The sequence below is a fragment of the Nonomuraea sp. NPDC048901 genome (assembly GCF_040649695.1).
Lineage (GTDB): Bacteria > Actinomycetota > Actinomycetes > Streptosporangiales > Streptosporangiaceae > Nonomuraea.
In genome coordinates, this window is the sequence record NZ_JBEZFW010000014.1 from 115343 (window position 1) to 334273 (window position 218931).

180 protein-coding genes and 1 pseudogene (1 of these 181 running past the window's edge) are annotated in these 218931 nt (G+C 69.6%); 91 read left to right on the top strand and 90 right to left on the bottom strand.

What is annotated here, in order from left to right:
* The 6 genes from cobA to AB0C30_RS39335 form a co-directional block, all read right to left on the bottom strand.
* Positions 1-712, bottom strand: partial view of a uroporphyrinogen-III C-methyltransferase gene (gene cobA / locus AB0C30_RS39310; protein WP_357953596.1) — the 5' portion only. The gene continues 521 nt to the left of window position 1, outside the view; 712 of the gene's 1233 nt are visible here — the first part of the coding sequence; the start codon lies at positions 710-712; its stop codon lies beyond the left edge, outside the window.
* Between the two features lie 69 nt (positions 713-781).
* Complete coding sequence (speB, locus tag AB0C30_RS39315; RefSeq protein WP_357953598.1) at positions 782-1795, bottom strand: agmatinase; 1014 nt, start codon at positions 1793-1795, stop codon at positions 782-784.
* Between the two features lie 10 nt (positions 1796-1805).
* Positions 1806-2876, bottom strand: a complete 1071-nt coding sequence (gene cobT / locus AB0C30_RS39320) for a nicotinate-nucleotide--dimethylbenzimidazole phosphoribosyltransferase (RefSeq protein WP_357953600.1) — start codon at positions 2874-2876, stop codon at positions 1806-1808.
* 20 nt (positions 2877-2896) lie between these two features.
* Complete coding sequence (locus AB0C30_RS39325) at positions 2897-3739, bottom strand: sirohydrochlorin chelatase (protein WP_357953601.1); 843 nt, start codon at positions 3737-3739, stop codon at positions 2897-2899.
* A 65-nt stretch (positions 3740-3804) separates the two neighbouring features.
* A complete protein-coding gene (locus tag AB0C30_RS39330; protein ID WP_357953603.1) occupies positions 3805-4980 on the bottom strand; it encodes an SAM-dependent methyltransferase in 1176 nt (391 codons plus the stop codon).
* A 126-nt stretch (positions 4981-5106) separates the two neighbouring features.
* A complete protein-coding gene (locus tag AB0C30_RS39335; RefSeq protein ID WP_357953605.1) occupies positions 5107-6171 on the bottom strand; it encodes a GNAT family N-acetyltransferase in 1065 nt (354 codons plus the stop codon).
* A gap of 91 nt (positions 6172-6262) precedes the next feature.
* Between AB0C30_RS39335 and AB0C30_RS39340 the strand changes: the two genes are divergently transcribed.
* Both AB0C30_RS39340 and AB0C30_RS39345 read left to right on the top strand, forming a co-directional pair.
* Positions 6263-6532, top strand: a complete 270-nt coding sequence (locus AB0C30_RS39340) for a DUF2795 domain-containing protein (RefSeq protein WP_357953607.1) — start codon at positions 6263-6265, stop codon at positions 6530-6532.
* A 3-nt stretch (positions 6533-6535) separates the two neighbouring features.
* Positions 6536-7549: a Vms1/Ankzf1 family peptidyl-tRNA hydrolase gene (locus AB0C30_RS39345; RefSeq protein WP_357953609.1), complete on the top strand. Its 1014-nt coding sequence runs from the start codon at positions 6536-6538 to the stop codon at positions 7547-7549.
* On the opposite strand, the gene AB0C30_RS39350 is transcribed toward AB0C30_RS39345, so the two are convergent.
* From AB0C30_RS39350 to AB0C30_RS39360, 3 genes are read right to left on the bottom strand one after another with little or no spacing between them, the layout of a single operon-like run.
* A complete protein-coding gene (locus tag AB0C30_RS39350; RefSeq protein WP_357953610.1) occupies positions 7539-8123 on the bottom strand; it encodes a lactate utilization protein C in 585 nt (194 codons plus the stop codon). The two genes, AB0C30_RS39345 and AB0C30_RS39350, sit on opposite strands and share 11 nt — an antisense overlap.
* Positions 8110-9501, bottom strand: coding sequence for a lactate utilization protein B (locus tag AB0C30_RS39355; protein WP_357953611.1), 1392 nt, complete (start codon positions 9499-9501; stop codon positions 8110-8112). Before AB0C30_RS39355 ends, AB0C30_RS39350 begins: the two co-directional genes overlap by 14 nt.
* Complete coding sequence (locus AB0C30_RS39360) at positions 9498-10235, bottom strand: (Fe-S)-binding protein (protein ID WP_357953613.1); 738 nt, start codon at positions 10233-10235, stop codon at positions 9498-9500. The genes AB0C30_RS39355 and AB0C30_RS39360 overlap by 4 nt, the downstream gene beginning before the upstream one ends.
* Before the next feature lie 69 nt (positions 10236-10304).
* Here AB0C30_RS39360 and AB0C30_RS39365 point away from each other — a divergent pair, with 69 nt between their 5' ends.
* A complete protein-coding gene (locus AB0C30_RS39365; RefSeq protein ID WP_357644562.1) occupies positions 10305-10997 on the top strand; it encodes a FadR/GntR family transcriptional regulator in 693 nt (230 codons plus the stop codon).
* Here the strand turns inward: AB0C30_RS39365 and AB0C30_RS39370 are convergent.
* Positions 10990-11832 carry an NAD(P)H-binding protein gene (locus AB0C30_RS39370; protein ID WP_357953616.1) on the bottom strand — a complete coding sequence of 281 codons (843 nt, stop codon included), beginning with the start codon at positions 11830-11832 and terminating at the stop codon, positions 10990-10992. The genes AB0C30_RS39365 and AB0C30_RS39370 overlap by 8 nt on opposite strands.
* A gap of 52 nt (positions 11833-11884) precedes the next feature.
* Between AB0C30_RS39370 and AB0C30_RS39375 the strand changes: the two genes are divergently transcribed.
* Positions 11885-12646, top strand: a complete 762-nt coding sequence (locus tag AB0C30_RS39375) for a helix-turn-helix domain-containing protein (RefSeq protein ID WP_357953618.1) — start codon at positions 11885-11887, stop codon at positions 12644-12646.
* On the opposite strand, the gene AB0C30_RS39380 is transcribed toward AB0C30_RS39375, so the two are convergent.
* On the bottom strand, positions 12635-13960 hold the full coding sequence (locus tag AB0C30_RS39380) for a sulfatase (protein WP_357953621.1): 1326 nt from the start codon (positions 13958-13960) through the stop codon (positions 12635-12637). The two genes, AB0C30_RS39375 and AB0C30_RS39380, sit on opposite strands and share 12 nt — an antisense overlap.
* Before the next feature lie 198 nt (positions 13961-14158).
* Here AB0C30_RS39380 and AB0C30_RS39385 point away from each other — a divergent pair, with 198 nt between their 5' ends.
* The gene (locus AB0C30_RS39385; protein ID WP_357644555.1) at positions 14159-15160 is read left to right on the top strand and encodes an LLM class F420-dependent oxidoreductase; all 1002 of its coding nucleotides are present in this window, start codon (positions 14159-14161) and stop codon (positions 15158-15160) included.
* A 148-nt stretch (positions 15161-15308) separates the two neighbouring features.
* On the opposite strand, the gene AB0C30_RS39390 is transcribed toward AB0C30_RS39385, so the two are convergent.
* On the bottom strand, positions 15309-17261 hold the full coding sequence (locus AB0C30_RS39390; protein WP_357953623.1) for an ABC transporter permease: 1953 nt from the start codon (positions 17259-17261) through the stop codon (positions 15309-15311).
* Positions 17258-17935, bottom strand: coding sequence for an ABC transporter ATP-binding protein (locus AB0C30_RS39395; RefSeq protein WP_357953625.1), 678 nt, complete (start codon positions 17933-17935; stop codon positions 17258-17260). The genes AB0C30_RS39390 and AB0C30_RS39395 overlap by 4 nt, the downstream gene beginning before the upstream one ends.
* Positions 17936-18126: 191 nt before the next feature.
* On the opposite strand from AB0C30_RS39395, the gene AB0C30_RS39400 reads away from it, so the two are divergent.
* Positions 18127-18777, top strand: a complete 651-nt coding sequence (locus tag AB0C30_RS39400) for a response regulator transcription factor (protein ID WP_357953627.1) — start codon at positions 18127-18129, stop codon at positions 18775-18777.
* 63 nt (positions 18778-18840) lie between these two features.
* Positions 18841-19572, top strand: a complete 732-nt coding sequence (locus AB0C30_RS39405; RefSeq protein WP_357953629.1) for a DUF4328 domain-containing protein — start codon at positions 18841-18843, stop codon at positions 19570-19572.
* A 251-nt stretch (positions 19573-19823) separates the two neighbouring features.
* On the opposite strand, the gene dnaE is transcribed toward AB0C30_RS39405, so the two are convergent.
* The 3 genes from dnaE to AB0C30_RS39420 all read right to left on the bottom strand — a co-directional run bounded on the left by dnaE (position 19824) and on the right by AB0C30_RS39420 (position 24506).
* Positions 19824-23414, bottom strand: a complete 3591-nt coding sequence (gene dnaE, locus AB0C30_RS39410; RefSeq protein ID WP_357953942.1) for a DNA polymerase III subunit alpha — start codon at positions 23412-23414, stop codon at positions 19824-19826.
* Positions 23414-23680 (bottom strand): DUF6504 family protein, encoded by a 267-nt coding sequence (locus AB0C30_RS39415; RefSeq protein WP_357953631.1) that lies wholly within the window; start codon positions 23678-23680, stop codon positions 23414-23416. Before AB0C30_RS39415 ends, dnaE begins: the two co-directional genes overlap by 1 nt.
* Positions 23681-23759: 79 nt before the next feature.
* The gene (locus tag AB0C30_RS39420) at positions 23760-24506 is read right to left on the bottom strand and encodes a GntR family transcriptional regulator (protein ID WP_357953633.1); all 747 of its coding nucleotides are present in this window, start codon (positions 24504-24506) and stop codon (positions 23760-23762) included.
* Between the two features lie 112 nt (positions 24507-24618).
* Between AB0C30_RS39420 and AB0C30_RS39425 the strand changes: the two genes are divergently transcribed.
* Genes AB0C30_RS39425 through AB0C30_RS39445 form a run of 5 tightly spaced genes read left to right on the top strand, consistent with a single transcriptional unit; the run spans position 24619 to position 29176 of the window.
* A complete protein-coding gene (locus AB0C30_RS39425) occupies positions 24619-25770 on the top strand; it encodes an ABC transporter substrate-binding protein (RefSeq protein WP_357953635.1) in 1152 nt (383 codons plus the stop codon).
* On the top strand, positions 25767-26585 hold the full coding sequence (locus tag AB0C30_RS39430; protein ID WP_357953638.1) for an ABC transporter permease: 819 nt from the start codon (positions 25767-25769) through the stop codon (positions 26583-26585). Before AB0C30_RS39425 ends, AB0C30_RS39430 begins: the two co-directional genes overlap by 4 nt.
* The gene (locus AB0C30_RS39435; protein WP_357953641.1) at positions 26573-27424 is read left to right on the top strand and encodes an ABC transporter permease subunit; all 852 of its coding nucleotides are present in this window, start codon (positions 26573-26575) and stop codon (positions 27422-27424) included. The genes AB0C30_RS39430 and AB0C30_RS39435 overlap by 13 nt, the downstream gene beginning before the upstream one ends.
* Entirely contained in the window at positions 27421-28497 is a 1077-nt protein-coding gene (locus AB0C30_RS39440) for an ABC transporter ATP-binding protein (RefSeq protein ID WP_357953643.1), read from the top strand. The genes AB0C30_RS39435 and AB0C30_RS39440 overlap by 4 nt, the downstream gene beginning before the upstream one ends.
* Entirely contained in the window at positions 28487-29176 is a 690-nt protein-coding gene (locus AB0C30_RS39445) for an HAD family phosphatase (protein ID WP_357953645.1), read from the top strand. The genes AB0C30_RS39440 and AB0C30_RS39445 overlap by 11 nt, the downstream gene beginning before the upstream one ends.
* A gap of 125 nt (positions 29177-29301) precedes the next feature.
* On the opposite strand, the gene AB0C30_RS39450 is transcribed toward AB0C30_RS39445, so the two are convergent.
* Together AB0C30_RS39450 and AB0C30_RS39455 are read right to left on the bottom strand one after the other, a co-directional pair.
* A complete protein-coding gene (locus tag AB0C30_RS39450; protein ID WP_357953647.1) occupies positions 29302-29637 on the bottom strand; it encodes a helix-turn-helix transcriptional regulator in 336 nt (111 codons plus the stop codon).
* Positions 29634-29885, bottom strand: coding sequence for a type II toxin-antitoxin system RelE/ParE family toxin (locus AB0C30_RS39455; protein WP_357953649.1), 252 nt, complete (start codon positions 29883-29885; stop codon positions 29634-29636). Before AB0C30_RS39455 ends, AB0C30_RS39450 begins: the two co-directional genes overlap by 4 nt.
* A 291-nt stretch (positions 29886-30176) precedes the next feature.
* Between AB0C30_RS39455 and AB0C30_RS39460 the strand changes: the two genes are divergently transcribed.
* From AB0C30_RS39460 to AB0C30_RS39475, 4 genes are all read left to right on the top strand, one after another.
* On the top strand, positions 30177-31847 hold the full coding sequence (locus AB0C30_RS39460; RefSeq protein ID WP_357953651.1) for a serine/threonine-protein kinase: 1671 nt from the start codon (positions 30177-30179) through the stop codon (positions 31845-31847).
* A 6-nt stretch (positions 31848-31853) separates the two neighbouring features.
* Positions 31854-32708, top strand: coding sequence for a virginiamycin B lyase (locus AB0C30_RS39465; protein ID WP_357953653.1), 855 nt, complete (start codon positions 31854-31856; stop codon positions 32706-32708).
* A gap of 61 nt (positions 32709-32769) precedes the next feature.
* On the top strand, positions 32770-33717 hold the full coding sequence (locus AB0C30_RS39470) for a quinone oxidoreductase (protein WP_357953656.1): 948 nt from the start codon (positions 32770-32772) through the stop codon (positions 33715-33717).
* Between the two features lie 18 nt (positions 33718-33735).
* A complete protein-coding gene (locus AB0C30_RS39475) occupies positions 33736-34032 on the top strand; it encodes a LysE family transporter (protein ID WP_357953658.1) in 297 nt (98 codons plus the stop codon).
* 264 nt (positions 34033-34296) lie between these two features.
* On the opposite strand, the gene AB0C30_RS39480 is transcribed toward AB0C30_RS39475, so the two are convergent.
* The 6 genes from AB0C30_RS39480 to stsA form a co-directional block, all read right to left on the bottom strand.
* The gene (locus tag AB0C30_RS39480; RefSeq protein WP_357953661.1) at positions 34297-35124 is read right to left on the bottom strand and encodes an ABC transporter permease; all 828 of its coding nucleotides are present in this window, start codon (positions 35122-35124) and stop codon (positions 34297-34299) included.
* The gene (locus AB0C30_RS39485; RefSeq protein WP_357953663.1) at positions 35121-36074 is read right to left on the bottom strand and encodes an ABC transporter ATP-binding protein; all 954 of its coding nucleotides are present in this window, start codon (positions 36072-36074) and stop codon (positions 35121-35123) included. Before AB0C30_RS39485 ends, AB0C30_RS39480 begins: the two co-directional genes overlap by 4 nt.
* Positions 36071-36808 (bottom strand): S24/S26 family peptidase, encoded by a 738-nt coding sequence (locus AB0C30_RS39490; protein WP_357953665.1) that lies wholly within the window; start codon positions 36806-36808, stop codon positions 36071-36073. Before AB0C30_RS39490 ends, AB0C30_RS39485 begins: the two co-directional genes overlap by 4 nt.
* A gap of 31 nt (positions 36809-36839) precedes the next feature.
* Positions 36840-37154 (bottom strand): PqqD family protein, encoded by a 315-nt coding sequence (locus AB0C30_RS39495; protein ID WP_357953667.1) that lies wholly within the window; start codon positions 37152-37154, stop codon positions 36840-36842.
* Positions 37151-38596: a StsB family radical SAM/SPASM domain sactipeptide maturase gene (stsB, locus tag AB0C30_RS39500; protein ID WP_357953669.1), complete on the bottom strand. Its 1446-nt coding sequence runs from the start codon at positions 38594-38596 to the stop codon at positions 37151-37153. Before stsB ends, AB0C30_RS39495 begins: the two co-directional genes overlap by 4 nt.
* 180 nt (positions 38597-38776) lie before the next feature.
* A complete protein-coding gene (gene stsA / locus AB0C30_RS39505; RefSeq protein ID WP_357953671.1) occupies positions 38777-38896 on the bottom strand; it encodes a StsA family sactipeptide RiPP in 120 nt (39 codons plus the stop codon).
* Between the two features lie 359 nt (positions 38897-39255).
* Between stsA and AB0C30_RS39510 the strand changes: the two genes are divergently transcribed.
* Positions 39256-40068 carry a patatin-like phospholipase family protein gene (locus AB0C30_RS39510; RefSeq protein ID WP_357953673.1) on the top strand — a complete coding sequence of 271 codons (813 nt, stop codon included), beginning with the start codon at positions 39256-39258 and terminating at the stop codon, positions 40066-40068.
* 29 nt (positions 40069-40097) lie between these two features.
* Positions 40098-41108 (top strand): 1-acyl-sn-glycerol-3-phosphate acyltransferase, encoded by a 1011-nt coding sequence (locus AB0C30_RS39515; protein WP_357953675.1) that lies wholly within the window; start codon positions 40098-40100, stop codon positions 41106-41108.
* Here AB0C30_RS39515 and AB0C30_RS39520 read toward each other — a convergent pair.
* Complete coding sequence (locus AB0C30_RS39520; protein ID WP_357953677.1) at positions 41095-42582, bottom strand: cobyric acid synthase; 1488 nt, start codon at positions 42580-42582, stop codon at positions 41095-41097. The genes AB0C30_RS39515 and AB0C30_RS39520 overlap by 14 nt on opposite strands.
* A 53-nt stretch (positions 42583-42635) precedes the next feature.
* Positions 42636-43871 carry a PP2C family protein-serine/threonine phosphatase gene (locus AB0C30_RS39525; RefSeq protein WP_357953679.1) on the bottom strand — a complete coding sequence of 412 codons (1236 nt, stop codon included), beginning with the start codon at positions 43869-43871 and terminating at the stop codon, positions 42636-42638.
* 113 nt (positions 43872-43984) lie between these two features.
* Here AB0C30_RS39525 and AB0C30_RS39530 point away from each other — a divergent pair, with 113 nt between their 5' ends.
* Entirely contained in the window at positions 43985-46153 is a 2169-nt protein-coding gene (locus tag AB0C30_RS39530) for a helicase-associated domain-containing protein (protein WP_357953681.1), read from the top strand.
* A gap of 75 nt (positions 46154-46228) precedes the next feature.
* Here the strand turns inward: AB0C30_RS39530 and AB0C30_RS39535 are convergent, their stop codons facing one another.
* A complete protein-coding gene (locus AB0C30_RS39535; RefSeq protein ID WP_357953683.1) occupies positions 46229-46465 on the bottom strand; it encodes an antitoxin in 237 nt (78 codons plus the stop codon).
* Between the two features lie 174 nt (positions 46466-46639).
* Between AB0C30_RS39535 and AB0C30_RS39540 the strand changes: the two genes are divergently transcribed.
* From AB0C30_RS39540 to AB0C30_RS39550, 3 genes are all read left to right on the top strand, one after another.
* On the top strand, positions 46640-47527 hold the full coding sequence (locus tag AB0C30_RS39540) for a hypothetical protein (RefSeq protein ID WP_357953684.1): 888 nt from the start codon (positions 46640-46642) through the stop codon (positions 47525-47527).
* Positions 47528-47613: 86 nt separating this feature from the next.
* Positions 47614-48405: a DUF1206 domain-containing protein gene (locus tag AB0C30_RS39545; protein WP_357953686.1), complete on the top strand. Its 792-nt coding sequence runs from the start codon at positions 47614-47616 to the stop codon at positions 48403-48405.
* Positions 48406-48516: 111 nt separating this feature from the next.
* The gene (locus AB0C30_RS39550) at positions 48517-49728 is read left to right on the top strand and encodes a dipeptidase (RefSeq protein ID WP_357953688.1); all 1212 of its coding nucleotides are present in this window, start codon (positions 48517-48519) and stop codon (positions 49726-49728) included.
* Positions 49729-49731: 3 nt separating this feature from the next.
* Here the strand turns inward: AB0C30_RS39550 and AB0C30_RS39555 are convergent, their stop codons facing one another.
* Entirely contained in the window at positions 49732-50640 is a 909-nt protein-coding gene (locus tag AB0C30_RS39555; protein WP_357953945.1) for a diacylglycerol kinase family protein, read from the bottom strand.
* A 98-nt stretch (positions 50641-50738) separates the two neighbouring features.
* Between AB0C30_RS39555 and AB0C30_RS39560 the strand changes: the two genes are divergently transcribed.
* Both AB0C30_RS39560 and AB0C30_RS39565 read left to right on the top strand, forming a co-directional pair.
* Positions 50739-51485 carry a phosphatase PAP2 family protein gene (locus AB0C30_RS39560; RefSeq protein WP_357953690.1) on the top strand — a complete coding sequence of 249 codons (747 nt, stop codon included), beginning with the start codon at positions 50739-50741 and terminating at the stop codon, positions 51483-51485.
* A complete protein-coding gene (locus AB0C30_RS39565; protein WP_357953692.1) occupies positions 51472-52152 on the top strand; it encodes a phosphatase PAP2 family protein in 681 nt (226 codons plus the stop codon). Before AB0C30_RS39560 ends, AB0C30_RS39565 begins: the two co-directional genes overlap by 14 nt.
* A 7-nt stretch (positions 52153-52159) precedes the next feature.
* Here AB0C30_RS39565 and AB0C30_RS39570 read toward each other — a convergent pair whose 3' ends face one another.
* A complete protein-coding gene (locus AB0C30_RS39570) occupies positions 52160-52648 on the bottom strand; it encodes a hypothetical protein (protein ID WP_357953694.1) in 489 nt (162 codons plus the stop codon).
* 83 nt (positions 52649-52731) lie between these two features.
* Here AB0C30_RS39570 and AB0C30_RS39575 point away from each other — a divergent pair, with 83 nt between their 5' ends.
* A complete protein-coding gene (locus AB0C30_RS39575) occupies positions 52732-54171 on the top strand; it encodes an MFS transporter (RefSeq protein WP_357953696.1) in 1440 nt (479 codons plus the stop codon).
* A 25-nt stretch (positions 54172-54196) separates the two neighbouring features.
* Here the strand turns inward: AB0C30_RS39575 and AB0C30_RS39580 are convergent, their stop codons facing one another.
* On the bottom strand, positions 54197-55129 hold the full coding sequence (locus tag AB0C30_RS39580; RefSeq protein WP_357953698.1) for a GNAT family N-acetyltransferase: 933 nt from the start codon (positions 55127-55129) through the stop codon (positions 54197-54199).
* 106 nt (positions 55130-55235) lie between these two features.
* Positions 55236-56114, bottom strand: coding sequence for an alpha/beta fold hydrolase (locus AB0C30_RS39585; RefSeq protein ID WP_357953700.1), 879 nt, complete (start codon positions 56112-56114; stop codon positions 55236-55238).
* Positions 56115-56276: 162 nt separating this feature from the next.
* Between AB0C30_RS39585 and AB0C30_RS39590 the strand changes: the two genes are divergently transcribed.
* From AB0C30_RS39590 to AB0C30_RS39615, 6 genes are all read left to right on the top strand, one after another.
* Positions 56277-57443 carry an acyl-CoA dehydrogenase family protein gene (locus tag AB0C30_RS39590; protein ID WP_357953701.1) on the top strand — a complete coding sequence of 389 codons (1167 nt, stop codon included), beginning with the start codon at positions 56277-56279 and terminating at the stop codon, positions 57441-57443.
* A 555-nt stretch (positions 57444-57998) separates the two neighbouring features.
* Positions 57999-59189: an ROK family protein gene (locus AB0C30_RS39595; protein WP_357953703.1), complete on the top strand. Its 1191-nt coding sequence runs from the start codon at positions 57999-58001 to the stop codon at positions 59187-59189.
* 127 nt (positions 59190-59316) lie between these two features.
* Positions 59317-59451, top strand: coding sequence for a lasso RiPP family leader peptide-containing protein (locus tag AB0C30_RS39600; protein WP_357953947.1), 135 nt, complete (start codon positions 59317-59319; stop codon positions 59449-59451).
* Between the two features lie 88 nt (positions 59452-59539).
* Complete coding sequence (locus AB0C30_RS39605; protein WP_357953704.1) at positions 59540-61183, top strand: asparagine synthase-related protein; 1644 nt, start codon at positions 59540-59542, stop codon at positions 61181-61183.
* The gene (locus AB0C30_RS39610; RefSeq protein ID WP_357953705.1) at positions 61177-61893 is read left to right on the top strand and encodes a lasso peptide biosynthesis B2 protein; all 717 of its coding nucleotides are present in this window, start codon (positions 61177-61179) and stop codon (positions 61891-61893) included. The genes AB0C30_RS39605 and AB0C30_RS39610 overlap by 7 nt, the downstream gene beginning before the upstream one ends.
* A gap of 180 nt (positions 61894-62073) precedes the next feature.
* A complete protein-coding gene (locus AB0C30_RS39615) occupies positions 62074-62223 on the top strand; it encodes a hypothetical protein (protein WP_357953707.1) in 150 nt (49 codons plus the stop codon).
* Positions 62224-62630: 407 nt separating this feature from the next.
* Here the strand turns inward: AB0C30_RS39615 and AB0C30_RS39620 are convergent, their stop codons facing one another.
* The 3 genes from AB0C30_RS39620 to AB0C30_RS39630 all read right to left on the bottom strand — a co-directional run bounded on the left by AB0C30_RS39620 (position 62631) and on the right by AB0C30_RS39630 (position 78470).
* The gene (locus AB0C30_RS39620; RefSeq protein ID WP_357953709.1) at positions 62631-63962 is read right to left on the bottom strand and encodes a M1 family metallopeptidase; all 1332 of its coding nucleotides are present in this window, start codon (positions 63960-63962) and stop codon (positions 62631-62633) included.
* A 130-nt stretch (positions 63963-64092) separates the two neighbouring features.
* Positions 64093-73770 (bottom strand): amino acid adenylation domain-containing protein, encoded by a 9678-nt coding sequence (locus AB0C30_RS39625; protein ID WP_357953711.1) that lies wholly within the window; start codon positions 73768-73770, stop codon positions 64093-64095.
* On the bottom strand, positions 73767-78470 hold the full coding sequence (locus AB0C30_RS39630; protein WP_357953713.1) for an amino acid adenylation domain-containing protein: 4704 nt from the start codon (positions 78468-78470) through the stop codon (positions 73767-73769). Before AB0C30_RS39630 ends, AB0C30_RS39625 begins: the two co-directional genes overlap by 4 nt.
* 263 nt (positions 78471-78733) lie before the next feature.
* Here AB0C30_RS39630 and AB0C30_RS39635 point away from each other — a divergent pair, with 263 nt between their 5' ends.
* On the top strand, positions 78734-79573 hold the full coding sequence (locus tag AB0C30_RS39635; protein ID WP_357953715.1) for a calcium-binding protein: 840 nt from the start codon (positions 78734-78736) through the stop codon (positions 79571-79573).
* 48 nt (positions 79574-79621) lie between these two features.
* Here the strand turns inward: AB0C30_RS39635 and AB0C30_RS39640 are convergent, their stop codons facing one another.
* The 3 genes from AB0C30_RS39640 to AB0C30_RS39650 all read right to left on the bottom strand — a co-directional run bounded on the left by AB0C30_RS39640 (position 79622) and on the right by AB0C30_RS39650 (position 81702).
* A complete protein-coding gene (locus AB0C30_RS39640) occupies positions 79622-80008 on the bottom strand; it encodes a hypothetical protein (RefSeq protein ID WP_357953717.1) in 387 nt (128 codons plus the stop codon).
* 173 nt (positions 80009-80181) lie between these two features.
* Positions 80182-80415 (bottom strand): hypothetical protein, encoded by a 234-nt coding sequence (locus AB0C30_RS39645; protein WP_357953719.1) that lies wholly within the window; start codon positions 80413-80415, stop codon positions 80182-80184.
* A 621-nt stretch (positions 80416-81036) separates the two neighbouring features.
* Entirely contained in the window at positions 81037-81702 is a 666-nt protein-coding gene (locus AB0C30_RS39650; protein WP_357953720.1) for a TetR family transcriptional regulator, read from the bottom strand.
* Between the two features lie 127 nt (positions 81703-81829).
* Here AB0C30_RS39650 and AB0C30_RS39655 point away from each other — a divergent pair, with 127 nt between their 5' ends.
* Positions 81830-82981: an NAD(P)/FAD-dependent oxidoreductase gene (locus tag AB0C30_RS39655; RefSeq protein ID WP_357953722.1), complete on the top strand. Its 1152-nt coding sequence runs from the start codon at positions 81830-81832 to the stop codon at positions 82979-82981.
* Between the two features lie 78 nt (positions 82982-83059).
* Positions 83060-84022 (top strand): DUF6461 domain-containing protein, encoded by a 963-nt coding sequence (locus AB0C30_RS39660; protein ID WP_357953723.1) that lies wholly within the window; start codon positions 83060-83062, stop codon positions 84020-84022.
* 9 nt (positions 84023-84031) lie between these two features.
* Here the strand turns inward: AB0C30_RS39660 and AB0C30_RS39665 are convergent, their stop codons facing one another.
* Complete coding sequence (locus AB0C30_RS39665; protein ID WP_357953725.1) at positions 84032-84877, bottom strand: SDR family oxidoreductase; 846 nt, start codon at positions 84875-84877, stop codon at positions 84032-84034.
* Positions 84878-84996: 119 nt separating this feature from the next.
* The gene (locus AB0C30_RS39670; RefSeq protein WP_357953727.1) at positions 84997-85623 is read right to left on the bottom strand and encodes a TetR/AcrR family transcriptional regulator; all 627 of its coding nucleotides are present in this window, start codon (positions 85621-85623) and stop codon (positions 84997-84999) included.
* Between the two features lie 124 nt (positions 85624-85747).
* On the opposite strand from AB0C30_RS39670, the gene AB0C30_RS39675 reads away from it, so the two are divergent.
* From AB0C30_RS39675 to AB0C30_RS39690, 4 genes are all read left to right on the top strand, one after another.
* Entirely contained in the window at positions 85748-86983 is a 1236-nt protein-coding gene (locus AB0C30_RS39675) for an FAD-dependent oxidoreductase (protein WP_357953729.1), read from the top strand.
* A gap of 51 nt (positions 86984-87034) precedes the next feature.
* Positions 87035-88249: a cytochrome P450 gene (locus AB0C30_RS39680; RefSeq protein ID WP_357953731.1), complete on the top strand. Its 1215-nt coding sequence runs from the start codon at positions 87035-87037 to the stop codon at positions 88247-88249.
* A gap of 28 nt (positions 88250-88277) precedes the next feature.
* Positions 88278-88478 carry a ferredoxin gene (locus tag AB0C30_RS39685; RefSeq protein WP_357953733.1) on the top strand — a complete coding sequence of 67 codons (201 nt, stop codon included), beginning with the start codon at positions 88278-88280 and terminating at the stop codon, positions 88476-88478.
* Positions 88479-88829: 351 nt separating this feature from the next.
* Positions 88830-89720 (top strand): DUF4352 domain-containing protein, encoded by an 891-nt coding sequence (locus tag AB0C30_RS39690; RefSeq protein ID WP_357953735.1) that lies wholly within the window; start codon positions 88830-88832, stop codon positions 89718-89720.
* 204 nt (positions 89721-89924) lie between these two features.
* Here AB0C30_RS39690 and AB0C30_RS39695 read toward each other — a convergent pair whose 3' ends face one another.
* A complete protein-coding gene (locus AB0C30_RS39695; protein WP_357953737.1) occupies positions 89925-90356 on the bottom strand; it encodes a calmodulin-binding protein in 432 nt (143 codons plus the stop codon).
* A gap of 428 nt (positions 90357-90784) precedes the next feature.
* Here AB0C30_RS39695 and AB0C30_RS39700 point away from each other — a divergent pair, with 428 nt between their 5' ends.
* Positions 90785-91672, top strand: a complete 888-nt coding sequence (locus AB0C30_RS39700; protein ID WP_357953739.1) for an ADP-ribosylglycohydrolase family protein — start codon at positions 90785-90787, stop codon at positions 91670-91672.
* Positions 91673-91711: 39 nt separating this feature from the next.
* Positions 91712-92047 (top strand): hypothetical protein, encoded by a 336-nt coding sequence (locus AB0C30_RS39705; protein WP_357953741.1) that lies wholly within the window; start codon positions 91712-91714, stop codon positions 92045-92047.
* Positions 92048-92104: 57 nt separating this feature from the next.
* On the opposite strand, the gene AB0C30_RS39710 is transcribed toward AB0C30_RS39705, so the two are convergent.
* Complete coding sequence (locus AB0C30_RS39710; RefSeq protein ID WP_357953743.1) at positions 92105-93031, bottom strand: LysR family transcriptional regulator; 927 nt, start codon at positions 93029-93031, stop codon at positions 92105-92107.
* Positions 93032-93262: 231 nt separating this feature from the next.
* On the opposite strand from AB0C30_RS39710, the gene AB0C30_RS39715 reads away from it, so the two are divergent.
* The 5 genes from AB0C30_RS39715 (at position 93263) to AB0C30_RS39735 (ending at position 98717) form a co-directional block, all read left to right on the top strand.
* Positions 93263-94150: an ABC transporter substrate-binding protein gene (locus AB0C30_RS39715; RefSeq protein WP_357953745.1), complete on the top strand. Its 888-nt coding sequence runs from the start codon at positions 93263-93265 to the stop codon at positions 94148-94150.
* Positions 94147-94998 (top strand): amino acid ABC transporter permease, encoded by an 852-nt coding sequence (locus tag AB0C30_RS39720; RefSeq protein ID WP_357953747.1) that lies wholly within the window; start codon positions 94147-94149, stop codon positions 94996-94998. The genes AB0C30_RS39715 and AB0C30_RS39720 overlap by 4 nt, the downstream gene beginning before the upstream one ends.
* Complete coding sequence (locus tag AB0C30_RS39725) at positions 94995-95759, top strand: amino acid ABC transporter ATP-binding protein (RefSeq protein WP_357953749.1); 765 nt, start codon at positions 94995-94997, stop codon at positions 95757-95759. Before AB0C30_RS39720 ends, AB0C30_RS39725 begins: the two co-directional genes overlap by 4 nt.
* A 77-nt stretch (positions 95760-95836) precedes the next feature.
* Entirely contained in the window at positions 95837-96970 is a 1134-nt protein-coding gene (locus AB0C30_RS39730) for an FAD-binding oxidoreductase (RefSeq protein WP_357953751.1), read from the top strand.
* A 79-nt stretch (positions 96971-97049) separates the two neighbouring features.
* Entirely contained in the window at positions 97050-98717 is a 1668-nt protein-coding gene (locus AB0C30_RS39735) for a glycosyl hydrolase family 28-related protein (protein WP_357953753.1), read from the top strand.
* Between the two features lie 28 nt (positions 98718-98745).
* Here the strand turns inward: AB0C30_RS39735 and AB0C30_RS39740 are convergent, their stop codons facing one another.
* Positions 98746-98976, bottom strand: a complete 231-nt coding sequence (locus AB0C30_RS39740; RefSeq protein WP_225292445.1) for a DUF6289 family protein — start codon at positions 98974-98976, stop codon at positions 98746-98748.
* 248 nt (positions 98977-99224) lie between these two features.
* On the opposite strand from AB0C30_RS39740, the gene AB0C30_RS39745 reads away from it, so the two are divergent.
* On the top strand, positions 99225-102062 hold the full coding sequence (locus tag AB0C30_RS39745; protein ID WP_357953755.1) for a beta-L-arabinofuranosidase domain-containing protein: 2838 nt from the start codon (positions 99225-99227) through the stop codon (positions 102060-102062).
* A 9-nt stretch (positions 102063-102071) separates the two neighbouring features.
* Here the strand turns inward: AB0C30_RS39745 and AB0C30_RS39750 are convergent, their stop codons facing one another.
* On the bottom strand, positions 102072-102938 hold the full coding sequence (locus AB0C30_RS39750) for a cellulose binding domain-containing protein (protein ID WP_357953757.1): 867 nt from the start codon (positions 102936-102938) through the stop codon (positions 102072-102074).
* 18 nt (positions 102939-102956) lie between these two features.
* On the bottom strand, positions 102957-103379 hold the full coding sequence (locus AB0C30_RS39755; protein ID WP_357953759.1) for a hypothetical protein: 423 nt from the start codon (positions 103377-103379) through the stop codon (positions 102957-102959).
* A gap of 244 nt (positions 103380-103623) precedes the next feature.
* Between AB0C30_RS39755 and AB0C30_RS39760 the strand changes: the two genes are divergently transcribed.
* Complete coding sequence (locus AB0C30_RS39760) at positions 103624-103857, top strand: hypothetical protein (RefSeq protein ID WP_357953761.1); 234 nt, start codon at positions 103624-103626, stop codon at positions 103855-103857.
* Here AB0C30_RS39760 and AB0C30_RS39765 read toward each other — a convergent pair.
* The gene (locus AB0C30_RS39765) at positions 103844-105073 is read right to left on the bottom strand and encodes an ROK family protein (protein ID WP_357953763.1); all 1230 of its coding nucleotides are present in this window, start codon (positions 105071-105073) and stop codon (positions 103844-103846) included. The two genes, AB0C30_RS39760 and AB0C30_RS39765, sit on opposite strands and share 14 nt — an antisense overlap.
* Positions 105070-107238 carry an alpha-galactosidase gene (locus AB0C30_RS39770; protein ID WP_357953764.1) on the bottom strand — a complete coding sequence of 723 codons (2169 nt, stop codon included), beginning with the start codon at positions 107236-107238 and terminating at the stop codon, positions 105070-105072. The genes AB0C30_RS39765 and AB0C30_RS39770 overlap by 4 nt, the downstream gene beginning before the upstream one ends.
* Before the next feature lie 186 nt (positions 107239-107424).
* On the opposite strand from AB0C30_RS39770, the gene AB0C30_RS39775 reads away from it, so the two are divergent.
* From AB0C30_RS39775 to AB0C30_RS39800, 6 genes are all read left to right on the top strand, one after another.
* Entirely contained in the window at positions 107425-108171 is a 747-nt protein-coding gene (locus AB0C30_RS39775; protein WP_357953766.1) for a ThuA domain-containing protein, read from the top strand.
* The gene (locus AB0C30_RS39780) at positions 108141-109154 is read left to right on the top strand and encodes a Gfo/Idh/MocA family oxidoreductase (protein WP_357953768.1); all 1014 of its coding nucleotides are present in this window, start codon (positions 108141-108143) and stop codon (positions 109152-109154) included. Before AB0C30_RS39775 ends, AB0C30_RS39780 begins: the two co-directional genes overlap by 31 nt.
* Before the next feature lie 85 nt (positions 109155-109239).
* On the top strand, positions 109240-110169 hold the full coding sequence (locus tag AB0C30_RS39785) for a sugar ABC transporter permease (RefSeq protein WP_357953770.1): 930 nt from the start codon (positions 109240-109242) through the stop codon (positions 110167-110169).
* A complete protein-coding gene (locus AB0C30_RS39790) occupies positions 110166-110987 on the top strand; it encodes a carbohydrate ABC transporter permease (protein ID WP_357953773.1) in 822 nt (273 codons plus the stop codon). Before AB0C30_RS39785 ends, AB0C30_RS39790 begins: the two co-directional genes overlap by 4 nt.
* The gene (locus tag AB0C30_RS39795; protein WP_357953775.1) at positions 110984-112207 is read left to right on the top strand and encodes an extracellular solute-binding protein; all 1224 of its coding nucleotides are present in this window, start codon (positions 110984-110986) and stop codon (positions 112205-112207) included. Before AB0C30_RS39790 ends, AB0C30_RS39795 begins: the two co-directional genes overlap by 4 nt.
* Before the next feature lie 12 nt (positions 112208-112219).
* On the top strand, positions 112220-115093 hold the full coding sequence (locus tag AB0C30_RS39800; protein WP_357953777.1) for a CBM35 domain-containing protein: 2874 nt from the start codon (positions 112220-112222) through the stop codon (positions 115091-115093).
* A 101-nt stretch (positions 115094-115194) separates the two neighbouring features.
* Here the strand turns inward: AB0C30_RS39800 and AB0C30_RS39805 are convergent, their stop codons facing one another.
* The gene (locus AB0C30_RS39805; RefSeq protein WP_357953779.1) at positions 115195-116571 is read right to left on the bottom strand and encodes a three-helix bundle dimerization domain-containing protein; all 1377 of its coding nucleotides are present in this window, start codon (positions 116569-116571) and stop codon (positions 115195-115197) included.
* 228 nt (positions 116572-116799) lie between these two features.
* Entirely contained in the window at positions 116800-117405 is a 606-nt protein-coding gene (locus AB0C30_RS39810) for a TetR/AcrR family transcriptional regulator (RefSeq protein WP_357953781.1), read from the bottom strand.
* Positions 117406-117565: 160 nt separating this feature from the next.
* Between AB0C30_RS39810 and AB0C30_RS39815 the strand changes: the two genes are divergently transcribed.
* Positions 117566-118273, top strand: coding sequence for an SDR family oxidoreductase (locus AB0C30_RS39815; RefSeq protein ID WP_357953783.1), 708 nt, complete (start codon positions 117566-117568; stop codon positions 118271-118273).
* A 43-nt stretch (positions 118274-118316) separates the two neighbouring features.
* Here the strand turns inward: AB0C30_RS39815 and AB0C30_RS39820 are convergent, their stop codons facing one another.
* From AB0C30_RS39820 to AB0C30_RS39830, 3 genes are read right to left on the bottom strand one after another with little or no spacing between them, the layout of a single operon-like run.
* Positions 118317-118979, bottom strand: coding sequence for a response regulator transcription factor (locus AB0C30_RS39820; RefSeq protein WP_357953785.1), 663 nt, complete (start codon positions 118977-118979; stop codon positions 118317-118319).
* On the bottom strand, positions 118976-120130 hold the full coding sequence (locus AB0C30_RS39825; RefSeq protein WP_357953787.1) for a histidine kinase: 1155 nt from the start codon (positions 120128-120130) through the stop codon (positions 118976-118978). The genes AB0C30_RS39820 and AB0C30_RS39825 overlap by 4 nt, the downstream gene beginning before the upstream one ends.
* A complete protein-coding gene (locus tag AB0C30_RS39830) occupies positions 120127-120960 on the bottom strand; it encodes a type II CAAX endopeptidase family protein (RefSeq protein WP_357953789.1) in 834 nt (277 codons plus the stop codon). The genes AB0C30_RS39825 and AB0C30_RS39830 overlap by 4 nt, the downstream gene beginning before the upstream one ends.
* A 240-nt stretch (positions 120961-121200) precedes the next feature.
* Here AB0C30_RS39830 and AB0C30_RS39835 point away from each other — a divergent pair, with 240 nt between their 5' ends.
* From AB0C30_RS39835 to AB0C30_RS39845, 3 genes are all read left to right on the top strand, one after another.
* Entirely contained in the window at positions 121201-121401 is a 201-nt protein-coding gene (locus AB0C30_RS39835; RefSeq protein ID WP_357953790.1) for a hypothetical protein, read from the top strand.
* A gap of 102 nt (positions 121402-121503) precedes the next feature.
* The gene (gene rraA / locus AB0C30_RS39840) at positions 121504-121983 is read left to right on the top strand and encodes a ribonuclease E activity regulator RraA (RefSeq protein WP_357953792.1); all 480 of its coding nucleotides are present in this window, start codon (positions 121504-121506) and stop codon (positions 121981-121983) included.
* 93 nt (positions 121984-122076) lie between these two features.
* Complete coding sequence (locus AB0C30_RS39845; RefSeq protein WP_357953794.1) at positions 122077-123027, top strand: alpha/beta hydrolase; 951 nt, start codon at positions 122077-122079, stop codon at positions 123025-123027.
* Between the two features lie 50 nt (positions 123028-123077).
* Here the strand turns inward: AB0C30_RS39845 and AB0C30_RS39850 are convergent, their stop codons facing one another.
* A complete protein-coding gene (locus tag AB0C30_RS39850) occupies positions 123078-123254 on the bottom strand; it encodes an FAD-dependent monooxygenase (RefSeq protein ID WP_357953796.1) in 177 nt (58 codons plus the stop codon).
* 65 nt (positions 123255-123319) lie between these two features.
* The gene (locus AB0C30_RS39855; RefSeq protein ID WP_357953798.1) at positions 123320-123967 is read right to left on the bottom strand and encodes a TetR/AcrR family transcriptional regulator; all 648 of its coding nucleotides are present in this window, start codon (positions 123965-123967) and stop codon (positions 123320-123322) included.
* An 84-nt stretch (positions 123968-124051) separates the two neighbouring features.
* Here AB0C30_RS39855 and AB0C30_RS39860 point away from each other — a divergent pair, with 84 nt between their 5' ends.
* The 4 genes and pseudogenes from AB0C30_RS39860 (at position 124052) to AB0C30_RS39875 (ending at position 129184) form a co-directional block, all read left to right on the top strand.
* Positions 124052-124936, top strand: coding sequence for an intradiol ring-cleavage dioxygenase (locus tag AB0C30_RS39860; RefSeq protein WP_357953800.1), 885 nt, complete (start codon positions 124052-124054; stop codon positions 124934-124936).
* A 119-nt stretch (positions 124937-125055) separates the two neighbouring features.
* A pseudogene (locus AB0C30_RS39865) lies at positions 125056-125497 on the top strand (iron-containing alcohol dehydrogenase); the annotation flags it as partial.
* Positions 125498-125527: 30 nt separating this feature from the next.
* The gene (locus tag AB0C30_RS39870; RefSeq protein ID WP_357953949.1) at positions 125528-125860 is read left to right on the top strand and encodes an iron-containing alcohol dehydrogenase; all 333 of its coding nucleotides are present in this window, start codon (positions 125528-125530) and stop codon (positions 125858-125860) included.
* A 159-nt stretch (positions 125861-126019) separates the two neighbouring features.
* A complete protein-coding gene (locus tag AB0C30_RS39875) occupies positions 126020-129184 on the top strand; it encodes an amidohydrolase family protein (RefSeq protein WP_357953802.1) in 3165 nt (1054 codons plus the stop codon).
* Positions 129185-129233: 49 nt separating this feature from the next.
* On the opposite strand, the gene AB0C30_RS39880 is transcribed toward AB0C30_RS39875, so the two are convergent.
* Together AB0C30_RS39880 and AB0C30_RS39885 are read right to left on the bottom strand one after the other, a co-directional pair.
* A complete protein-coding gene (locus AB0C30_RS39880; RefSeq protein WP_357953804.1) occupies positions 129234-129863 on the bottom strand; it encodes a Rid family hydrolase in 630 nt (209 codons plus the stop codon).
* Between the two features lie 14 nt (positions 129864-129877).
* Positions 129878-131467, bottom strand: coding sequence for a flavin monoamine oxidase family protein (locus tag AB0C30_RS39885; protein ID WP_357953806.1), 1590 nt, complete (start codon positions 131465-131467; stop codon positions 129878-129880).
* A 191-nt stretch (positions 131468-131658) separates the two neighbouring features.
* On the opposite strand from AB0C30_RS39885, the gene AB0C30_RS39890 reads away from it, so the two are divergent.
* From AB0C30_RS39890 to AB0C30_RS39900, 3 genes are read left to right on the top strand one after another with little or no spacing between them, the layout of a single operon-like run.
* Entirely contained in the window at positions 131659-132987 is a 1329-nt protein-coding gene (locus AB0C30_RS39890) for an SWIM zinc finger family protein (protein ID WP_357953807.1), read from the top strand.
* Positions 132984-136136 carry a DUF6493 family protein gene (locus AB0C30_RS39895; RefSeq protein ID WP_357953809.1) on the top strand — a complete coding sequence of 1051 codons (3153 nt, stop codon included), beginning with the start codon at positions 132984-132986 and terminating at the stop codon, positions 136134-136136. Before AB0C30_RS39890 ends, AB0C30_RS39895 begins: the two co-directional genes overlap by 4 nt.
* Positions 136133-138919 carry a hypothetical protein gene (locus tag AB0C30_RS39900; RefSeq protein ID WP_357953811.1) on the top strand — a complete coding sequence of 929 codons (2787 nt, stop codon included), beginning with the start codon at positions 136133-136135 and terminating at the stop codon, positions 138917-138919. The genes AB0C30_RS39895 and AB0C30_RS39900 overlap by 4 nt, the downstream gene beginning before the upstream one ends.
* Positions 138920-138953: 34 nt before the next feature.
* Here the strand turns inward: AB0C30_RS39900 and AB0C30_RS39905 are convergent, their stop codons facing one another.
* The 7 genes from AB0C30_RS39905 to AB0C30_RS39935 form a co-directional block, all read right to left on the bottom strand.
* Positions 138954-140669, bottom strand: a complete 1716-nt coding sequence (locus AB0C30_RS39905; RefSeq protein ID WP_357953813.1) for a right-handed parallel beta-helix repeat-containing protein — start codon at positions 140667-140669, stop codon at positions 138954-138956.
* A gap of 78 nt (positions 140670-140747) precedes the next feature.
* Complete coding sequence (locus AB0C30_RS39910) at positions 140748-142526, bottom strand: alpha-galactosidase (RefSeq protein WP_357953815.1); 1779 nt, start codon at positions 142524-142526, stop codon at positions 140748-140750.
* Complete coding sequence (locus AB0C30_RS39915) at positions 142523-143263, bottom strand: carbohydrate ABC transporter permease (RefSeq protein WP_357953817.1); 741 nt, start codon at positions 143261-143263, stop codon at positions 142523-142525. The genes AB0C30_RS39910 and AB0C30_RS39915 overlap by 4 nt, the downstream gene beginning before the upstream one ends.
* A gap of 97 nt (positions 143264-143360) precedes the next feature.
* On the bottom strand, positions 143361-144422 hold the full coding sequence (locus AB0C30_RS39920; protein WP_357953819.1) for a sugar ABC transporter permease: 1062 nt from the start codon (positions 144420-144422) through the stop codon (positions 143361-143363).
* A gap of 37 nt (positions 144423-144459) precedes the next feature.
* Positions 144460-145710 carry an extracellular solute-binding protein gene (locus tag AB0C30_RS39925; RefSeq protein WP_357953822.1) on the bottom strand — a complete coding sequence of 417 codons (1251 nt, stop codon included), beginning with the start codon at positions 145708-145710 and terminating at the stop codon, positions 144460-144462.
* Positions 145711-145733: 23 nt separating this feature from the next.
* Positions 145734-146900, bottom strand: a complete 1167-nt coding sequence (locus AB0C30_RS39930; protein ID WP_357953824.1) for a hypothetical protein — start codon at positions 146898-146900, stop codon at positions 145734-145736.
* A gap of 521 nt (positions 146901-147421) precedes the next feature.
* The gene (locus tag AB0C30_RS39935) at positions 147422-148417 is read right to left on the bottom strand and encodes a LacI family DNA-binding transcriptional regulator (RefSeq protein WP_357953826.1); all 996 of its coding nucleotides are present in this window, start codon (positions 148415-148417) and stop codon (positions 147422-147424) included.
* 326 nt (positions 148418-148743) lie between these two features.
* Between AB0C30_RS39935 and AB0C30_RS39940 the strand changes: the two genes are divergently transcribed.
* Positions 148744-148992, top strand: a complete 249-nt coding sequence (locus tag AB0C30_RS39940; protein WP_357953828.1) for a hypothetical protein — start codon at positions 148744-148746, stop codon at positions 148990-148992.
* Here AB0C30_RS39940 and AB0C30_RS39945 read toward each other — a convergent pair.
* The 3 genes from AB0C30_RS39945 to AB0C30_RS39955 all read right to left on the bottom strand — a co-directional run bounded on the left by AB0C30_RS39945 (position 148989) and on the right by AB0C30_RS39955 (position 152088).
* Complete coding sequence (locus AB0C30_RS39945; protein ID WP_357953830.1) at positions 148989-149498, bottom strand: DUF4188 domain-containing protein; 510 nt, start codon at positions 149496-149498, stop codon at positions 148989-148991. The genes AB0C30_RS39940 and AB0C30_RS39945 overlap by 4 nt on opposite strands.
* A 77-nt stretch (positions 149499-149575) precedes the next feature.
* The gene (locus tag AB0C30_RS39950) at positions 149576-151198 is read right to left on the bottom strand and encodes an FAD-dependent oxidoreductase (protein WP_357953832.1); all 1623 of its coding nucleotides are present in this window, start codon (positions 151196-151198) and stop codon (positions 149576-149578) included.
* Positions 151199-151290: 92 nt separating this feature from the next.
* Positions 151291-152088 carry an alpha/beta hydrolase gene (locus AB0C30_RS39955; protein WP_357953834.1) on the bottom strand — a complete coding sequence of 266 codons (798 nt, stop codon included), beginning with the start codon at positions 152086-152088 and terminating at the stop codon, positions 151291-151293.
* 147 nt (positions 152089-152235) lie between these two features.
* Between AB0C30_RS39955 and AB0C30_RS39960 the strand changes: the two genes are divergently transcribed.
* A complete protein-coding gene (locus tag AB0C30_RS39960; RefSeq protein WP_357953836.1) occupies positions 152236-152478 on the top strand; it encodes a 2TM domain-containing protein in 243 nt (80 codons plus the stop codon).
* Here the strand turns inward: AB0C30_RS39960 and AB0C30_RS39965 are convergent.
* Positions 152418-155642, bottom strand: a complete 3225-nt coding sequence (locus tag AB0C30_RS39965) for an AAA family ATPase (RefSeq protein ID WP_357953838.1) — start codon at positions 155640-155642, stop codon at positions 152418-152420. The genes AB0C30_RS39960 and AB0C30_RS39965 overlap by 61 nt on opposite strands.
* A 68-nt stretch (positions 155643-155710) precedes the next feature.
* Positions 155711-156616, bottom strand: a complete 906-nt coding sequence (locus tag AB0C30_RS39970; protein ID WP_357953951.1) for a bile acid:sodium symporter family protein — start codon at positions 156614-156616, stop codon at positions 155711-155713.
* Between the two features lie 192 nt (positions 156617-156808).
* On the opposite strand from AB0C30_RS39970, the gene AB0C30_RS39975 reads away from it, so the two are divergent.
* From AB0C30_RS39975 to AB0C30_RS39985, 3 genes are all read left to right on the top strand, one after another.
* Complete coding sequence (locus tag AB0C30_RS39975) at positions 156809-157933, top strand: hypothetical protein (RefSeq protein WP_357953840.1); 1125 nt, start codon at positions 156809-156811, stop codon at positions 157931-157933.
* Positions 157934-158481: 548 nt separating this feature from the next.
* Positions 158482-163116, top strand: a complete 4635-nt coding sequence (locus tag AB0C30_RS39980) for a hypothetical protein (RefSeq protein ID WP_357953842.1) — start codon at positions 158482-158484, stop codon at positions 163114-163116.
* Positions 163117-164499: 1383 nt separating this feature from the next.
* Positions 164500-164637 (top strand): hypothetical protein, encoded by a 138-nt coding sequence (locus tag AB0C30_RS39985; protein ID WP_357953844.1) that lies wholly within the window; start codon positions 164500-164502, stop codon positions 164635-164637.
* 411 nt (positions 164638-165048) lie between these two features.
* Here AB0C30_RS39985 and AB0C30_RS39990 read toward each other — a convergent pair whose 3' ends face one another.
* Both AB0C30_RS39990 and AB0C30_RS39995 read right to left on the bottom strand, forming a co-directional pair.
* Positions 165049-167445, bottom strand: a complete 2397-nt coding sequence (locus tag AB0C30_RS39990) for a DUF4132 domain-containing protein (protein ID WP_357953846.1) — start codon at positions 167443-167445, stop codon at positions 165049-165051.
* Positions 167446-167866: 421 nt separating this feature from the next.
* The gene (locus AB0C30_RS39995) at positions 167867-168244 is read right to left on the bottom strand and encodes a hypothetical protein (protein WP_357953848.1); all 378 of its coding nucleotides are present in this window, start codon (positions 168242-168244) and stop codon (positions 167867-167869) included.
* Here AB0C30_RS39995 and AB0C30_RS40000 point away from each other — a divergent pair.
* On the top strand, positions 168234-168455 hold the full coding sequence (locus tag AB0C30_RS40000; RefSeq protein WP_357953850.1) for a hypothetical protein: 222 nt from the start codon (positions 168234-168236) through the stop codon (positions 168453-168455). The two genes, AB0C30_RS39995 and AB0C30_RS40000, sit on opposite strands and share 11 nt — an antisense overlap.
* A gap of 228 nt (positions 168456-168683) precedes the next feature.
* Here the strand turns inward: AB0C30_RS40000 and AB0C30_RS40005 are convergent, their stop codons facing one another.
* A complete protein-coding gene (locus tag AB0C30_RS40005; protein ID WP_357953852.1) occupies positions 168684-168947 on the bottom strand; it encodes a hypothetical protein in 264 nt (87 codons plus the stop codon).
* A 90-nt stretch (positions 168948-169037) separates the two neighbouring features.
* Positions 169038-169328 (bottom strand): hypothetical protein, encoded by a 291-nt coding sequence (locus AB0C30_RS40010; protein ID WP_357953854.1) that lies wholly within the window; start codon positions 169326-169328, stop codon positions 169038-169040.
* Between the two features lie 110 nt (positions 169329-169438).
* On the opposite strand from AB0C30_RS40010, the gene AB0C30_RS40015 reads away from it, so the two are divergent.
* From AB0C30_RS40015 to AB0C30_RS40065, 11 genes are all read left to right on the top strand, one after another.
* A complete protein-coding gene (locus AB0C30_RS40015) occupies positions 169439-169684 on the top strand; it encodes a hypothetical protein (protein WP_357953856.1) in 246 nt (81 codons plus the stop codon).
* A gap of 103 nt (positions 169685-169787) precedes the next feature.
* On the top strand, positions 169788-170444 hold the full coding sequence (locus tag AB0C30_RS40020; RefSeq protein WP_357953858.1) for a histidine kinase: 657 nt from the start codon (positions 169788-169790) through the stop codon (positions 170442-170444).
* Between the two features lie 5 nt (positions 170445-170449).
* A complete protein-coding gene (locus AB0C30_RS40025) occupies positions 170450-170821 on the top strand; it encodes a hypothetical protein (RefSeq protein ID WP_357953860.1) in 372 nt (123 codons plus the stop codon).
* The gene (locus AB0C30_RS40030; protein ID WP_357953862.1) at positions 170818-171435 is read left to right on the top strand and encodes a response regulator transcription factor; all 618 of its coding nucleotides are present in this window, start codon (positions 170818-170820) and stop codon (positions 171433-171435) included. Before AB0C30_RS40025 ends, AB0C30_RS40030 begins: the two co-directional genes overlap by 4 nt.
* 220 nt (positions 171436-171655) lie before the next feature.
* Positions 171656-171787 (top strand): hypothetical protein, encoded by a 132-nt coding sequence (locus AB0C30_RS40035; protein ID WP_357953864.1) that lies wholly within the window; start codon positions 171656-171658, stop codon positions 171785-171787.
* A gap of 197 nt (positions 171788-171984) precedes the next feature.
* Complete coding sequence (locus AB0C30_RS40040; RefSeq protein WP_357953866.1) at positions 171985-172371, top strand: hypothetical protein; 387 nt, start codon at positions 171985-171987, stop codon at positions 172369-172371.
* A gap of 8 nt (positions 172372-172379) precedes the next feature.
* Complete coding sequence (locus tag AB0C30_RS40045) at positions 172380-172628, top strand: hypothetical protein (protein ID WP_357953868.1); 249 nt, start codon at positions 172380-172382, stop codon at positions 172626-172628.
* 335 nt (positions 172629-172963) lie between these two features.
* Positions 172964-174046 carry a hypothetical protein gene (locus tag AB0C30_RS40050; protein ID WP_357953870.1) on the top strand — a complete coding sequence of 361 codons (1083 nt, stop codon included), beginning with the start codon at positions 172964-172966 and terminating at the stop codon, positions 174044-174046.
* Between the two features lie 16 nt (positions 174047-174062).
* Positions 174063-176996 carry an ATP-binding protein gene (locus AB0C30_RS40055; RefSeq protein WP_357953872.1) on the top strand — a complete coding sequence of 978 codons (2934 nt, stop codon included), beginning with the start codon at positions 174063-174065 and terminating at the stop codon, positions 176994-176996.
* A complete protein-coding gene (locus AB0C30_RS40060) occupies positions 176993-178174 on the top strand; it encodes a hypothetical protein (protein ID WP_357953875.1) in 1182 nt (393 codons plus the stop codon). The genes AB0C30_RS40055 and AB0C30_RS40060 overlap by 4 nt, the downstream gene beginning before the upstream one ends.
* Positions 178175-178215: 41 nt before the next feature.
* A complete protein-coding gene (locus tag AB0C30_RS40065) occupies positions 178216-178656 on the top strand; it encodes a hypothetical protein (protein ID WP_357953877.1) in 441 nt (146 codons plus the stop codon).
* A gap of 180 nt (positions 178657-178836) precedes the next feature.
* Here AB0C30_RS40065 and AB0C30_RS40070 read toward each other — a convergent pair whose 3' ends face one another.
* On the bottom strand, positions 178837-180153 hold the full coding sequence (locus AB0C30_RS40070) for a protein kinase (protein WP_357953879.1): 1317 nt from the start codon (positions 180151-180153) through the stop codon (positions 178837-178839).
* A gap of 180 nt (positions 180154-180333) precedes the next feature.
* Here AB0C30_RS40070 and AB0C30_RS40075 point away from each other — a divergent pair, with 180 nt between their 5' ends.
* From AB0C30_RS40075 to AB0C30_RS40090, 4 genes are read left to right on the top strand one after another with little or no spacing between them, the layout of a single operon-like run.
* Complete coding sequence (locus AB0C30_RS40075; RefSeq protein ID WP_357953881.1) at positions 180334-181035, top strand: VWA domain-containing protein; 702 nt, start codon at positions 180334-180336, stop codon at positions 181033-181035.
* On the top strand, positions 181025-181981 hold the full coding sequence (locus AB0C30_RS40080) for a PP2C family serine/threonine-protein phosphatase (protein WP_357953882.1): 957 nt from the start codon (positions 181025-181027) through the stop codon (positions 181979-181981). The genes AB0C30_RS40075 and AB0C30_RS40080 overlap by 11 nt, the downstream gene beginning before the upstream one ends.
* On the top strand, positions 181978-182340 hold the full coding sequence (locus AB0C30_RS40085; RefSeq protein WP_357953883.1) for a hypothetical protein: 363 nt from the start codon (positions 181978-181980) through the stop codon (positions 182338-182340). The genes AB0C30_RS40080 and AB0C30_RS40085 overlap by 4 nt, the downstream gene beginning before the upstream one ends.
* A 19-nt stretch (positions 182341-182359) precedes the next feature.
* Entirely contained in the window at positions 182360-182911 is a 552-nt protein-coding gene (locus tag AB0C30_RS40090; RefSeq protein ID WP_357953885.1) for a hypothetical protein, read from the top strand.
* Here the strand turns inward: AB0C30_RS40090 and AB0C30_RS40095 are convergent.
* From AB0C30_RS40095 to AB0C30_RS40110, 4 genes are all read right to left on the bottom strand, one after another.
* Entirely contained in the window at positions 182886-184043 is a 1158-nt protein-coding gene (locus AB0C30_RS40095) for a hypothetical protein (protein WP_357953887.1), read from the bottom strand. The genes AB0C30_RS40090 and AB0C30_RS40095 overlap by 26 nt on opposite strands.
* Positions 184043-184966: a protein phosphatase 2C domain-containing protein gene (locus AB0C30_RS40100; protein ID WP_357953889.1), complete on the bottom strand. Its 924-nt coding sequence runs from the start codon at positions 184964-184966 to the stop codon at positions 184043-184045. The genes AB0C30_RS40095 and AB0C30_RS40100 overlap by 1 nt, the downstream gene beginning before the upstream one ends.
* Before the next feature lie 202 nt (positions 184967-185168).
* A complete protein-coding gene (locus AB0C30_RS40105; protein ID WP_357953891.1) occupies positions 185169-185891 on the bottom strand; it encodes a vWA domain-containing protein in 723 nt (240 codons plus the stop codon).
* A 15-nt stretch (positions 185892-185906) separates the two neighbouring features.
* The gene (locus tag AB0C30_RS40110) at positions 185907-186266 is read right to left on the bottom strand and encodes a hypothetical protein (protein ID WP_357953893.1); all 360 of its coding nucleotides are present in this window, start codon (positions 186264-186266) and stop codon (positions 185907-185909) included.
* 822 nt (positions 186267-187088) lie between these two features.
* On the opposite strand from AB0C30_RS40110, the gene AB0C30_RS40115 reads away from it, so the two are divergent.
* The 3 genes from AB0C30_RS40115 to AB0C30_RS40125 all read left to right on the top strand — a co-directional run bounded on the left by AB0C30_RS40115 (position 187089) and on the right by AB0C30_RS40125 (position 188922).
* A complete protein-coding gene (locus tag AB0C30_RS40115; RefSeq protein WP_357953895.1) occupies positions 187089-187235 on the top strand; it encodes a hypothetical protein in 147 nt (48 codons plus the stop codon).
* 344 nt (positions 187236-187579) lie between these two features.
* Positions 187580-188227: a hypothetical protein gene (locus tag AB0C30_RS40120; protein ID WP_357953897.1), complete on the top strand. Its 648-nt coding sequence runs from the start codon at positions 187580-187582 to the stop codon at positions 188225-188227.
* A gap of 2 nt (positions 188228-188229) precedes the next feature.
* Complete coding sequence (locus AB0C30_RS40125) at positions 188230-188922, top strand: RES family NAD+ phosphorylase (RefSeq protein WP_357953899.1); 693 nt, start codon at positions 188230-188232, stop codon at positions 188920-188922.
* Here the strand turns inward: AB0C30_RS40125 and AB0C30_RS40130 are convergent.
* The 13 genes from AB0C30_RS40130 to AB0C30_RS40190 form a co-directional block, all read right to left on the bottom strand.
* On the bottom strand, positions 188910-192749 hold the full coding sequence (locus tag AB0C30_RS40130; RefSeq protein WP_357953901.1) for a CHAT domain-containing protein: 3840 nt from the start codon (positions 192747-192749) through the stop codon (positions 188910-188912). The two genes, AB0C30_RS40125 and AB0C30_RS40130, sit on opposite strands and share 13 nt — an antisense overlap.
* A gap of 53 nt (positions 192750-192802) precedes the next feature.
* A complete protein-coding gene (locus AB0C30_RS40135) occupies positions 192803-196594 on the bottom strand; it encodes a CHAT domain-containing protein (protein WP_357953903.1) in 3792 nt (1263 codons plus the stop codon).
* 23 nt (positions 196595-196617) lie between these two features.
* Positions 196618-197514, bottom strand: a complete 897-nt coding sequence (locus tag AB0C30_RS40140; protein ID WP_357953905.1) for a hypothetical protein — start codon at positions 197512-197514, stop codon at positions 196618-196620.
* Entirely contained in the window at positions 197511-198614 is a 1104-nt protein-coding gene (locus AB0C30_RS40145) for a hypothetical protein (RefSeq protein WP_357953907.1), read from the bottom strand. Before AB0C30_RS40145 ends, AB0C30_RS40140 begins: the two co-directional genes overlap by 4 nt.
* On the bottom strand, positions 198602-201097 hold the full coding sequence (locus tag AB0C30_RS40150) for a hypothetical protein (protein WP_357953909.1): 2496 nt from the start codon (positions 201095-201097) through the stop codon (positions 198602-198604). The genes AB0C30_RS40145 and AB0C30_RS40150 overlap by 13 nt, the downstream gene beginning before the upstream one ends.
* 1 nt (position 201098) lies before the next feature.
* The gene (locus AB0C30_RS40155; RefSeq protein WP_357953911.1) at positions 201099-202142 is read right to left on the bottom strand and encodes a hypothetical protein; all 1044 of its coding nucleotides are present in this window, start codon (positions 202140-202142) and stop codon (positions 201099-201101) included.
* Between the two features lie 2 nt (positions 202143-202144).
* Positions 202145-203884: a hypothetical protein gene (locus tag AB0C30_RS40160; protein WP_357953913.1), complete on the bottom strand. Its 1740-nt coding sequence runs from the start codon at positions 203882-203884 to the stop codon at positions 202145-202147.
* A complete protein-coding gene (locus AB0C30_RS40165) occupies positions 203871-206348 on the bottom strand; it encodes an AAA family ATPase (RefSeq protein ID WP_357953915.1) in 2478 nt (825 codons plus the stop codon). The genes AB0C30_RS40160 and AB0C30_RS40165 overlap by 14 nt, the downstream gene beginning before the upstream one ends.
* A gap of 1 nt (position 206349) precedes the next feature.
* Positions 206350-207651: a hypothetical protein gene (locus AB0C30_RS40170; protein ID WP_357953917.1), complete on the bottom strand. Its 1302-nt coding sequence runs from the start codon at positions 207649-207651 to the stop codon at positions 206350-206352.
* Positions 207648-208235, bottom strand: a complete 588-nt coding sequence (locus tag AB0C30_RS40175) for a 4Fe-4S single cluster domain-containing protein (protein ID WP_357953919.1) — start codon at positions 208233-208235, stop codon at positions 207648-207650. Before AB0C30_RS40175 ends, AB0C30_RS40170 begins: the two co-directional genes overlap by 4 nt.
* 4 nt (positions 208236-208239) lie before the next feature.
* Complete coding sequence (locus AB0C30_RS40180) at positions 208240-209766, bottom strand: DUF4407 domain-containing protein (RefSeq protein WP_357953921.1); 1527 nt, start codon at positions 209764-209766, stop codon at positions 208240-208242.
* Positions 209767-210683: 917 nt separating this feature from the next.
* Positions 210684-211787: a hypothetical protein gene (locus tag AB0C30_RS40185; protein ID WP_357953923.1), complete on the bottom strand. Its 1104-nt coding sequence runs from the start codon at positions 211785-211787 to the stop codon at positions 210684-210686.
* Complete coding sequence (locus AB0C30_RS40190) at positions 211784-212497, bottom strand: TauD/TfdA family dioxygenase (RefSeq protein ID WP_357953925.1); 714 nt, start codon at positions 212495-212497, stop codon at positions 211784-211786. The genes AB0C30_RS40185 and AB0C30_RS40190 overlap by 4 nt, the downstream gene beginning before the upstream one ends.
* 169 nt (positions 212498-212666) lie before the next feature.
* Between AB0C30_RS40190 and AB0C30_RS40195 the strand changes: the two genes are divergently transcribed.
* From AB0C30_RS40195 to AB0C30_RS40205, 3 genes are all read left to right on the top strand, one after another.
* On the top strand, positions 212667-214808 hold the full coding sequence (locus tag AB0C30_RS40195) for a hypothetical protein (RefSeq protein ID WP_357953927.1): 2142 nt from the start codon (positions 212667-212669) through the stop codon (positions 214806-214808).
* 86 nt (positions 214809-214894) lie between these two features.
* Positions 214895-215974 carry a hypothetical protein gene (locus AB0C30_RS40200; RefSeq protein WP_357953929.1) on the top strand — a complete coding sequence of 360 codons (1080 nt, stop codon included), beginning with the start codon at positions 214895-214897 and terminating at the stop codon, positions 215972-215974.
* Positions 215975-216872: 898 nt separating this feature from the next.
* Positions 216873-217445 carry an integrase core domain-containing protein gene (locus AB0C30_RS40205; RefSeq protein WP_357953931.1) on the top strand — a complete coding sequence of 191 codons (573 nt, stop codon included), beginning with the start codon at positions 216873-216875 and terminating at the stop codon, positions 217443-217445.
* A gap of 960 nt (positions 217446-218405) precedes the next feature.
* Here the strand turns inward: AB0C30_RS40205 and AB0C30_RS40210 are convergent.
* Complete coding sequence (locus AB0C30_RS40210; RefSeq protein ID WP_357953933.1) at positions 218406-218774, bottom strand: hypothetical protein; 369 nt, start codon at positions 218772-218774, stop codon at positions 218406-218408.
* Positions 218775-218931 lie beyond the last annotated feature (157 nt).

The window sequence follows — 218931 nt, forward strand, 5'->3', positions numbered from 1 at the left end:
CCTGCCTGGCCCGGTCGACGAGCAACTCGTTGATGGTCTCCTGCGACAGGGACCTGCCGTAGGGGACCTTGGCGGCGTCGATGAGCTCGACGTCGGGCGCCAGCTCGTCGAGCAGGGCGCGGGGCGCGAGCCGGTCGGCGACCACGACGTCGGCCTGCGCGAGGAGCTGCCGGCCGCGCACGGTGATCAGCCCGGGATCGCCGGGGCCGCCGCCGACCAGGGCGACGCCGACGGGCTTGGTGCGGCTGCGGCGGGCGTCGACCGTGCCGTCGCGCAGCGCGCCCACGACCGCGTCCCTGATGCCGGCCGCCCTGCGCGGGTCGCCGCCGGCGGTCACGGCCACGGTGATCTCGTCCACCCGCCCGGAGGCGGGCGTCCAGGCGGCGGAGGCGTCCTTGTCGTCGGCGCGCACGCACCAGATCCGCTTGGCCTCGGCCTCGGCCGCGACGGCGGTGTTGACGGACTTGTCGTCGGTGCACGCCTGGACGAGCCAGGCTCCGTCGCAGTCGCCGACCTCGTAGGGGCGGGCGTGCCAGGTGACCCGGCCGGTGGCGATCAGGTCGTCGAGAGCGGGGGTGACGCTCGTGGACACCACGGTGACCTCGGCGCCTGCCTCCAGCAGCGCGGGCACCCTGCGCTGCGCGACGCGCCCGCCGCCCACGACGAGGACCCTGCGCCCGGAAAGCCGCAGGCCGAGGAGGTAGGGGCCCATGCTGGGGAATCTCCCGTTCGCGAAGCTTGGTGTGTTAAGAGGTAAACCTACCGGGTCTTACCGAGAGATTTATCGGCCGTCAAGAAGCGGCTGGTGAGGATCCCAGCGGGGCCCGCCATTATCGTCCTTCCGGCGTCTGGCCATCGCTGACAGCGCCTCAAGGATAACCCGGTTCCCGAGGAACGCGGTGATGTCCGCGTGATCGTACGGCGGAGCCACCTCGACCACCTCCATACCGGCCACCGGCAGTTCGTAGCAGATCCGCCGGACCGAGTCGAGGAGCTGCCTGGCCGACAGCCCGCCCGGCTCGGGGGTGCCGGTGCCGGGGGCGTGACCGGGGTCGCAGACGTCGATGTCGACGGACAGGAAGATCTGGTCGCACTCGTCGAGCGCGATGCCGAACGCCTCCGTCAGGCACTCTTCGAGCCCTCGGGTGACGATCTCGGTCATCTCGTACGAGCGCATGTTCTGCTCGGCCATCCAGCCGAGCGTCTCGGGACCCGGCCAGTAGCCGCGCAGCCCGATCTGCAGGAACCGGTCGCCGCGGATGGCGCCGGACTCGATGAGGCGGCGCATGGGCTGGCCGTGGCCGTACAGGTGGCCGAAGGCGATGTTGCCCGTGTCGGCGTGCGCGTCGAAGTGGATCATCGACGTCCGGCCCGGCTCGTACGCCCTGGAGGTGCCCCTGGCGTCGGGCAGCGCGACCGTGTGGTCGCCGCCCAGGACGAGCGGCACGGCCCCGGAGGCGGCGACGCGGTGGACCGCGTCCTCGATGGCGGCCAGTGAGGACTCGACGTCGCCGGAGTAGCACTCGACGTCGCCCGCGTCGAGCACGCGCAGGTCCCGCAGCGCGTCGACGCGCAGGGCCAGACTGGGCCTGGAGCCGTCGTGCGGCAGGTAGCAGGCCTGGCGCAGGGCCATCGGGCCGAACCTGGCCCCGGGACGGTTGGAGGTGCCACCGTCGAACGGAGCCCCGATGATCACGACGTCGGCACCCGCGTACGTCGCGGGGTCGCCGACATCGCACCGCTCGACGCCGAGGAAGGTGATATCGGGGCCGTACATGGGGCCGTATCTCGACATGGCCCCATCATCACACGTGTTTTTCGGTCACTCCCGCAGAGTCGAAGGTGGCGACCTCGTGCATGACGCGTACGGCGGCGCAGACGAGCGGGTAGGCGAGCAGCCCGCCGGTGCCCTCCCCCAGCCGCAGCTCCAGGTCCACCATGGGGCGCAGGCCGAGGTGTCCGAGGGCGGCGGTGTGGCCCACCTCGGCCGAGCGGTGCCCGGCGACGCAGTGGTCCAGCGCGGCGGGGTCGAGCGCCGCGGCCACGAGGGCGGCCGCCCCGGCGATGACTCCGTCGAGGATCAGCGGCACGCGGGCCGCGGCGCCGCCGAGGATGAAGCCCACCAGCGCCGCGTGCTCGAACCCGCCCACGGCGGCCAGGGCCCGCAGGGCGTCGTTGGGCAGGGACATGACGGAGTTGACGCCGTTCACCCGGAGCGCCTCACGGATCACGCTCACCTTGCGGGCGTGCGTCTCGTCGTCGATCCCGGTCCCCCTGCCCGTCACGTCGGCCGGGTCCCGGCCGGTGAAGGCGGAGATCAGCGCGGCGGAGGCGGTGGTGTTGGCGATGCCCATGTCGCCGGTGATCAGGCAGCGGGCGCCGCCCGCCACCAGCTCGCGGGCCACCGAGATGCCGGCTTCCAGAGCTTGTACGGCCTGATCCACCGTCATGGCCGGCCCCGCCGCCAGGTCGGCCGTACCGTAGCCGATCTTCCGCTTCACCAGGCCCGGCGCGTCGGGCAGGTCCGCCGCGACGCCCACGTCGACCACGGTCACCGTCGCGCCGACCTGCTTGGCGAAGGCGTTGGCCACCGCGCCGCCCGACAGGAAATTGGCCACCATCTGGATCGTGACCTCCTGCGGCCACGGGGTGACGTTCCGGGCGTGGACGCCGTGGTCGGCCGCGAAGATGGCCAGGGCCGCCGGGGTCGGCATGGGCGGCGGGGTGGTGCCCGCGGCGCCCGCCAGACGTACCGCGACCTCTTCCAGCGCGCCGAGCGAGCCGCGCGGCTTGGTGAGACGGTCCTGGTAGGCCCGAGCGTCGGCGATGGCGCGCGGGTCGGCGGGGTGAATCGCGGCGAGCGTCTCAGCGAGCACGGCTTACCTCCGAGTAGGGGTCAGGGGACCAGTTGGAGCGCTTCCTCGTAACGGTCGATGACGACATCGGCCAGGGTCTCGCAGTCGCCGATCACCTCGGCGCAACGGATGTCGAGATCGGGGTGGCCGGCGCCGTAGGCCAGCGCCTGCGCCCACACGCGCTCCAGCATCCCGCCCGCGAACAGCAGGTACGGGACGACGATCACCCGCTTGGCGCCCAGCCGGCGGCAGCGCTCGAGCCCGCCGGGCACCCCGGGCGGTGTGACCGAGACGAAGGCGGTCTCGACCGTCATGAAGTCGTAGGCGTGCGTCTCCCAGAACAGCCGCGAGACGCGGTGGATCTCGGCGTTGGCCGCCGGGTCGGTGGAGCCCTCGCCGACCAGGACGACCGCGGTCTCTCCCGGCTCGACGTGGAGGGGCAGCTCGATGGCCGCCGAGTCGACGGCGCGCAGCCGCGGCCGGCCGCCGACCAGCTCCAGCGGGCGCAGCTTGGGCATCTCGGTGGCGGCGTCGTTGAGGCGCTCGGCCAGCAGCGCGAGCACGCGGGGGTCGGGCCCCAGCGGGCGGCCGTAGTCGCACATGAGGGTCGGGTGGCGTTCCTGCACCCTGGCCATGGCGGCGGGGAACTCCGCGCCCACCCGGCTGAGGCTCAGCGGCAGCGCCACCAGCCGGTGGTGTCCGCGAGCGACCAGGGAGGCGACGGACTCGCTGACCCGTGGCGTGGCGCGCTCCAGATAGCCTCCGGAGACGTCGGCGGCCCGCTGGTCCAGGCGGCAACGGAGCCTGTGGACGAACCTGCCGAACTCGGCGGAGTCGGCGTCATCGTTCGAGCCCTGCCCGATGAGCAGGAGCGGGGGCTTCATTGAGGGAATCTCCGGTGCGTAGGCAAGACACGCGAGGATAACCGATGCGTGCCGGTTGAAACAGGTCACGCCACACGCGAGGGGGTCGCGTGTACGACGAAGACAGGGTCGGCCGCGGCCAGGCTATGCGATCCGTCCGGCTGAATGGTGAGCTTTGAGGCGATTATCTGCGTGCCCTCGGCACGATAGCCGTGCTCGCGGAGCCGGTCGAGCACCGCGGAGACCCGTTCGACCGTCTTCAGCGCGCAGACCAGCGTGCGCGGCCGGCGGGCGGCGCAGGCCACGATGACGTCGGCCCCGCCCCCGCCGACGAAGACGGCGTCGGGGTCGGGCAGCGGTTCGAGCGCGGGTGGCGCCTGTCCCCTGGCCAGGGCCACTTTGACGCCGTGTTCGAGCACGGTGGCGCGCAGCCGGGCGCAGGCCGCCTCGTCCCGCTCGACGGCCACGACGGCGGCGCCGAGCCGGGCGCACTCGACGGCGATCTCGCCGGAGCCGGCGCCCACGTCCCAGACCAGGTCGCCGAGCCGGGGGCCGAGCTTGGCCAGGATGTACGCCCTGACCTCGGCCGGTATCGAGCTCTCGAACGGCAGCGCCCATTCGGCCGGCCCCGGCTGCGCGCCCGCCACCCAGCCGGGCTCCCTGGCCTGGTGGAGGGGGTCGATGACGAGCACCACGTCGGGGTCCTTCCACGGCCGGGTGGTGGCCTCGCCCATGCGGCTGTGGGTGACCCGCTCGTCGGGTCCGCCGATGTCCTCGCAGACGATCAGCTCGCGCGGGGTCGTCGGAGCCAGCTCGCGGGCGATGTCGCCGGGCCCGACGCCGGGCGCGACCAGCAGGGCCACCTTGGGGTGCGCCCTGCAGGCGTTGACGACCCGGTTGAGCTGGTGCGGGCCGGCCGGGGCGACGACGAGCGCGTCCTCCCAGTTGAGCCCGGCGCAGGCGAAGGCGCGGGTGACGAGCGAGGTGGCGGGGAGTACGTCGGGCTTGAGCCCGTGGGCGCGCAGCCTGCGTACCACGCCGAAGAAGCCGGGATCACCCTCGGCGACGACCACGGCGGCGCCCTGGCCCTGTTCGAAGTGGCTGTCGAGGGTCTGGAGGAGCGACCCGTCGGCCACGACCGAAGCGGTCAGCCTGAGCTGCCCGATGATGGCGTCCGGCCCCACCACGAGCGTCGCCCCGCGCAGCCGCTCGACCGCCCTGGCCGACAGCTCCGATCCGTCCCACCCGACCACTGTGATCATGCGCACCACCGCCTCACCACTAAGGGTGACGGGTGCCGCGGTGTTTCACAAAGGGTACGAACGCCTGTCCGGTGTGCCTGTCCGCACGAACCACCCCGTCCTGTCCGGCCGGACCGGTGAGATCCGTCACGCCAGATCGGCCGGTGTGAGGCTGTAGACGACCAGGTCACGCCCCTGGAGCGCGTTGCGTGCCACGCCCTCGCGGACGAAGCCCGCTTTCTCCGCCACCCGCTGCGAGGCCACGTTGGTGACCGCCGCCCGCAGTTGCAGCCGTCCGAAGCCCTGCGTGACGAACAGCCAGCGGGCGATCGCCAGCACGGCCTCCCCCGCGTACCCCTGGCCGCGGGCCCAGGGCGCGGTCATGTAGCCGACCTCCGCCGATCTGTTGACCCAGTCGGCGTCCCTGAGGTCCACGTTCGCCACGAAACGGCCGCCGGCCAGCTCCTCCACGGCGTAGGCGATCCCCTGTCCCCTGATCCGGATCCGCTCGGCGGCGCCGATGAACGCGCGGGCGTCCGCCACCGTGTAGCCGCGCGGCAGCCCGGTCTCGGCCTGGGTGAGCGGGTCGGCGCCCGTGGCCGCCAGGTCCGCCACGTCGGCCTCGGCCGGCTGTCTGAGCAGCAGCCGCCGGGTACGCAGCTCGGTGCGGGGCAGCGTGTCGCACGGGACGCGGCTGTCGCCGCGCAGCAGGCCGAACATCACCAGATCGTGCGGCCCGTCGTCCTCCATCGCGGCGTCCCGGAGCACGCCTTCCCAGGTGAAGCCCGCTTTCTGTGCGACGCGCAGCGAGGCCAGGTTGTCGAGGTTGGCCGTCAGGTCGATCCTGCGCAGCTCCGTGGTGGCGAACACCCACTCGACCAGCCCGCGTACGGCTTCGGGCGCGAACCCGCGGCCCCGGTAGAGGGGGTGCACGCCGTACCCGACCTCGGTCGTTCCCGCGCCCCACGCGGTCTTGAACAGGCTGATGGCGCCCACGACGCGGTCGTCGGCGTCGGCCATCGCCAGGTGCACGCCCTGCCCGGAGCGGCGCAGCTCGTGCACGCCGGTCTTGAGCCACTGCGCGATGCCCGACACCTTGGCGGGGGTGCCGGGCGGCAGGAACTGGGCACCGGACTGCACGATCGAGCGGATCCGGTCGGCGTCCGAGACGCCGAAAGGCCGGAGCACGAGCCGCGCGGTGGTGATTCTCACACCGGGATCGAACACCCTCGGCAGGGTACACAGCCGCGATGTTTGCCCATGAAAGCGGGGGTAGGTCGCCCTAGAGAGGAGTGAGACCACCATGGAATGTGGCAGCGCCGAACACCTTGACGAGAAGCGCGAGCGCGAGAGGGGCGGCGGCCCCACGCACGCCGAGGGCGCCGAGCTCTTCGAATGGGTCAATGACACCTCTTTCCCCTCATCCAGGGAGGACCTGCTGCGGCACGCCGAGCACCGGCACGCGCCCGACGAGGTGCTGGAGCTGCTGCACTCGCTCCCGGAGCGGCAGTACCACACCATTGGGCAGGCCACGGAGGCGCTTGGGCTCAGCATGGAGAAGCGGAGGTGGTGAGTGGTGCGGCTCGACTTCATCCGGCCGCTCTATGAACGCCGCGGGCCGTACGCCTCGGTCTATCTGAGCACCCTCGCCGGGCGCGACCGCGAGAAGCACTGGCACGACCTGCGCGCCCAGCTCCGCGGCGAGGTGGACCCGGACACGCTCGACGCTCTGGAAGCGGAGGCGGCGGGCTCGGTGGCCGCGCGGGTGATGTTCGCCACCCATGGCGACGTGGTGCTGGCTGAGACGCTCGCCGAGGCGCCGGAGCTGGCCGCGTACAGTCCGCTGCCCCTGGTCACGCCCATGCTGATGCTGCGCGGGGAGAACCTGCCGCACCTGCGGGCCATCGTGGACCATTCGGGCACCGAGCTGACCGTCTTCGGCAGCGGCTCCCCCCGGCGGGCCACCGTGGCACCCACCCCGTGGCCGCTGCACAGGACCAGCTGGGGTGGCTGGTCGCGGAAACGGTTCGAGCGCGACATGGAGGAGACGTGGGAGGAGAGCGCGAAGGCCGTCGCGCACGAGATCGACGAGCAGGTCCGGCGGCTCGGCCTCGAACTCGTCGTGGTGGCCGGCGATCCGAAGTCGCGTTCGCTGGTCTGCGATCATCTCGGTACGAAGTCCGTGGACCGCGTGATGATGGTCGAACACGGCAGCCGCGCCGACCACGAGCAGTTCGCACGAGACGTCGAGACCGCGCTCGACTCCTACCTCGACCGCCGGCGGGCGGAGCTGCTCGACCGCTACCGGGAGACCGGCGGGCCCACCGGGCTGGCCGAGGTCGCGCACGCCCTGCGGGAGGGCAGGGTGCACGCGGTGCTGATGCCGGGCAAGGTGACCAAGCCCATGTGGATCGGCGGCGGAGGCGGCACGCAGCTGGCCACCGCCCCCGAAGAGCTACGCGGCTGGGGGGTGGAGGATCCGGTGCCGGAGCGCGCGGACTCCGCGCTGACCAGAGCCGCGACCATGACGGACGCCGAGCTGTGGTTCAGCCCGGAGATCTCGGACGCGGCGGCGGTCATCAGGTACTGATGATCACTTCCAGCGTCCGCGGCCCGTGTACGCCCTCGACCCGGTTGAGCTCGATGTCGCTGGTGGCCGACGGGCCGCTGATCCAGGTCAGCGGGCGGACCGGGTCGAGCCGGGCGACCGCCTCGGGGACGCCGGCCACGATCTGGTCCGCGCGGACCACGCACAGGTGGTAGTCGGGCACCAGCGTCTGCGCCCGGCGGCCCTGGCCGGGGCCGGAGTCGAGGACGATCGTGCCGGTCTCGGCGACGGCCACCGCGCAGCCGGTGATCACCCCGTCGGCGGCGTCCAGCTCGGCCACGGAGCCGCCCGCGACGGCGCCGGGCACCTGCCACTCCGGCGGCAGCCCGTCGGGCACGACCATCCGGCGGCCGGCCACCAGCTCGGCCACCTTGCCGGGCACCTCGGCCGCGGGCAGCACGTGCACGACGGCGCGGTAGTCGTCCACCCGCTCGGCGAACAGCCCCACGAGGTCTTCTACCTGCGTGGCCGTACGGTAGCCGCGCGGGATCGTCACCTCGGGGGCGCCTGCCACGGCTCGGCGGACCCTGGCCAGGATCTCGTCACGCGCGCTCATTCCGCTCCCACCAGTCTCTGAATGATTCTTCCGGGATCTCCGGCAGGTCCCGGGTGTCGGTCCAGGCCGACAGGGGGCCCGGCAGGCGTTTCGGCACCACCTTGCGGAAGCGGGTGGCCAGGCGTTGCGCCTTCGCCAGCCGTACCTCGTCGTTGAGTATCCAGCCCGCGACGCGCATGCCCGCCCGCTCGGCCGGCGCGTGGTGGACCTTGGCGCGCAGGTCCACGAGCACCTCGGGGATGTCGATCGCGACCGGGCACACCTCGTAGCAGGCGCCGCAGAGGCTGGAGGCGTACGGCAGCGAGGCGTCCAGCTCCGACGACATGCCCCTGAGCTGCGGGGTGAGGATCGCGCCGATCGGGCCCGGGTAGACCGAGCCGTAGGCGTGGCCGCCCGCGCGCTCGTAGACCGGGCAGACGTTCAGGCAGGCCGAGCAGCGGATGCAGCGCAGCGCCTGGCGGCCCACCTCGTCGGCGAGCACGTTCGTGCGGCCGTTGTCGAGGAGCACCAGATGGAAGTCCTGGCCCTCGGCCGAGCCGGTCCACATGCTGGTGTAGGGGTTCATGCGCTCGCCGGTGGAGCTGCGCGGCAGCAGCTGCAGGAAGACCTCGAGGTCGCGCCAGGAGGGCAGCAGCTTCTCGATGCCGACCACGCTGATCAGGGTCTCCGGCAGCGTAAGGCACATCCGGCCGTTGCCCTCGGACTCCAGCACCACCAGCGTGCCGGTCTCGGCGATCATGAAGTTGGCGCCCGAGACGGCGACCTTGCTCTTGAGGAAGCGTTCGCGCAGGTGCAGCCGGGCGGCCTCGGCCAGCGCGCGCGGCTCGTCGGTGAGGTCCGCCGGGACCGGGCGCATCTTGTCGAGGAAGATCTCGCGGATCTCGGCCCGGTTGCGGTGGATCGCGGGCACCAGGATGTGGCTCGGGAAGTCGTCGCCGAGCTGCACGATCAGCTCGGCCAGGTCGGTCTCGTAGGCGGTGATGCCCTGGGCGGCCAGCGCGTCGTTGAGCCCGATCTCCTGGGTGGCCATCGACTTGACCTTGACCACCTCGCTCTCGCCCGTGGCCTGGATCAGCCGGGTGACGATGCGGTTGGCCTCGTCGGCGTCGCGGGCCCAGTGGACGTGGCCGCCCGCCCTGGTCACGGCCTCCTCCAGCTGGAGGAGGTAGCGGTCGAGGTGGCGTAGGGTGTCGTCCTTGATCGCCTTGCCGGCCGCGCGGAGCTCCTGCCAGTCGGGGAGCTCGCCGACGACGTTCGCGCGCTTGCCGCGGATGGTGTGCGTGGCCTTGCGGAGGTTGTAGCGGAGCTGAGAGTTCTGTACGGCCTCCGCCGCATTTTTCGGGAAATTTCCTGGCATGCCGAGGAATGTCGCGCTCATTGGGCACCGCCCTCTTCCGTGGAGGCGAGGATCTCGGCGAGATGCATGACCCGGACACCGGTCCGCTGACGGCCGAGCGTGCCGCCGATGTGCATCAGGCACGAGTTGTCGGCCGCGCACAGCACCTCCGCGCCCGTGTCGAGCACGCTGCGCGCCTTGTCGGCGCCCATGGCGGCGGAGACGGCCGGGTTCTTGACCGAGAAGGTGCCGCCGAAGCCGCAGCACTCCTCGGCCGCCGGGAGCGGGACCAGCTCCAGACCCCGGACGTTCTGGAGGAGCCTGGTCGGACGGTCGCCGAGGTGGAGCCCGCGCAGCGAGTGACACGTCGGGTGATATGTCACTCGATGTGGGAAATATGCGCCTACGTCGTCGACTTTGAGGACGTCGAGCAGGAACTCGGACAGCTCGTAGACCTTGGGCGCGACCTCGGCGATCGCCGCCGCTCCCCTGCTCCCCTGCCGGACCAGCTTGGGATACTGCTCGCGCACCATGGCGGCGCACGATCCGGACGGCGCGACGACCGCGTCGTACCCGGCGAACACCTCGGTGAAGCGGCGCGCCAGCCGTACTCCCTCGTCGCGGTAGCCCGTGTTGACGTGCATCTGGCCGCAGCACGTCTGGGCGGTGGGAAAGTCCACCTCGCAGCCGAGCCTGCGCAGGAGCGACACGACGGCCTTGCCGGTGCCGGGGAAGAGCGTGTCGTTCACGCACGTGATGAACAGGGCGACTCGCACGGCTCTCCTTCCGATGTATGGTCTGACCACAGTATGGTCTGACCATATCGAAGCCGCACGAGGGGGACAATGGTGGCCGACTGGCAGCCCGTCCGGCGGACCCGTACGTTCGAGGACGTCATCGCACAGATCGAACGGCGCATCGCCGAGGACGGTCTCAAGGCGGGCGACCGGCTGCCCGCCGAGCGCAGCCTCGCCGAGCAGCTGGGGGTCAGCCGCTCGTCGGTACGGGAGGCCATGCGCGTGCTGGAGACGCTCGGCGTGGTGTCATCGCAGGTGGGGCGGGGTCCGGATGCCGGGGCGGTGCTGACCTCCCGCCCCGACACGGCGCTCACCGATCTGCTCCGGCTGCATCTGGGACTGGCCAGCCTGGAGCTGCGCGAGGTGATCGACACCCGGCTGATGATCGAACGCTGGGCGGCGGCCCGCGCCGCCTCGGCCGGATCCGACACCTCCGGCCTCGCCACGGCCCTGGCGGGCATGGACGCGGCGACGTCGGCCGAGGAGTTCGTCGAGCACGACACCGCCTTCCACTGCGCGCTGGCCGACGCGTCGGGGAACCGGCTGATCGCGGCCATCATGCGGTCGCTGCGCGACTCGATGAGACGCTACGCGGTGGAGGCGGTGACGCGGCTCGGCGACACGTCCGTGCTGCGCGCCGACCACGAACGCATCCTCGCGGCCGTACGGGCGGGCGATCCCGACGAGGCCGCGAACGCGGTCGCCGAGCACCTCGCCCACGCCTACCCCTCCCTTAGCTGAAAGCGGCCCGGTGGTCCTGGACCCAGGACTCGTAGGAGGTGGCCGGGCGGCCCAGCACCGACTGGACGTCGTCCGAGAGATGCGGCCAGCCCACCTCCTTGAGCATGGTCCAGCCCGTCGCCGCGACCGCGACCAGGCTCGGATCGGCGCCCGAGGCGAGCATCTGCTCCTTGGCCGCCTCGATGGGGATCTCGGCGGTCTCCAGGGGGCGGCCGAGCACCTTGGCCAGGATCGCCACCTGGTCGGGGACGCTGAGCAGTTCCGGGCCCGTGAGGTCGTAGGTGCGCGAGTCGTGCGCGCTCGTCGTGAGAGCGGCCACCGCCACGGCCGCGACGTCGCGCGGGTCGATGATGGGCTGCGTGCCGTCGCCGGTGAAGTTGGGGATCGGGCCGCCCGACCTGACGGCTTCCGCCCAGCCCAGCGAGTTGGAGGCGAAGCCGGCCGGGCGCAGCATGGTCCACGACATGCCGCTCGCCTTGATGGCCTCCTCGCCCGGCACGTGCCACGACCTGACATCGCCGGGATCGTCGGAGTCGCCCGTGCCGATGGCCGAGAGCTTCACCACCTTCTTGACGCCCGCCGCCACGGCCGCCTCGATCATGGCCTGGTCGTGCTCCTTCAGCCGCCCGCCGAATCCGGTCAGCAGGAGGGCGGCCGACACGCCCTCGAACGCCCGCCGCAGCGATCGCGGGTCTTCGAAGTCGGCCTGGACGGCTTCGCCGCCGGGCGCGCGGGACAGGTCCCGGGTCATCGACCGTACGGCCTCGCCGCGCTCGATGAGCAGGCGGGCGGTCTGACTGCCTATGGTGCCCGTGGCACCGGTGATCAGAATCATGTCAGCCAGGCTGACAGCGCACCTGGCGCCGCTTATAGGAAGAATCGGCACTATGGATGGAGCACTCCTGGGAACCCGGCGGATTCACGTACGGGAGCCCGACACCACGCCGACGGTGGCCTTCCGCACGGTGGACGGGGCTGGGCGGCTGTATGTTCTGGGGCCGCGTACGCGGGCGTCGTACCTGGTCCCCAAGGACGTGCCGCACTGCGTCACGGTGCGGCTGCGCCCGGGGACCGCCCGGCCGCTGCTCGGGGTGCCGCTGAGCGAGCTCGTGGACCAGGTCGTCCCGCTCCGGGACCTTTGGGGGGTACGGGCGGACCGGCTGGCCGAAGAGCTGACGGGCATGGTGACGGAAAGTGACTGGGCGGAGCGGGTGATGGCGCGCCTGGAGGCGGCCTTCCTTGACCGGCTGGCCGCGCAGTCGCCCGCCGACCTGGACCGCGCCGGCCTGGTGGGCGCGGCGGCGGCGCTGCTCTCGGCCGGGGCGGCGCTCGACCGTGGCGACCTGGTGGGTGTCGCGGCGGCGCCTCCGGTGGTCGCGGTGGCCAGGGAGTTGGGGGTGAGTGAGCGGCACCTGCGCAACCTGTTCACGGGCGGCGTCGGTGTCCCGCCCAAGCGGTTCGCCCGGATCAGCCGGGTCCGTGGTGTGCTGGCCAGGGTGTGTCGCGAAGAGGGCGCTTCGCTGGCCGCCGAGGCGGGCTACTACGACCAGTCGCACATGACGGCGGAGTTCCGTGCGGTGATGGGCGTGCCCCCGAGCGCCTACCGGGCGGGCCGCCTGCCGGTCCCCGCCGCCTGCTCAGCCGGCTGAGTCGGCTTCCAGGCATTCGGCGCCCGAGCAGGAGTGCATCCTCGACAGCCGTTCCTGGAGCTGCAGCACCAGTCCCGGGTCCGCGAACCGGGCAAGGTTGTGCAGCTCGTAGGGATCTCGGGTGAGGTCGTACAGCTGTATCTCGCCGGTGACGTATCTCACATAGGTATGCGTCTCCGTACGCAATGCCTCATAGGCCGGCACCGGCGTCTGCGCGGCCGACGACCGGTTGGCCGGTCGGCTGAACTCGACCAGGACGTTCCGCCGCCACGGCGACGGGTGCTTCCCCTCCAACAGTGGCACCAGCGACCGTCCCTCGGCGAACGGCGGCACCGCCGCCCCGCCGAGCGCGGCGAACGTGGGCGCCAGATCCACCGTCGCCGTCATCTCGTTGATCTTCGAGCCCGGCTCGATGCCCGGCCCGCGCACCACCAGCGGGACATGGATGGCCTCCTCGAACGGGGTGGTCTTGCCCTGTGGGAGGCGATGCGTCCCCAGGTGGAAGCCGTTGTCGGAGGTGAAGAAGATGTAGGTGTTGTCGAGCTTGCCGGAGTCGCGGAGGGTGGTGATCACCGAGTTGACGAGGTCGTCGACACCGAGCATGGCCCGCAGCCTCCTGCGGTAGCGCTCGTCGACCTCGTCGATGCCCTCCGGCGAGATCAGCGGCCTCGATCGCAGCCACTCCGGCTCCTCCGACACGTCCGCCTGGTTGAACGACGGCGTGCGCGGCGCCTGCGACCAGGGGAACGCGTCCATGTTGCGGACGGCGGGATTGGCCGGGTTGTGCGGCGCGATGGGGGCGAGATAGAGGAAGAACGGCTCCGAGCCGGCGGTGATGAAGTCTCTGGCCTTGGCCGCCAGCACGTCGGACAGGTAGTCCTGCTCGCCCCAGCCGTAGTCGACCAGGTTGCCGTTCTCGTTGAGGCGGTAGCCGTACTCCTGATAGAGGTTGCGCACGGGCACGTCCCACTCGTGCCAGCCGGGCGGCACGTACGTCTGCGTGGCGGTGCCGCCCGGATAGTGGTTGAGGAACTTGCCCATCAGCGCCGTGCGGTAGCCGACCTGCTGCATCCAGGTGCCGATCGTGGACTGTTCCAGACCCAGGGTGTGGAAGCGGTCGAAGCCGCCTTCCGGCGCGGTGTTGGTCAGCACGCCGTGACTGTGGACGTACTGGGAGCGCAGGATCGTCGTGCGCGACGGGCAGCACCATGAGTTGGACACGAAGAACCGCTCGAACGAGGCGCCTTGCTGCACCAGCTGCTGGTCTATCGCGGGAAAGTAGGAGAGCGGCCCGTTCTCCAGATCGTCCGCCATCACCATGACGATGTTCGGCCGGCTCGCCCCGGAGGCCACCGCCGGACGAATCACCGGCAGTGCGCCTGCCGAAAGAATCAGCACTGCGCAAGCGAGTCGACACAGAACGTTAACCACGAGGAGGATTTCCCCGGAAGATCATGCATTGACACCCGGCTCTGCCGCGGCCGTAATAGAACTAAATTCCGGAGGTGTCACATGAAGCTCGGCTTGCAGCTTGGCTACTGGCAGCGAAACGCGGACGACGCGACCGAAACCGTCCTGACGGCCGAGCGGCTCGGCTATGACTCGATATGGACCGCCGAGGCGTACGGCAGCGACGTCTTCACCCCGCTGGCCTGGTACGGCGCGCGGACCTCGCGCATCAAGCTCGGCACGTCGATCGCCCAGATGTCGGCCAGACCGCCCGTCACCACGGCGATGACCGCGATGACGCTCGACCATCTCACGGGCGGGCGGTTACTGCTCGGCATCGGCGCCTCGGGCCCCCAGGTGGTCGAGGGCTGGTACGGCCAGCCGTTCGCCAAGCCGCTGACCAGGACCCGCGAGTACGTGGACATCATGCGCCAGGTCTGGCGCCGCGAAGAGCCGGTGACCAGCGACGGACCGCACTACCCGCTCCCCCTGGCGGACGGGCTGGGCAAACCGCTCAAGCTCATCACCCACCCGCTGCGGCCCGACATCCCCCTCTATCTCGGGGCGGAAGGACCCAAGAACGTGGCCCTGGCCGCCGAGCTCGGCCAGGGCTGGCTCCCGCTGTTCGCCTTCCCGTCCAAGATCGAGGAGATGTACGGCGAGGCGCTGTCGGGCGCCGCGCCGGGCTTCGACGTCGCGGCCATGGTCATGGTGGTGATCTCCGACGACGTACGGGCCGCGCTGGACGGCGTGAAGATGATGCTCACGCTGTACATCGGCGGCATGGGCGCCAAGCACCGCAACTTCCACGCCGACATCATCGGCCGGATGGGGTTCGCCGAGGCCGCCGAGCGCATCCAGGCGCTGTACCTGGCCGGGAAGAAGGATGAGGCGTTCCAGGCGATCCCGGACGAGCTGGCCGACGGCATCTCGCTTGTCGGGCCGCCTGGGCGGATCAAGGAACGCCTCGAACTCTGGCGCCAGAGCCCGGTCACCAGCCTGCTGGTGATGGGGCCGAGGGACGAGCGGTCACTGACGATCATCCGCGACCTCGTTCTGAACTGACGGCTGGCGACCATCGACCGCCTGGAGTCCTGTGACGGTCCGTGGTGGCTGGGGCCCTTTGGAGGGATACCCCCTCCGGGGAGTGGGAGAAGACGGTCCGTCGTGGCTGGAAGCCCCCTCCGGGGAGCGAAGGACGGCGAATGTCGCGCTAGTCGGGGCGGGGAGCTGGGTCGGTGGTGACCGAGTTGAGCAGGGGTCTGCTCAGGGCCCCTGCTCCGATCACGCCGGCGAAGCCGAGTCCGACGCAGATCAGCAGTGTGATCACCCCGGTCGAGTTCACCGCGCCGATCATGAAGGGTGTCGCGCAGAACGCCCCGACCAGGATCGCGCCGCCGCCCATCACCGTGAGCGGGATGAGCGTCTCGGCCCTGCGTGCCTTGTCGAGCACCTCCAGCGGCGTGCCCGCCAGGCGCAGCAGCCCGTACGTCTGGCGGCGGTCCAGGATCGACGACGCGGCCGTGATCCCGGCGCTGGCGATGGCGACCAGGAACGACACCGACAGGACGACCACCGTGCCCGCGCGGATGTCGGCCAGGATCTGGACGCCGAAGTGCCCGTCGTCGGCGTCCGTGGTGGGCGTGTGCCCGGGAACCAGCCCGGCCAGCGCCGTACGGGCCCGGTCGATGGTCGCGGCATCGGCCGAGGTGCCGAGAGCGACGGCGACGACCTTCTTCACCGGCTTCACCGTGGCCGTGATCCCCGCCTCCTTCAGCCGGGTACGCGCCTGCTCGGCCACGGCGGCCGCCTGATCCGCCGGGACGGCTACCTGGAGCTGCCCCGTAACGCCGGTGCTGTTGAAGGCGCCCGGACTGAGCAGGCAGAGGAACCCGGCGACGAAGCCGGTCATGGCCACCCCGCTCACCGTGCGCCACGCGGAGCGCGGATCGTCCACCAGCCGCCGGCCCGCCAGCAGCCGGGCGGACCGGTTCGCCCGCCTGGCCGTGACGCGTCCGATGATCCCGACCACCCACGGGCCGACCAGGTTGACACAGAGGAAGGCCAGGCCGATCACCACCGCGATGGGACCCACGGCGTTGCCCCGGCTCAGCAGCGGAACGGCGGCGAGCACCGCGAGCAGGGCGACGACCCTGACGAAGCGCATGGCGGGAGGCGTCTCCCGCTTGGCCACCCCGAGCGGGCTGACCACGACCCGCCGCAGCCCCACCACGGCCGAGAGCCCCACCAGCAGCGGGACCGCGATCAGCAGCCCGCCCAGGACCAGCGGGCTCGGCCACAGGTCGGAGACGAACCACGGCCCGCCACCGATCTGGATCCCGGCCAGCAGCGGCGCCGCCAGGGCGTAGGCGAGCGTGCCCGTGACCGCCCCCGCGAAGGCCACGATCATCGCCTCGGCCACGGTCATCCCGACCACCTGGCCGGGCGTGGCGCCGACCAGCCTGAGCGTGGCCAGGCGCTGGTCCCTCCTGGCCACGGTGAGCCGGGCCGCCGCGCCCCCGAACACCAGCAGCGGCACGACCATGAGCACCCCGGCGATCAGCGCCAGCACCTGGTAGGCCTCGGCGTCCTCCGTCGGCTCCCCCACCAGGCTCGCCACCTTCACCGGGGGTTTGGCGATGATCCAGTCGTCGCTCCGCTGCGCGGTCAGCTCGGGCGCGTCCGGCTTGTGGCCGACGACCGCGACCAGCTCGCCCGGATAGAGCAGCGCCTCCTCACCGAGTACGCCCTTGGTGCCCGGGAAGCGGGCGGCGAGCTGGTCGGCGGGCAACTGCTCGGCCAGCTCTTTCAGCGCCGGGGAGAGCCAGACCTCGCCGGGCGCGGGGAAGCGGGCCAGGCCGGGCGGCGGCGCGGGCGCCTCCGCGCCGAGCGCCGCCAGGTCGACGACGGTGATGTCCTTGTCGCGGACGAAGTCATGACGGGACGCCTCGATCGCCACGGCCCTGCCTTTGTCCTTAACGCCCGTAGTCTGGACGGGGTTGCGCCAGGCGCTCCGGTCGGCCCTGGCCTCGAAGGCGTAGTTGGCGGCCACCGCGAACAGCAGCAGCGCCATGGAGACGGCCACGGCCCCCAGGGTCAGCCAGGTGCCCAGCAGGCCCTTGCGCCCACCGCCCTTGAGCAGCCGCCAGGTCAGGTCCAGGTTCACGCGCGTACCCCGCCCGCGAGGAGGTGGCCGTCGCGGACCTCGACCGTGCGGTCGCACCAGCCGGCCACGTTGGGGTCGTGGGTCACCACGATCAGGCAGGCGCCGTTGTGCTTGGTCGCCTCGACCAGCAGCCGCATCGTCTCCTGGCCGGTCGTCTGGTCGAGCGCGCCGGTCGGCTCGTCGGCGAAGACCACCGCGGGCTTGGTGACCAGCGCCCTGGCGATGGCGACGCGCTGCGCCTGACCGCCCGACAGCTCGCCGGGCCGCCGGGTCTCCATGCCGTGCAGGCCGAGGGGCCCGAACCAGTCGCGGGCCTGCCGTACGGCCTGCGCCCTCGGTACGTCGCCGAGCATCAGCGGCAGGGCCACGTTCTCCTCGGCGGGCAGCTCGGGCAGCAGCTGGCCGAACTGGAAGACGAAGCCGAAGCGGGTACGGCGCAGCGCGCTGCGGCCGCGCTCACGCATGTTGTCGATGCGCTGGCCGAGCAGGTGCACCTCGCCGGAGTCGGGCTTCATGATGCCGGCCAGGCAGTGCAGCAGGGTTGATTTGCCGGAGCCGCTCGGGCCCATGATCGCCACGGCCTCCCCGGCGCGGACCGCGAGGTCCACTCCGCCCAGGGCTACCGTCTGCCCGAACCGCTTGGCCAGGGCTCGTCCAACAAGCACGTCGTTCATGGTGTCGAGCCTCCCGCCGGGGAGGGGCCCGGCGGATCAGCCGGACGTCCGGTTCCCCATCGGCCGAACGGCTGATCCTGGAGTTGCCGACGCGGGCCGGCCCCAGGGTTGGCAGCGCGAGCTGATCCCAGAGTTGCGAGCGCGGGCTGATCCCAGATTCGGCGGCGCCGGCTGATCCTAGAGTTGTGGGCGTGACTATTCGCGTGCTCATCGCCGACGATCAACAGCTTGTACGTACCGGATTTCAGATGATTTTGGATGCGCAACCGGACATGGAGGTCGTGGCGGCGGTCGCCGACGGCGCGGAGGCGGTGTCCGAGGCCCGGCGGCTCAGGCCGGACGTCTGCCTGCTCGACATCCGGATGCCCAAGCTGGACGGCATCGAGGTGACCCGCGCCCTGGCCGGTCCCGGCGTCGAGAACCCCATGCGGGTCGTCATCGTCACCACCTTCGACCTGGACGAGTACGTCTACGGCGCGCTGCGGGCGGGAGCCCTCGGGTTCCTGCTCAAGGACAGCGGGCCCACCCTGCTGATCGAGGCGGTCAAAGCGGCGGCGAGCGGTGATTCGCTAGTGTCGCCCTCGGTGACGGTACGGCTGCTGCAGCACCTGGCCCAGCCCAAGGTCCGCGTCCCCGTCCCGCTGACCGACCCGCTGACTGACCGCGAGCTGGACGTCGTACGGCTGGTGGCGCGGGGCCGGACGAACCAGGAAGTGGCCGGCGAGCTATTTGTCTCACTTTCGACGGTTAAGACCCATCTTGGGAGTATTCAACGGAAGCTCCGTGTCCGTAATCGGGTGGGAATCGCAGCTTGGGCGTGGGAATCCGGTGTCGTCGGATGATAAATGGCGTCAGCTGATTAACAAGGAGCTTGGCGGGATAGAAGTGAAGCAGAACCTCAGCGCATGGCCCGGGGGGAGAACAACGTGCGCTACGCCCAGGCACCGCCCACTAGGGCCGCTTCTGTCGTCTATGTGACCCTTGCCGCACAGGTCCTCTCCCTGGGCGCTCTCGTGATCTTCGAACAGGCCCGCGGGCGTCGCCTCGCCACCCAGCTCGCGGCGTTCGGCGGCCGCCCGCACGGCGCCGACGCCCAGGCGGTGGTCGGGGCCGTGACGGTGTTCGCGGTGCTGATGATGCTGGTCGCGGGCACGGCGATCGCCGCCGCCGCGGCCTACGTCACCTGGCTCGTCCGGGCCCGACAGGCCAATGACCGCTCGGCCCCCACGGGTCCGGTGGCCACCGCCTGGCTGATCCCCGGCGTCAACCTGATCGCGCCGCCGCTCCTGCTGGACCAGGTGTGGCGCGGCGCCCGCCCGCCCAACGACCGGCGGCCCCGCTGGCTCGCCCTGCTGGCCGCCTGGTGGCTGACCTGGCTCGCCATGCTCGCCCTGGTGACCGTCCGCCTCCCGCTCGGCTCCTCATCGGGTGACCTGACGGGCATCGGCCTCCCGGAGCTGGCCTGCGCGACGGTGTCCGCCCTGCTGTGCGCGGCCACGGTCCGCGACATCACCCGCATCCAGTGCTCCCATTCCCGCGCCCACAGCCGGGGCCGGGCCCGCCTCCGCACCGCGGGCACGGTAACCCAACTCCCCACACCACCCACGGAGCCCACCCCGCTCGAACAGACAGGTTGAGAGCCGGAGCCTCATGCCAAGCCATGGCCCCGGAGACGGCTGAGAAGACGCCGTAACGGCGGCCGGCCACGTGCCGGTCAGCGGGCGTCTTCCTGGAGGCCCCTGGCCACGGTCGGCGGGTGGCGGTGGGGGCGGCTGTGCCGTAAAGAAAAAAGTGGTGGAAGGATCACGCCGCGCCAGGACCCGAGCTCCCCTGACCAGGCCGGAATCACGCCGCGTCAAGACCCGAACTTCCCTGGCTGAGGCCGGAATCACGCCGCACTAGGCCCTGAACTCCCCTGGCTGGCGTGCCAGAGGCGGCGGGTGGGCGGCGCGACCACCGGCCCCAGGTCCGCGTACGGGGACAGGCGGAAGCCGTTGGCGTACTCGATGCGGCGCCCGCCCACCCCGCCCGCGTCCTCGGGCGCCTGGTCGAGCAGCGCCCTGACCGCCTCGATCCCGCTCGATCGCCACAAGGCGTCGAGGTCGACCAGGTTCCAGCAGTCCACCGCGCGCATCGAGATCGCCCGCGTCCCCGTACGCCGGACCACGCCCCGCGCCACCATCAGCCACGACCCGAACACCGTCGCCGCGCACCGCCCCTGCACCGACTCGAAGAACGTCAGGTCGATCGGCCCCGTCGAGTCGTCCAGCGTGGTGAAGATGACGCGCTGCCCCGAGCGTACGGCGGGCGTCTGGGTGGCCACCTTGACCCCGGCGACCAGCACCTCGGCCCCGTTGCGCAGGGTCAGCAGGTCCTTGGAGCGCACCACCCCGATCGCGTCGAGCAGTTCGTCGTGGAAGCTGATGACGTGGCGGCTGATGTCGATGCCCAGGATCTCCAGCTCGGCCTCCACCATCTCGCTCTCGGTCATCTCGGGCAGTTCGCCGGGTGCGATGTGCTCGGCGAAGCCCAGCGGGAGCTGCACCGCCGCTTCCTCGTGCCTGGGAACAAGACGAGCGGCGGGCGGGGTGTAGCGCTTGGACTTCGCGGCGGACGGCTTGACGCCCGATGTGGAGGCCCGTTCGAGGACGCCGACCTGGGCGATCAGGTCGCGGCGGGTCAGCCGCCCCGGCCGCCAGCGCGCTCCGCCCGGATGCAGGTCGTGCAGGTCGTCGAGACCGCCCACCTGGACGATCCGCTCGATGACCGGCCGCGACGGGCGGGCGCGGTCCCAGAAGTCGGCGATCGAGGTGTACGGCTGGCCGGCCACCATGCGCCCCACCTCCGCCTCGCTCACCCCCTTGATCGCGGAGAACGGCACGCGCAGCGCGTAGCCCTTCCCGATCTCCCCGATCCGGAAGTCGCCCGGCTCGATCCTGAGCCGCACCCGTGGGCCGAGGCGCTCCACCCGCCAGTCCTTGCCGGACCTGTTCACATCGAGCGGCAGGATCTCCACCCCGCACTGCCGCGCCTCGTCGATGATCACGCGTTGCGGGTACATGCCGGGCTCATGCGTGAGCACCCCGGCGAAGAACGCGGCCGCGTGGTGCCGCTTGAGCCAGGCCGACTGGTAGGTGGGCAGCGCGAACGCCGCCGCGTGCGCCTTGCAGAACCCGAATGCCCCGAACGCGTCGAGCACCTTCCACGCCTTGTCCACGGCCGCGTCGCCGAACCCGTTGGACCTGGCCAGCGGCACGAAGTGCTTGCGCACCCGCTCGCGCCCCTCCGGCGAGGCCAGCGTGCGCCGCAGCGACTCGGCGAAGGACAGGTCGCGGCCCGTCATCACCTCGATGATCTTGAGTACCTGCTCGTGGAAGACCACGACGCCGTGCGTCTCCTTCAGCGCGCCGCGCAGCCGCTCGTGCGGATAGTGCGGCTTGCGCCACCCATGTCTGGCCTCCAGGTAGGGGGTGACCATGTCGGAGTTCACCGGTCCCGGCCGGAACAGCGAGATGTCCACGATCAGGTCGTGCATCTTGCGCGGCTCCAGCTTGGCGACCAGCTCGCGCTGGCCGGGCGACTCGATCTGGAAGCAGCCGAGCGTACGGCTGGCGCAGATCATGTCGTAGGTGGCCTGGTCGTCGTGGGGCACGTACTCGACGCCGGGCTCCGAGCCGTGCTGGGTGTCGAGCTCGACCACGACGTCGTCCACCCGCTGGATCTCGCTCAGCGTGTAGGCCATCGCCGACTGCATCCGTACGCCCAGCACGTCGAGCTTGAGCAGCCCGGCCTCCTCCACGTCGTCCTTGTCGAACTGCGACATCGGGAACTCCAGCAGGCTCCGCTCCACCGGCGTCCTGTCCCGCAGCTCCGCGTTGCCGATGAGCACCCCGCACGGGTGCAGCGCGATGTGCCTGGGCAGCCCGTCGAGCCGCTCCGCCAGCCGGAACACCCGCTCCAGCCCGGCCTCGCCGAGCCGGCTGTCGCGCAGCTCGGGCAGGTCGTTCAGCGACGCGGTGATCTGCTTGGCCCTGATGTGCGGGAACGCCTTGGCGATCGCGTCGATCTCGTACGGCGGCAGCCCCATGGCCCCCGCCACGTCCCGGATCGCGCTGCGCGCCCGATAGGTCTCCATCATCGAGACGCAGGCCACCCGCGACTCGCCGTACCTGTCGAAGATGGCCTTGTAGCAGTCGAGCCGGCGCGCGGACTCCACGTCCACGTCGATGTCGGGCAGCCCGATGCGGCCGTCGGACAGGAAGCGCTCCATGAGCAGGCCGTGTTCGAGCGGGTTCACCTCGCCGATGCCGATGAGGTAGTTGACCAGGCTGCCCGCTCCCGAGCCGCGGATCGCGCAGCGGATGCCCATGCCGCGGATCATGTCGGTGATGCCAGCCACGGCTATGAAATATCCGGACAGACGTTTGCGCTCGATGACGTCCATCTCGGCCCGCAGGCGGTCCCTGGCGTCGGCGGAGCGATCCAGCCCGCGCGAGATCAGCCCGTCCTCGACGCGGTGGCGCAGCAGCGGCACCGGGTCGCGGCCGACCTCGGGCAGGTGCAGGTTCGGCGGGTCGTGCTTCAGCGCGAGCAGGTCCACCGGGTTGATCGCGCACGCCTCGGCCAGCGTGCGGGTGGCGTGCAGGAGACGGCCGATCCGGTCGGGGTCGGCCCCGCAGATCTTGGCCGCCACCTGCCACATCTCCTTGGTGCCCTTGAGGTAGGCGTGCGAGGTGGTGCGCTCCAGGTGGCGCGGGTGCAGCGGTACGAGCTGCCGCGCCGCGTCGAGCACGTCGCCCACCTGGTGGTCGGCGGGGTCCAGGTATCTGACGGCATTGGTGAGCACGGCCGGCACGCCCCGGGACTCGGCCAGGGCGAGCATCCGGACGGCGGTGGTGGCGTCGCGGAAGCCGTACTGGTCGACCAGCTCGATCGCCACGCCCGGCACGGTGGCCAGCCACAGGTCGAGCAGCGCCCTGGCGTGCTCGTCACGCCGCTCGGCCACGGCGCGGCCCACGTCGGAACGCGGCCCGAGCAGCACCGTCAGCCCGCCCCCGGCCACGGAGGCGATCAGGTCGCGCGTCGCCTCGGGCGCGCCGCGCTCGCCCGCGTAGTGGGCGGCCGTGACCAGGCGCACCAACGAGGACCAGCCGCCCGCCCTGGCCAGCACCGTGACCCGGTCCTGAGCCCCCGGCCCGGTCCTGGTCCGCCCCCGGCCGCCCGGCCCGGCGCCGCCGTGCACGCCTGGGCGCGCTACGGAACCCGCCAGCGCGAAGTTGACCCCGAACACCGAGGCGATCCGGGCCTCCGCGCACGCCTGGGCGTGCTTGATCGCGCCATAGAGACCGTCGCGGTCGGTCAGCGCAAGGATGTCCATCCCGTCCTCGGCCGCCCGGCGTACCAGCGCCTGCGGAAAGGCGGTGCCGTAGCGCATCGAGTAGGCGGAGCTCACGTTCAGGTGAGGGAACGGCGGCGCCATCAGTCCCACGCCCGCAGGAGCAGCCACCCGCCACTGGCGGTGTCGAACCGCAACTCGTAGGACCCGAGCTCGCGTCCCGGGCTGGCCTCCACCCGCCAGAACTGCCGCTCACCGGGATCGTTCTCGTCGATCTTCCACCACTCGCGGGCCACCACCCACTGGTCGAGGACCCGGCGGACGAGATAGAGGCGGTCGCGCCAGACGAACTGGGTCGGCTGCCCGTCCCGGGTCCACACCTCAATCGGATCGCCATAGAGTCTGCTCAAGATGCTTCTCCCCGCGGCTCTGGTGCCTATGCTGAGCCACCCGGGGGAAGGCGGGCGCTTATGTCTCGAACATATGTTCTTACGCCCCGAAACGCAAGTCGCCTGCCTGCCGCACCAGAGGGTTGGCGTCGATCGAGTTGCGGATGCTGAAGACCACGCTGCCCGCCCGGTAGCGGTCGTCCGACCACTCCACCGGCCTGCCCTCGTGCGTGGTGGTGATGCGGCGCTGGCGAAGCAGCGGGCTGCCGCGCCGTACGCCGAGCAGACCGGCGTCCTGGACGCCCGCGGAGACGGCGTCGATGAGGTGCTCGCCGTAGGCGAAGACCAGCCCGATCGAGTCGTACAGCGCCTCGGTGACCGACTCGCAGCCGGGCGCGAGCCCTTCGACGGCGGCGGCCACCCATCCCGCGTACACCGTCCGCTCGACCAGGACGGGCTCGCCCTCCAGTGTGCGCAGCCGGAGCACGTCGAGCACCTCCTCGGTGCCGAGCCTGGCGGCCTCGGCGGGGCCGGCCGCCCGGCGCTTCTGGGCGATCACCTGGCCGCCGTAGCGGTAGCCGTTGGCGCGCGCCCACTGCGCGAAGCTGTGCAGCTCGGCGAAGCTCTGGCTGCGTACCTTGCCCAGCACGATGCGCCTGGCCCCCTGCCGGGAGCCGACGATCCCCTCGGCGACCAGCACCGCGACCGCCTGGCGTACGGTGCCGCGGGCGGCGCGGTAGCGCGCGGCCAGCTCCGCCTCCGTGGGCAACTGCGAGCCGATCGGATGTACGCCGGTGAGTATGTCGTCCCGCAGCTCATCGGCGATCCGTTCATAACGCGCAACCATCCGCGACCTTCCGCATTCATGAAAGAGCAATCTTCATGGGACTTACTTGTGCTGGCTTGTTTGTACAAGTTCCCTTAAATTCTTTCCACACCCCCCGGAGAGTGGAGCCGACGTGTTCACACCTCACATCCGTGCGGCAGGCGTCATCGCAGCCCTTGCCGTAGCCACGGCGGCGTGTGGCGCCGCCCCTGGCACACAGGAGACCAAGGCGTCAGAGGGCGGGGTGAACGCGAAGACCGCCACCTCCGCCGCAGATTTCGGTGGCCTGGACAAACTCGTCGAGGCGGCGAAGAAGGAGGGCAACCTCCACGTCATCGCGCTGCCGCCCGACTGGGCCAACTACGGCGAGATCATCAAGGGATTCACCGCCAAGTACGGGATCAAGATCGAGAGCGAGGACCCCGACGCGGCCAGCGCCGACGAGATCACCGCGGTGAAGACCCGCAAGGGCCAGGACCGCGCGCCCGACGTGCTCGACCTCGGCCAGTCGTTCGCGATCAGCGGCGCCAAGGAGGGCCTGTTCGCGCCCTACAAGGTGCAGGCGTTCGACAAGATCCCCGAAGGGCAGAAGGAGCCGACCGGGCTCTGGACCAACGACTACGGCGGCTACGTGTCGATCGGCTGCGACGCCAAGAAGATCAGCGCCTGCCCGACGAGCTTCGCCGACCTGCTCAAGCCCGAGTACAAGGGCAAGGTCGCGATGAACGGCAACCCGACCAAGTCCGGCTCGGCCTTCGCCGGCGTCTACGCCGCGTCGATCGCCAACGGCGGCTCGTTCGACGACATCCAGCCGGGCCTGGAGTTCTTCAAGAAGCTGAAGGCGGCCGGCAACTACAACCCGGTCGAGACCACCCCGGCGACGATCGAGAAGGGCGAGACCCAGATCAGCATCGACTGGGACTACAACAACGCCGCCTACGCGCCCGAGATGTCCGCCAAGGGCCTCGACTGGAAGGTGAACGTCCCCTCGGACGGCAAGTACTTCCAGATGTACGCCCAGGCCGTCAACAAGGACGCGCCCCACCCGGCCGCCGCCCGCCTCTGGCAGGAATATCTCTACAGCGCCGAGGGCCAGAACCTCTACCTCAAGGGCTTCGCCAGGCCGGTGCTCCTGCCGTCCATGACCACCGACGGCTCGGTCGACAAGGCCGCCGCCGACGCGCTGCCCAAGGTCGAGGGCACGCCCACGTTCCCCACCCCCGAGCAGGTGGACGCGGCCAAGGCCAAGCTGGCCAGCGGCTGGGACGCCGCTGTCTCGGGATGACCCGTGCCAAGGGGTGGCTCGGCGCGCTGCCCCTGCTGGTCTTCTTCGCGCTGGTCTTCGGCATCCCCGCCATCGCGCTGGTGGCGGGGGCGTTCACCGCGAACGGCCGGCCGAGCCTGGCCAACCTCGGCCAGAGCCTCCAGGGCGGCTACCTCACCGCGATGGCCGGCAGTGTCCAGCTCTCGGCCGTGGTGGCGCTGGCCGGGGCCGTGCTCGGCACGTTCCTCGCCCAGGCCGTGGTGACCTCCCGGTTCGCCCTGCTGCGCGAGGCGGTGCTGACGGCCTCCGGCGTACTGGCCAACTTCGGCGGCGTGCCGCTGGCCTTCTTCTGGATCGCCACGCTCGGCAACTCCGGCGTGATCAGCGGGCTGCTCGGGCTGCCGTCCGGCGCGCTGTACACCTTCTGGGGACTGGTGATCGTCTACCTGTACTTCGCGATCCCGCTGATGGTGCTGGTCATGGCGCCCGCGCTGGACGGGCTGCGGCCGCAGTGGCGGGAGGCGGCGGCCAACAACGGCGCGACGGCCTGGCAGTTCTGGCGCTTCGTCGGGCTGCCGGTGCTCACGCCGGCCATGCTCGGCGGGGTGGTGCTGCTGTTCGGCAGCGCGTTCGCGGCCTTCGCGACGGCCAACGCCATGGTCGGGACCGTGGTGCCGCTGGTGACCCTGAAGATCGCCAGCGCGCTCACGGGTGACGTGCTGATCGGCTACGAGAACATCGCGCTCGCGCTCAGCCTCGACATGATCGTGGTGGCCGGGCTGGTCATGGCGATCTACCTGCCGCTGCAGAAGAGGAGCACCCGATGGCTGCGCTGACCGGGCTGGAGCCGGTGACCGCTCCGCCGCGCGCGCCCTCCCGGCCCAGGTTGTGGCGCGGGGCGGTGTTCCTGCTGGCCGCCGCTTACTTCCTGATTCCGCTCGGGGCCTCGCTCTGGTACACGATCTACACGCCCACGACCGGGGTGTCGTTCGCGGCCTACGGGGAGCTGCTGACGGCCGAGGGCTTCGGGTCGTCGCTGCTGCTGTCCATGTCGCTGGCCGTCGCGACGATCGTGCTGGCCCTGCTGCTCACGCTGCCGGCGATGCTGGCCGTACGGCTCAGCGCGCCGCGGCTGCGTCCGGTGATGGAGGTGCTCTGCACGCTGCCGCTGGTGGTGCCGCCGATCACGTTCGTGGCGGGGCTCACCACGTCGCTGCGCACCGGCACGGACGTGCTCGCCCCGACGCCGTTCTGGGCCACGCTGATCGCGGTGCAGAACCCGGCGTTCCCCGTCGTGCTCGTGCTCGCGTACGTGGTGCTCGTGCTGCCCTTCGTCTACCGCTCACTCGACGCCGGGCTGCGCACCATGGACGTGCGCACGCTCGTCGAGGCGGCCCGCAACCTGGGCGCGTCGTGGCCGCATGTGCTGTTCCGGGTGATCATCCCGAACCTGCGCTCGGCCCTGGCCAGCGCGTCGTTCCTGACGCTCGCCCTGGTGCTGGGCGAGTTCACCGTGGCCAGGCTGCTGGGCTACCAGCCGTTCGCGGTGTGGATCGTGACGATCTCCGGGTCCAAGGGCCAGGTGTCGGTCGCGGTGTCCATCCTCAGCCTGCTGCTCATCTGGCTGCTGCTGCTCGCGGTGTCCACCGCGTTCTCGGGAAAGGAGCGGAAATGACGGCTCAGGTGGAGTTCCGGGGGCTGCGGCGGGTGTTCGGCAAGACGGTGGCGCTGGACGGCTTCGACCTGACGATCGCGCCGGGCGAGTTCGTCGCGCTGCTGGGGCCCTCCGGCTGCGGCAAGACGACGGCGCTGCGGTGCGTGGCCGGGTTCGAACGGCCCGACTCCGGCGCCGTGCTCATCGACGGCTCGGACATCACCGACGTGCCCGCCAACAAGCGCGACGCGGGCATGGTCTTCCAGTCCTACTCGCTCTTCCCCAACCTCAACGCCCGCGACAACGTCGCCTTCGGCCTGCGCGTACGCAAGGTGCCCGTGGCCACCAGGCGCGCCAAGGCGGACGAACTCCTCGAACTTGTCGGCCTCCCCGCCCACGCCGACCGCTTCCCGCACCAACTCTCCGGCGGCCAGCAGCAGCGCGTCGCCCTGGCCCGCGCGCTGGCGCTGGAGCCGCGGGTGCTGCTGCTCGACGAGCCGCTGTCGGCACTCGACGCCAAGGTACGGGTCTCGCTGCGCGAGGAGATCCGCCGCCTCCAGCTCGACCTCGGCATCACCACCATCTTCGTCACCCACGACCAGGAGGAGGCGCTGTCGATCGCCGACCGGGTCGCGGTCCTGCGCAACGGCCGCCTGGAACAGTGCGGGCCGCCCGCCGAGGTCTACGACCGCCCGGCCACCCCGTTCGTGGCCGAGTTCGTCGGCACCATGAACCACCTGGCCGGGCACATCTCGGGCGACCAGGTGACGGTGCTGGGCCAGCTGCTGCCGGTGGACGGCGAACCCCCCGGCACCCTGGAGGTGGACGTACTGATCCGTCCCGAGGCCGTACGGGTGACCCCCGCTCCGGAGGGCACGGCGGAGGTGCTCGCCGCCTCCTTCCGCGGCGCCTCGGTCCGGCTCCGGGTGGCGCTGTCGGGGGGTGAGGTGCTGGCCGACGTACCGGGCCACGAGGCGCTGAGCCTGGCACCCGGCACCCGGGTGACGGTCCGCCTGGTGGAGCGCCCCGTACTGGTGGCCGAGAGAACGGTCACGGTCCCCTCCCCCGCCTCGGAACCGGCCGATGCCATCTGAGCCGCCGTCACCGGAGGCGCCGACTTCAGGGGCACCGCCATCGAGAGAGGCGCTGCAGGCCGTCCTGTTCGACATGGACGGCACGCTGGTGGACACCGAAGGGCTGTGGTGGCAGGCCACGGCCGCGGTGGCCCGGACCCTGGGCGTCGAACTGGGCCCCACCGACACCCCGGACATCCTCGGCCGCGCGGCCGAGGACGTGGCGGCCCACCTGCTGGCCACCGCCGAGCCCCACCCCAGCCTTCCCAGCGGGGCCCGCCACCTCCCCGACATTGCCCGGCAGCTCATCGATGCCTTCGCCGCGCGCATCGCCAGGCAGCCCGGAGGCGTGCCGCTGATCCCCGGCGCCCTTGACCTCCTCGGCGAACTCCACACCGAAGGCATCCCGACCGCCCTGGTCAGCGCCTCACCGCGAAGCATCGTCCACCTGGTGCTGCCCCTCCTGGACCACGACTTCGACCTGATCGTGACGGCCGAGGACACCGCCCGCGGCAAGCCGCACCCGGATCCGTACCTGATGGCCGCGAACCGGCTCGGCGTGGACCCTCGTCGCTGCGTCGCGATCGAAGACAGCCCCACCGGAATCGCCGCCGCCACGGCCGCCGGCTGCCGCGTCATGATGATCGACGCCGGACGGGGCCTGCCTAGCCTCCAGTCACTGCGCGCTTTCAAGTCTTGATACAGGGAGATTTCGACAGCGTCCACGAGATCTTCATGAGGGGCCACGACGAAACTCATGAGTCCAAGGCGCAGCCCTCGCGCCTTGGCCGTCCCGTTGGCGGCGATCAGGGTAAGGGCAAAGAGTTACGCGGCGTGAGTGTCGGTGCCGCGCAGGATGTACAGGTCATCGCCGAACACCGCTGAGACCTGGATCTGCCCGCCGAGCGCTTGGACGTAGCGGGCAATGGTCTCGATGGTAGACACCTCGCCCCGCTCGATCTGGGAGACGCGGCTCTTGGTCACGCCCATGCGTTCGGCCACGTCGGACTGGGTCAGGCCCTCTGCCTTGCGGCGCTCGGCCAACCGGTAGCCGTCGATGTATGCCTGATTGTGGCGTCGTGCTTCAGTCACGGCTTCCTCGCCGCCGGAGTTGGCGACGATGTCGGCGCGGATGTCGTTCCACTTGGGAAAATTCGTCATCGGTCCTTCTCCTCCGACTCGCGTTCTGCCAGGTACTCCGCATACAGCACTTCCGCGCGGGGGATGGCTCGGTGGTACCAGCCCGACCAGTCACCGGACTTGTCGCCACCGATCAGCAGAATGGCCGAGCGCCACGGATCGAACGCGAACAAGATCCGGATCTCGGAACGCCCCGCCGAGCCGGGACGGAGCTCCTTCAGGTTGTGGATCCGCGAGCCTTCGAGCTTGTCGACCAGCGGGCGGCCCAATCCGGGACCGGCCTCGGCCAGCCGGTCGATGGGTCGACCACCTGGAGCCGGGAGCGTTTGTCCAGGGCATAGATCCAGTCGCGGATCTCATGGGTGACGCGGATCTCCCATTCCTCCACACACAGAAGTGTAGCAAATCCTTCACTCGGGGATGGGGTTCGATCACGGCCGCAAAGCGGTCAATCGGGCTCTGGTGGCGATGCTCAGCCGAGGGCTGCGGGTCCGCGGCTGATCGGGTACAAGCGCCGAGGTCATCCGCCAATCAGGTAGAAGTCGGTAAGCTTGCCCGCCGTGAGCGGTGAATCCCCCCAGATCGGGCGCTACAGGTTGCTGAGCGTGCTGGGCCGAGGCGGGATGGGTACTGTCCACCTTGCCGAGGATCCCGCTGGGCAGCGGGTCGCCATCAAGGTGATCAACCCGGAGCTCAGCCAGCACGAGCAGTTCCGGATGCGGTTCCGGCGGGAGGCCGATGCCGCGCAGCGGGTGCGCAGGTTCTGTACGGCCGCGGTGCTCGAGGCGGCGCTCGACGGTGATCAGCTCTACGTCGTCACCGAGTACGTGCCGGGGCCCAATCTGGAGGAGGCCGTCCGGCAGTCGGGGCCGCTCAAGGGGTCCAGTCTCGACGCGCTGGCGGTCAGCGTGGCCACCGCGCTCACCGCGATCCATGGGGCGGGGGTCGTGCACCGCGATCTCAAGCCGTCGAACGTGCTGCTGTCCCCGGTCGGGCCGCGGGTGATCGACTTCGGCATCGCGCGGGCGCTCGACACGCTGGGCGGGGTCACCGGGACCGGCGAGCTCATCGGCACGCCCCGGTACATGGCGCCCGAGGTGCTGCGTGGTGAGCCGGTCTCGCCCGCGTGCGACGTGTTCTCGTGGGGCTCGCTGATCGTGTACGCGGCGAGCGGGAAGGCGGCGTTCGGCGGCGACACGCTGCCCGCGACCGTCTACCAGGTGCTCAACACCGAGCCGGTGCTCGACGCGGTCGAGCCGGGGTTGCGGGAGCTGGTCAGGGCGGCGCTGCGCAAGGATCCGGCCGCGCGGCCGACCGCGCAGCAGTTGCTCGACCATCTCGTGGGGCGTTCGGTCGCCCCGGAGCAGACCGTCCAGGCCGTCCAGGGAGTACGGCCTGAGCAGGCCGCCCAGACCGCTCAGGTGGCCTGGCAGCACGGGACCGCGGCGTTCACCGCGGAGCAGGAGCGGCCGGTCGGAAAGCGCCGGAGCAGCCGGGTCGTGGTCGGGGGGATCGCCGCGGCCGTGGCGGTGCTGGTCGCCGGGGGTGTCACCGCCTGGGCGACGCTCCGGGACAGTGGGCCGCCGCAGCTCTCCGTCCTCTACCGGGAGGACTTCACGCAGACCGGTGGCGGCTGGGACGGCACCTACGATCCGACCGACGAGTACAGCTACGGCTACCGCACCGACGGCATGTACGGGCTGGACGTGGCCGACGACGACGAAGAGCACCTGGTGAAGGCCCCGGCGCCCTTCCTGATCGCCACGCCCACCCCGGCGCCCAGCCCGTCGGCCACGCCCACGCCGATGCTGCCCCACACGGTGGTGGTCGGCGTGACGGCCCAGGTGAAGCGGTCCGTGGGCACCGGCGAGTACGGCGTCTTCTGCCACAACAGCGCCGACGGCACGTACTACGAGTTCGCCCTGAACACCTCCGGCATGGCCCGCATCCGGCGCATCTCCGACGGCTCGGGCGGCACGCTGGCCCAGCCGGTCCAGGTGGACGGGCTGCAGAAGGACAGGAAGGCCAGGATCGAGGCCTCCTGCGAGCAGGACGGCGGCGCCGTGCGGTTGACCATGTGGGTGAACGGCGAGAAAGTCCACCAGGTCGACGACCCCAACGGCATCGGCAACGGCTATGTGGGCCTGTTCGCGCGCACGTCCAAGGACGCGACGTCGGTGCTCAAGACCACCTTCGACGACTTCGAGCTACGTGGGAGAAAGGAACCCTGACCACACATGCTGATCGAGATCTCTGACGGCGCTCCGTACGGCATCGCCACCGGCCCTGACGGCGCGCTCTGGTTCACGCTCGTGCACCAGGGCCGGGTCGGCAGGCTGGTGCCGGGTGCGGAACCCGTGATCCACCAGCTCGACCCGGCGGACGGCGGGCCGACGGTCATCGTGCCGGGAGCCGACGGGGCGATGTGGTTCACCGAGTTCCAGGGCGGCCGGGTGGGGCGGATCACCGGGTCGGGTGAGGTGACGTCGTTCGAGGCGGAGGGCGCCTACGGGATCGCCGCCGGACCGGACGGGGCCATGTGGTTCACGCGGATGCAGGCCGACAAGATCGGGCGGATCGCGGCGGACGGGGCGCGGACCGAGTTCGAGATCCCGGTGATGGGCGGCATGCCCGCGGCCATCACCGCGGGGCCGGACGACGCCCTCTGGTTCGCCCTCAATCAGGGCAACGCCATCGGCCGCATCGCGCTGTCGGGCGCGGTGACGATCCACGAGCTGCCGACGGAGGGGGCCGCGCCGGTGGGCATCACCGCGGGTCCCGATGGGGCGCTGTGGTTCGTGGAGATCGGCGCGGGCCAGATCGGCCGCGTGGACCTTTCCGGAAAAATTACTGAATATCCGTTGCCGGATCGGGCCTGCCGGCCGCACGCCATCATCGCCGGGGCGGACGGCGCCCTCTGGTTCACCGAGTGGGCCGCCGACCGCGTGGGCCGCATCACGACCGAGGGCGACCTCAAGGAGTACGAGCTGCCCTCGCGCGGCGTCCAGGCCGAGCCGCACGGGCTCACGGTGGGCCCCGACGGCGCGATCTGGGTCGCGCTGGAGGCGGGCGCACTGGCCAAGATCGAGTGAAACACCCAAGGTTCTGTCGGAAGGTGGAATCGAGGGTGCGGACAAGAGGTTGACTAGGGGCATGCGTGCCATAGTCATCACCGCCCAGGGCGGCCCAGAGGTCCTCGAGTACGTAGAGCGTCCCGACCCGGAGCCAGGTGACGGGGAGATCGTGGTCGACGTCGCGGCCAGCGGCGTCAACTTCATCGACATCTACCACCGCTCCGGGGCGTACCCGCTCAATCTGCCCAGCTCGATCGGGTCGGAGGGGGCGGGTGTCGTCTCCGCCGTAGGCCCCGATGTGTCGGACGTGTCCGTCGGCGACACCGTGGCCTGGGCCAGCGTGCTCGGCAGTTACGCCGAGAAGGCCGTGGTCCCGGCCGACCGGGTGGTGCCCGTGCCCGCCGGCGTGCCGGCCGAGGTGGCCGCCGCGGCGATGCTGCAGGGCATGACGGCCCACTACCTCACGCACTCCACGTACGAGGTGAAGCCGGGCGACAGCGTCCTCGTACACGCGGGCGCCGGCGGCATGGGCCAGCTGCTCATCCAGCTCGCCAAGCTCAGGGGCGCGACCGTGCACACCACCGTCTCCAGCGAGGAGAAGGAGAAGGTGGCCCGCGCGGCCGGGGCCGACGAGGTGCTGCGCTACGACGACTTCGTCGACGTGCTGCGCAATCAGGTGGACGTGGTCTACGACGGCGTCGGGGCGGCCACGTTCGACGGCGGGCTGGCGGCGCTGCGTCCGCGCGGGCTCATGGCGCTGTACGGGGCGGCCAGCGGGCCCGTGCCGCCGGTCGATCCGCAGCGGCTCAACAAGGAGGGCTCGCTCTTCCTGACCAGGCCGACGCTGGTCAACTACATCGCCGAGCGGGAGGAGCTGCTGTGGCGCGCCTCCGACCTGTTCGGGTGGATCGCCGCCGGGGAGCTGAAGATCAACATCTCGCACCGGTATCCGATGGCCGAGGCGGGCCGTGCGCACGAGGACCTCGCCGCCCGCCGTACGACGGGCAAGCTGCTTCTGATCCCCTGAGCCCTGAGGCGTCGGGAGGTGTTCGGCACCGGCTTCCGGCGCGGCCTGCTCACGAACCTGCTGAACCCCAAGGTGGGTGCCTTCTACGTGGCGATGCTGCCGCAGTTCATCCCGGCGGACGCTCCGCACGCGGCCATGGGGCTGCTGCTGGCCGGGGTGCACGTGGGCGAGGGGCTTCTGTGGAGCACCGTGCTGGTCGGCTTCGCCGCCCTCATGAGCGGCGCCCTGCGCACCCCGGTCGTCAAACGCCTGCTGGATCGCGTGACGGGGATCGTGATCGTCGCCTTCGGCATCCGCCTGGCTATGGACAGCTGAGGTCGTGACCCGGGTGTGAGAGGGGGATCCCCCTCACACCCGGGACCGGCCGGTCATCTTCTATAGGGCGGCGATCACGGGAATCCCGCTCCGCCCCCGGATACGCGCTCGCACCGGCTCAGCCGGAGCCCGCGCCGGCACCGGTGTTGGCGTCGCACATGCACGTGCAGTGGATCACCGCCATCTCGACCGCCTGCAAGTCCAGTGCCTGGATCTGCGGGGTTTGCCACATGGTTGTTCACCTCCTCCCACCGCTTCGTCGGGTCAGAGCCGGCGGATGCGGCGGTTCATCACCGCGGCGATCACCGCGATGAGACCGGCCGCCACGGCCAGGAGGCCGAGCGCCGTCGGCCAGATCGAGCGCAGCCCGAAAAGGGCTCCGTCCCGGATGCATCCGATCCCGTACGTGACGGGATTGAGGACGGACAGGACGCGCAACGTCGCGGGCATCTGCTCGACCGGGTAGAAGGACGGGCTGGAGAACAGCAGCAACGGCCCGAGCACATTGATCATCACCATGAACCGCTGGAAGTCATGCACGAATGTGGCCACCATGAGGAAGAACGCGTTGAACACCAGGGACGCGGCGACCGTTCCCACCGCCAGCGCCAGCCAGTGATCCACGGGCCAGTCCACGTGGAAGATCAGGACCCCGAGCAGCAGGGCCGCGGTGCTCTGGACGAGTACCAGCCCGGTGGTCGCGATGATCTTCCCGGCGATGTAGGCCGTCCGGCTCAGCGGATAGGACCAGAGCTCCACCGCCATGCCCCCGACCTCTTCCTGGAACAGGGACGTGCCCGTCGTCGACGACGCGGCCAGCATCGACGACAGCATGATCGCCGGGATGGTGAACTCGGGGTAGCTCACCAGGACCCCGTGATACCGGATGCTTCCCACCAGCCCGGTCAGAGAGGTGGAGAACACCAGAAGATAGATCGCCGTCGGAAGCACCGCCAGGAGGAGGTTCGTCCGATTCCTGGTCAGGAGCAGGAACTCCCGGTAGATGACCGCGCGCATCCCCGAGTCACGCAGGATCTGGAGACCGGGTGGCCTTCGCGTACCGGCGATGTCCTGGGCCGGGATGCTCGTCATCCGTTCTCCCCCCGTCGGCGATCCACCAGCGCGACATAGGCGTCCTCCAGCGACGGGACGCGGAATTCCACCGTCGCCCCGCGCTCGGCGGCGTCGCGTACCAGCCCGATCACGGCGCTCAGGTCCCCGTCGGCGAGCGAACCGCCGATCTCGATCTCATCGTGCGCGCAGGCGATGACGCAGTCGGCCGGGATGAGCGCGGACAGGCGATCACGATCCGCCGTCTCCGGCAGACGCAGCCTGATCGAGCGTTCGCCGAACTCGTTCACCAGCACGGACGGTGACTCGTCACGGATCAGCGCCCCACCGTCCATGATGAGGACGCGCGTGCAGTTTCGTTCGATCTCCTCGATGTAATGGCTGGTCCAGATGACCGTCGTCTCGTGCTCGCTGTTCAGCTTCCCGATCATCTCCCACATCTGCCGCCGGCCCTGGACGTCCAGACCGGTGGAGGGCTCGTCGAGGATCAGCAGCCGGGGAACCACGAGCAGGGCACGGACGAGCTGCAACCGCCGCCGCTGGCCGCCGGACAACGTGAACGCCAGCTGGTCCATGGCGCCTTCCAGACCGAATTGCGCGATCAGTTCGTCCACCCGGGAGCGCACCGTCCGCCACCGCAGGCCGCGGAACGACGCCGCGATCCGGAGGTTGTCCCTGGCCGACAGCATGTTGTCGACCGGCATCGACTGATGCATCACCGCCACCCGCTGCTTGACCGTCGCCGCCTCGGCGAACGGGTCGCCGCCGAGGACCTGGACGCGTCCCGCGGTGGGCGTCGTCACGCCACAGAGCAGCTTGACGAGGGTGGTCTTGCCCGCGCCGTTGGGGCCCAGGAGGCCGACGACCGAGCCCTCCTCAAGGGTGAACGTGACAGCGTCTACGGCAGGACGAACCTTCGGCTTGTACAGCTTGGTCAGCGACCGGGTCGCGACAGCCGGGACCGGGGTCATGAATCGTCCCCCGTCACTCGGGGTGAGGGCGCCACCAGGGCGGACAGCCTGCGCAACGTCTCGGCGGCGTCGAGTGGCTCCTCGGGCTCACCCAGCCGTACGAAGACGTCGGCGGCCTCGCCGGGGATCAGGTGACCCGGCATCGGCTCGTGCAGCCGGCCGAAGGAGCAGCCCACCAGCACCTGCGCCCCCGGCGGCAGACCGCCGGGGCCCAGCACGTCGTACGCCGAGTGCACGGCGTGCTCGGTGACGCCGACGCACGGCCGGTCCCGGACCGCGGTCATGATCTCCTTCAGCACCGCGGCCGAGGCGCAGACCCCCTCACGGGGCCGCCGGTGCAGGGTCCACCAGGGAGGGACGAGGTCCTCCTCGCGGCCGGTCGTGGGCTCGACCAGCCAGACGTCGACGGGAGCCGGGCCCCGCAGAAGCGGCCACCGGGAGGGCTCCGGCCGCGGCGGGATCCCCTCGGCCAGCGCCACCACGTCCGGCCACGGCACGGGCGGGTCGAAGAGCAGGTGATGATCCCCGGCGGTGATGAGCCGGTCCCGCCCGAGCGCGTGGACGCGATGGAGCACGAGCCGGCCGTCGGCACGGAACGCGATCACGTCGCCCGCCGTGATCGCGTCCGGGTCCACGGCACTCAGCGTCACCCGATCGCCGTGCCTCAGCGTCGGCAGCATGCTGGCGCCGGTGACCGGAACGGCCACGGTCCCATGCGTCGCCAGCGCGCTCACGACGAGGTCCATCAGCTGCGCGGAGAGGGGATCAGTCGCCGTCGCGCCGCTGGGCGGGGACGCTTTCCGCCACGGGCTGCTCGACCAGGAGTCCGGCTTCGGCGAGAGTGCGGATGAAGCGGTCCGCGTCACCGGCGATGAGGTCCCGCTGTTTGTCATCCTGTGCTCCGAACTCCTCCGTGAGGGCCGCCACGATCGCGACTTGGTCGCCCTTGTCCACCAGGTGCCGCCAGATCGCGGCCGCGGTCGGGTTGAGGGTCTGGAACTCACCCGCCACTGTGTCGTACAACCGGATCTCGGTGCCCGCGTCGGACCACACCACGTTCGGGCTGACGATCCACTTCATTTCCCGCTCCCCACGACGTGGAGCGGAAGGCTGCGCCCAGGTGCGGCCGCTCCGACCGGCTGGAAGCCCTTCCAGTCGTCGTAGACCGGGTGTTCCTCCCCGGTCGCCACGAGCATCGGGCGGAACGCCTCTTCCTCGTTGTCGATGATGACCTCCCGGCCGGCTCCCGCGCCCACCCACATCGACGTGATCATCTGATGCCGCAGGATGCGGCACAGTGCCCGCGAGTTCCGCTTCAGGCTGCCCGACTCGGCCATGTGGTAGGCGCGGCAGCCACCGGCGCAGGCGCCCCGGATGTAGCAGCGGCGGCAGTCGGTCAGGTTGTCACCGGCGAAGACCGCGTTACTCCGCAGATCGGCCAGGACCGGCGAGGCGAACAGCTCCCGGAGCGAGCTCCTGCGGACGTTGCCCGCCAGGTGCTCGGTGCCGGTGACCAGCTTGCACGGGTACACGTTTCCGAGCGAGTTGACGTAGATCTCCGTACCGCCGAGCCCGCAGTTGATCCGGGTCTGGCAGGACTGCTGGCCCAGCGGCCCGTCCGGCAGGAGGTTCCTGGCCCGCGGATCGGTCCAGGAGAACTTGTGCAAGCGCTTGTATTCGGCCCAGCCGAACGAGTCGCCGTCCTGGGCGCCCCGGCCGAGATCGCTGTGGTGCATGGAGCGTACGAGGGCGACGTCGATGTCGGACAGCAGTTCCGCCAGCTCGGAGATGTGGTCGACGTTCTCCTGGGTGACCACGTGGTTGATGATGGGGCGAACGCCCTCCGCGTTGAGCATCCGCAGCGCCGCGACCGTCTTGGCGAAGGTGCCCTTTCCACGGGTCCGTTCATGGATCTCGGCGGTCCCGCCGTCCATGCTCACGGTGACGGTCGAGAACGTCTCGGCGACCCGGCGCGCGGTCTCCTGCTTACGGATGATCGTGCCGTTCGTGATGATGTTGGCACGCATCCCGAGCTCCTTCACCCGGCCGGCGACGTCGAACAGGTCCTTGCGCAGCATGGGCTCCCCGCCGGTGAAGATCACCACCTCGGCGCCGAGTTCGGCGGCCTGGGTGACCAGGTCCAGGGACTCCGCCGTGTTCAGCTCCCCGGGCAGGGGTTTCTCGGAGGAGGCGTAACAGTAGGGGCAACGGAGATTACAACCGTCGGTGATCGCGTAGTAGACCATCTTCAGCGGCGCGTCGACCTGGCGCAGGGCGGGCTGCTTTCCCGGCAGGTAGATCAGCCAGCCCAGGACAAGCCGGGCGAGTGCCCGCTCGGCCTGCGGCCGCACCGCGTCCGCGAACGGCTCGTCGTTCGCCAGCGCGCGAAGCAGGTCGAGCTCGGAGTCGTCGAGCACCGCCCAGGCGCCGAGCTCCGGGTTGACGACGAGGTTTCGTGCACGGTCCTTGAAATAGACCAGGTCCTTGGGAACTGACGCGGATGTCAGAAGTTCGGCAAGCAAGGGATTCCCCCTTCAACGAGGGCAGATTGGAGAAAGGTGGAGCGAGCCGGCCGGGACGTGTGACCACTGACCGTCCACGCCTCGGTCAGCCGGAAAGTCGGGAAACGCGCCCGTACCAGGGAGGCCGACCCGCCGTCGTGCGAACAGAACTCCGCCCCCGGACCGCGGATCAGATCACTTTCAGGAAGTCCCGGAGCCCGCTCCGGCGCCACCGTGGCATTCGCAGTGGCAGTTCGGCTCCACCATCTGCGCGGAGAACTCCGCGAACCTGATCTCCGGTGTGACCCATGCACTCGTCATCGTCTTTCACCTCCCTCAGCCCGTCAGAAAGCGTGCTCGGACCTTGAAACGCTCGTCAGGTGCCGGACCCGGACCCGCTGTTCGAGCCGCACAGGCAAAGACAGTTGATAACCGCCAGGCTCAGCGAGAAGTCGTCGTGCCTGATCTCGGGCGTGGACCACGTGGTCATTGCTTCCACCTCCCTCGCGTACCGGTCGTGTGCCGGAGGGATCGCCGATCCCGACCGGCTGGATACTCCTCTTAGTACGGCGTTCCATCGGCGTTCCACCGGCTGTTCCATGTGCCGGGAGCGATCCGGGCGCCGTCGGGTCCGGCGCCCCTCCGGTCGGCTCCCTTCCGGATCCCGGTAACGTGCTGCTGTGCAGACGGCGTTCGTGCTCGGTGGCGGCGGTGTGCTCGGCGCGCACGAGGTGGGCATGCTTCAGGCGCTCGACGAGGAGGGCATCGTGCCCGACCTCGTGGTCGGCACGTCCGTCGGTGCCCTGAACGGCGTGCTGCTGGCCGCCGATCCCGGCCGCGCGGTGCAGCGGTTGTCGTCGCTGTGGCGGTCCGATGTGGTCCGTACGGCGTTCGCCGGTTCGTGGGTGACCCGGCTGTCCACCTTGGCGAAGACCGGTACCCATCTGCACCCGATCGGGCCGCTTCGAGCGTTGTTGAGCGAGATGCTGCCGGTTTCAGAGATCGAGGACCTGGTGGTGCCGTTCCAGTGCGTGGCGGCCTCGGTGGAGCGGGCCACCGCCCACTGGTTCGACCAGGGGCCGCTGGTCGACGCCGTCCTGGCCTCGTGCGCGGTGCCCGGGCTGCTGCCGCCCGTGTCCATCGGCGGCGAGCACTTCTTCGACGGCGGCCTGGTGCACAGCATCCCCGTCGGCCGGGCCGTGCACCTGGGGGCCAAGCGCGTCTACGTCCTGCACGTCGGGCGGATCGAGCGGCCGCTCAGCGTGCCGCGGCGGCCCTGGGAGGTGGGCATGGTGGCCTTCGAGATCGCGCGCCGGCACCGGTTCGCCGAGGAGATGGCCACGCTGCCGCCCGACGTCGAGGTGCACGTGCTGCCCGCCGGAGTGACGCGGCCGCTGTCGAACCTGCGCTACCGCGACCTGTCCCAGATCTCTCACTACATCGAACGCGCCCATCACGCATCTTCCCGATACCTGCGGACAGGAGGACGATGAAGACCTGAACATCCTGGAGGCCGACGTTGTTGCCCCCACGCATCCTGCGACGGCTCATCCTCGCCCCCCTGGTCATCGTGGTGACCGTGGTCGTGCTCATCACGTTGCCGGTGTGGGTCGGGGTGACGTTCGCCGCCTCACTGCGGCTGCCGCCGCCGCAGCGCCGTGGGCTGCGCTTCGTCTGGTTCGGGGTGGCCTGGCTGACGCTGGAGTCGGCGGTGCTCATCGCCTGCCTCGGGCTCTGGGTGGCGGGGGCGTTCGGCCGCGATCGGGATCAGGAGCGGCACTACGCGCTGATCAGGTGGTTCCTGACCAAGGTGTACGGCGCCGCCGTACGGATCTTCCGGCTCACCGTCGACATCCACGAACCGCCGCTCACCGAAGAGGAGCGGGCCGCCCGTCTGACCCGCCCGGTGATCGTCCTGGCCCGGCACGCGGGTCCCGGCGACTCCTTCCTGCTGATCTACCATCTCCTCTCCCTGTACGGCCGGCGGCCCCGGATCGTGATGAAGGCGGCGCTGCAGATCGACCCGTCGCTGGACGTGGTGATCAACCGGCTGCCGAACGCCTTCGTGCCCCGCCGTACCGCCGAGAGCGGCATCATCGATGAGATCAGGCGACTGTCGGCGCCCATGGACGAGGACGACGCGTTGGTGATCTTCCCTGAGGGCGGCAACTTCACCCCGCGCCGCCGCCGGCTGGCGATCCGGCGACTGGAGGAGAAAGGGCTGAAAGAGGAGGCGTCGCGGGCCCGCGGCATGGACCACCTGCTGCCGCCCCGCCCCGGCGGCGCCATCGCTGCCATCGAGTCCTGCCCGGCGGCCGACGTCATCTTCGTCGCGCACACCGGCCTGGACGACCTCATCACGATCGGCGACGTGTGGCACAAGCTGCCGGTCAGCGCGCACATCACCGCCAAATGGTGGCGGGTGCCCGCCTCGCGGATCCCCGTGGCGCGCGAGGCACGGATCCGCTGGCTGTACGACCAGTGGGAACTCATCGACGACTGGATCAGCGCCCAGCGGCTCACCCTGCACTAGCCCCCGGCGGCAGCGGCGGGACGGCGGGCGGGCCGTTCTCGATGAGGTCGAGCAGGGCGTCCGTGTCGAGATGCTGCTCGACCAGGTCCCCGAGCGCGTCCAGGCGGCTCTCCCGCAGCAGGGCGAAGTCGGTGTCCGGCGCCGGGACGAAGGCGCGCCCGGCCCGCTCGGCCACCTCGGTGAGGAAGGCGCGGCGGAAGCCGTCGTTCTCCAGCGCGCCGTGCCAGGTGGTGCCCCACACGTCGCCCACGCGGCAGCCGTCGAGGAACGGCTCGCCGCCTTCGACGGTCGCGACGCCGTGGTGGATCTCGTACGCGCTCACCGGATGCCCGTACGCGTGACCGGCCGGGCGGCCGAGCGTCTTGCCCGCGGCGAACCGCACCCGGACCGGAAGCAGGCCCAGGCCGTCGACCCGGCCGGCGCCCGACTCGACGTCATCGTGGATCTCGCGGGCGAGCATCTGGTAGCCGCCGCAGATGCCGAGAACGGGCCCGGTACGCCGCTGGACGGCGGCGGCCAGTCCCGTGTCGCGGAGCCAGGCCAGATCGTCGACCGTCGCGCGCGAGCCGGGCAGGACCACCAGGTCGGCGTCGTCGAGCTCCGCCGGGTCGGTCACGAAGTGGACGAGCACCCCGGGCTCGGCGGCCAGGGCGTCGAGGTCGGTGAAGTTGGAGATCCGCGGCAGCTTGACCACCGCCACGCGGAGCGTCTGGTCGCCGTGGGGCCGCTGCGGGGCGATCGAGCGGCTGCTGAGGGCCAGGGAGTCCTCGACGTCCATCCAGAGCCCGTCCAGCCAGGGCAGCACACCGTAGACGCGGCGGCCGGTGAGGTCTCTGAGCTGGTCCAGGCCGGGTTCGAGCAGCTCGACAGCGCCTCGGAACTTGTTCACGACAAATCCGGAAATGAGGGCTTGGTCGGCGGCGTCCAGCAGGCCGACCGTGCCGTAGAAGGCGGCGAAGACGCCGCCGCGGTCGATGTCACCCACCACGATCACGGGCAGGTTCGCCGCCCTGGCCAGGCCCATGTTGGCGATGTCGCCCCGGCGCAGGTTGATCTCCGCGGGGCTGCCGGCGCCCTCGCAGATGACCACGTCGTACGAGCTTCGCAGCCGGTCGAGCGAGGCCAGCGCGCTCTCGCGGAGCAGGTCCTTGAGCCGGCCGTACTCCATCGCGTCGACGTCGGCCACCGGCTGCCCCATGAGGACCACCTGGCTGCGGCGGTCGCTGCCCGGCTTGAGCAGGATCGGGTTCATGTCGGCGACGGGTTCGAGGCCCGCGGCCCGCGCCTGCGCGGCCTGGGCCCGGCCGATCTCGGCGCCGTCGGCGGTGACGTACGAGTTCAGTGACATGTTCTGGGCCTTGAACGGCGCCACGCGGACACCCTTACGGGCCAGCCAGCGGCAGATCCCGGCGGTGACGACGCTCTTGCCCGCGTCCGACGTGGTGCCCGCGACCAACAGCGCTCCGCTCTTCATGGCTCACATCGTAGGGCGGTACTGCTTTTGCTCACATCGCGCGTCAAAGCCGCTCACATCGTGAGCCGGTGCTCCTTCTCGCCGCGCCACTCCACGCTCAGCACCGTGGCGTCGTCCTGGAGCCGGCCGTGCTGGTGCGCGAGGATCGACTGGATCAGCCGGCGCAGCGTCTCCGGCGCCGAGACCCCGTCGGCTTCGCGGCGCACGACGAAGTCGGTGAACCGCTCAAGCCCGAACATCTCCCCCTCCGGGCTCTGCGCCTCGACGATGCCGTCGGTGTAGAAGAGCAGGCGGTCGCCGGGTTCGAGCTGGTAGTGCTCCAGACCGGCGGACAGGCCCAGCCGGAAGCCCATCGGCGGCGACGGCACCGTCTCCAGGATGGCGACCCGGCGGCCCCGCCGGATCACCAGCGGCGGATAGTGCCCGCGGTTGACCCAGGTCAGCTCGCCGGTCTTGAGGTTCAGGTCGGCGAGGATGCCCGTGGCGAAGCGGGTCATGTCGAACTGGTCGGCTATCGCCTCGTCGATGGCCTCGCTCGCCGCCAGCAGGCCGGTCCCCCGTCGCCGGTTGTTGCGGCAGGCGCCGACGGCGATCGTCGCGGTCAGCCCCGCGGAGATGTCGTGCCCCATGGCGTCGAAGATCGACAGATGCAGCGTGTCTCCGGCGATGGCGAAGTCGAACGCGTCGCCGCCCACGTCGTAGGCGGGCTCCAGGGCGGCGCTGACCACCACCTTGTCGTTGGCGAAGCTGCTGTTGGGCATCAGGTTCCACAGCACCTCGGCCGACAGGGTCATCGACTCCGCGCGCACCAGCGAGGCGTAGGTGTCGCTGATGGAGCGCTTGCTGATCACCATCAGGGAGACCAGGCCCGCCAGCTGCTTCACCAGCAGGTCGGCGGCCTCATCGTGGGCGGAGACGGTCACCGCCAGCATGCCGATCCGTTCGGTGCCGTCGAGCAGCGGCACCCACAGCCGCCGCCGGTCCTCGTCGGGCGGCGGCTCCGGCTCTCCTTCGACGGCGTGCTTGGCCTGAACGATCTCCACATTGCGATAGGCCCGCCCGGCGAGGGTGGAGTCGATGCGGATCGCCTGCAGCGACTCCCCCGCCGCGTCGCGCTGGCCGGGCAGCGGGACGAGATACTGCTGCTGCAGGTCGACCACGTAGATCGTGGCGTGGGAGAACCCGGCCGGCTCGGCGTGCAGAGCGAGCAGGGCCGGCAGGTCCTCGATCGTGGCCAGGTGACTCGCGTCCAGCAGGGCGCCCAGCATGGCCTCTCCCTCACCTCGCATGGGCGCGCCTCCTACGTCTCCCTGAGGCTTCATACCCCGATGAGAGCCCCTAGACCTGCTGGTTCTCCGCGAGGAGGAAGAGTTGGCGGCCGCCGCGTACTACGCTGCCAGGCATGCCCCGCGACGCCCTCATGGACTGGCTCTCCACGCGCGCTCCCGAGCAGTTGGCGCTCGTGGCCGATCGCGGCGCGCTACGCGTTCGCGGTCGCGAGCCGTCGCTGGAGGACTACGCCCATCTGCTCAACCAGGATCTTGTGGTCTCCCGGCTGGTGGGCTTCTGCACGCTCCCGGAGCTTCAGGTCCTGCGCGCGATCGCCTGGCTGGCCGCCCAGCGCTACGGCCCCTTCCCCGACGACTACTGGCGCACCCCCGACCCACGCCCGGTTCCCCGGGCCGAGCTGCTGACCCTCCTGGCGGGACAGGACCAGGACCTGCGGGCGGAGGCGGACGCCGCCCTGGCACGGCTGGCCGACCAGGCCCTGCTCCAGCCGCCCCATGGCGAGCAGTGCTCGGTGGCGCCCTACGTCCACCGGAACCTGGCGGACGGCATGGGGCTGGGCCGCTCCGTCGCCTACCTCGTCGCCCGCTATTTCAACGCGCCCGAGGTTCATCGCCTGGCCACCGTGCTGGGGCTGGACAAGGCGCCGAGCCGGGAAGCCGCCGAACGCGACGTCGTGGCGTACCTGACGGATCCGGTACGCCTGCGTGCCCTGCTGGACAAGGCGCCCGCCTCAGCGACGGAGCTGCTGGAGCGGCTCACGTACGAGGGGCCCATGGTCGAGGCCCACTGTTTCCACCAGGCAGGGTCGTACGGCAGCAACAAGTACGTCTTCGCCGGCGGTTCGGGACACGCCGGCGCGGACTGGCTGGCGGCGCGCGGGCTGCTGCTCCCAGCGGGCGTGCCCCACATAGCCGAACTGCCGGCCGAGGTCGCTATCGCGGTCCGGGGCGAGCTGCGGGCGACGTTCACCCCCTACCCTCCCGAGCCGCACGACCTGGAACGGGCCGAGGGCATCGAGCCAGCGGCCGCGGCGGCGTTGGCCACGCTCACCTGGCAACTCGAACGGTTGCTCGCCGGCTGCGCCGAACAGCCGCTCACCCTCCGCAAATCCGGCGGTGTCGCGGTGCGCGACACCAAACGCCTGGCCAAGGACATCGCCGACCCGGAGACCGCCCGCTTCCTGCTGGAGCTCTGCTTCCGCGCCGGCCTGCTGGGCCTCCTGGCCGAGCCCACCGAGCCGCCCGCGAACCGCCGCGCCAAGGTGCCGCCGCCCACCCAGGTCGTCCTGCCCACCACGGCCTATGACCGCTGGCTGTCGCGCACTCCCGCCCAGCGGCTGGTGCCGATCATCGCCGCCTGGACCGTGTGCCGCGACATCCCGCTCTGGTGGCCCGACCCCGACCAGACGCCCGTCGCCCTGGCCGGCCTGGACGACCCGGACGCCGTCAGCCTGCGTTACGCGCTGCTGGAGGCCCTGGGTGCCGCCCCTTCGCTGCGCGCGGCCGACGCGCTGCCGTACCTGGTGCCCGCGGCGACCTGGCACCGCCCCGCACGGATACCGCAGGGGGCGGCCGGTGCCCAGCGCATCGAGTCCACGCTCCGCGAGGCCGCGCTCCTCGGCGTCATCGGCCAGGGCGCCTTGACCCGGCTCGGCCACACCGTCCTCGACCTGCTCCGTACCGGCGAGGCATGGAAGAGCGCGGACGCCGCGCTCGCCCCGGTCCTGACCGACATGCTGCCCGCGCCCCGGACCACGGCCCGCTTCCAGACCGACCTGACCGCCGTGGTGAGCGGCGCCCCTGAGGCGAAACTGGCCGCCCTGCTCAACGCGGTCGGCGTGCGCGAGTCGGAAGGCCACGCGGTGGTGTGGCGCATCAGCCACGCCTCGGTACGCCACGCCCTCGACTCCGGCCACCAGCCGGACGCACTGCTCGACCAGCTCCGGGCCGTGGCGGAGGGCGAGCTGCCGCAGCCGCTGGAATATCTGATCAAGGACGTGGGACGGACGCATGGGCGGATGCGGGTGGTGCGATCCGGCTGCTGCATCCGCTCCGACGACGAGGCGCTGCTGGCCGAGCTCGTCCATGCCAAGCCGCTGCGCGCGCTCGGCCTGCGGTTGATCGCCCCGACCGTTTTGATCAGCGCCAGCCCGGAGCGGGAGACGGTGACCGCCCTGCGAGCGGCGGGCTACGCCCCGGCAGTGGAGGCCGAGACGGGCGCCACGCTGGTGGAACAGCCCGCCACGCGGCGCGCCCCCGACCCGCGTAGGCGTCGCCGTTAGGGCCCGCTAGCCGCGGCCACCATTCAGCGGACGCCGCGCCGACCGCTCGCGCTTTGGCAAGTCGTCAGTCCGGGGCTACTCCGGTGGCTGCTGCGGCTGACCGGGCTGTGTCGGCGGCTGACCGGGCTGCGATTCGCCTCCTCCGTAACGGCGCCGGACCGTGTCCGCGCCCTTTTCGACCTGGTCGTCGTACTTGTGGCCGGTCCGCTCCTTGGCGAACCGCTCGGCGCGATCCAGCACCTGGTCAGCCTGCTTGGAGTGCCCTCTGGCCAGGTCCTCGGCCTTCTTCAGCCATTCTCCGATGCGGCTCATAAGTGTTCCCCTCCTCGTGCCTTACAGTCGGCCCCTACCCAGAGGCGGCGCGAGGTCACACCGATGTCCGCGATATGAGACCTCTCAGGACATAGGGCATGATGCCGGCGAGCACGATGGCCGGGACCGACGTTGAGTCCCGGCCGGCCCGCTCGGGCTCCTACGATACGGCGCATGACCACGCACGGATTCACGCTCACCGCCGAGGGCCCGTTCGACTTCGGTGCCTCGCTGCGCTTCGTCGAGGACTGGCCGGCCACCAGCGCGCTGCCCTCCGACGGGCGGGCGCTGCGCTTCGCCTACTGCGCGGAGTCCGACTGGCTGCCCATCGGCGTGACCGTGACGGGCGCGCCGGGCGGGGTCGCCGTCGCCACGACGCGGCCCGCGGGGCCGGGCATCCGTGGCGAGGTGGCACGGATCCTGTCCCTCGACGTGGACGGCGCCGGTTTCGCCCGGCTCGGGGAGGCCGACCCGGTGCTCGGCGACCTGCAGCGGGCCCGGCCCGGCCTGCGGCCGGTGTGCTTCTGGAGCCCGTGGGAGGCGGCGTGCTGGGCGGTGATCGTACAGCGCTCGTCGATGCTCATCGCCGCCCGCCTCAAGCAGCGCATCGCGGAGCGGTACGGCGCGAAGGTCACCCTGGACGGACAGGTGTACCCGGCATTTCCCCCGCCCGTGACGCTGCTGGAGGCCGGCGGCCTGGGCCTGCCCGCGCAGAAGGAGGAGTGGGTGCGCGGGCTGGCCCGCGCGGCGCTCGACGGCCTGCTCACCACCGAGCACCTGCGCTCGCTCGCCCCGGAGGAGGCGCTGTCCGAGCTGCGGGCCCTGCCCGGCGTGGGGCCGTTCTCCGCCGGTCTCATCCTCATTCGCGGCGCGGGCGCGCCGGACGCGTTCCCGGGCGACGAGCCGCGCCTGTTCGCGATCCTGCGTGAGGCGTACGGCCTGCCGGAGGACGCGCCGCCGGCCGCGTACCGGAAACTGGCCGAGGCGTGGCGGCCCTACCGCTCCTGGGCCTCCTTCCTGTTCCGGGCCTCCACCTACGGCGTCATGGACGATCGGGATTGAGCACCGTCCCTGGTCTGCTCGGGTGCAGGTCTAGAGCGCGGAATCCGGGGCAGTCCGAGGGTCTTTGACGACTCTCGGGAGAATCCATGAGCGAAGCTGAGGCGATGGCACGCCGGGCGGCAGACAGCCCGGCTATGGACAAACTCGCGCGGGTTGGGCTGGTTTGTCGTGGCGTGCTTTATGGGCTGATCGGGGTGCTGGCGATCCAGATCGCGTTCGGCGGCGGCGGGAAGCAGGCCGACAAGAACGGGGCGATCAGTACGGTGGCCGCGCTGCCGTTCGGGGCCGTGCTCTTATGGATCATGGTCGTCGGGTTCGCCGCGCTGGCCCTGTGGCAGGCGTCCGAGGCGATCTTCGGCGCCCACAAGCTCAAGGACCGGGTCGAGCCGGCCAGCCGGACCGTGGTCTACGTGGTCATCTGCGCCGCACTGCTGACCATGCTGCTGACCGGCAAGACCGGGTCCGATGACAAGCGGTCACAGGACCTGACGGGCAAGCTGCTCGCGCTGCCGGCCGGGCAGATCATCGTGGGCCTGATCGGGCTCGGCATCGTCGCGCTCGGCGTCTACTGGGTGCGGTACGGCATCAAGAAGGAGTTCCGCAAGCAGCTCAGGCCGATGCCGCCGCGAGCCGGCGCGGTGATGGACCGGCTGGGACTCGCCGGGTACATCGCGCGCGGCCTGATCGCCGGCCTGGCCGGGGTCTTCGTGATCCAGGCGGCCATCACCTTCGACCCCGACAAGGCCGGGGGCATCGACGCGACGCTCAGGGCGTTCGCCGACACCCCGGCGGGGCCCTGGCTGCTGGCGGTGGTGGCGCTGGGGCTGCTGCTGTTCGCCGTGTACTGCTTGGGAGAGGCCCGCTGGCGGCGTACCTGAGCCGTCGCTTCCTACGGTGCACCGGGCGGCGCGCGCCCGGTGCGCCGTGGCGAGCGAGCCGGACGTAGGTCGATCCGCCACGACGGCGTGCCCTGTGATTGGCTGATCGGCATGGAAGCACCTTCTCTGAGCACGTCCACCGACTCGTTGCGTCACGTGACCGAGCTGCTGCGCGAACACCCGCTGATCGACGGGCACAACGATCTGCCCTGGGCGGCGCGCCAGCTCGTCGGCTACGACTTCGACCGGCTCGAGATCAGCGGTGACACCTCCGATCGGACCCATACCGACCTGCCCCGGCTGGCGGCCGGGATGGTCGGCGGGCAGTTCTGGTCGGTTTTCGTGCCGTGCGGGCTGCCCGGTGGGCAGGCGGTCACCGCGACCTTGGAGCAGATCGACTGCGTACGAGCCATGGTCCGGCGCTACCCCGACCAGCTGGCCCTGGCGACCACGGCCGACGAGGTGGAGCGCGTCTTCGCCGGTGGGCGGATCGCGTCGCTGATGGGCGCCGAGGGCGGTCATTCGATCGACTGCTCGCTGGGGACGCTGCGGATGCTGTACGCCCTCGGCGTCCGCTACATGACGCTGACCCACAACGACAACACCCCCTGGGCCGACTCCGCGACCGACGAGCCGGTGCACCACGGGCTGTCCGCGTTCGGGGAGGAGGTCGTACGGGAGATGAACAGGCTGGGCATGCTGGTCGACCTGTCCCACGTGTCGGCCGACACGATGCGGCACGCCCTGCGCGTGACGCGGGCGCCGGTGATCTTCTCCCATTCGTCGGCGCGCGCGATCTGTTCCGCGCCGCGCAACGTACCGGATGACGTGCTGGAGACGCTGGCGGGCAACGGCGGGGTGTGCATGGCCGTGTTCGTGCCCTCCTTCGTGTCGCAGGCCAACTGGGAATGGCGGCAGGCGGGCACCGACGCCGCCCGCACGGCCGGGGTGAACACCCATGACTACGAGGCGACCCACGAGTTCCTGGCCACCTGGGAGAAGTCGCACCCCAAGCCCGCTGTCACGCTCGACGACGTGGTGGCGCACCTCGAGCACATCCGCGAAGTGGCCGGTATCAACCATCTCGGCATCGGCGGCGACTACGACGGGTGCGACGGGCTGCCCGTCGGCCTGGAAGACGTGCGCGGCTACCCTCGGCTGTTCGCGGCCCTGGCCGACCGGGGCTGGTCCGACGACGATCTGGCGAAGGTGGCCGGGCGCAACGTGCTGCGGGCGCTGCGCGGCGCCGAGGCCACCGCCGCCGACCTGCGGGATCGCGAGCAGCCGAGCACGGTACGGTTCAGCGCGGCCGCCGGCTCATAACGACTACCCGTCCCAGATCTCGTCTGAGCGCCCGTCCAGTGGCAGGCAGACCGTGAGGGCGCCCGGGACGGCCTTCGCCTTGAGGCGGGTGGTGGCCTCGCGGTCGCCGCCGTCGAGCTCGTACGTCAGCGGAGCGCCGAACCGGGCGGACACCTTCCTGGCGCGGGTGATCCGGACGAACGGCGAGTCGTCGGAGCGTCCCGTGGCCATCCTGCCGATCACCCGGGCCCATTGGACCGGCCCCTGGGCGGTGGAGACCCCGACGTCCAGCCAGCCGTCGTCCGGCTGGGCGTCGTCGAACGCCTCGATGCCGCCGGCGATCGTGCTCACGTTGCCCAGCAGCAGGCAGCTCGCCTCCCCGTCGAACCAGGTCGTCCCATCGATCTTGATCTCCATCGGCACCAGCGGCCCGCCGACGTGCCGGACGGCCGCCTTGACGTAGCTGAGCCTGCCGAGCCGCTCCTTGGCCTGCCTGTCGGCGTCGGCGATCATCTCGGCCTCGAACCCGGCCCCCGCCATCACCGCGAAGTGCTCGCCGTTCAGCACTCCCAGGTCCAGCTTCTCCCGGCGGCCATGGAAGCCGATGCGTACCGCTTCTTCGAGGTCGATGGGGATGCCGACGTTGTTGGCGAACAGGTTCCCGGTCCCCGCCGGGAGGACCGCCATCGGCACTCCGGAGCCGGCCATCACGTCGGCGCACCGTTGCACCATGCCGTCGCCGCCCCAGACGAACACCAGGTCGGCGCCCTTCTTGAGCGCCTCGCGGACCTTCTTGCGCGCCTTCTTGCTCTTGGGCACCTCGTACCAGAGGAGCTCGCCGACGTCCTCTTCGGTGATGAGCACGCGCAGCCTGTCCAGGCCTGCGCCGAGAGTCTTCTTGCGGTGCGCGACGACCGCCACGGTGGGGGACATGGTCACCGGACTACCCTCGGCACCGGTTTTCAGGCAGGAATCAATGGCCGCTGTCTGGGTAGCCGAGCGCGAATGCCGAACGAGGGAGGATCAGGACAGTGAGCCGCCAATGGGTCAAAGCTCGCGTCGATCCTGACCGCAGTCTGGGGCTGCGGCTGACGATCGCCAGCCTCGCGGTGGCGCTCATCATGGTCCCGTTCAGCCTGTTGCTCGTCGTGGCCAAGATGCCGGTCAACGGGCTGGACAAGCACGTCGCCGATGATCTGCACGCGTACGCGATCACCCATCCAGGCGTGACCAGGGTGCTCATCGTGTGGACGGATCTGTTCGGCCCGTGGCCGTGGCGGATCGCGGTCATCGTGTTCGCCGCCTGGCTGTGGCACAAGGGCGCGCGACGGCTGGCCGTCTGGGCCATCGCCACCATCACCGTGGGCGGGCTGCTCGGCCTGGCACTCAAGATCATTACTGCCCGCGCCAGACCGCACCTGCCGGATCCCGTCGCGCTCGCGCCCGGCGACTCCTTCCCGTCGGGCCACGCGGTCAACGTGACGCTCGGCGCGGGAGTGGTCGTCCTGCTCCTCCTGCCCATGCTGCCCCGGTGGGGGCGGCGCCTGACCTGGGCCGTCGCCTGGTTTTTGGTGCTGTCGGTCGGCTACACCCGGATCGCGCTCGGCGTGCACTGGGTGAGCGACGTGGTCGCCGGGATCATCCTGGGCGTGGCCGTGGTCGCCGCCACCGCGGCGGGATTCGAGACGTGGCGGCGCGAGCAGGGCCGCAGGCCCAGCTCGCCGCTGGCCGAAGGAGTGGAACCCGAGTCAGAGAAGGTGACCCATGACCAAAGCTGAGCACGTGAAGTATTACGCGCTGACGATCTTATTGCCGATGCTGCTGATGGCCGCGGTGACGTTCGGCGTGGGCAAGCTGATCGTCGCCTGGCCCACCGGCGAGGCGGAGGTGAGCCGGAGCCTGGCCGCCGGCCGCACCCCGCTGTGGAACACGCTCACCGACTTCGGCACCAGCCTCTCGGACACTCCCTACATCGTGGCACTCACCGCGATAGCCGCGATCGTCTTCAGACTCGTGTACAAGCGCTGGCGGGAATCGATCTTCCTGATCGCGGCCGTCTGGAGCCAGTCGCTCATCTTCCTGGCCACCACCACACCCGTCGGCCGGCACCGGCCGCCGGTACAGCACATCGACCCGGCCCCGCCCACCTCCAGCTTCCCGTCGGGGCACGTCAGCGCCGCCGTCGGGTTCTACTGCTCGGTCGCGCTCATCCTGAGCATGCACGTCCGCAACAGGGCGCTCCAGGTGGTGATCTGGGTGCTCGGCATCGCCGCCCCGCTCATCGTCGCCTTCTCCCGCCTGTACCGGGGCATGCACTTCCTCACCGACATCACCTGGGGCCTGCTGCTCGGCATCGGCTGCGTGGTGATGGCCGCTCGGGCGATCTTGTACCGGCGTGACAGGCAGCGTGGGCATCAGGCGCCGGAGCTCGTTCGACCGGCGTAGATGGCTCCTATTTGAGAACGTGGCCGACGAGCTTCCCGCCGTTCCCGGCGACGGCCAGGCAGTACGCCGTCCTGCTCTTCGGCCAGTCCTGCTCCGCTGGGACGATCTCGATGAAGCCGACCTCCTCCCTCCTCGATGCCACGTACCGCAGCCTGGGCGCGCAGCCGTTCTCGGCCAGCCGTCGCATCTCGGCCAGGCCCGGCCATGGGCCGTCGGCGATGACGTACCTGGCCCCGTACTCCGCCGAGTGCGGCACCGTGCAAGGCACCACGGTCACCATGAAGCTCTCGGGCATGGGCTCGATGCAGTCGCCGGGGCGTAGTTCGGTGGCGTGATACTGCACCCCGGCTGCCGGGCTCGCCGCCCCGCTGGAAGATTCGGCGGACGGGGCGGGCTGCGCCGATACGGCTGGAGGCGTCGCTACGGCGGGGGGCGTGGCGCTGCAGCCCAAGAGTGCGGCCAGCAGGCACACGCCCGCGAGTAAGGGACGGGTCATGGGACCGGATGATGGCAGGTGAAGATCACGCGGCAGTTTCGTGGGACGTTTGCGAGCCGGCCTCGGGGTAGCGAGTTGAGTTCATGAGCGACCTGGAGACTGGCACCATCACCACCAAGGTGCCCGCGAGACTCGATCGGCTGCACTGGTCACGCTGGCACTGGATGATCGTCATCGGCCTCGGCACCGTCTGGATCCTGGACGGGCTCGAAGTGACCATCGTGGGCAACCTCTCGGCCCAGCTCGCCAAACCCGGAAGCGGCCTGGACATCACGCAGGCGCAGGTCGCCGGCCTGGCCGCCGCGCTGTACGTCGCGGGTGCCTGCTCGGGGGCGCTGTTCTTCGGCTGGCTGACCGACCGGTTCGGCAGGAAGAAGCTGTTCCTGATCACGCTGGTCGTCTACCTGGTCGCGACCCTGATGACCGCGTTGTCGTTCGACGCGTGGTGGTTCTTCCTGTTCAGGTTCATGACGGGCTTCGGCATCGGCGGGGAGTACGCGGCGATCAACTCGGCCATCGACGAGCTGATCCCGAGCGCCCACCGGGGGCGGATCGACATCATCATCAACGGCAGCTACTGGCTCGGGGCGGCGGGCGGCGCCCTGCTGACCGTGCCGCTGCTGAACGACCTACCGGTCAACATCGGCTGGCGCGTCGCCTTCGGGCTGGGCGTGGTGCTTGGTCTGGCCATTCTGCTCGTACGGCGCCACGTACCGGAAAGCCCGCGCTGGCTGTTCATCCACGGCCGTGGCCAGGAGGCCGAGGAGATCGTCGACGACATCGAGCGCCAGGTGGGCGGGGACCTGCCGGAGCCGGCGCAGTCGATGACGATCCATCAGCGCAAGTCCATCGGGTTCGTCCGGATCGCGCACACCATGGTGGCGCTCTATCCCAAGCGGACGGTGCTCGGCCTGTCGCTCTTCATCGGCCAGGCGTTCCTGTACAACGCGATCACCTTCGGGTACGCGCAGATCCTGTCCACGTTCTTCAAGATCGACACCCATACCGGCTACTACTTCGCGGTCATCGCGGTCGGCAACTTCCTGGGCCCGCTGCTGCTCGGGCGGCTCTTCGACACGGTCGGCCGGATCCCGATGATCTCCGCCACGTACATCGGATCGGGGCTGTTGCTGCTCGGCACGGCCTGGCTCTTCAACCAGGGGATGCTCACGGCGGTGACGCTGACGGCCTGCTGGTCGGTGGTGCTGTTCGTGGCCTCGGCGGGAGCCAGTTCGGCGTATCTGACGGTCAGCGAGATCTTCCCGATGGAGACGCGGGCGATGGCCATCGCGTTCTTCTTCGCCATCGGCACGGCGGCGGGCGGCATCGCGGGCCCGCTCGTCTTCGCCCACCTGGTCGAGACGGGTGTGCCGGGCGACACGGCGCTGGCCTTCTCGATCGGTGCCATCATCATGATCCTGGCGGGTCTGGTGGAGCTCTTCCTGGGCGTCAAGGCCGAACGCAAGGGTCTGGAGGAGATCGCCACTCCCCTGACTGCCGCCGAGACAGGCCAGGCGGCATGACGACCGGCCATGGGCAGCGGACGGGCTAGGGCCGGAGGTCGTTGGAGAGGTTGATCCGGATCTCCGTGTTGCGGTATCCGGCGCGCCCGAACGCGGCCGCCATCGGCGCGTTGCCCACGTCGGTGGTGGCGGTGACGCGTGGCTCTCCGTTGGCCGCGTGGATGCGAGTGATCTCGGCGAGTATTTCGTCCACGTAGCCGCGCCCCCGGAGCTCCGGGACCACCCCCAGATATCCGACGTTCACGTTGTACGGCGTCGCCGAGGGGATCGCCATTCCCGCCACCTCGCCCTCATGCGTGTAGGCGATCCGCCACCACTCCCGCTTGCCCGGCGCCCTGAGATAGAAGTCCATCTCTTCGCGCGCGGTCGTGTCCACGCCCTTGGCCGCCAGGCTCGCACGGGTCTGGGCGTCCAGGCTGCCCTCGGCGATTCTCGTGAACACCGTCAGGAACTCCTCATCGGACGCCTCGGCGAACCGCAGCACGCCGGTCGCCGGGGGCACCCCGTCGGCGGGTGTCCACTCGAACTGCAGCCGCTCCACTTCCCGGGTGAGGCCGGCCGCGTGTGCTGCCGCCCGCCGCCATTCCACGGCCATCGAAGTGGCCGGATCGTCGCGCCAGCCGCCGGCCGCCTTGATCGCGTACTGCACCGGCCGCGGGAATCCGGTCAGCGCGGCCCTGATCAGCTCGGCGGCGACGGCGGTGCGGTCACCCGCCGCAGGGTCCACGTCGAGGCAGTCGAGCGCGACCGGGTGCGCGCTGTCCCTCGGCCCCCACCACAGTGCCCGTCCCACGACCTGGTGGTCGACCTCGGCGATCCAGGTCCATTCCGGCCGGTACATGTTCTCGGCCAGATCCGCGAGGTAACGGTCGGCGGGGATCCAGCCGACGGGCTCGGTCACGCTCCACGCGGTCACGCGGTCGAGGTCGGCGGGGACGGTAGGGCGGTAGGAGATCATCTAAAGAAAGTACCTAACTTTTGTCATCATCTGAGCTAAATGTCCGGTCATTCCTTGAAGCCCGCACAGGTGAGGGGTGAGATTCGCGGCGGCGCCTGAACACGCGTCACTCGGCCGTGTGTGCGACGATGGCGGCGGCCAGCTCCTCGTGCACCTCAGGCGGCAGTGTGTGGCCCATCCCCTCCACGATCATCAGCCGCGCCCCTGGGATCTGCTCGGCGATGATCGCGCTGTGGCCCGGTTTGGCCGGCTCGTGGCTGCCCTCGATGACCAGGGTGGGTGCCTTCACCTGATGGAGTACGCCCACCGGCTCGAAGTCGGGCTTGGCCATGGCGGCCAGCCGGTGGTTGGCCACCGCCGACAGGTCGCGGGCCCGGTCGTAGATCCGTTCCTGCAGCCGCCGCGCCGCGTCCTCGTCGAACGGCAACCCGGTGCCGTGCAGCAGCCGCTGCTCAGCGATCATGCCGTCGATCCGCGCGCGCCGATCCGCCGGTGGCGGCGCGGCCATCAACCTACGGTAGAAGTCCACGAACTCCGGCGCCGGCTCCGGCAGGCTCCCCTCGGGCTGCGGCTGCCCCATCAGAGCCCGCATGATCACCTGGCCCTCGCCGCCGCCCAGCGGGGAGGAGCCGATGACGGTCAGCGACCGCACCCGCTCCGGCCGCTCCACCGCGGCGAACTGGCCGAGCAGGCCGCCCGCCGAGTGACAGACCAGGTGCGCGCTCGCCAGGCCGTGGTCGTCCATCACGCGGTAGACGTCGTTCTTGATGTCATCCCATGTGTACGGCTGCGCCGCGAAGTCGACGGTGCCCGACATGCCGGTGTCGCGGTGGTCGTACCGGATCACCCGGCGGCCCCCGGCGCTCAGCCGGCCGACGAACTCGTCCGGCCACAGGATGCCCTGCGACATCGAACCCATGATCAACAGGATCGGCGCATCCGTCTCGGCGCCGAACTCTTCGCTCCAGATGTTCACGTTTTGCATGCCTCAAAGCATGCCGTCCCCGGCTACGGGCGCCTTCTGTAGAACTACTAGTGGCGCCACATCCGTACGGGAAGGAAGAACGGCCGCGGCTCTGGACAATGTGCTGCCCACGTGATCTGACGGAGTAAGAGCGTCAACGATCACGAACAGGAGTACCTGGACATGAGCGACACGCTGCGACTCCACATCGCCGGCCCCGCCCTGCTGGAGCGAGCCCGTGACCTGCGCCCACTGATCGAGCGCGAGGCGGCCGCCGCCGAGGCGCAGGGCAGGCTCACCACGCCCGTCGTGGATGCCCTGCATGAGGCGGGACTTTTCGGTATATGGGTGCCTACGCCGCTGGGCGGCGCCGAGTTGTCCCCCAGGGAGCTGCTCGCCGTCTTCGAGGAGCTGTCGTACGCCGACCCCTCGACCGGCTGGGTGGTCATGGCCACCACTCTGGAGAACGGCACGGCCGGCGCCTACCTGGGTGACGAGGCCGTCGCGCGGATCTTCACGGGCCCGCGGATGCCGGTCATCGCGGGCCAGGGCACCCGGCCGGGCACCGCCGTACGCGAAGACGGCGGTTTCCGTCTCAGTGGCCAGTGGGGTTTCGCCTCGGGCATGCCGCACGCCCAGTACGCCCACAGCCTGGGCGCCATCGAGGGCACCGACGAGTCCCGGATCTTCATCACCCCGATCGAAGACGTCAAGATGCTCGGCAACTGGGACGTCCTGGGTCTGCGCGCCACAGGCAGCATCGACTACGCCATCGACGGCGCCTTCGTACCGGAGTCGCAGACGCATATCGTCACGCACAACGAACCGCTGCGCGGCGGCGCGATCTTCCGGCTCGGCGTCCTCGACCAGGCGATGATCTGTCACTCCGGCTGGGCGCTCGGTGTCGGCCGCCGGCTGCTCGATGAGCTGAGCCGGCACGCCGGGGCGCGGGCCGGGCGGCCCGGCCAGATCGCCGCCAGCGATGCCTTCCACGCCGACTTCGCCCGCGCCGAGGCGGCGTTCCGTGCGGCCAAGGCCCTAGTGCAGGAGACCTGGGACGACACCGAACGCACCCTGGACGCGGGCCGGACGCTCGACGTACGCCAGGAGACGATGGTGCGGCTCGCGCTCAACCACATCACGTCGACGATCGCCGAGGTTGCCCGGTTCGTCTACGCGTCGGGCGGCACCTCGGCACTGCGCGACGGGCTGATCCAGCGGCTGTTCAGGGACGTCCACGCCGGCACCGCGCACATCACCTCGGGCCCGCAGGTGCTTCAGGAGTGCGGCCGGGAACTGGCCGGGCTGGCGCCGGGCCAGTCCTGGATGCTCTTCGCCCTGGAGGCGTGAGGCGCCCTGGAGGCGTGAGGGGCACCCGAACCCAGGGCTCGGGTCGTCGCTCGGGAGCGGTGACAGCTCGCCCGGGCGCCAACGAGTCGACCTCGGCCAGGACGTCGATGGCGGTCTCGCAGGCGCGAGCGGCCCACGCGGTGTCGATACCGGTCCCGGTGCGGTCGCGGGGGCCCATGGGCGCGACCGCTTGCGACAGCAGTCGGAGGGTGGTCTCGCTCGGGTTGGCGAACGCGATGAGGACCATCTCAGCCAGGGTACGGGGGGCGCCTTCGGGCCACAGTGGTCTCTGGTGAGATCCGGGGTGCGCGTCCCGGCCTCGGCGATGGACGCCATGATCCACCCGTACCCGGGACTCAGGCCAGGCCATCCCCTTGAGTGCCAGAACCTTCGGGGAGAAGCTTGCATCCAATAGCCCGTGGACATCACGCGGCACGGCGGCGGAGTTGAGGCGGCGCACCAGCGCCGGATCCTGTTGCGACGCGCACGAGCCGCCCGGGTGGTGTATATGTCACATCGTAGGTCCGTACAGCGAACGGTGTTCCCGTGCCCAATATGCTCGATCTCCTCAAGCCGCCGCACGGTCCCAAGGAAGAAACGCAGCTGTCGATCGTCAAGGCGCTCATGGCGCGGCCGTATCTGAGAGCAGACCTGGCAAGGCCGACCGGTCGGGTGGCCAACACGATCAGCACTGCGATCGACGAGCTGCGCGGCCGCAACATCATCGCGCCGGCGAAGCGTGGCAGCAGGGAGGACATCCGGCTCATGCCGCTCACCGGCGTCGCAGTCGGCGTCGAGCTGGGATACCAGCACATGGTGGTCGCCGCGCGCCTGGCGCACCAGTCCTTCGACGAGGCCGAGACCGAGTTCCTGGAGAACGGCGCGGCGCAGGGCCGGGAAAGCTGGCTGCCCGCCCTGGTGAGCGCGATCCGCAAGGTGGTCATCAAGGTCGGCGGCGGGCCCAACGAGCTGGCCACCATCGGCATGGGCATCCCGAGGGTGGTCGATCCGCAGCAGCAGACCCTCGTGCCGCCGGTGCTGCCACCCTGGCAGGAGGGCGAGAATCCCGCCGCGGCGCTGACGAAGCAGCTGGCCCGGGCCAAGGACATGAGCGTGCCGGCCAACCTGCGCGTACGGCTGGACAACGACGCCAATCTCGGCGCGTACGCCGAACACGTCTACACCCACCCGCACCAGGAGACACTGATCTACATCAAGGCGTCCACCGGGGTGGGCGCGGGGATCATCATCGGCGGAAAGCTCTTCCGCGGAGCCAAGGGGTGCGCGGGGGAGATCGGCCACACCATGGTCCAGCCGGACGGCCGCTTCTGCCTGTGCGGCGGGCGCGGCTGCCTGGAGACGTTAGTGGGCGCGGACGCGATGCTGCGCGACGCCCAGGCCATGCTGGGCGACAAGATCTTCACCAGGCCTTTCAGCGTCAACCAGCTCGTCGATCAGGCGGAGGCCGGAAATCCGATCTGCCGGCGCATCGTGCGCGACGCCGCGACTCTGCTCGGCCAGAGCATCGGCAACGTGTGCAACCTGCTCAACCCAAACGTGATCGTCCTCGGCGGGGTTTTCGGCCGGGCGGGGGACCTCGCCATCAAGGCGTGCAACGAAGGGATCAGCAGGACCGCCATGGCCGCCGCCCAGTCGGAGAGGCCGTTGGTCGTCGCCACCGAGTCGCCCCGCGCGACCGCGCACGGCGCGCTTCTGCTGGGAATCGACGGCGAAGGCCGAGCATGAATTGTGGCTTTCGGGACCTCGTCGACCCGATAATGACCTCAAATTGAGCAAAAGCCTCGCGGCTTTCTCATATACGGCGGCGGTACTATCATTGGCTTCAATACCGCCAGCGCGATTGGATGGGACCATGCCCGACGCCGACGAGCCGGAATCCCCATATCTCCCGCCCGCGGTCCTCGATTTCGGCAGCGTACGAGAGCTCACCAAGGGAAGCTCGGGCAATGGCTCAGCGGACGCCAACTCCCAGTATTACTGGGCCTGAGTTACCGGCACGCGTCCCCGGCCTGATCGCCACGCTTGCCGAGGGCGAGGCGGCTCTCCGCCCCTACGGCGCCTGGCACGCTTCAGAGGTGACCGAGATCGATCGGCTCCTGGTCGTCGGTCACTGCCTCGCCGACCGGCGCTCGATCGCGGCCGCGCTCGAGCGTGACGATCTCGGTGCGCTCACGCGCCTGCCCGGGTCGTACGCATGGGTGCTGGCCAGGCAGGGCGAGCTCATCGCGTACACCGATCTCGCCGGCCAGTTTCCCCTCTACCTGTCGCGGCTCGGCGGGCGGACCGCGCTCGCCTCGCACCCCGGAGTCCTGTCCGACCTGCACGAGAGGTCCGTCGATCCGGTCACCCTCGCGGTTGCGATCGCCTGCCCGAGCGTGTTGCCGCTGTGGGAGCATCGCTCGCCGTACCAGGGCGTGAGCCGCCTTCCAGGCGGCCGCCTGATCCACGTGGGACAGAGCACGATCCGGTACGGCACGGCCGGCCCGGCACCCGATCTCCGCGCCGCGCTGACCGAGGCCGTGGCGACCAGATGTTCCGCGGCGCCGATCTCCGCGGACTTCAGTGGCGGGCTCGACTCCACCTCGCTGGCTTTCCTCGCCGCCCAGCACACCAAGGTCAAGGGGATCGTCTACCACCACCCGGACCTCCCGACCACCGACCTGGCCCACGCGAGCAGCCTGGCCGGACACGGCATGGACCTGACCGCCGTGGCAGGAGATCAGAGCACCCTTCCCTATGCCGAGCTGACCTACCCGCTCGACGGCGAACCCGTTCGCGGCAATCTCGCCTGGCGGCGTTCCCTGCTACGCCTCGCGGAGGCGGCGCCCATGCATGTCACCGGGGAGGGCGGGGACGCTCTCTTCGGCGCCGCCCCGTCCTACCTCGCGGAACTCGCGCGTCCGGGGGAGCTGCGCGAGCTGGCCAGGCACTGCGCCCATAACGCGGCTCTCAAGCATGCCTCGCCGCTCGGCCTCGCCACCCGTGCCTGGCGGGTCTCGCGTACGAGCCCGCGCCAGGCCCTGATCCGGCTCGCACGCCGCCTCCTGGATCCAGATGCCGGGAGCCCGACCTCGCATGGTGCCTGGAGGTCGAGTCGGCCGGGTGCCGGGAGTCTGACCTGGCTCGATGCCGTCGCCTGGTGGCCGGTCGACGGCACGGTCCTGGGCTGGCTGACCCGGGCGATGCGGGCCGAACTCGCCATCCGCCTGGCCGACCCCGCACTGGCCGAGCGGGTAGATCCGGACCTGGGGCCGACTCACGTGGCGACCAGGGCCGAGCTGAGGCAGTCGGCCGACGCCCAACGCCAGCTACGTGAGCTCGGGGCTGTGCTGACCGGGACCCGGGTCCACGCGCCCTTCCTCGACGACGCCGTGGTCCGCGCCTGCCTCGCCGTGCCGGCCCACAGGCGCGTGGGTCCTACCGCCGGCAAGCCTCTGCTCGCCCGTGCGCTGCGCGACCTCGTGCCCGAGCGCGTGTTCGCGCGCCGGACCAAGGGCGACTACAGCGCCGAGGAGTACCACGGCGCCCGCGCCTCGGCGGAGCGGCTTCACCGGCTCATCGACGACTCCCGGCTCGCGGCACTCGGCGTCGTCGAGCCCGGGCCCGTGCGTGCCTGCCTCGACTGGCTGCTCGCCGGAGCGCCTGCGCCGCTGGGCGCGATGGCCCAGTTCGTGGCGACCGAATGCTGGCTGCGAGGCTCCCGGCCGGGCCCATGCTGAAGGTCAGGATTCCCCGCCATGTCCATTACCGGGCCTACGAACACGGCGGAGTCGTCCTCATCAACACCGCCACGGGCCACTGGCACGCACTCAACCCGACCGCCGGCAGGCTCTGGGCGAGCTGGGCCCAGGGAGCGGACTTCGAGCGCAGCGTGGCGGAGATCTCCGCCCGGCATCCGGGCGTGGCCCCGGAGCAAATCCATGAGGACGCCGTCAACCTCCTCCACGACCTGCTACGACGTGGTCTCGTGGGAACCGGGGCGCGCGGAAGCACCCGCCCCCGGTCCGCCCCTTCGCGCGAGGCCGCGGACGCGACGACGTCCCTCGATCACGATCTCCGGCCAGCTTGGGGTGCGGCGCTGCTGGCCTGGTGCTGCCTCGTGCTGGCCGTGCTCCTGCTCGTGCTCCCGTTCCGTGTCACGGCCGCCGTGGTCGGCTGGGTCCGCGGGGTGGCCAGGAGACGTGACATGAGCACCGCGTCGGCCGAGGCCGCCGCGCATGCCGTACGGCGTGCCGCCCGGCGCTATCCGGGACGCGCCGCCTGCCTGGAGACCTCGCTGGCCACCGTGCTGTTCGCGGCGGCCTCGTTGCGGCATCTCGACTGGTGTCTGGGCGCGGCCACCGACCCCTATCGCTTCCACGCCTGGGTCGAACTCGGCGGACACCCCATCGCCGCCGACTCCGCCTACCTCCGGGTGCTCACAATCTGACGCAAATTGCGACCGTGCGTGGCAGGGGAAACTCGCCCGACATATCAATTTGCGAAAAAGCCGTGCGGCCGGTCATTTATTGCGGAAATCGGGTGGCGTAACTCTAAAACTGCGTTTTTCTAATTCGTGGCCATTGCCGACTGCGTGGATTACCGTCGAAGCATAGGAAAGGAGGACACCATGTTCCACTCCCGCATCAAGCTCAAGCTCCAGTTCGAGGGAAAGAGGCGGTCCAATCAGATGTTCCGGGTGATCATCGCTCTCGCATTCATCGCGATCATCGTCGTCGCCGCCGGCGACCTCAGCCTGATCAAGCTGGTCTTCCCTTGATTCTCCACAGCCGAGTCGCGTTGACCGTCCGGCCGCGGCTCATCCCTCCGACCTCCGGGCGAAGAGCATGAACTCCCCGCCCGGCCTGTCCGGCGCGTCGCGCACTTCCTGTACGGCGTAGCCGTGCGCGACCAGCGCCGCGCCGGATCGCGCGTCTCGAACACCAGGCGCCGCTGGGCCGTAACGCGCCATGGACGCTGTGGAGCACACCGTCCCAGTCGTGCGGGTCCACGACCGCCTGGGCGACGTTCGCCGTCATGGCGGCGAGGACGACACGCATCGGCGGCCACACCGAGACGATGGCCTCGTGCACCGCGCGCCGGCACGGTCGGCTGGACGCTCGAAGACGTCACCTTCCCCTGGCAGCGCTCGTTCGAGATCGACTTCACGCTGACCCGGCAGGACTCCTAGATGCGGTGCGTGGTCCAGAACGACGACAGGTCGACCGTCGTCGCGGCCTGGGCGGCGGCCTTGAAGTCGGCCACCGTGGAGATGCCGTACCAGTGTGAAGCGGCGTAGTCGTGCAGGAGCGTCTGCATGGCCGTGGTGCCGATCAGGCGGCGCAGGTCGTGCAGGGCGCACTTGCCGTAGGTGTAGACGACCGTGCCGTAGCGGCTGGAGTGGGCGTCCCAGTAGGCCATCGAGTTGCTGATCTTCTCGGCCGACGACTGCCAGGAGACGCTGTTCCAGCAGTTGGTGCCGCTGATGCCCTGATACAGGTCGGTGGCGTAGTCGGCGAAGGACTCGTCCAGCCACGGGGTGTTGTACTCGTCGTCGCCGACGATGCCGTACCACCACTGGTGGGCCAGCTCATGGGCGAGCGCGGTGGAGCTGACCAGGTCGAGCACGAACCCCGGATACTCCATGCCGCCGAACCAGAAGTTGTTGTCCAGGACGACGTCGACCTCGCCGTAGGGATAGGCGCCGAAGCGGCCGGCGTGGGCGACGAGCGAGTTCTTGGCGGTGTTCATCATCGAGGTGGCACTGGCGGCGCTGATGCCGCTGACGCGGTAGACGTTCACGGTGACGCCCGTGGTGGTCGTGCCGGTGGTCTTGGTGAACGCGCCGGCCCCCCAGGCGAACTCGCGGACGTGACTGGCGGTCGCGGTGGTGATCGTCCGGCCGGAGGTGCCGGGGGTGTCCACGGAGGTGCCGGTCGCGGGGACGAGCAGCGAGCTGGGGTGGTCCAGGGTGACCCGGTAGTCGCTGGCGAGCTGGTAGAAGGACTCGCCGTTGTTGGTGTAGGGGTCCAGGTGCCACCCGGCGCCGTCGCGTACGGCCAGGACGGGGAGGGCGTTGCCGATGAAGTTGTACGCGCCGTCGTGGCCGAACCGGTCGGCGCCGCTGGGCACGACGATGCTCAGGTCGAAGCCGACCGAGCCGTTCTGCCCCTGGGCCAGCGGCACGGGGAGAGTGATCTTCAGCGCCGTGCAGGCGACGGTCAGCGAGCCGGCCGTACCACCGGTGACGTTCGTGACCGTGATCGGGGTGGATGGGCAGCTGCCGTGGTAGTTGTCCCACAGGCGCAGGTAGACCTCGGTGAGGGGGTCGGCCGACAGGTTCGTGAAGCTGACGCTCTCGTGGCCGGTCCAGGTGGTGCCCGAGGCGTTGCTGGTGAGGTTCACGGTGTAGGAGGCCGAGCCCGGCGTCCGGGTCGCGTCGACCGCCCAGGCCGGAGCGGGGAGTCCGGCGGCTAACGCGATGGCGATCGTGCAGAATGTCAGCATTCTTCGGATCATGGGCTGGCTCCTTGTGTGACGCTCGGGCCCCCGATCTGCCGACGAAACGTAACTTCCTCCGTCAGGGCCGTCAATATCCCCGGCAGGTGGACTTCCCGGTACGGCGTCGCCGCCGTACCGGGAAAGCGGGTCAAGCGACGAGCTGCTTGTCGGCCGCCCGCTGGATCAGGTCCTTGTCGGTGATGACCACCGCGTCGGGGATCGCGTCGGGCAGGTCGTCCTCCAGGAAGCGGACCGGCCGGTAGCGGTAGGCGGCCAGGCCGATCAGCACGGTCACCGCGCCCGCGACGAGGGTGAGCAGGGCGATCCCCCTGCCCTGCGCGGCGCCGGCGATCGGGTCGAAGACCCGCTCGACCAGCGGCCCGGCCAGCAGGAACCCCACCGGGACCATGGCCCAGCTGAGCATCAGGTTCGTGGCGATGACCCGGCCCTGCAGGTCGAGTCCGACCTTCTGCTGCACGATGGCGAACCAGTGCGCGTTCAGCAGCGCGGTGAACAGCCCGATGAAGAACAGCCCGATCGCGGGCAGCACCGGATGGGGCGCGATTCCGATGACGGCGAAGGAGACGCCCAGGGCCATGAAGCAGCCGAGGATGCCGTACGTGCGACGGGCCAGACCCCCGGTCACCGTCATGATCACGCTGCCCACCAGGAGCCCGATGCCGGTCATCGAGAGCGCTATGCCCAGGCCGCGGGTGTCGGTGAGGCTGAGCAGCAGCGGCGTGGACAGGACCTCGACCATGGCGAAGGGGAAGTTCAGGAACGAGGTGAACAGGATGATCGCCAGGAGCCCGTGCCTGCGGGTGATGTAGCGCCAGCCGCCGGTCATCTCCTGCCAGAACGACTCCTCCCGCTTCTTGAACAGCGTGTTCGGGAAGCGGACCGCCAGGGTCACGGTGACGGCGAAGGCGAAGGTGGACAGGTCGATCACGACGATGCCGTGCAGCCCGATGGCGGCCACGAGCGCGCCGCCCAGCAGCGGCGCCAATACGGTCCCCGCCGCCTGCCCCAGCTGGGCCAGGCCGCTGGCTCTGCCGTAATAGCGTTTGGGCACCAGCTGGGCCACGGCCGCCATGTAGGCGGGCTGGTGGAAGGCCGTCGACACCGCGCCGACGGCGACGATGAGGTAGACGTGCCAGAGCTGGAGCCCGCCCGTCCACAGCAGGGCGGCCAGCGAGGCGGAGGATACCCCGGCCGCCGAGTCTGCGGTGATCATGACAAGCCGGCGGTTCCAGCGGTCCGCCACCGCTCCGGCGACCGGCGCCAGCACGACGGCGGGCAGCAGCGCCATGACGGAGACGATGGCGAACATCGAGATCGACCGCGTCTGCTGGTAGACCCAAAGCCCCAGGCCGAACGTGGTCAGCCCGGTGCCGATCAGCGACACCAGCTGGCCGAAGGCCACCAGGAAGAACGTCTTCAGGCTGGCCTGCTGGTAGCGGGGCGGCAGCGGCGCCGGTGACCGGTCCCCGCCATCGAGGATCTCGGCCAGCTCGGGCGCCTGGTGCTTCTGGAAGTAGTGCCCGGCCTTGGGGATCACCTCCAGCGACACCTCGTCGGAGAAGGCCTCCCACTCGCGGAAGCGCTCCTCGTACAGCTCGGTGGCGCGGTCGCTCTCGCCGACCACGCAGACCAGCGGTGCGGACAGCTTCTTGATGGGCGCCTGGTAGAGCTCGGTGTAGTAGTCCTCGCCCTCCTGGGTGTCGTGGAGGAAGACGCCCATGATGAAGTCGCGCTCGGCGGGGTCCAGAGCTTCGGTGAAGAAGCCCATCGCCCGCAGGAACTCCAGCGCCTGCCGCTTGGAGGTCCACCGCTCCATCGGGAAGACCTTGCGGAACCAGGCGAAGGTCTTGCCCGGCAGGCGGGGCGCGGGCAGGTGCCCGCCGATGACCACCTTCTCCAGGACGACGCCTTCCTCCTCCAGCCGGCGCGCCAGCTCGACGGTGAGCGCGCCGCCCATGCAGTGGCCGTACAGGGCGAGGGGGCCGTCGACCTTCTCCTTGATCTCCTTGACGCAGCCCTCGACGAGCTCGTGGAAGGGCAGCACGGGCTCGCCGGGGTTGCCGGTCTCGTGGCCCGGCGGCTGCAGCGCGAGCATGGTGATGTGCGCGGGCAGGGCCGAGGCCAGCGGCTGGTACGTGATCGCGCCGCCGCCCGCGAACGGCACGCAGACCAGGGTCAGCGAGGCCGCGGGTCGTGGCGGCGTCAGTTCATGCAATAACCCGATATTTCGGGATGATCCGTCGAGTGTGGCGAAGGTGCGGATGGTGGGGTTCTTGAAGAGGTCCAGCACGGTCGCCTGGATCCCCGAGTCCCGTACGGCGCGTACGGCCTTGAAGGAGTCGCCGCCCAGCGCGAAGAAGTCGTCGTCGATCCCGATCCCCTTCACACCCAGGATCGCCGTCCAGAGCTCGACCAGCTTGACCTCGGCCGGCGTCCGTGGCGCCGCGCCCTCGGCGCGTACCTGGGCGACCGGCTCGGGCAGCGCCTTGCGGTCCACCTTGCCGTTCGGGGTGAGTGGCAGGGCGTCCAGCAGCACGAACGCTGAGGGGATCATGTAGTCGGGCAGCTTGCGCCGCAGATATTCGCGCCAGTCGTGCTCGGCGTCGGCGGCCAGATAGGCGGCGATGCTCTTGTCATCATCCGAGCCGCGCACCACCACGGCCCCCTCGCGGACCGCGGGATGCGCCAGCAGCAGCGACTCGATCTCGCCCAGCTCGATCCGGTAGCCGCGGACCTTCACCTGGCCGTCGGCCCGGCCGAGGAACTCGATGGAGCCGTCGGCCCGGCGGCGGGCCTGGTCACCGGTCCGGTAGAGCCGGCGCCCGTCGCGCCAGGTGATGAAGCGTTCGGCCGTCAGTTCGGGCTGGCCGAGGTAGTCGCGGGCCAGGCCCGCCCCGCCGATGTAGAGCTCGCCGACCACGCCGGTGGGCACCAGCTGCATCGCGGCGTCGAGCAGGTGGATCTGCGTGTTGGCGATCGGGTGCCCGATGGTGATCGGTCCGTCGGTGACTCGGGTGAGAGTGGACCAGATGGTGGTCTCGGTCGGGCCGTACATGTTCCACAGCTCGGCCACCCGGCCGCGCAGGTCGGCGGCCAGGTCGGCGGGCAGCGCCTCGCCACCGCACAGGGCCTTCAGGTCCGGCTTGCCCGCCCATCCCGACGACAGCAGCAGCCGCCAGGTCGCCGGAGTGGCCTGCATGACCGTCGCGCCGTCCAGCAGGGCGGCCAGCCGCAGCGGATCGTAGGCCGCCTCGCGGCTCGCGATCAGCACGTGGCCGCCGACCGTGAGCGGCAGGAACAGCTCGAGCACCGAGATGTCGAAGGCGGTCGTCGTGACGGCCAGGAGGGTGTCCTGGCCGGTCAGGCCGGGCTCGCGGCTCATGGAGGTGAGGAAGTTGACCACCGAGGAGTGCTGGACGCGCACGCCCTTGGGCCGCCCGGTGGAGCCGGAGGTGTACAGGACGTAGCAGGGGTTCTCGTGGGTGGCCAGGGCGGGCAGCCGTTCCGGGCTCTCACCGGAGAAGCCACCGTCGGTCAGGATGAGCTCCCCCTGGTAACCGGTGTAGCGCCCGGCGAGCTCGCGCTCGGTGACCAGGACGCCGATGCCGGAGTGGTCCAGGATGTAGTCCTGACGGTCCTGCGGGTACATCGGGTCGAGCGGCACGTACGCGCCGCCCGCCTTCAGCACGCCGAGCAGGGTGACCAGCATCGTGGCCGAGCGCTCCATCGCCACGCCCACCAGCGTCTCGGGCCCCACACCCGCCGCGCGCAGCCGCCAGGCGACCTGGTTTGCCTGCCCGTCCAGCTCCCGGTACGTCAGTGAGTCGCCCTCGAAGGTGACGGCCACGACGTCGGGCGTCCGGTCGGCCTGGGCCTCCACCAGCTCGTGGACGCACAGGTCGGGCACCTCGACGTCCTGGCTGTCCAGCTGCTCGGCCAGCTCCTCGCCGGTGAGGAAGTCCAGCTCGGACAGCGTGGTCTCGGGCGCCGCGACGATCGCGGACAGCAGGGCCTCGTAGTGCCGGAGCAGCCGCTGGACGGTGCCGGGGTCATAGAGCGCGGTGTTGTACTCCAGCCGGCACTCCAGCTCGTCGTCCTGCTCGTTGACGTAGAACACCAGGTCCACCTGGGCGGTGCCGACCTCCACGGCCAGCTCCCCGACGGCCAGCCCGGCCATGTCCAGGTCGCTCTTGGGCAGGTTGAGCAGGTTGAACAGCACCTGGAAGAGCGGATTGCGCGACAGGTCCCTGGGCGGGTTGAGCTCCTCCACCAGCCGTTCGAACGGCACGTCCTGATGGGCGTACGCGCCCAGCGCGTACTCGCGTACCTGCGCCAGGAGTTCGGTGTATCGCAGGCCGCCGTCCATCTGGGCCCGCATGACCAGGGTGTTGATGAAGCAGCCCGCGATGCCTTCGAGCTCGGGGCGGGTGCGCCCGGCCACCGGCGAGCCGACGCAGATGTCCTCCTGGCCGCTGTAGCGGTACAGCAGCGTGTGGAGCGCGGTCAGCAGGGCCATGTAGAGCGTGGCGCCGCGTTCCTGGCTCAGCTTCCGCAGCCCTCGGGCCAGCTCCGCGGGCAGCACGTGGGTGGCGACCGCCCCCTCGAAGGTCTGCATCGGCGGGCGCGGCCGGTCCGTGGGCAGGTCCAGGCTGTGCGGGATGCCGCGCAACCGCTCCTTCCAGAAGCCGAGGTCGGCGACCTGCTCCCGCTGCCAGCGCGCGTAGTCGCGGTATCTGACCTGCGGCTCGGGCAGCGTCTCGCCGTTGTACAGCGCGACCAGCTCGCTCCTCAGCAAGGTGATCGACCAGCCGTCCACGACGATGTGGTGGAAGTTGAGCGACAGAACATGGTGATCCGGTGCGAGCCGCAGCAGCCGGGCGCGGAACAGAGGCCCGTGCGCCAGGTCGAACGGCTCGGTCGCGGCCGCGCTCAGCGCCCGCTCGGCGTCGTCGCAGTCCTCGACCGGCAGCGGCGTCTCCCCCGCGGGCAGCACCACCGGCACCGGCTCGCCGTCCGGGGCGCGGAAGACGGTCCGCAGCGACTCGTGCCGCCGCACCAGCTCACGCAGGGCTTCGTGCAGCCGCGCCACATCCAGCTCGCCCCGCAGGTCCAGCGCCGTGGCCACGGCGTAGGCGGCCGAGCCGTGCACCTGGTCGATGAACCACATGCGCCGCTGGATGAACGAGACGGGCGCGGGCTCCTCACCGACCGGGATCACCTCACGGAGACCCGCCGAGGCGACGACCGGCGTCACCTCAGGTTGGCCCGCCGAGGCGACGACCGACGTCCCCTCACGGAGGGCCGCCGTGACGGCCGGCGTCACCTCGCGGAGGCCCGCCGCGACGGCCGGGATCGCTTCACGGGAGGCCGCCGAGTCGACGAGCGCCCGCTGGCCGCCCAGCGTGGGGTGGTCGAAGACCGCCTCGATGGGCAGGCCGAGGCGGGAGGCGAGCTGGGTGGCCACGAGGGAGTCGCCGCCCAGGTCGAAGAAGTCGTCCTCCGGTCCGGTGGGCGCGAGGCCGAGCACGTCCCGCCAGACTGCGGCGACCACGTCGAGCTCCTGGACCGCCTCCGCCACCGGCGCGGCCGCGACCTCGAAGCGCCGGGTGCGCGGCCCGATCCAGTAGCGGCGCCGCTCGAACGGATACGTGGGCAGCGGCACCCGCCTGCCCGATGGTCCGAACGCCGTCCAGTCGACGTCGGCGCCGTGCACCCACAGCCGCCCGACGGCCTCCAGCAGGGCGGTCCGCCCGCTCTCCGGCTCGGCGGGGGCGGGGGCGGGGGCGAGGGTGGCGACCGTCGCCTGGCCGCCCTGGCGGCGTACCAGGGTGGTCAGGGTACGGCCCGGCCCCGCCTCCACCACCGCGGCGTCGGCCGCCACGAGGGCGCGGGCGCAGTCGGCGAACCGCACGGTCTCCCGCAGATGGCGCACCCAGTAGGCGGGGTCCTTGGTCTCGGCGCCGGATGCCCAGCCGCCGGTGACGTTGGACAGGTACGGCAGCTCGGGCGTGCCCAGCTGCACCGAGGCGACCTCGGTGGCGAAGGCGTCGAGCACCGGGTCCAGCATGGCGGAGTGGAAGGCGTGGGAGGTGCGCAGCGTGCGGCAGGCGACATCCTGCCGTTCCAGCCGCCGCTTCACCTCCGCGATGGCCCCCTCCGGCCCGGCCAGAACGCACATTTCGGGGGTGTTGACCGCCGCCAGCGAGACGTCCGCGCCGAGCAGGTCACCCACCTCGGACTCGGGCAGCGGCACGGCCAGCATCGAGCCGGGGGGCAGGCTCTGGACCAGGCGGCCGCGCGCGGCGACCAGGCGCAGGGCGTCCTCCAGGGTGAAGACTCCGGCCAGGCAGGCGGCGACGTACTCGCCGATGCTGTGCCCGGCCATCATCGCCGGGCGGACGCCGCGCTCGATCAGCGCGCGGGCGAAGGCGTACTCCGTGACGAAGAGCGCGGGCTGGGTGAGCCAGGTCTGGTCGAGGTCACCGGCCTCGCCGTACAGGGCTGCCTGGCCGTCGGCCTCGCCGTACAGGACTTCGCGCAGGTCGAGGCCGAGGTACGGCTCAAGGATGCCGGAGCAGGCGTCGACGGTGGCGCGGAAGACGCTCTCCGATCGGTACAGGCCCGCGCCCATCCCCCGGCGCTGAGCGCCCTGGCCGGGGAAGACGAAGGCGACCTCGCGGGGGCGCGATTCGCCCGTGACGAACTCGGCGTCCAGCGCCGAGTCGTGGTCCTCGGCGACCAGGATGCCGCGATGCCGCAGCTGACGGCGGCCGTGCCGGAGCGTGGCGGCGACGTCGCCCAGGTCCGTGTCCGGACGCGCGCGTAGGTGGGCGCGGAGTCGCGTGGCCATCTCCCCCAGCGCCGGGTCACTGGCCGCCGACAGGATGAGCAGGTGCGGGCCGCTCACCGATGGGGCGAGGGGCTCCGGGGAGGCGAGCGGCTGTGCGGCGGGGAGCTGCGAGGCAGGGAGTTGCGGGACGGGGAGCTGTGCGGGTGCTTCCTCCAGCACGACGTGGGCGTTGGTGCCGCCCATCCCGAAGGCGCTGACGCCCGCCCTGCGCGGCCCCGGCCCCTGCGGCCACTCCGCGCTGGCGGTGGGCACGTAGAACGGACTGAAGTCGATGCGCGGGTTGGGCGTCGCGAAGTTGACCGTGGGCGGCAGCGTGCGGTGCTTGAGCGCCAGTACGGTCTTGATCAGCCCGGCCATCCCGGCGGCGGCGTCGGCGTGGCCGATGTTGGACTTGATCGAGCCCAGGGCGATCCGCCGATCGCCGGTGAAGACCTGGGAGAGCGCCGCGACCTCGATGGGATCGCCGAGCGCGGTGCCGGTGCCGTGCGCCTCGATGTAGCCGATCGTGCCGGGGTCGACGCCGGCCGAGGCGAGCGCCGCGGTGATGACCTCGGCCTGGCCGTCCACGGCCGGCGCGGTGTAGCCGACCTTCCTGGTGCCGTCGTTGTTGACCGCGGAGCCGCGTACGACGGCGTGGATGGTGTCGCCCGCGGCGATGGCGTCTTCCAGCCGCTTGAGCACGATGACGCCGACGCCGCTGGCGCCGATCGTGCCCCGGGCCTCGGCGTCGAAGGGACGGCAGTGGCCGTCGGGCGACCCGATCCCGCCGCTCTGGTAGACGTAGCCGCGCCGGGTCCAGGCGTTGACCCGCACCGCCCCGGCCAGCGCGATGTCGCAGTCTCCCGCGATCAGGCTCTGCCTGGCCAGGTGGAGCGCGACCAGCGAGGTGGAGCAGGCGGTGTTGACGCTGATGCTCGGCCCGCGCAGGTCGAGCTTGTAGGAGGTCCGGGTCGGCAGGGAGTCCTTGTCGTTGCCGAGCATGACCTGGTAGTCGCCGACCGCTTTGAGCACATCGGGCGCGGCCAGCAGGTTCTCGATGAGATAGCTGCTCATCGCCGAGCCGGCGAAGACGCCGATCTGGCCCGGGTGGCGGGCGGGGTCGCAGCCCGCGTCCTCCAGCGCCTCCCAGGCGCTCTCCAGGAACAGCCGCTGCTGCGGGTCGAGGATCTCGGCCTCGCGTGGGGTGAACTCGAACAGCGTGGCGTCGAACAGGTCGATGCCGTCCAGCACCGTACCCGACCTGACGTAGGCGGGGTCCGAAAGCCGGTCGGGGTCCTCGCCGTCGGCGAGCAGTTCCTCGTCGGTGAAGTCCTGGACGGCTTCCACGCCGTCGCGGATCGCCGCCCATAACTCCTCGGGCCCCGTGGCGCCGGGGAAACGGCAGGCCATGCCGACGATGGCGAGCGCGCCGTCGGCGGCGGGCGCGGTGGTCGAGACCGCCGCCGGGGCCGGGCCGTCGTCGCTCAGGTAGGCCGTCAGTGAGGCGATCGTCGGGTACCTGAACAGGTCGGTGACCGTCAGGCTGAACCGCTTGCGCAGTCGCTCGTGCACTTCGAGGACCAGCAGCGAATGGCCGCCCACCTCGAAGAAGTTGGTGTCGGGGCCGAAGGCGTCGGTGCCCAGCGCCTCGCGCCAGGCCCGGGTGACGAGCTGGGAGATCTCGCGGCGCGGCAGCTCCCTCGGCCTCTCCTCCCCGCTCATCGCCCCGGCCAGCACTTGCTGGAGGTCGGCGACCAGGCCGCGGATCGTGCCGGCGTGGAACAGGTCCGTGTTGTACTCCACGAGCCCGTCCAGCGTCTCGCGGACGCCCACGGTCAGGTCGAACTTGGCCGTGTGCTCGGGGATGTCGACGGAGGTGACCGTCAGACCGGCCAGGTCCAACGCCGCCGTGGCCTCGGGCAGCATGTTGAACATCGTCTGGAACACCGGGGTACGGTCCAGGCGGCGCTCCGGGTTGAGCTCCTCCACCAGCCGCTCGAACGGCATCCCCTGGTGGTCGTGGGCGTCGAGCACCGCCTCCTTGACCCGCTCGACCACCTCGGCGAACGACGGCTCGCCCGACAGGTCGGCGCGGATGGCCAGGGTGTTGGTGAAGAACCCGATCAGGCCCTCGTCCTCGATCCGGTCCCGGTTGGCGATGGGCGTGCCCACCACCAGGTCCCGCTGGCCGGAGCGGCGCGAGAGCACCACCAGGTAGGCCGCGAACAGCACCATGTACGGCGTGGCGCCCAGGCCGCGGCAGTAGGCCGCGAACTCCTCGCGCGGAAGGTCGAGGGAGAAGGGCAGCTCGGCGCCCGCGTACGTCTGGACGGCCGGCCGCGGCAGGTCCGTCCGTAACTCGGTGAACGGCGGCGCGCCCGCCAGCCGCTCGCGCCAGTAGGCCAGATCCCCGCTGTAGTCCTTCTCTCGCTGCCAGATCGCGTAGTCGGGGTACTGCCGCGACAGCGCCGGCGGCTCCTGGCCGTTGTAGAACGCGCTCAGCTCCCGGCGCAGCACGTCCAGCGACCACGCGTCGGCGACGATGTGGTGCAGCAACAGGTGCAGGACGTGCCGCTCCGCGCCCTCGCGCACGAGGTGGGCGCGGATGAGCGGGCCGGTGGTCAGGTCCATCGGCGTGCCGTCTTCGGCGTCCGCCAGGTCGACCGTGAGCGAGTCGGCCACGATCTGGTACGGGCCGTCCTCGTCCATGGCGAACGTGGTGCGCAGGCTCTCGTGCCTGGCCACCAGGGCGTTCAGCGCGCGGTGCAGCGCTTCGCGATCGAGCGGGCCCTCGACGCGGAAGGCGAGCGGGATGAGATAGTGCGCGGCACCCGGCGCCATCTTGTCCAGATACCAGGCGCGCAGCTGGGTGAAGGACATCGGCAGCCGGTCGGGCCTGGGCCGTTCGGTCTGTTGCCGCTGTTTCTTCTTGCGTAACGCTTCCAGGAGCTGACGCTGCTGGGCTGACAGGCTCATTGATTACCTTCCATCGAGCGCAGCAGGGCCTCGGCCTCTTCGTCCGAATACGCGGCGACCATCAGATAGAGCTCCGCGGCCGCCTCCACGTCCGGCGACGTGAGCTGCGCCCCCAGCTCGGCGACGGTCGGGTGGGCGAAGAGTGTCCGCAGCGGCACCTGCACCTCCAGCGCCTCGCGCACCCGGGAGGCGATCTGGGTGGCGTTGAGCGAGTTGCCGCCCAGCTCGAACAGGTTGTCGTGCCGCCCGACCGGCCCGCCCAGCACCTCCTGCCAGATGGCGGCGATGGCCTGCTCCACCGGGGTGGCCGGGGCCGTGACGACCCGCGCGCTCCGGCCGGGCTCCGGCAGGGCCTGCCGGTCCACCTTGCCCGCGGGGCTCACCGGCAAGGAGTCGAGCGTGACGAATGTGCTCGGCACCATGTACTCGGGCAGCCGTTCGGCCAGGTAAGGGCGTAGCTCGGGGCTGCCGTCGGCGACCACGTAGGCCACCAGGGCGCCGTCCCGGACCATGACGAACGCCTCTCGCACGGCGGGGTGCCCGGCCAGCACCGCGGCGATCTCGCCGGGCTCGACCCGGTAACCGCGGATCTTGACCTGGTCGTCCGCGCGTCCCAGGAACTCGATCTCGCCCGCCTCGTCGCGGCGGGCCAGGTCCCCGGTCCGATAGAGCCGGCGCCCGTCCCGCCAGGTGATGAACCGTTCCTGGGTCAGCTCGGGCTGGTTGTAGTAGCCCCTGGCCAGGCAGGCGCCGCCGAGGTGCAGCTCGCCGGGGACGCCGTCGGGTGCCTCGTGTCCCAGGCGGTTCAGGATCGGCGTCTGGATGCCGGTGACCGGCCTGCCGATGGGCGGCAGCCGCGGCCAGCTCTCCGGCGGGCCGGTGAGCGTGTGGGCGATGTCGATGATCGCGCCCTCGGTGGGGCCGTACTGGTTGTGCAGCGTCATCCACGGCTTGATGAACCGTTCTAGCTGCGGGGTGACCTGGAGCTGCTCGCCGGCGGTGATCACCTCGCGCAGTGTGGCGGGCGGTTCGATCCCGGCGCCGGCCAGCGACTGCAGCGCCACGAAGGGGAGGAAGATCCGCTCCACCCGGGTCCGGGCGATGTGGTCGAGCAGGGCGGCCGGGTCGCGCCGCACCTCGTCGCTGACCATGACCAGCGTCCCGCCGTACGCCCAGGTGCTGAAGATCTCCTGCACCGAGACGTCGAAGCCGAGCGCGGTGAACTGCAGGCTCCGGTACGTACCGCTGTGCCAGGCCATGAGGTTGGCGACGGGGCGGTGCGGCATCGCCACGCCCTTGGGCTGACCGGTCGAGCCCGAGGTGAACAGGATGTAGGCCAGGTCGTCGGGCGTGACGCCGCTGTCCGGCCGGTGCTCCGGCTGGCCGTCGAGGTCGGTATCGACGTGGACGGGCCGCTCGTGCGGCAGTGCGCCGGCCAGCGCCTGGTGCGTCACCAGGACGGGGGTGTCGACCCGGCCGAGCACCTGGGTGAGGCGGCCCTCGGGGTAGGAGGGGTCGAGCGGTACGTACGCGCCGCCCGACTTCAGGATGCCGAGGATCGCCACGGGCAGGTCGAGCGAGCGCCGTACGTGCAGGGCGACCGGCACCTCCGGGCCCACCCCCATCCCGCGCAGCAGGTGGGCCAGCTGGTTGGCCCGCCGGTCGAGCTCGGCGTAGGTGAGGGCGGCGCCGTCGAACTCGACGGCGACCGCGTCGGGCGTCCTGTCCGCCTGCTGTTCGAAGAGCCGGTGCAGGCACTGGTCAGGACCGCGACCGGCGGGCTCGTGCTCCCGGGCGAGCAGCGTGGAGATCGGCGCGGCCGAGTCGGCCGCCACTTGCTCCAGGACCCGCAGGTAATGTCCCAGCAGGCGCTCCGCGGTGCCGCGCTCGAACAGGTCGGCGGCGAACTCCAGGCTCATCTCCCGCCCTTCGGCGTAGAGCACCAGGTCGGCCTTGGCGCCGCCGTTCTCCACCTCCTCGAGCATCCGGAAGGTCACTCCGTCGCCCCGCTTGACGTCCGGCGGCTCCTGCATCGCGAACATCACGTCGAAGGGCGGCCGGCCGTCGGGGCAGAGCTCCCGGACGATGTCCTCAAGCGGCACATCCGTGGGCGTGGCCAGGACCGTCGCCCGCACCTGTGCCAGCAGGCGCTCGAAGGAGGGGTCGTCCGACAGGCCGGTCCTGATCGGCAGCGTCTCCACGAAAAAGCCGATCACGGAGTGCGCGCCCGGTGCCTCCCTGCCGGAGAACGGCACGCCCGTCACAATGTCGTCCTGGCCGGTGTAGCGGTACAGCAACGCCTGGAAGGCCGCGAACAGCACCATGAACGGGCTGGCCCCGGCGCTCCTGCCGAGCGACTCCACCTCGGCGAGCAGCCCGTCCGGCAGCGTGGCCCGGACCCGGCCGCCGGGCCGGAGCGGCCCCGTCGACCCCGGGCGATCGGCGGGCAGCCCCAGCCGCTCGGGCGCCGACTCCAGGACTTTTCGCCAGTACGGCAGACCGTCGAGACCCTGCCTGCGCCCGTACGGCGCGATCGGCGCGGGCAGGCTCTCCCCCGTGTAGAGGCGGGCCAGCTCGTCCAGGAAGACCCCGGCCGACCAGCCGTCGAAGGCGATGTGGTGCACGGTCACCAGCAGTCGGTGCCGGTCGTCGGCGAGCCGGAGCAGCAGCGCCCGCAGCACGGGACCGTTGCGCAGGTCGAAGGGGTCGCGGGCGGCGTGCTGGGCCAGCGCGGTCGCGCCACGCGGGGTGGCGTCCATGACCTTCATCGTGATGAGCGCGTCGGCCGGCTCGACGACGATGGGCACCGGCTCGCTGTCGCGCTCTTCGTAACGGGTGCGCAGGGATGGGTGCCGGCGCACGATCTCGTTGATCGCGTTCTGCAGGCGGCCGGTGTCGAGGGGGCCGTCCAGGGCGTACAGGATGGGCACGTTGTACTGCGCGCCGGGCGCCACCTGGTCGATGTACCAGAGCCGGCGCTGTGCGGGCGTGAGCCCGCCCTCGGCGGCGGTCACCGACGTCATCCGCGGGAGGTCGTCGATCGCGCGGGCCAGCGCGGCGAGCGTGGGATGTTCGAAGAGCATCCGGGGCTCGACCGGCTTGTTCAGCCTGCCGCAGGCGCGGGCGGCGATGCGCATCGCCAGCAGCGACTGGCCGCCCAGCGCCAAGAAGTCGTCGTCGGCGCCGATCGGCCCGGCGTCGAGGACGTCCTGCCAGAGCTCGGCGAGCAGCTGTTCGGTGGCGGTGCCGGGCGGCGTGATGGAGCGGGGCTCGCGGACGGGGTCGGGCAGCGCGGCGCGATCCACCTTGCCGTTATGGGTCAGTGGAAGCTCGTCCAGGAAGACCCAGGCGGTGGGGATCATGTAGTCGGGCAGGTACCTGCGCAGGTGGGCGCGCGCCTCCTGCTCGCTCGCCGTGCCCACGAGGTAGGCGACCAGTTCGTGGCCGCGGACGGCGGTGGTGGCGGCCCGGACCCCTTCGTGCCGGCCGAGCACGGTCTCGATCTCGCCGAGCTCCACCCGGTTGCCGCGGATCTTGACCTGGTCGTCCGCGCGGCCCAGGAACTCGATCTGGCCGGCCTGGTCATGGCGGGCCAAGTCGCCGGTGCGATACAGGAGTTGTCCGTCCTGGTCGTGGACGAAGCGCTCGGCCGTGAGGTCGGGCCGGTCGAGGTAGCCCAGGCCGACGCACACGCCGCCGAGGTAGATCTCGCCCTCCTCGACCGGCCGCATCGCCTCGTCCAGCAGGTGGACGGTGACGCCGGGCAGTGGCGAGCCGAGCGCGGGCGGGCGGGTCTGGCCGTCGGCGACCGGCACCTCGCCGGCGATCGCGTTGACGGCGCACTCCGCCGGGCCGTAGAGGTTGATCAGCCGGAAGGGCAGCTCGGGTCTCGGATACGTGGTGAGCCGGTCGCCGCCGGTGCTCAGCGTCGCCAGCGTGGTCTTCTCCGGCCAGGACAGGCCGAGCAGCCCTTCAGCGATGGGCGTGGGCGCGTAGCAGGTGGTCAGCTCCTGATCCACGATCCAGTCGCGTAACGCGGGCAGGGAGAGCCTGGTCCGCTCGCTGGGGATGACCATCGTGGTGCCCGCGGTCAGGTACGTCCAGATCTCCCAGACCGACGGGTCGAAGTTGGGGCTGGTGAGCAGCGGGGCCCGGCCGCCGGTCCCGAAGGTGTCGTGCGACCAGCTGATCAGGTTGGTCAGCGCGCGGTGCGGGACGAGCACGCCCTTGGGAGTCCCCGTCGAGCCGGAGGTGTGGATGACGTACGCGAGATCGCCGGGCTTGACGTCCGGTAGGGGTAACGCGTCCGCCACGTCGGGCGTGTCGATCACCGGGATGCCGTCGGGGACCAGAGCTCTCCACTCCGGCGCCGTGACCACGGCCGCGGCTCCCGCCAGCATGGCGCGGATCCGCTCGGCGGGCGTGGCGGGGTCGATCGGCGCGAAGGCGAGACCCGCCTTCATCGCACCGAGCTGGCCCGCGACCAGCCGGATCGAGCGGCTCGCGAGCACGGCCACCCAGGGCTGCCCGGTCATCGTGAGACGAAGCAGCTGAGCGGCGATGCCGTTCGCGAGGCGATCTAACTCTCGGTAGGTGAGATGTTCTTGACCGGCCGAAACAGCGACCCTTTCTGAGGCCCTGGACAGCTGGTCCTGATAAAGCTGCAGAACAGATGCTAAGGGTGATGCATCTGACGTCATTGTCGCGCCTGCCGATTGTTGAGTTTTGCGAGTTTCTGGGCACGCCGCGGATCAGGATGACCTGGTCGCCAGATTCGTGTCAACCCTAATTGGATCATGCAGCTGAGGAGCGGCGGAGGCCGGGGCCCGAGGGCGTGATGGACGGCTTCTCCAGCAGCGACGTATCGATCTGTGGGACGCGCGTGCCACGTGATGGAACGCGCCGGAACGCCTCCTGGGTGGGTGCCGAAGGGGCACCGTCTCGCACGATGAAAGGGTCCCCCATGTCAAAAGGTCGCGTGATGCGCGTGCTCATGGGCGCGGCGGCGCTGGCCACCCTGCCTGCCGTTCTGTCCATGCAGCCGGCGATGGCGGCGCCCTGCTACGGCGACTGTCAGCCTGGTGTGGTGCGTTCCGCGGGAGTCCTCAAGTACGACGCCCCCGTGGGAGTGAACGACCAGATCACCATCAGCGCGGGCGGCGGGTTCCTCACGGTCGCCGACCCCGCCGCCACGCTCACCGTGGGCGCCGGATGCACCCTGGTGACCCCGCACGAGGCGCGCTGCTCGGCGACGAACGTCGGGTTCATGGTCATCCGCGGGCTGGACGGCGACGACGTGATCACGAACTCCACGGGCCTCGCCGCACATCTGATGGGCGGCGACGGCGCCGACCGGCTCGTCGGCGGCTCCGGCGCCGACACGCTCAACGGCGGATTCGGCAGCGACGTGCTGCAGGGCAACGGTGGTTCCGACACCGTCACCTACTCCGAGATATCGAGCAGGCTCGGCGTCCGAGCCGACCTCGACGGCGCGACCGGCGACGACGGCAGCTCCGAGGACGGGCCCGTGGGTGCCCGGGACACCATCGCCGCGGACGTGGAGAACCTGGAAGGGACCAACACCGACGACGTACTCATCGGCAACGCGGGCCCGAACGTCATCAACGCTTCGAACGGCCACGACCAGATCCAGGGCCTGGGCGGCGACGACCAGCTCATTGGCAGGGGCGGCGGCACCATCGACGGCGGCGCCGGCACCGACCACTGCACGTCTAACCTGGTGGGCCTGCCGGTAGCGGCGGACGCCTTCACCGGCTGCGAGACCACCGAGATCGTGAACTAGCGCGAGGCCCGAGTCCGTGGTTGGCGTCTTCACATGAGAGACCCGCCTTCACGGCTGAGCGGCTGCCGCCTCACCGGTCAGCAGCCGCCTGGCCTCCGCCCGGTGACCGGCGAGTTCGAGGAGGGTGTCCCCGACCGCCCGGACGATGGCGGGGCGTGCGCCGGCGCCGCTCCGGAGCGCGCGGGTCGTCGCCTTGAGCAGGCCGGGCAGGGCGAGCGTCTCGCGCGGGTCGCGGATCCGGGAGTAGACGTCGAGGACGCGTCGGACGCCGTCCGGCCGGTCGGTCAGCGCGCGGAGCAGCTCGAACTGTACGTGCGCCAGGCCGTCACCGCGGCCCAGCAGGTTCGTCCAGTGGTAGGTGTTCACGCACTGCGCGTCGCGGGTGCGTTCCCACGCGCGGGTGGCCCGGTCGAGCGCGGCGGGGTCGTCCAGCACGGGCGCGACGCCCTCGCCCAGCAGCCGCCCGAACCGTACGGCATCGGCAGCGGGACCGTACGCGACAACCTGGTCCCGGCGAGCCTGGAGGTGATCGCGTACAAGGGGAAGGAGTTACGCGTCCCGGTGCCGGGCAACGTCGGCGGAGTCCTCACTCCCGACGCGATCAGGGACTACTTACGCAGCGCTCTCACGGCCGTGACGACGGTCCCGCTGGCGCAGGTCGAGTTCTTCGCCTCGAAGCTCGTCACCTTCGTCACCAGCGGTCCGCGCCGGCGGTTCGGCCAGTGGGAGAACATGGGCTTCGCCGACTTCATCAAGGCGAGCATCATGTCGCAGGAGTATCGGGATCTGCTGGTCAGGCTGTTCACCGCGTCGCTGGTCGCGGCCCAGCCGAACAAGGCCAACACCCGTACGATGGGCCTGATGTTCGAGGCGCTGGTCTACAGCGGGCTCGGCCTCGGCCCGTATGGCCCGCCCGACCGGGTGCTCGGCGGTCCATCCAACGATGTCTGGCTCACCCCCTGGATCGGCTACCTCACCAGCCTCGGCGTGCAGTTCAAGGTCGGCTGGAGTGCCACCGGGTTCGACTACTCCGGCGGCCGGATCACCGGCGCGCGGGTGAGTGATCCCAGCGGGGCCGCCGGCACCGTCACCGCCGACCACTACGTGGCCGCCCTCCCCGTCGAGCGCCTGCGCCCCCTGCTGACCTCCGCCATGAAGGCGGCCGACCCCGCCCTGGCCCGGCTGGATCATCTGGAGACGGACTGGATGAACGGGGTCATGATCTACCTCAAGGAGCCCCGCCCGATCGCCAACGGCCACCTCATCTACGCGGGCACGCCGTGGGCGCTCACCTCGATCAGCCAGGCACAGTTCTGGCGCGGCGACTTCGCGACCAGCTACGGGGACGGCACGGTCACCGACTGCCTGTCCCTCGACCTCTCGGACTGGAGCACTCCCGGTGTCCTGTTCGGCAAGACCGCCCGGCAGTGCACCCGGCCGGAGATCGTCCAGGAGGTCCTGGCTCAGGTCCGTTCGGCCCTGCCCGGTGGTGCGGCGCTGCCATCGAGCCCGATGAGCCGAGCCAGGACGGCGACCTGGTCGGCGAAGTGCGCGATGAACTCCGGCGAGGTCGGATCGGTGCCGCAGACGCCTTCGATGACATGCGGCAGCGTGGTGGTCGCCATGGCGGCGGCCATCAGCATGACCAGCAGGCTCGCCGGGTCCACCTCGGCCGGCAGCCGGCCGGCAGCCTGCAGCGCGCGCAACTCGTCGACGCTCTCGGCGAGCATCCGGGTGCGCGGCGCGTGGTCGGGGTCGTCGTCCGGACCTGTGTACTGCAGGCCGTTCCAGGCGAGCAGGCGGGTGCCCTCCGGGTTGTGCAACGCCTCCATCGCGTATCGGCGCAGTTGCTCGGGCAGCGGCGTGCCCGGTGGGGCCAGCTCGCGGCGCCGCTGCTGCCACTGCTGCGACGCGGCCTCGTACAGGCCCTCTTTGCCGTCGAAATAGTACGAGATCAGCTGCACGTTGACGCCCGCTCTGGCGGCGATCGCGCTGATCCGGGCGCCCGCGTAGCCGTGCGCGCCGAACTCCGCCAATGCCGCGTCCAGGATCCGCTTGCGGGTGCGTTCGGGATCGCGCTGCCGCTCCTGCGGCTTGGGCGACCTACGGGGACTCGACGACGGAGACACACGCAGGACTATACATACGCCTGGCAATATCAAGCACTCCTATGACTTAATCAAATGAACGCTTGACAGAGTCCTTCGGACGTTTGACGATGGCGAGGACAGCCCTTGGACAGCGAAGGACAATGACATGCCAGATTCACCACGGATCCTCATCGCGGGCGCCGGCGTCGGCGGGCTGGCGCTCGCGCAGGCGTTGCGTCACGGCGGCCTGGACGTCGCCGTGTACGAGCGGGACTCCACACCGAAGATCCGCAGCCAGGGCTACCGCATCCACATCGACCCAGACGGCAACTCCGCGCTGCGGACCTGCCTGCCGGCGCGGACACTCGACCTGGTCCGCCGCACCAGCGGGGTCAACGACGACGTGGTGGCCGGCTACACCCACCAGTTGCGGCAGGTGACGACGCGGACCTTCCCGGGGATCACCGACGACCTGATCACCAACGTGGACCGCGAGACCTTCCGGGAGGGCCTGCTCACCGGCCTGGCCGACACCGTCCGCTTCGGGCGGACGCTGACCGGCTACCGAATCACCGATTCCGGCCGGGTACGGGTGGAGTTCGCCGAGGGCGGCGACGACGAGGGCGATCTGCTGGTCGGCGCGGAGGGCGTCGGTTCGCCGGTACGCCGCCAATTGCTCCCGAACGCCACCGTGAAAGACCTCGGCCTCCGATGCGTCTACGGGCGGATGACGATCAACGAGACCACCGAGGCCCTCATCCCGGAAGCCATCAGCCGCGGTTTCTCCTGGGTCTACGACGAGAGCGGGTGCGGCGCCGGGTTCGCGCCGGTGCGGTTCCGCTCCCGGCCGGAGGGCGCGTCGGACTACCTGATGACCACCCTGCTCGCCACTTCCGAGCGGCTCGGCTCGCCGGACGAGGAGCTGTTCGAGCTCTCGCCGGAGGCCCTGTGGAAGCTCGCTCTCGAGGTGACCGCCGGCTGGCATCCGGCACTCCGGGAGCTGTTCGCGTACGCAGACTCGGACAGGTTCTTCTCGATCACGATCCGGGCCGGTGAGCGGGTCGACCCGTGGACGTCCGGCCCGGTCACGCTCCTCGGCGACGCCATCCACACCATGCCGCCGACCGGCGGCGTCGGCGCGAACACCGCGCTGCAAGACGCCGCGACACTGGCCGGCGAACTGCTCGCCGCCGCACGCGGCGACAAGTCACTCATCGACGCGGTCGCCGCGTACGAACGCGTCATGATCCCGCGGGGCTTCGACACCGTCGACGCCTCGCTCCGGATGGCCGCCCAGATGTTCGGCACGTCCGGCTGACGCGCGCCGAAACTGTCCTTGCCCTCCGCCATGATGGCCCCGCTCGTGTCCACGTACGTGATCTCGAAGGGGGCTGTCATGACCGCCAAGGAAAGCGCAGATTGGTCAGATTTCGGGTGGAATTCCTGGGAGGACCTCGCTCTGGTCCGCGCCAAACTTGACGCGGGCGCCGACCCGAACGAAGGGGTCTACATCTTCGAGCGGCCGCTGCACGCCGCGGCGGAGCGCGGTTCGCCGGAGGTGGTCGCCGAACTGGCCGGCCGGGTCGATGACGTCGACGCGGAGTGCGAGGGCCGCACCGCGCTCTGGGGTGCGGTCTTCAGCGACCGGCCCGAGAACGCCCTCGCCCTGGTCGCTGCCGGAGCGGACCCGTGGCGGCCCATGATGGCCGGCTGGTCGCCCGGCCGGCTCAGCCTGGCGGGCCCCACGCCCGGCCTGTTCTTCCCGTTCCCGCCGGGTCATGCCAGGCTGACCGAGGCCGAGACCGCCGCCGTGACGGAGGCCGACCGCCTGATCGGCGCGCTGGACGGCATCGTGAACGACGGATTCAGCCTGGCGTGTGTACGCGGCATCAGCGCCGCCGAGGCGGCACAGCGCTTAGCCGCCACACCCGTCGGCGAGGAAGAGCTGGAAGAGGCCATGGAAGACCCGTTCGAGGAGGAGGCCATGCAGTTCATCGGCTTCACCGACGTACCCGGCGGCTGCCTCGTCAGCCAGCAATGGGGCTACATGGCCTCGACTCCCGTCGTCATGCAGGTGCTGTCGGCGGGCACGGTCGCCTACGGCATGTACGCCAACCCCAAGAGCGGCAACCAGGGCTGCGTCTACCGCGACGGCGAGGTCATGGAGTGGGACACCCACCCGGGCGGTGGCAGCGTGTCCGGCGATGACTCGGCCCAGGAGATCCTGCTCAAATACCTGTACGTGGGCCACGCCGAGGCCTACTGCTTCGCCGGCGCGGACCTGCGCCCGACCAGTGCCCGCGCGATCAGCGGTCCGGACATGCACCTGCGGCTGCCCGAACGGGACTACTGGCACTGACCAAGGCGGTCAGGCGGTGTCGCCGCCGTCGGCGAGCAGCGTGCTGCCCGTCATGAAGGTCGACAGGTCCGACGCGCAGAACAGGACGACGCGCGCGATGTCATCAGGCACGCCGACCCGCCCGATCGGACCGTTCAACATGAGGTCGGTCGGCGGGATCTCGGTCGGCGGGATCGGGAGGTCGGTCGGCGGGACGGCGTCGGTCATCACAGCGGCGGCGGCCATCATGTTGCCTTCGGTGGGGACGAAGCTCGGTGCGACCCCGAGCACGCGGATGCCGAGCGGAGCGAGTTCGAGGGCCAGCTCGCGCGTGACACCGCGCACGGCGTGCTTCGATCCGACGTAGGCGGCCAGGCCGGGCGCGCTGCCGCGGAAACCGGCGGTCGAGACGATGTTCACGATGACACCGCCCGTGCCCGCGGCCGCCATCCGCCGCGCCGCCTCACGCGCGCCGACGAAGACGCCGCGCGCGTTCACCGCGAACACCGTGTCCCACGTCTCCTCGGTCATCTCCAGCAGGGGGACGGCCGGGAAGATTCCGGCGTTGTTCACCCAGATGTCCAGGCCGCCGAGATCGGCGACCGCGCGGTCGGCCGTAGCGGCGACGGACGCCGCGTCGGTGACGTCCATGGCGGCGCCGATCACGCGTACACCGTGGCGTTGCGCCAGCTGCTCGGCAGCGGTCAAGGCGAGCTCTTCGTCAATGTCGCCGATCAGCAGGTCGGCGCCCGCCTCGGCCAGGCGTGACGCGATCGCCTTGCCCAGTCCGCGACCGCCTCCGGTCACGACCGCGCGGCGGCCCGTCAGGGAAACGAGCTCGGCCAGGGACCTGCTCGACACATCAGCGGTGGACATGGTGCTCTCCTTCGGGGGAAAACGTGCGCGTGTAAGACCTGAGCGGTCCAGAGGCTGACGGGTCCGTCGGCCTCATCTGTAAGACCGGAGCGGTCCAGAGGCCGACGGGTCCGTCGGCCTCATCTCCGTCCGCCCTCGTTGATGCGGTAATGCGCGTTCAGGAGCGGCCAGATCGCCTCGGCCATCTCGGCAGGGGTGCGGGTACATCCGCCTTCGAGCCAGTCGACGGCCACACCGAGGAGCGCCCCGGCGGTGAACGCGGCCGTCACGTCATGCGGAACCAGCTCCGGCCACTGCCCGGCGTCGGCCGCGACCAGGTGATCACGGATGACCGTGGCCATGCGGTGGCGAATGTGGCCGACGACGCGCGCACTGCCCTCCAGCCCCAGCAACGCGCGATACAACCCCGCGTGTTCGGCGAGGCTGGCGAAGAACGCCGCCAGCGACCGGATCGCCTCTTGCACCAGGTCCGGCGAATCGAGCTCGGGAGCGGGCAAGGACTCGATCAAGCCGTCGATCATCGCGGTGCAGGCGTCCTCGGCCAGCTCGTGGACGTCGCGGTAATGGTCGTAGAAGGCCGAGCGGCTCACGCCGGCGCCTTCGGCGACGTCGGAGACGCTGATCCGGGACAGGTCCTGCTCCTCGACCAGCTGAATCAGCGCACGTGCCAGCGCTGTCCGGGTACGGCGCACGCGCCGGTCACCTGATGAGGCCTTGCTCTCTCTGGCGGTGTCCACAGTCGCCATCCTATCGAACGCCTACAGGTGCAAGTTTCCTTGCAGCTGTAGGCTAATGTGTGACCGGGACGACGAAGGGATCTCGACTTATGTGCATAAGTGCAGCTCAGGCCCTCGCCCCGGGCAGCGCCTCGTGACCTCGCCCGGACACGTACTGATCGTCGGCGCGTCGGCCGCCGGGCTCAGCACCGCGGAGGCACTGCGACGGCTCGGCCACGAGGGCCGGCTGACCCTGGTGGACGCCGAGCCCCACCTCCCCTACGATCGGCCGCCGCTGTCGAAGCAGGTCCTGGCCGGTGTCTGGGAGCCGGCCCGCGCTCAGCTCCGTACCGCGGTCCAGCTCGACGCCCTGGCCGCCGAGTTCGTCCGGGGCGAGCCCGCCGTTGCGCTGGATGCGGCGGAGCGGACGGTCACCACTGCCGCCGGCCGCGTGCTGCGGGCCGATGCCGTGGTCGTGGCCACTGGTCTGACGCCGTACCGGCTGCCTGGCCAGGACGGGCTGACGGGCGTACACGTGCTGCGCGGCCTCGACGACGCGCTCGCCCTGCGCGCTCGCTTGACCCCCGGCACCCGGCTCGTGGTCGTCGGTGAGGGCGTACTGGGCGCCGAGCTCGCCGCCACCGCCCGCGCCATGGGCCTGGAGGTCACCCTGGTCGGCATGGGGCAGACGCTGCTGCGCGAGCAGCTCGGCGACATGGTCGGCGGCCTGCTCAACCGCGCCCACACCGAGCGCGGGGTCCGGCTGCGGCTCGGCGTCGCGGTCTCCGAACTGACCGGCACCCGCGACCAGCCCGGCGTCGCGGTCGACGAGCTGACCGGCGCCGGCGGCCGGGTCACCGGCGTGCGGCTGGCCACCGGCGAATTGCTGCCCGCCGACGCGGTCGTGGTCGCCATCGGGTCCCGCCCGTCGACCGGCTGGCTGACCGGCAGTGGCCTCACCCTGGGCGACGGGGTGGAATGCGACGCGCGCTGCCGCGCCGCCGAGGGCGTGTACGCCGTCGGCGACGTGGCCTCCTTCGAGCACGCCGGGCTCGGCAGGCGCCTCCGGCTGGAGAACCGCACCAACGCCACCGAGCAGGCCCAGGTGGTGGCGGCCAACCTCCTCGGCGCCGACCGCCCGTACACGCCGATCCCGTACTTCTGGACCGACCAGTACGACATCAAGATCCAGGCCCACGGCCTGCCCTCACCGGCGGCCGAGGTCACCATCGCCGAGGGCGACCCGGAGCAGCACCGTTTCGCCGCCGTCTACCGCGAGGGCGGCCAGGTCACCGGCGTACTCGGCTGGAACATGCCCAAGCAGGCCCGCCTCCTACGGCAGCGACTCCTGGGCACCTGGCAGCCCACCCCACCACTCACGCCCGCGTGAGAACCCGCACGACCAGAAGACCACCACTATCCCTCCACGAGGAGATGTCCGTTGAGCGTCAACGAGCAGGTTCTGAGCTATCCGATCCCCAACGACGCGGCGCTGGAGCCGCCCGCGGAGTGGGCCGAGCTACGCGGCAAGTGCCCGGTGGCGCACGTGAAGCTGCCCAGCGGCGACCAGGCGACGCTGCTGACCCGCTATGAGGACGTCAAGGAAGTGCTGGCCGACCCGCGCTTCACCCGACTGCTGAACGCCCCCGACGCGGCCCGGATGTCGGCCACGGACGACGGCGGGCTGTTCAACAGCGACATGGCGGCGATCATCCCCGACAGCGGGGAGGAGCACCTGCACTGGCGGCGCCTGGTCGGCAAGTGGTTCACCGCCAAGCGCATGAACGCCCTGCGGCCCCAGATGGCGCAAATCGCCGAGGGCTTGATCGACGACATGGTCGAGCGCGGCGCCCCCGGCGACCTCAGGGCGGCCCTGGGCTTCCCGCTGCCGGTGTACGTCATCTGCGACATGCTCGGCGTGCCCGCCGAGGACCGGGACCGGTTCTCGTACTGGTCCGACACGCTGCTCAACCTCACCCGCTACAGCAAGGAGGAGATCGAGGCCGCCCAGGCCGAGTTCTTCCAGTACATGTCCGACCATCTCGCCGCCAAGCGCACCGAGCCGGGCGACGACCTGCTGAGCGAGCTGATCGCGGCCGGCGGCCCCGAAGACGGCGGCCTGGCCGAGATCCAGATCCTCGTCACCGGCATGGCGCTGCTGGTCGCCGGCCACGAGACCACCGCCAACATGATCGGCAAGATGGTCTCCATGCTCCTGGCCGACCGCACCCGGTGGGAGCGCCTGCTGGCCGAGCCCTCGCTGATCCGCTCCACGGTGGAGGAGACGCTGCGCCTCGACGCCAACTCCGGCTTCGGACTGCCGCGCTACCTCAAGGAGGAGACCGAGGTCAGCGGCACCGTACTGCCCAAGGGCACCACCGTGATCTGCAGCATGGCCGCCGCCAACCGGGACGAGAGCGCCTTCGAGGCCGCCGACCAGATGGACCTGACCCGCAGCCCCAACCCCCACCTGGCCTTCGGCTCCGGCGCGCACTCCTGCCTCGGTCAGGCGCTGGCCCGCACCGAGCTGCAGGTCGTCCTGGAGGTACTGCTGCGCAAGCTGCCCACGCTGGAGCTGGCGGTGCCGGTGGAGGAGCTGGAGCGCGTGGAAGGGCTGGCGGTGGGCGGTCTGCGTACGGTGCCGGTCCGTTGGTGATCTTGATCGACAAGGAGGAGTACCCAAGATGAAAGTCATCGTGGACGAGGTCAAGTGCTGCGGCGCCGGGCAGTGCGTACTGATCGCGCCGGAGGTGTTCGACCAGCGCGACGAGGACGGCATCGTCATCCTGCTCGAACCCGAACCTGCGGCCGACCAGCACAGCGCGGTCCGAGAGGCCGCCGCCGTCTGCCCCGGCGCCGCCATCGAGGTAACCGAGCAGGCGTAAGCACGAAACGCCCCATACTCCCCGTCACTGTGCATTACGCGATGGAATGCCGGGGTAACCCCCACATGAACGTCCCCGGAATGAGATCCGGGGGCGTTCAACGAAATGGCGCAATTCGCGAAGTCCTGTCGTCCATTCGACGCCTCGGCGAGTCGCGGCCATGAACTCCAGCGGCAGACGCTTCATTCCTGCCGACTCCAATGGCTGACCATCAGCAAAATACGGCGCAAGCCTTTTGCTTGTTGGATCGCGCCATTACGATCTTGTAGGCGCATCGCACGGGGTCTATACGGGGATGGAATCGCTCTGCGGTGGCACGGCCAAACCCGGTCCGTCGCGGAGGGATTCGACATGTCCAACCCATACGAGCAGCAGCAGCATGCGCCGAACATGGCGCACCATCAGGCGTACGGCACGCCGCCTCCAGGCTACGGAATGATGCCTCCAGGGCCCGCCTACCACCATCAGCAGATGCGCAATGGGCTAGGCGTCGCCGCGCTGGTCATCGGCATCATCGGGGCACTGGTCGGCTTGATCCCGGTGCTGTTCTTCATCGCCGGCACTCTCGGCCTGCTGGCGGTGATCTTCGGCTTCGTCGGCCGTGCCCGCGCGGGCCGTGGCGCCGCCTCCAACGGCGGGACGGCACTCTCGGGAGCCATACTCGGCCTGATCTCCATGGCACTCGCCACCTGGGGGCTGGTCATCACGGTGAATGCCGTGGGCGATGCGGCGACGAAGATCGACCAGATCGTCGCCTCCGCCACCGCGTCCGCAGAGCCGGGCGATCCCAGCCCGTCGAAGAGCCAGGCGCCCAAACCCCTCGCGCTTGGCGCCGTCGCCAAAGAGCCGCCATTCTCGTTGAAGGTCCTGTCCGTCAGCCGCGAGCAGACCGTGAGCAGCTCGATCGACAGCCATAAGGCCCAGGGTTCCTACGTGGTCGTGCGGGTCCTGGTGAAAAACACCGGCAACAGCCCTGCCGCGTTCGATGGCACCGACTCGGGCATCCTGGATAGCGACGGCAAGCAGTACAACGTCGACTCCGACGCCACTATCAGCCAGAACCTGGAGGGCGGCCAGGGCCTTTACGACGAGATCAATCCCGCCCAGAAGGTCACGAGGGTGCTGGTGTTCGATCTGCCGAAGAAAGCCAAGCCCGTCGTAATCGCCATGTTCGGCGCCGAAGGCTCGGATGGGACGTTCATGTATCTGGTCAAGGACAGTGAGCTGGCGTCCCCGGCCTGACGATCGGCACCGAATCGACCGTCGTCACACCAGCACCGAGCTCGGCCATCTTGATTATCACGTAGTCAATCGAGCCCGTCGGCTTTGAAGGATTCTCATTCTTTTCACTTCACGTTGCCTGCTCGCCGTGGAGATCGCGTCAGCGGATGGGGCAGCCCCCGGAGCGGTTGTCTCGGGGGCCGCGATGACAGATGACGTCCGGGGCTATGGCGCCGGGATTTCGCGCACGAGCTGGGAACTCCAGGGGCACCAGACAAGGCCCGGCAGGAACGGCCCGCCGGCCTCGTCCAGGTGATCCTCGACGTACGGGATGGTCGCGTCGCAGACCTCGATGGCGAAGTCGAAGAAGTCGACCGTTTCGGGCCTCAGATGGTAACTCCAGCGCCAGTTGTAGGGAGCGGGTCTCTTGTCGATGCGTCCGATGACGTGTGGTTCGCTCGCGGTGGCGCCGCTGAGCAGGTCGCGGGCGTGCTGGATCTTGCCGGGGTCGGTGAGTTTGACGACGAACTCCGCGCGGGTGACGTCGGTCATCACGAAGTAGGCCGAGTCGGCCGCCTGGGCGGGTGCAGGGGCGACGACACCGATTGTCGCGATGGTGGTGCCAACCGTGAGGATCTTGGTCAGGATGCGGCGCATGGAGACCCTTTCACTACGCGTGATTACTTTGAGTTGCTGTCGCATACGCTAAGTAATCACGCGAGGATGAGAACAACCCCTAACGTCACGGTGATAACGCAGTCACCGCCTGCACCCAGGCTTCCCTGAGGCGCTCCCTTTCAGCGTCGGCGGTGCAGCGGGGTGACGTTCGGGTCGGCAAACTCCAGCCGCGCGCAACTCCTGCTTCTCTGCGTGGACGGCCCGGACCAGCGCGGGGACGTCCTCCCTTTCGAACGCCCACTTCTGGGTCTGCTTGCCGCCCACGCGCCGGTGCTCCCCCCGAGCATGCTCCTGGCGGGCCGCATCGGGCAGGGGCTCGCGTGATGACCGCCCGCTGGTCCCGGTCGGCGCCGCGCTCCGGCCCTTGGAGCGCGGCCCGTCCGGCCGCGTGCTTCACAATGGGAGTGATGTCAGCTCACCTCTTCGCGCGAAGCACCGCCTCTCTCCTTGGCCTGGCTCTCGGCGACGCCTTCGGCGCCCAATTCTTCGTACCGGACAACAAGCGCACCCTCTCCTCCCGCCTCCTTCCGCCCGGCCCTTGGCAGTGGACGGATGACACCGAGATGGCCTGCTCCATCTATCGCGTTCTGGCCGACCACGGCACCATCGACCAGGACGAGCTCGCCGCGAGTTTCGCCGCCCGTCATGACTTCGACCGCGGCTACGGCCCCGCGACGAACCGGATGCTCCGGCTGGTGCGTGAGGGCGGCGACTGGCGGACGCTCTCGGCGGAGCTGTTCGACGGCATGGGCTCGTGGGGCAACGGTGCCGCGATGCGCGTGGCACCGCTCGGCGCCTGGCTCGCCGACGACCTGACCCACGTCGTACGGCAGGCCGCCCTGTCGGCCCAGGTGACGCACACCCATCCCGAAGCGGTGGCCGGCGCCATAGCCGTCGCCGTGGCCACCGCCGTCACCGTAAAAGAGCCCGACTTGTCCGCCGGGCATTTCCTCGATCGGGTCAGCGAACACGTGCCCGCGAGCATGGTCCGCGACGGCATCGCCGAGGCCCGGCAGCTCCTCACCATCAGCGACCCCACGCTGGCCGCCCGGATGCTCGGCAACGGCCGGCAGGTCAGCGCGCACGACACGGTCCCGTTCACCCTCTGGGTGGCGGCTCGCGAACGCCACGACTTCGCAACGGCCATGTGGACCACGGCGGCGGCCGGCGGGGACGTCGACACCACGTGCGCCATCGTCGGCGGGATCATCGCGGCCGCCGAGAGCACTCAACTGCCGCCACAGTGGAGAAGAAGCTGCGAACCACTGCCGGACTGGTCAGGCGCCGCACATTAGTCTGATTCCCGGACGACTCGGACGGAGGCGCAAACGCAGATGAGCCAGACCGATCCGCACATTCACGTCGAGCAGAAGGTGATGCAGGCCGGTGCCGCCTACCGCAATGCGATCGTGTCGATGCTGGGCCGCGTGCCCGACGCACCGAGCGTCGTCACCACCGGTTGCGGACTCCAGGTGCCCTATGCGATGACCTCGCCGCGTCCGGAGAGCGTCACCTGCCTCACCTGCCGCGAGCACGCTCACCAGGAGCACCTGCGCTACGCCGAGCAGGTGGAGCGCCTGAGCCGGATGCCCGGCGCGCCCTTCACCGGCGACCAGGCGGCCGAGGCCGCGCAATGGGCGCGGGACGTCGCGAAGAGGTTCGCCGGCTGAAGCGGCGAGGGCGGTTGAACAAGCGGCACGTGAGGGCGGCTGAACAAGCGGCCGGGCTCATACGGCGACGGGGAGATCCGTCCGCCGGTGCAGGGATTCGGCGGCACTGATCAGCATGCTCGTCGCGTGGCTGAGCAGCGGGTTCGGGTCGGTGGCGCGGCACACGGTGAAGACCCGGCGAATGTGGGAGGCGTCGCCGAGCCGGAACACGCACACGTCGTGCGACTCGATCATCGCCAGCTCCGGCACGATCGCCACCCCCAGCCCTTTGCGTACGAGCTCGAACGGCAGGTTGTAGTCGTTGGTCCGGAACAGCACGTCGGGGTCGAAGCCGCTGGCCGCGCAGATGTGCGACAGGTTGAGCGAGGCGTCCATCCCCTCGGTGTAGGAGATCCAGCGTTCGGCCGACAGCTCGCCGAACTGGATGCGCTTGCGGGCGGCCAGCCGATGGCCGGTCGGCACGAGCACGTACAGCGGCTCCTCCATGATCAACGTCATGTTGAGGTCCTTCGGCCAGGTGTGCGGCACCATGCCGTATTCGAAGACCACGGCCAGGTCGAGCCGCCCCTCGTTCACGGCGGGAATGGTCCGGTGCGGATCGCCTTCCTCGTAGCGGATGTCCACGTTGGGGTGGTCGCGGAGGAACTCGGCCAGTACGGCGGGCGCCAGCCGGAATCCGGCCGACCAGAAGCTGCCGAGCCGCAGTCTGCCCCGGTGGGCAGCGGCGAAAGACCGCATCTCCTCCTCCGCCGCCTCGAGATCGGCCAGCAGCCTGGCCGCCTTGCGGGCCAGCTCGGCCCCCGCCGCCGTGGGCCGGATGCTGCGCGGCAGACGCTCGAACAGCTGGACCCCCAGGCTCCGTTCCAGCGAGGAGACCTGCTGCGAGATGGCCGACGGGGTGAATCCGAGGCGTTTGGCGGCAGTCCTGAGCGAACCGGTGGCGACCACTTCACGGATGGCCTGCAACTGGCCCGGGGTAAGCATCGGGCCAACTTAACAGTCCGGCGACTAGCATCACCAGACCACTAGCCGACAAGAGGCGATGCGACCGGCCGCCTGGGTCGGCTGGCTGGTCGAGCCGGGTAAAAGGATAAGCAAGGCTGAACAGCCTGTGCACCAATGCGAATGCTCGCTCACCTTGTCGTTTCCAAACGGACCCCCAATATTGGTGTTTACGGAACGTCGTACTACGCCTGAGAGGGGGTGTCCTGCTCCATGCGGTTCACCCGAACAGCCGCCGCATTCGGCCTGGTGGGACTCCTGTCCCTGACAGCTTGTTCTGGAAGCGGCACGTCCCAGGCGGCCGCGCCAGCGCAGCAGAAGAATCAGGAGCTCCACGAGCTTCTGCCCGACAAGATCAAGAAGAGTGGCACGCTCAACGTCGCGGCGGGCCACAACTACCCGCCCCTGGTCTATCTCGACACCGACAACAAGACGGTCATCGGCCTCGAACCCGAGCTGATGAAGGCCATCGGCCAGGTGCTCGGCGTCGAGGTCACCTTCAACCAGGCCAGCTTCGACAGCCTCATCGCCGGCGTGCAGGCCCGCCGCTACGACCTGGCCGTCCAGGCGATGCTCGACAAGCCGGAACGCCGCGAGAAGGTCACCTTCGTCGACTACTTCAAGACCAGCAGCTCGCTCCTGGTCCAGGAGAAGGACGCTCAGGCGATCAAGTCCCTCGAAGACCTCTGCGGGAAGACGGCGGCCGTCGAGCAGGGCACCGCCCAGGCCGACGACGCCGAGCAGCAGAACACGAAGTGCACGGGCGCGGGCAAGCCGGCGGTCAAGGTTCTGGTGTTCCCCGACACGGCCGGCTGTCTGCAGGCCGTCTCCACCGGCCGGGCCAACGCCTTCATCGGCGGCACACCCACCATCACCTACCAGGCCGCCCAGTCCAGTGGCCGGATGAAGCAGGTGGGTCAGCCGTACCGCTTCCTCCCGTACGGGATCCTCGTCAACAAAGAGGACCAGAACCTGTCCAAGGCCGTACAGCAGGCGCTGCAGAAGCTGATGGACAACGGCTCCTACGCCAAGATCCTCGCCAAGTGGGAGATGGCGTCGGGCGCCCTCGACAAAGCGGTGATCAACGGCGGCGAGTCGTGACCACGACCCGGCAGACGGCGGGCCCGGATTCGCAAGTGCGGATCCAGGCCGTCCCGCTCCGTCATCCGGGGCGTTGGGTGGGCGCGGGCGTCCTCGGCTTCCTGGCGATCTTCCTGCTGCAGGGCTGGGTGGCCAACCCGCGCATGGAATGGAAGGTCGTCGGGGAGTACCTCTTCTCCCCGGCGGTACTGACCGGGCTCGGCACCACACTGCTGCTCACGGTGCTCGCCATGGTCGTCGGCGTCGCGGGCGGCATCGTCCTCGCGGTGCTGCGCATGTCGCCCAACCCCTTGTTGTCGGCGCTGAGCGCGTTCTACATCTGGGTCTTCCGCGGCGTGCCACTGCTGGTGCAGCTGTTGTTCTGGTACTTCCTGTCCGCGGTGGTGCCGACGATCGGGCTCGGCGTGCCCTGGGGACCGACGTTCGTCGAGTTCGACACCAACATGATCATCACCCAGCTCACCGCGGCGGTGCTGGGCCTCGGCCTGCACGAGGCGGCCTACATGGGGGAGATCGTCCGGGCCGGCATCACCTCCGTCGACCCCGGCCAGACGGAGGCGGCCCACGCCCTGGGCCTGACCCGCTTCCAGACCCTGCGCAAGATCATTCTTCCGCAGGCCATGCGGGTCATCATCCCGCCGACGGGCAACCAGGTGGTCTCCATGCTCAAGACCACCTCACTCGTCTTCGCCATCGCCGTACCAGAGCTCCTGACCTCGATCCAGGGCATCTACTCCAGGAACTTCCAGCAGGTGGCCCTGCTCACGGTGGCCTGCTTCTGGTACCTCGTGGCCACGACCGTCCTGAACGCCGGGCAGCACTACATCGAACGCAGGTTCAGCCGATGAAGACCCTCGTCCGCGCTGAAGGCGTGTACAAGCGTTACGGAACGGTCGACGTGCTCAAAGGCATCGACCTGGAGGTCGCGGAAGGAGAGGTGCTGGCCGTGATCGGCCCCTCGGGGTCCGGCAAGTCCACCTTCCTGCGCTGCGTCAACCACCTCGAACGCATCGACGCCGGCCGCCTCTACTTCCGCGAGCGCCTGATCGGCTACGAGGAGCGTGAGGGCAAGGTCTACGAGCTGCCCGACAAGGCGATAGCCGCCCAGCGGGTGGACATCGGGATGGTCTTCCAGCGCTTCAACCTCTTCCCGCACATGACCGCGCTCGAGAACATCATGACGGCGCCGATCATGGTCAAGAAGGAGCCGAAGGCCGAGGTACGCGAGCGCGCCCACGCCCTGCTGACCAGAGTGGGACTGGCCGACAAGGCGCACAGCCGCCCCGACCAGCTGTCCGGCGGCCAGCAGCAGCGCGTCGCCATCGCCCGCGCCCTGGCGATGCGGCCCCGTCTCATGCTGTTCGACGAGCCGACCTCGGCCCTCGACCCCGAGCTCGTGGGCGAGGTCCTGGACGTCATGCGCGACCTGGTGAAAGAGGACGGCATGACGATGATCATCGTCACCCACGAGATGGGCTTCGCCCGCGAGGTGTGCGACACCATCGTCTTCATGGACGACGGGGTCGTCGTCGAATCCGGGCCGCCCAGCGCCGTGCTCGGCGAGCCCCGGCACGAGCGCACCCGGGCATTCCTCAGCAAGGTCCTCTGACCCGAAGACCTCGAAGACTCTCGAAGACCTCGAAGAGACCCTGAAGCCCCCGAAGACTCCGAAGGAAAGATATCCACGTGTCCCGCGTCATCGTTCTCGGTGCCGGAGTGCTCGGTGCCTCCGTCGCCTACCATCTGGCCGTCGCAGGGGCCCAGGTCGTCGTCATCGAGGCCGGCGGCCCAGCCGCGGGCACCTCCAGCGCGACCTTCTCCATGGACGTCACCCATCTGAAGACCCCGCGCACCTACTACGACCTGAACCGGGCCAGCTCCGCCCTGCACACCACGCTGGCCGAGGAGCTCGGGGGCCCGTCGTGGCGGCACCCCATGCCCGCCATTCAGTGGGGTGACAGCGAGGAGAGCCGGCGGAGCCTCAGGGAGCGGGCCGTCCGCCTCAAGTCCTGGGGGCATGCCTGCCGCATCGCCGACCCGTCCGAGCTGCGCGAACTCGCCCCCGACGTCGACCCCGCGGCGTGCACGGCGAGCGAGCTCGTCGTGCACGACCAGAGCGCGTGGTACGACGCCCCGCTCTTCGTTGAGCGCCTGCTCGATCGTGCCGCCACGCTCGGCGCCGACATCAGGTACGGCCTGCGGGCAGAGGCGCTGATCCGCAGCGGCGACGCCGTCACCGGCGTCGAGACCGGTACGCGACGCTGGGCGGCCGACTGGGTGGTCAACTGCACCGGCCCGGACGCCGACCGCGTCGCGGCGCTCGCCGGCACCGACCTCCCCATGACCCGGATCCCCGGCCTGGTCGGAGAGAGCACCCCCATCCCCGGCCTTCGGCTCGGCGCGATCCTGGCCACGCCCCAGGTGGACCTGCGCCCCGCACCCGGTGACCGGATCTGCTCCATCTCCTGGCCCGTGGACGCGCTCCTGCCCGGCCAGGGCGACGACGCCCTGGCCGAACGGCTGCACGCCAGTGGCCAGCGGATCCTGCCCGCGCTGCGCACCGCCCGGCTGGCCGGTGTCCGCCTCGGCGTCCGGCCGGTGCCGACGGACGGCCTGCCGCTGGCGGGCACGCACCCCGACGCCCCCGGCCTCTATCACCTAGTCACCCACAGCGGCGTCAACCTCGCCCCCGAGCTCGGCCGTCTCGTGGCCGCGGAGATCACCAACGGCGGCGGCCCCGACCTGGCCCCGTACCGCGTCACCCGCGACATCACGGCATCCGTGAAGGACGAAAGCCTCACCCTCATGACCACGTCCTGACGAGTCATCCGATGGATTGCCGCGTTCCAACGGCCATACCACCTTGACCGCGATCATTGCTGATGTAATCCTCCGATGTGTGCCTGAGCCTTTCACGCTGAGCCGCCGAGCATTGATCGGCGGCGTCGCCGCCGTACCGGCGCTCCCCCTGTCCCCCGCCAAGGCGGAGACCCGAGCCCCCCAGGGCGACACGTCGGCGGCGCTGCTGGAGGAGTGGGCGGCGGCGGAAGGCGGGCACCCGCTGGTGCCCGACATCGCGCGGGCCGGCTACCGGCTCGGGGCCCGGCCACCGCGACCTCGGGTGGTGGCGAAGGTTACCGATTTCGGCGCCCGCGCGGACGGGACGACCGACTGTGCCGCCGCCTTCAACGCGGCCGTCCGGGCCGCCGGTGAACGGGGCGGCGGCGCGGTGCTGGTGCCGGGCGGGACCTACCTTCTGTCGTCGCCGGTGTTCATGCACTGGTCGAACGTGGTCCTGCGCGGCGCCGGGCGCGACTCCACCATCCTGCGCTTCACCCGCACTCTGGACGACGGCTACCGGCCGGCCAGGCAGTCCAACGGCAACAGCCGCTGGTCGTGGAGCGGCGGCCAGGTCTGGTTCATCGCGGCCGAGCGGCGCGCCCGCTCCGAGTCCGAGGACTACGCGGGCACCGAGGGCTGGCTGCTCGGCGACACGCTCGCCGAGGTCGGCGCGGCCTCGCGCGGCCAGCGGACCCTGCTGGTGTCCGACACGAGCAAGCTGCGCGCGGGCGACCTGGTCGTGCTCGAATGCGACAACCCGCCGGACGCGACGTTGCTGAAGCACCTGGCGGGCGACATTCCGGGCACTCGGTCGTACGACTGGCCGAGCCGCGCACCCCAGCTCGTCACCGGATCAGGCGGTCAGTACATCCAGTACGCGCTCCTCCAATGGCCGGTGCGGATCGAGGCCGTTCTGGGCACCCGCCTCGTCAGGCTGGCCCAGCCGATCAGGTACGACCTGCGCCCCGGCTGGCCCGCCCGGCTGCGCGCCCTCGGCCCCACCGTGCACGACAGCGGCGTCGAGGACCTGACGATCCGCAACGACCTGGTCCCGATGACCGCCCACAACAAGCACCCCGGCTCGAACGGCGTGTGCTTCCAGGCCGTCCACGACTGCTGGGCCAGGGACGTACGCGTGGAGAACTGCGACCTCGGCTTCGGCTTCACCACCGCCAAGTCCAACACCCTCACCCGCGTCGCGGTCGGCGGCCGTTCCGCGCACCACAGCTTCGCCTGCCGGATGCAGTCGCACGACAACCTCGTGGACGACTTCGAGATCGAGGCGTTCACCGTGCCCGTCCCCGCAGGGGCCGTCCACCACGGCCTCAACCTGGAGGGACTGTCATCCGGGAACGTCTGGCGGCGGGGCACGATGGCGGAGGGCACGTTCGACTCGCACCGGGCGCTGCCGTTCGAGAACGCGCGGACCAACATCACCCTGGTCAACAACGGCCGGGTCGGCGGTTCGGCGGCCTCGGGCCCGCTGTTCGGGGCGCGGATCGCGCACTGGAACATCCGCGTCACCAGTGGCAGCCCGTACGCGATCACGATCGCGGACGTCGCGCCGCGCAGCCTCACCATCGGGGTGCAGGGCACCACGGGGACGGCCGGCGAGCTGGCTCCCGACTTCACCGGAGACCTGGAGAACCTGCTCGCCGACCACGGCACCCGCCCCCGGGTCACCGACCTGTACACGGCCCAGCGCGACCGCCTCAACCTGGGCTGAGAGCGGCCGGCTGCGGCTTTTTAAGGTCTCAGCAGGGGGTCTCGTTGAACACCGCGTACGACCCGCGCCTGCCCACCCACTCCTCATCCCCGACGCAGTTCTCGTACTTGACCCCCACCAGCGTGGTGTGGGCGGAGTCGCTGTAGTAGTACGTCTCGCAGTGGTAGTCGATCATGCAGGCGCGGGCGTGCGCGGGTGAGCTGATGACGGTGAGGGCGCCGAGGGCGACCAGGACGGCCAGCGATGCGCGGCGAATCATGAAGATCCTTCCTGAGGTGCGGAAGCGCTACTGCCCTCGATGATCGTTCGTCGAAGTGAATAGATCAATAAGGTCAATCCCAGTACTCAAAGGGTCAAAACGACTGTCAGAGTGAGAGTGCCGTCTCGGCGCCTTGACGGGTACGACGAGATCGTTAACACTCCCACCGAGCACGCAACCACCAGGGTGCTCGGCCAGAAATGTTAGCGCTACCATCCATCGGACCCGAGCATGGACAGGACAGTGCGATGTCGAACATGATGCCCAGGCGAGAGGCCCTGCGACTGGCGGTGCTGGCGGCCGTCACCCCCTCCGCGCTCGCCTCACTCCCCCTCGGCACCGCCCAGGCGGCTCGTACGCCACTGGCCCCGCCGCCGCAACATGACCCGCCGGTGCCCGGCGCCTGGATCGTGAAACCGTTCGCCAACAGCCAGGTCACCTTGGGCGAGAGCCTGTTCAGCGTCAACCGGGACCGGATCCTGAACTTCCTGCGGGCCTATCCCGCCGACCGGATGCTGGCCAACTTCCGGGCCAACGCCGGGCTGGACACGCTGGGCGCCCAACCGCCCGGCAGCTGGGACGACGCCACGGGCAACCTGCGCGGCCACTACAGCGGGCACTTCCTCAGCGCGCTGGCCCTGGCCTACGCGGGCTCCGGCGACACCTTCTTCAAGGACAAGGTCGACTACATGGTCAAGGCGCTCGGCGAGTGCCAGGACGCGCTGGCCGCCCGGGTCGGGCAGCCCGCGCCGGCTCCGGACCCGGTCGTCAGGGTGGCGGGGAAGTTCGGCAAGGCGGCGAAACTCGACGGCCCCCAGTACGTGTCGCTGCCCGCCGACATCGTGAGCGGCCTCGACGACTTCACCATCGCCGTCTGGCTGAACCCGGCCGCGATCTCCACCTGGTCGCGGATCTTCGATTTCGGCACCGGTACGAGCCGCACGATGTTCCTGACCGTGAGCGCGGGCGCCGCGCCGAGATTCGCCATCACCACCAGCGGCGGCAGCGGCGAGCAGCGCATCAACGGAACGGCCCAGTTACCCACCGGCCAATGGACCCACCTGGCGGTAACCCTGTCCGGCGGCACCGGGACCCTCTACGTGAACGGCGCACCGGTCGGCACGAACACCGCCATGACCCTCAAACCATCCAGCCTCGGCCCGACCGGAAACAACTGGATCGGGAAGTCGCAGTACGGCGACGCGTACCTGAAGGGCTCGGTGGACGAGTTCCAGATCTACGGCCGCGCGCTGACCGAGGCGGAGATCGTGGCCCTGACGACCAGCGCGGACGGCGGGCTGGGCGGCGGTGACGTCGCGTGGTACCGCTTCGACGAGGAGAGCGGCGAGAGCGCGGGCGACTCCTCGGGCAAGGGGAAGGACGCCCGGCTGGTCTCCGAGCCCACCGGCCATCCCGGGCCGAGCTACCCCGGCTTCCTGGCCGCTTATCCCGAGACGCAGTTCATCCTGCTGGAGCAGTACGCCACCTATCCCACCATCTGGGCGCCCTACTACACCTGCCACATGATCATGCGTGGACTGCTCGACGCCTACCAGTACGCGGGCAACGAGCAGGCGCGCACCATCGTGATGAAGATGGGCGACTGGGTGCACAGCCGACTGGGCTCGCTTCCCCGGGAGCAACTCAACCGCATGTGGAGCATCTACATCGCGGGCGAGTACAACGGCATGAACACCGTCATGGCCGACCTCTACGCCCTCGGTGGCAAGGCGGAACACCTGACGACGGCCAAGTGCTTCGACAACACCGCGCTCCTCACGGCCACGGTCAACAACGAGGACACGCTGAACAGGAAGCACGCCAACCAGCACATCCCCCAGTTCATCGGCTACCTGTCCATTTTCGAGCGCGACCAGGAACGCCACTACTTCGACGCCGCCGTGAACTTCTGGGACATGGTCGTACCCCATCGCACCTTCACCGACGGCGGCACGGCCGGACCGACCGACAACGGCGAGCTCTTCGGCGCCCGCGACGTCATCGTCGGCGCCCTGGGCACCAACAACGCCGAGACCTGTCCCGTCTACAACATGCTGAAACTGAGCAGGGGCCTGTTCTTCCACACGGCGAACCCGAAGTACATGCAGTACTACGAGCGGGCCCTCTACGGCCAGATCCTCGCCTCGCGCCGGAACATCGACAGCACCACGGATCCGCTCCTGACCTACTTCATCCCGATGCGGCCGGGCGCCGCCCGCAGTTACGGCAACCTCGGCACCTGCTGCGGCGGCACCGGGCTGGAGAGCCACACCAAGTTCCAGGACTCGATCTACTTCCGGTCGGCGGACGACTCGGCGCTCTACGTGAACCTCTACCTGGCCTCGGAACTGCGCTGGCCGGAGAAGGGCTTCACGATCAAACAGGCCACGAACTACCCGACCGACCCGGCGGGGGTGACGACACTCACGGTGGAGGGCACGGGCCGCCTGGCCGTGAAGCTACGCGTGCCCTACTGGGTGGAGAAGGGCTTCACGGTCCGGATCAACGGTGCCGACCAGAAGGTCAATGCCAAACCCGGCGAGTACGTGACGCTCAACCGGAACTGGCGGCGCGGCGACAAGATCAGGGTCTCGATGCCGTTCTCCCTGCGGGTGGAGAAGGCGCTGGACGTCCCGACCACCCAGAGCATCGCGTACGGCCCGGTGCCGATGGTCGCCAAGAGCGACGAGACCACCTTCCGCGACTTCTCCTTCTTCAAGGACTTCACACTGTCCGGCGATCTCGCGCAGACCATGACGTCCACCGCCCCGATGACCTTCACCACGCACGGCCTGCCGCTGGTGCCGTTCTACAGCGGCGACACCGACCGCTACCACGCCTACTTCCACCGCGTCGAGCCGAAGATCGTCTTCGGCAAGGTGGACTCGGGCGTGCCGAACTACGCGCGAGCGGATTCGGCGACCTTCCTGGACGCACTCTGGGCCATGGCCCCCTTCGACAACCAGGGCTGCTTCGTGTCGGCGGTGACCCGTACCGCGGACGACTGGATCCGGGCCGGGCTGATGACCACCGCCGAGAAGAACGCGGTGGTCTCCGCTGCCACCAAGGCCAGGCTCCGCAGGTAGCTCCCCGGCCTAGGAGCAGGTGATGTTGGTCGGGCCGGGTGTGGACGGGCCGTTGGCCTGGAAGCCGAAGGTGGTCGACGCGCCCGGCGCCAGGGTCGTGGCCCAGCTCGGGGCCTTGATCGTCCAGGTGGTACCCGACGGCGTGATGGTGGAGTTCCAGGCGCTGGTCAGGGTCACGCCGGACGGCATGGTCCACGTGACCGTCCAGTTGTTCCAGGTCGTGGTGCCCGTGTTCCGTACGGTGACGTTGGTCGTGAAGCCGCCCTGCCAGGCGTTGGGGACCTGGTAGTCCACGCCGCACGAGACACCGGTGCCGCCCGTGGGAGTGGGCGTGGGCGTGGGGGTGGGGGTCGGGGTGGGCGTGGAGGTCGAGCCGGTTGAGGTGGTGTAGCCGACCTTGGTGTACGGGGTGCCGCACGGGTTGCAGGTGGACGGAAGCGTGAAACTGTACACGCGCCCGCCGTTGATCAGTGTGTCCGTGACGTCGCGCACCCGGATCTGGTACTGGTTGCCGCCCGAGGTGGTCCCGCCGATGATGTACGACTGGCCCATGTCGCCGTTCATCTGGGCCGTCTGCCACGCCCCATTGGCGAAGTACTCGACGCCGTGAATGCCGTTGGCCAGGTGCGAGACGGAGATGGCGGGCCACCAGACCTGGGCGGACTGCAGGAAACCGATGTTGATGTCGCCGCTGTAGTTGGGCGCGGGGACGAACGACCAGGTGACGTGCCGGTTGTTCCAATGGCTGGGATACATGTCCCCGATCGGGGCGCCGTTCTTCACGAACCGGTTGAGCGAGTCCTTGGACAGGTCCAGATGGTACGGATCGTCGCGGCACCAGGCGTTGGAGTCGCCGCAGCTGTCGGCGACCAGCATGGTCAGCTTCGCGCCCTTCTACGCGTCGGCGACCCAGGAGCCGTTGCGGCAGAACGCCTGGTTCTGCGCGCCGTCGTTGGTGCCCGTGCAGTAGTCGCCGATCTCTACCTGCACGTAGCGGCCGCAGTTCAGGCCGTTGTTCCACAACCCGGCCTTGCTGAGGTTGGCCCCGGTCAACGGCCGGGGGTAGAAGGAGTAGTCGCCGGGCGTGTTGTAGACGTTGAGCGCGACGAAGTCCGGTGAGTCGATGTTCGCCTGGGGCAGGCCGCAGCCACCGTAGGGCATGCCGAGTCCGTCGAAGTAGGTGGCGTTGCCCGTCACCGGGCCGGGCGGGTCGCTGACCGCGCTGGCGGACTGTTCCGTGAAGGGCGCCAAGGCGCCCAGCGCGACCAGGAAAGCGGAGAGCAGAATGGCGAGCAACCGGCGACGGGGGTGACTCATCGGACTCCCAACTCAGAAGGTTCGACACGAACGTCCTCGCAGAGCGGCGACTGGTCAAGCCGAGATGCGCCTGAGCTGGGGAAACTCGCCAAAAATGGTGAAACTTTCATCGAGTCCCCGAAAAACGCGGCGGAGAAGCGACTGCTGCCGACACCTTGATCGACAGCGCTTATCGTGATCTCATTCAGGCGAATGGCTTCGCGTTCGCTCTGGCCCGAAAATCGGCTGATCTGGAGGAACCTGCATGAAAATGAAGCGCGGCGTTTTAGTGGTGGCGCTGGCTCTCAGCGCCCTCGCCCTCGGCTCCACCCCGGCCCAGGCCATTCCCCCTCCCCCGCCGGGGGGCGACCTCCTCCTCGTCATCAGCTACTTCGTGGGCGACCAGATCGTCGGACAGCGCTGGTCCGGATGCTCTCAGCCGCCCGGCCAGTGGGGGACGACGGACGGCCAGGCGAAGTACTACTTCACCCCCTGCTGAGCGCCACCCCTGCCCCCTGCTGAGCCGGCGTTCCCGGACCCGGCTTGAGCTCGGCGAAGAGACGTTCCTCCGCGACATCGAGTGCGCAGCGCACGGCGCCGATCGCGGAGGAATGGTCGCCCAGCACCGAGCAGACCACCTTGGGCGGGAAGTCCGTCTCGCGTTCGACGCGGGCGCGTACCGGCTCGCGGATGGCCTCGCCGGCGGCCGAGATGCCGCCCCCGATGATCACCAGCTCGGGGTCGATCGTCACCATCACCGGCGCCAAACCCTCCACCAGCAGGTCGGCGAACCCGTCTATGCCTGCCTGGGCGGCCGCGTCGCCCGCCTTGGCCGCCTCGAAGATGGCCTGGATCGCGTCCTCGTGGTCCGTGCTTCGCCCCGGTGCCAGATCCAGCAGCCGTTCGTACGCGTGCGCCCACGGCAACCCGCGCCACAGACCGATCTCGGCCGCCGCGCCGTGCCGACCGGCGTGCGGCCTGCCCGCGACCAGCAGGCCGGTGCCCATGCGGCGGCCGACATGGACGTACACCACGTCGGAGGCGTCACGGGCCACGCCCTTCCAGTGTTCGGCCAGCGCGGCCATCCGCATGTCATTGAAGACCTGGGTCGGGATGCCGAACCGATTCCGTACGTGCCCGCCCAGGTCGACACCGGCCCATTCGGGGATGGCCGGGGCGTGCGCGACCTTGCCGTCCGGGCCGACGACGCCGGGGGTGGCGATCGCCGCGCACGAGATGTCGGCGGCGGACAGGCCCGCCGCCTCCAGCGCCGCGTTGATCGCCTCGTTCATGATCGTCAGACGCCTGGACCGTGGGGAGGTCGGGCGCAGGCTCTCGCGGCGTTCGGCGACGATCTCCCCGGACAGGTCGCTGACCAGCACCAGCACCTTGTGACCGCCGATGTCGACCCCGAGCACGTGGCCCGCGCCCGGACGGAACTCGAAGCGCTGTGCCGGCCGTCCCCGCCCGTCCTTCTTCTCGACCTTGTCGATGACCTGGTCGGCGGTCTGGATCCAGCCCGCGGCGAGCAGGTCGGAGATCGCCTGGGTCGTGGTCGGGCGCGAGATGCCGGCGGCCGCCGCGATCGAGGCGATCGTGTGGCTGCCGCCGCCGTAGAGCACGCGCAGCACAGAGCGCAGGTTGAGCGTCCGCAGGGCGGAGGTGTCACCGCCGAGCTGCGTGCTCGTGCTCGGCCGAACCCTGGAGGAGGTCATCCGTTCGCTTTCTGCTCTGTTTCCCACTCGGCGTTGCCTACAGCTTGCCCGTCAAGCGCCGGTTGTGCCGCGATCTCGATGAGCATGGCGGTCTCGGGCCGTAGCGTGGGCAGCCGTACCCCGACCGTGCCGAGCGTCGCGCCGCTGAGCAGGCCCGGCGCGTCCAGCCAGCCGGGCCGGGGGCCGAGGTCGTCCCGGTTCGGGCCGACGAGCCGCACCGCGTACCGCAGGGCCGGGTCGAGTCCGGGGAAGGTCATCCGCCCCGCGGGCTCCTCGTCGGAGCGGCGCACCGCCGCCACCGAGTACAGCGCCAGGCGCGGCGTCACCACGCCGGTCAGCCAGCGGCCCGTGCTCGGGTGTTCGTCGCGGACCAGTGTGCCGGAGTGCAGCAGCGCCCGGTAGCGCTTGTAGATCCCGATCCACTCGGCCAGCTCCGCGGTCTCGGCGTCGTCCAGCCTGGTCAGGTCGAGTTCCAGCCCGAAGTGCGCGAACAGCGAGGTGATCGCCCGGAAGGCGAGGTCGTGCCGGCGGCCGGTGGTGTGCGAGACGGTGGAGGCGACGTGGCCGCCGATGAGTTCGAGCGGGATGAGCTGGCTGGTCCAGCGCTGGATGGTCTGCCGTTCGAGCGGGTCGATGCAGTCGGAGGCCCACACCCGGTCGGTGTGCTCCAGGACGCCGAGGTCGACGCGGGCGCCCCCGGACGAACACGACTCGATCTCCAGGCCGGGGAAGGTGGCGCGCAACTCGTCCATCAGCCGGTAGGCGGCCAGCGTCTGCCGGTGAACGTGGGGCGCTTCGATCAGGTCGCGGTTGTGGTCCCATTTGAGGTAGCCGACGCCGTACTCCGCGATGACCTCGGACATGCGGGTGAGCACGTGCTCGTACGCCTCCGGGTGCGCCAGGTCGAGCACCTGCTGCCAGCGCGAGGCCGGCGGCAGCTGGGGACGGGCCCGCATGATCCATTCCGGGTGCTTGACGGCGAGCTCCGAGAGCGGGCTGACCATCTCCGGCTCGAACCACAGCCCGAACGTCATGCCGAGCTCCTTGACCCGGTCGACCAGCGGATGCAGCCCGTCCGGCCAGGTCTGGTCGTCCACGAACCAATCACCAAGCCCCCGGTCGGAGGCGTTCCTGCGGTGGAACCAGCCGTCGTCCAGCACGAACCGCTCCACCCCGATCGCGGCTCCCCGCTCGGCCAGGGCGAGGAGTTTGCCGAGGTCATGGTCGAAGTACACGGCCTCCCACACGTTGAGGTTGACCGGCCGGGGGGAATCGGGATGGTTCGGCCGTTCCCTGAGGTGCCGGTGGAAGCGGGCGGCCAGCTCGTCGAGCCCGTCCGCGTACCCGAAGAACAGCTCGGGCGACTCGTAGCTCTCCCCCGGCCGCAACACGATCTCACCGGGCAGCAGCGACTCGCCGCCGCCCAGCGTCCTGAAGCCCTCGCCCGTACGCTCGGCCCAGGTGCGGTGGTTGCCGCTCCAGGCCGTGTGCACCGCCCACACCTCCCCCGACCGGAACCCGAATCCGGGCACCCCGGCCACCACCACGGTCGCGGCGTCGGCCCCGGTCCGGCCGCGCCGCCCCTCGCGCAGGTGCACGCCCACGTTGAACGCTCCCCGCTGCGGCTGCCGCTCCCGCGACCAGCGCCCGGCCAGGTCGAACAGCTCCGCCGCCCGCTCGGGCACCGGCAGGACGGCCGACACCGCGTCCACCCGATAGTCGTCATCACCGTCATTGCGTACGGACGTGCGCAACCGGACCAACCCGCTGCCGGTCAGCTCGATGACGAGGCACAGCCCGAGCGCGGTGCCCGGATCGGCCGCCTCGACGGTGAGCCGCCCCTCCTCCTGGACGGCCTTGCTCACGGTGAAGCGGGACGCCCACGCCGCACCCGAGCGGGAGCCGGACAGACCGGGAATGCCGAACCACCCGGTGTGGCCTTCGGGCAGCACCGAGTGCGAGACGGGTCCGTCGATGAGGTTGATGACGTGCGGCGCGATGGCGGCCTCGGCCATCGCGTCCAGCTCGGCCTGGTCGCACGGGCCCGGATCGGCACCCCAGTGGACGACGGTGGGCAGCCCGGCGGACCGGAGGTCGAGGATCAGGGCCACGCCGGCGGCTCGGAGCTGAACAACGTGCCGCGCGACGTCGGAGGTCTTCGTCATCCTGACCTTTCTTCGCTATGTCATCGGACGTCTCCAGCACCCACAAGGAGCGGACTCACCGGCACAAGTCTCAGGATGTGAGACCTTTCACCTTGCTGGAGTCCAGGCATTGTGCCTAGAGTCACCCCATCTTAATATGCAGAAGCCTTGCATAAATAGAGGCAGGCTCACAGAAACATCGGATGGGTGCGCGAACGAATGAACGTGACCGTGTGGAACGAGTTCTATGAGGAGCGGACGTATCCCAGCGTCTCGTCGGTGTATCCCGACGGGCTGCACGTCGTGCTCGGGCAGGCGCTGGCCGAACACCTCGGCCCCGAGGCACATGTACGGGTCGCGCTCCAGGAGGAGCCCGAGCACGGTCTGACCCAGGCCGTACTGGACGAGACCGACGTCCTGCTCTGGTGGGGCCACCTCAAGCACGACGAGGTCAGTGACGAGGTCGTCGAGCGGGTGAGGCGGCGGGTGCTCGGCGGCATGGGCCTGCTCATCCTGCATTCCGCCATCGAGTCGAAGGTCGCCCAGGCCCTGCTGGGCACCTCCTGCAAGATCGCCAGCTGGCGGCACGACGACAGTGAGCTGCTCTGGACGATCCTGCCCGGCCACGACATCGTCCGCGGCGTCCCCAACCCGGTCGTCATCCCCAAGGGCGAGATGTACGGCGAACCGATGGACATCCCCGAGCCGGACGAGCTCGTCTTCATCAGCTCCTACGAGGGCGGCGAGGTGCTGCGCAGCGGCTGCGCGTGGCAGCGGGGCAAGGGCCGGATCTTCTTCTTCGCCCCCGGCCACGAGGAGTCCCCGATCTACTTCCAGCCCGAGATCAGGCGCGTGCTGGCCAACGCGGTCCAGTGGGCGACGCCGCCCGTCCAGCCCCAGCCGAAGATCACCAGGAAGGGCGAATGGCCGCGGAACTGGTGGGCCGAGGCATGACCGACCTGATCCAGATCGGCCTCGGCCCCTGGGGGCTCGACTGGGCCGCGAACATCCTCCCGCGGCTCCCCGACGTCCAGGTGACCGGCTGGGTGGACGCCTCCCCCGAGGCACGGGCCGCGTTCACCGCCAAGACCGGCGACGACAACGTGTTCGCCACCGTAGAGGAGGCGCTGGCGGCCACCGGCGCCGTGGCCGCCATCGCGCCGGTCGCGATCGGCGCGCACGCGGCCGTCGCCCGGCAGGTCCTGGAGGCCGGCGCGCATCTGCTGCTGGAGAAGCCGTTCACCCTGGACGCCGCGACCGCCAGGGAGCTCGCCGGCCTCGCGGAACGGAAGGGCCTGGTCTTCGGCATCGACCAGAACTACCGGATCTTCCCCGGCGCCCCGGTCGTCCGCGACCTGCTCGAGCGGCGAGCCGTCGGCGCCGTCCGCCGGGTCTCGCTCGAATGGCACCGCGACCACGCCGGGGTCCGGGACGCCAACTCACTGATCGAGCTGGCCATCCACCACTTCGACCTGATGCGTTACCTGTTCGGGCGGGAGGGGATGGCGATCACCTGCGTACCGGTCACGCCCATACGCTCGGCCCAGGATCACACCCCCGGAGCCAGCCTCATCGTCGAGCTGGACGGCGGGCTCACGATCGACTACGTCCTGTCCAGCCAGGGGGTCGGCCCGCAGACGCCGTGGCCCGGCGTGTGGCGGATCTCCGGTGACGAGGGGCTGCTGACCTGGGGGGCCGCGCCGGACGACCACCGGGCCGTGTCGATCACCGACGCGGCCGGGGACGTACGCGCGGTCGAGGTGCCCGAGTTGCCGTTGTTCGAGCGGGCCGGGGTGCTGCGGGCATTCGTCGACGCCGTGGCGGGCACCGGTGAGCCGACCTCGCCCGCCGCCGACAACGCGCACAGCGTCGCGATGCTGGAGGCCGCGCTGACCTCGGCCCGAACCGGGGAGCGGACGAAGGTCGAACAATGGTGACCTCCGCCCGTACTTGGGCAGCGGACGAGGGTCGAGCGACGGTCTTCACCTCCGCTCGTGCTGGGCAGCGGACGAGGGCCGGGCGATGGTGACGGCCGCCGCCGACCGGGTCGCGGCGCGCAGAGCGCGGCAGCGGGCGGGCAGCACGCTGTTCGGCCCCAAGACGATGCTGTTCCTGCTGCCGGGCGCGATCTATCTCGCGGTGCTGTCGGTCTATCCGCTCATCGACCTGTTCCGTACGGCGTTCTCCGACGTGACCGCCGAGAACCTGCTGGGCGAGCGGCCGTTCAACGGACTGGACAACATGTGGCGGGTGATCGAGGACCCGTCGTTCGGTCACGTGGTGCTCCAGACGCTGGCCATCGTCGTGATCGTGCTGGTCGTCGGGCTGGCCGGCGGGTTCGCCGCCGCGCTGGTCCTGCGGCCGCGCACCCGGCTGAGCGGCGTGACGCTGGGCGCGATGGTGTTCGTGTGGACGCTGCCGGCGGTCGTCGCCGGAAATCTGTGGAAATTTCTGCTTGAATCCGGCGGGCCGGTCAACTCAGTGCTGCTCTGGCTGCACCTGATCCAGCAGCCGATCCCCTGGCTGGCCAACGGCACGCTGGCGATCGTCGTGCTCGGGCTGGTCAACGCCTGGATGGTGGTGCCGTTCTGCGCGCTCGTACTGCGCGCGGCGCTGCTCGACGTCTCCCAGGAGTTGCTGGAGGCCGCCGCGCTCGACGGCGCGGCCGGCTGGAAGGTGACCAGGCACATCGTGCTGCCGCTGCTGCGCCCGGTCATCTCCATCCTCGGCGTGCTCGTCGTGATCAACGCCTTCCGCTCGTTCGACCTCATCTTCGTGATGACCAGCGGCGGGCCCGGCACCTCCACGACCACGCTGCCGTACCTGGGCTACCAGCAGGCGTTCAAGTTCTACGAGTTCGGCCAGGGCTCGTTCACCGCGACGTTGTCGCTGGTCATCGTGCTCTTCCTGAGCGCCGTCTACCTGCGGATGAACCGGCGGGAGCAGGCATGACCGACGCCAAGCGCAACACGCCGGTCACCGTGCTCGGCTGCGTCGTCCTGCTGGCGATCTACGCGCTGCCGCTGTACTGGCTGCTGGCCACCTCGTTCAAGAGCCTCAAGGACGTGTTCGCCGGATCGGCGGCGGTCATCTTCAAGCCCACCCTCCAGGCCTACATCGACGTGTGGAACGGCGGCTTCGCCACCTCCGCCGTCAACTCCGTGATCATCGCCGTGTCCACCACGGTCATCGTGCTCGTCGTCGCCGTGCCCACCTCGTACGGACTGGCCCGGCTCAACGGCGCCATCGTGACCGGCGGGCTGGCCGCGCTGATCATCCTGCAGATGGTGCCGGCCACCTCGACCCTCATCCCCCTGAACCGGCTGCTGGCCCAGTGGGGGCTGACCGGCAACCTGTACGGCGTCGCGCTCGCCATCGCCGCGACCAACCTGCCCTTCAGCATGCTGCTGCTGCGGCCGTTCTTCACCGGCGTGCCGATCGCCATCGAGGAGGCCGCCGCCAGCGACGGCGCGAGCAGGTGGCAGCGGTTCGTCAAGATCGTGCTGCCGATCACCCGCAATGGGATCGCCACCGTGGCCACCCTCACCTTCATCGGCGCGTGGGGCGAGTTCCTGTACGCGATCACCTTTCTCAACGACCCGGGCCAATACCCGGTGAGCGCGCTGCTGGCGCAGCAAATGTCCTCCTACGGGGTGAACTGGCCGGGTCTCATGGCGGTCTCCGTCCTGGTCTCGGTCCCGACTGTATTGATCTATCTGTTCGGGCAGCGCCTGCTGGTCGGCGGTATCACGATGGGAAGCGTCCGTTGATCTCTGCAAGACTCCGCGTCGTCGCCGCCGCGGCGGCCCTGTGCGCCCTCGCCGCGTGCGGCACCTCCGGCTCCGGCGGCTCGGGCGACGCCAACAAGGTCACGTTCTGGCACTACTACGCCCAGGGCATCCCCGCCACCGCGAAGTTCACCAAGGACCTGAACGACATCTACGCCAAGGCCAAGCTGTCCAAGCCACTGAACAGCGTGTACGTACCCGGCGAGCAGCTCACCCAGAAGGTGATCGCCACGGCGGCCACCAAGCAGGGCCCCGACGTCTTCGTCCAGGGCGGCGCCGACCTGCTCCAGCTCATCAAGGCCGGCGCGATCGCCGACATCACCCCCCAGTTCGACAAGTTCCCCGACAAAGCGCAGATCCCCGACGCGAACGTCATCAAGAAGGACGGCAAGGTCTACGGCGTCCAGGGCTTCAACAACACGACCGCCCTCTGGTACAACAAGACGATCCTCGACGAGCTGGGCATCACGCCGCCCACGACGATGGACGAGCTGAGCGCCGCCCTGGAGAAGATCGGCAAGAAGTACATCGGCATCGGCCTGCCCGGCCAGGGCGACCAGGACGTCAACGCCTTCTCCTTCATCACCGCGTACGGCTTCGACTACGCCAAGCCCGACGCCGCCGCTCTGGAGACCTCGCTCAAGCTGGTCGGCGGCTGGGCCGAGAAGGGCTACGTGCCCAGAGACGCCGCCACCTGGACCCCTGACGTCGCCTTCCAGAAGTTCACCGCCGGTGGCATGGCCTTCGTGCTCGGCGGCAACTGGCAGTACGGCAACGCCAAGAAGGCCGCCTCCTTCAAGTACGGCGTCGTGCCCGTGCCCAACGGGAGCGCCCCGGCCAAGGTCTACCAGTTCGGCGACAACGTGCACGTCAGCGCGTTCACCAAGGACAAGGACGCCGCTTTCAACGCCGTGGCCGCCATGTTCCTCAGCAAGGAGGGCGAGCTCGCCGCTCTGGAGGCGGGCAGTATGCCGGTGCGCAAGGACCTGGCCGACACCGAGGGCATGAAGGACCCGATCTACACCCAGTTCAACAAGGCACTGGAGAACGGCGTGCCGTACCTGCTGCCCGGGTTCGGCACCGAGCTGACGCAGATGCGCAAGCCGGTGGCCGAGGCGTGGAGCGCCGTGCTCGCCGGACAGTCCTCCCCGGGCGACGCCGCCACCACCGCGGTCGCCGCCATCCAGCGCGTCGCCAAGTAGGGAGACATTCGTATGCGCCTGCGCGCCATCCTCGCCCTCGCGATGCTGGTCGGTCTGCTCACCGCCGTACCGGCCCACGCCGAAGTCGTCCATCCTCGCCAGCAGTGGTTACGCGACTCCACCGCGGGCCTGTTCCTGCACTGGGGCATGTTCACCGCGCCCCGGCACCTGGACTGCGCCTCGTGGGAACGCGACGTCACCGACGGCGGCTGGACCCCTGACTACTGGATCGACCAGGCCCGCGACCTCGGCGCCTCCTACATCGTCCTGGCCACCTTCCACAGCGCGCTGGGCTACGCCCGCCCCTGGCCGTCCGCGATCCCGGGCAGCTGCGCCACCCGCCGCGACTTCCTCGGCGAACTGGTGAACGCCGGGAAGGCGAAGGGCGTGCGGGTCATGCTCTACATGACCGACGACCCGCAATGGCACAACAACACGGGCGTCGAGATGCTCGACTCGGCCGCCTACTCCGCCTACAAGGGCCGGCAGGTCGACATCACCACCCGACCCGGCTTCGGGATGTACAGCCAGGATCTTTTCCTGGAGGTCATGGAGAAATATCCGGACCTGGCGGGGTTCTGGATCGACAACGAGAACGAGTACTGGCAGCAGAACGGCCTGTACGACAAGGTCCGTGAACGGCGCCCGGACTGGCTGCTGAGCAACAACAACACCGACACCCCGATCATGGACACGGTCAGCAACGAGCAGAAGACCGGCATGACCCCCGCCTACGACTACCCGCAGGCGGCGTGGACCCCGATGCCGCGCCTGGTCGAGGCGGACTACAAGCTGCCCACGGTCGGCGACTGGTGGTACGACGGCGCCGACCACCCCGTGGACGCCCGCCTGTCCACCGGCCGGTACATCACCAACGCCGGCTCGTCGATGAAGTCGCTCATGGCGGAGACCGCGATGGTGAACGGCAAGTTCCCGCCGCAGCAGGAGGCCTTCAACTCCTTCATGTCCACGTGGGTCCCGCCGATCAAGGAGTCACTGCACGCCACCGAGGGCGGCGGCTACATGTACGGCGGCCTGCAGCCCGGCTTCTGGAACGACGGCGCGCACGGCGTGATCACCGTCCGGCGCGACGACGGCGGGAAGGTCCAGTACGTCCACGTGCTGACCAAGCCCAGCACCGACCGCGTACGGCTGCGCGACAACGGCTATCGCATCACCGGGGTGAGCGACCTGCGTACGGGCGAGCGGATGCGGTTCACCCAGTCCGGCGGCTCCCTGACGATCCTCGGCATCACGCGGTGGGACGACTACGACACGGTGTTCAAGGTCGAGACGGCCGGCCGCCAGGGCTTCCTCACCGGGGTCAAGGCCACGGCGTCCGCCGAGCAGACCGAGCATCCCGCCGCCGCCCTAGTGGACGGTGATTTCACGAAATATTGGGACTCAGACGGCAACCTGCCGGTGTCGGTGACGCTGGATCTCGGCAAGCGGAAGAAGGTGGCCTATCTGGCGGTCAACCAGCGCGAATGGTCGCCTGTCCTGGCCAGGGTGACGTTCGGGCGGCCCGAGGACTCCGCCCGGATCAAGGACTACCGCGTCTACGTCAGCGACGACGGCCGCCGCTGGGACAAGCCGGTGCGGGCCGGTGCGATGCGCAGCGCCCGCGGCACGCAGGTCCTCGACCTGGGCGAGCAGCACGGCCGCTACGTGAAGCTGGAGGTGCTCAACACCTGGGCGGGCGCGCAGGCGCCACGCTTCCACCGCAAGCTCCGGATCGACGAGATCCAGGTCGCCGACTCGTACCCGGTCTCGCGCGACAGCCTGCCGCTTGAGGCGGAGCGGCAGCAGCGGACGGGCCGGGCCCGCGTCGAGTCCTGCGCCGCCTGCTCGGGCGGGGCCCAGGTGATCGGGCTGCGGGACGGCACGCTCACCTACCGCGACGTGAGCGTCCCGGCGGCGGGCGAGTACCGCCTGCAGATCGACCACACCTCCGCCACACCCGCGACGCTGTCGGTCGCCGTCAACGGCGCGGCGCCGCTCCAGGTGCGGGTGCCGGGCGACAGCAAGGGCGTCCCCGCCTCCAGCGCCCTGCCCGTCACCCTGAAGGCGGGCACCAACACGATCACCCTGTCCGGGGACGCGGGGGTGGACCGCCTGGCCGTCGCCCCGATGCCACCCGCCTCGTACACCCCCAAGACCACCATGACCGTCGACCCGGCCGGCCTGCAGTGGGTCAGTCCCGGCCGGCAGTCGCTGCGGGTCTCGGCCACGCTGCGCCTGGACAGCGAGGACGTGCTCGACCAGGTCGCGTTCGCCCCGGCCGTCCCGGCGGGCTGGACCGTCGAGGGCGAGACGATCAAGGCGTCGGCCGTCCGGCTCGGGCAGACGCTGGCGGGCTCGTGGACGCTCACCTCACCCCCCGGAAAGGACGTGACCGCGACAGACATCCCGATCACCGCCACCTTCCAGTCGCTCGGCCGCCCCTACACGGTCACGAACCAGGTCGGAGTACGTCCGCGTCCCGCCGACCGGGTGTTCATGCGGGAGGCCGAGGACTCACGCAACAAGATCGGCGAAGCCGGGATCACCGCCTGCGCGGCGTGCTCCGGCGGTCAGAAGGTCCGCAACATCGGCGGCGGACCGGACCAGGGCAGCGAGCCGAACGCCTATGTGCTGTTCGAGGACGTCACGGTCCCCGAGGCACGGGCGTACACGCTGTACATCGACTTCACGGTGAACGGCCCCAAGTCGTACTCCGTGACGGTCAACGGCGGCACGCCGACCGAGGTGAAGGTGAACGGGGCGGGCAACAACACCCTCTACACCGTCAGCGTCCCCGTCACGCTGAAGGCCGGCCCGAACACCATCAAGCTCCACAACGACACGACCCCGGCCCCGGACCTGGACCGCATCTCTCTCGGGTGATCTCGGGCTATCTCGGGTGATCTCTGGCGAGAAGGCGTGACCCCGGCCGGATCTTCCGCGCCGGGGTCCATGCCCGGAAGCAACGGCGGCCGGAGCCGCGGCTAGCCGTATGACTTGCCGACGCTGTCGAGCAGGTGCTCAAGGGTGTCGTAGGAGGGGATGTCCACGACGTCGATGAGGTCGGTCGCGACGCTTACCTGGTGATCCGCGGCGACCTTGGCGAAGTCGGCGGCGTCCGCCGACCGGAACCCGTGCTCGGCGGCGAGCCGCTGCAGCTGCGAGTCGGTGCTGAGCAGGCGTCCGACGCGGTCGCCTGATGCGTTGAGCGGCACCAGCGTGTGCTTGGACATCACCGTCGGGGATGGGTACATCAGCACCATCCCCGGCTTGATCTGCCCTCGCGTGACCGCGTCGACGAACTGCGCCTCGTAGATCCAGACCATCGGCGACGGGCCCATGCCCACCGTGAGGTATTCGTTGAACGGACCCTCGGAGGTGTTGTCGGTGTAGCCCTGGCTGGTGAAGAGCTGGGTCACCAAGGGCAGCACGTTCTTCTCGGCGGTGGCGCCGTGCACGACCTTGCTGCCGTTCGCGACATAGCTGGTGATCGCCAGGTACATGGCCGCGGAGTTCGAGGTGCGCGGGTCCGTCGTGGAGATCAGGACGTTCTTGTCGACGCGGTAGTCGGAGTTGCCCGTGAGCTGGTCCCACTTCGTGTCCGTGGTGACCAGTTCGAGGTAGCGGCCGATGTTGAAGGTCGGCACGGGGCCCTGCTTCACCACACCCGCCTTGGTGAGCAGGTCCGCGATCGGCTGGAACGTCGCGATCGCCATGGGCGAGGAGAACGGCGTGTACTTCGTACTGACCTTGCGCTTGCGCTGGATGAACTCACCCGCCGGCGCACTCGACGGGAACGCGAAGTCGAAGCGACTGAGGTCTACCGAGGTGGCGATCTGACGGGAACCGGCCGATTCGATCTCGACCTTCACGCCCTTGTCGGCGAAGGCCCGCACCACCTGCGGATCCTCGAAGAACGCCTTCTTCTCGGAGCCGATCACGCCACGCACGACCGTGAGCGGCGGAGTCGGGGGCGGGGCCTCCGGCTTCCCGAGGTTCACGACCACCACGGCGGCGACCACGACGACCGCGACACCCAGGCCGATCGGGAGCAGCACCTTGCGGCTGGGCATTCTCGCCATCACACCGGCCTTTGCGGGCGCAGGCTCGGTGGGCGCGGCCTCGGTAGGTGCGGACTCGGTGGGCGCGGGCGCCTCCACCCGTGCCGTCAGCTCACCGCGAGCGATGCGTTCGACCATGACGGGGACGAAGTCACGGACGGGAAGGCCGTCGAAGCGGCGATAAGCCGCCTGCATCACACTCTCGACGTGCTCGGCGGAATGGGTGCCGGCGAAGACCTGCACCAGGTGGTCGGTGGTCCGGCGGATCGCCTGTTCCTCGCGGAGGGTATCGCCGCTCACCAATAACTCCCCGACCTATTAATTATCAGTTATCGCAGCGAGCCGCCATGCCCGCCCGATCATGCGAGACCCCACCATATAGGGGGTTTCGACCGCGTTGATAACCACGTCGGCTGTTATTTAAAACCCGCAGGTAAGGGCGATACGACCGCACCCCCGGAAATCATCTGTTCATATTCGACGGGCTCATTCGTCAAGCGAAATACACAAATGTTTTATATCCGTTCATCACCGGGCGGGGGCGGTGGCGCCGAGAAGGGCCAGGCAGTTCGTCCACAGAGCATCGAGGCGCTGGGTGTTGTTGTAGAGCTTGGCGAAGAGCACCTGACCTTCGAGCTGAGCGACGACGGATCGCGCCGCCTCGTGGGCGTCGGCGACCGTGACCTCGCCGCGCTCCCGGGCTTCGGTGACGACCTTCTCCACCATGTCGACCTGGGACTCGAAGATCTGCTGCAGGCGCTCGCGGAGGGCTTCCGTCTGGTTGCTCATCTCCAGGGTCAGGTTCCCGAAAAGACAGCCCGAGACGGTGCCGCAGCTCTGCTGCCCGGCGCGCTGGTCGGCTTCGGTGGCCTCGAACAGCTGCCGCAGCCGCTGAAGGGGCGGGTCATCGCTGCGCAGGATGCGCTTCCAGTTGCCGTGCTGGCCGGCCCAGTGCTCGTCGATGACGGCCAGGGCGAGCTCCTCCTTGGAGTTGAAGAAGTAGTAGAAACTACCCTTCGGCACGCCTGCCGCCTTGCAGATCTCGGCCACGCCCAGCGCGGAGTAGCCACGCAGCTCGATGAGCACCTGCGCGGCGCTGAGGATCCTCTCCTTGGCATCACTGGTTCGTCCCATACCATCAGTGTACGTCTTACTAGACCGGTCGACTATCGACCTCCATCGGGGTGGCCCATCTCACTTTGACGAATTGTCGACCGGTCGTCTACGTTGCTGATAGACGACCGGTCGGCTAGTAACCCGTCCGGTGACATCCTCACTCACCAAGAAGGTCATCATGAGTATCCAGAAGGTCGCGGTCATCACCGGAGCGTCGCAGGGCATCGGAGCCGCACTCGTCGACGCCTACCGCAAGCTCGGCTACGGCGTCGTCGCCACCTCGCGTACGATCGCCCCCGCCGACGACGCCGACGTCGTGACCGTCCAGGGCGACATCGCCGACCCCGCCACCGCCGAGCGCGTCATCGCCGCCGGCATCGAGCGCTTCGGCCGTATCGACACGCTGGTCAACAACGCGGGGATCTTCATCGCCAAGCCCTTCACCGACTACACGGCCGCCGACTACGCCGCCGTGAACGGTGTGAACCTGACCGGGTTCTTCCAGGTCACCCAGCTGGCCATCCCGCACATGCTCGCCCAAGGCGGCGGCCACATCGTCAACATCACCACCAGCCTGGTCGACAACGCCGACGCCAACGTCCCCTCCGTGCTGGCCTCGCTGACGAAGGGCGGCCTGCAGTCCGCCACCAAGTCCCTGGCCATCGAGTACGCGACCCGCGGCGTCCGCGTCAACGCCGTCTCACCGGGCACGATCAAGACCCCGATGCACCCGGACGAGACCCATCAAACCCTCGCCGCGTTGCACCCGGTCGGGCGGATGGGCGAGGTGAGCGACATCGCCGACGCGGTGGTCTACCTCGAGACGGCCCCGTTCGTCACCGGCGAGATCCTGCACGTCGACGGAGGTATGAGCGCCGGCCATTGACGGCCGCACAGGATCGGCATGCGTGATGGCCGCGTGGTGCGTCTCAGGTCACCAGGCCCCTGCGGTAGGCGTAGACCACGGCCTGCACGCGGTCACGCAGGTCGAGCTTGGTGAGGATGCGCGACACGTACGTCTTGACGGTCTCCTGGCTGATCACCAAGGTCGCGGCGATCTCGCTGTTGGACAGGCCGTCGGCGATGAGGCGCAGGACCTCCAGTTCGCGCGGGGTCAGCGCGATGCCGTCCGGCGTGTCCTCGGCGGGACGGATCCGCGACGCGTACCTGCCGACCAGCCGCCGCGTCACCTCGGGTGCCAGTAGCGCGGCACCCGTCGCGACGGTGCGGATGCCGTTCAGCAGCTGCGCCGGTGGGGCGTCCTTGAGCAGGAACCCGCTCGCGCCCGCGCGCAGCGCCTCGTACACGTACTCGTCCAGGTTGAACGTCGTCACCACGAGCACCTTGATCGGATCCGCCACCCCGGCACCGGCCAGCAGGCGGGTCGCCTCGATCCCGTCGAGCACCGGCATCCGTACATCCATCACCACCATGTCCGGCTTCAGCCGGCGGGCGAGGTCGACCGCGGCGCGACCGTCCCCGCACTCCCCCACCACCTCGAGGTCGGGCTGCGCACCGATGATCGTCGCGAACCCGGTACGGATCAGCGCTTGGTCGTCGCAGATCAGGACCCGAACAACCGGAGCGCTCACGACGGGCTCCCCGCGGGGACCCGTGCCCGCACGACGAAGCCGCCGCCCGTGGGCCGGTCCGCGCTGAACTCGCCCCCCAAGGCGTCGACCCGCTCCCGGAGCCCGGCGAGACCCCGCCCGCTCCCACCAGGGGAACCCCTCCGTGCGCCGGAACCATCGGTGGTGACCTCCACGCTGATCTCCTTCCGGCCATAGCGCACACGGACCACGGTGCGGCTGCCGTGGGCGTACTTGAGGGCGTTCGTCAGAGCCTCCTGCACGACCCGGTAGGTCACGAACTCGGCGCTGCCGGCCGACTCCGCCGGCCGGCCCTCCTCGGTGAACTCCACCGGCTGCCCGGCCTGACGTGTCTGCTCCACGAGCGTGTGAAGCTCGCCGACGGACGGCGTTCTGACGTCGGTGTCGTGGCCGGGGTTGAGCAGGTCGAGCAGGTGTCGCAAGTCGGCGATGGCCCGCCGGCCGGTGTCGGTGACGGCGCTCAGCGTCTCGTCGAGGCGATCGGGTACGGCGGTCAGGTAGCGGGCCGCCTCGGACTGCACGACCATCGCCGTCACGTGGTGGGTCACGACGTCGTGGAGCTCGCGGGCGATGCGGGTGCGCTCGGCGGTGCGAGTGGCCTCGGCGACGTGGCGGCGGAGTTCGGCCTCGGCGGCCCGGGTGGAGCGCAGCCAAGCCCCCATGCCCCAAGCGAGAACGAGCGCCAGGTAGAACAGCACGAATCCTTCCGGCCTCTCGGGCCCGCCGGGCCGGTCCAGCGCGACCGCCAGCGGCACGTACGCCACGGAGAGGAGGACCACGATGACGCGACGGTGACGCTCCAGATGGGCGCCCGCGCTCATCAGCGCGATGGGCAGCCCGGTGCCCGCCAACGCGTGGTATCCGCGCAGCTGGTCGAGTGCGAAGCCGAGCGACACCAGGATGAGACAGACGGCCGGCCACCGCCGGCGCACGGCGAGCGGGAGGCTCTGAAGGGCGACCGCCACGACGGCCAGCGCGTCGTAGGGGCGGAGCGGCATGTCGCCCACTTGCGTCCCGGCGCTCTGCAATCCCGGCAGGAACGACGCGACGGCCAACAGCAGCGCGAGCGGAGAATCCCGGACCGTGACGTCACACCGCCGCCACAGATCCGGGACCCGATGGAGACCGATCACTGGGAGAGCGTAGCGGTCGTGCCGGGCCGGGCGGCGCGCCGGCGAGGGACCAGGTTGCCGCGACGGCGGGCCAGCCACATGAACGCGATCGTCGCCAGCACGCAGAAGACCACCGAGTACGGGCTGCCCTCCGGCCCGAAGTCGCCACCGGTGAGCAGGGCCGGACCTGACGTCACCCCGTGCAGCAACCCTTCCGTCGCGCCGTTGCCGGAGACCTCGGTGCTGAAGATGCCGGCCGCGGCGAAGTTCCAGCCGAAGTGCAGGCCGATCGGCACCCACAGGGTGCGGGTGGCGACGTACGCCGCGGCGAGCATGCCACCGCCCTCGATCGCGATGGCGAGCGCGCCCCACAGACTGGCGTGCTGGTTGAACAGATGCGCCATGCCGAACACCAGACCCGTCAGCGTCAGCGCTATCCACGTACCGGTGCGTTCCTCGACGATCCGGAACAGAACGCCGCGAAACAGCAGCTCCTCCGTCACGGCGGCGGCGGCCATGAACCCGACCAGCCCGATAGCGCCCGCCAGCGAGCCGCCGCCGTCGACGCGGTAGCCGCCCATGAAGGCGATGTTCACGATGACGGCCGTGAACAACCCGATGCCGATCAGAACCCCTCGGCCGACGGCGGTGGCGGCGCCTTTCGCGGCCACCTCCACCGGCTCGCGGCGTTCGGACCACCGCACCACCCGGGCGTACACGAACACCGCGAGCACGGCCGTCGCGACACCGAGAACCAGGGTGAGAAACGCGTTCCCCTGTACCGCGCCCACACCCAGGCTGCCGACGAAGGCGACCACCGCGACGGCCACGAGCTGCTTCAACAGCCGCATGACGACTCCTCTGCGAGATTCCACGAGCTTCCGCGACCGGAGCGCCGCGGCTACGCCGAGAACGCTAGGGATGTGCCGACCGGGAATCGTCACCGCGCGGTGGACACTCGCGGGTAGCTCGCACGGGGGACAAGCGCGCCGCGCACGACCTCAGCCGGGACGCCGGGGCGCGATCCGGGCCGCGATGGCATCCAGCAGTGCGGCTAGGCCGCCTTCGACGCCGCCGAGGTCCCCAAATTGATGAAGGTCCTCGCCGACTTCGACGTCACGCTCGTCCCGCCGATCAACTACTTCGACGCCTGGGTCTACGACAAGCGGGGACTCCGGTCGGCCGACAACGCGGGCGTCAAGCGCGCCCTCGGCCTGCCCGCCTCCGGCCCCGGCCCCAACCCGCAGGGCCCCAACCCCCGGAGCGGCGAGATGGAAGGCCCTGACGACTGACCGCCTGTACAGTCGCGGCAGATGTGCCCAAACCACAACGGCGGGGTGCCAGCGGCGGCAATTCGCCACTCGTATCCTGCCGATTCGCAGAAAGGCCGCGCTGTGACCATCGTGACCGCAGACCTCTACGACGAGCGGGGCGACGAGCTCGACTCCTGCGACCTTCAGCTCTCCCAATACGGCGGCCGCCGGGCCTTCGCCGGCACGGTCGTCACCGTCCGCTGCCACGAGGACAACGCGCTGCTCAAGTCCGTCCTGGGAGAGCCCGGCGAGGGACGCGTCCTGGTGGTCGATGGCGGCGGCTCGCTGCACACCGCCCTCATGGGTGACATCATCGCCGGCCTGGCCGTCGCCAGCGGATGGGCCGGCGTTGTCATCAACGGTGCGGTACGAGATGTCGCCGCCCTGCGTGAACTGGACCTGGGCGTCAAGGCGCTGGGCGCCAATCCACGTAAGAGCGGCAAGGAGGGCACTGGCCAGCGTGACGTCCCGGTCGCTTTCGGCGGTGTCACCTTCCATCCAGGGGCCGAGCTGTTCAGTGATGACGACGGCATCCTCGTGACGCGCGCCTCGATCTCCTGAGCGCGTGTCACGATGACCGTGCGTTCGCCCCCCGGATTGCGGGTACGTGAGCCCGGGGGGCTCGAGCATCCATGACGACCAGGGGGACGTCTCATGACTGAGCACATTCTGGAGCCGGCGGCACAGGAGATCGCGGACGCGACCTCGAAGCCCCCGTTCCTGTACGAACTGGGCCCCGAGGGCGCCCGGAAGGTCCTGGACGACATCCAGGCCGCCCCGATCGACAAGCTCGACGTCGAGGAGAAGTGGATCACCGTACCGGCCGAGGTCGGGGACGTACGGGTCCGCATCATCAAGCCTCCGGGCGCCACCGGCGCGCTGCCCGTCATTCTGTACGTCCACGGCGGCGGCTGGATCCTCGGCAACGCCGGCACGCACGACCGCCTCGTCCGCGAGCTGGCCGTCGGGGCGAAGGCCGCCGTGGTCTTCGTCGAGTACGACCGCTCGCCGGAGGCGCGCTACCCGGTGGCGATCGAGCAGGCGTACGCCACGGCCCGCTGGATCACCCGGGACGGTGCCGCCGAGGGGCTCGACGCCGCGCGCCTCGCGGTCGCGGGCGACTCCGTCGGCGGCAACATGACGGCCGCCCTGGCCATCCTGGCCAAGCAGCGCGGCGACGTGAGGTTCGTCCACCAGTCGCTCTACTACCCGGTCACGGACGCCGCCCAGGACACCGACAGCTACCGGGAGTTCGCCAACGGGCCCTTCCTGACCGCGAAGGCCATGGCCTGGTTTTGGGATGCGTACCTGCCGGACCACGACCGGCGTGCGGAGATCACCGCCTCGCCGCTGCGGGCGACCCTGGAGGAGCTCACCGGTTTGCCCGAGGCGTTCGTGATCGTGGACGAGAACGACGTGCTGCGGGACGAGGGCGAGGCGTACGCGCGCAAGCTCACGGCAGCCGGGGTGCGCACGACGAGCCTGCGCTACAACGGCATCCTGCACGACTTCATGATGCTCAACCCGCTCCGGCAGACCGCCGCCACCACGGGCGCCGTCGAACAGGCCATCCACGTCCTGCGCAAGGCGCTGGGCACGACCTGACACCCGCACCCGGACCGCTCCCCCCGAGCTGCGGACGCTAGTCGCGGACGTCACGGTGGCGCTCGTGGCGGCCATCTGCGCGACGGCCGGCGAATTGGGCGGGACGGCAGGCGCGTGAGCCACCGCTCGCACACCACGACCTCATGGCCCAGCTGCCCGAGCAGGGAGGCCGCGACCATGCCGGTAGGGCCGTAACCCACCACAGCGACGTCGAAGATCTTGTTCATGCACGCGCCCGCCAGTAATGTAAATTCACGTTCGCATTAAGTGTGAATGCAGGTTCACACTTGTGTCAGCGACTCAGCAGGTAGGCCGTGACGGCTCGCCGCAACTGGTCGACCAGTTCCGGCCAGGGCAGGGGGCGGCGCGACTCCAGGTATTCACCGTGGATGATCCGGTGGGCGCAGGTCGCGTAGATCATCCGATAGGCGAAGTCGATCGCCGCCTCGACGTCCGGGTGATGCCGCAGTGCCGGTGCCGCCAGCAGGATCGTGTCGCGAAAGACCTGGTTGCCCCGGACACTGACGGCAGAACCGTGTTCGAAGACCGCCGGGTTCTGGGTGCCCAGCAGCATGAACACCCGCATCAAGGTGGCATGGGAGTGCAGCGACCCGGCCGCGCCCTCCACCGCCGCGGCGATCACCACATCGGGCGGCGTCGCCGCCGAGAGGTCGAGGTCGACCAGGCGCCGGAAGAACTCCGCGGCCAACTCGTCGGTGAACCGGGCCTGGAGGGCCAGCAGCAGCCGTTCCTTGTCGCCGAACCGGCGGTAGACGCTGCCCACCGAGACCTCGGCGGCCTCGGCGACCGCGACGACGGTCAGCGCCTCCGGTCCGCCCTCTTCCAGGAGGCGGATGCCGGCGTCGAAGATGCGATTCTGGGTCTCACGGCTGCGTGCCTGGCGGGCAACCGGCGTCGGGGACGCGTCGCTACTACTCACTGCGAAAGTGTAGCCAGATGGTTGACAATCTCAAGCGCCAAACCGGAGTACTAGTTCACATCATCACGTGAGGATCACACCGACATGACCGCACTTGCGGCGCACTTCAGCGAGGAGCACTCCGCCGAGATCGTCGCCGCGACCTTCGCCGACACCCCGGATCCGCGCTTGCGCGCCATCATGACCTCGCTCGTACGGCACCTGCACGCGTTCGTCAAGGACGTCGAGCCCACGATCGAGGAGTGGACGGCGGCGATCGGCTTCCTCACCGAGGTGGGCGCGACCTGTACGCCGGTCCGGCAGGAGTTCATCCTGCTGTCCGACGTTCTCGGCGTGTCCATGCTGGTCGAGACCATGAACAACCGTGCGGGCGAGGCCACGGAGTCGACCGTGGAGGGGCCGTTCCACGTGGTCGAGTCGCCGCCGCGTGAGCTCGGCGCCGACATCGCGCTGGACGGGAAGGGCGAGCCGTGCCTGGTCACCGGTACGGTCAGGGCGACGGACGGCACTCCCGTGCCCGGCGCCGCCGTGGACGTGTGGCAGGCCAACGCGGACGGTTTCTACGACGTACAGCAGCCCGAGCGGCAACCCGAGCGCAACCTGCGCGGGCTGTTCACCACCGACGACGAGGGACGCTTCCGGTTCCGGTCGATCGTGCCCCGGCACTACCCGATCCCCTCCGACGGGCCCGTCGGCCGGCTGCTCCAGGCGACCGGGCGCCACCCGAACCGGCCCGCGCATGTGCACTTCGACGTCCGGGCCACCGGCTTCCGGCCCCTGATCACCCACCTGTTCGTCGCGGACACGCCCTACATCGACTCCGACGCGGTCTTCGGTGTGAAGGACAGCCTCGTACGCGAGTTCCCCACCATCGACGACCCCGCCCGGGCGGCAGAGGCCGGCCTGCCCAACCCGTTCCGTACCGTCCACTTCGACGTGGTGCTCCGACCTGAGGAGCCCCGGCCGTGACCCCGTTCATCTACCGGGATGTGGGCCAGTGCTCCGGCGTTTACGCCGGGGGTGAAGGCCCACGAGGGAAGGCGCTCCAGCGTCTGAGCGTGCCTTAAACCGGTCGGCTTTGCTGCTCGATGTACTGGCGCAGAACCGAGATCGGGGCTCCGCCCACCGATCCGGTGTGGGTGGTCTTCGGCGTCGGCGCCGTGAAGTCGCTGCCCCAGGAGATCGAACGCCTGGGACACCGGCGGGCGCTGGTCCTCTGCGGCCCCGAGCAGGAGTCCACCGGGCGGATGATCGCCGACGCGCTCGGAGACCGCTCGGCGGGTCTCCTGGCCGAAGCCCGCATGCACGTCCCGCTGGAGATCGCCGACCTCGCCAGGGACCGAGCCCGAGCGCTGGAGGCCGACTGCTGTGTCGCCGTCGGCGGCGGCTCGGCGATCGGCCTTGGCAAGGCGGTCGTCCTGGCCCACGGACTGCCGGTCCTCGCCGTCCCCACCACCTACGCCGGTTCGGAGATGACGCCCATCTGGGGGCTGACCGATAACGGACGCAAGCGCACCGGCCGGGACCCGCGCGTCCTGCCGGTCAGCGTGCTCTACGACGCTGAACCTTCCCCACGCCCCCACGCACACGGTCGTCCTCCCCCACGTTCTCGCCTACAACCAGCCGGGCGCGCCACAGGCCGTGGCCGCGCTGCGCCGCGCGCTCGGCGACATCCCGGACCCGACGCGCCGCTTGTGGGAACTCGCCGGCGAGCTCGGCGCCCCGCGGTCGCTGCGGCAGCTGGGAATGGCGGAGACGGACATCCCCCGGATCGTCGACGAGGTGCTCGCCAACCCGTACGCCAACCCGGTCGAGGTCACCGCGGAAGGTCTGACCGGACTCCTGCGTACCGCATGGGCGGGCGAGCCTCCCAATCTCGATCACTCAGGCTGAGCCACCGGCTCCTCTTGACCAATTCTGTTGACCGACGTATGTACATTCCTATGCACGCACTTTGGTCAACCAGGTCCCACTGCCCTCACTGAACGCGTCAGCCCGCCTCTGCTCGACGGCCACCTGACCATGCGTGAATAGTGGAGTGGAAATCCCCCCATGTCTCACTCGCCGGTTTCTCCCGACGCGTTCACCTCCGCCTCCGGATCGATGTCACGCCCGTCCCGCCGGGCCGTCTTGGCGGGCGCCGGTGCCGCCCTGCTCGCCCCGGCCGCACCGGCGAGGGCAGGCGTAGCGGAGAACGCCGGCAAGACAGCCGTCGTCTCCGGCACCGACTACGCCGTCGCACCCTCCCCCGACGGCCGCCTGCTCGCCCTCGACCTGCTCGGTGTCCTGTGGGTCTGCTCCGCCTCCGGGAGCACCGCCCGCCGGCTCACCAGCGATCTGTACGACATCGCCCAGCCCGACTGGTCCCCGGACGGCGGCACCATCGTGTTCCAGTCGTACCGCGACGGCGTCTTCAACCTGTGGACGATCCGGCCCGACGGGTCCGCGATCACCCAGTTGACCACCGGCCCGTTCGATCACCGCGAGCCCCGCTACAGCCCCGACGGGCGCACCATCGCCTACTCCTCCGACGCCGGGGGCAGCTACGGGATCCACCTGCTCGACGTCGCCACCGGAGCGACCCGCGTCCTGACCGACACCCCCGTCGAGGAGTACGAGCCGGCCTGGTCACCCGACGGGAGCAAGATCGCGTTCGTCGTGGCCGACACCAGGATCGACGTCATCGAGGTCGCCACCGGCACGCGCGCCACCGCGGTCACGGTCCCCGCCGGACAGGTCATTCACCAGCCGTCCTGGCTGCCGAACGGCACCGACCTCGCCTACCACCTCTTCCACTCGGGCGCCAATGATCTGGCCGGCACCGCGGGCACCCTCGTCACCGGCGAGGAAGTCTTCCCGTTCCGTGCCCGGTTCGCCCCGGACGGACGCTATTACTACACCTCAGCGGGCACCATCAAGGTCCGCCGCCTCAACTCCGCGTCCGTCGGCACCATCGGCTTCACCGCCGCCCTGACGACGACGACTCCGAAGTACAAGAAGAAGGTCCGCGTATTCGACGAGCCCGGGTCATTCCCCGTCGTCGGAATCGGCAGCCCGGCCGTGTCCCCGGACGGGTCCGCCATCGCCTTCCGCGCGCTCAACGACATTTATCTGATGCGCGGCGGTGGCACGCCGGAACCGCTTTTCCGTGACCACTGGTGGAAAGCCGACCCGGATTTCTCCCCGGACGGGCGGCAACTGGCATTCGTCACCGACCGCACCGGCACCCTCAACATCTGGGTCCGCGACCTGAGCACCGGCGCCGACCGGCAGATCACCCATCTGACCGACTCGGCCGCCCTGTCGGTCCGGTGGTCACCCGACGGGAAGGAGATCGCCTACCTGGACCAGGACGGCGCCCTGTGGGCGGTGAACGTCTCCACCGGCGACCTCCAGAAGATCTTCGACGCCACCTTCGAACCAGGCCGCCCGACCTGGTCACCCGACGGCAAGACTCTCGCGCTGGCCGCGGTGGTGCCGTACTCACGACGCTACCGTGAGGGACTGTCCAAGATCCTGCTCGTCGACCGGGCCACGGGCGCCGGCACGTACATCGACCCCGCGCCACACCGGTCCTTGCAGACCCGTGGCGACGACGGCCCCGTCTGGTCCCCTGACGGCACCATGCTCGCCTTCGCCATGGAATCGCTCCTGTGGGTCCTGCCCGTCGACAAGAACGGACGGCCCACCGGCAGCGCCCGTCAGGTCACCCGGGACGTCTCCGACGCCCCTGTCTGGGCAGGCGGCTCGGTCACCCTCCTCTACCTGAACGAGGGACGTCTCAAGAGCGTGCGCCTCGACGGCAAGCCCGCCCGGTCGATTCCGATGAAGCTGACCTGGCGCAACGACACCGGCCCCGATCAGGTCGTCATTCACGCCGGGCGCATGTGGGACGGCGTCTCCAAGAGCGTCGTCCGCGACGTCGACATCATCGTACGAGGCCAGCGCATCACCGCGATCGAACCGCACCGGGATGGCAGGCCCGGCGCCCGGATCGACGCCCGCGACAGGTTCGTCATGCCCGGCCTGATCGACATCCACCATCACCGTGAGATGCAGGGCTACGCGTACGGATCGCGACAGGGTCCGCTGTGGCTCGCCCTGGGCGTCACCACGACGCGCTCACCTGGCTCACCGGCGTATCACATGGTCGAGGAGCGCGAGTCGGTGCAGTCCGGCGCCCGGCTCGCACCGCGCTACCTGGGCACGGGCGAGGCCATCGACGGCCCGCGCATCTACTACAACTTCATGCGCCCGACGTACTCCCACGACCAGCTGCTGCTCGAACTGCGGCGGGCCGCCGCCCTCGACTACGACATGATGAAGTGCTACGTACGGCTGCCGGTCGTCTGGCACAGGGAGGTCATCGACTGGGCCCACCGCCAGGGCAAGCCGGTCAGCTCGCACTACCACTATCCGGCGATCGCCATGGGCGGCGACCAGACCGAGCATGTCGGCGCCACCAACCGGTTCGGCTACTCACGCACCGTCACGAACGTCGGCTCCGCCTACTCGGACGTCATCGCCATGTTCAACGCCTCGAAGATGGCCAGAACCCCCACGCTGTTCAACTCCTCGACCCTCTACCGGGACGACACCTCGCTGGTCACCGACGAACGAGTCCGCCGGCTCTACCCGAACTGGCGGATGGCCGCGCTGCGGGCGACGGTCACCACGGCCCAGACCGCCGACCCGACGGCGGTCCAGGTGATCCGGACGAACCTCGCCAACCAGGTCGCGCAGCTCACGGCGATGATCCGCGGCGGCGGCGTGGTCACCGCAGGCACCGACGCACCGATCGATCACCTCGGGATCAGCCTGCACATGAACCTGCGCGCCATGGTCAAGTACGGCCTGACCCCGCGGGAAACGCTCACCTCAGCGACCAGCACGTCCGGGGCCTACCTCGGCCTCCCGCTGGGCAGGATCGCCAAGGGCATGTACGCCGACCTGGCCATCATCGACGGCGACCCGCTGTCCCGCATCGAGGACGCCGCCAACGTCACCGCCGTCGTCGTCGGCGGGAGGCACCACACCGTCGAGCAGCTCCTCGCGCCTTATCCGTCCTCCTCCACCACTCAGGCGACACCCGCGGCCGCCGCACCTTCCGGCAAGGTCAAGGACCGCGTCCCCGTGCACCAGAGCGCGGCGAGCCACTGGTGGAACGACCCCGCCGAACTCGAGGCAGCCCGGGTCGCCTGCTGCCACGACCACTGAGCGCGCGCATCACACGCCTGCGACCCTGTGCGGCGGTCAGTGCTTGTGGTCAGTGCTTGTAGGCGGCGACGACCTCCACTTCGACGAGCCAGCCCGCGACCGGGAGATTGGCGATCTCGATCGTCACGCGGGCCGGGCGGGCCGGGTTGACCTCCATGGGCGAGGCGGGGGGCGCGGTGCCGAGGGGGACGGGTACGGGCTGGCCGGTGGCCAGGTCCGTGTTGGCGAAGAACTGGCGGTAGGCACGGTTCCAGCCGGTGAAGTCGGCCGACTCGGCTCCGGGAGGCTTCTCCAGATAGGCGCGCATGGAGACGACGTCGGCCAGGCCCAGCCCAGCGGCGGAGAGGTTCGCCTTGATGCGCTTGAGCACGTTGAGTGCCTGGGCCTCGGTGATGGTGACGCCAGGGGGCAAAGTAGCCCCGGGGAAGTCGATGTAGCGCTCGGGAGAGTCGGCGGGAGCCCCGGTGTTGGCCGCCGCCGGGCCCAGGCCGCTGGCGGTGTAGGAGGCCACCTGCTTGCCGAGCGCCACACCGTCGGCGATCGAGGGGTTGGTGGTGCCGGCCGGGAGGAAGGGCTTGACCTCCTGCGGCCGGGGCGACCAGGTGGGGTTGGCGGCGGCCGTACCGGTGCCGAGGACGAGGACGACGGCCACGGAGAGGGCGATGGTGCGGATCTTCATGCGGAGGTGTCCTCTCAGGAGGTGCTCATGACGCGCTGGTGCAGCTCGGTGACGACCTTGCGGGCGGACTCCAGGGCACCCGCCTGCCAGGCGATCATGTAGCTCAGCCAGTCCCCCGCGAAGTGCACGTGCCCGGCCGGTCTGTTGAGGAGCTGGTACGCGCCCTGCCGGGACGGCCAGCCCACCCAGGCGCCCTCGATGTGCGGCTGGAGTTTCCAGGCGATGGACACCGACGATGCCAGCTCGTCGCGGTATTTCGCGCCGTGGATCTTCATGCCCTGCTCGATCGCGCGGCGCTCGCGGTCCGCGTGCTTCAGCGCGGCGTACGCGTCGGCCTGGGCGCCGAAGTTGTAGTAGCCGACGACCATGCCGCGCGAGGTGCCGTACCCGTAGGAGGGGTACCAGATCGTGGCTAGGTCGAGGTCGGTGGCGGTGATGCCGCCGTAGATGTCCTCGTCGGTCTCCCACCAGCGGCGGCGGTACTCCAGGCCGATCTTGCCCGCGTTCGTGGCGGTCGGGGTGGCGAGGGCGGCCTGGACGTCCGGGCCGAGGTTGTGCGCGGTCTTGGCGAGGATGTGCGGGGGCATCGCCGCGACGCAAAGGTCCGCTTTGATCTTCTGCGTACGGCCGTGGCGGTCCTGGTACTCCACCTCCACGCCGTCCGGCAGATCGGTGATCTTGGTAACTTTGGCGCGCAGCCGGATCCGCTGCCGCCCGATCTTGCCGGCGAAGGCCCGCGGGATCGCGTCCATGCCGCCCACCGGCTGGAACATCAGCATCGCCTGCTCGTAGCCGAACTCGAACGAGAACCGCTGCCCGACGCCACTCGCCAGCACCTCCGACAGCGACGGCACCGGCTCGAGGAGCGTGCCCGGCTGTTCACCCGCGCCCGGGTTCACGTTGTGGCCGCGGCGGTCGCCTCCGGAGTACTTGAATCCGCTCGCCTTGTTCCCCACCGCCCCGAAGCTCGACAGGAAGGCGATCAGCCGCTCTTTGTCCTGCGCGGTGAGCGCGGCGTCCAGCGCCCCCGCGTCGGTCGCCCGCGACAGCAGCTCCGAGACGTACCCATATACGTCGGCCTTGGCGGTGCGCCAGCGGACGGGGGCCTGCATGTTCTGGTGGTAGATGTAGGCCTGGGCGTTGGAGTTGGTGAAGACCTCCAGGTCCACGCCGAGCTCGCGGCAGTAGTCCATGGTGACCATCCACTGCGCCAGCCGGGCCGGTCCCGCGTTGAGGTAGACACCGTCACTGAACTTCGCGACCTGTGAGGAGCCGTCCAGCTCGGTCACGCGGTCACCGCCGCGGATGGTCCAGTTCCGGCCGCCCACCCGGTCGAGCGCCTCCAAGATTGTGCAGTCGTAGCCCGCCTTGCCCAACTCGTACGCCGTGGCAAGACCGGCTATCCCCGCGCCGAGGATCACCACCTTCTTCGCAGACCTCCCGGTGAGCGAGAAGTCGGACTGCTGCGGCGGGTCGAAAGTTTCCTTCGCGGCCGCCTCGGCGGTGGGCGCGAGGCCGAGCGCGCCCATGGTCGCGAAGAGCGCCCCTGCACCGCCGGAAACACCGACGGCGGACAGGAAATCGCGTCTGCTGTACCCCAACACGTACCTCCAAGATTTTGCTGTAGGTGAGTCTTGGGGGGTTCTGTTGCTGGTCGTCCTTTGTTGTGTTGTTTGTGTGTTTCAAGCTGATCATCGTGTTTATAGGGGAATGTGAGGTTTCTGGGTCTCGCGTTCCGCGTGAGCGTCAATGGATGCCCACAGGTTTGTCGGTGGGGCGATCTAGTGTCCCGGCCATGACCTCAACGACGCAGGCGTACACCTACGCCGCGCCCTCCTCCCTTGTCGACGGTCGTCTCGGATTGGCGACCTCCGGCGGCCGGGCCCTGTCCGGCCCTGCCGTGGCCCCCCGGTTCTTCAGCGGCGTGGTGACCCAGTCGGCCCCCGCCGCGGCGGCCCTGCTCGGCGTCGCCGATGTGGCGCTGGCCCGCTATCACCAGCCGCAGGCGCGGCCCGGCTGGGTGCGCGACCCGGTGGTGACGTGCAATGGAGACCGGTTGCGGTTCGAGTCGTTCTCGGCCTGTGGCGGCGTGTACGCCCGGCTTGACCTGCTGAGCGGCGCGCTCGACGGCGAGGTGTTCGACCGGGGCACCACCAACGTCGACGTGAACGCGCCGCTCCGGGAGGCTCTGGCGCGCATCGGCGCGCGGGACCCGCTGCACCTGGGGGTCGGGCTCGACGAGCTGGTCGTGACCACGATGGACGGCGCGGTGGTGGAGAAGAAGGTGCCGCTGCCCGAGCGCTGGTTACGCGGCTTCGCCGAGGTGCAGGTCATCGCCTCGGGCATGGACCAGCGGGGTGAGCTGACCGGCATGGCGGCGGTACGGTTCCTGCGCGGGCTGCCCAAGAGAGAGACGGTATGGGTGGCGCAGACGGGGCGCGAGCTGAAGGCCTCCGACCGTCAGGTTCCGGGCGCGGTCCAGCTCGCCGGCCCCAACCGGCTCGCCACCCTCCTGCCGCTGCTGCGCTTCGCGAAGTCCCTCCGGGTGTACGGTCCGGCCGAGGGCGCCTCCAGCGCCTGGGAGCTGGAGCTGCCGGGCATGCGCTACACGCTCACCCTCTCGCCCGAGCGCTGGCGCGGCTTCTCCGGCGAGGGCGCGGTGCTCGACGACCTGGCCACCGACGAAGCCGAGAACGACGCCGACGTGGTGGGCATGCTGCTCAACTTCGAGCCCGAGATCGAGATCGGCCTGCTGGCCGACCGCGCGGGCATCCCCGCCGATCGGGTGCGGGCCGCGCTGACACAGCTCGGCGTCGCCGGGCGGGTCGGCTACGACCTGTCGGAGGCCACCCACTTCCACCGTGAGCTGCCCTATGACAAGGACAACGTGCTCCTGCTCAACCCACGGCTGGCCAAGGCGCGCAAGCTCGTTGACGCGGGCGCCGTACGCCTCGAAGGCGAGCTGGCCACCGTCCACACCTCGGGTGGCGCCCGCCGGGTCTCTCTGACCGACGGCTCCTGCACCTGCGAGTGGTGGTGGGACCATCGTGGCTCCCGCGGGCCGTGCAAACACGTGCTGGCCGCCCGGATCGTCGCCCGCGCCGCCGTGGAGGTCTCCCGATGACCCTCTGGACGGAGATCTGCGACCTGGTCACTCGCAACCAGGTCACCCGCCTGACCGACCGGCTGGTCACGCTCACCGAGGAGGAGCGCGCCGAGCTGGGCGGGCGGTTGCCCGGCTTCGTCAAGGAGCTGCGCCGCGCCCGCACCGAGCAGGTGCGGGCCCAGTATCCCGACGACTTCGAGGAGGATGCCTCCTGGGAGGTCGGCGAACTGCTCGACAAACTGGCCGGCGCGCTGCTGCTGACCGGTGTCGGCGTCATCACCGGCCCGGCGGCCGCCGTGACGTGGATGACCAGCCGCGACGTCAACCGCCGCTGGGCCGAGGACCTCGACGTCGCCCAGGTTTGCCGCGTGGCGGCCACCCGCCCCTTGGAGTGGCGCCACGATGTCGCGGTCCGGCTGGCCCAGCGGGTACGCCGTCCCGCCGACCGCATCGCGCCGCTGGCCGTGGCACTGCTGCGCGAGTCCGGCGCCGTGCCACCCGACCACGACCCGCTGGTGGCCGCCTGGCTGGCCGCGCCGAACGTGGCCGATGACCCGCTGACCCCCGTACTACTGCCTCGTGTCTTCGACGCCGACGGCGCGGGCCGCGTCCTCCGCGACGAGCGGCTGGAGCCCCGGCCGACCCGCTGGCTGGCCGCCGCCGTGCGCGAGCTGCCCAGGGAGCAGCTGCTCGACGGTTGCGTGAGCCGCTTCCTGCGCGGTGGCGAGGCGCAGGACCTGCGGTTCTTCGTACGGCTGCACACGCTGCTCGACCCCACGCCCGAGGAGTCCGCGTCCCGCCTGCGCGACTACCTGCGGTTGCTGCCGTCGGCCCCGGGCACGGTCGCCGAGCTGGCCGCCGGGCAGGTACGCGGAGCCATGCCGATCGACCACGCCGACCTGGTCGAGGCGGTCGACGCGCTCACCTTCCGGGACGAGGCCAAGCTCGCCGCCACCGGTCTGCGCTGGCTCGACCGGGCGATCCGGGCCACGCCCGAGGCGGCCGCCGACTTCGTGACCGCGCTGACCACGGCGTACGCGCACAAGTCCTTCGACGTGCGCAACCGCGCGGCCGAGCTGACCCTGAAACACGTCGGCCTGTTCGCCGACCACGCCGAGGCGATCCTCGACGGCGTCCGCCACCTCCCCGCCGACCTGGGCGCGAAGCTGGCCGAGCGGTTCGGCGGGGAGACTCCGGTCGAGGAAGTGCTGGAGCGGAAGGAGTTCCCGCCGCTGCCCGAGCCGCCGGAGGCGCGACGGTTCCCCGAGCCGTCGGTCTCCCTTGACTACCACGAGCGTTGGATCGGCCAGGAGCACTGGCTGGCGGCCTTCGTCGCCGGGATCGCCGACGAGCGCGCGAAGCTGCGCCGCAAGCTCACGCCCCAAGTCGAGCAGGACCGGGGCCAATGGCGGTCCAGCAAGGTGCGTCTCGACCCCGACGACTGGCAGTCGGCGCTGTCCGCCGAGCTCGTGAACCCCGGCAGCGTGCCGAAGCTACCGCCGATCAAGCCGGAGAAGTTCTGGGACGACGCAAGCCACTCCGTGAGAGTACGCGCCCTCACCCGTGGCGAGGAGCCCGACCCGGAGCCGGGGCGCCGGGGGATCATTGTGGGCGGCTACCGGCCTGGCCGCTACCTCGACGACGACGCCCCACTGCGCGTCTTCTCCATCACCTGGACCAGCGACGACGGCCCGGACGGGGCGGTGGCCCATGAGGGCGACCGGCAGATCCCCTTCACCAAGGGCCGGATCCACCTGTACGACTGCCCCGCCGACGACGGACCGCCGAATCACCTTCGTCCGGCGCGGAAGAGGCCCGGCGTCTTGTACGACGACTCCGTGGAGGCCATGCCGTCCTTCATCCTCGACCGTGCCTACGAGCGCATGGCCGAACTCGGCGTGGACCCCGCCCGGATCGCGGCGATGCGGGCGGAGGAGCAGGTACCCCCGCCAGGCCCGAACGAGCCGCTCGTGCAGGTGACCGTCGTCTTCATCCCGCCCCGGCTGCGTTCCTTCATGCCCGAGGCGCTGCCCGAGAACGACGAGTGGCGGCGGCGCAACCACCTGCCCGACCCCAATCACGTCTCCCCGCCCCACGACTTCCTGCTGCATCGCTACGCGGAACTCGCCGAGGCCCTCCGCGACGGCACCCTGCCGCCGGTGCTGCTGGCCACGCCGACCTGGATGAGCGGCCACCTCGACCCCGACGTACTGATCGACCGGCTGGAGACCTGCGCCGCCGCCGGCGTGGAGCCGCTCCCGGCCGATCTGGCGCAGGCGCTGCTGCGGTTGCCCCGGGGCAGCCACCTGGCCGCGGCCGACCGGGCCGCCAAGGTCGACTCGGAGGCGGCGCGCTCAGCCGCCCGCTGGCTCGCCGGTGACGGCATGGCCGATCCCGAGTGCGGCCACATGTGGCGCCACATGGTCGGCGCGTCCATGGTCGAGTTCGGTGACGGCGAACCGGAACACTTCACCGAGGTCAGGCTGCAGCCCGTGCTGCGGATGACGGCCCCGACCGGCCATCGGCTGATCGACGAGGTGCTACTGCGCCAGCCGTTCGATTGGACGCACAACAAGTTCGGCGGTTCGCTCAGGGCGTGGCCCGCCATGCTGCCCTCGCACCGCGAGGTCGTGGCCGTCAACTTCCTGCCCTTCATGCCACGCGGCGGCTGGGGCATGTGGCTGGCTCCGGCGGAGATCACCGGCCTGGAGATCGCCCAGGGCCCGATGGGCGAGTCCACGGCGGTGATCCTCGCCTTCCTCCTGGCCGACAACGTGCCCAGCATGATCCCGCTGGTCCTGAGCATGGCCGCCAGGGGCGAACTGCCCGCCGAGGCGATCGGCCGCCAGCTCGCACTGGTGCTGCGCCGCACCTGGCTGGAGACCCGCTCCGCCGTCGCGGCCCTGACCGAGCTGGCCGACGCCGGCGGCCACCACGAGGTGTGGCGCATCCTGCGCGCCCTGCTGCCCGGGATACTGCCGGGCGAGGGGCAGCGCATCACCGTGACCCACGCCGAACTCGTCGCCTTCGCCACCGACGTGGCCCGCTGGACCGGCGCGCGCGGGGAGATCCCGGTCGTCGCCGAGTTCGCGCGCAGCCGCCGGACGATCCGCTTCGTCCACGAGTGCAAGCGCCTGCACGCCCAGCTCACCGGAGCCACGTCATGACTTCTGACGACATCCGGACCGAGATCAGGAATCTCGTGCTGCACCACGACGCCGAGGGCCTGGCGTCGCGGCTGCCGAAGCTCACCGACGCCGAGCGGGCCACCGTCGCCGCCGAGTTGCCGAGCCTGCTCGCCGAGCTCCGCGAGGGCCCGCTGTCCGACTGGGACGCCTTCGACCAGGTCACCGGGCGGTCCGAGGTGCTGATGATGGTGGGCGCGGCGACCATTCCCGGCCCGGCCGGGGCGGCCACCTGGCTGATGAAGCGCGACCTCAATCCCCGCTGGTCCGGCGCGCCGAGCCCGCACCGGCTGGTGAAGGCGCTCTCCGGTCGTCCGGTGGCCTGGCGGGCCGATCTGGCCGTACGGCTCGCGCGCCGCATCCGCCGCCCCGACGACCGGATCGTACCGCTGGCCTTGGCACTGCTGCGCGACGGCGAGGCCACCCCACCCGACCACGAGCCGCTGGTGGCGGCCTGGTTGTCGGCGGTGGGCGTGGCCAAGGACCCGCTGACGCCCCACCTGCTTCCGAAGATCTTCGAGGCGGCCGGCGCGGGCCGGGCACTGGTCAACGAGACGCTCACCCCGAAGCCGTCCCGCTGGCTGGCACTGGCCGCCCGCACGCTGCCGCGCGAGCAGATCATCACGGGCTGCGTGAGCCGCTTCCTGCTCGGCGGCGACGTACGGGACCTGCGCTTCTTCGTCCGGCTGCACACACTCGTGGCGCCCACGCCAGAGGAGTCGGCCGGGCGGCTGCGCGACTACCTGCGTCTGCTGCCCGCCGCGCCGGGCCCGATAGCCGAGCTGGCCTGGCAGCAGGTACGCCAAGCACGGCTCGACCCGGCGGACGTCGCCGAGGCCATCGAGGCGATGACCTTTCGCCAGGAGGCCAAGCTCGCGGTGAAGGGCCTGACCTGGCTCGACCGCGACCTCCGCCATCACCCGGAACGGGTGGCCGACCACGTCACCGCGCTGACCAATGCGTACGCGCACACCTCTCACGAGGTACGCGACCGCGCGGTCACCCTCACCCTCAAGCACGCCGGCCACCTCACCGACCCCGCGCCGATCCTGGAGGCGGCCGAACTGCTGCCCCCGGCCTCAGCCCGGCAACTCCTCGAGCGCTTCACCGAAGGCTGGACCGGCGATTTCACCCCCGGCCGCCTGCCGGAGGCCACCATCCCCGGCCCGTTCCCCACCTCCGGCTTGGAGAGCGGCCCGCCGGAGGAGATCGGCTGGATCGACATCGAGGCATGGCTGGCGGCGGTCACGCGAGAAGCGCATACGAACCCGGACTCCCTGAAGGAGACGCTGGCCCGGCGGTTCGGCGAACACCTGCGGCCGGTGCTCTACGACTGGCCGACGTGGCAGTCCCCGCGTGACTGGTGCACCGCGCTGGCCAGGGAACTCGTCAACCCCGGCGAAGATCCAGGGCCGCCCATGTCTCGTCCGCCGAGGCAGCGCCCGTCGTACCGAAAAACGATCTTCGAGGGGCAGGGCCTGTCCGGCGGTCTCGGGGAGGCCCTGTACGACAGCATGGTGAACGTCGCGGCCACGGCCTTCCAGCTGTTCCCCGGCCTCCGCACGGTCGTCCCGCTCCACGAGATGCCCGACTATTTCCAGGAGATGCTGCGGACGGTCGACGTCCAGACCGACCTCTACGACCCGACGGCGCGACCCGCGCCCGCCCCCTGGAACCGCCTCCCCCGCCTGCGGGAGTGCGCCCGCCCCCACGCCTTCCTCCTGTCCCGCCTCGACGAACTCCTGCGCGCGGCGAAGGCCGGAGCCCTGCCCCCGGTCCTGCTGGCCACCCCCACCCGTGCCGACGGCCACCTCGATCCCGAGACCTTGCTCGACCGCCTGGCCATGTGCGCGCACTCCGGCTGCGAACCGCTCCCGCTCGATCTGGAACAGGCTCTGTTACGCCTCCCACCCGATCCCGCCCCCGACCTGGCCGTACGCGCGCAGGGCATCGGCTCGGCGGCCGCCGCGGTGGTGGCCCGCTGGTTCGAGCGCGGCGCGCCCCCACCCCCGGAGGTGGAGCTGACCTGGACCCTCGACCTCGGCTCCCACGTCGTGCCCTACGACGACCGTGTCCTCGACCAGCGCGGCATCGCCAACGTGAGCTGGCGACCAGTGGAGCCCACCGGTCTCGCCCACATTGACGCCCTGCTGACCGCGCCCGAGATGCACCCTTTTCGGCGCCTGTCACGTGACTTCTGGCCCGGCATGACGCCCCACCACCGGGAGCTCGCGGCGGCCCATCTGGCGTTCGGCCTGATCGACCGTTTCGACCCGCCTGACATCGCGATCGACGACCTCCGCGACCTGACCCTGGCCGAAGGCGCGTCCGGACCGGCGACGGCCCTGGTGCTGGCCTACTTCCTCACCGTGGAGGGCGACGACGCGGTGCCCTCACTGCTTCAGCTGGCGGCCAAGGGCGCGCTCCCCGCCGCCGAGACGGGCCGCCTGCTGGGCCTGTTGGGCCGCCGCACCCGCTACGAGGCCGGCCCCGCGCTGCCCTCACTGGAACTGGCCGCCAAGCAGGGCGCGCACGTCGAGGTATGGACGATCTTGCGCCACTTCCTGGCCTCCTTCCTCCCGGGTGAGGGCGAGCGGGCCCAGCGTCCGCACACCGACGCCGTCGTGCTGGCCACCGACATCGCCATGTGGGCCGGCGCGCGGGGCGAGATCCCCGAGGTGACGGCTCACGCGAGGAAACGCGGTTCGACCTCGCTGACCCGGGCCTGCCGGAGCCTCCACCAGTTCCTGACCCGGGAGGCCTGATCGGCTCAGCGACGGCGGTGGCCGCTGGTGTCGCTCATCCAAGATCGGTGACCCTCAGCGTCGGCTCATCGATGTCCGCGTCCGTGCACGATCGGAGGACGACGTCCCATGCCTCCGGCCCGGAGCGCGCGATGCTGTTGTCCCTGAAGCGAATGCCCTGGGTGCTCTTGGCGTCGAGTGCCGGGACGTCACGGAGCACGAAACGATTTCCTTCGACGACCACGCCACGGTGAACCGGGTACGCGGAGTCGGTCCGCGGATCGACGAAGATCGCCGGCCCACCCGGGTCGACGAACTCGTTTCCGCGGACGATCAGATCGCGTACCGGCCCGGACTCCCACCATTCGGCGGCGTCGCCCGAGACGTAGACCGCGGCCATTCCCGGGCGTTCGAACCGGTTGTCCTCGATGACCACCGGACACCGCGTGGTCACGAGCACGGCGCGCGTGGGCACGTTTCGGAAGACGTTGCGGGCGATGTGTACGGCCGGCGTCCGGGTCACGTTCTCCACCGCGGCCCGCCCGGTGAGGTCGCCGGGCAGCTCGGAGCCGACGGTCAGGACGATGACCCTGAGCGGGTGGGCGCGGTCCCGCCCGCTCGGCTGCCGTACGCGCTCCACCGTCGCGGTCGCGATCGGCTGGAGCGTCTCCCGCTCGACGATCTCGACCAGGTCGCCGGGCGAGAACTGCGGGAGCCCGGCCGTCTCCGGATGCGCGTACTCGAGCACCAGCGTGCGGCGATCAGGCTGATCGGCGACGCGGAGGTAGGTGCCGTGCACATTGATCGGGTCGTCGTGCGGCCCGTCAAAGAGGCAGTCGCGAACGGCCGCCACTCCCGAGCATCCGGCGAACTGGACGAAGTCGGCGAAACCCGCCGTGTGCCGCCCGCTGTCCGGTGGGCTTCTGAACTCGCAGCCCTCGATCGTGACGTCACGGCTGGCCTGTGCCACGACGCCGAAGCCGTGCAGGAACCGGAAACGCAGCCCGGACAACCTCACGCCGGAGCTGTCGAGCACGAGCGCGCCGGGATGATCACGTGTCGTCAGGCGCATCTCATAGACGACACCGAGGTCGGTCGGTTCCTCGCCGCGGTCGTAGTCGATGCGGATCTCGCGGTCCCCCACCGCCTTGATCGACCGGACGTCGTCGAAGAGCGGGTTCGGGCCGCGCCGCGTCCTGTGGGCGGACGGATCATGGATCTGCGTGTACTCGAGCGCGTCACGGCCCTCCCAGGCGACGGCGCCCGAGCCGAGCGCCTCACCGTGCCAGCGGATCGAGCGCCCTTCGACGGAGAACAGCGTGACCTCGGGCACCCGGATCACCCGGTACGCCCGCCCCGCCTCGACGCCCGCGTCCACAACTGTGGCGTCGACGACCGTCGGCACCGCGAAATCGAACTCGAGTCCCTCGACGCGCACCCGCCGCGAGTCGATGACGGCGAAGGTCGTCTGGAGCCCATGAAGCAGGATGCGGGCGCCCTCCCCCGAGATGACGAGATCGTCCATCGCCTCGACGAGTACGGCGATCGTCTTCTCGCGGTACCGCGGATCGTCCCCGACCGTGTTGGAGACGTACAGCTCGCGTCGTTGAGCGCCGTCCGGCCAGAAGTGATAGTCGCCCGGAGGGAATCGGAGGACCACCGGCCCCGCCACGGCACTGGCGGCCCGGAGCGCGGCCGCGACCGCGGGCGCGGCATCGGAGCGGCTGCCGGGAGCCGCCCCGAAGTCGGTGACGTCCAGCGTCGCCGGCACCGAGCTAGACCCCCTCGCCGACGAAATCGAGCACCAGCCGTGCGTGCGGCCTGGCTCCCGGCCCGCAGGTCGCCTCCGTCATGTCGAGGGCATCGAACGGGCCCGGCGCAACCGGGCGAGCCCGCCGGAGGGAATGGCCAGCGCGTGGGGTCCGGCGGCCAGAACGATCTCCCCGTCGACGACCCGCCGCCCCCTGGCGTCCCAGATCTCCAAGCCGGCGCTGACCTCGTCCCCCTCGTTCAGCAGGATCGGGGAGCTGTCGTCGGCGTTCGCGACCAGCAGTTCCGTCCAGTCGCCGGCCGGAATCTGGATGGCGTGCGGCGCGTACCTCGCGACGAAGTGCCGCCCGCCGTCGTGAACGCGGGCCACCGGGTACATCAGTTCGGGGCGCTCGGGCACCAGCCGGCCGTGCAGCAGCAGGTCGCGGTGCTCCCGCCAGACACTGAGCCAGAACGTGAGCGCCTCGGACTGGCCATCGGGAAGCCGCGTCAGGTCCACGGAGACCTGCGGTACGCCCAGCAGTGAGTTGATCAGATGATGGGCGACCCGCTCCGGGCTGTCGCCCTCGGCCCACATGATCGGGTCGCTGTGGATCGGCGTGCCGGGCCGGCTCAGGCGCAGGTCGAGGATGCCGACGCGGTTCTGGACGGCGTTCAGCGGGCAGTCGCCGACGCGGATCATCGAGGCGTACCGGGCTGGCTCCGGATGAATGTACGGCTCCCGGAACTCGATCAACGGCTCGGCTCCGAGCCCTCGTAGCCTGTCGACGATCTCGGACACGGTGTCGACGGCCGCGGCCACGGACCCCGGCGCCCCCTGGTCCTGGAACTCCTCCAGGAAGTCGAGCTTCAGGCCGTCGGCCCCCGTCCGCGCGATGATCTCTTCCATCCGCCCGACCAGGTAGGCGCGGGTGAGGGGGTCTCGCGGGTCGAGGACCTCCGCCTCCAGTTCGGGTTTGTCGCGCAGCGTCGAAAGCCCCAGGTCGCGGGCCTTCGCCCGATAGCCCAGGAACGGTGTGCCGATCCACCACACGGTACGCAGCCCTCGGGCGCGCAACGCTTCGACCAGGCCGGCCGCATCGGGGAACTTGTCCTCCGCGACCTCCCAGTCGCCGCACGATCCGTATCCGCGGCCGTGCGAGTTCGTCTGCCAGCCGTCATCGACGATCACGGTGCCGAACCCCATCGCGGCCGCGCGATCGGCCTGCGCGAGTACGGTGGCGGCCGTGACGTGCTGGTGCGCGAAATACCAGGTGCACAGGACCGGGTCCGCGGCCCCCGGCGCCACGCGATGGCCCTCCTCCCCCTGGAGCCAGCGCCCCGCATCGGGAACGGCTCGCGCGAAGGTGCCGCCGGACACGTCCAGGAGAAGCCGCACGTCGCCCGGCGTACCAGAGCCGCCGACAGCGATCTTGATCACGAAGTCGGCGGTCTCCTCCACCAGGCCGGCCAGCACCTGGGTCTCGCTATGCCCGGTGTCGACCGCGTACACCAGACGGGTGACGTCGCGCGAGCCGAGCAGGGCCCCGAGCGGAAGGCCCCGCAGGGCGGTCGCGTCGACCGGCGCCCCCCACGACGGCGGGATCGTCGCGTGCGGCTCGGTGCTGCCCGGACGCCACCACGCGCTTGCGTCGGTCGCGGGGATCGTCACGGTAAGACTGAGCGGCTCGCCCAGTGTGCGGAACACGACCTCGAAGACTCCGCCCCGCAGTTCGCGCACGCCACCCGGCCGCGTCGCCCGCAGCAGGAGCCCCGCGCCGGAGTGATCGGCGCCCAGCGGGACAGGCGCCTCAGGCTCCGAGTGGGTCCACCCCGGTAGCCAGGAGGCACCCGTGGCAGGCGTTTCGATTTCCGTCATTTGATCCCCGTGAATGATATTCCGCCGATGATGTGACGCTGCGCGAAGAAGAAAAGAAGAACGCAGGGAAAGGTGACCACCAGGGTGGTGGCCATCAGCAGTGGAGTGTTCGTGCCGTGTACGGACTGGAAACCCGCCAGGGCGAGCGGCAGCGTCTTCCACCGCTCCGTCGAAAGATAGATCGCGGCCTGGAAAAAGTTGTTCCAGTAGGACATGAACTGCAGCACCGCGGTCGCGATGACGATGGGCCGGGAAAGCGGCAGGTAAATCGAGAACCAGATGCGGAACCAGCCCGCGCCGTCAATGAGGGCGGCATCCGTCAGCGCGTCCGGCAATCGCAGATAGAACTGCCGGTAGAGGAAGATGAAGAACGAGGAGCCGAAAAAGGTCGGGACGATGATCGGCCACAGCGTATCGATCATGTCGAGATTCTTGAAAAGAATGAACTGCGGGACGATCGTCACCTCTCCGGGAAGCAACATCGTCGACAGCACGATCGCGAACAGCACCCCGGAGCCCCGGACCCGGATCCGCGCGAACGCGAACCCGATGAGCGAGGACGAGAAGACCACCGCGACGACCGGGACGAGCGTGCTCAGCACCGAGTTGCGCAGGTAGGTCCAGAAGGGAAACGAGCCGAGGCCGTCGGAGAAGTTGGACCACTGCCACTGGATGGGCCAGAGCGACACCCCGCCCTGCGACACGCCCGCCTGCGTCCGCAGCGCGGTCGCGATCATCCAGAGGAAGGGGTAGACGAAGACGACGGACCCGACCACGAGCAGGGTGACCGCGAAGACCCTGGGGCCGAGCGGCCGAGGTCGCGCCCTCTCCGCACTAGCTGGCATGGACACGCCGCCTCCGCTCCCTCGGCCGTTGCGATTCGTAGTAGACCCAGAAAGCGCTCCCCCGGAACACCAGCGCCGTGAGCACCATGATCATGGCGAACAGGATCCAGGCCAGGGCGGAGGCGTATCCCATCTGGAAGAAGGAGAACGCGTTCTGGTACAGGTACAGGACGTAGAAAAGGAGCGAGTCGGACGGGCCGCCCCCGTTGTGCGTGACCACGTAGCCCTGGGTGAAGGTCTGCATCGCACCGATGAGACCCGTGACCACGTTGAAGAAGATGACGGGGCTCACCTGGGGAAGCGTGATGTGCCACAACGAGTGCCGGCGCCCGGCGCCATCGATCGAGGCCGCCTCATAGAGGCTCTTCGGCACATCTTGCAGGCCGGCGAGATAGATGATCATGTTCCCGCCGACCGTCCAGAGGCTCATGAGAATCACCGCGGGCAGGGCCCAGTCGGCGTCGAAGAGCCACTTGGGTCCGTCGACGCCGAACAGGCGGAGCACCCCGTTGACGAGGCCGTAACTGGGGTGGAAGACCCAGATGAACAGCACAGCCTGGGCCACTCCCGTCACGAGCGAGGGCAGGTACCAGATGGTCCGGAACACGTTGACCCCGCGGACCCGGACGTTCATCAGGAGCGCGACACCCAGGGAGAGCAGCGTCTGCAGGGGAACGCTCACGACGGCGTACGTCAGGGTGACCTTGATCGCCTGACCGAGCGCGGGGTCCGAGAGCGCTTCCTTGTAGTTGGCGAGCCCGGTGAACTTCGCCGGATCGATCAGGTCCCAGTCCATGAAGGACAGGACCAGGGAGTACACCATCGGCCCACCCGTGAAGATCACGAAGCCGACGATCCACGGGGAGACGAAGAGCCAGAACGCGGCGGTGTTCCGCGAGATCCAGCGCGCCCGGAGGGCGCCCCACAGGCCGGCGCCGATGAGGCCGAACACGATGGCCAAGATGATGACCAGGGAGAGGATGGGCCTGAGCCCCTCGTCGACGTGCAGCCGTTCGAGGAATCCCGACAGCCCATCCACGATGCCTGACATGCCGCGATCCCCCTCTACGCGATCCGCTCGGTGACCGTCACTGCGCCGCGTCCAGCAACTTCTGGCATTCGGCCTGAAGCTGCGGCAGTACGACGGCCGGATCCTCGGTGCCGGACCCGATCGCGGTGCGTGAGTTCAGGTCACCTGAGAAGGCACTCTCGATCCGCACCTTGTCCTTGACGGCGGGCGTGGTGACCGCGTTCTTGACGGCGTCGATGAAGGCCTGCAGGTTCACCTTCGGGGCGATGGATTTGAAGGCGTCGAGCGATCCCTCGATGACGGGGATGCCGAGCGCGGACTTCGTCGTCGCCAGGAGGTTCTGCGCGTCGGGGCTCGAGCTCATGAACTTCGTGAAGGTCTTCGCCGCGGCGGTCTCCGCCTCGCTCGCGTCCTTCGCGATGCCCAGGCTGTCGACCTCCATGGGCTCGCCCTTGCCGGGCAACGGCACGATGAGGAACTTCGAGGAGTCCAACGCGGCGATCTTGGCGATGTTCCACGGGCCGAAGTCGGGCAGCATCGCGACCTTGCCGTCGGCGAGCCACTGGAACATGTCCTGCCCCTGGGCGTCGGCCTGGTTGGGCGCGAAGCCGTCGGTCTTCACGGCGTTCACCACGGTCTGGGCGGCGCGGATCCCGTCGGCGTTGCCCATGGTGCACTGCTTGCCGTCCGCGCTGTAGTACGAGCCGCCCTCCGCGATCAGCCAGCCGTCGTACCAAAGGGGCGCGGAGCCATAGACCTTCTTCGCGCCCGATCCCGACGTCAACTTCTTGGCCGCGGACACGAAGTCCGCGGTCGTCATCGGCGTCGTCCCGGACGGGACGGCGACGCCGGCCTTGTCGAAGGCGTCTTTGCCGAGGGCCAAGACCTTGCTCTTCGCGACGAAGGGCACCGCGTAGTCGGCCCCGCCGAACGTCCCCGCCCTCTGGACGGCCGGGGAGTAGTAGACGCTCTTGTCGACCTCGACCTGCTTGAAGGCGTTGGCGAAGCTCGGCAGCGAGGTGTCTGAGATCTCCGCCACGGTCGGGGCGTCGCCCCCGGCGATCGACGTCTGGAGCTTCTGCTCGTAGTCGCTCTGGATCCAGTTGGGCTCGACCTTGATCGTCGGGTTGGCCTTCTCGAACGCCGCGATCATCGCCTTCATGGTGGCGGCCTCGTCGGTGGTCCCCCAGAAGGCGTAACTGATCGTGGTGGTCCCGGCCGAGCCTCCTCCACCACTGGTCTCACTGCTACAAGCGGCGAGCGCGAGGAACGAGGCGGCGGTGACGGCAGCGAGTGCCTTTCGGTGCAAGGGGGGTCTCCTTTGTCAGTGATCTATCGCTGCCCGCGAAGCACGACGACGCTGCCGTCGGCAGCCGCGCGTACACGTGAACCGTTCGGCACGTCGACCGTGGTGACGTGCCCGTCGTCCCAGGTGGAGGTCCAGGTCACGCCTGGTCCGCCGGTCACCTCGAACTCGGTGGCTTCCCTGGCCTCGTGCCGCAGCCCGACGACGGAACCACCGACCGGAACATCTCCGACCTCGATCCACTCCCCGGCCGGCAGATGCGAGCGGGTGTGGACGACGCCCTCCTGGGCGCCCGGCTCCAGCCCGGTCAGGCCGACCGCGACATGGGCGACGTGCGTGAAGGGGACCTCGGGATAGTCCGCCCTGGAGTCCGCGAGGTATCGCATCCAGCGCAACGCCTCGTCGTCCCATCCGTACCGGAAGAACGCCTCCGGAAGGTACGTGAATGCCTCGATATTGGTCGGCGGCGTCGCCGCGAGGCCGGATCGCAGGAAGTCGAGATGCGCGCTCGAGCGCTGGTCGTCGCGCATGATCCCCTTGAGCGCGGGGAACCAGGTGCTCTCCAGCCGGAACCCGCCGGTCGGTCCGTCGGCGGTGAAGCCCACGGTGTAGTGCTGGTCGCCGGGCAACCACCACGATGTCGAGAAGTGCTCGGCCAACTGCTCGGCCCGCGCACGATTCCACGCGGCGAACTCTTCGTCGAAGGTGACGGAGCCGAGCGCCAGGTGGGCCGCCCATTGGCTGGCGATCCCGTCGGCGGCGACCAGGAGGTGCGGTGGCCGCTCCCCCTCGTTGTAGGTCGCCGTTCCGCGGAAGATGTCCCCGCTGCCGCCTTCGCCGGCGACACCCGTCCCGAGGGGATCATGGGCGTCGACGAACGACGTCATCGTGCTGCGTACGAACGCCGCGATCTCCGGAGTGAGCAGGAATCGGTCGTCCGTCGTCCAGCGATATTGCTCGACCGCCTTCTCGACGAGTTCGAATGGCGCCGGGACCTCTCGTACGAAGTCGTCATCCGAGTGGTAGTCGATGGCGGCCGGCGTGCCGTCGAACTCGAAGGCCCACAACGGATACCAGCCGCGGGCGCCGTTCGACGATCCGGCGAAATGCCGGAGCATCGAAAGGTTCTCCGCGTCCAGTCCCAGCAGATGCGCGCCGAGCATTTGGTGGGCGAGGTCTCTCGAATAGAACATCGGCCGGTCCGTCAAACCGGCCCAGTAACTCGGGAGATATCTCGGGTCCCGTCCGGTCTGAACCCACTCACGCGAACGACGTGACGCCCAAATGAAAGATTCGACAAGATCGTGCATGCTCGAATCAACCCGAAGGTGCCATGGTGGGTGATTTTGGCCGGACCGTGTGGCATGCGCCGCAGGTGGTGACTGCTTCGTCATGAAAAGGGAGTGTTACATACACGTCATAAACACGTCAACAGTAGGGCAACGCAGTGCGTTACAGGACGGCCACACGCTCAAGGAGCCCGCGTCGCGGGCGACAGTCCATCGTGGGGTCGGCAGGAGTCACACAGCCCGCCGTAGCGGCAGGCAGCCCCCATCGGCCGGGCAGCCATCAGCGGAGGACACACCCCGTGAGCAGGTACGAGCGCCGATGCCGTCACACTGGCGACATCGGACGAATGGGGCGGCGACGGTGAATTAGGCCATCAGCGAGCGGCAGCGGTCAGCCTGCTGTGCCGCGATCGATCGGCGACTATCTATGCGCGTGGGGCGGCCGTCGAGCCGCGAATGATCAGCTCGGGGTCGAACATCAGCTCCCCCGCCGGCACCGGCCGCCTGTTGACCAGATGCACCATGGTGGCGGAGATCGCCTGCGCGATCCGCTCGATCGGCTGCCGGACCGTCGTCAGGGGCGGATCGACGAATCCCATGATCTGGGAGTCGTCGTAGCCGACGACGGACACGTCGCCTGGCACGGACAGACCGCGGCGCCCCGCCGTACGAATCGCACCCAGAGCCATGTAGTCGCTCGCGGCGACGATCGCGGTCGCACCCTGGTCGAGCAGGGTCTCGGCGGCCGACATTCCGCCCTCGACGCTGTAGACCTGGCGCGCGACGAGTCGCCGCGGGTCATCCACGCCACGTGAGCTCATCGCCTCGACGAAACCGTCGAGGCGCCGCTCGCTGGGCCGGTTGCCCACCGGGCCGACGATCATGCCGATGTCGCGGTGGCCGAGGTTCCACAGGTGCTCGACGGCCAGCGCCGCCGCCACTTTGTCATTCGTGGAGAAGCTGGGGGCCGGGAGGCCCTCGATCGCGCCGTTCATCGAGACGAACGGGATCTGGCGTTCCTGCAGCAGCCGGTATGGCGCCGGGTCCACGCCGATCAGGGTGTTACTCGCCGAGGCGAAGACCGCGCCCGCGATGCCCAGATCCATGGTGGAGGTGATGAAGTCGATCTCCTGCAACCCGCCCACCGTCGTGGAGCACACGACGGCCTTGAACCCCTGGGGCGCCAACGCCGACTCGATCAGCTCGCAGAGCCGCCCGAAGAAGGGCTGGGCGAGGCCCGGAGTCAGGACGATGACGAGCTGACTCTGTCCGCCGCGGTCGTATCCCAGCTCGCGGATCGCGTCCTCCACGACACGGCGCGTGCCGGCGGCGACCACGCCCCGACGGTTGAGCACACGGCTGACGGTCGCTTCGCTGACCCCGGCACGAGCGGCGACGTCACTGATTCCGACCTTGGCCATAGCTCCCTTTTGATCGATACGGACGACGCGTGATGTCACTATACGGCCAGACCTGCCGCGCGGGCAGTTGAGTAACACCGCGGCGATGGTGTCGGTCCTGGACCTGCCGTGACGGGGTGGTGGCCGACCAGACGGACGTCGGCCCGGCTGGGCGCCAGCCTGCTTCGGGGGACATGTCGAGAGTGCGGGCGCCTGGCGCTTCCGTGTGGGTCGTCGCTGTTCCGGCCGTGATCGCCATGGTTCTCGGCCTGTGGCGGATCAATGGTCCCTCTTATTGGGCCGATGAGGCCGTAGCGGTGTCGATCGCCAGCCGTCCCCTGACAGACTTGCCCACAGTTCTACGCCACATGGACCTGGCGCATGGCCTCTATTACGTGATGCTCCACATGGTCTCCGCACTCGCGGGCACGGGCGAGACCGCGATGCGGTTCCCGTTCGTCTTGCCCGCCCACGCGGTCATGCTGCTTTGCCGCCACCCGCGCGCCGTGTGGTCGCGCTGGATCGTCTCGGCAACCGTCACGTGTGCGCTGGTGGCGCCCCTGGCGCTGGTGGCCCGGACACAGTTCGCCGGCTAGGACTCGTAGAGCTCCGTCTCGCTCAGGACCGGGTTGCCGCCGTCGTCGGAGCGTCCCAACCGGGCCGCGGAACCGAACATGGGTCCACGAGCGCGCCTGATTCCGGCGAACCGGCCAAACCCGAGCGGCTTGGGAACGTCGTCATAGACGGCCTCCATGCCACCCCTGACCGAGTACGTCTCGTGCCAGAAACCGGTGCCGCCCGAGTCCCGCAGGAAGTCCAGCCACCACTCCCGATGCGGCTCGGACCGGGCGAAGGCGAGCAGCGACGGCAGGTCCCGCCAGTACTGGCGCATCCCCATGTTCATCGGGAAGAACGAGTAGTACACGGGCTCGTGCAGCAGCAGCCCGTCCGGCTTGCCCGCGACCGACCCGCTGATCTTCCTGCCGAAGCTGAAGAAGGTCCGGATCCCGTACAGGCGATTCACTCGCATACCGAGGTAAAGGACGATGAGGTCTGGATAGGCGGACAGATCGACGGTCTGCCGGTTCACGCGGGTTGGCATTTGATGCTCCTTAAGGGCGCAGGTTGCGCATGGGCTGGTCGTCGGTTCAATGGAGGTCAGGACGGGCGATGGACATGTCAGTCGCCGGTGAGCGCCACGTGTACGGAGGAGACCGCGCTCGCGCCGTCGCCGACGGCCGTGGCCACTCGTTTCGTCGAGCCCGAGCGGAGGTCGCCGACCGCGAAGACCCGGGGAGCGCTCGTCTGGAACGGAAGGCGCGGGCCGGACGAGCCGGTGGGAAGCCGACTGTCCGTGAGGACGAAGCCGTCGTCGGCCTTGGCGACGCCGGACAGCCAGCCCGACACGGGGTCGGCTCCGATGAAGCAGAACAACGCGTGACAAGCCAGCCGTTCCGGCCGCTCGCCCGGCCTCTCGACGACAATCGACGTGAGGGTGCCATCTCCGGCCAGTTCGCGGACCGTGCTAGCAGTGTGGGTGCGGATCCGCGAATGGGCACGGACTCGGTCGGTCAGGTAGGCAGACATCCCAGCCTCGAGATCGGCGCCGCGCACGATCAAATCCACCGTCGCGCCGTGGGCGGCGAGGGACAGGGCTGCCTGCCCGGCCGAGTTGGCGCCCCCGACGACCGCCACCGGCTGATGCTCGTACTCGCGGACGTCCAGCTCGGTCGCCGCATACCGGATGCAGCCGGACTTCTCGAACCTCGCCCACTGGGGAATGTCGAGACGACGGTAATGGGCTCCGGTCGCCGCGATCACCGCGCGGCACGGAATGCGTACGCCGTCCTCCAGCAGGACGGTCGGCCGTCGATCGTCGGAGAGATCGAGACCGGTCACCGCGCACGGCGAGTGGATCCGTACACCGAACTTGAGTGCCTGAATCATCGCCAGGCGGGTCAGGTTCGCACCGCTGACACCGTGAGGAAAGCCCAGGTAGTTCTCGATCCGGGCGCTCTTGGCGGCCTGGCCGCCGAGCCCGCTTCGATCCAGCAGCACGGTGACGAGGCCTTCGGACGCCCCGTACACGGCGGCGGCCAGCCCCGCCGGGCCGGCGCCCACCACGACGAGATCGACCGGATATTCGTCGGCCCGGTAGATGAGGCCGAGCAGCTCCGCGAGCGTTCTTGACGTCGCGCGCCGCAGCACCGAACCACCGACGATCGCCGCCGGAAGGTCGTCTGCCGTGAGCCCGGCCGCTGTCATCAGCGAACGTCCTGGGTGCGAGGTCGCGCTGCGCCAGGTGTGGGGCAGGAGCAGCTGCGTCGCGTAGGTGCGCAGTTCCAAAGTCGCCGCGGTTTCCGGCTGACCGACGATCTCCAGGACGTCGCCGGCGGCCGAGCGGATGACCTCGCGCCGTTCCCGGAACGCCGCCAGCACGAGGTCGGCGATGTCATCCTGTTCAGCGAGGGCCCGGCGCAGCTTCGCCGCCCCGATCCGCACGATTGTCCCGGCGGACACCACCCGAGCGGTCAGGTAGACGTGCTGACCGGTCAGCAGGTTGAGCTCGCCGAGAAAGTCGCCGGGGCCACCGTGGAAGATCAGACGTTCCGGCTCGATCGCCGTCGCGTCCCGGACGATGTCCACGGTCGCCGTCAGGAGCAGGAAGAAGTCGTAGGAGTCGTCGCCGGACACGTACAGATCCCGACCGGCCTCGGCGTGTTCCACCTCCCCGTACGCGGTGAGCCGGCGGAACTGCTCGTCGTTCAGGACCGGCCCGCGCTGCGCCGCATCGTCGTTCATGTAGTTCCTCCGTCGTACCGGGCCGGAACAGTAGGACGCGCCACATCACTGGGACCGGCCGCCGGCTCGAACGTCGCCGTCCCCTTGAGACGTCAGCGCGCGGCGCTCTTGATGAGGTCGGCGGCCATGGAGGGCTGCGAGATCATCGCGACGTGCGAGGCGCCGACCTCGTGGACCCGTGACCCGGCCCGCCGCGCCATGAACCGCTGGGCCGCGACGGGGAGCACTTGATCGTTCCTGGCGATCAGGTAATAGGAGGGAATGGTCTTCCACGCCGGGGCGCCGGACGGCTCTCCGAGCGTGCGCGTGTCAGCGGGCCGCTGGCCGGCCTGCATCAGGTTGGTGGTCGCCCTCGGCACGTCCCCGGCGAAGACGTCGTGGAATACCTCTTTCTTGATGTATCCCTCGACGAGCCCATCACCATAAGGACGGAAGTCCAGCGCCGCCTCATTGAGCTTGCTTCCCGGATACTTGTTCTGCAGATCCAGCAGCGATTCACCCTGGTCAGGGGCGAATGCGGCCACATAGACCAGCGCTTTCACGTTCGGGTTAGCAGCCGCGGCGTTCGTGATGACGATTCCGCCATAAGAGTGCGCGGCCAGGACGATCGGGCCGCTGAGCGTGGCGAGAAGGGAGGCCAAGTAGGCGGAGTCGGCGGCCACGCTACGCAGCGGGTTCGCCGGGGCGATCACCGGATAGTTCTCGCGGATGAGCCTGGCGCTGACGTCGTTCCAGCCGGAGGAATCGGCGAACGCGCCGTGCACGAGCACCACAGTGGGTTTGGGCTTGGCTCCCGGCCGGGGCTGCGCCTGCGCCTCGGATGTCCCCAGCAGGGCACCGGTCGCGACCGCGGCGGATCCGGCCAGCACCGCTCGGCGGGTCGTCGTCATAGCGTGGTCCTTTCAAAGGTTTGCGATTGGCACCTCGATTGCAGGTCAGAGTAGATCTCGAATAGTTGACGATCGCTGAACCCGGTAGGTCAGTCTTCGGGAAGTACGCCTCAGTCTTTGACAAGTACGTCGATCTAGCCTGCGGGCATGAACACACAGAAGAGCGAGACGGCCAGGAAGTGGGGTCTACGGATTCACCTGGCTCTTTATGTCCTGTCCAATCTGACCCAGGTCGTGGTGTGGTTTCGCTACGACTCGAGAAGCCACTTCTGGCCGGTGTGGTCGATAGTCGTTTGGGGCATCGGGCTGGGCTTTCACACCTGGAGCGTCTACTCGCCGCCCCGGCCGAATACCGCAAGGAACTTCTCGGCACGGCGGGCGAACAGGTGAGACCCGCGTTCATGGGACCGGTCGCGGGCCTTTTCCGCAGCGGCTCGTACGACGTCCGCGGGCTCGCCGCGGGCGTGGAGCAGGCGCGCCCGCAGCAGCAGGACAAGTCCTTCGGCGTAGCGTTGACCGTAGGCGTCGAGGGCCTGGTCCGCTCGATCGAGGGCGATGCCCGCCTCGTCCGGCATCCCCGCGGCCAGCCACATCTCGGCGATCAGCGCGTGATGGTAGGCGACGCCCCACCTCGGCGGGTCGACCATCGTCCCGGCCAGGAGCTGGTCGGCCTCCGCCGCGATGACGGCCGGGTCATCGCCGACGAGGGCACGGGCCCAGTACCAGTTCAGCCGTATGTAGTGCTCCTGCTGGATGGCCGCGCGGCCGGTGCCCACGGCCATCCACCGCTCGATCGTGCGCATCACCCAGCCCGCGTCACCGGCCATCGAAGCGATGATCGTGGTGTAGTAGGCCCAGGTCGCGACCGCGTACGAGTCGTCGGGGCCGTTCCACTTGTCGATGATGGTCTCCGCCGTCCCGACGTCACCATGTAATGCCGTCACGACGGCGTGCCAGCCGGGCCACTCACCCGAGACGTCACGCCGGATCGGGGTCTCGCTGTGCGCGGAGACGACCCCGTCGAGTAGGGCGGGGTTGTTCTCGCTGAGGCATCGGTATGCCGCGCCGATGTCGCCGATGTCCCACTGGTGCAGGCCCCAGGCTTGCCGGCCGTACACACGGATGACCGGATCGGCGGACGCCTCCCCTTGCTCGTACAGCCGGCGGACCAGCCGAACGCGGTCCCACTCCAGGAAAGTGTAGGCCCCGAACAGGCGAGCGAAGAGGAGGCCGGCGGCGTCCACATCCCGGCCGAGTTGGCGGGCCAGGTGCTCCGCACGCTCCAGCAGATCGAACGTCGTGCCGCCGAACCCGGCTTGCCGGCGCGGGGCGATCGCGAGCAGCGAGAGGGCGGAGAGCTCGAGTTCGGGAAGCTTGGCGGTCCGCGCGATCTGGGCGGCCGATTCCAGGTGCCGATCGGCGGCGGCGAACGCGAGCTTGGTCGCCGCGCGACGACCGGCGCGTTTCAGCGCTTCCACGGTACGAACCGGGTCGGCGAGGGGGCCGGCGGCCGACAGGTGGAAGGCGAGGCGTTCGGTGATGGACTCGTCCTCTGCCTGGCTTTCTTCGAGCGCGTCCGCGACACGCAGGTGCAGCCGGACGGCCCGCAGTTGTTCCGTTGTCTCCATGATCGATTCGCGAACCAGGTCGTGCGCGAAGCGCCACGAGAACGGGTTCTCCGGCCCCGTTTCGAGCAGGCCGAGCGCGCGCAGCGGTTCGAGGCGTTCGAGGCAGTCGACGACGTCGGCACCGGCGGCGCGGGCGAGGAGACCGAGATCGACCTCGCGGCCGATCAGCGCGGCGACGCGCAGCAGGTGGCGGGCGCCGTCGTCGAGGCTCGCCATCCGATCGCGGACGACGTCTCGTACGGTGGACGGCACCCCGGCCCGGGCCGATGCGTCGTCGTCGCTGAGCGCGCCACGATCGCTGAGCGCGCCGCTATCGCTGAGGAGCCGCGAGAGTTCGCGGACGAAGAAAGGATTGCCGGCGGTGCGAACGTGGATGTTGCGGGCGATGTCCGCGCCGGGTTCGTGGCCGGTCTCGCGGCGGATGAGTTCGGCCACGTCGGTCAGGCTGAGCGGGCCGAGTTGGATCCTGCGGTGGCTGGGCAACCGGCTGGCGGCGGCCAGTGCCCGCGAAAGGTCGGGGCCGGGTGTGGGTGCGCGGTCGCGAAGGGCGCAGATGATCGCGGTGCCGGTGGGTAGCCGGGCCGCCAGATGGCTGAACAACTGGAGCGAGGTGGCATCGATCCATTGAAGATCATCCATCACGAGCAGCATCGGCCGTTGTGCCGAGGCCTGGCCGATGAAGGTGACGACCTGCTCGTACAGGCGGAACTGGGCGCGGCCGCCCGAAACCGGCGGCCCGGCGTCATCGTCTCGAGATTCGAGGAGGCGCCCGAGTTCACTGGCCAGCCACTTCTCGCGCGCCAACACGGGCAGGCTGTCGAGGACGACGGCGAGCGCCTGCTCCCATGGCCACATCGACGGTGTTCCGTCGCCTTCCAAACAGGAAGCCCTGACGACGAGCGCGCCACGCCGGTCCGCGCCGGCGGCGGCCTCTTCCAGCAGGCGCGTCTTACCCGAGCCCGGTTCGCCCTCGACGATGACGAGCCCGGTGCGGCCGGTGAGCGCCGCCTCGATGGCATGCCGCAGCACGCCGAGTTCCTCGTCCCGGCCGACCAGGCCGGCCGGCTGCCTCGCCGGTGCGCGGTCGCCCTCGCTCTCCGTGCTCGTCACCACCGGCGACGTCGGACTCTGCGTCAGCACGCGCAGGTGCGCGGCCTGCAACGCCGAACCGGGGTCGATGCCGAGTTCCTCGGCGAGGCGGTCACGGACCGCGTGGAACGCTGACAGCGCCTCCGCCTGCCGCCCAGCGGCGCCGAGGGTGGTGACGAGGCCGGCATGTACGGGTTCGTGAAACGGTGCCATCGACGCGGCCAGCTGCAACGGCGGGATCACCCGCTCCGGTCGGCGTAACGACACCGCCAGTTCGGCCGCTGCCACGCAGGCGGCGTAGAACTCGTCGTCGAGGGCGGCGAAGATCGGCATCGCGGTCGATCCATAGGACAATCCATCCCCCGCGGGGCCACGCCAGAGGCCGAGCGCCTTGACGTAGTCGTCGAGCGCCACTTCCCGAGCCTGCCCTTGGGCGCCGTTGAGGAGTTCCCGGAACGTGACGAGATCCAGCGTGCCGGAGCCGGCACTGAACACGTACGCGTTGCCGCGGCGGTGCAGGTACGTACCGGCTGCCCGGGCGGGGACAGCGGGCTCGAGCACCCGCCGCAATGCCCCGATGTACTTCTGGATGAGATTGAGCGCGCTGGCGGGGGCGTCATCGGCCCACATCAGGTCGATCAATTCTCTCGTACTGACCGGATGGCCCACGCGCGCCAGGAGCAGAGCCAGCAGCTGCGCCTGCTGTCGGGGGCCGGTGTCCAGTTCGGCGCCATCGCGCCACAGCCGCAACGAACCGAGGATCTGCAGTCGCAGCGAACCAGCACCGGTCGGCGGACCTTCACCGTCGTGCCGAACGGGATGGGCTGGCCCGGTCACGTCGACTCCCGGATGGACATGACAAATTTGTCAGCTTACGACCCGTTTCGCACCGCAGCGTGCACCGATTATATGGGCCCGGGATTGGCCGCAGAAGGGCCGACCGACCTTCGAGCTCGGCGGCTGATCAACCAGCCGAACGCGGTCGCCGTGAAGAACATGACAATGCCGTACACCGCGCCCGGGATCGCCATCTCGGCACTGTTCAGCAGCGTCGGGCTCAGCGCGACCGTGATGGCGAGCCCGGTGTTGTGGATGCCGATCTCAAACCCGGCCGCGGTCGCCGCGCGGTGATCGACGCCCGCCAGGCGCGGCACACCGTAGCCGATCAACAGGCTCACGATGTTGAAAGCCAACGCGGCCAACCCGACCGAGACGAAATAGTCGACGAGGTTCGCCCGCTCCGCGTACAACACGGCGTAGATGACCCCGACCAGGACCACGACCGACAGCACCCGAACGGGGAGGTTGAGCCGCCGCGCCACCTCAGGCGCCCACGCGCGCAGGAGCATCCCGACCGCGACCGGTACGAGCACCATCGCGAAGACCTGCGACATCTTGTCGAACTGCAGCCCGAGGGCGGCCCCGCCGGAGTCGGTCAAGAAATACCCGGCCGAGAGGTTCACCACGATCGGCAGGGCGATCACGGCCAGCACCGAGTTGATCGCGGTGAGCGTGACATTCAGCGCGACGTTCCCGCCGAACAGGTGGCTGAACAGATTGGCCGTGGGGCCACCGGGCGACGCCGCGACCAGCAACATCCCGACTGCCAGTTCCGGCGGAAGCCCGAAGGCGAGCACCAGGCCGAAGCAGATCGCCGGCAGCAGCACGATTTGGCACAGCAACGCGACCGCGACCGCCTTCGGATATTGACCCACCCGCCAGAAGTCGTCCACGGTCAGGCTGAGGCCCAGGCCGAGCATGACGATGCCGATGGCAGAAGGCAGACTGGCCAAGATCAATGGAGAGCCCATGGCGGACATTCTCGGGCATACTGACAATTCCTGGTAGGGACCAAAGGCTTGTCGTTGTTCCAGGCCGATCATGCAAAAGACCAGGACAAGCCGCAGATTGTCGCCCTGGGCCGCTAGGGTCTCGATCCACCAGCACGTGATCGACTTCGGAGGGGCGAAATGGCCGGGCTGCTTCGAGATGTCGAGGACGATGTGCCAATCTTGTACGGCCGCTTCGACCTTCATGACGGATCCGGGCTCAGCCGGGAGCCCGAGGAGCAGGCCGAGGTCGGTTCATTGCTGGCCGAGCCCGGCGGGAACGCGCTCGGGCAACTCGGGATCCAGAGCCAAACTCGAGCGCGTATGGCGCGTGTGCGGATGGAGGCATGGGACGCTGAGCCCCTCGAACCCGGCGGGCCCTGGAACGATGCCGGGCAAGTCGTCTACCTCAGCCCGGGCGGAGCGGCGCATCTCTGCGGTCTCATGGACAGCCCATCGGGACACGCCCTACTGCTGGGCCCGCCGTTCTTCGCCTACGGCCTGCGCGCCTACACCGGGCCCGTACGCACTCAACCGGCCGACTACGACGCGAGCGTGACCGAGGCCGTCGAGGAGGCGTGGCTGCTGCGCTTCTGGCCGCTGGCCGATGCCGCCGAACCGGTTCTACGCACGGAAACGGAGGCGACCGGATGGGATCCCCAAAGGATGCGTGACGTCCTCCCCCTGACCGCCGACTCCACCCTTTCCCAGTCGGCGCAGTGGCCCGCACTGCATCTTTCTGCTGCGCCCGAGCCTCCGGTCAGGGTGCCCTTCCGGCCTTCCCCTCCTACCCGACCCAAGCGTGTCCGTCGCGACGAGGTCAGAGGCCATCACCTCATCCCTCACGAGACGGTCGACGCCTGGCAGCGCATCGAGGAGACGCTGGGCGATCTGCGCAAGGACATGCTCGGCAACCTGCCCACAAACATCGAATCCTGGCCACAGTCAGAGCTCGATCGATACGCCGTCCAACTGCAGATGAGCATGCGCATCGGAAGGCAGCTGAACCCGCACAACGCGCCCACCTACCGGCTGGAGCCCTCCAGTGTCCGCACCGTGCTGCTCAGGCCCGCTCCCGGAGTCAGCGGACGCGCCTGGACGTGGGGCAAGGACGACAACGCCCATGCCGAGGTGTTCTCGGTCGACCGGCAGGTCATCACCCGTGACCGCATCCGCAGGCTCACGCTGTTGACCGGGATCGTCACCATCCTGCGCCACGAGAACGATTTCGTGGAAGTCCGCGCCGCGACCGAGGCGGAGGCAGACCGGGTGCTCATGGTCGAGCGGATGCGGGGCTGACTCCACCGAGAACGTCTACCAGTCGCGAACCCAGAACGCTCAGTACGTCGTGGCCTCCCGCCCGCGCGGCCACCAGCAGTACCGATCAAGGCAGCTCACATGACCGACATTGCCCCTGCCGAAATTATCCTGTGCCGTGCCAATACTCGTGTAGTGGCTCTCACCTGGTATGTAAGAGATCGCTAAACCGCTCGCCGATCGACGCCGACAGGCCACCCACCCGCCACGGGCCGTCCCCGAACTGGTCGCCCCCAACCGCCTGTGGGCCCAAGGACATCACCAAACTCCGCGGCCCGGACAAGGGCCTCTGGTACTCGCCTCACATGATCATCGACGCCGGGCTCTTGCAGGACATCTGATCGGCCGGGCAGATCGCGGAGCCGCACGAGAGTGCCGCTCCGCCTAGCCTCTCCTGTGCGGTTGCCAGGTGGCGGCGGTCGTCGGGCCGCCTGGCCCAGAAATGTCAGTGATGGACGCTATGGTCACCATCAGCCCTGCGATTGGGTCGTAGGCGCAAGCCTCTTCTCCTCGACTCAGCGGGAAGGCACGTGCACCCTAACCAGAACTCGAAACTTCATCGCGCCCGGGCGGCCGCACGTGCCGTCTACGATCTGGACGCTGCCGGCGAAAGGTATCTGCCGGAGGACAGCGAGGCCGCCGCCTGGGCTGTCGACTTCCTTGGCGAGCACATTCGCAACGCAGACAACATCACGCACGAGATGGCTGACCGCAGTCGGTTAGGGGCTGCCAACCTGTCCAACGACCGGCTTCAGTTTCTCTCGGAGATGATCCAGAACGCCGATGACGTTCGGGCTACGGAAATCCGGATCTACCGAGGATCGGACGGTCTGACCGTCTCACACAACGGGCGACCGGTCAGGCTTGCGGATCTGCTGGCGATGGTCGCGCCCTGGCGCAGCACCAAGACGGCAAACGCGGATCAGACTGGCAAGTTCGGCATCGGGCTGATGACCTTGGAGGCCATTTCTTCCATACGCGAAGTGCACTCCAGCCCCTATCACGCCTGCCTCGACGGGTTCAGCATCGCGGCGATGCCTCCCCAGGACTTTCCCGAGGCGATGGGAGATGACAGGTGGACTTTCTTCCACATCCCGCTCCCCGACGATGTCGCCACTGGTGACGAGATCCTCGCCTGGGTACGTCGCTGGGATCATTCGGCGCTGCTCTTCCTCCGGAGCGTCTCTCGGATAGTGGTTCTGGACCAGGAATACATGCAGGTGGCGGTCCTCCATCTGGCGTTGCAGTCCCTCCCGCCCATCCAAGCGGCTCTGTCGGGTGAAGAACGCCCGGTGGAGCGCAAACGCGCCCAGGCCCCCGACGGACGGACTTGGATTCTCTACCACGGCGCCCCGCCGTCGCCCGCCGTTGAACGGCAGGGCAAGGCCAAAGGGGAGACCGTCCCGATCACAGTTGCTCTCGCGGACGGGCACGAAGAAGCCGGGATGCTCTATGCGGGGCTCCCTCTTCTCGCTTTCCGCCACCCCGTGAGGGTCAGCGCCCCATTCGATCCGGTGAGTGCCCGGCAGGACCTGGCCGATACACCCTGGAACGCTGCCTTGGTTCCCATGATTGGAGAGATGTGGGTCGCCGCAGTAGCCGACCGATTCCACGATGCTCCCGCTGCGGCATGGGCCCTTGTTCCGCGTAAGGACGAAGAGGAGAGGAGCACAGCAGCCGCAGTTCATGCACTCGAGGAGGACCTGCTCGTACGCTCTCGCGACGACCTTCCAGGCAAGGTCACGTTCGACACCCGTGAAGCTGGGCGGCTTTCCCTTTTGGAAAGCGCCCTCGAATCCCGTGCACTGGAGCGGGCAGGTCTCCTGACCCCGGCTGAGACCGCCGCGCTGGCCGACCGCGCGGCGATGCTCCCCTTGGAAGCGCGAGACCCAAGCGGTCGCTGGCGCACCGTCATTGAGGACGAATGGGGATACTCTCCCGACGTGGAAGTCGCTGATGCGCTTCCGTTACTCGAGGAGACCTCTCGGCCGGTCGAGTTCGTGATCGCGCTGACCGCGCTCGGCCTGACCGCGAAACTCGGAGATCACCTTCTACGGCTGCCCTGTGTCGTCGATGCGGACGATAACCGGCTTCGCCCTCCGTCCGCGAATGACGGCACGGTTCTCACGCTGTGCCCGGCACCGTTGGCCGATGCCTTCGGCTGGTCGGTCCGGCTCCATGAGGCATTAAACGCTGATTCCGGGGACGCCAGGAAGGTGCTGTCTTGGCTACGCGAGGTCAGCACCGTAATCGACACCGGTGCCGCGGTGGAGGCAGTCCGCCGCCTGGCCGCGCTCGGCAGGCAGACCGGGCGAGCACCGCAACAAGTCACGGATGAGCAACTCCATGCCTTGTGGAGTGCGCTTCCCAACATGTCCGCGGCGGACTGGGACAAACTCGCCCCCGATGTTGGCCGCGCCATCGCCCTGCGCGCCCAGGTCCACGGTCCGGAGGGGGCAACCAGCGAGGTGTTTGTCACGCCCCACAAGGCGTATCTGCCCAGCGCGTACGACCGGAACGCATTCTCCGTCGCTGCGGCTGCCACACCGGAGTTGGCTTGGATCGACGCCCGCTACGTGCAACTCCTCCGGTCGGAGACGCCACGTCAAAGCATGAGCGCCACCCAGTTCCTCCGCAGTCTCGGCGCCGAAACTGCACCACGGCTCCTGCCCCTGGCCTCCACTAGAGGTCCCTCATACAAGGACGCTCGAACTTACGCGAACGCATACATCCCAGGCAGCCCAGCCTGCGACATCAGGGCGAAGGCTATTAGCAACCTTAAGCCTGGATTGACTCTCTACACGCTCAGCGATCGGCACTCGCCAGATCTGCAGCGTGTGCTGTCGGACATTGCGGACGAACAACATAGTGCGCGGCGCCGCCGTCGCGCTGCCGCGGCCCTGCAACTCCTCAACCAGCTCTGGAACCAAGAAAGCGCTCTCAGGCAGTCCTGGGACCGACGAAGCCCATGGGAGGTCGATGTCGCTCATGCCTATAACGGCTGGCAGCGGGACGGCGCTGTCGCCGCTTTCTGGGTCTGGGAAGCTCGCACCATCGCCTGGCTCGACAACTGCCGAGAAGACCCCTGTCGACCGATGGACCTCGCCCTGCGTAGTCCCAGCAATGTTGCGGTTCTCGGTGAGGAACGCGAGGAATACCTCCACCCCGAGCTCAACATGCTCCCCCGCCCAGAAGTCGCCGCTGAACTGGGGATACAAGGGAAGGCCGAAACACCCAAGCTGATCGAGCGGTTGCGGTTCCTGCGCGAGCAGAACGGGACGGGCCAGGGACCCGTGCCCGAGGAAACGGCCGCTCAAGCGCTGCTGGTCTATCGGGCACTGGCCGAGGTGGTCGCGGTGGCGCGGAGGACGAGCAACTCGTCATTCGCCTACGGCAGAACCACCGAACCGGAGATAGTCAAAATCATCAGGAACGCTCTCAGCGTCTCGGGAGAGCTGGTACTCACCCAGCATGGGTGGCGGCGTCCCACAGTCGTCCGTCGAGGAGCGCAGATCTTCGGCGACCAGCTTCCCTGTGTCCTGGAGGCCGGCGGATGCGACGAGCTGTGGGAGGCATTGAGGATCCCGCAGCCGTCCGTCCACGACGCTATCCGCATCCTCCGCACCATCTCCAAGAAGCCTGCCACGCCAGCGAACGAACGAATTCACCTGGAGTGTCTACGGCTGCTGGAGCGCGACCTGGCCCAGACCCAACAGATCTCACCTGAGCTGGCGAAGAGCCTGCGAAGGCTGCCGCTGCGGACGACCAGCAGTTGGACGACCCGCCGCCCGGTCTACGCGGTGTCCCACGAGGGGATCGCCCGAGAGCTGGGCCGGCACGTGCCCACCTGGCAACCTGGGATCGGTCTCGACCAGTTCCGAGAGCTGCTACACCAGGCTCATGTGCACGAGCGGGAAGCGAGCGACATGGTCGTGGTCGAGGCCTCCGTGCGGAATGGGTGGAGTGCCCCAACGGAGACCCGACTCTTTCAGCTCTCGGTCAAGCACCTCCGCGACCAACTGACACGCCGGGCTATCCCACCGCCCGCCCCGGAAGTGAGCTGGGAATGGCTCGAGACAGCCGAGGTCTATGTCGCCCCCGATCTGGCCATCCAGGTCAGCCTGGCGAATGGGCAGATGTCTCCGGCGCTGCCCGTGTCAGCGTTCCTCAACGGCGAATCCCCGATCCTCTACGTACGCGGCGAACACGAGCTCGCCCGCGTTAAGGGGGTTGGAGCCGCGATCGCCGCGTTGTTCTCCATGGAGAGTTACAACATCGCCGCGACATGGGTCGGGGCCTGGCAGGACGTCACCGACGACACCACGTCTCGAGCGCTCCCACTTCTGCCGACGACGGACCAGCCCGGGCGGCTCGAACAGGCGTCGCGGGCCGCCGAGCAACATGCGCAACGCATCGAGCGCGCTGCAGCCCAAACGGTCCCCGAGACGGAGCCTGAACTGGTTACTCCACTTCAGGAGTCGTCCGCAAACACCATGGAGACGGTTCCAGAGACGTCCGGTGTCCCATTCCCATCCCCTCCGCGGCCAACGCCGCCAGACGACACACCTGAACGTCGATTGATCGATCCCGCCGCTTTCCAGCCCGTTGGTCCCGCCGAGCCGCAGGCGGCTACCGCGCCACACTCCACGTTTAGCCGTCAGGGGGGAAATCCCTCGCTAGTGACCCCCAGCCGCGGCTTCGGCGGACATGCTCCCAACTACACAGCGGTTCCGCCGAGCTTCACCACAGGTGAGACCGAGACAGTGGCCTTCCACCTGCTCAGGTCGTACCTGGAAGGCAAGGGGCTGACTGTTGAGGATCTACGGGCTACCCGACGAGTTGGAGCCGACGCCCGTGACTCCGACCAGGTCTACTACGAGATCAAATCAGCTTCTGGGATAGAACCTGACGCCGTCACGCTCACCGATTACGAGTTCGAGCGGGCGATCCTGGAGCGGGAGAAGTACATCCTGGTTGTGGTTTCCGGGTTGGAGGACACCGGGCAGGAGTGCGCACCTCTATTTCGACTCATCGCCGACCCGCTGCGCACACTGGGAGCCGAAGCGCTCGCCGGGGTACGGCTCACCGGAGTTCGCCGCCACGGACAGGTTCTCTCCCTCTCCCGCATTGCCGAAGGAGACCCGGAGTTGGACGAATCGACTTGAACTCCCAAGTTAGCATCCACGGGAGTGATGTACTTGTTTGAAGCTACTCGTCACCTTCGTGCCCTTAAGGGAAGATCAATGTGACATGAGGGCGGTCACTCCGCGATCCTTCACAGCTGTCGAAGGCAAACGAAGGAGAACGAGAAGTGGCCGCTATGGACATTTTTGCCTGCTTAGGGTGAGTGGTCCGGCGAGCCCTTGACGCAGGCCTCGCCCGATGTGCTGTGCAAGATGGTCGTGCGGATGGCGCAGATGATGATGGATGCCGAGGTCGAGCAGCGGTGCGGCACCGGCTACACAAGGTGTCCGAGGCACACCAACTCGCGTAACTGCGAGACCGCATCTTGATCGTCAGCGAACACCACCTGGCATACGTGCTCCAGGAATACCTGCTCCCTATAACGGGCGCCGGCCGCACCAGTCCCGGAACAGCGCCCCGGACATCGCAACGCAGCCCGCCCGCGACGTGACCGGCCTCAACGACCTGCGATCCATCAGCCGAAAACCCGTCATTGCAGGCATGATCAGGGATTGCAACACAACGTGACGCGAGGCTTCAGCCTGGCTGAATACCTGGTGATTCCTGGGCGGCCACTCCGCCACTCCGGCATCGGCAAAACTACTCCCCGATCCGAGTCTCCACGAGGTGGATCGAGTACCCTCACGCGGGGCCCATCACGTACAAAGCGCCTCTGACCTGGCATTTCACAATTACACTTACGGCAACACACACAGCATGAGCAACTGTCTACGCCTCATTCTTTACATCTGGCGATGCAACGCGACCCCGCAGAGCGCTCCGGATTGTCGGCGGATACGACTGGAGGTCGCAGTGGCCGATCCGCCACCAAACCAGGCTTGATGCGCCACCCGCAACCACACCGTTTGATGAGACCAACTCCCCAGCCCTCGCCCTACGCGAATTGGACCGGGGACTCAGACGTTAATCGACCGGACGTTTCCGCACCGATAAAAGCGCGGGGTAGTTATCATCCCTCTTCGGAATACCCCGAATCCCACGGGTATTCCAACCTTCTAGATGGGAGACCATCTATCGGGGGCCGCTAACCGTGCTCACCGAGGTAGTACCATTGAATATTTATCACATAATCGCAGGTCAGAGCCCAGTTTCTACAAATTCCGAACGGATGGACAAAGACTGGGCGAATGGCCTCCAAGCGCGCCGATAATGGAGTAATCTCGTGGGCTGTAACGACAAGATCCCCGGCGCGGCAATGCGCCGATGATCTTACAAGTCGTGACAGCCGGACCTGCCAGCCCTGCAGTGGCCAACTTACAATTTGGCATTATCAGCCCAGCTCGCTGCGGACGTTTGGCAGGTTGGCGCTGAATTCACAAGAAAAATCGGCGAAAGGACCGAACGTGATTACCGTTCGACTCAGCGGCACGGCCTCCATCCCCGAGCCTTGGGGACGCTTTCTGCGGACCGTCATCATCGTGGTTGTACTGATCGTGGTGGGGGTGAACAGGGAGGCCCTGGCTGCGGTGCTCGGGCCCTGACGTTCCTGGTGGGGCGACCGGGATGCCGACGGCACATCCGCGAGTGGTACGTCCCGTCCGACGCGCAGGGCGCGCCTGTACCGCCGTCGGCACCACGGACTGCAACGACGCCGAGATCTGGCAGAATCCGAACTCGGTCTACGTGCCGGTGAACAGCGTGCTGACGCGTTCGGTCAGCATCGACACCGGCGGCTTCGCCTACACCACCGGCGCCAGCGGGTTGAACGTCAAGACGTTCAACCCCGGCTTTCGGCTCCTTCAACGCCAAGGGGGACGACGCCGACTCGTTCGGCTTCGACCCGGCCACGGGCACGTTCGACGTCCGCACCACTTCGCTGAACACCACGGAGGGCTTCGGGCCGAAATGTGTGCGCGACTGGAACCGCGCCTTCACCCTCGAAGGCATCGAGCCTAGGTAGGGACGAGCTGGCGGGTGATGCTGGGATCGCTGATCCTGGTGTCGTCCGCCAGCAGGAACGCCTTCGACAAGATGACCGACAACATTCCGCTGTCCTCCTCGAACGGCAGGAACACCGATGAGGCGGAGCGGTCGCGGCCCGGGACGATGCACAGGTAGGTGTCGTTCGGCTCCATCAGGATGTTGCCCGACCCCAGATGAATCCGGTAGGTGCGCAGTTGCCCCCGCACACGCAGGAACCGGTCGGTCAGCTCCACCCGGTCGGCGATCTTCAGCCGGGGCAGCAACCGGGCCAGCGCGTCACGCCGCGTGCGAGCGGTCTCGCTCAGCTCGCCGAACCCGTACGACTGCCAGTAGCCGTCGTGCCCGGCCGCCGCCTGCTGGTCGAGCCCCAAGGACCCGACCCCCACGGCGAGGTCGGCGTCGCGCAGCAGTTCCGACAACACCAGCGGCGGCACTTCGGTGAGCGGCGCGTCGCCGGGACGATCCGCGTGGCGGAACCGAATCGCGTCGGTGGCGGCGCAGGAGGCCGTGCCCCAGTCATCCTGCGCGGGGTCGGAGGCGACCCGCATGCCCCAGGTCGCCTGCCAGCCGGCGAGCGTCTTGACGGCCGCCCCTATGTCGCCGCCGCACTCGTAGTCCCAGTGACCGATCGACAGCTTGCTCCAGCCGCGCTGCTCCAGCAGCGCCTTGGCCTGCCCGTAGCGCACGAAGTGACCCTTGAAACGGTCGGAGTGGGTACGGATGCGCTCCTCAGCAGGGGTGAGCAGGTAGACCTCGCGGAACGCCTGCTTGAACGGCTGCCTGATCCCCCGCTCCAGCAGGTGGTCGCGCCAGCCGCGCACCCCCTCGGCGCTCTCCAGGATCGGGTGCCACAACCGGACGGGCGTGTCGGCGCTCGGACGCACGGATTCGCCGCTCACGCCGGCCAGTGCCCAGCCGCCGCCATCCCTGGCCGGCAGCCCGGCGAACCCGTCGGGGAGCCGCCAGATGAGGGCGCGGGTGTAGGGGCCGGTGACCGGATGGTCGAAGAAGTACTGCTCGACCTCCTGCCAGGACAGCTCGCGTTCGACGATGAGCATCTGCTCCAGGCGTAGCCGCTCAGCGGCCTGCGTGCGTTTGAGGTCTTTCAGCGTGGCCTTGAGATCGGCGAGCACTGGATCCTCGCGGATGGACTGGGGCGCCGACTTGACGACGCGCCCGGACGCGTTGACGAACCGCAGCACCGGCCCGTCGACGTCAAGCCGGACGACGCAGTCGCCGGCCTGCTCCTCCCGGACCCCGTCGGGGCCGAGCCCGAAGGCCGGGACCGTCCGGTCGACGAGCTGTTCGTGGCTCAGCCCCTCTTGTACGGCCACCGCGTCGAGGGCATCGGACGCCTTCGCCAGCAGGGCCGGTCTGCGCAGTCTGGCTCGCACGCGCGCGAGCACGCCCACCGTGTCGAGGCCGCCCCGCTTGGCCAGCACGTTCAGTGCGGCGTTGGCCAGTCTCTCGTTACGGCAGACGGCGGCGCCCCCGGTGCCGTTGCGCCCGATGCCGCAGTTCGTGGCGACGTCGCCGAGCAGCGTGGACACCCAGGGCGCGTCGATCACCTCGCAGGTCCACAGCATGCCGCGCAGCGGGAGGGCCGTGCGGCGAGCGAGGAAGACCCTGCCGCCGGGCTCGCGGCTCTCGCGGTGGGTGGCCACACGGGAGAGGATCTCGCGCAGCACCGCCACCCCGTCGTCGGTGAGCAGCGTGCGGACCTTGGCGAGCCAGGGCTCGCTGGGCCTGTTGGCCTTGGCCTTGCGCCAGTGTTTCAGCAGCGGCAGCACGGCGGGATCGGTCAGCCGGACGGCGTACTTTCCTGCCATGGCACGGGCGATGGGGTCGCCGTCCCAGACCAGGCTGCGCACGACCCCGGCCGGCCCGTGCTCCGGGGGCTCGGTCAGGACGCGCTCCAGGTCCTTGCGTAACGCCGCCCGGCCCGGGCTGCGGTGGGCCGGGTGCCACGGCGGCACGTCATCAAGGATCTGACGGCGCTCGGGGTATCCGAGCGTCGCGATGGCGGCCAGCGGAATCCGGTACAGCTCGGCGTGGCCGGTGTGACCGCAACTCGACAGCGCGTCGGCGATCTCCCACAGGAGGCGCGTGTCCTCGAACGTCCAGGAAATGTCGCCATCGGCCACCTCACACACCAGCTGGAGCACCTCCTCGGGGTACTCGCGGCCGCCCTTGTCACCCAGGCTGAGCCGCAGTTGCGCCCACATCCCGAACGCCCTCCGTCCGGCCTCGTCGGCGCCAGGCCGCCCGCCCGCGTCGTACAGAGCGAACAGCTCACGCGGCAGCCCCTCGATGCGGTAGTTGAGCAGGTAGCCCTGGGACTTGGGAAAATTGTCGAGGACGCCCATGTCAGCCTCCGGTCCGCGGCACGAGGCGGACGAGCTCGCGCGCCGGGCTCACGTCGGGCCGAGCGGGAAGGGGGATCTCGGCTGAGCACCTGCGGGTAGCGCTCTCGTCTCTGAAGGTGGCCGTGGCCATGGGGGGGCTCCATCGTCGTCGGTCGGTCAACGTGATGGGCCATAGTTATCAACGGGCACCGACATTTAGCCTCACTCGTGGAGCTGACCAAGGCACGCTTGGCAGTTTCGCGGAGTGTCCGGGTGAGTCCTTCCAGTACGGCTTGCTCACCGACCGGCAGCCCTGGCCTGCGAAGGCCGGCAACAGATAACGGCAGCTGGCATCGCAGTGCAGGTACGCGCCAGGACGGGCAGCGCCAGCGCATCCGGCTCTACCTCACCCCACCTTTGGGACGGATCCAGCTCCACCAGCTCAGGCTGCACGATCTGCGACATGGCGCCGCCACGCTGGAGTTTCCGCTGGTGGAGAAGCGCGCCCTGCAGTGTCCTCGCGGTCCTCGCGGCGAACAAGGCCGTCTATTCGGAGTCTCCGCTGGGCGCGACCGTTGCGCAGACGGAAGAGATAGCTGACGCGGCCTGCTCGCTCCACACGGCGATCGGCCTGCAGGGCCGGCTCGCGGCGGGCCACGTTCTGGATGTCATCGAAGCGGTTCTCGGTGACATCTCCGAAATTGATGCGCGCGCGGAACTCCTCTGGCCGCAGGTGAAGCTGGTGGACACTGGCACGATTTCCGTCCGGGAAGTCCCGGATCATCTGAACGCCCGCGGGGTGGTCGAGCGTGGACTTCACCGCGCCCGACAGCCCCGTCCCCACCGGTATCGGCCCAACCGCCGCCGAGATCTGGAAGGGCGCGTCCAGCAACGTGGGCGAGGTGTATGCCAGCCTGGTGCGCGACATCACGAACGGGACCCACCACAGCCCCGGATTCGACCACGCCGTCTACAACAGCCGCCTGATCGCCCGAGTCGAAGAGTCCTCGCGCACCGGTCTCCGGCAGTGAAGGTGTTGCACCACGCCCTGCTCGTCACCATGCACCAGTGCCGGTGATGTACGGACAGCCAACGGCGGAGCCCCGCCCGGTCAGACCCGGTGTCCGCGATCAAGGTCGCGGACACCGGGTCCGGTCACGGCACGCCCTGGGAGAACCAGGCCGTGACCGATATGGCGACTCCTCTGAGGGCCACCGGCGTGCGCGGGCGGCCTGTGAGCACCCGGTCTGCCGGCGGGATCACAGCAGCAGTTGACTGAGCGGGTGTACGAAGTACCGCAGTGAGTACGCCTCCCACACCGCGCCGACGATGAGCAGCGCGAGTGCCGGCAGCGCCAGCAGGCCGATCCGCTGCAGGCCTCGGACATAGCCCTGGCGTCGGTTCTGCGCGCCGATGGTGCGGGGGAACAGCCAGTACCGGCCCAGGAGGTACGCGCCGAGCAGAAGAAGCACGTACGCCTGGAACTCGACGACGAGGGTCAGCGAGTGGGGGATGAGTGCCACCCACCCCTGGGGGGATGCCGGTCTCGACCGACCAGTAGCCGAAGAACGCGAGCCCCGCGAAGGGCACGATGAGTGACGGAAGCACGATGGTCAGCGCACTGAGCCGGAAGAGGTTGACCCCGAGGATCGTGAGCGCGAAAAGCGGCGGGTGTTCACCAGCCAGCGCACCAGCTCACCGGTGCCGTCCTCCTCCAGGGACGCAGACCGTGCCGCGCTGAGGTCGGGGAAGACGAGTCCGATCACGAACCCGATGATGGCGAGGCCGTAGGCGGCCGCGTTGATGACGATATAGGCGCGCATGTTCTCGCGGATCACCCGGAAGGGTCGGCGCCAGAACGGTTTGTGTGCGGGGTGCTCGATAGGAGCCGACTGGGATGCCATGCCCCCATCGCATCCCAGCGTCCGCCGCGCGTGCAGTGGCGGCATGTCACCGGATGATGTGACACCACGTCACTACCCCGGCCGGCCACGGACGCGATCGTGGAGGGACTATGAAGATCTTCGACCTGGTGCTCACCGCGGTCATCCTCCTGTCCGCGACCGTCTTCCTCGCCTACATCGGGCTGTACTACTTCGACTTCGGCCTCTTCACGACGCTTCCTGAGAGCATCACGGGGTTCTTCACCTGCAATGGGGCTCTACACTATGTGGCGCTCGGCCTCCTCGTCGCGGCGCTGATCGTGAAGCCCTTCGTCGGCCGCGCGATCAAGCGACGGGAAGCGGAGAAGCGGATCTGACCATCGACGACCACGCGCAGGACGACGCCCCGACCGATACACGGATGCATCGGGTGGTGATGGTCACCGCGTCGCCGCGATCGCGCCGCTGAGCGTCCTCGGCGTGGTGCTCACGGCGACGTCCTGGTGGGAGGGGCTGACCATGGCGGTCAGTTTCCTGTTCACCCTCGGCGTGCTGCGCGAATGGAGCCTGGACGGGTATCCCCGGCAGGCGCTCCTCGCACTCATGATCACCATGGCGGCGTGGATCATCGGCGCCCTGACCACGTCCAACCCCATCAGCTTCGTCCCGGTGTCGCTGGTGGGTGCGCTCCTGCTCGCCCGGACGAAGGGTTGGAAGCTGTGGATCGTAGCCTTCGCGCTGGGTGTCGCGGCGATTGGCGCGAGCTCGTTCTTCTTCCACCCGGCCACCTGGGAACTCGCCGCGGCGTACCTCGTCACCCCAGTCGTCGGAACGCTCTTCATCGCCGGGGTGATCCTCGTCAGCGAGCAGGCCTGGCTGGTCGTGCGGCGCCTCGAGCGTGCGAAGGAGACGGAGGCCGAGCTCGCTGTCGCGCACGAGCGGATGCGCTTCGCCGGCGACCTGCACGACATCCAGGGCCATTCGCTGCACGTGATCAAACTCAAAGCCGCGCTCGCCCACCGCATGGTGCGCGCCGACCCCGACCGAGCCGAGACGGAGCTCGGCGAGATCCGTCTCGGCTCGCCGACGAGACCATCACCGAGACGCGGGCGCTGGCGTACGCGCGCTACGAGCTGAACCTGGTGGCCGAGCTCGAGAACGCCAAGCGACTGTGCGAGGCCGCAGGCATCGCCGTCGAGGCACGGCTCGATGACGGGACCGGCACCTCTGCGCATCCTCTGCTGGCGCACGTGCTGCGCGAAGCCACGACCAATCTGCTTCGCCATGCGCGCCCCACGATCGTCACGATCACGGCGCCGCCAGGCGCGGTGGAGGTGTCCAACGACGGTGTGATCGACGCTGCCGGCTCTCCGCTGCGGGGGCTCGCGCGCCTGCGCGAGCGCGTGGAGAGCGCCGGTGGCACGTTGCGGATCGAGTGGCCACCGGGCAGGTTCGTCGTCGCCGCGCGGATCGATCCGGTTCCCGCCGACCGCGCGAAGGAGGATGCGCGATGACGAACGCCGATCCGATCCGGATCGTCCTGGCCGACGACGAGCATCTGCTGCGTGCGGCGCTTTCGGCGCTGCTCCCGCTCGACGGGACCATCGAGGTCGTGGCGCAGGCCGAGAACGGCGCCGACGCCGTGACCGTGACGCTGCGACACCGACCCGATGTGCTGGTCATCGACCTCGAGATGCCCGGGATGGACGGCCTCGAGGCGGTCGCTGCGATCAGGGCGGAGCGACCCGAGCAGCGCGTGCTGATGCTCACCCGGCACGCGCGTCCTGGTGTCCTGCGACGCGCACTCAAGCTCGGGGTGTTGGGCTTCATGAGCAAAGGAGCCGACCCGGAAGACATCGCAGAGGTCATCCGCACACTGCACACCGGGCGGCGTTGGATCGCGCACGATGTGCTCGAGGCATCCGTCGTCGACGACTCCCCGCTCACCGATCGCGAGGCCGACGCCCTCCGTGAGACGCGCGAAGGCTACTCGGTCAAGGACATCGCACGGCGGCTGCATCTCGCGCCCGGCACCGTGCGCAACTATCTCTCGAGCGCGATGCAGAAGACGAGTGCCGCAACCCGGCACGACGCCGCGAGGGCCGCTCGCGACCGCGGCTGGCTGTGACGCCCCCTTGGGGCGTGATCTCGCTTGCGCAGCGACTCGCTCGGCCTCGTGACGCCCCGGGCTGCTGAGCACCGCGAGGGCGGATATGGCCGGAGGCCCTGGGCTCTGCGCCTGCCGATAATTACATCCGCCCAGGTCATGACTCTGCGAGGGCCTCGCGTAGCGTACGCGAGCTCCGGTCGCCCGAGAGACTGAAGCACGTACGGCAGGATGATCCGCTGTGCTCCTTCGCTTGGCCTACCTGATCGTCACGAACGCATTCGCCGCGCTGCGGTTGCTCCCCATGAGCAACCGGGACAAGGACGTGGAGATTCTCATCCTGCGTCACCAGATCGCCGTCCTTGAACGCTAACTCGGCGCCGACACCAGAGTGAGATTCGCGCCCGAGGACCGAGCCTTCTTGCCGCGCTCCTGACGTCGCTGCCGCGCGAGGTTCTGCGCTGGCTGTGGCACCTCGTCCGGCCGGACACCGTCCTGCGATGGCACCGCTACCTGATGCGACGGCACCATGCCCGTATCTGCCGGCCGAAAAGGGTGGCACCGTCCACAGTGTGGGAGATCCTCAAGCAGGCAGGTCTTGATCCGGCGCCCGAGCGGGCGTCCACCACGTGGGCCGACTTCCTGCGCTCGCAGGCCGACGCCATGCTGGCCGGTGATTTCATCGAGACCGTCACTCTCAGCGGGCAACGCCAGTACATCCTGGCGGGCATCGAGCACACCACCAGACGTGTCCGCGTGCTCGGCACCACCGCTCACCCGAGCGCGAGCTGGGTCATTCAAGCGGTCAGGAATCTGGTCATGGATCTGGACGATGCGGGTTGCCGGGCGCGCTTTCTGCTCCGAGATCGGGATGGGAAGTTCCCGGCGCTCATGAACGAGATCCTCGCCGAAGCCGGCATCAAGGCGGTGCCACCGGTATCCGGATGCCGCGGATGAACTCCATCATGGAGCGGTGGGTGCGGTCCTGCCGCCACGAACTGCTCGACCGCTGCCTCATCTGGAACGAACACCACCTGCGGCACGCCCTGCGCGAATACGAACACAGCACCGACACCCACGAAGCTCTGAACCAAGCGGCCCCGCTGCGCACCGTACCCGATCCGATCACGGATCCAGAGCGAATCATCGACCTGAATATCCGCCGACGAGACCGGCTCGGCGGCGTCCTCCATGAGCACTCACAAGCGGCTTGACCTGCATGGATGGAATTTTCGGCAGGCGCAGGGGCCGCTGCTCTTCCCGCAGCAGTCGGAGGTGGCAAATGGATCATGGAGTGTGCAGGATTGGTGCGAGCGAGCACGTATGGAGCACGGCTGACAACCTATTCGATCATTGCATCGCGGCTTTCGGCATGGATCCCCGCGCTCCAGGCATGCTGGCGCCATTCATGGATGACGGTCGCAGTGCTCGGCTCGTGCTCCAACCCGTACGCAATTCAATGATCTTCGCGGCGCGAGTTGGATGCTCGGAGGCGACGCACTTTTGCGGACAGCCGTCGTCTGGGAGCGGCAGTCGCTAGCATCCTCGGGTGGCGCAAACTCAGCGCAAGCACATCCCCAACGAGATCCGACGAGCGCTCTTCGACGCGACCGACAGACGGTGCACCATATGCCGCAGATCTTTGGACATCGAGGGCGGCACCCACCACATCGGCGAGATGGGTCATATCGCGCCGAACTCCCCGGACGGGCCTCGCCGGGAGGCAGCCAGGCCGGCGGAAGTCGATGGCCTCGGCAACCTCATGTTGCTGTGCCCGAGCTGCCACCGGACCATCGACAAAGAGCCGGGCCTGTGGCCGGATGAGCATCTGCGCGCCATCAAGGCCGAGCATGAGGGGTGGGTGGTCGTCGAACGGGCACGGCCGGAGCCGGACAAGCCGCTTGACGAAGAGCCGACAGGCCTCGGCAAGATCGTAGAGATCGGGGCCGTCGCCTACCGGATCGCGGGCGATCCTGAGGAGGAGAGGTCCGCGGACGGCAGAGCGATCATGTCTCGGGCGTTCGCTTTCGCGCCGGACGGCCGTCACGTCTGGATCCGCAGGATTAACGCCAGGTGGCCCAATTCCGAGACCCTGGAATGCCGCGCCGCTCTGGCCGCCGAGGCCGGCCTGCTCACCGAAGCACTCCCCGGCCTGCCGCCGCCCGTCGCGGCGTCCATGACCGCGGAGACGGCGATGCTGGTCACCGCGGTCCCCTCGTTCACCACCCTGGCCCACTTCTACGCCGGCCGAGGCCGCGAGTCCGAGGCCGTGCGGGTCCTGGCCGCCGGAACCGCCGGACTCTGCGCAGGGTTGGCTTCCCTGCACGCCAAAGGCCTCGCCCATGGCTCCCTCGAACCTGATTCGATCATGGCTGACCGAAGTGGAGCGCTCTTTCTCCGCGACGCCGGCGATGCGTTCCTCCATCCCACCGAGCCCGCCGAGGACGTCCGCCGTCTGGCCGAGCTGATCCACGTGACGGTAACCGGACGCCCGCCCGTACCGCTGGTCTCGGCGGCGGTGCTGAACCCCGCCGTCCCGGAGCGCTTCGCCCGCGCCCTCGACCGCGCGTTTTCCCCCGATCCGGCTGAGCGGGGAGACATCGCGGAGCTCGGCGCGGGACTGCGTATCTGAGACGAAGGAGCAGACCGTGGAGAGAAAGGTCGCCGATCTCGGCGTCGAGGTCGGTCTGATCTGGTCCAAGAACTTCCCTGGCAAGCTGGTCGGGCAGCGCGAGCGTCATCCGCTCCTGCCAGGGCTGGAAGGGATCCGCCACGACCTGTGGGCGGCCGGATCGCAGAATCTGATCCCCGCTCGTCTGGAACGCGGCCGGGAGGGCCGGGACGACTTCCTCAAGATCTATGTCGACGGCCGGTACGCGCTCATGCTCTTCCCCACCCAGGACTCGCGCGGCTACTGGATCGGCGGGATCCATCCGATGCACTTCAGCGACCACGACCAGATCGTGCGCGGCGGCCTGCTGCTGCGCGCCGGGCGATGGCGGGTCTTCGACCATCCCTCCCAGCTGCAGCACTCCTCCGGCTGGCTGGCAATCCAGACCACCTGGGCCACCGGCTTCACCTCGCCGCCCGGCCAAGTGCCCACGCCCACAGTACGGGCCTCCCACACCGCTTTTCTCGACCAACTCGCCACACTGGTAGATCAGGGACGGCGGATCGAGGCCTCGGCTGGGGACGCCAGCCGACTCGTCCCGTACCACCGCGTCACCCCGGTCGCCGCGACCCGCCGCTCCGCGCGGTCGGTGCACGCCTTCCAGCTCATCGACGCCAACCGGCTGACGGCCGGCACTCGCGTGCACATCGACGGCGAGCCCGATCTGCGCGGCCGCATCGAGCGGATCGACGAGGGCGTGGCGACAGTGCGGTTCGAACGGCCCGTCGACTTCGGCCGGATCCCCGAGAGCGGCGCCTTCGCCGAATCGCCCAACCTGATCGCCTACGACAAGAAGCGGGCAGCCATCGAGATCCTTCGGGAGGGCCGCGCCCGCAATCCGCAGCTCCTGACCGCGCTGGTCGACCGCCGCTTCCAGCCCTTCGCCCCCGCCCTTGGGCGCCGTCCCCGGGAGCGTCTGGACGCCAGCCAGCTCAGCGCCTTCCACAAGGCGCTGGCCGTTCCCGACCTCGCCCTCATCCAAGGCCCGCCCGGCACCGGCAAGACGCACACCATCCGCCAGGTCGTCCTGGCCTGCGCCGAGGAGCAGCGCAAGGTCCTCATCTCGTCCTACACCAACCGAGCGGTCGACAACGTGCTCCAGGACCTGCCGGAGGACCTGCTGGTCCTGCGGATCGGCAGGGAAGACGGCATCACCCCGGGCTGCGAACACCTGATGCTCGAGGCGCGGGCGGTCGAACTCCAGCGGCGCATCGCCGAGCGGACAGAGCCCGTCCTCGCGCGCTACGCCGCGGCGGCTTCGGATGGTCCGGCGGATGCCTTGTACCGGCAGCTCACCCAGGACCTGCGGCGTCTGGAGGAGGCCGGTGCGGACGTTCGGCGAAGCGCCGCCGCCCTGGCCGAGCGTGAAGATTTCGTGACCGCCGACCTCCGAGGGCGGACGGCCGCCCTGGACCACGAGGGGCGCCGCCACGAAGAGCTGCTCGCCGAACATGTCCATGCCCTCGACCGACTCGACCGCGAACTGGGCAGGGCCCACAAGGCCGCCGACCTCCCGCTGGTCGGCCGGTTCTTCCGGCGGCGGCTCACTCGCCTCCAAGAGAAGCGGTCCGCGACGGCCGCCGAGTCCGAGGGCATCCGCCGGACGCTGGCCCTGATCGCGCAGGACCAGGCACGGCTGGCGGCCGAGCTCGACCAGGTCCGTGCCGCGCATCCCGGCCTCGTGGCCGCCCGCCGGGCTCACGAACGCGACCTGACCGGGCAACGAGCCGGCGCCGAGCGGGCCGCGAAGGTCGCCACGTCCTTGCGCGGACTGCTCAACGGCGAGACGCCCGAGATCAGTGCCGACCCGGCGAGGCTGGCCGCGTTCCTGCTCGCGGCGGGCTCGGCACTCGGGCTGATGCGCAGCCGGCTCGATCTCCTGACCTCCTGGCGAGCACAACTCGAACGGCGTACTGAGCAGCTGTACGGCGAGCTAGTCCGATACGCCGACGTGATCGGCGCGACCTGCATCGGCACGGCGACGAGCGAGCATCTCGACGACGTCGACTTCGACGTGGCCATCGTCGACGAGGCCGGCCAGATCAGCACGGCTGATCTGCTCGTTCCGCTGGTCCGGGCACGCAGGGCGGTCCTCGTCGGCGACCACGTCCAGCTTCCGCCACTGCCGGATCAGCGGCTGGTGGCCTGGGCGGGGGCGGAGCACCCCGGCGATTCCGGGCTGGCCCGACTCATTACCGACAGCGCCTTCGAGCTGCTGTTCCCCGCGACGCCCCCGGAGAACAAGGAGCTGCTGCGCTTCCAGCGCCGGATGCCCGAAAGCCTGGCCCGCTTCATCTCCCGCCACTTCTACGGCGGTCTCCTGGAAACCGACGTGAGACGGGTCCACCACGACGACCTGTTCACCGCTCCCGTGGCGTTCGTCGACACTGCGGAGCTCCCGGAGCGCGAGCGGCGCGACCGCAAACCCCGCGCGAACGAACCCTGGCCCAAAGACAGCCGCCTCAACGAGCGCGAGGCCAGACTGCTGGCGCTCATGGCCGCCCACTATCACGCGCAGTCCGATGACTGGGCGGTCATTCTCCCTTACGCGGCCCAGATCGGACTGGTCACCTCGCTGCTCACCCAGCGCATCGGCGACGAGACCGCCGTCGCCCGCCGGGTGGCGACCGTCGACTCCTTCCAGGGCGGCCAGCACGACACGATCCTCTTCGGGTTCACGGTCAGCAACCCGTACCGCAACGTCGGCTTCCTCAGCGAAGTTCGCCGCTCCAATGTGGCCTTCTCCCGGGCCAAGCAGCGGCTGATCCTCGTCGGTGACCTCACCACCCTCCTCAACGCCACCGACTCCGGATTCCGCGACCTGGCACAAGCACTGCACGACCACGTACGAACCTCCGGCGACCTGCGCGGCTACCGCGAGATCATGCGACGCCTCGGGGAGAACCCATGAACAGCACGTCAACCGACACGATCCTCTACGCCCAGACCCGCGCCCTGGAACACGCCGCCGACCTGCCTGGCACCCGGCCACTACGAATCCACGCACTCGCCTTCCCCCTGCACGCCGCGGAGCTCTCCGCGACCATCGAGGAACGCGGCCCGTTCGACCTCCTCGACCGGTACGTCGGCCTCGCCATCGCCGAAGGCGGGTTCACCCGCCTCCAGGACATCGCCGCGTTCCTGGGCGTCTCCGAGCACATGGTCGACCGGGTCCTGCGCTTCCTGGGCGGCATCGGCCATCTGCAAGGCAGCGCCAACGCCCTCTCCCTCACCGAGCGCGGCCTGCGGTCGGTCCGCGACGACCGCCGCTACACCGAGAAGCAGGAGCGGCTGCGCCTGTATTTCGACGGCGTGCAATGCGGACCGCTCCGCACCGCCCACTACGCCCACGGCGTCCGAATCCTCGACCGGGACGCCGCATACGCCCAGCGGACCTTCCGCCTCCTCCCCGAAGCCTGCGGATTCCGCCCCAGCACCGTCGCAGAAGTTGCCCGACGTCCCGACCGAGGCGAGTACGACTTGCCCGATGAACTGCTCAACCTTGAGGTTCTGGAGGTGGGCCGGGCATTCCTGCCCTGCTACGCCATCAGGGCACACGACGGCCAGCGGCTCAGGACACTCATCTACTCCGGCGTCGCCGAACTGCGTGACCGCCACCTGGAGGGGATCCTCAATTCCTGGCCGACGGCCACGCACGTGATGGAGAGCGCCGACTCCGAGCAGCCACGCGACCATTTCGCGGAGTGGATGCGCGAACGAAAAATCGCCCCGCAGGCACTCGCCTGGGTCGACCACTACGGCTTCCGGCTCGTCCTTCCGCCCTCCCGCTATGTGAACGGCACGATCGAGGCAAAGGAGAAAGGCACCTTCTCCCTGACGATGCTCGGCTCGTATGTGGCTCCGCGGAGCCACGTCCTTCAACTGTGGTGCGACGACGCCCCTACTCGGACCAAGGCCGTCCTCAACCGGGTCCTGGCCTACGCCACGGCGACTCGCCGCACCGTTACAAACGTGACGACGTTCCTCGAACGCGTCTGCCGGCAGCTCGAACCGGATGCCGACGTCACTCTCGACGACCTGCAGATGCACGCCCGTAAGGGCGGATACGGCGCCCTCGACCTTAACTAATGAGGAAGATCGATCCGGATACTGCTATTAGAAGGAGCAGCATGTTCATCACAATACGCTTACATAGATTGACTTTTGGCCAGCTCTACTGGTTCGTCGACGCTGCCCGAGCCAGCAACATGAACCCATCTTCTCTAGTAAGCTATGAATGGGATGATCTCGATGACTATGATCCGCACATTACAGGTTTGATTGCACACATCATTCCGAGTATTTACGCCCAACCGATAGAGCTGCTCGCTCCTGGACAGAAGCGCGATCTCGCCAGGACATTGGATGCCGTCATTCATGCTGGTGGCGACGCCCGCGCATTGCTGCCCACCCTCCAACAATGGCGAGACCTACTTCTGCGCCTTCCCAGTCCCCCCTTCACCGAAGGCACTAGCCTTGCGAAGGCCGAAAATCACGTCCGGCGGCCTTCACCACCATGTGAGTCGATGCTACGGACCGCATCGTCGCTCCCCCTCTTTCAGGGCTCTTGACGCTGGGCTTCGACCCCGCCCGTTTCCAGACAAGGCCGCCAGCCTGCTACCGGGCCCCCTGGCGGCTACCCGGACCGGACTTTCACCGGCAGGCGACGACGAGCTTACGAACAAGATCCACCGCTACGTCACGGCTTCACCTCCTGCTCTGCTGGGCACACACTGCGAAACACGAGAGGCTCAGACGCGGATCTCGCAGTCAGTGCCGCCAATATGGATGCGGGTGCCACTGGCCAACGTGACTCTCTGGCCGGGGTTGACCTGTCGGGGCGCGCCGTCCTTGGGGAAGGTGGCCCAGTGTTCGGTGGAGAGATTCTTCAGGCCCCAGACCGTGGGACGATTGGGATGCTGGACGACCTCCGCCACGGACGCGGAGAAGTCGTACCCCTTTGAGTCGTCGATATGGTGGCGGAACAGCCGCGCGTCGTGGTTGAGCATCACGACGCTCTTTCCGATCCGCATGCGCGGCGGTACTTGCAGCGGCCCGCGACACGACCAGCAGAGACCGGCGTCGCCGTTGTGGGCTCTGATCCGATCCATGTCGTAGATATTCTGTTCACCGCATCCGACGCAGTAGAAGATGGCATCTCTCAGCCGGCTCATCGCCCGGCGCCACCGCCCTTCGGTGACGCGCTCGCCCGTGGGCGAAATTCCTTTGGTGAACGCCTCGGTGAAAATTATCTTCAGAAATTCGGGATAGATGTCCCAGAAGATGATTGCGTTGTCCTGGTAGCCGGGCTCGGGCCGGTTATCGCCGTCTCCCGGATCCCAGATGAACAGCGGGTCGCTGCCGTAGATCTTCCGCATCGCCGTCTCGTCGAAGCAGTGGATATCGGCCTCTCGCCTGCCCTCCAGCGGGTGGTGGTTCATCAGGACAGTGAACAGTAGTACGGCCAGCGAGAAAAGATCCGTGTGCGCCGACGGAGCCACCTGTCCGAGCACCACCTCCGGCGCCATGTAGCGCATGGTGCCACGGATTCCGGTGGGCGAGTCGCTCGGCCCGACGTTGTCATTGTCGCAAATGAGCACTTCACCCGAATCAGGATCAAGAAAGACGTTATTGTGTGATATGTCTCGATAACACAATCCGAACGCGTGCAGACGATAGAATCCGTCCGCCAGGTGCACCCCGGCGGTCGCGAGCGCACGAAAGGTGGTGCTCATCTTCCTGGACAACAGGTCGGAGATGTTGCCGTAGCGGCCGTCGCGCAGCCCCATCACATAGCCGAAACCGGGCTTTCCCGGCACGCCGACCAGGGAGGTGGGCCACAGGAACCGCTTATCCGGTGAACCGGACCTGATGAGGTCGGCGAGAATGCGGCGCTGCTCATCGGTGGCGGACTCGGGAAAGTACCACTTGACCGCCACTGCCCTCCCGTTCACACGGGCGCCATAGACCTCGCCCTGTCCCCCGGAGCCCAGCATATTTTCGATCTCGTACTGCTCGCCCGACCCCTCTTCGCACACTTTGTCGCCTGGCGCGAGAAAGCCGTCCAAATTACGTGACCCCCGCCCACCGTTCCAGCTGTGAATCCCCCGAGCGGCGGAACCTACCGCCCCAACCCAAGGATACGTGCGCCAGGAATTCCGGCAAGTACTTACCACATTCCGGGTCAAGATAATTTACCTGAACGGAACCTTGCGAGCCAACGCCGGCCCGCATACCATGCGGTAGATATGAGCGACTTACCGGGGGGAAAGATCTCCAATCGCCCTCTCCACTTCATTTGGATCCTAGACACGTCGTGGTCTATGGAGGGCACAAAGATCGGGCAGCTCAACTTCGCGATCAAAGAGACTCTTCCCGCGATGAAAGATACCGCGGGCGATAATCCCAACGCCGATGTACTGGTTCGCGTCGTCACTTTTTCCAGCGGAGCCCGCTGGCATGTCGCCCAACCGACGCCCGTCGACCAGTTCACCTGGTCCGACATCGCGGCCGACGGGGTCACGGACATGGGAAAGGCTCTTTCCCTGGTGGCCGAGCAACTGCGCATGCCCCCGATGGAACCGCGCGCGCTCCCTCCGGTGCTGGTGCTGGTGTCGGACGGATATCCCACCGACGACTTCGAGACCGGCCTCAGGGATCTCATGAACGAGCCGTGGGGCAAACGCGCCGTCCGACTGGCGATCGGCATGGGTGAGGACACCGATCTGGCGGTGCTCTCGAAGTTCATCGGGCATCAGGAGATCAAGCCGCTGGAGGCGAACAACGCCAGCACTCTCGTCCAGTTCATCCGTTGGGTGTCGACCGCAGTGCTGAAGAGCGCGTCGATGCCAGTCGCGCCGCCCAAGGACGGGCAGCCGAGCAGGCCACCCATCCCCGTTCCGCCGCCGCCGCAGCCCGACCCGAAGAACACCGGCGACGATGTCTGGTGAAGGGCCATGGGACGCCGGTCCCGCGATCTGGCAGGTTCTGGCTAAGAAACAGAGGGGCGCATCGCATGTGCGCGCCGGCAGCGAGAATCAGGACGCGGTTGCGTCCACGCCCGACATTCCGACGGGATCGTCCGTGGAGCGGGGATCGTCCGTGGCGGTCTCGGTGGCCGACGGCCACGGCAGTCCCACCAGCTTCCGCAGCGCGCTGGGAGCACGGCTGGCGGTGGAGGTGTCGCAGGAACTGTGCAAGGAGCTGATCGCGTTCGCGATCAAAGACGCCAACTGGTCCACGGCCAAGCGCCTACTGGAGGAAAAGGCCGGTCGGCAACTGGTTCGGCAGTGGCGCAAGAGGGTCGAGGAGTCCCTCACGGAAAACCCGTTCAAAGATTGGGAGCTCGACCTGCTGGAGGAGAGGTCCGGATCGGCGGCACGCGCACGTGTCGTCGACGATCCCTACCAGGCGTACGGTTCGACGCTGTTGACCGCTGTCGCCACCGAGACCTTCATGGCCTTCTGGCAGATCGGCGACGGCGACATCGTGGTGGTCGACGCCCAAGGTCGCGCCGGCAAGCCGCTGCAGGCCGACGCACGCCTTCTCGGCAATGCCACCACCTCGCTCTGCTCGGCCGACGCGGCCCGCGAACTGCGCTCGCACGTCGCCGGGACCCGCCCGCCGCTTGTCCTGATTTCGACGGACGGCCTGGCGAACTCCTACGCCGACGACAGCGGCCTTCTGTCGTTCGCGTCCGACGTGATGAAAATCATCGCATCGGACGGCTTGGAGGCGGTGAGCGACCACCTGAGCGAGTGGCTGCAGACCATCTCGGAGAGAGGCAGCGGCGACGACATCGCGGTCGGCATCCTCTGCAGGCCCGCCGGAATCCCGGCCGCCACGCTTCGGATCGCTGATGACACCGAGTACGACCGCATCGAGGAGGACGCGTGACCATTCCCAACGTGCTCATCCTGATGACCCGCTGTTCCCGCGATTCCCATTCAGCCTTCGGCATTCGCATGGAGGAACACCCCGGAAGGCGCTGGCTGGCGACCTGGGCCTTCACCGTTAACCCTGGGATGGCCCAGCGCGAGGGCTACGATCGGACACGGGCGGAGGGGTCCTTCGAGATGGCCGACGATTATCCTGGCTGCCTTGCGTGCGGCGCGGGCAGCGTCGTCCTGTGCAGCATGTGCGACAAGCTCGGCTGCTGGGACACCGTGACCTACCAGTTCCACTGCCCCTGGTGCGGCGCGAGCGGCCGGATCGAGGGAACCATCACGCAGTTGCGGGCCGCCGGCGACGTCTGAGTGCGTTCATCAGGCGGCGGTGCCCAGGCGGATCTCAAGGAGGATCGTCGAGGTGTTGCTGACCGGAGTGCTGATCGGCGCGGTCGCGGGCACCCTGCTCGCCTCCCTCGCCTGGTGGTTCCTGCTGCGCTCACGCGAGCGTACGAACTCGGCCTTCGCCGACCCGCCGGACACTGACGACGCCGCCCTGGACCTGACGGACACCTCCATCGCCCACCTGGCCGGCGATCTGCTGGACGCCGCCGTATCGGTCGACTCCCCCGAGCTGAGACGACGGCTGCTGGGCGCGATCCGGAGCCTGCACGTCGAGATCGTCCGGCCGGAAGAGGACGATCCGCTGGCGCCCGGTCTGCACGTCAGCGACCAGACCATTCCGACCGCCGATCCCGCGAGGCACGGCACCACCGCCGGCGTATTGCTGCCGGGCCTGCGCGCGGAGTCGGGAGCGGTGATCCGGCCGGCCAAGGTGCAGGTCTACTTGTTCGGGGCAGGCGAGCCGGATAAACCGGAGCGCGACCATCATGCCAGCGGCTTCGGCCGCCTCACTACGCCGCCAGGATCACCAGGATGACCACCAGCACCAGGGCCACCAGCGCGACCACGGGCAGGACAGAGGACGACTTCCGCTGCACAGGCCGCTGCCACCCGCTGTGAGGGTATTGCGCCGATCGTGGCTGCGGGGCGGGGGAAGGGGCGGGAGGCGGCACAGGGGCTGCCGGCCAGGTCGGAGTCGGCCGCCCCATGACCCGGGTCGGCGAGTCGGGTGTCACGGCGCGAGGGAGCCAGAACGCGCGCGTGTGGTCGTCGGTCTGCACGTAGAGAACTTGCGGGGAGATCAGCGAGCGCCACAACGCCGCCTTGCCGCGCAATGTCTGCTCGGCGCCCGGCACTTCCTGGCCGGCGCAGATACTGTTCAGCAGCTCGTACGTCGAGCCGCGCATGACGGCGAGCAGCATGTGTCGTTGGAGGGAGACGCTTTCGAGGTTCTCCTGGAGACAGCGCACGACCATCCACCCGAACTTGTACAGGTCGCTGCGCGGGCCGAAGGACTGGAGCCCCGGCATCTTCCATATCTCCGGATCTTGCGGCTGGAATGCCGACGTGCCGGACATCGGGACACAGGAGTCGCAGTCGAGCAGCAGCACCCGCGGCTCCCCATCCGGACCATCGATGGAGAACAGGGCATTGTGTGGGTGAAGGTCCCCGATCACGTAGCCGTGCCCGTGCAGCCAGAGCATCGTGTCGAAGAAGACGGCCAGGACCGCGAGCTTCACCGGGCTCTCGTAGTAGGGAGCGCTGATCCGGAAGGCGATGTCGGGTCTGCGGGCGAGTACGTCGAGATGGCGAGGTTCGGGGTCGCCCATGTCGTCCTCGTACATGTCCGCCGGCGCGGGCACGACCAGAATGCCGCGTATCCTCCCTCCGTCCACCACGGTCGCCATGGGCCAGGCGCACCGGCGGTCCAGCTCCGCCCGCTCCTCGGCCGTGAGCCTCCGTCGCCAGGAGACCAGGTCCTTTATGGGTTGAGGGCGCAGCCATTCGCACGCCTCCTCGGTGTACTCCTTGTAGAGGTACTCCTCAGCATCGGGACCCAGGCACCGAACCAGGCGAGTGGCCTGGCCGCCCACACCGGACAGGCCCGGTTGCAGCACCAGCTCCGACGGTGATACCTGCTCCGGGAGGTACGCCGAGCCACCCCCCATCACGGCACCCGGCCATCGTGGAAGGACGGCCACAGCGCCACCACCGTGCGATCGTCGTTGAACGTGGCCCGGCGGTAGTCCACGTCACGGATGAACGTCATGATGTCGGGCGGAGTCCGCCATTCTGCCGCCAGTTCCTCACGCAGCGGGCTGCCACGGCCCAGCGCATGGGTGAAGCCATCGGTCCCCAGGCACAGCACGTCGTCGCGCTCCCACCCGACGACGGCGGTGCGTAGGCGATCCGGGTTGGAGGGCAAGGCCCACGTCACGTTGTCACTGATCCCGTCGGAGGCCGACGCGTCCGGCACCAGCAGCGCCTCCCACCCCCGCGTACGGCCCCCGAGCCGAAAGGCGAGAGAGTCCCCGACGCCGGCGCAGTAGACGTGATCGCCGGAAGCCGGATACACGGGTGCGACCAGGGCTACGAGTGTGGTGCTGCACGGGCGGCGGTCCCCGGCGTATGCCGACAGCTCCGCGCGCCGCTCCTCGATCGCGTACGCCACCGCGCCGAAGATCGTGCCCCAATCATCCTCACGCGGGCCGATGTGGTTGCCCTTCAGCAGGCGAGCTGCCTCCATGACCACCGTGCTCACCGCGGTCTGCGCCGCACATTCGGCGTGGAACGTGGTGCCGACCCCGTCGGCGACGGCCGCGATCAGCCATTTGCCGTCCGCCGAGCAGCCGACCACGAAGGCGTCCTGCCGCGACTCCCCCTCGGCCATGTGCTCACGCCCGCGGCAACTCGCGGCGCGTACGGTGACCCCGCCGACCCCACCGCTCTCGGCCTGGACGCTTGGATGCCCCAGAAGCGGCGGGATCGGCAGCAGGACCGCGACCGGGCTCGGCTTGTTACCCGCGTAGCGTGGCGCCGCGGCATCTGACCGCGGGCGTCCGGGAGGAGCGGCCTCCCGGACCGGCACCATGCGGCCCTGCCCCGGCGCGCGTGAACCCGGGGGCTGTGGCTCTCCCGGATGCTGTGACGCGGCACCACCGTACTGCGGTACCGGCGACCGCAGGGCCCGCCTTTGGAGCTCCAGCAGTGTGTACGCGCCCATCACCGCGCATGCACCGCTTAGGACAGCGAGCAGGAGCTGTACTATCGACACCGACCTCCGCCTCCCGCCTTCACTTGGCCACCGCAGGACACGCCCAGTTCATGCCGTCCGGCATACGAACGGACAGCTCGCCCGTCACGACCGAGGCGTTGATGCTGATGAACAGGGTCTTCATGAGCGCGCCCAGCACCTCCGCCACGTCGATGCCGTCCTTGGCGATGAAGGCCAGCGGGCGGTCCCCCTGCATGGTGGCCACCTTGCACAGCACGTTCCTGCGCGCCTGGCCGAACCCGAAGGCGACGATCTGCGGCAGGACGTCGAGGTCGACGAGGCGATCCCGCGCCACCCGCCACACGCGCTCCGGTTGTGCCTCCGAGCCATAGAACGGGATGCCGTCGGTGAGAAAGAAGATCGCGGGCCGCTTGAGCCAGTGCGACCTGCTGAGCCGGCCACAATCCTCACGCAGCCGTTCGTAAAGGAACTGGAAGGCGGCCGCGTAATTCGTCTGCGCTCCTCGGTTGAAAGGCTGCAGGTCGGTGATGTCGTTGAACTGCGTCAACGGGAGCACCTCCTCCACCGAACTGTGAAAGCCGATGACGCTCATGAAAGCAGCGTCGGCGACTGAAGGCTTGCGCTGTATTTTGCCGATGAGTTGTGGCACCGCCTCCGCGAGTAGTTCGAGCGGTACCTGACGAGCGCCCACGTTGTGTTCCGGATGCCACATACTCTGCGAAACATCGCAAACCACGTAGAACGGAAACGCCCGTTGTCTTCCATCCCCGTCCAGCACCATCGCTCCTTGGTTTAATTAGCAGTCCAGCGATTCAGACGCGGAGAGCCTCATCACTTTGACGGGCTGATCCGGGACCTGGCGGTGGGCGTTCACCAGCTTCTCAAGAATTCGCAGGACTTGATCGTCGGCGCAGGTCAACTCCGGCCCGGGGTCGACGCTCTCGTACTTCGCCAGGTTCTGCTCCGCGCCCTGCCACTTGTCGGCCTTGGCCATCAGCGCTGACTCGCAGGCGTCAGCCAGGCCGGCGTATAAGGCGTGCAGGTTGCCCGGACGCCCTTCCCCGATCTTGCGAATACGCTCGCACGACATGGCGTTGAGGGCGTCGAACCGCTCCTTCTCCTTGTTGCCGGCAGGCTGAAAGAACGGCCATTCCACGATGGCCGGGTCCGCCGGAGGCGGGGACGCCGGGACAGCCGGCGTGGGGGAAGAAGTGATCGTGACGACCACCCTCGGCCCAGACGCCCGCGACGCCTCCAAGTTGGGAGCGCAGGAGAAGGACACGAATGCCAGGACAGCGGCCAGACTGAACCAGATGAAAGGTGTGTAGGAGCGGATCGCCGGGTTCCGCGAGTTCATCGGCCTTTCCTGCGTGTGCCAGCGCTCCCTGCGTACGCCGCAGCCCACGGCAGTCGAACTTTTCTCCCGTTTTCCGGTGCGGTGCATTCAGCCGCGCACAACTCATTCGGCGCCACTCGGTGTCCCTCCCGCAGATTCGTGCGGCAACTCGACGCCGCACGCCACCCCGCAACAATTGTAACTAACAATGCACAGCAAATAACACCCTGTGCGGGCGAAAATCTATGCACAGGGATCACGGAAAAGGGATTCGGCGGATTTCGGTCCGCATGCCTCACGACCCATTTTGTTGTCGTCGGGCCAACTGCTTCATGAAGCGCGCCGGGATCTTGATGCCGAAACACAGAAATGCTGGCGGGGCACGCGACCTGAATCAGGCACTGAGCTGGCGCTCCGCTATTCGAATGAGATCTTCGCTGCGATGTGTTCGTACTCGTTGTTGATCCATCGGAGGATCTGGTGACGCTCGCTCTCACACTTGGCCATGTTGATGGGGTCAAGCGGGCGAGTGAGCGGCGAATGAGTCAGGGATCGGCGTGCACGCGCAAAGGTGCCGTGCCGCGACCTTGAGGCTGCCCGACGTAATCGTACACGCCAGGGGGCCGTGAGAGGATCGGCAGCGTGTCGAATGACGTCCGGCAATTGTTGCACCTCGAACACATCGTCTCCGCCATCGCCGTCAACCTCATCCGGCTGGACAACTGGTGGAACGGCCATCCCCTGGAGCGCAAACGCACCAGCCACCTGGCCGACTCGAACCAGCCTTGACCGCCTGAAACGAGTTAGCCAGCAGAGTCCTTCACGGTCGCAGTGCTCGGCACGTGCTCCAACTCGTACACCACTCCCGTGGACGGAACTCCGGCCCAACGAGACCAACTTAAGCCGGAGATGACGGACCGGGGAATGCAGCGACGGATTGATGGCCCGGTGTCTGCGGATGCGCTTCGAGGCGTTCCGGCCGCCGTGGACCGCTTGTCGCCTCTTCGGGTCGTCAAGTGGCCGGAACGTGCGGTGGTCGCGCGGAAAGCCGATCCACCCCCGCGATCGCCCGCGCCCGGCGACAATGGGGAGACGCGAGAGCGCCGGGGAGCTCCCCACCCGAAGGAGGGACCATGGACGGGCCGGCTTTCATCACTGCGCTCATCAACGATCTCCAAGAGGTCCGGCGGCACCTGGGCGACGAGCTCTCCGCGGAGCTCGACCGGCTGCTCGAACAGCTGCGGCAAGCCGGCGACGACCGGGACGCGCTAGAAGAGCTCACCCTTGACATCGTCGAACTGGTGGAACCGGAGCTTCCCCCAGGACACCCGGTGCGCGAGGCGATAACCAGCGCGATGCGCTTCGACAACTCCGGCCCCCGGGAGTGGGACACAGCCCTTTCCCGGATCCGCGCCGTCGACCTGGCCGGGCCGTACCCCGGCCCGGAGCATCTGCTGGCGGAGATCCACACCTCCCTGCTGGCAGCGCCCGCCTACCGGCCGGACGACGTCCTCGACGGCCATGACCCCAATCTGGTCCGGCTCAGCGCCGGGGACGGGACGACTCGTGTCCCGGCCTTCCAGTTCGACGCGGACGGCCTGGCCATACCCGTGGTGCTGCTGATCAACCGGCTGCTGGACGTGGACGACGATCCATGGGGGGTGGCCGGCTGGTGGTTGTACGGCAACGCCTGGCTCGGCGCGGCCCCCGCCGAGCTGCTCGGCGCCGATCGCGACGACGATCTCGTCGCCGCCGCCCAGGCCGAGCTGGAGGGGTTCTGACGATGACCGCGAGCCTTCCTCCTGACATGTGCCCCGGCGTGGCGACGACGGACGTCCTCCCCCAGGGGACGCGGCTGTGGCGGGTCCACTCGGTGACTCGGGAGGCGCACGAGTTCAACCCCCTCCCGGCCAATCACAAGATCGGCGGAGGCCGATTCGACAGCACCTCACTGCGTTTCTACCCGTACCTCTACGCGGCGGCGGAGAAGTCGACGGCGCTGATGGAGACGATCGTCCGCAGCCTCCTGTTCGACAAGACCGGCGGCCGCGCCGTCGTCCGGGCGGTGATCAAGAAACTGCGCTTGTCCGCCATCGAGCTGACCAGGGATGTGCGCGTACTCATACTCGCCGACCAGCAGGATCTGAGTGGTATCTGCGCCACGGAATGGCTCGTGCACGCCGAGGCCGTCGACTACGACCTGACCCGGCGATGGGCGATGTGGGTGCACGGGCGCGACTGGCGCGAACAGGGCAGGGGCTGGCCGGGCGCGCCACAGGGCATGGTGTGGCAGGCCAAGAGGGATTCCCCCAGGCACGCCATGATGTTCTTCGGCGACCGATGCGCCGACGCGATCAAGACCGTACCCGGGGAGGGGTTCCTGCTCAGCGACAACGCCTGCTATGCCGAGCTCTCCAGGCTGCTGCTGCCGTACGGGGTTGCCGTCAATCCGCCGACCGGGGGTCACCGCCCCTGAGCCGTGAAGGCGGCCCAGATGGCGGGGTCGCCGAGGTTCTTCTCGGTCGCCAGCCGGCGCAGCCCTGAAGAGATCGTGTCAGGGATCTCCCGCTCTGGATCGAGCATCCACGCCTGGGTCCGCCGCAGGGCCTCCCCAGGCGCGCCGGGCGCCGTACCGAGGAAGTGGTGGAACATGGTCATCATCAGGGCTGTCCGGGGGTCGTCGTCGATCGCCCAGCGCGAGGCGACGACACCGGCCGCGCCAGCCGCGAGCAGGGCCGAGGCCAGTGTCAGCGCCTCGTCGTGGTCGTTCTCGGTCAGGTCACCGGTGCAGGCGCTGAGGACGATCAGCGGGCCGGTCCCGCCCGCCTCTTCGCGCGCGGCCCGCTCCAGGATGCGGTCGACGCTGAGCCGGCCGTCTTCGCCGTGCAGCAGGATGGCCGAGTCCTCGGCGGACGGAGCGGAGACTGCGTGGCAGCCGAGATGCAGCAACGACGCGGGCTCGGCGCCGCCGGGCAGGCGGGCCAGCACGGCTTCTGCGGTCGCCTCGCCCGTCGCGGTCAGGGAGCTGCGCCCTCGCCAGCGTCCCAGCCGTTCGGCCGCCGGATAGTGGAGCCGGGCGATCTCGTCGCATTCCGTGCGGCACCATGGCAGCCGGGTCTGCCCTGTGGGGTCGCTGACCAGAAGGGGTGCGGCGGCGGGATCGGCCGGGGTGCGGGCGAGCACGGCGCAGAGCTGCCGGGCCGAGGCGGCGTAGGTGACGGCGACCTGCTGGCAGGCGTACCTGCCCTCGACGGGCAGCCCGGCCGCGTGCCAGGGCACGAGGCCGAGCCTGCCCCAGGGGACCAGCACGACACGCTGGACGCGGCCCGGCCGCCGCACCTGCTCCAGCACCCGCTCCATGCCAGCCCGCCAGGCCCATTCGCACAGATCGAGCAGGGCGATTCGCCAGCGTCTCTTGGCCCTGCGCAGGTCCGTGCCGTTCCCGCGGAGGCAGCCGAGGAGTTCCATCAGCGCCAGCCGGTAGGAGTCGACCCGGCTTCGCGGCCCCGGGTCGAGGCCGGGCAGCTCCAGGCTGTCCACCCGGCCGTTCTCGCGCACCAGCACAGCGCGCCCCGGGCCCTCGGCCGTGCGGGGCAGCAGATGGATCAGCGCGTCGAAGCCGCCGCCCCGGAGGGCGGCCGCGATCGTGCCGACGCCGGGCGGGGCGACCAGGCCAGCCTCGTCGGCCCTGGCCAGGGCCAGGACCACCCGACGGCGGAGATCGTCCGGGATGCCGATCGCCGGCTGCGCATCCCGCCGGCCTCCGGTCGTACGATCGGCCCACTCGCGCGCGAGCGCCCCCTCTCCGGCCGCGTCGAGGAGCCTGCCCAGGCCGGACGCGGTGGCCGCGTGCAAGGCCGTCCCCCGGCCGAGCTCGAGTGCTTCCACGGTCTCGGCGGGCATGGCCGCTCTGATGGCCAGCTTCGCGTTGTTCAGCGCGTAGTCGCCCGCCTCGCGGGACGCGTCGAGCCCGCGCCCCACCGCGGTCTGCACCATGACCTCCGTCAGGCGGGCACGCTGTGCCCGCAGCCCGGCCCGTACGGCCCCGGCCAGGTCGCCCCGAGCCCGCAGCTGCTCGGCGTGCACCTCATGGCTGTACGTCTGGGCAAAGTGTCCGGGAAACTCGTCCAGTCGCCGGACGATCGCCTCGGCGCCGTCGGGGACTCCGCCGCGGGCGAGCCGGTGCAGGCCGTCCGCGAGGCTCATGATCACCTCCTTGCCGTGGATGAGTTCCGTACTTGCCTCGCCCGCGACTTTGATCATCCTGTCCAGGACGGCTCCGTCCACCGTCCCGGCGGCGAGGTGCCGGGACGCCGCGATGATCACCTCCATGGCGTCGCGGCCGGGGAGGTCGGCCGGTACGGTCGAGAGCGCGCGCTCCATGTCGGCGATGCCGCGTTCCAACCGATCTGTGCCGCGATCGCGCATCGCCCTGAGCATGAGGGCCGTCCCACGGGCCGCACGGAAGGCAGGTCCGTCCACGACATCGGGGGAATCCTCCTCGATCGTGGCGTACAGATCGAGGGCGGTGTCGAGATACTGCAGGTCCCCGTCCAGGCTGAAGCGGTCGGTCAGCACGGACGCGGCGAGGAGCAACAGCCATCCGCGATGTCGATGGCCGGCCGGGATGAGCTCGACGGCCCTGTTGAGGAGGCGGAGGGCGTCCTCGAAGTCGTCCCGGGCGGAGGAGTAGACCGCGCGCATGCCGCGGGCGGCGCCGGACGCGGCGTAGAGCTCGGCGTCCTCGGCGAGAGGATTCGCCGGATTGAGCGCGCCGGCGGCGGGCAAGCACTCGACGAGGTGATCGAGCTCGGCCCGGCTCGGGATCCGCCACCTGGTGTTCAGGACGGCGCGAGCCAGAGCGAGAGCCGTGGCACCGCGGAGCGGATGCCCTCTGGGCATCCCGCGGAACGCCTCCGCCAGCACCTCACGCGACTCTGCATACGCGTCCGCACCGCCGGGCAGCTCTCCCCGCTGGGTCAGCGTCTCGCCGAGGCGGGCCAGCGCGGCGGGCCGGAGCGGGTGCCCGTGCGGCAGCGCGGCGGCCTCCCGCAGTTTCCCGGCCCGCGCGTCGAGCTGCTCGGCGGTGGCCGGGAGCGAAGCGGCCTCGGTCTCGGTCTCAAGGAAGGCGACCATGGGGGCCGCCACCGCGCGGTCCTTCTCGGGCATGGCCGTGGCCGCGCTCTGGAGCGCGGCCACGGCCTCTTGAACCTCCCCGGTCGAACGGGCCGAGATCATGGTGGCGATCGCCGCCAGGCCGCGCATGCGCGGATCGCCGGTCGGCTCGGCGGCGCGGCCCAGATGCCGTCCGGCCTCCGCCAGAGTGCCCTCCGCGCCTTGCGCTCGTGCCCTGGCCCCGAGCTCGGCGGCCGCGGCGAGCCCCAGTCCCGTCAGATCCTCTGGCGTGTCTTCTGGCAGGCATTGCCGCAACAGCAGGAGGCCCAGGTCGGCGTGGCACTGTGCGACTCCCTGCGGTGCCTCTTCGGCCAGGGCCCGGCGCAGCCATCCGGCGGCGACGCCGCGGTCGGGCGCGGGCCCGCACGGACGGCCCGCCCGGCGGTCGTAGAGGCCGGCGATGGTCCTGGCCGCCTTCTGTCGTGCGGGCGCTTCCTCAAGGGTGTCGTAGCCGGCCTCCAGGAGGCCGATCGCGCGGTCCAGGGCCGGGCCATCCCCGCCGTGGTGGATGATGCGGTACGCCAGGACGTCGCCGAGCCGGGCCTCGACCTCGGCGCGCCCCGGGTCGTCCAGCGAGCCCAGGCCGAGCGCCTCTTCCAGGTGGTCGACCGCCCGATCCAGGTCCGTACGGTCCTGGGCCCGCTCCACCACGGACACGGCCAGCCAGTAGAGGACCACGGGTCGGACGGGCTCCTCGGGTCCGCAGAGGGCGTCTGCTCGCTCCAGCCAGCCGATCGCCTCGTCGCGATCGGCGATCCCGGGCGGTCGCGCGTCGGCGCGTAGCGCGAGGGCCAGAGCCAGGTCGAGCAGCTGTTGCGGCTGGTCCTGGCCACAACGCACGAGCACACTACGGAGCCGTTCCACGGCCTGATCGAGATCGGCCGGACCGGCGCGGCCGGTCCCGTGCCGGCACAACAGCAGGTCGGCGAGCGCCGACTCCTCCTCCCACGTCGGATCGGGAGCTTCGGACAGCAGGTGGATGGCCTCGTCGGCGCCGTCCGGAACGTCCGGATCACCGATGAGCATGGCGACCATCTCGGTCCGCCACTCGTCCTCCCAGCCCTCGGCGCGCGCGTCCTCCCGCCGTCGCCGCCAGGCGATGATCTGCCCGGCCCGGTCATCGTTCATCGAAGCCGCCTTTCAGCGCGGGGAGCCGCCGGGCGCGTCCCGGACGGCCGAGGTCACTTGCCCTGATGGGTGAACGCCGCCCAGATGCGGATGTCGGTGAAATCGAGCCCCGCCGTCAGCCTGCGCAGCCGCTCGCCGATCCCGGCAGGCAGTTCCCGGGCGGGGTCGAGCATCCACAGCCGTGTCTCGTGCAGGGCGAGGGCGGGGTCCTCGGGAGTCCGGCGGAGGTGATGGTGGAACATCGCCATCATCACCGCGGTCCGCGGGTCGTCCGCCACCAGCCAGCGCGAGCCGACGACACCTGCCGCGACCGTCGCGAGCAGGGCGGTCGACAGCGTAAGGGCCTCGTCGAAGCTCTCCCGGGCGACGTCCGACAGGCAGGCGGTCAGGACCACCACCGCGCCCGGCCGCGCCGTCGTGCGGGTGAAGCGGAGTATGTCGTTGATCGTCAGCTTCTCCCCGGCGTCCGAGCCGCCTCTTCCGGCGAGATACAAGTAGGAGTCCGCGGCCCACGTAGCGGAGTAGGCGTGCCCGCTGTAATGGAGCATGGACGCCTCGAACAGCACCGCCATCAGCTCGGGAACCGTCGCGGGGCGCGCCTCCTCATGCCGCCACCTCCCCAGCCGCGCCGCGTCCGGATACCACAGGCGACCGATCTCCGCGCACTCCCTCCGGCTGTTCGGCATGAGGTCCCCCACCGAATCGGCCACGATGACGGGACGTGAGAGAAGCGGCCGATACGTCCGGCCGACGGCCTCGATCAGCTGGCGTCCGGAGGTGGCGTACGAGATGACCGCCCGCTGGCACACGCGCGTGTCTCCGAGCCGGGCCGCGTGCCATGGGACGAGGCCGCCGAGCTCCCAGGGCACCAGGACCAGCCTGGGTGAGCCGGATCCGGTGCCGAGCCCAGACAGCACCGGCCCCATGACAGCGGGCCCGGCCCAGTCGCACACCTGCGTGAGCGCCAGCGACCAGTCCTGCTTCGCCTCCTTCTCCGCGGGCGTGCGATAGGCGGCGAGCAAGTCGTCGTGCGCCGTCGCGTAGCGCTTGATCGGGCCGTCCGCGCGCAGCTCCGGCAACGGGATCACGGCAACCGTCTCGTCGGAGCGTACGAGCACCGCCGCGCCCCCGGCGTCCGTGGCGCCCGGCAGCAGGTAGACGAGCGCGTCCGCGTGGGCGGATCGCAGCCCCGCGCCGATCTCGCCCACCGTCGCCGGGCGCTGCAGCGGAGAGTCGCTCAACGCCGCGAACGCCCGGGCCCGCACCTCGGGCCTGACGTCGTCCGCCGACTCCCACGCGCTGGCGAGGTCGTGCCGGCCCACGTCCCGCAGCAGCTCGGGAACGCTCCGAACCGAGATCGCGGCCTGCAGGACCAGCCCGCGGCCCAGCTCCAGCGCCTCGATGAGGGCGTCCGTACGGCCGTCCGCGATGCACCACCCGGCAACCCGCATGGCCTCGCCGCTGCCGGCCTTGGACATCGCGAGCATGCGCTCCGTGCCGCTCTGCAGCTGCACCTCGCGCAGCCGGGCCCGCAGCGATTCGAGGGCGCGATCGATGGCAGGACCGTCGCCGCCGCTCCTGCGCCGGTGCGTCTCCGACAGGTCCGCCAAGATCTGCGCCGCCAGGGCCGCGCCCGGGTTCGAGCTCCGCTCGGCGGCGGCCTCCTCCAGCTTGGCGATCGCCTCGTCCAGATCCTCCGGAGCGCCGCCGAGCCCGTGCCGGAACGCCAGCGCCTTGCCCAGGATCGCCGCGTTCGACGTGAGGCCGCCGATGTGCGACTCGGGACCGGCCAGGACGCGGCGCACCAGGTCGATGCCGCGAGACAGCTCGCCGTCGTCGCGGCTCCAGACGCCTCTCATGATGGCCGTCGCTGCGCGCTGCCCGTTGTCCGGCTTCTCCCGGGGGGCCCCGGGCGCACGATCCGCACCGGTCGCGAGCGCCAGGGCCGCGTCCACCCCGGCGGCGTCGTTGGCGACCGCGCTCGCGAGCGCGGCGAAGAAGCCGGCCTCCCGCGGAAAGCCCTCCGCGGTCAGCACCTTCAGCCGCTCCGCCGCCTCGACCGCGGCCGCGCGGTCACGGCGGGCCACCGCCTGCATGACATCGACGACGGCCGCCATGCCTCCCACCGGATCGTCGCCCGATCGGGCCCATCCGGGCAGGGCTCGCAGCTCCTGGACGCAGCGCTGTGCCAGGCCCAGGTATTCGAGATTCTGCGTGGCGAGGTACCGCTCGACGAAGAGCGGCTGCGCGACCATCAGGAACAGGACCCGGGCGGGGTCCCCCGCCACGACGTCGGCCATCGCGTCCGTGACGCGCTCCGCGGTCCTGGTCAGAACGGCGGGCATGCCGTCCCGCCACCCGAGAGCGAGCTCCAGTGCGACCAGTTCGAGAGGGCCTGAGCGGCCCTTCATGAGCGCGGCGACCCGGTCGAGGTCCACCGCCGCCTGATCGAAGACCCGCATGGTGATCATGGCGTTGATCAGCCGGATGACGGTACACCTCCAAAGAGGGTGCCCTGGGTCCAGCCCTTCCAGCGCGTCGTGGAACGCGGCGACGCCCCGGCGGCACATGTCCTCGTCACCGAGGTCCACACCTCGTGAGATCAGCGTGACGCCCAGGAAGGTCTGGGCGGCCGAACGCATCTGATGACGCGCCGCCGGCGAGCTCAGATAGGTCTCCAGGTGCCGGATGAACCGGTCCTCGCCGGGCGGCACGCCGGGACCCGGCCCGGCGTGCAGCAGCTCGACCAGCCCGATCAGCCGCGGCCCCAGTGGGTGGTCCGGCGACAGTGCGGCAAGGGCCCGCTCCAGCACGCCGATCGCCGGATGGCCCGGGCCCGCCGCTGTCGCGAGCGACAAGGCACCGAGCACGACCGCCGACTCGGCGTCGCCTTGGTCCAAGGCGACGGCGAGGACGAGGTGCCGGACGGCCTCGTCGAGGTCCGCGCTCCGGGTCGCGGTCTGCCCCGACTGGAGCGCGAGAACGATGTCGTGTTCGTCGGGGGCCTCCGGCAGCCCGATCCCGCTGCGCCACATCAGGAGCACACCGAGCACGGCATGGCATTCGGCCTCGGTGGGCGACGACTGCCGGCCCGTGAGCCGGGACTCGGTGATCAGGCGGGAGGCCGTCTCGATGGCGGCGTCGAGGTCGGCCGATGATCCGTCCGGTCCCTGGTAGCGGTTGCCCAATGCGAGCGTGAGCTCCCAACCGGCCTCGGCGGCGACCGCGCCCTCCGACGCCGACCACACCCCGGCGAGGATCTCCATGCCCTTCGTCTCCTCACCGAGCCGGAGATAGACGTGCCCCGCCTGGACGGCGGCCTCCGGCTCGGTGGGAACCTGCTTCATCAACGTGTCGAGGAGGCCGATCGCCTCCTCGCGGTCGTCGCTCTCGCCGAGGACGGCGGAACGGGTCGCCAGCACGTCGGCGAGCCGGAGGCGCATCCACCACAGGGTTTCGGCGAGGCTCCCCTCGGCCATGCGCAGCCGCTCCACGGCCGGGTCGAGATCGCCGGTGGTCTGCTGGTGCTCGAACCGGGTCATCAGCAACTGGCCGAGCGAGAAGTGCTCGTCCCAGCCGAATCCGGTCCCCTCCTGGGCGGTGTCGTCCGCCCGGAAGAGCATCGCGATCGCGCCGTCCAGGTCTTCCGCACCGCCCAGCAGCTCCCAGCGGGCCTGCCGGACCTGGCCGAGCAGCAGCCACGTCTCGGCCCCCGGCGCCCGGTCCACCAGCCACCGGGCGTCGTCGAGCGCCTCGTCGAGCCGGGCCTGGACGTCGTCGTCCGGCTCGCCGGCCGCGTAGCGCCGGAGCACCTCGCGCAGGCGCCGCTGCCGTTCGTCGTTCATGGTTTCCTCGTGTCCTCCGTACGTCATTGCACGGGGAGCAGGGCGCGTGCCTGCTCATAGGCCTCGTCATGGACGGCGAGGGCGATCTTCAAGGCGGCCTTGACGTCGGCAAGCCGCTGGTCGAACTCGTCGAGTGCGGTGTTCGCGTGGTCCAGCCCCGATCCGTTGTGCGATGGGTCGGCGCCGATGCCCTCCAGCAGCCGCCGCTGGGCCAGCCGGTAGGCCTCGATGGAGGGCAGCCGCCGCTCGCACTGCTCCCTGAGAGCGGCGAAACCCTCGACGGCCTCGCCGAGTTCGGCGCCGAGCCGGTCGAGCCGAGTGCGTTCGGTCGCAAGGCTCCTTCTGGCCTCGGCGAGGTCGCGGCCGGTCTGCTCCGCCTCCGTGAGCGTCTCGGCGGTCTCTTCGCCGACCTTCGCGAGCTGTGCCTTGGTCAGGGTGACCACGGCCGCGGCCGATGCGGCGAGTTCCCGCTCGGCGGTGCTCACCGCCGTCAGCTCTTCGTACCGGTCGGTCAGCCGCGCCCGCTGGGCCTTCAGGTCGTGGAGCTCCCCGGCGAGATCCTGCAGCCGCAGCAGGTCGGTCAGCTCGGCGGCCAGCCGCTCGTGTTCCGCCTCGGCGGCCCGCAGCTCCTCGAGGACGGGTCGGAGTCGTTGCAGCACCTCGTGGTCGGCCTCGATGCGCCGTTGCAGCCGGCGCAGGTCGTCGAGACGGGAGAGCACGCGCTCACGGGTGGGCGGTCCGGCCGCCGCGGTCTCGACCAGGTCGAGGACCCGGTTCAGCAGGGCGGGCACGCCGTCCAGGGAGGCCGCCAGGTCCGTGACGAAGGCGAAGGCGACGGCGTCGTCCGCCGGGCCGATCTCGGTGGCCTGCCGGGAGACGTTCGCCACTGTCGCCTTGAGGTCGGCGAGGGGATCGTTCATGTCTGTCTCTCCACCGGGATCAGGATCGGGTCGGCCGCTTCGTTGTCGAACAGCAGGCCGATCGGCGCACCTCGTACGCCGACTCTGTACTGGCCTGGCGGGAGCCCGGCCAGGCTGACTCGGCACCGCTCGCCTGCGACGACGAGCGGCAGGCGATCCGGCAGCGCCGGTTTCGCCGTGGGCGTCCCTCCGTTGCTCAGGACGAGGGGACCATCGTCCAGCTGGGCGAACTCTCCCAGCCCGGTGGGCAGGGGCACCGCGATCTCCTCCAGCAGTCCGGCTCTCGTCCGGTGCAGCGGAAGCGCGACCTGCTCGTGCGGCATCGCGGCCACCCTGGTGCGGCCCTCCGCCACATCGCAGGCGCCACGCGCGATCGCCACCACATCGAGCGTGCGGGGTTCGCGGCCGGCAGCGTCCGCTATGGCCTGCCGGACCAGCGGAAAGTCCGCGAACCCTCCGATGAGGAGGATCTCGGCGCCGGGGCAGGAGGGCAGCAGCGTCTTGATCCGCTCGGCGAAGGCCGTGAACGTGTCGAGCACCAGGCCCGCGGTGACCCCTGCCGCCACCGCCTCGTCACGCACGAAGTCGTGCCTCATCGCCTGCTGGATCACGGTCGCGAGCCGGCCGCCGGGCTGGCGCAACGCTCTGCCCATCTCGGCCCGCGTTTCCGGGGCCCCGGCGGCGGTCACCGCCTCGACGAAGGCCCACCGGCCCAGCTTCGGCTCGTTCATGACGCTGACGGGCCGGATCAGCCCGTCGCCGGCGTCGGCCAGCACGACGGTGAAGCCTCTCTCCCCCGCGTCGCAGACCAGCCGCGGGCCCTCTGCCGTGCCTGGTCCGATGATCGCCGAGACCGCGGCCGCGGTCCTCGGCACCGGGTGCACGGGCCCCAGCGGCACCAGTGCTCGATGGAGCAGTTCCTCCTCGATCACCCCCATCCCGCCCGTGAGCAGGACGATCCGGCCGTGCGCCGGCGGCCGCAGCGCGTCGTCCAGAGCCCAGGAGCCGGTCGCCTCCGGAACGGGCCGCACCGTGAACGACTCTCCGCTCGCCTCGGTGCGGCCGCCGTCGGTGTCGAGCACCATCGTCATCGGCGCCACAGCCTGCGTCCTCTCTCTCCGGCGAAGTCCTTGATCCGTTGCGCGGTCTCCTTCAGCTCCTCCCTGGCCTCCTCGCTCAGCACGTGGCCGTTCGGCGGGTCATCCGGCACGACGCATGCGAGGAGATCGAGATGGAAGCCCATCTCACGGAGCAGCCGACGGGTGACCTCCGTCCGCAGCGCGGCCCCGAAGGCGTCCTCTGCCGTGTACGCCCTCAGCAGGTCGCGGACCCACTCGTCCATCCGGCCGGGGTGGGCGAGGGTGGGCGGGCGCCGCAGGCGGATCTCGGCGAGCAGCGACAGCAGCCCCTCGACGGTCGGACGCCATCCGGAACCGCGAAGCGCCTTATAAGCCTGGCCGGCCGTGTTGCCGGCGCGATACCCGTCGGCGCACAACACCGCCACATGCCTCGGGTCGGCGTTCCGGTGCAGCGCCCGGAGCGCGATCAGCGGCGCCTCCGTCCGCAGCGACGGGTGCTCGCGGAGGGCGGCCGCCCACCAGTCCGCGTATTCCGGGTTCGCGTCAAGGGAGGGATCCAGGGCGCGCCCGGCTACGACCGCGCCTACGAGGCGGACATCGCCGGGCCCTCCGTCCCGGCCGACGGCCGCCGACAGGCTGAGGACCAGCGCGGCCGAGTCCGGCTCGGCGGGCCAGGCCCAGGTCCCCAGCTGCTGGGCCAGGCCGTCGAGGACACGGGTGCGCAGAGGCGACGACAGCCGCAGGACCTCCAGGAACCCGCCCCGGTAGGCTGCCCGGTCCCCACCCGCGGCGACGCGGAAATGCCGCAGCCCGCTCCGCAACGCGAGCAGCAACGCGTCGATCATGCCTTGCTCGGTGGCACCCGGCTGATCCAAGTCGGCCAGCCGACTGCTCCAGAAGGCGGCGTCGACCCGGGCCCGGCCGGCCAGCCAGCCGGCGAACGCGGGCAGCACCAGCCCCAGCCGCTCGTACACGGCGGCGACGCGCAGGAAGTCGTACAGGCAGTTCGTCCCGTAGGCCGCCAGCTGATCGAGGTCGCGATCGCTGATCGGCACGACGGAACCGGCGAGGATCGCGTCGAAGCAGCGCATCTCGGCGGGTAGGCGCGTCTTCAGCCGCTCCACCAGCGTGGACACGTCCTCCGGCCGGTCCAGGAACTCCGTGATCAGTGCGAACGTCAGGGGGACGTCGCGCACGAGAACCTCGAAGGTCTGGGCGTGGTCGACGTCGAGCCGCCGCTTGACCTGCGCCGCGGCGACGGCCAGGTTGCGCGCGTTCACCGTGGCGCCGCCGCGTTCGAGCACCGTCGCCAGGTATCGATCGCCGAAACCCAAGGTCTCGGCCGCGGCGACATACGCTGACACGTCGCGATCGGGGTCCGGTCCCCACAGCGCGGTCGCGCCCACGCGCGCCAGACGGTCGAACGGCGTGCTATGAACGGCGGCCACCTCGTTCCAGAGGCGCGTGATCACGGGGAGGTCCGCGCGGTCCGCGGCATCGATCAGCTCGCCGAAAACGGTCACCCGGTCCTCCGGCGACTCCAGCAGCCGCCACTTCTCGGCGGTGAACATGCGCCGCAGGTCCGCGTGGGCCGCCCGCCCCTGCCGGGCCGCTTTCAGCACCCGGCGATGCCAGTCGAGCTCGTCCAGAAGTCGGATGGCGTCCTCAGGCTCGTTGACCGGGCCGGTCATCAGGCGCAGATGGCCGATGACCCGGGCGACCGCTTCTTCCCCCACGCCCTCGCCGGTCAGCTCGCGTAGCCGCTGCAGATAGGTCCCGGCGATGTCGGCGCCCTCAGGGGGAGCCGCCGGGACGAGCCAGTCGAGCTCGAAGGAGTCCGCCCGGTTGTGCCGGGCGAAGGCGAGCTTGACATGCTTGCTCCCGCCCTCGTGCCAGGTGCCGGCGCTGTACGTGGTCCGCGCCCCGTACGGCAGCAACGCGGCGACCGCGTCCAGGAACGCCAGCCGCTCCTGCAGGCGCAGCTCCGGGCAGCGCGTGACGGTGACCGCCCCCTCCAGCGACATCGCGGCGGCCGTCGCGACCCGGGCGAACCCGAGTTCCGCGATCGACCGGGCCTGCTCGGCCGCCTTCGTCGCGGACAGCTCGATCCGCATCGGGGTTCCCACCGGCGGCAGCGGCGCACCACGGAGGGCGTGGTAAAGGTCCTGGTAGGAGATCGCCTCCGCGCACAGCGCCTGGTACGGCACGGCGAAGTACCGGCTGTGCGCGATGGGCCGGCCCGCGCCATCGGGGTCGTTCGACCACTCCTGCATGGTCAGGCCCACATAGGTGACCTCGCCGTCCCCCACCTCGCTGATCGCCACCCACGGCAACGATCCCGGGGAATCGCGATCCGCCGGTGGGTTGCCCAGCGAGAACCGCGCGAGGATCAGCATGAGGTCGCCGTCGGTGAACCTGGACCCGCCCGACGCCATGATCGTGTAGTCCTCGTGACTGTCGCGGGGCTTCCCGTGCAACGCCCAGCCGACCCGCACCTGTGTCATGTCAGCTCCTCGGGAGCGTGGCCGTGGCGAGCCACACCAGCGGCTCGAGAACGTTGATCGGGTGGACCCCGCCGAGGATGCGCGTGGTGTCGCCTTCGGGGCCGGTCTCCTCGACGACGTTCCAGGGCTGGGCGGGCTGGAACCGCCGTACCTTGGGGTCGAGGTAGAAGCCGACCGCGGAGGTCATGAAATACCGCGTGCGATCCGGGCTGAAGGACGTCCTGATGCCCTTGTCCAGCAGGATGGCGCTGTTCTGCACGTCGGACGCGCACAGGAGGGAGAACAGCTCCGCGGCCAGCGCGTCCGGCACCGTCGGGAACCCCTCGTCCTTGGTGGTGTTGTCCGTGTAGCCGAGCCGGTGCGCGGGTTCGTAGACGTAGGGGTGGTCGAACTTGGTGATGCAGACGGCGAGGTGGTGGGGCAGGAACCGGTCGCGGCTGCGGCCCGCGGCCCGCTGGGCCAGCTGCATCACGGTCCGCTGGAAGTAGTCGTAGGAGTCCCGCCGGCTCCGCTCGCGGGTGGGGTCGAAGAGGTAGATGAGCCCGTCACAGGACGCGAGATGGTCGATCAGGCGCTCCTCTTCGGACCGGTCCTTCGGGCCGTCGCCCGCGTCGGTTCCGTCGTCGCCGCCGAACTGGACCCGGCCCGACAGCCCCGCCTTCGGCCCACCGCTGTCGCCCCGGTACATGCCCCCGGGTGCGTCGAGCAGGTCGAGCATGATGGCCGTGACCTCTCGTTCGGTACGGGTCAGCCCGAGCCTGGTCTTGCGGCGTACCTCCCGCTCGCCGCGGAACACCCATTGGAGGTTCGGCGGCAGCCGCAGCGTCGCGGCCGGGAACTGCTGCAACGTGATCAGCTGATGGGTCATGTCGGTGAGGAAGTCCGTCGAGGCGTCGTCGCTGCCGTGCAGCCACCAGTCGGACTCCCCGTGGTCGACGGCCACGCGCAGTGCGGCGAGAAAGGTCGTCTTGCCGCTCTGGGGAGCGCCCCAAAGGCCGATGCGTCCCTGGAACGGGGCCCGCGGTTCCGGGCCTGGAAGGCTCATGATCACTCCTGTAATGGGTCGGCCAGCGGGAAGGGAAGGCGGACGGGGTTCGGCGAGACCAGTGCCATGGCCTCGGCGAGCTTGCCGGCGGTCACCGAGCCGAGCGGTGCCACCACACGCAGGCCCAGCCTCCGCCAGGGGTCTTCCTGCGGTCTGGGCGGCTCGTCGAGCACCACCAGCCGGACACCGATGCCGGCGGTGCCGAGCCGGCGCGCGTACGTCGTCCAGTCCCAGCCGTGGGGACACCGCTGCGCCGGCCGCGGCACGTCGGCGACCGCGGCGGGATGCGGTGGCCGGCCGGCCACCACCAGCAGGATGCGGGGCCGGCTCGCCGGCTGGTGGGCGCAGCGCCGGGCCACCTCCTGCAGGGCGTCCTCCAGCGGCGCCGCGTTCCGGTTCCAGCGCGGCGCGGGGGCCGGCAGGGCGTCGAGCGTCTCCTGCGCCGCCGCTGGCGGGCCGAGCCAGCGCCCGTGCACGACGTGCTCGTCCGCCGCGCCCGCGTAGTGGTCGGTGTAGCCGAGAAGCGCGACGCCGGCCGCCACGGTGAGCTCCGCCGCGAGCAGGTCGAACAGCTCCGCGAGCAGCTTCCTGCGCCGCAGCGCCGCATCCTGCGGCCCGTTCAGCTCGACCAGGCAGATGATCTCCACCGGCCCGCTCCGGACGTGGATCCGTCCGGGCGCGAGCGCCTCCAGCTGGGCGAGGCTCCGCCGATCCGGCCGGGCGTCCGCGGGCGAGATCAGCCGTACCCGTCCCGGTGCCGTCAGCTCCGCCTCCACCGGGACGGGCACGCCCGGACGCAGTCTCACGGACCAGGCCCCGACGAGGCGGCGCGTGCCCGTCACCACGACCAGCACGGAGTCGCGGTCGGCCCCGCCCGGCGGGCAGCGGACCACGACCGTGGCGGTCTTCCCTGCGCGGTCCCCCGGAGCGAACAGCGGCCGGGAGGCCAGCCGGACCGTTCCGTCCTTCCCGACGTCGGCGGTGAGCAGGCCGTACGAGGTGTGCAGCGGCTGCTCGGCCAGGACGCGGGCCCACACGGGCGCGACCTCGCCGGCGTCGGCGGCGGCCCTCAGCTTCGGATGACACCGCCGCAGATGGCCGATCAGCTCGGCTGGCACCGTCCAGCCGGGGCAGCGGTTGACGGCGACCAGCACGGAATCGGCCGGCAGCTCGGACGCGGCCAGCAGGCCTTCGGCCCAGCCGGCCAGCCGCACGCTGATCTCAGCCCGATCCACTCCGGCCAGGCCGCCCGCGAGCTGAAAGCGCAGGTGCTCCGCGTCGGTCGCCAGCATGGGCAGCACCTCGCGCCACGGCTGGGACCGTCGCTCGGCCGGCGGCCCGCCGGGATCGGGGTCCGCGGCGGCGGCCCAGGTGATCGTGACGTCCTGCGCCCCGATCTCCACCAGGGCGAGGACCTGCCCGGCGGCCAGCGACGCGAAGGCCGCCGCCAGCACGGGATGGAGCGGCTCCGTCCGCGCCGCGGGGCGCTCCTTCGCCTGGTCCCAGTCCGCCCGGGTGGGCTCGCCGCGGAGCAGCGGGGCGATCGTGTCCCGGTCGCAGCCGGCCCATGCGGCGACCCGTACGTCGTGGGCGAGCTGCGCCGCGGCCAGCTCCGCCGCAAAGGCGGACCGGTTCCCCTCCCCCACGGTCCAGCTCGTACGCAGCGTCCAGCCGCACGCGCAGCGCTCGTGCTGGGTGATCGGCAGCCGGCAGACCGGGCAGGCGGGGCTACCGGTGCGCACAGGGGACGTCCTCTTCGTGGAAGGCGTTCGGATCGGCCCCGGGTTCCTCGGCGCATCGTGCGGCCAGTCGCGCGACCATCTCCTCGTGCAGGCCGCGCACGGTCCTGGCGTTGCCGAAGCCGGGCGCCCACCGGGCGGCCTCCAGCCAGGCGGCGCTCTTCGTCCGGGCCTGCGGCGACAGCGTGTACCCCTCCGCGGCGGCCATCGAGGCGAGGATCTCCACGAGTTCCGCCACCTCGTATCCGGAGAACTCGATGCGTTCGCCGAACCTGGAGGCGAGCCCGCTGTTGGCGGCCAGGAACCTGGCCATCTCGGCCGGATAACCGGCGGCGATGACGCTGAACTGGCCGCGTCTGTTCTCCATCTCCCGGGTGAGCGTGTCGATCGCTTCCCGCCCGAAGTCCTGTCCGGCCGCCTCCCCGCCGGGCGACAGGCTGTAGGCCTCGTCGATGAAGAGCACCCCGCCCCGGGCCTCCTCGATCCGCTTCCTCACCAGCGGCGCCGTCTGGCCGATGAAGCCGGCGACCAGGTCCGCCCGGTCGACCTCGACCACGTGCCCGCGCGAGAGCAGCCCCAGTTCCCGGAAGATCCTCCCGATCTGCCTGGCCACGGTGGTCTTTCCGGTGCCTGGCGGGCCGACGAACAGCAGATGCGGCGCCGGTACCTCGCCGCGCCCGCGGCGCTGGTTGTGCTGGATGCGCAGGACGGTCTTGCGCACACTCTCGTTGAGCGTCCGCATCCCGATCAGGGAGTTCAGCGGTCCGAGCAGCTCGGCGAGCGGCGGTGGCACGGGATCGAAGGTCCAGCGCTCGGGCAGATCGCGCGGGTCGAGCGGCGAGGAGCGGTCGTCGCGAACGCGCAGGGCCCAGCGCTGGGCTGTCTCATCGGCCAGTTCCCTCATCGCCCTGGCGTTGCCGAACCGCTCGGTCCGCTGGCGGTACAGCCGATCGACCGCCTTCTCCAGCGCGGCGTCGAACGCGGCTGTCCGCGCCAGCGTGCGGTCGTCCAGGAACGTGCGGCAGATGCTCGCCAGCGTCGGCGGCTCGTAGTCGGGGAAGTCCAGGAAGTTCGCCTTCGGGAACCGGCTCTCCAACCCGGGGTTGCTCGCCAGGAACTCGCGGATGGGCTCGCCGTAACCGGCCACGACCACCACCAGCCTCCGCCGGTCGTTCTCCATCCTGGCCAGCAGGACGTCGATCGCCTCCTGACCGAATCCGCCGGTCCCCTCGCCGTCGTTGAGCGTGTACGCCTCGTCGATGAACAACACGCCGTCCAGCGCCCGGTCGATCACCGCCTCGGTCTTGATCGCGGTCTCGCCCACGTACTGGCCGACCAGGTCGGCCCTGCCGGCCTCGACGAGGTGGCCCCGCCGAAGCAGACCGAGCTCCAGGAAGATCTCTCCGACCAGCCGCGCCACGGTGGTCTTGCCGGTCCCCGGGTTCCCCGTGAACACCATGTGCCGGGCCACGGGCTCCGAGCCCTCGGGCGGCTGCCAGCGCAGGTTCTCCAGGTGGCGGCGGACGGGTTCGAGTCCCTGGAGGTCTCGGAGCCGGTCCCACACGTCGCGCTGGGAGTACATGGAGCCGTCGATCCAGTTCTGCTCCCGGAGGGTGGCCGCCTCGAAGGGCTGCCGCCGGTCGCACAGGCCGCGCAGCCTTCCCTCCCACTCCCTGAGCGTCCGCCCCGCCGCCGCCATCTGCCTCACGAGCGAGGACAGCGTGGCCCAGTCCGCGACGGCGAGCCCACGGCTCACGTGCATCCGGTGCACCAGCCTGGTCAGCTCGGCCTCCTGCGGCGGCTCGACCCTCCCCGGGGTGCCGCGGCGCCGGCGCTCCGCGCGGACGGCCGCCCGCAGCCCCGGCAGATTCCGGCTGCTCTGGGCGTATCGCTCGATCTGGGAGAGCTCTTCGTTGTCGAAGAGCAGCAGGCAGAGGTTGCCGGCGCCCATGCGCCCGTCCAGCCAGCTGTCGAGGGCGGTGGCCAGGTCGCGGTGGCCGTCCAGCCAGGCGTCGATCACTTCGATCCGTTCCAGGATCATCGCGGTACGGGCGTCGCCCTTGCTCATCAACGACCGCATGAGCCGGATGGCGGAGACGTCTGTCATGACGCTGCGGACCTCCGCCCGCTCGGGCCGCGGCGGCTCCCGCAGGAGCACGGTGCCGAGGGGCCCTCCGACGGGGTGCCGGCGCGGGCGGACGGCGGGCGCCTCCTCCGCTGGTCCCAGCCGGGACGACGCATCGCGGACGGTCAGCATGTTCTCGATCGAGAAGAACACGATGCGTTCGAAACCGGCCGCGTGCAGCGTGTCGTGCAACGCCTGGCTCAGATCGACCCGGTGGTAGTCCTCGGTCACGAAGGCGTCTCGGGCGCCCTCGCCGTACAGGAGCAGCATCGGGGCACCTTCTCCGGCGGCCTCGTACAGGGGCCGCAACCGCTCCGGGACGGACAGACTTCGCTCCTTCACCTCAGTGTGCCCCCCGGCGCCGCGCCCGGATCCGCTCGAAGTCGCGCTCCTCGGGAGCCGGCTCGACCCCCGCGTCGGTGGCGTCGCCCACCGGGACGCCGTTCTGCCGCAGCACCTGCGACAGGTCCTGCGCGCGCTGGGAGCGGCGGTTCTGGGAACGCTCGTCGTCGTACGACAGGACCCGGATGCTCATCCCCGTGTCCCCGTGGGGCGCCACCTCCACCACGACCTCGCTGCTGTCGTGATGCCGCAGCTTGCTGTAGTGCGCCGCCCGGAAGTCCCCTTCCTCATAGGTCTCCTCCACGAAGGCGAACCCCTGATCCGTCAGCGCGTCGATCACCTGTTCCGCGGTGTTGGCCCGGAACTGCGCGGCGATGACTCGGCGGCCAGCCCGTTCGGCCAGGGAGTCCAGCCGCGTCTCGTAGCCGGGCGCGACCTGAACGATGATCGCCCGGAGCTCCTCCACGGTCAGCGGGCTCTGCTCGCCCGTCGCGATACGCGTCCGCTCCTGGATCTCGGCCAGCAGCGCGCTCAGGCCTCCATCGGTCCAGTGGTCCACGTCCACGGTGGCGCCGGGCAGGTCGGGCACCGGCACCTCGGCGTTGAGCCGTCCCGTCTCGGCCACCCGGTGCAGCGCGGCCAGCGCCTCGGCCTGCGTCCGCAACCATTCGGTCTCGAGCAACTGGACGTCGGCGCGCAGCTCGCTGAGATCGTGGTAGAGCTGCTGGACGGTGGCGAGGGAGTACGCGGGTTCCTGCTCCTGGAGCATCCGCCCGGCGTCGGCGAGCCGCTGATGGAGCCGGTCGAGCCGTCCGGGGGCGAACCGCTCGTGCGGCAGTCCCTCGACGACGTCGTGCATGACCCGGGCGTCCTGGTAAAGGGCGCGCGCCACCTCGGACGCCCGCTCGCGGCCGGCCTTCAGGTCGTCCACGCGCTCGGACAGCTTCTCGATCTGCGCCTGCCGCTCGGAACGTTCCCGCCTGATGTCCCTGCGCAGCTGCTCGGCCATCTTCCTCGTTTCCTTGCGCACGTCCGTGAGGGCGTCGGCCTGCTTGCGCAGTTCCACGCCGACCCAGGCCTCCAGCTGCCGGGTGTTCGCGCTCAGCGCGGACAGGTCCTTTTCCACCTGGTCCTGCCGACGGGAGAGCGTCGTCTGGACCCGGTTGAGATCGGCCATGTTCTGCCGCCGGATGTTCTCCAGCATCCCGGGCAGCTCGCGCTGGACCTGAGCCAGTTTCCCGGCCGCCCGCTGGGCCGAGTTCCAGGCTGTCTCGTCGACCATGATGCGCTTGGTGCCGCTCACGTCCCATCCCTTCCGATCGTGTTCCAGGCAGCGGTGAGGCCGCTGGGCGGGACTCCCACCAGCAGGACGTCCCGGTCGTTGACATGAAGCTCGGCGCGGCGCGGCGTGCCGGTGAAGTCGAGGCCGCGCAGCCGATCCGTCAGGTGATGCACCCGCTGGTTGGCGCTGCCGCGCAGACCGCGGTCGTCGTTGCGGGATGCGACGTACCGCCCGTCGATGAGAACGTCGACCTCGGCGAGCAGTTCTCCGGCGGCCGGTCGCCCGGCCAGTTCCTCCAGGCGGAAACCGGTGAAGCAGATGAGCGAGACCTCCTTGACCGCGCGCACGGCCCGGGCGGTCTCCGCCAACCCGGCGGCCTGCGCCATCGGTTCCCCGCCCGAGAACGTCAGCCCGGTCACGCGGGGATCGCTGAGGAGGGCGGCGGCCAGCTCGTCCGGGGTCATCTCCCGGGCCGGGCGGTCGGGGATCCAGTCCGGCGCCAGGCATCCCCGGCAGTGGAAGGGGCAGCCCTGCACCCACACCACGGCGCGGACGCCCGGGCCGAGCGCTCTAGTCGCCGTGCAGATCTCGGCCACGTTCAGCACAGGGTCACCTGCCCCTGCGGAACAGAGCGGTCAGCGTTCCCCAGTGAGCGATCCTGCGGCGGCCGTTGCCCGGCTCGCCGGCCGCGGCCAGCACCGGGTTCGCCGGCGGCTGGACGCCCGTCGGCGCCGCTTCTTGGATCGGCAGCGGCAGCGTCCCGCCCACGTCGACGTACCTGTCGAGATCGTGCGGCAGGAGCCGGAGCTCGCGATCGCGCCACAGGTCGAGTGATCGCTGCGCCACCGCCAGCTCGGCCTCGGCCGTCTGCTGCGCCATGGCCTCCAGAACTTTGGCACGTTCCCGTGCCACGTAGTCGGCATAGAGGATCTCGTCGTTGTTGGCGAGGAATCCGGCCTGGCGTTCCTTGCGAGCGTTCTGCTTGCCGAGTTCGAGCCGCTCCCTCTCGTACGTCTCGAGCAGTTCGTCATATCTGGTCGGCCGGCCCAGCAGGAACAGGATCTTCACGAAGATGGGCAGGCACTCCAGCGTGGTGATCAGCAGGAACACCAGGGTGCGCCACAGTCCCAGCGTGAAGTCGTCGCCCGCGGCCCGGTCCAGCGCCTTCAGCCGGATCAGGAACCCCTTGTTGGCCGCGTTCTTCTCCTCGAAGGCGCTCTGCTGGTCGCTCTGCGCGCCTTGCAGCAGCTTCAGCCTCGCCTGGACGATGGGCAGTCGTGTCCGCGCCTCCTTCAGCGTGTCGCCGGCCGCCGTCTCGGCGCTTCGCCGGATGCTCTCGCTCCGCTCGGTGAGCTGTCGCCGGTAGATGGCGATCTGTCTCTCGGCGTCGGCCTGCTTGCGCTTGTACTCCCTCCAGTGCGGCCCGCGGCCGGCGTCGTGCCTGACGCGCCCCTTGCATTTCTCGCCCGTCTCCTCGCAGACCGCCGCGTCCGCGTTGGTGTCGCGTTTGTCCTCCAGCGTTCTGAGGAGCGCGTTGAGGCGGACGACCTCCGGGTCCCTTCCCGGGGCGACCGCCGCGCCACCGCCCGCGATCGTGGCCACGAGGGCCGACCGCGCGCTCTGGAGCTTCTTGATCTCCTCGACCAGGGGACCGCTGTTCAGCCTGCGCTGGTACGCCTCGGACTGCTCGATCCTGATATTGGTGATCTCGGCCTCGACCTCCGGGCCGAAGATCTGCAGGACCAGCGGCGTGGAGATGATCACGCCGAACAGCAGGGCCAGCACGGCACGCGGTATCGCGATCTTGAGAATGTCGCGTCTGCGGGCACTGCGCTGCAGCGAAGACACCAGCCAGCGGTCCAGGTTCAGAATGGCAAGGAACCACACCACGGAGACGAGCCCGGCGGCGGCGATCGAGGCGTTCAAGGCCATGCTCAGGGCGAAGAACATCGAAACACCGGCAAGTGTGGCCGTCGTGAGAACGGCACCGCCCATCCCCTGATATTTGGGACGATCGCTCGGCGTTTGATCAAGAATGTACGGGTCGGCGCCGGACAACCAGATCAGGAATGATCGGCGGCTACGCGGCCGTAAAGGCCGAGGAACGGCCGGCCGGGCCACGGGCGACTGGGTCATCTACCCTCACTTTTCCATGCATCTTGCCTGCCAGAGGGGCAACGAGCCGGGCCGTGAGGGGCGGGGCGTCCCGGCGGGAGCACTTGGAACGCGGGCGCCCGCGGAATCGAGACCCGCACCTGGATCGGCCGCCGTGGCCAGCGGCGCAGGAAGGACCGCCAGAGGCGGTCGGCTCGAACTTTCGTCGCCTGACGTCCGGCGAGTGCGTTGATCTCGCGGACTCGTAACTCCACCGAGGGGACGGCCAGTCGAAGTCGTCCGAAAACGACAACGGCGAAACCCTCCTCGCGCCCCCCATTCACCTACGTGCTCCCCGTAATGCCTAATAAGAAGCCGAATGTGTCCCCCGAGGCGTCAGCTTATATCAAAGACCACTTAGAGTGACACCTCTCAGCATGTGGTCATTTTTGCCACATTAACGGAGCTGCGATGAAAATGCGTCGCTCTGTTAAACCACCCTTCACGGGCAGCCGTCGGGGTGATTTATTTATATTTCGTGGAAGATATAATGATTTGCCTTTACATGGCCACTATGTGGCTAATGTCGTAATCATGATGGTTGCCGCATATTTAGCCGGGTAAGCCCCGTTATCACCGGAGCCTTGCGGCGCTCCCGAGCGTCTTGCCGGTTTCGGCGAGCCCCTCGTCGTCGCCGATGGGCGCTGCTGGAGGCTGCTTCTGACGGGAACCGAGAGCGGCGAGCCGTGGCCCGCCCGGCTTCCGGGGGTGGACGTCCCGGTCCAACAGCCAGGTGGAACCTGACCGACGATCCCGCGACGGTCGCGCCCGTGCTTACCGGATCGCTTCTCGCCGGCCGTCCTCCGGGCGGCGTGGCGACGTGAGGCGTGGATCGTGGCTACCATGGCGCTCGACCGTTCTATAGCTGGCTGAAGTTTCCCAGCGCATAAGATTAGAGCTCACTGTACTACAAGGGTTGTCGAAATATCCGATACTTCCTCGGCATGGATGTCTCGGACGTCGGTCATCAGCCGGCGTGCCGCCGGGCAGCGCCGGGTGAGCTCTTCCCACCGGCCGAGGAGGTCGGTGCGCAGCCGGGCGGGCAGGGCGACCTCGTCCCCGGCCAGCAGGCGCAGCGGCCCGGTCACGTACGTGGCGGCCAGCCGCGGCAGCGCCGCCAGTTCCGATGCCCCATGTTCTGCGGCCCGCCGCAGCGTGCGCCCCACCGGGCGGAGGCAGCCCGGGAATCCCGGGAGGCGGCCGATCCGCTCGGCGAGCCCGTCCCGCAGGCAGCCGGCGACCGTGCCCTCGCCGCGTTCCAGGCTCTCCAGCAGCGCGACCAGTTCGACCGCCATGGCGTAGGACTCGGCGGCCAGCAGTCCGGGCCCGAACTCGGCGGCGGAGGGGCCCGCCGGATCGCCGCATGAGGCGAGCGGCCGGGCATCGGGCGTCTCTCCCGCCATCGCAAGGTGGTCGAGGTGCGCTCCCTCGTGGATGCCCCGCCAGACGCGGCGCCACGGCTCGGGCGCGCGGCGGGGCACGTCGACCAGCACGGCCGGGTGGCCGGGCAGCCGCATCCACAGCCGCCGGGCGAGCCCCGTGTAGTCCCGTCCCGGCACCACCAGGTGTCCGCGCCGGGCGGAGGGCCGGTATTTCTCACCCCACCAGAGGTGGTCCGCGGCCCGGTCAGGCACGCGCACGTGCCCGCGGTGCGCGGGCAGCGCGTCGCAGAACTCGGCGAGCGCCGCGCACATGTGCCACGTGCTCCCTGCCACGGTAGGGACCGGGCCGGGCGGCTCGGCCGCCGGGTAATAGCGGGGCACCGGCCCGGCGAAGGCGCGCAGCGCGCGGAGTCGCGCTGCGGCGAGGCCACCGCGGCGCACGCCGCTCGCCGCGATCACCTGGTCCAGCCCGGCGAAGGCACTCGGCCGGGCGAGTACCGCGCACCCCAGCGCCACCTCGGCCCAGCCGTAGACCGTCCACGCGGCGGCCTCGGCTCCTTCCGCGGGGACGCAGGCCGCCGCGCTCGCTGCGGCGGCCGCCCACGCGCGCGCCCCGATCATGACGCCCACAACCGCACGCGCAGCAGCAGGCGGTGCGGATCCTGGAAGGACGTGCGGGCGTGCATGACTCTGTGGTTGTCGATGACGATCACGTCCCCGGGCCGGTGCTCCAATCGAACCGCTCCGGGCAGCACCCTCAGCAGCGAGCCGAACCAGAACGCCACCGTGCGCCGCTCCTGGGTCAGGCCCACCAGGTTGTCGCCGCGCCAGCGCACGGTTCCGTCGCCCGGCATGACCGCCGCTCGGGGCGAGACGTCCGCCGGCCCGCCGCTGAACGTCTCGGGCACCCTCCACCTCCATCTCGGCTCTGCCAGCGCCGCGAGGACGCGCTCGCCGAGATCGTGCCGCCGCAGTCCGGCGTCCACCGTGGCGGCATCGAGCAGCAGCGTCAGCCCGCCGTCCCGCGCGGGCCGCACGACGAACATGCAGACGAGGTCCTCGGGACGGGGGCGGTAGGCGGCGTCGGTGTGGAAGTCCACCGCACCCGCCCGTTCCGAGAAGGTGGCCGAGGCATCCGTTCTCGACGGCCGTACCGGCCAGATCTCCCGGCCCGCGTCCCTGCGTGACGGCGTTCCGAACCGTCGCGCCAGGGACAGTACCCTCGCGTGGTCCACCGCCTCGCCGTCGGCGAAGCACAGACTGGTGCGCAACACCGCCCATCCGTGATCGGCCAGATGGCGCCTGGCGGCGGTGAGGTTCATCTCGTTCATCGAATCGCCCCTCCCTGGAATCTGTGGGTGCGATATCCAGGCAACCAGCGCGGTCGTCCGCAACCCGGGCGCATCCTGGTCGTAAACCGGCCGATCCTTGTTCGGCCTGAAGCCATAGCCTGGTACGAACCTTGTGGCCATCAAAACAATAGCCAGATATAGTCAACTCATGATCCACTCTGCGACCTCCGACGAGGCTCAGGAACGCAGGCTCGCCGCGATCGGGGCCGCCTCGGCGACGGCGTTCCGGCACAACGCCTACCAGCAGGTACGAGCCGAGGACGTGGCCGAACTGGTGCGCCTGCCCAGGAAGGGCGAGAAGGGCAAGGCTCGCAGCGCGGTGTGGCTCTACAACGAGGTCCGCAGCCGCCGCGTGCTGGTGGCCCTGGCGCTCAAGCACGCGTTCGACGGGTTCGCCGCCGACGAGGACCAGGAGCCGGAGCCACCCGAAACCGTCGCCGACGCGCAGGCGTTGGTCGCCGCCGCTCTCGTCCGGATCGCCGCCTTCGGCAAGGCGGAGCGGTTCCTCGTCGCTCAGGTCAGGCTCGGCATCGGCGACATCTCCACCTCGGAGAAACGGCCGTCCTCCCCGCAGAGCAGCCCCGTGTGGCCGGACGGCCCCTTCGGGGACGTCGCCGCGTCCGGCTGGGAGGGGCGGGTGACCGCGTACGCGCAGTATCTCGCCCCGCGCATCGAGACGGCGGTGTCGGCGGTCGCCGTGCCCCCGGCGGGCTGGGCGCGCGAGAGCGCGGAGCGGCTGTCCGAGCTGGCCTTCCGCGCCCTGTGCGACGACGCCGAAGGGGCGAGCGAGCGGCAGGCCGACGCACTGGCCGCGTACTGGTTCGAGCGCGACGTCGTGCCGCTGGCCGGAGAGTGGGTGAACGCGTTGCGCACCGCCGAGCGCGCCGCCGCGCTCACCGCCCACGACGGAGCGGGGCCCAGGATCAGGACGGCCGCCCTGGAGGAAATCCTGCGGATCCTCATCGACGGCACGCCGCTCACCGCCCGGGCGGTCCGGGTGGCGGCGGACCTGGCCCAGCAGCTGGAGGCTCCGGCAGGTGCCGGTGGGTCGGTGGACGATCTGCGCCTGCTGTGCGACATCGAGAGCCGGCACGGGCTGCTCCTGCTGCGGCTCGGCGACCCGGCCGGAGCCGTCGCACGGCTGGAGCGATCGCGCGAGGTGGCCGCCCGACTGCCCGATGGGCAGGAGGTCGAGTCCTACCTGGCGCGGGCGGACCACAACATCGCCGACGCCCTGATCGCCATGGACCGCCCGGCGGAGGCCGCCGTCCTGCTGGGGAAGGTCGAGGCGACGCGGGCGAAGGGCGTATCCGGAGAGGGCGTGAGCCCGCGCTGGCGCAGGCTCACGCTCACCCGCCAGGCCGCGGTCAGGGCGGCGACCAGGTCGGGGCGGGTGATCCGCGGTGTGCTGCTGGCGGAGGAGGTGCTGCGCGACCGGGTCCAGCGGCTCGGCCCCGGCAACGTGAACGCTGCGTCGGCGCAGGTGACGCTCGCCGAGGCGCTGCTCGCGGCGGGTGACCCCATTCACGCGCGCCGGCACCTGCTCGAAGCCATGAGCTGCCAGGCGCAGCACTTCCCGGCCGACGGCTACTGGCGCCAGTACAACAACGTGCGGCTGGCCGAGATCGAGCTGACCGCCGGCTTCCCCGCCCTGGCCATCAGCACGCTCGTCGGCGCGGCGGTCAGCACGCCGTGGTTCGAGCGCCAGGTCTCCAAGCGGCTGTCCCAGGAGGCCGCGATCCTGCACGCCAAGGCGTTGACGGCCGACGGCGCTGCCGGGACGGCGCTCGATCTGCTCGACCGGTTCTCCCCCCGCGATCGAGCGGCCTCCCGGGCCAGGACCGAGGCTCTGCTGTCGCTCGGCCGCGCGGACGAGGCCGCCACCGTCCTGGAGTCCGTGGCCGAGATCGAGCGCGGCCTCGGTGACGACTCTCCCGGTCTGGCCCGTACGTTGCTGCTGGCGGCTCGCACAGCCGACGCCCGCGGCCGGGCCGAGGAGAGCGAGGCCTTCGCCGCCGCGCTGGAGGCGATGGCCGGCCCCGCACTCGACCCTCAGCATCCGACCGTGCTGGCCGGACGGCTGGCGACCGCGGCCCGGCGGGCCCGGGCCGGTCTGGCCGGCGAGGTCCCGGCGCTGCTCGCCCCGCTGCTCGCGCGCACGCCGCTCGAGCACGCGCGCCCCGCGCTGGCCGAGGGCCATCCGCTGCTGGCCGAGGCCAGGGCGCTCGCCGCCCGCCTCGGCGCCTCGGTCCCGGCGGGCGCCTCCGACCAGCTCTGGGGAGACATCTGAGAAGGCCCGCGCTGAGGGCGGGACAGGCGGTCGTACGTGGTGTCGCGCGCCTGGGCAGCCTCGTCGATCGGTGCGACGATGGTCGGATGGCAGCTGCAATCCGGCACGCGGATCTGGTCGCGGATCTGAGAACGGTACGCGAGCGAGGGTTGCTCAGGCTCCGCCGCACGCCGCTCCCCGCGTTGACAGCCGCGGCGCAGGCGCTCGGCCCTCCGATCGACGCCGAGTTGGTGCCGTCCTCGATCGCGTCCCTGCTCGACCAGGTGGTCAACGGCATGAAGGACGGCACACTGGCGACGGCGTGCGCGTACACGTTCGGGATCATCGCCGGCACCCGGGACTGGTCGGCGCAGAGCCGCAGGCGGCGGGCGTCGGAGGTGTACGCCGTGTCGCCGGAGCGCTTTCGCAAGCACCACGAGCGGGTGATCATCGAGTATGTCGCCGAGGAGATCCTGCGCCTGCGCGGCGGGCGCAGTCAGCTGGCTCCGGACGAGGAGCTGCCCTTGGGGGCCCGCCGCCGGCTGGTCCTGGGCCGGACCGGACACGAGCGGTACGTGACCGTCTGCCGCATGCCGGTGCAGACGCTGCGCGACATGGACATCCTGGTCTCCTCCGAGAACGTGTACCTGGAGATGTCCAAGATCTTCAAGTCGTCCCTGTCGGCCAGCCTGCGCGCCGCGGCGGCGCGCAGGAACGACGCCGGCGAGCTGATCGACGACGTCCTGCAGCGGGAGTTACGCCTCTGGTCACTCGAGCACGGCCGGGAAGGCCTGGCCGTCGCGCCGGGCACCGTGGTCCCCACCTCGCCGGGGGAGCTGGCGCGCAGTGGGGTCAGGCGCATCTACCACGCGGCGACGGCGATCCCGCGCACGCACACGAACGACTACGACGTCGAGCCCACGGGCGTGGTGCGAGCGGTCAGCAACGCGTTCCAGCTGGCCGGGCAGGAACGCGACAGATACGCACCGTCCCTGCGATCGATCTGCTTCCCGCTGTTCGGCGCCGGTCGCGGCGGCCTGGCCCCCGGGACGAGCTTCGCCTACCTGTGGGCCGGACTCGAGCCTCAGTTGTCGGACGCCTGGGAGGTGTACTTGCTGACGCGCAGCACAGAGGGCTGCGCGGCGGTGCTGCGTTCGTTGTCGGACCTCGGCGCGCGTCCCGCGTGACCCCGCACGGCGCGAGCCTGCGCCTGCCGGTTATCACATCCGCCCAGGTCATGACCATGAGGGCTTCGCGTGGCGGCGCGAGCTCCAAGCATCAAGGCGACGGAACCAAGTGCGGCAGGATGATCGACCGTGCTCCTTCGCCTGGCCTACCTCGCCGTCACGAACGCTTTTGCCGCGCTGCCGTTGCTCCCCGTGAGCGATCGGGATAAGGACGTGGAGATTCTTGCTCTGCGTCACCAGATCGCCGTCCTTGAACGCCAGCTCGGCGCTGACACCAGAGTGAGATTCGCGCCTGAGGACCGGGCCTTTCTCGCCGCTCTCCTGACCTCGATGCCGCGCGAGGTCCTGCGCCGGCTGCGGCTCCTCGTCCGGCCGGATACGGTGTCCCGCTCGGAAATACGGTTTCACACTGTGAGCTGGGTTTTTGCTGCGCGATCAAGATGGCGGCTGCGACTATGGCGAGGTGTTGTTGTCGGTTGTCTACCGGTTGGTGAGGGGCTTGTTCGGCCTGCTGGTAGTCCTGATCCGTGCCGATCTGTCCAAGGACGTTGAGCTGCTGGTGCTCCGTCACGAGAACCAGGTGTTACGCCGTCAACTCGGTGGCCGGCTGCGGTGGGATCACGCCGACCGACTCTGGCTGGCAGCGTTGTCTCGGCTGATCCCCCGCCGCCGGTGGACGGAGCTGTTCCCGGGCACCCCGGCAACGATCCTGCGTTGGCATCGTCACCTCGTGGCGCGTAAGTGGACCTTCACCGATAGGCGGCGCCCGGGGCGGCCCGGAACCCGCTGGCCGGTAAAGGCACTGATTGTGCGGATGGCGCGGGAGAACCCGACCTGGGGACACCGGAGAATTCAAGGTGAGTTGGCGCGCCTTGGCTACTCGATAGCAGCCTCCACGGTGTGGGAGATTCTCCACGCGGCTGGTATCGATCCGGCGCCTCGCCGGGCCGGGCCGACCTGGCGGCAGTTCCTGGCCGCTCACGCCCACGCGATCACCGCGTGTGACTTCCTGGTGGTCGAGACGGTGCTGCTCAAACGGCTGTATGTACTGATCTTCATCGAGCACGGCACCCGACAACTGCACCTGGCCGGAGTAACCGCCCACCCGACCGGAGCATGGACCGTGCAGCAGGCCCGCAACCTGGCAATGAACGTGAGTGACCGCATCGCCGGGCTGCGATTCCTGATCCACGACCAGGATCCGCTCTTCACCTCCACCTTCAGGCAGGTCTTCGAAGCCGAAGGGCTGCAGGTCATCACCACGCTGCCACGGACGCCGAGGATGAACGCCATCTGCGAGCGCGTCATCGGCACGCTGCGCCGTGAACTCCTGGACCGGATCCTGATCCTCAACGAACGCCACCTGGCCCTCGTGCTCCAGGAGTACCTGATCCACTACAACGGGCACCGGCCGCACCAATCCCGGCACCAACGACCCCGGACCTCACAACGCCGCCCACCCACGACGTGACCGACCTCAACGACTTGCGATCCATCCGCCGAAAACCCGTCGTCACCGACGTGATCAACGAATACCATCACGCCGCATAACCGCAGCTCAAGCCACGTAACTCAATATTCGAGCGGCACAGGATACGCCGTTGCTGCGAAACTCCCAAGAATCGAAATCGAGTGGAAGTCGCCAAAGGTGGGCGACACTCTCAAGGAGTCAAACGTTAATACACTTTGGCTTCTTTTGTATGATGAACATCAGCAGACCAAGGTAGAGACGGCGTCTGAAAATTATGCTGGCTACCAAGGATCTGGCTTCACTTGGCGGAGCTCAGGACATGGATGGACGCCCCCAACACCATTCGGCCTGTGGACAATTATAAGCGAGGAACGCAGTGCTAACAGAGCGCTTTTCTGGGCGGGAATACTTCTTGGCGGTGCAGTGTCACTGCTGATTTGGGCCGGGGATTTGGCGATCAATAGATATAGAGATAAATCAAAGTCGGCGCACGCGGACACATAGTAAAGTCAGAGAACTTCCCTCCTTGGCTAGTGATGAAGGCGGCTGGTCAATCCTCGTTACCGTCTGGTGGCATGGGTGGATGTGCGGTGATGGGGTAGGTTGCGGACCCCAAATAGCCGTACTTGGCGTACCACGCAGCTCGACGCGACTCTTCCTCTTGACGGTCCAGGTCGCGAAGCCGGCTTCGCGCTAGGCCCGATGCGTAGGCTAGCTCGCTGGCGACTGCCTTTGCGAGCCATTCTCGCGCCTCGACTCTCCGCCCGTGCTCCGCCTCCAGGCTGCCAAAGTCGACCATCGCCACGGGCGCGATTTCCTGGTGACCGAGTCCTGGTGGCCAGACTCCACCGCCCGCACAAACCACTCGCGGGCCTCCTCCACCCGCCCGCGCTTCACCTCCAGGACGCCAAGGTCGACCATCGCCTTTGGCGCGGAGTCTTGGTGACCGGACTCCACCGCTCACGCCCACCAATGGCGGGCCTCCTCCAGCCGCCCCTGCTCCACCTCCAGGCTGCCAAGGTTGACCATCGCCCTCGGCGAGTCAGGATGACTAGATTCCACAGCTCGCACCAGCCATTGACCGCAACGGCCGAAGTCATGGATGGCGTAGAACTGATCAGCAATGGTCATCAGTACGGGCAGGGTGATGTCAGCGGTGGGAAAGTGCTCCAGGAGTTGGGCAGCGGCCTCGAAGTCGCCGTTGTCGAGCGCTGTGTAGCCGACTTTAAGTAGATCTTTGCCGTCGAGATACCGGCGGGCGTAATTCCACAGAGCCGGGGCGATGGGCCAACCGATCGGTTCCACTTCTGCGGCGAGTACGGCCAGCAACTGATGTGGCCGATAGGGGGCAGTGAACCTTTTTCATCCCCAGGCGGCAGGGGTGCTGGTCACAGCATGATCGCGAGCTTGGTGTTCGCCTGACGACGTAAGAAACCCCTGGTAGACGGGTTGATCACCACAACCAGATCCGTCACAACCAGGGGCT

Excerpts from the sequence above, each read along its gene's own strand:
- speB (WP_357953598.1), bottom strand. The coding sequence starts at position 1,795 with ATGTCGAGATACGGCCCCATGTACGGCCCCGATATCACCTTCCTCGGC.
- AB0C30_RS39325 (WP_357953601.1), bottom strand. The coding sequence starts at position 3,739 with ATGAAGCCCCCGCTCCTGCTCATCGGGCAGGGCTCGAACGATGACGCC.
- AB0C30_RS39330 (WP_357953603.1), bottom strand. The coding sequence starts at position 4,980 with ATGATCACAGTGGTCGGGTGGGACGGATCGGAGCTGTCGGCCAGGGCG.
- AB0C30_RS39340 (WP_357953607.1), top strand. The coding sequence starts at position 6,263 with ATGGAATGTGGCAGCGCCGAACACCTTGACGAGAAGCGCGAGCGCGAG.
- AB0C30_RS39350 (WP_357953610.1), bottom strand. The coding sequence starts at position 8,123 with ATGAGCGCGCGTGACGAGATCCTGGCCAGGGTCCGCCGAGCCGTGGCA.
- AB0C30_RS39355 (WP_357953611.1), bottom strand. The coding sequence starts at position 9,501 with ATGAGCGCGACATTCCTCGGCATGCCAGGAAATTTCCCGAAAAATGCG.
- AB0C30_RS39365 (WP_357644562.1), top strand. The coding sequence starts at position 10,305 with ATGGTGGCCGACTGGCAGCCCGTCCGGCGGACCCGTACGTTCGAGGAC.
- AB0C30_RS39370 (WP_357953616.1), bottom strand. The coding sequence starts at position 11,832 with ATGATTCTGATCACCGGTGCCACGGGCACCATAGGCAGTCAGACCGCC.
- AB0C30_RS39375 (WP_357953618.1), top strand. The coding sequence starts at position 11,885 with ATGGATGGAGCACTCCTGGGAACCCGGCGGATTCACGTACGGGAGCCC.
- AB0C30_RS39380 (WP_357953621.1), bottom strand. The coding sequence starts at position 13,960 with ATGGCGGACGATCTGGAGAACGGGCCGCTCTCCTACTTTCCCGCGATA.
- AB0C30_RS39385 (WP_357644555.1), top strand. The coding sequence starts at position 14,159 with ATGAAGCTCGGCTTGCAGCTTGGCTACTGGCAGCGAAACGCGGACGAC.
- AB0C30_RS39395 (WP_357953625.1), bottom strand. The coding sequence starts at position 17,935 with ATGAACGACGTGCTTGTTGGACGAGCCCTGGCCAAGCGGTTCGGGCAG.
- AB0C30_RS39405 (WP_357953629.1), top strand. The coding sequence starts at position 18,841 with ATGGCCCGGGGGGAGAACAACGTGCGCTACGCCCAGGCACCGCCCACT.
- dnaE (WP_357953942.1), bottom strand. The coding sequence starts at position 23,414 with ATGGCGCCGCCGTTCCCTCACCTGAACGTGAGCTCCGCCTACTCGATG.
- AB0C30_RS39420 (WP_357953633.1), bottom strand. The coding sequence starts at position 24,506 with ATGGTTGCGCGTTATGAACGGATCGCCGATGAGCTGCGGGACGACATA.
- AB0C30_RS39430 (WP_357953638.1), top strand. The coding sequence starts at position 25,767 with ATGACCCGTGCCAAGGGGTGGCTCGGCGCGCTGCCCCTGCTGGTCTTC.
- AB0C30_RS39435 (WP_357953641.1), top strand. The coding sequence starts at position 26,573 with ATGGCTGCGCTGACCGGGCTGGAGCCGGTGACCGCTCCGCCGCGCGCG.
- AB0C30_RS39440 (WP_357953643.1), top strand. The coding sequence starts at position 27,421 with ATGACGGCTCAGGTGGAGTTCCGGGGGCTGCGGCGGGTGTTCGGCAAG.
- AB0C30_RS39445 (WP_357953645.1), top strand. The coding sequence starts at position 28,487 with ATGCCATCTGAGCCGCCGTCACCGGAGGCGCCGACTTCAGGGGCACCG.
- AB0C30_RS39450 (WP_357953647.1), bottom strand. The coding sequence starts at position 29,637 with ATGACGAATTTTCCCAAGTGGAACGACATCCGCGCCGACATCGTCGCC.
- AB0C30_RS39465 (WP_357953653.1), top strand. The coding sequence starts at position 31,854 with ATGCTGATCGAGATCTCTGACGGCGCTCCGTACGGCATCGCCACCGGC.
- AB0C30_RS39470 (WP_357953656.1), top strand. The coding sequence starts at position 32,770 with ATGCGTGCCATAGTCATCACCGCCCAGGGCGGCCCAGAGGTCCTCGAG.
- AB0C30_RS39480 (WP_357953661.1), bottom strand. The coding sequence starts at position 35,124 with ATGACGAGCATCCCGGCCCAGGACATCGCCGGTACGCGAAGGCCACCC.
- AB0C30_RS39485 (WP_357953663.1), bottom strand. The coding sequence starts at position 36,074 with ATGACCCCGGTCCCGGCTGTCGCGACCCGGTCGCTGACCAAGCTGTAC.
- AB0C30_RS39495 (WP_357953667.1), bottom strand. The coding sequence starts at position 37,154 with ATGAAGTGGATCGTCAGCCCGAACGTGGTGTGGTCCGACGCGGGCACC.
- stsA (WP_357953671.1), bottom strand. The coding sequence starts at position 38,896 with ATGACGAGTGCATGGGTCACACCGGAGATCAGGTTCGCGGAGTTCTCC.
- AB0C30_RS39520 (WP_357953677.1), bottom strand. The coding sequence starts at position 42,582 with ATGAAGAGCGGAGCGCTGTTGGTCGCGGGCACCACGTCGGACGCGGGC.
- AB0C30_RS39525 (WP_357953679.1), bottom strand. The coding sequence starts at position 43,871 with ATGCGAGGTGAGGGAGAGGCCATGCTGGGCGCCCTGCTGGACGCGAGT.
- AB0C30_RS39530 (WP_357953681.1), top strand. The coding sequence starts at position 43,985 with ATGCCCCGCGACGCCCTCATGGACTGGCTCTCCACGCGCGCTCCCGAG.
- AB0C30_RS39535 (WP_357953683.1), bottom strand. The coding sequence starts at position 46,465 with ATGAGCCGCATCGGAGAATGGCTGAAGAAGGCCGAGGACCTGGCCAGA.
- AB0C30_RS39540 (WP_357953684.1), top strand. The coding sequence starts at position 46,640 with ATGACCACGCACGGATTCACGCTCACCGCCGAGGGCCCGTTCGACTTC.
- AB0C30_RS39545 (WP_357953686.1), top strand. The coding sequence starts at position 47,614 with ATGAGCGAAGCTGAGGCGATGGCACGCCGGGCGGCAGACAGCCCGGCT.
- AB0C30_RS39550 (WP_357953688.1), top strand. The coding sequence starts at position 48,517 with ATGGAAGCACCTTCTCTGAGCACGTCCACCGACTCGTTGCGTCACGTG.
- AB0C30_RS39555 (WP_357953945.1), bottom strand. The coding sequence starts at position 50,640 with ATGTCCCCCACCGTGGCGGTCGTCGCGCACCGCAAGAAGACTCTCGGC.
- AB0C30_RS39565 (WP_357953692.1), top strand. The coding sequence starts at position 51,472 with ATGACCAAAGCTGAGCACGTGAAGTATTACGCGCTGACGATCTTATTG.
- AB0C30_RS39570 (WP_357953694.1), bottom strand. The coding sequence starts at position 52,648 with ATGACCCGTCCCTTACTCGCGGGCGTGTGCCTGCTGGCCGCACTCTTG.
- AB0C30_RS39575 (WP_357953696.1), top strand. The coding sequence starts at position 52,732 with ATGAGCGACCTGGAGACTGGCACCATCACCACCAAGGTGCCCGCGAGA.
- AB0C30_RS39580 (WP_357953698.1), bottom strand. The coding sequence starts at position 55,129 with ATGATCTCCTACCGCCCTACCGTCCCCGCCGACCTCGACCGCGTGACC.
- AB0C30_RS39585 (WP_357953700.1), bottom strand. The coding sequence starts at position 56,114 with ATGCAAAACGTGAACATCTGGAGCGAAGAGTTCGGCGCCGAGACGGAT.
- AB0C30_RS39590 (WP_357953701.1), top strand. The coding sequence starts at position 56,277 with ATGAGCGACACGCTGCGACTCCACATCGCCGGCCCCGCCCTGCTGGAG.
- AB0C30_RS39595 (WP_357953703.1), top strand. The coding sequence starts at position 57,999 with ATGCTCGATCTCCTCAAGCCGCCGCACGGTCCCAAGGAAGAAACGCAG.
- AB0C30_RS39600 (WP_357953947.1), top strand. The coding sequence starts at position 59,317 with ATGCCCGACGCCGACGAGCCGGAATCCCCATATCTCCCGCCCGCGGTC.
- AB0C30_RS39610 (WP_357953705.1), top strand. The coding sequence starts at position 61,177 with ATGCTGAAGGTCAGGATTCCCCGCCATGTCCATTACCGGGCCTACGAA.
- AB0C30_RS39615 (WP_357953707.1), top strand. The coding sequence starts at position 62,074 with ATGTTCCACTCCCGCATCAAGCTCAAGCTCCAGTTCGAGGGAAAGAGG.
- AB0C30_RS39620 (WP_357953709.1), bottom strand. The coding sequence starts at position 63,962 with ATGATCCGAAGAATGCTGACATTCTGCACGATCGCCATCGCGTTAGCC.
- AB0C30_RS39625 (WP_357953711.1), bottom strand. The coding sequence starts at position 73,770 with ATGAGCCTGTCAGCCCAGCAGCGTCAGCTCCTGGAAGCGTTACGCAAG.
- AB0C30_RS39630 (WP_357953713.1), bottom strand. The coding sequence starts at position 78,470 with ATGACGTCAGATGCATCACCCTTAGCATCTGTTCTGCAGCTTTATCAG.
- AB0C30_RS39635 (WP_357953715.1), top strand. The coding sequence starts at position 78,734 with ATGTCAAAAGGTCGCGTGATGCGCGTGCTCATGGGCGCGGCGGCGCTG.
- AB0C30_RS39655 (WP_357953722.1), top strand. The coding sequence starts at position 81,830 with ATGCCAGATTCACCACGGATCCTCATCGCGGGCGCCGGCGTCGGCGGG.
- AB0C30_RS39660 (WP_357953723.1), top strand. The coding sequence starts at position 83,060 with ATGACCGCCAAGGAAAGCGCAGATTGGTCAGATTTCGGGTGGAATTCC.
- AB0C30_RS39665 (WP_357953725.1), bottom strand. The coding sequence starts at position 84,877 with ATGTCCACCGCTGATGTGTCGAGCAGGTCCCTGGCCGAGCTCGTTTCC.
- AB0C30_RS39670 (WP_357953727.1), bottom strand. The coding sequence starts at position 85,623 with ATGGCGACTGTGGACACCGCCAGAGAGAGCAAGGCCTCATCAGGTGAC.
- AB0C30_RS39685 (WP_357953733.1), top strand. The coding sequence starts at position 88,278 with ATGAAAGTCATCGTGGACGAGGTCAAGTGCTGCGGCGCCGGGCAGTGC.
- AB0C30_RS39690 (WP_357953735.1), top strand. The coding sequence starts at position 88,830 with ATGTCCAACCCATACGAGCAGCAGCAGCATGCGCCGAACATGGCGCAC.
- AB0C30_RS39695 (WP_357953737.1), bottom strand. The coding sequence starts at position 90,356 with ATGCGCCGCATCCTGACCAAGATCCTCACGGTTGGCACCACCATCGCG.
- AB0C30_RS39700 (WP_357953739.1), top strand. The coding sequence starts at position 90,785 with ATGTCAGCTCACCTCTTCGCGCGAAGCACCGCCTCTCTCCTTGGCCTG.
- AB0C30_RS39705 (WP_357953741.1), top strand. The coding sequence starts at position 91,712 with ATGAGCCAGACCGATCCGCACATTCACGTCGAGCAGAAGGTGATGCAG.
- AB0C30_RS39710 (WP_357953743.1), bottom strand. The coding sequence starts at position 93,031 with ATGCTTACCCCGGGCCAGTTGCAGGCCATCCGTGAAGTGGTCGCCACC.
- AB0C30_RS39715 (WP_357953745.1), top strand. The coding sequence starts at position 93,263 with ATGCGGTTCACCCGAACAGCCGCCGCATTCGGCCTGGTGGGACTCCTG.
- AB0C30_RS39725 (WP_357953749.1), top strand. The coding sequence starts at position 94,995 with ATGAAGACCCTCGTCCGCGCTGAAGGCGTGTACAAGCGTTACGGAACG.
- AB0C30_RS39740 (WP_225292445.1), bottom strand. The coding sequence starts at position 98,976 with ATGATTCGCCGCGCATCGCTGGCCGTCCTGGTCGCCCTCGGCGCCCTC.
- AB0C30_RS39745 (WP_357953755.1), top strand. The coding sequence starts at position 99,225 with ATGTCGAACATGATGCCCAGGCGAGAGGCCCTGCGACTGGCGGTGCTG.
- AB0C30_RS39750 (WP_357953757.1), bottom strand. The coding sequence starts at position 102,938 with ATGCTGGTCGCCGACAGCTGCGGCGACTCCAACGCCTGGTGCCGCGAC.
- AB0C30_RS39755 (WP_357953759.1), bottom strand. The coding sequence starts at position 103,379 with ATGAGTCACCCCCGTCGCCGGTTGCTCGCCATTCTGCTCTCCGCTTTC.
- AB0C30_RS39760 (WP_357953761.1), top strand. The coding sequence starts at position 103,624 with ATGAAAATGAAGCGCGGCGTTTTAGTGGTGGCGCTGGCTCTCAGCGCC.
- AB0C30_RS39765 (WP_357953763.1), bottom strand. The coding sequence starts at position 105,073 with ATGACCTCCTCCAGGGTTCGGCCGAGCACGAGCACGCAGCTCGGCGGT.
- AB0C30_RS39770 (WP_357953764.1), bottom strand. The coding sequence starts at position 107,238 with ATGACGAAGACCTCCGACGTCGCGCGGCACGTTGTTCAGCTCCGAGCC.
- AB0C30_RS39780 (WP_357953768.1), top strand. The coding sequence starts at position 108,141 with ATGGCCGCGGAACTGGTGGGCCGAGGCATGACCGACCTGATCCAGATC.
- AB0C30_RS39785 (WP_357953770.1), top strand. The coding sequence starts at position 109,240 with ATGGTGACGGCCGCCGCCGACCGGGTCGCGGCGCGCAGAGCGCGGCAG.
- AB0C30_RS39790 (WP_357953773.1), top strand. The coding sequence starts at position 110,166 with ATGACCGACGCCAAGCGCAACACGCCGGTCACCGTGCTCGGCTGCGTC.
- AB0C30_RS39800 (WP_357953777.1), top strand. The coding sequence starts at position 112,220 with ATGCGCCTGCGCGCCATCCTCGCCCTCGCGATGCTGGTCGGTCTGCTC.
- AB0C30_RS39810 (WP_357953781.1), bottom strand. The coding sequence starts at position 117,405 with ATGGGACGAACCAGTGATGCCAAGGAGAGGATCCTCAGCGCCGCGCAG.
- AB0C30_RS39815 (WP_357953783.1), top strand. The coding sequence starts at position 117,566 with ATGAGTATCCAGAAGGTCGCGGTCATCACCGGAGCGTCGCAGGGCATC.
- AB0C30_RS39830 (WP_357953789.1), bottom strand. The coding sequence starts at position 120,960 with ATGCGGCTGTTGAAGCAGCTCGTGGCCGTCGCGGTGGTCGCCTTCGTC.
- AB0C30_RS39835 (WP_357953790.1), top strand. The coding sequence starts at position 121,201 with ATGAAGGTCCTCGCCGACTTCGACGTCACGCTCGTCCCGCCGATCAAC.
- AB0C30_RS39845 (WP_357953794.1), top strand. The coding sequence starts at position 122,077 with ATGACTGAGCACATTCTGGAGCCGGCGGCACAGGAGATCGCGGACGCG.
- AB0C30_RS39850 (WP_357953796.1), bottom strand. The coding sequence starts at position 123,254 with ATGAACAAGATCTTCGACGTCGCTGTGGTGGGTTACGGCCCTACCGGC.
- AB0C30_RS39860 (WP_357953800.1), top strand. The coding sequence starts at position 124,052 with ATGACCGCACTTGCGGCGCACTTCAGCGAGGAGCACTCCGCCGAGATC.
- AB0C30_RS39875 (WP_357953802.1), top strand. The coding sequence starts at position 126,020 with ATGTCTCACTCGCCGGTTTCTCCCGACGCGTTCACCTCCGCCTCCGGA.
- AB0C30_RS39880 (WP_357953804.1), bottom strand. The coding sequence starts at position 129,863 with ATGAAGATCCGCACCATCGCCCTCTCCGTGGCCGTCGTCCTCGTCCTC.
- AB0C30_RS39890 (WP_357953807.1), top strand. The coding sequence starts at position 131,659 with ATGACCTCAACGACGCAGGCGTACACCTACGCCGCGCCCTCCTCCCTT.
- AB0C30_RS39895 (WP_357953809.1), top strand. The coding sequence starts at position 132,984 with ATGACCCTCTGGACGGAGATCTGCGACCTGGTCACTCGCAACCAGGTC.
- AB0C30_RS39900 (WP_357953811.1), top strand. The coding sequence starts at position 136,133 with ATGACTTCTGACGACATCCGGACCGAGATCAGGAATCTCGTGCTGCAC.
- AB0C30_RS39910 (WP_357953815.1), bottom strand. The coding sequence starts at position 142,526 with ATGACGGAAATCGAAACGCCTGCCACGGGTGCCTCCTGGCTACCGGGG.
- AB0C30_RS39915 (WP_357953817.1), bottom strand. The coding sequence starts at position 143,263 with ATGATCGCGACCGCGCTGCGGACGCAGGCGGGCGTGTCGCAGGGCGGG.
- AB0C30_RS39920 (WP_357953819.1), bottom strand. The coding sequence starts at position 144,422 with ATGTCAGGCATCGTGGATGGGCTGTCGGGATTCCTCGAACGGCTGCAC.
- AB0C30_RS39930 (WP_357953824.1), bottom strand. The coding sequence starts at position 146,900 with ATGTTCTATTCGAGAGACCTCGCCCACCAAATGCTCGGCGCGCATCTG.
- AB0C30_RS39935 (WP_357953826.1), bottom strand. The coding sequence starts at position 148,417 with ATGGCCAAGGTCGGAATCAGTGACGTCGCCGCTCGTGCCGGGGTCAGC.
- AB0C30_RS39945 (WP_357953830.1), bottom strand. The coding sequence starts at position 149,498 with ATGCCAACCCGCGTGAACCGGCAGACCGTCGATCTGTCCGCCTATCCA.
- AB0C30_RS39950 (WP_357953832.1), bottom strand. The coding sequence starts at position 151,198 with ATGAACGACGATGCGGCGCAGCGCGGGCCGGTCCTGAACGACGAGCAG.
- AB0C30_RS39955 (WP_357953834.1), bottom strand. The coding sequence starts at position 152,088 with ATGACGACGACCCGCCGAGCGGTGCTGGCCGGATCCGCCGCGGTCGCG.
- AB0C30_RS39960 (WP_357953836.1), top strand. The coding sequence starts at position 152,236 with ATGAACACACAGAAGAGCGAGACGGCCAGGAAGTGGGGTCTACGGATT.
- AB0C30_RS39970 (WP_357953951.1), bottom strand. The coding sequence starts at position 156,616 with ATGGGCTCTCCATTGATCTTGGCCAGTCTGCCTTCTGCCATCGGCATC.
- AB0C30_RS39990 (WP_357953846.1), bottom strand. The coding sequence starts at position 167,445 with ATGGGCGTCCTCGACAATTTTCCCAAGTCCCAGGGCTACCTGCTCAAC.
- AB0C30_RS40010 (WP_357953854.1), bottom strand. The coding sequence starts at position 169,328 with ATGGCATCCCAGTCGGCTCCTATCGAGCACCCCGCACACAAACCGTTC.
- AB0C30_RS40015 (WP_357953856.1), top strand. The coding sequence starts at position 169,439 with ATGAAGATCTTCGACCTGGTGCTCACCGCGGTCATCCTCCTGTCCGCG.
- AB0C30_RS40030 (WP_357953862.1), top strand. The coding sequence starts at position 170,818 with ATGACGAACGCCGATCCGATCCGGATCGTCCTGGCCGACGACGAGCAT.
- AB0C30_RS40045 (WP_357953868.1), top strand. The coding sequence starts at position 172,380 with ATGGAGCGGTGGGTGCGGTCCTGCCGCCACGAACTGCTCGACCGCTGC.
- AB0C30_RS40060 (WP_357953875.1), top strand. The coding sequence starts at position 176,993 with ATGAACAGCACGTCAACCGACACGATCCTCTACGCCCAGACCCGCGCC.
- AB0C30_RS40065 (WP_357953877.1), top strand. The coding sequence starts at position 178,216 with ATGTTCATCACAATACGCTTACATAGATTGACTTTTGGCCAGCTCTAC.
- AB0C30_RS40075 (WP_357953881.1), top strand. The coding sequence starts at position 180,334 with ATGAGCGACTTACCGGGGGGAAAGATCTCCAATCGCCCTCTCCACTTC.
- AB0C30_RS40080 (WP_357953882.1), top strand. The coding sequence starts at position 181,025 with ATGTCTGGTGAAGGGCCATGGGACGCCGGTCCCGCGATCTGGCAGGTT.
- AB0C30_RS40095 (WP_357953887.1), bottom strand. The coding sequence starts at position 184,043 with ATGGGGGGTGGCTCGGCGTACCTCCCGGAGCAGGTATCACCGTCGGAG.
- AB0C30_RS40100 (WP_357953889.1), bottom strand. The coding sequence starts at position 184,966 with ATGGTGCCGGTCCGGGAGGCCGCTCCTCCCGGACGCCCGCGGTCAGAT.
- AB0C30_RS40105 (WP_357953891.1), bottom strand. The coding sequence starts at position 185,891 with ATGGTGCTGGACGGGGATGGAAGACAACGGGCGTTTCCGTTCTACGTG.
- AB0C30_RS40120 (WP_357953897.1), top strand. The coding sequence starts at position 187,580 with ATGGACGGGCCGGCTTTCATCACTGCGCTCATCAACGATCTCCAAGAG.
- AB0C30_RS40125 (WP_357953899.1), top strand. The coding sequence starts at position 188,230 with ATGACCGCGAGCCTTCCTCCTGACATGTGCCCCGGCGTGGCGACGACG.
- AB0C30_RS40130 (WP_357953901.1), bottom strand. The coding sequence starts at position 192,749 with ATGAACGATGACCGGGCCGGGCAGATCATCGCCTGGCGGCGACGGCGG.
- AB0C30_RS40135 (WP_357953903.1), bottom strand. The coding sequence starts at position 196,594 with ATGAACGACGAACGGCAGCGGCGCCTGCGCGAGGTGCTCCGGCGCTAC.
- AB0C30_RS40140 (WP_357953905.1), bottom strand. The coding sequence starts at position 197,514 with ATGAACGATCCCCTCGCCGACCTCAAGGCGACAGTGGCGAACGTCTCC.
- AB0C30_RS40150 (WP_357953909.1), bottom strand. The coding sequence starts at position 201,097 with ATGACACAGGTGCGGGTCGGCTGGGCGTTGCACGGGAAGCCCCGCGAC.
- AB0C30_RS40155 (WP_357953911.1), bottom strand. The coding sequence starts at position 202,142 with ATGAGCCTTCCAGGCCCGGAACCGCGGGCCCCGTTCCAGGGACGCATC.
- AB0C30_RS40180 (WP_357953921.1), bottom strand. The coding sequence starts at position 209,766 with ATGACCCAGTCGCCCGTGGCCCGGCCGGCCGTTCCTCGGCCTTTACGG.
- AB0C30_RS40185 (WP_357953923.1), bottom strand. The coding sequence starts at position 211,787 with ATGATCGGGGCGCGCGCGTGGGCGGCCGCCGCAGCGAGCGCGGCGGCC.
- AB0C30_RS40190 (WP_357953925.1), bottom strand. The coding sequence starts at position 212,497 with ATGAACGAGATGAACCTCACCGCCGCCAGGCGCCATCTGGCCGATCAC.
- AB0C30_RS40195 (WP_357953927.1), top strand. The coding sequence starts at position 212,667 with ATGATCCACTCTGCGACCTCCGACGAGGCTCAGGAACGCAGGCTCGCC.
- AB0C30_RS40200 (WP_357953929.1), top strand. The coding sequence starts at position 214,895 with ATGGCAGCTGCAATCCGGCACGCGGATCTGGTCGCGGATCTGAGAACG.